This window comes from Piscinibacter defluvii (genome assembly GCF_004011805.1).
Taxonomy (GTDB): domain Bacteria; phylum Pseudomonadota; class Gammaproteobacteria; order Burkholderiales; family Burkholderiaceae_C; genus Piscinibacter; species Piscinibacter defluvii.
Genome location: NZ_RCHJ01000004.1, coordinates 342543 through 562054 on the forward strand (window position 1 = coordinate 342543; position 219512 = coordinate 562054).

General features: G+C 72.6%; 218 protein-coding genes, 1 tRNA gene and 1 riboswitch (2 of these 220 cut by a window edge). Of the genes, 119 read left to right on the forward strand and 100 right to left on the reverse strand.

The features are described from left to right. Window positions 1–420: the final stretch of a LacI family DNA-binding transcriptional regulator gene (locus D9C15_RS14175; RefSeq protein WP_240668409.1), read on the forward strand. It extends 639 nt beyond the left edge of the window; only the last 420 of its 1059 coding nucleotides appear in the window; its start codon lies beyond the left edge, outside the window; its stop codon occupies window positions 418–420. Window positions 421–453: 33 nt separating this feature from the next. Here D9C15_RS14175 and maiA read toward each other — a convergent pair whose 3' ends face one another. The 13 genes from maiA to D9C15_RS14240 all read right to left on the reverse strand — a co-directional run bounded on the left by maiA (window position 454) and on the right by D9C15_RS14240 (window position 12951). Beyond that, window positions 454–1095 (reverse strand): maleylacetoacetate isomerase, encoded by a 642-nt coding sequence (maiA, locus tag D9C15_RS14180; RefSeq protein ID WP_127998269.1) that lies wholly within the window; start codon window positions 1093–1095, stop codon window positions 454–456. After that, window positions 1095–2432 (reverse strand): MFS transporter, encoded by a 1338-nt coding sequence (locus tag D9C15_RS14185; protein WP_127998271.1) that lies wholly within the window; start codon window positions 2430–2432, stop codon window positions 1095–1097. Before D9C15_RS14185 ends, maiA begins: the two co-directional genes overlap by 1 nt. A 10-nt stretch (window positions 2433–2442) precedes the next feature. Continuing rightward, window positions 2443–3144, reverse strand: coding sequence for a fumarylacetoacetate hydrolase family protein (locus D9C15_RS14190; RefSeq protein ID WP_127998273.1), 702 nt, complete (start codon window positions 3142–3144; stop codon window positions 2443–2445). A gap of 30 nt (window positions 3145–3174) precedes the next feature. Continuing rightward, window positions 3175–4212 (reverse strand): cupin domain-containing protein, encoded by a 1038-nt coding sequence (locus D9C15_RS14195; RefSeq protein WP_127998275.1) that lies wholly within the window; start codon window positions 4210–4212, stop codon window positions 3175–3177. A gap of 10 nt (window positions 4213–4222) precedes the next feature. Further along, window positions 4223–5422: a 3-hydroxybenzoate 6-monooxygenase gene (locus D9C15_RS14200; RefSeq protein WP_127998277.1), complete on the reverse strand. Its 1200-nt coding sequence runs from the start codon at window positions 5420–5422 to the stop codon at window positions 4223–4225. Window positions 5423–5510: 88 nt separating this feature from the next. Beyond that, a complete protein-coding gene (locus D9C15_RS14205) occupies window positions 5511–6041 on the reverse strand; it encodes a GNAT family N-acetyltransferase (RefSeq protein WP_127998279.1) in 531 nt (176 codons plus the stop codon). Beyond that, entirely contained in the window at window positions 6038–6622 is a 585-nt protein-coding gene (locus D9C15_RS14210) for a helix-turn-helix domain-containing protein (RefSeq protein WP_127998281.1), read from the reverse strand. The genes D9C15_RS14205 and D9C15_RS14210 overlap by 4 nt, the downstream gene beginning before the upstream one ends. A 45-nt stretch (window positions 6623–6667) precedes the next feature. Beyond that, on the reverse strand, window positions 6668–7366 hold the full coding sequence (locus D9C15_RS14215; protein WP_127998282.1) for a Crp/Fnr family transcriptional regulator: 699 nt from the start codon (window positions 7364–7366) through the stop codon (window positions 6668–6670). Between the two features lie 63 nt (window positions 7367–7429). Beyond that, window positions 7430–9259 (reverse strand): nitric oxide reductase activation protein NorD, encoded by a 1830-nt coding sequence (locus tag D9C15_RS14220; RefSeq protein WP_127998284.1) that lies wholly within the window; start codon window positions 9257–9259, stop codon window positions 7430–7432. Then, entirely contained in the window at window positions 9259–10254 is a 996-nt protein-coding gene (locus D9C15_RS14225) for a 4Fe-4S binding protein (RefSeq protein ID WP_127998286.1), read from the reverse strand. Before D9C15_RS14225 ends, D9C15_RS14220 begins: the two co-directional genes overlap by 1 nt. Next, window positions 10244–11050, reverse strand: a complete 807-nt coding sequence (locus D9C15_RS14230) for a CbbQ/NirQ/NorQ/GpvN family protein (protein WP_205854800.1) — start codon at window positions 11048–11050, stop codon at window positions 10244–10246. The genes D9C15_RS14225 and D9C15_RS14230 overlap by 11 nt, the downstream gene beginning before the upstream one ends. Window positions 11051–11063: 13 nt before the next feature. Next, window positions 11064–12500, reverse strand: coding sequence for a cbb3-type cytochrome c oxidase subunit I (locus D9C15_RS14235; protein WP_127998288.1), 1437 nt, complete (start codon window positions 12498–12500; stop codon window positions 11064–11066). Window positions 12501–12510: 10 nt separating this feature from the next. Next, on the reverse strand, window positions 12511–12951 hold the full coding sequence (locus D9C15_RS14240) for a c-type cytochrome (RefSeq protein ID WP_127998290.1): 441 nt from the start codon (window positions 12949–12951) through the stop codon (window positions 12511–12513). Window positions 12952–13153: 202 nt separating this feature from the next. On the opposite strand from D9C15_RS14240, the gene D9C15_RS14245 reads away from it, so the two are divergent. Continuing rightward, window positions 13154–14110 (forward strand): toll/interleukin-1 receptor domain-containing protein, encoded by a 957-nt coding sequence (locus D9C15_RS14245; protein WP_127998292.1) that lies wholly within the window; start codon window positions 13154–13156, stop codon window positions 14108–14110. Between the two features lie 21 nt (window positions 14111–14131). Here D9C15_RS14245 and D9C15_RS14250 read toward each other — a convergent pair whose 3' ends face one another. The 9 genes from D9C15_RS14250 to D9C15_RS14290 form a co-directional block, all read right to left on the reverse strand. Continuing rightward, window positions 14132–15709, reverse strand: coding sequence for a cytochrome D1 domain-containing protein (locus D9C15_RS14250; protein ID WP_127998294.1), 1578 nt, complete (start codon window positions 15707–15709; stop codon window positions 14132–14134). Further along, on the reverse strand, window positions 15706–16881 hold the full coding sequence (gene nirJ, locus D9C15_RS14255) for a heme d1 biosynthesis radical SAM protein NirJ (protein WP_127998296.1): 1176 nt from the start codon (window positions 16879–16881) through the stop codon (window positions 15706–15708). The genes D9C15_RS14250 and nirJ overlap by 4 nt, the downstream gene beginning before the upstream one ends. A gap of 3 nt (window positions 16882–16884) precedes the next feature. Then, entirely contained in the window at window positions 16885–17364 is a 480-nt protein-coding gene (ahbB, locus tag D9C15_RS14260; protein ID WP_127998298.1) for a siroheme decarboxylase subunit beta, read from the reverse strand. Beyond that, on the reverse strand, window positions 17354–17836 hold the full coding sequence (locus tag D9C15_RS14265) for an Lrp/AsnC family transcriptional regulator (RefSeq protein ID WP_127998300.1): 483 nt from the start codon (window positions 17834–17836) through the stop codon (window positions 17354–17356). The genes ahbB (D9C15_RS14260) and D9C15_RS14265 overlap by 11 nt, the downstream gene beginning before the upstream one ends. Beyond that, the gene (gene ahbB, locus D9C15_RS14270; protein WP_127998302.1) at window positions 17826–18803 is read right to left on the reverse strand and encodes a siroheme decarboxylase subunit beta; all 978 of its coding nucleotides are present in this window, start codon (window positions 18801–18803) and stop codon (window positions 17826–17828) included. Before ahbB (D9C15_RS14270) ends, D9C15_RS14265 begins: the two co-directional genes overlap by 11 nt. After that, entirely contained in the window at window positions 18803–20050 is a 1248-nt protein-coding gene (locus tag D9C15_RS14275; protein ID WP_127998304.1) for a cytochrome D1 domain-containing protein, read from the reverse strand. Before D9C15_RS14275 ends, ahbB (D9C15_RS14270) begins: the two co-directional genes overlap by 1 nt. Next, the gene (locus tag D9C15_RS14280) at window positions 19993–20319 is read right to left on the reverse strand and encodes a c-type cytochrome (RefSeq protein WP_127998306.1); all 327 of its coding nucleotides are present in this window, start codon (window positions 20317–20319) and stop codon (window positions 19993–19995) included. Before D9C15_RS14280 ends, D9C15_RS14275 begins: the two co-directional genes overlap by 58 nt. A 2-nt stretch (window positions 20320–20321) precedes the next feature. Beyond that, window positions 20322–20633 carry a c-type cytochrome gene (locus D9C15_RS14285; RefSeq protein WP_310734474.1) on the reverse strand — a complete coding sequence of 104 codons (312 nt, stop codon included), beginning with the start codon at window positions 20631–20633 and terminating at the stop codon, window positions 20322–20324. Between the two features lie 114 nt (window positions 20634–20747). Further along, window positions 20748–22466 carry a cytochrome D1 domain-containing protein gene (locus tag D9C15_RS14290; RefSeq protein WP_127998308.1) on the reverse strand — a complete coding sequence of 573 codons (1719 nt, stop codon included), beginning with the start codon at window positions 22464–22466 and terminating at the stop codon, window positions 20748–20750. Window positions 22467–22595: 129 nt separating this feature from the next. On the opposite strand from D9C15_RS14290, the gene cobA reads away from it, so the two are divergent. The 18 genes from cobA (at window position 22596) to D9C15_RS14380 (ending at window position 44369) form a co-directional block, all read left to right on the forward strand. Further along, window positions 22596–23414: a uroporphyrinogen-III C-methyltransferase gene (gene cobA, locus D9C15_RS14295; RefSeq protein WP_375138788.1), complete on the forward strand. Its 819-nt coding sequence runs from the start codon at window positions 22596–22598 to the stop codon at window positions 23412–23414. Window positions 23415–23565: 151 nt separating this feature from the next. Then, window positions 23566–23692: riboswitch (guanidine-I (ykkC/yxkD leader) on the forward strand. A 58-nt stretch (window positions 23693–23750) separates the two neighbouring features. Continuing rightward, window positions 23751–24749 (forward strand): ABC transporter substrate-binding protein, encoded by a 999-nt coding sequence (locus D9C15_RS14300; protein WP_127998312.1) that lies wholly within the window; start codon window positions 23751–23753, stop codon window positions 24747–24749. Then, on the forward strand, window positions 24746–25588 hold the full coding sequence (locus tag D9C15_RS14305) for an ABC transporter permease (RefSeq protein WP_127998314.1): 843 nt from the start codon (window positions 24746–24748) through the stop codon (window positions 25586–25588). Before D9C15_RS14300 ends, D9C15_RS14305 begins: the two co-directional genes overlap by 4 nt. After that, a complete protein-coding gene (locus tag D9C15_RS14310) occupies window positions 25585–26403 on the forward strand; it encodes an ABC transporter ATP-binding protein (protein ID WP_127998316.1) in 819 nt (272 codons plus the stop codon). Before D9C15_RS14305 ends, D9C15_RS14310 begins: the two co-directional genes overlap by 4 nt. 10 nt (window positions 26404–26413) lie before the next feature. Further along, on the forward strand, window positions 26414–27217 hold the full coding sequence (locus D9C15_RS14315; protein WP_127998318.1) for an urea amidolyase associated protein UAAP1: 804 nt from the start codon (window positions 26414–26416) through the stop codon (window positions 27215–27217). An 11-nt stretch (window positions 27218–27228) separates the two neighbouring features. Further along, window positions 27229–27888, forward strand: a complete 660-nt coding sequence (locus D9C15_RS14320; RefSeq protein ID WP_127998320.1) for an urea amidolyase associated protein UAAP2 — start codon at window positions 27229–27231, stop codon at window positions 27886–27888. Next, a complete protein-coding gene (gene uca, locus D9C15_RS14325; protein WP_127998322.1) occupies window positions 27888–31475 on the forward strand; it encodes an urea carboxylase in 3588 nt (1195 codons plus the stop codon). The genes D9C15_RS14320 and uca overlap by 1 nt, the downstream gene beginning before the upstream one ends. Before the next feature lie 149 nt (window positions 31476–31624). Continuing rightward, window positions 31625–33463, forward strand: coding sequence for an FAD-dependent oxidoreductase (locus tag D9C15_RS14330; protein WP_127998325.1), 1839 nt, complete (start codon window positions 31625–31627; stop codon window positions 33461–33463). Beyond that, window positions 33460–35277 (forward strand): 2-oxoacid:acceptor oxidoreductase subunit alpha, encoded by a 1818-nt coding sequence (locus D9C15_RS14335; protein ID WP_127998327.1) that lies wholly within the window; start codon window positions 33460–33462, stop codon window positions 35275–35277. The genes D9C15_RS14330 and D9C15_RS14335 overlap by 4 nt, the downstream gene beginning before the upstream one ends. Before the next feature lie 10 nt (window positions 35278–35287). After that, window positions 35288–36343: a 2-oxoacid:ferredoxin oxidoreductase subunit beta gene (locus D9C15_RS14340; protein WP_127998329.1), complete on the forward strand. Its 1056-nt coding sequence runs from the start codon at window positions 35288–35290 to the stop codon at window positions 36341–36343. Window positions 36344–36366: 23 nt separating this feature from the next. Continuing rightward, on the forward strand, window positions 36367–36807 hold the full coding sequence (locus tag D9C15_RS14345; protein WP_127998331.1) for a CBS domain-containing protein: 441 nt from the start codon (window positions 36367–36369) through the stop codon (window positions 36805–36807). Between the two features lie 138 nt (window positions 36808–36945). Further along, a complete protein-coding gene (locus D9C15_RS14350; RefSeq protein WP_127998333.1) occupies window positions 36946–38016 on the forward strand; it encodes an ATP-NAD kinase family protein in 1071 nt (356 codons plus the stop codon). Between the two features lie 17 nt (window positions 38017–38033). Continuing rightward, the gene (locus D9C15_RS14355) at window positions 38034–39017 is read left to right on the forward strand and encodes a thiamine pyrophosphate-dependent dehydrogenase E1 component subunit alpha (RefSeq protein ID WP_127998335.1); all 984 of its coding nucleotides are present in this window, start codon (window positions 38034–38036) and stop codon (window positions 39015–39017) included. Window positions 39018–39034: 17 nt separating this feature from the next. After that, window positions 39035–40051, forward strand: coding sequence for an alpha-ketoacid dehydrogenase subunit beta (locus D9C15_RS14360; protein ID WP_127998337.1), 1017 nt, complete (start codon window positions 39035–39037; stop codon window positions 40049–40051). Next, complete coding sequence (locus D9C15_RS14365; RefSeq protein ID WP_127998338.1) at window positions 40051–41160, forward strand: acetoin dehydrogenase dihydrolipoyllysine-residue acetyltransferase subunit; 1110 nt, start codon at window positions 40051–40053, stop codon at window positions 41158–41160. The genes D9C15_RS14360 and D9C15_RS14365 overlap by 1 nt, the downstream gene beginning before the upstream one ends. A gap of 7 nt (window positions 41161–41167) precedes the next feature. After that, window positions 41168–41872 carry a lipoyl protein ligase domain-containing protein gene (locus D9C15_RS14370; RefSeq protein ID WP_127998340.1) on the forward strand — a complete coding sequence of 235 codons (705 nt, stop codon included), beginning with the start codon at window positions 41168–41170 and terminating at the stop codon, window positions 41870–41872. 60 nt (window positions 41873–41932) lie between these two features. Then, entirely contained in the window at window positions 41933–43867 is a 1935-nt protein-coding gene (locus D9C15_RS14375; protein WP_127998342.1) for a sigma-54-dependent Fis family transcriptional regulator, read from the forward strand. A gap of 247 nt (window positions 43868–44114) precedes the next feature. After that, window positions 44115–44369, forward strand: coding sequence for a hypothetical protein (locus D9C15_RS14380; RefSeq protein WP_127998344.1), 255 nt, complete (start codon window positions 44115–44117; stop codon window positions 44367–44369). Between the two features lie 65 nt (window positions 44370–44434). Here D9C15_RS14380 and D9C15_RS14385 read toward each other — a convergent pair whose 3' ends face one another. Genes D9C15_RS14385 through mtoX form a run of 4 tightly spaced genes read right to left on the reverse strand, consistent with a single transcriptional unit; the run spans window position 44435 to window position 48112 of the window. Further along, a complete protein-coding gene (locus tag D9C15_RS14385) occupies window positions 44435–44911 on the reverse strand; it encodes a c-type cytochrome (protein ID WP_127998346.1) in 477 nt (158 codons plus the stop codon). A 48-nt stretch (window positions 44912–44959) separates the two neighbouring features. Continuing rightward, a complete protein-coding gene (locus D9C15_RS14390; protein ID WP_127998348.1) occupies window positions 44960–46054 on the reverse strand; it encodes a cytochrome-c peroxidase in 1095 nt (364 codons plus the stop codon). 58 nt (window positions 46055–46112) lie between these two features. Next, a complete protein-coding gene (locus D9C15_RS14395; RefSeq protein WP_127998350.1) occupies window positions 46113–46793 on the reverse strand; it encodes an SCO family protein in 681 nt (226 codons plus the stop codon). Continuing rightward, on the reverse strand, window positions 46790–48112 hold the full coding sequence (gene mtoX / locus D9C15_RS14400; RefSeq protein ID WP_127998352.1) for a methanethiol oxidase: 1323 nt from the start codon (window positions 48110–48112) through the stop codon (window positions 46790–46792). The genes D9C15_RS14395 and mtoX overlap by 4 nt, the downstream gene beginning before the upstream one ends. A gap of 199 nt (window positions 48113–48311) precedes the next feature. On the opposite strand from mtoX, the gene D9C15_RS14405 reads away from it, so the two are divergent. From D9C15_RS14405 to D9C15_RS14415, 3 genes are all read left to right on the forward strand, one after another. Beyond that, entirely contained in the window at window positions 48312–49052 is a 741-nt protein-coding gene (locus tag D9C15_RS14405) for a Crp/Fnr family transcriptional regulator (RefSeq protein ID WP_164886729.1), read from the forward strand. Between the two features lie 76 nt (window positions 49053–49128). Then, complete coding sequence (locus D9C15_RS14410; protein WP_127998355.1) at window positions 49129–50817, forward strand: phosphoethanolamine transferase; 1689 nt, start codon at window positions 49129–49131, stop codon at window positions 50815–50817. Beyond that, window positions 50814–51560 carry a phosphatase PAP2 family protein gene (locus D9C15_RS14415; protein WP_127998358.1) on the forward strand — a complete coding sequence of 249 codons (747 nt, stop codon included), beginning with the start codon at window positions 50814–50816 and terminating at the stop codon, window positions 51558–51560. The genes D9C15_RS14410 and D9C15_RS14415 overlap by 4 nt, the downstream gene beginning before the upstream one ends. On the opposite strand, the gene D9C15_RS14420 is transcribed toward D9C15_RS14415, so the two are convergent. From D9C15_RS14420 to D9C15_RS14435, 4 genes are all read right to left on the reverse strand, one after another. Continuing rightward, window positions 51441–53492 (reverse strand): ATP-dependent helicase, encoded by a 2052-nt coding sequence (locus tag D9C15_RS14420; protein WP_127998360.1) that lies wholly within the window; start codon window positions 53490–53492, stop codon window positions 51441–51443. The genes D9C15_RS14415 and D9C15_RS14420 overlap by 120 nt on opposite strands. 71 nt (window positions 53493–53563) lie before the next feature. Then, window positions 53564–54880: an FGGY-family carbohydrate kinase gene (locus tag D9C15_RS14425; RefSeq protein WP_127998362.1), complete on the reverse strand. Its 1317-nt coding sequence runs from the start codon at window positions 54878–54880 to the stop codon at window positions 53564–53566. 44 nt (window positions 54881–54924) lie between these two features. Then, window positions 54925–54999: transfer RNA gene (locus tag D9C15_RS14430), tRNA-Arg, on the reverse strand. A 30-nt stretch (window positions 55000–55029) separates the two neighbouring features. Next, window positions 55030–56424: an aminotransferase-like domain-containing protein gene (locus tag D9C15_RS14435; RefSeq protein WP_127998364.1), complete on the reverse strand. Its 1395-nt coding sequence runs from the start codon at window positions 56422–56424 to the stop codon at window positions 55030–55032. Between the two features lie 310 nt (window positions 56425–56734). On the opposite strand from D9C15_RS14435, the gene D9C15_RS14440 reads away from it, so the two are divergent. The 10 genes from D9C15_RS14440 (at window position 56735) to D9C15_RS14485 (ending at window position 64782) form a co-directional block, all read left to right on the forward strand. Further along, window positions 56735–57220 (forward strand): MSMEG_0572/Sll0783 family nitrogen starvation response protein, encoded by a 486-nt coding sequence (locus D9C15_RS14440; RefSeq protein ID WP_127998366.1) that lies wholly within the window; start codon window positions 56735–56737, stop codon window positions 57218–57220. A gap of 1 nt (window position 57221) precedes the next feature. Next, complete coding sequence (locus D9C15_RS14445; RefSeq protein WP_127998368.1) at window positions 57222–58226, forward strand: Nit6803 family nitrilase; 1005 nt, start codon at window positions 57222–57224, stop codon at window positions 58224–58226. After that, window positions 58189–59283, forward strand: coding sequence for an MSMEG_0568 family radical SAM protein (locus D9C15_RS14450; RefSeq protein WP_127998834.1), 1095 nt, complete (start codon window positions 58189–58191; stop codon window positions 59281–59283). The genes D9C15_RS14445 and D9C15_RS14450 overlap by 38 nt, the downstream gene beginning before the upstream one ends. A gap of 11 nt (window positions 59284–59294) precedes the next feature. After that, the gene (locus tag D9C15_RS14455) at window positions 59295–59858 is read left to right on the forward strand and encodes an MSMEG_0567/Sll0786 family nitrogen starvation N-acetyltransferase (protein ID WP_127998370.1); all 564 of its coding nucleotides are present in this window, start codon (window positions 59295–59297) and stop codon (window positions 59856–59858) included. Continuing rightward, complete coding sequence (locus tag D9C15_RS14460; protein ID WP_127998372.1) at window positions 59855–60817, forward strand: sll0787 family AIR synthase-like protein; 963 nt, start codon at window positions 59855–59857, stop codon at window positions 60815–60817. Before D9C15_RS14455 ends, D9C15_RS14460 begins: the two co-directional genes overlap by 4 nt. Beyond that, a complete protein-coding gene (locus D9C15_RS14465) occupies window positions 60810–61976 on the forward strand; it encodes an MSMEG_0565 family glycosyltransferase (RefSeq protein WP_127998374.1) in 1167 nt (388 codons plus the stop codon). Before D9C15_RS14460 ends, D9C15_RS14465 begins: the two co-directional genes overlap by 8 nt. A gap of 9 nt (window positions 61977–61985) precedes the next feature. Beyond that, window positions 61986–62270, forward strand: coding sequence for an MSMEG_0570 family nitrogen starvation response protein (locus D9C15_RS14470; RefSeq protein WP_127998376.1), 285 nt, complete (start codon window positions 61986–61988; stop codon window positions 62268–62270). 11 nt (window positions 62271–62281) lie between these two features. Continuing rightward, on the forward strand, window positions 62282–63577 hold the full coding sequence (locus D9C15_RS14475) for an MSMEG_0569 family flavin-dependent oxidoreductase (protein ID WP_127998378.1): 1296 nt from the start codon (window positions 62282–62284) through the stop codon (window positions 63575–63577). Then, window positions 63574–64113 carry a c-type cytochrome gene (locus tag D9C15_RS14480; protein WP_127998380.1) on the forward strand — a complete coding sequence of 180 codons (540 nt, stop codon included), beginning with the start codon at window positions 63574–63576 and terminating at the stop codon, window positions 64111–64113. Before D9C15_RS14475 ends, D9C15_RS14480 begins: the two co-directional genes overlap by 4 nt. Before the next feature lie 138 nt (window positions 64114–64251). Next, entirely contained in the window at window positions 64252–64782 is a 531-nt protein-coding gene (locus tag D9C15_RS14485) for a DUF3455 domain-containing protein (RefSeq protein ID WP_127998382.1), read from the forward strand. On the opposite strand, the gene D9C15_RS14490 is transcribed toward D9C15_RS14485, so the two are convergent. The 4 genes from D9C15_RS14490 to purU are packed head-to-tail and all read right to left on the reverse strand — an operon-like array spanning window position 64770 to window position 67633. Beyond that, window positions 64770–65312: a DUF2946 family protein gene (locus D9C15_RS14490; protein ID WP_127998384.1), complete on the reverse strand. Its 543-nt coding sequence runs from the start codon at window positions 65310–65312 to the stop codon at window positions 64770–64772. The genes D9C15_RS14485 and D9C15_RS14490 overlap by 13 nt on opposite strands. Window positions 65313–65326: 14 nt before the next feature. Then, window positions 65327–66298 carry a YheT family hydrolase gene (locus D9C15_RS14495; protein WP_127998386.1) on the reverse strand — a complete coding sequence of 324 codons (972 nt, stop codon included), beginning with the start codon at window positions 66296–66298 and terminating at the stop codon, window positions 65327–65329. Between the two features lies 1 nt (window position 66299). After that, window positions 66300–66746 carry a YybH family protein gene (locus tag D9C15_RS14500; protein ID WP_127998388.1) on the reverse strand — a complete coding sequence of 149 codons (447 nt, stop codon included), beginning with the start codon at window positions 66744–66746 and terminating at the stop codon, window positions 66300–66302. A gap of 2 nt (window positions 66747–66748) precedes the next feature. Then, complete coding sequence (purU, locus tag D9C15_RS14505; RefSeq protein ID WP_127998390.1) at window positions 66749–67633, reverse strand: formyltetrahydrofolate deformylase; 885 nt, start codon at window positions 67631–67633, stop codon at window positions 66749–66751. An 81-nt stretch (window positions 67634–67714) separates the two neighbouring features. Here purU and D9C15_RS14510 point away from each other — a divergent pair, with 81 nt between their 5' ends. Both D9C15_RS14510 and D9C15_RS14515 read left to right on the forward strand, forming a co-directional pair. Further along, window positions 67715–68356, forward strand: a complete 642-nt coding sequence (locus D9C15_RS14510) for a sigma-70 family RNA polymerase sigma factor (RefSeq protein WP_127998392.1) — start codon at window positions 67715–67717, stop codon at window positions 68354–68356. After that, a complete protein-coding gene (locus tag D9C15_RS14515) occupies window positions 68356–69042 on the forward strand; it encodes an anti-sigma factor (protein WP_127998395.1) in 687 nt (228 codons plus the stop codon). The genes D9C15_RS14510 and D9C15_RS14515 overlap by 1 nt, the downstream gene beginning before the upstream one ends. A gap of 17 nt (window positions 69043–69059) precedes the next feature. On the opposite strand, the gene D9C15_RS14520 is transcribed toward D9C15_RS14515, so the two are convergent. The 8 genes from D9C15_RS14520 to radA all read right to left on the reverse strand — a co-directional run bounded on the left by D9C15_RS14520 (window position 69060) and on the right by radA (window position 76830). Continuing rightward, the gene (locus D9C15_RS14520; protein ID WP_127998397.1) at window positions 69060–70475 is read right to left on the reverse strand and encodes a DUF4832 domain-containing protein; all 1416 of its coding nucleotides are present in this window, start codon (window positions 70473–70475) and stop codon (window positions 69060–69062) included. A 94-nt stretch (window positions 70476–70569) separates the two neighbouring features. Next, on the reverse strand, window positions 70570–72099 hold the full coding sequence (locus D9C15_RS14525; protein WP_127998399.1) for a sensor histidine kinase: 1530 nt from the start codon (window positions 72097–72099) through the stop codon (window positions 70570–70572). Then, complete coding sequence (gene waaF, locus D9C15_RS14530) at window positions 72096–73115, reverse strand: lipopolysaccharide heptosyltransferase II (protein WP_127998400.1); 1020 nt, start codon at window positions 73113–73115, stop codon at window positions 72096–72098. Before waaF ends, D9C15_RS14525 begins: the two co-directional genes overlap by 4 nt. 10 nt (window positions 73116–73125) lie before the next feature. Then, window positions 73126–73332, reverse strand: coding sequence for a zinc-finger domain-containing protein (locus D9C15_RS14535; RefSeq protein ID WP_127998402.1), 207 nt, complete (start codon window positions 73330–73332; stop codon window positions 73126–73128). A 4-nt stretch (window positions 73333–73336) separates the two neighbouring features. After that, on the reverse strand, window positions 73337–74260 hold the full coding sequence (locus D9C15_RS14540; RefSeq protein ID WP_127998404.1) for a branched-chain amino acid transaminase: 924 nt from the start codon (window positions 74258–74260) through the stop codon (window positions 73337–73339). Between the two features lie 35 nt (window positions 74261–74295). Beyond that, window positions 74296–74697 (reverse strand): hypothetical protein, encoded by a 402-nt coding sequence (locus D9C15_RS14545; protein ID WP_127998406.1) that lies wholly within the window; start codon window positions 74695–74697, stop codon window positions 74296–74298. After that, window positions 74694–75470 (reverse strand): metallophosphoesterase family protein, encoded by a 777-nt coding sequence (locus D9C15_RS14550; RefSeq protein WP_127998408.1) that lies wholly within the window; start codon window positions 75468–75470, stop codon window positions 74694–74696. Before D9C15_RS14550 ends, D9C15_RS14545 begins: the two co-directional genes overlap by 4 nt. 1 nt (window position 75471) lies before the next feature. After that, a complete protein-coding gene (gene radA, locus D9C15_RS14555) occupies window positions 75472–76830 on the reverse strand; it encodes a DNA repair protein RadA (RefSeq protein ID WP_127998410.1) in 1359 nt (452 codons plus the stop codon). Window positions 76831–76863: 33 nt separating this feature from the next. Between radA and D9C15_RS14560 the strand changes: the two genes are divergently transcribed. Both D9C15_RS14560 and D9C15_RS14565 read left to right on the forward strand, forming a co-directional pair. Then, the gene (locus D9C15_RS14560) at window positions 76864–77490 is read left to right on the forward strand and encodes a LysE family transporter (RefSeq protein ID WP_127998412.1); all 627 of its coding nucleotides are present in this window, start codon (window positions 76864–76866) and stop codon (window positions 77488–77490) included. Continuing rightward, window positions 77490–77906, forward strand: coding sequence for a cupin domain-containing protein (locus tag D9C15_RS14565; protein ID WP_127998414.1), 417 nt, complete (start codon window positions 77490–77492; stop codon window positions 77904–77906). Before D9C15_RS14560 ends, D9C15_RS14565 begins: the two co-directional genes overlap by 1 nt. Here D9C15_RS14565 and D9C15_RS14570 read toward each other — a convergent pair. From D9C15_RS14570 to alr, 4 genes are all read right to left on the reverse strand, one after another. Continuing rightward, window positions 77864–78460 (reverse strand): hypothetical protein, encoded by a 597-nt coding sequence (locus D9C15_RS14570; protein WP_127998416.1) that lies wholly within the window; start codon window positions 78458–78460, stop codon window positions 77864–77866. The genes D9C15_RS14565 and D9C15_RS14570 overlap by 43 nt on opposite strands. Window positions 78461–78490: 30 nt before the next feature. Continuing rightward, entirely contained in the window at window positions 78491–79555 is a 1065-nt protein-coding gene (locus D9C15_RS14575) for a Gfo/Idh/MocA family protein (RefSeq protein ID WP_127998418.1), read from the reverse strand. After that, entirely contained in the window at window positions 79555–80307 is a 753-nt protein-coding gene (locus D9C15_RS14580) for a ThuA domain-containing protein (protein WP_127998420.1), read from the reverse strand. Before D9C15_RS14580 ends, D9C15_RS14575 begins: the two co-directional genes overlap by 1 nt. An 87-nt stretch (window positions 80308–80394) precedes the next feature. Next, complete coding sequence (gene alr / locus D9C15_RS14585; RefSeq protein ID WP_127998422.1) at window positions 80395–81492, reverse strand: alanine racemase; 1098 nt, start codon at window positions 81490–81492, stop codon at window positions 80395–80397. A 125-nt stretch (window positions 81493–81617) separates the two neighbouring features. Here alr and lplT point away from each other — a divergent pair, with 125 nt between their 5' ends. Next, window positions 81618–82895, forward strand: coding sequence for a lysophospholipid transporter LplT (gene lplT / locus D9C15_RS14590; protein ID WP_127998424.1), 1278 nt, complete (start codon window positions 81618–81620; stop codon window positions 82893–82895). Between the two features lie 108 nt (window positions 82896–83003). Here the strand turns inward: lplT and D9C15_RS14595 are convergent, their stop codons facing one another. Further along, window positions 83004–83882 carry an SGNH/GDSL hydrolase family protein gene (locus D9C15_RS14595; protein ID WP_127998426.1) on the reverse strand — a complete coding sequence of 293 codons (879 nt, stop codon included), beginning with the start codon at window positions 83880–83882 and terminating at the stop codon, window positions 83004–83006. Between the two features lie 92 nt (window positions 83883–83974). On the opposite strand from D9C15_RS14595, the gene D9C15_RS14600 reads away from it, so the two are divergent. Beyond that, window positions 83975–84865 carry an EamA family transporter gene (locus tag D9C15_RS14600; protein WP_127998428.1) on the forward strand — a complete coding sequence of 297 codons (891 nt, stop codon included), beginning with the start codon at window positions 83975–83977 and terminating at the stop codon, window positions 84863–84865. Here D9C15_RS14600 and D9C15_RS14605 read toward each other — a convergent pair. Beyond that, window positions 84857–85759: a response regulator gene (locus D9C15_RS14605; RefSeq protein ID WP_127998430.1), complete on the reverse strand. Its 903-nt coding sequence runs from the start codon at window positions 85757–85759 to the stop codon at window positions 84857–84859. The genes D9C15_RS14600 and D9C15_RS14605 overlap by 9 nt on opposite strands. Before the next feature lie 125 nt (window positions 85760–85884). Here D9C15_RS14605 and D9C15_RS14610 point away from each other — a divergent pair, with 125 nt between their 5' ends. From D9C15_RS14610 to D9C15_RS14640, 7 genes are all read left to right on the forward strand, one after another. Then, the gene (locus D9C15_RS14610) at window positions 85885–86376 is read left to right on the forward strand and encodes a glutathione peroxidase (protein ID WP_127998432.1); all 492 of its coding nucleotides are present in this window, start codon (window positions 85885–85887) and stop codon (window positions 86374–86376) included. A 10-nt stretch (window positions 86377–86386) separates the two neighbouring features. After that, window positions 86387–87580 (forward strand): amino acid aminotransferase, encoded by a 1194-nt coding sequence (locus D9C15_RS14615; protein WP_127998434.1) that lies wholly within the window; start codon window positions 86387–86389, stop codon window positions 87578–87580. A gap of 78 nt (window positions 87581–87658) precedes the next feature. Beyond that, a complete protein-coding gene (locus tag D9C15_RS14620; RefSeq protein ID WP_127998436.1) occupies window positions 87659–88045 on the forward strand; it encodes a DUF1924 domain-containing protein in 387 nt (128 codons plus the stop codon). Between the two features lie 9 nt (window positions 88046–88054). Further along, window positions 88055–88510, forward strand: a complete 456-nt coding sequence (locus D9C15_RS14625) for a diheme cytochrome c (protein WP_127998438.1) — start codon at window positions 88055–88057, stop codon at window positions 88508–88510. A gap of 9 nt (window positions 88511–88519) precedes the next feature. Continuing rightward, window positions 88520–89227, forward strand: a complete 708-nt coding sequence (locus D9C15_RS14630) for a cytochrome b/b6 domain-containing protein (RefSeq protein ID WP_127998440.1) — start codon at window positions 88520–88522, stop codon at window positions 89225–89227. A gap of 7 nt (window positions 89228–89234) precedes the next feature. Next, window positions 89235–89900: a response regulator gene (locus D9C15_RS14635; protein ID WP_127998442.1), complete on the forward strand. Its 666-nt coding sequence runs from the start codon at window positions 89235–89237 to the stop codon at window positions 89898–89900. Next, complete coding sequence (locus D9C15_RS14640; protein ID WP_127998444.1) at window positions 89897–91231, forward strand: ATP-binding protein; 1335 nt, start codon at window positions 89897–89899, stop codon at window positions 91229–91231. The genes D9C15_RS14635 and D9C15_RS14640 overlap by 4 nt, the downstream gene beginning before the upstream one ends. Here D9C15_RS14640 and D9C15_RS14645 read toward each other — a convergent pair whose 3' ends face one another. Next, entirely contained in the window at window positions 91232–92518 is a 1287-nt protein-coding gene (locus D9C15_RS14645; protein WP_127998446.1) for an Hsp70 family protein, read from the reverse strand. A gap of 63 nt (window positions 92519–92581) precedes the next feature. Here D9C15_RS14645 and D9C15_RS14650 point away from each other — a divergent pair, with 63 nt between their 5' ends. The 4 genes from D9C15_RS14650 (at window position 92582) to D9C15_RS14665 (ending at window position 96134) form a co-directional block, all read left to right on the forward strand. Then, window positions 92582–93163: a sigma-70 family RNA polymerase sigma factor gene (locus D9C15_RS14650; RefSeq protein WP_127998448.1), complete on the forward strand. Its 582-nt coding sequence runs from the start codon at window positions 92582–92584 to the stop codon at window positions 93161–93163. A 58-nt stretch (window positions 93164–93221) separates the two neighbouring features. Next, entirely contained in the window at window positions 93222–93953 is a 732-nt protein-coding gene (locus tag D9C15_RS14655; RefSeq protein ID WP_127998450.1) for an anti-sigma factor, read from the forward strand. Between the two features lie 91 nt (window positions 93954–94044). After that, complete coding sequence (locus tag D9C15_RS14660) at window positions 94045–94521, forward strand: tetratricopeptide repeat protein (RefSeq protein ID WP_127998452.1); 477 nt, start codon at window positions 94045–94047, stop codon at window positions 94519–94521. A 41-nt stretch (window positions 94522–94562) separates the two neighbouring features. Then, the gene (locus D9C15_RS14665) at window positions 94563–96134 is read left to right on the forward strand and encodes an alkaline phosphatase D family protein (RefSeq protein ID WP_240668410.1); all 1572 of its coding nucleotides are present in this window, start codon (window positions 94563–94565) and stop codon (window positions 96132–96134) included. A 372-nt stretch (window positions 96135–96506) separates the two neighbouring features. Here the strand turns inward: D9C15_RS14665 and D9C15_RS14670 are convergent, their stop codons facing one another. Further along, on the reverse strand, window positions 96507–97457 hold the full coding sequence (locus D9C15_RS14670; protein WP_240668411.1) for a fasciclin domain-containing protein: 951 nt from the start codon (window positions 97455–97457) through the stop codon (window positions 96507–96509). A 183-nt stretch (window positions 97458–97640) separates the two neighbouring features. On the opposite strand from D9C15_RS14670, the gene D9C15_RS14675 reads away from it, so the two are divergent. Next, window positions 97641–98252, forward strand: a complete 612-nt coding sequence (locus D9C15_RS14675; RefSeq protein WP_127998456.1) for a TetR/AcrR family transcriptional regulator — start codon at window positions 97641–97643, stop codon at window positions 98250–98252. Between the two features lie 16 nt (window positions 98253–98268). On the opposite strand, the gene D9C15_RS14680 is transcribed toward D9C15_RS14675, so the two are convergent. The 7 genes from D9C15_RS14680 to D9C15_RS34050 all read right to left on the reverse strand — a co-directional run bounded on the left by D9C15_RS14680 (window position 98269) and on the right by D9C15_RS34050 (window position 109537). Next, entirely contained in the window at window positions 98269–98688 is a 420-nt protein-coding gene (locus D9C15_RS14680) for a universal stress protein (RefSeq protein ID WP_127998458.1), read from the reverse strand. A 102-nt stretch (window positions 98689–98790) separates the two neighbouring features. Continuing rightward, on the reverse strand, window positions 98791–99810 hold the full coding sequence (locus tag D9C15_RS14685; protein WP_127998460.1) for a porin: 1020 nt from the start codon (window positions 99808–99810) through the stop codon (window positions 98791–98793). 9 nt (window positions 99811–99819) lie between these two features. Continuing rightward, window positions 99820–100254 carry a JDVT-CTERM system glutamic-type intramembrane protease MrtJ gene (gene mrtJ, locus D9C15_RS33410; protein ID WP_164886730.1) on the reverse strand — a complete coding sequence of 145 codons (435 nt, stop codon included), beginning with the start codon at window positions 100252–100254 and terminating at the stop codon, window positions 99820–99822. Between the two features lie 2 nt (window positions 100255–100256). Further along, window positions 100257–103736, reverse strand: coding sequence for a choice-of-anchor D domain-containing protein (locus tag D9C15_RS14695; RefSeq protein ID WP_127998464.1), 3480 nt, complete (start codon window positions 103734–103736; stop codon window positions 100257–100259). A gap of 65 nt (window positions 103737–103801) precedes the next feature. Beyond that, the gene (locus D9C15_RS14700; RefSeq protein ID WP_127998466.1) at window positions 103802–105115 is read right to left on the reverse strand and encodes an OmpA family protein; all 1314 of its coding nucleotides are present in this window, start codon (window positions 105113–105115) and stop codon (window positions 103802–103804) included. A gap of 39 nt (window positions 105116–105154) precedes the next feature. Continuing rightward, the gene (locus D9C15_RS14705) at window positions 105155–107410 is read right to left on the reverse strand and encodes a hypothetical protein (protein WP_127998468.1); all 2256 of its coding nucleotides are present in this window, start codon (window positions 107408–107410) and stop codon (window positions 105155–105157) included. A 129-nt stretch (window positions 107411–107539) separates the two neighbouring features. After that, window positions 107540–109537 carry a serine/threonine protein kinase gene (locus D9C15_RS34050; protein ID WP_240668412.1) on the reverse strand — a complete coding sequence of 666 codons (1998 nt, stop codon included), beginning with the start codon at window positions 109535–109537 and terminating at the stop codon, window positions 107540–107542. 132 nt (window positions 109538–109669) lie between these two features. Here D9C15_RS34050 and D9C15_RS14725 point away from each other — a divergent pair, with 132 nt between their 5' ends. After that, on the forward strand, window positions 109670–110755 hold the full coding sequence (locus tag D9C15_RS14725; RefSeq protein ID WP_127998472.1) for a tetratricopeptide repeat protein: 1086 nt from the start codon (window positions 109670–109672) through the stop codon (window positions 110753–110755). A gap of 7 nt (window positions 110756–110762) precedes the next feature. Here the strand turns inward: D9C15_RS14725 and D9C15_RS14730 are convergent, their stop codons facing one another. From D9C15_RS14730 to hutC, 3 genes are read right to left on the reverse strand one after another with little or no spacing between them, the layout of a single operon-like run. Beyond that, the gene (locus D9C15_RS14730) at window positions 110763–111530 is read right to left on the reverse strand and encodes a metallophosphoesterase family protein (RefSeq protein WP_127998474.1); all 768 of its coding nucleotides are present in this window, start codon (window positions 111528–111530) and stop codon (window positions 110763–110765) included. Window positions 111531–111538: 8 nt separating this feature from the next. After that, the gene (locus D9C15_RS14735; protein ID WP_127998476.1) at window positions 111539–112267 is read right to left on the reverse strand and encodes a YecA/YgfB family protein; all 729 of its coding nucleotides are present in this window, start codon (window positions 112265–112267) and stop codon (window positions 111539–111541) included. Further along, window positions 112264–112983, reverse strand: a complete 720-nt coding sequence (gene hutC / locus D9C15_RS14740; protein ID WP_127998478.1) for a histidine utilization transcriptional repressor HutC — start codon at window positions 112981–112983, stop codon at window positions 112264–112266. The genes D9C15_RS14735 and hutC overlap by 4 nt, the downstream gene beginning before the upstream one ends. 73 nt (window positions 112984–113056) lie before the next feature. Between hutC and hutH the strand changes: the two genes are divergently transcribed. Further along, window positions 113057–114559: a histidine ammonia-lyase gene (gene hutH / locus D9C15_RS14745; protein WP_127998480.1), complete on the forward strand. Its 1503-nt coding sequence runs from the start codon at window positions 113057–113059 to the stop codon at window positions 114557–114559. Between the two features lie 21 nt (window positions 114560–114580). On the opposite strand, the gene D9C15_RS14750 is transcribed toward hutH, so the two are convergent. From D9C15_RS14750 to D9C15_RS14760, 3 genes are read right to left on the reverse strand one after another with little or no spacing between them, the layout of a single operon-like run. Further along, window positions 114581–115369, reverse strand: a complete 789-nt coding sequence (locus tag D9C15_RS14750) for an ABC transporter ATP-binding protein (protein ID WP_127998482.1) — start codon at window positions 115367–115369, stop codon at window positions 114581–114583. 7 nt (window positions 115370–115376) lie between these two features. Beyond that, complete coding sequence (locus D9C15_RS14755; RefSeq protein ID WP_127998484.1) at window positions 115377–116150, reverse strand: ABC transporter permease; 774 nt, start codon at window positions 116148–116150, stop codon at window positions 115377–115379. After that, on the reverse strand, window positions 116147–117100 hold the full coding sequence (locus tag D9C15_RS14760) for an ABC transporter substrate-binding protein (protein WP_127998486.1): 954 nt from the start codon (window positions 117098–117100) through the stop codon (window positions 116147–116149). Before D9C15_RS14760 ends, D9C15_RS14755 begins: the two co-directional genes overlap by 4 nt. A gap of 107 nt (window positions 117101–117207) precedes the next feature. Between D9C15_RS14760 and hutG the strand changes: the two genes are divergently transcribed. Next, window positions 117208–118002, forward strand: coding sequence for an N-formylglutamate deformylase (gene hutG, locus D9C15_RS14765; RefSeq protein ID WP_127998488.1), 795 nt, complete (start codon window positions 117208–117210; stop codon window positions 118000–118002). Here hutG and hutI read toward each other — a convergent pair. The 5 genes from hutI to D9C15_RS14790 form a co-directional block, all read right to left on the reverse strand. Next, complete coding sequence (gene hutI / locus D9C15_RS14770) at window positions 117943–119184, reverse strand: imidazolonepropionase (RefSeq protein ID WP_127998490.1); 1242 nt, start codon at window positions 119182–119184, stop codon at window positions 117943–117945. The two genes, hutG and hutI, sit on opposite strands and share 60 nt — an antisense overlap. Further along, window positions 119184–120527 (reverse strand): formimidoylglutamate deiminase, encoded by a 1344-nt coding sequence (locus D9C15_RS14775; RefSeq protein ID WP_127998492.1) that lies wholly within the window; start codon window positions 120525–120527, stop codon window positions 119184–119186. Before D9C15_RS14775 ends, hutI begins: the two co-directional genes overlap by 1 nt. After that, on the reverse strand, window positions 120524–121090 hold the full coding sequence (locus tag D9C15_RS14780) for a HutD/Ves family protein (RefSeq protein ID WP_164886731.1): 567 nt from the start codon (window positions 121088–121090) through the stop codon (window positions 120524–120526). Before D9C15_RS14780 ends, D9C15_RS14775 begins: the two co-directional genes overlap by 4 nt. Next, complete coding sequence (gene hutU, locus D9C15_RS14785) at window positions 121087–122820, reverse strand: urocanate hydratase (protein WP_127998494.1); 1734 nt, start codon at window positions 122818–122820, stop codon at window positions 121087–121089. Before hutU ends, D9C15_RS14780 begins: the two co-directional genes overlap by 4 nt. 72 nt (window positions 122821–122892) lie before the next feature. Beyond that, window positions 122893–123834 carry a LysR family transcriptional regulator gene (locus D9C15_RS14790; RefSeq protein ID WP_127998496.1) on the reverse strand — a complete coding sequence of 314 codons (942 nt, stop codon included), beginning with the start codon at window positions 123832–123834 and terminating at the stop codon, window positions 122893–122895. A 118-nt stretch (window positions 123835–123952) separates the two neighbouring features. Between D9C15_RS14790 and D9C15_RS14795 the strand changes: the two genes are divergently transcribed. After that, the gene (locus tag D9C15_RS14795; protein ID WP_127998498.1) at window positions 123953–124228 is read left to right on the forward strand and encodes a hypothetical protein; all 276 of its coding nucleotides are present in this window, start codon (window positions 123953–123955) and stop codon (window positions 124226–124228) included. A 39-nt stretch (window positions 124229–124267) separates the two neighbouring features. After that, entirely contained in the window at window positions 124268–124498 is a 231-nt protein-coding gene (locus D9C15_RS14800) for a hypothetical protein (protein ID WP_127998500.1), read from the forward strand. 69 nt (window positions 124499–124567) lie between these two features. On the opposite strand, the gene D9C15_RS14805 is transcribed toward D9C15_RS14800, so the two are convergent. Continuing rightward, a complete protein-coding gene (locus D9C15_RS14805; protein WP_127998502.1) occupies window positions 124568–126436 on the reverse strand; it encodes a phosphoenolpyruvate carboxykinase (GTP) in 1869 nt (622 codons plus the stop codon). A 368-nt stretch (window positions 126437–126804) separates the two neighbouring features. Between D9C15_RS14805 and D9C15_RS14810 the strand changes: the two genes are divergently transcribed. After that, on the forward strand, window positions 126805–127626 hold the full coding sequence (locus D9C15_RS14810) for a substrate-binding domain-containing protein (protein ID WP_164886732.1): 822 nt from the start codon (window positions 126805–126807) through the stop codon (window positions 127624–127626). Window positions 127627–127641: 15 nt separating this feature from the next. After that, window positions 127642–128223 (forward strand): MOSC domain-containing protein, encoded by a 582-nt coding sequence (locus tag D9C15_RS14815; RefSeq protein ID WP_127998506.1) that lies wholly within the window; start codon window positions 127642–127644, stop codon window positions 128221–128223. 15 nt (window positions 128224–128238) lie between these two features. On the opposite strand, the gene D9C15_RS14820 is transcribed toward D9C15_RS14815, so the two are convergent. Continuing rightward, window positions 128239–129345, reverse strand: coding sequence for an alkene reductase (locus tag D9C15_RS14820; RefSeq protein ID WP_127998508.1), 1107 nt, complete (start codon window positions 129343–129345; stop codon window positions 128239–128241). A 114-nt stretch (window positions 129346–129459) separates the two neighbouring features. On the opposite strand from D9C15_RS14820, the gene D9C15_RS14825 reads away from it, so the two are divergent. Continuing rightward, entirely contained in the window at window positions 129460–130302 is an 843-nt protein-coding gene (locus D9C15_RS14825; protein WP_127998510.1) for a 23S rRNA (adenine(2030)-N(6))-methyltransferase RlmJ, read from the forward strand. Window positions 130303–130337: 35 nt separating this feature from the next. Here the strand turns inward: D9C15_RS14825 and D9C15_RS14830 are convergent, their stop codons facing one another. Continuing rightward, the gene (locus D9C15_RS14830; RefSeq protein WP_127998512.1) at window positions 130338–130901 is read right to left on the reverse strand and encodes an SRPBCC family protein; all 564 of its coding nucleotides are present in this window, start codon (window positions 130899–130901) and stop codon (window positions 130338–130340) included. Window positions 130902–131046: 145 nt separating this feature from the next. Between D9C15_RS14830 and D9C15_RS14835 the strand changes: the two genes are divergently transcribed. The 3 genes from D9C15_RS14835 to D9C15_RS14845 all read left to right on the forward strand — a co-directional run bounded on the left by D9C15_RS14835 (window position 131047) and on the right by D9C15_RS14845 (window position 133043). Next, the gene (locus D9C15_RS14835) at window positions 131047–132081 is read left to right on the forward strand and encodes a hypothetical protein (protein ID WP_127998514.1); all 1035 of its coding nucleotides are present in this window, start codon (window positions 131047–131049) and stop codon (window positions 132079–132081) included. Window positions 132082–132175: 94 nt separating this feature from the next. Further along, window positions 132176–132637 (forward strand): Hsp20/alpha crystallin family protein, encoded by a 462-nt coding sequence (locus D9C15_RS14840; protein ID WP_127998516.1) that lies wholly within the window; start codon window positions 132176–132178, stop codon window positions 132635–132637. Window positions 132638–132662: 25 nt separating this feature from the next. Continuing rightward, window positions 132663–133043 carry an Hsp20/alpha crystallin family protein gene (locus tag D9C15_RS14845; protein ID WP_127998518.1) on the forward strand — a complete coding sequence of 127 codons (381 nt, stop codon included), beginning with the start codon at window positions 132663–132665 and terminating at the stop codon, window positions 133041–133043. 21 nt (window positions 133044–133064) lie between these two features. Here the strand turns inward: D9C15_RS14845 and D9C15_RS14850 are convergent, their stop codons facing one another. Continuing rightward, the gene (locus D9C15_RS14850) at window positions 133065–133811 is read right to left on the reverse strand and encodes a helix-turn-helix domain-containing protein (protein WP_127998520.1); all 747 of its coding nucleotides are present in this window, start codon (window positions 133809–133811) and stop codon (window positions 133065–133067) included. Window positions 133812–133940: 129 nt separating this feature from the next. Here D9C15_RS14850 and D9C15_RS14855 point away from each other — a divergent pair, with 129 nt between their 5' ends. Genes D9C15_RS14855 through D9C15_RS14865 form a run of 3 tightly spaced genes read left to right on the forward strand, consistent with a single transcriptional unit; the run spans window position 133941 to window position 137049 of the window. Further along, entirely contained in the window at window positions 133941–134351 is a 411-nt protein-coding gene (locus tag D9C15_RS14855) for a hypothetical protein (RefSeq protein WP_127998522.1), read from the forward strand. Further along, complete coding sequence (locus D9C15_RS14860) at window positions 134348–135118, forward strand: DUF2145 domain-containing protein (RefSeq protein WP_127998524.1); 771 nt, start codon at window positions 134348–134350, stop codon at window positions 135116–135118. Before D9C15_RS14855 ends, D9C15_RS14860 begins: the two co-directional genes overlap by 4 nt. Beyond that, window positions 135115–137049, forward strand: a complete 1935-nt coding sequence (locus tag D9C15_RS14865) for an MFS transporter (protein WP_127998526.1) — start codon at window positions 135115–135117, stop codon at window positions 137047–137049. The genes D9C15_RS14860 and D9C15_RS14865 overlap by 4 nt, the downstream gene beginning before the upstream one ends. Here the strand turns inward: D9C15_RS14865 and ubiM are convergent. The 8 genes from ubiM to D9C15_RS34350 all read right to left on the reverse strand — a co-directional run bounded on the left by ubiM (window position 137018) and on the right by D9C15_RS34350 (window position 146084). Beyond that, window positions 137018–138238, reverse strand: coding sequence for a 5-demethoxyubiquinol-8 5-hydroxylase UbiM (ubiM, locus tag D9C15_RS14870; protein WP_127998528.1), 1221 nt, complete (start codon window positions 138236–138238; stop codon window positions 137018–137020). The two genes, D9C15_RS14865 and ubiM, sit on opposite strands and share 32 nt — an antisense overlap. A 46-nt stretch (window positions 138239–138284) precedes the next feature. Further along, window positions 138285–139415 (reverse strand): tRNA guanosine(34) transglycosylase Tgt, encoded by a 1131-nt coding sequence (gene tgt / locus D9C15_RS14875; protein ID WP_127998530.1) that lies wholly within the window; start codon window positions 139413–139415, stop codon window positions 138285–138287. 22 nt (window positions 139416–139437) lie between these two features. Further along, window positions 139438–141783: a response regulator gene (locus tag D9C15_RS14880; protein ID WP_127998532.1), complete on the reverse strand. Its 2346-nt coding sequence runs from the start codon at window positions 141781–141783 to the stop codon at window positions 139438–139440. Next, window positions 141780–142301: a YfiR family protein gene (locus D9C15_RS14885; RefSeq protein ID WP_127998534.1), complete on the reverse strand. Its 522-nt coding sequence runs from the start codon at window positions 142299–142301 to the stop codon at window positions 141780–141782. Before D9C15_RS14885 ends, D9C15_RS14880 begins: the two co-directional genes overlap by 4 nt. 1 nt (window position 142302) lies before the next feature. Continuing rightward, window positions 142303–144336 (reverse strand): TonB-dependent receptor plug domain-containing protein, encoded by a 2034-nt coding sequence (locus D9C15_RS14890; protein ID WP_127998536.1) that lies wholly within the window; start codon window positions 144334–144336, stop codon window positions 142303–142305. A gap of 59 nt (window positions 144337–144395) precedes the next feature. Further along, on the reverse strand, window positions 144396–144773 hold the full coding sequence (locus D9C15_RS14895) for a c-type cytochrome (RefSeq protein ID WP_127998538.1): 378 nt from the start codon (window positions 144771–144773) through the stop codon (window positions 144396–144398). A 109-nt stretch (window positions 144774–144882) separates the two neighbouring features. Next, complete coding sequence (gene queA, locus D9C15_RS14900) at window positions 144883–145947, reverse strand: tRNA preQ1(34) S-adenosylmethionine ribosyltransferase-isomerase QueA (RefSeq protein WP_127998540.1); 1065 nt, start codon at window positions 145945–145947, stop codon at window positions 144883–144885. 5 nt (window positions 145948–145952) lie between these two features. Continuing rightward, entirely contained in the window at window positions 145953–146084 is a 132-nt protein-coding gene (locus D9C15_RS34350; protein ID WP_259372604.1) for a hypothetical protein, read from the reverse strand. 161 nt (window positions 146085–146245) lie between these two features. Here D9C15_RS34350 and recG point away from each other — a divergent pair, with 161 nt between their 5' ends. The 21 genes from recG (at window position 146246) to D9C15_RS15005 (ending at window position 167513) form a co-directional block, all read left to right on the forward strand. Beyond that, window positions 146246–148294, forward strand: a complete 2049-nt coding sequence (gene recG, locus D9C15_RS14905; protein WP_127998542.1) for an ATP-dependent DNA helicase RecG — start codon at window positions 146246–146248, stop codon at window positions 148292–148294. Between the two features lie 113 nt (window positions 148295–148407). After that, complete coding sequence (locus D9C15_RS14910; RefSeq protein WP_127998543.1) at window positions 148408–149640, forward strand: Yip1 family protein; 1233 nt, start codon at window positions 148408–148410, stop codon at window positions 149638–149640. A gap of 14 nt (window positions 149641–149654) precedes the next feature. Beyond that, on the forward strand, window positions 149655–150602 hold the full coding sequence (locus D9C15_RS14915) for a hydrogen peroxide-inducible genes activator (protein WP_127998545.1): 948 nt from the start codon (window positions 149655–149657) through the stop codon (window positions 150600–150602). Between the two features lie 85 nt (window positions 150603–150687). After that, window positions 150688–151188, forward strand: a complete 501-nt coding sequence (locus D9C15_RS14920) for a Dps family protein (RefSeq protein WP_127998547.1) — start codon at window positions 150688–150690, stop codon at window positions 151186–151188. Between the two features lie 4 nt (window positions 151189–151192). Further along, window positions 151193–151798 (forward strand): DJ-1/PfpI family protein, encoded by a 606-nt coding sequence (locus tag D9C15_RS14925; RefSeq protein ID WP_127998549.1) that lies wholly within the window; start codon window positions 151193–151195, stop codon window positions 151796–151798. Window positions 151799–151921: 123 nt separating this feature from the next. Further along, a complete protein-coding gene (locus tag D9C15_RS14930) occupies window positions 151922–152197 on the forward strand; it encodes a phosphopantetheine-binding protein (protein ID WP_164886736.1) in 276 nt (91 codons plus the stop codon). Window positions 152198–152204: 7 nt separating this feature from the next. Continuing rightward, a complete protein-coding gene (locus D9C15_RS14935; protein WP_127998551.1) occupies window positions 152205–152849 on the forward strand; it encodes a COG4648 family protein in 645 nt (214 codons plus the stop codon). After that, complete coding sequence (locus D9C15_RS14940) at window positions 152846–154501, forward strand: ApeI family dehydratase (RefSeq protein ID WP_127998554.1); 1656 nt, start codon at window positions 152846–152848, stop codon at window positions 154499–154501. Before D9C15_RS14935 ends, D9C15_RS14940 begins: the two co-directional genes overlap by 4 nt. Window positions 154502–154515: 14 nt before the next feature. Continuing rightward, entirely contained in the window at window positions 154516–155460 is a 945-nt protein-coding gene (locus D9C15_RS14945; protein ID WP_127998556.1) for a lysophospholipid acyltransferase family protein, read from the forward strand. Next, window positions 155450–156034 carry a LolA-related protein gene (locus D9C15_RS14950; protein WP_240668413.1) on the forward strand — a complete coding sequence of 195 codons (585 nt, stop codon included), beginning with the start codon at window positions 155450–155452 and terminating at the stop codon, window positions 156032–156034. The genes D9C15_RS14945 and D9C15_RS14950 overlap by 11 nt, the downstream gene beginning before the upstream one ends. Beyond that, entirely contained in the window at window positions 156031–158379 is a 2349-nt protein-coding gene (locus D9C15_RS14955; protein ID WP_127998560.1) for an MMPL family transporter, read from the forward strand. Before D9C15_RS14950 ends, D9C15_RS14955 begins: the two co-directional genes overlap by 4 nt. A gap of 28 nt (window positions 158380–158407) precedes the next feature. Beyond that, entirely contained in the window at window positions 158408–159253 is an 846-nt protein-coding gene (locus D9C15_RS14960) for a polysaccharide deacetylase family protein (protein WP_127998562.1), read from the forward strand. Next, on the forward strand, window positions 159250–160029 hold the full coding sequence (locus tag D9C15_RS14965; protein WP_127998564.1) for a class I SAM-dependent methyltransferase: 780 nt from the start codon (window positions 159250–159252) through the stop codon (window positions 160027–160029). Before D9C15_RS14960 ends, D9C15_RS14965 begins: the two co-directional genes overlap by 4 nt. Continuing rightward, on the forward strand, window positions 160026–161210 hold the full coding sequence (locus D9C15_RS14970; protein WP_127998566.1) for a beta-ketoacyl-[acyl-carrier-protein] synthase family protein: 1185 nt from the start codon (window positions 160026–160028) through the stop codon (window positions 161208–161210). The genes D9C15_RS14965 and D9C15_RS14970 overlap by 4 nt, the downstream gene beginning before the upstream one ends. Continuing rightward, on the forward strand, window positions 161207–161998 hold the full coding sequence (locus tag D9C15_RS14975) for a beta-ketoacyl synthase chain length factor (RefSeq protein ID WP_127998568.1): 792 nt from the start codon (window positions 161207–161209) through the stop codon (window positions 161996–161998). The genes D9C15_RS14970 and D9C15_RS14975 overlap by 4 nt, the downstream gene beginning before the upstream one ends. Beyond that, window positions 161995–162450 carry a hotdog family protein gene (locus D9C15_RS14980; protein WP_127998570.1) on the forward strand — a complete coding sequence of 152 codons (456 nt, stop codon included), beginning with the start codon at window positions 161995–161997 and terminating at the stop codon, window positions 162448–162450. The genes D9C15_RS14975 and D9C15_RS14980 overlap by 4 nt, the downstream gene beginning before the upstream one ends. A gap of 13 nt (window positions 162451–162463) precedes the next feature. Beyond that, complete coding sequence (gene fabG / locus D9C15_RS14985) at window positions 162464–163198, forward strand: 3-oxoacyl-ACP reductase FabG (RefSeq protein ID WP_127998572.1); 735 nt, start codon at window positions 162464–162466, stop codon at window positions 163196–163198. A gap of 71 nt (window positions 163199–163269) precedes the next feature. Then, entirely contained in the window at window positions 163270–163803 is a 534-nt protein-coding gene (locus tag D9C15_RS14990) for a hypothetical protein (protein ID WP_205854801.1), read from the forward strand. A gap of 50 nt (window positions 163804–163853) precedes the next feature. Beyond that, entirely contained in the window at window positions 163854–165017 is a 1164-nt protein-coding gene (locus D9C15_RS14995; RefSeq protein ID WP_127998574.1) for a beta-ketoacyl-ACP synthase, read from the forward strand. Next, on the forward strand, window positions 165014–165838 hold the full coding sequence (locus D9C15_RS15000; RefSeq protein ID WP_127998576.1) for a beta-ketoacyl synthase chain length factor: 825 nt from the start codon (window positions 165014–165016) through the stop codon (window positions 165836–165838). The genes D9C15_RS14995 and D9C15_RS15000 overlap by 4 nt, the downstream gene beginning before the upstream one ends. 34 nt (window positions 165839–165872) lie before the next feature. Next, on the forward strand, window positions 165873–167513 hold the full coding sequence (locus D9C15_RS15005; protein WP_127998579.1) for an NAD(P)/FAD-dependent oxidoreductase: 1641 nt from the start codon (window positions 165873–165875) through the stop codon (window positions 167511–167513). A gap of 3 nt (window positions 167514–167516) precedes the next feature. Here the strand turns inward: D9C15_RS15005 and D9C15_RS15010 are convergent, their stop codons facing one another. The 6 genes from D9C15_RS15010 to D9C15_RS15035 are packed head-to-tail and all read right to left on the reverse strand — an operon-like array spanning window position 167517 to window position 173426. After that, on the reverse strand, window positions 167517–168716 hold the full coding sequence (locus tag D9C15_RS15010; RefSeq protein ID WP_127998580.1) for a cation:proton antiporter: 1200 nt from the start codon (window positions 168714–168716) through the stop codon (window positions 167517–167519). After that, a complete protein-coding gene (locus D9C15_RS15015) occupies window positions 168713–169498 on the reverse strand; it encodes a glycosyltransferase family 2 protein (protein WP_127998582.1) in 786 nt (261 codons plus the stop codon). Before D9C15_RS15015 ends, D9C15_RS15010 begins: the two co-directional genes overlap by 4 nt. 58 nt (window positions 169499–169556) lie before the next feature. Then, on the reverse strand, window positions 169557–170309 hold the full coding sequence (locus tag D9C15_RS15020) for a lysophospholipid acyltransferase family protein (RefSeq protein WP_240668415.1): 753 nt from the start codon (window positions 170307–170309) through the stop codon (window positions 169557–169559). Then, window positions 170306–171130 carry a MipA/OmpV family protein gene (locus D9C15_RS15025; protein WP_240668416.1) on the reverse strand — a complete coding sequence of 275 codons (825 nt, stop codon included), beginning with the start codon at window positions 171128–171130 and terminating at the stop codon, window positions 170306–170308. Before D9C15_RS15025 ends, D9C15_RS15020 begins: the two co-directional genes overlap by 4 nt. Further along, window positions 171121–172080, reverse strand: coding sequence for a chorismate transformation FkbO/Hyg5 family protein (locus D9C15_RS15030; protein ID WP_205854802.1), 960 nt, complete (start codon window positions 172078–172080; stop codon window positions 171121–171123). Before D9C15_RS15030 ends, D9C15_RS15025 begins: the two co-directional genes overlap by 10 nt. After that, a complete protein-coding gene (locus tag D9C15_RS15035; protein WP_127998584.1) occupies window positions 172077–173426 on the reverse strand; it encodes an NAD(P)/FAD-dependent oxidoreductase in 1350 nt (449 codons plus the stop codon). The genes D9C15_RS15030 and D9C15_RS15035 overlap by 4 nt, the downstream gene beginning before the upstream one ends. 113 nt (window positions 173427–173539) lie before the next feature. On the opposite strand from D9C15_RS15035, the gene D9C15_RS15040 reads away from it, so the two are divergent. From D9C15_RS15040 to D9C15_RS15050, 3 genes are all read left to right on the forward strand, one after another. Continuing rightward, window positions 173540–174262, forward strand: a complete 723-nt coding sequence (locus D9C15_RS15040; protein ID WP_127998586.1) for a phosphatase PAP2 family protein — start codon at window positions 173540–173542, stop codon at window positions 174260–174262. Window positions 174263–174325: 63 nt separating this feature from the next. After that, window positions 174326–174574 carry an acyl carrier protein gene (locus tag D9C15_RS15045; protein WP_127998588.1) on the forward strand — a complete coding sequence of 83 codons (249 nt, stop codon included), beginning with the start codon at window positions 174326–174328 and terminating at the stop codon, window positions 174572–174574. A 53-nt stretch (window positions 174575–174627) separates the two neighbouring features. Continuing rightward, on the forward strand, window positions 174628–175830 hold the full coding sequence (locus D9C15_RS15050; protein WP_127998590.1) for a beta-ketoacyl-[acyl-carrier-protein] synthase family protein: 1203 nt from the start codon (window positions 174628–174630) through the stop codon (window positions 175828–175830). On the opposite strand, the gene D9C15_RS15055 is transcribed toward D9C15_RS15050, so the two are convergent. Continuing rightward, window positions 175827–176717 carry an Fpg/Nei family DNA glycosylase gene (locus D9C15_RS15055; protein WP_127998592.1) on the reverse strand — a complete coding sequence of 297 codons (891 nt, stop codon included), beginning with the start codon at window positions 176715–176717 and terminating at the stop codon, window positions 175827–175829. The genes D9C15_RS15050 and D9C15_RS15055 overlap by 4 nt on opposite strands. A 35-nt stretch (window positions 176718–176752) precedes the next feature. Between D9C15_RS15055 and D9C15_RS15060 the strand changes: the two genes are divergently transcribed. Next, on the forward strand, window positions 176753–178390 hold the full coding sequence (locus D9C15_RS15060; protein ID WP_127998594.1) for a peptide chain release factor 3: 1638 nt from the start codon (window positions 176753–176755) through the stop codon (window positions 178388–178390). Here the strand turns inward: D9C15_RS15060 and D9C15_RS15065 are convergent. Continuing rightward, window positions 178329–179093, reverse strand: a complete 765-nt coding sequence (locus D9C15_RS15065; RefSeq protein WP_127998596.1) for an RES family NAD+ phosphorylase — start codon at window positions 179091–179093, stop codon at window positions 178329–178331. The genes D9C15_RS15060 and D9C15_RS15065 overlap by 62 nt on opposite strands. Beyond that, window positions 179090–179497, reverse strand: coding sequence for an antitoxin Xre/MbcA/ParS toxin-binding domain-containing protein (locus tag D9C15_RS15070; RefSeq protein WP_127998598.1), 408 nt, complete (start codon window positions 179495–179497; stop codon window positions 179090–179092). The genes D9C15_RS15065 and D9C15_RS15070 overlap by 4 nt, the downstream gene beginning before the upstream one ends. A 79-nt stretch (window positions 179498–179576) precedes the next feature. Here D9C15_RS15070 and ubiA point away from each other — a divergent pair, with 79 nt between their 5' ends. From ubiA to D9C15_RS15170, 20 genes are all read left to right on the forward strand, one after another. Beyond that, complete coding sequence (gene ubiA, locus D9C15_RS15075; RefSeq protein ID WP_127998600.1) at window positions 179577–180449, forward strand: 4-hydroxybenzoate octaprenyltransferase; 873 nt, start codon at window positions 179577–179579, stop codon at window positions 180447–180449. Between the two features lie 158 nt (window positions 180450–180607). Next, complete coding sequence (gene atzF, locus D9C15_RS15080) at window positions 180608–182383, forward strand: allophanate hydrolase (RefSeq protein ID WP_127998602.1); 1776 nt, start codon at window positions 180608–180610, stop codon at window positions 182381–182383. 17 nt (window positions 182384–182400) lie between these two features. Next, a complete protein-coding gene (locus D9C15_RS15085) occupies window positions 182401–184008 on the forward strand; it encodes an ABC transporter substrate-binding protein (protein ID WP_127998604.1) in 1608 nt (535 codons plus the stop codon). A gap of 3 nt (window positions 184009–184011) precedes the next feature. Continuing rightward, window positions 184012–184221: a DUF4089 domain-containing protein gene (locus D9C15_RS15090; protein ID WP_127998606.1), complete on the forward strand. Its 210-nt coding sequence runs from the start codon at window positions 184012–184014 to the stop codon at window positions 184219–184221. Next, entirely contained in the window at window positions 184218–185603 is a 1386-nt protein-coding gene (locus D9C15_RS15095) for an AtzE family amidohydrolase (protein ID WP_127998608.1), read from the forward strand. The genes D9C15_RS15090 and D9C15_RS15095 overlap by 4 nt, the downstream gene beginning before the upstream one ends. A gap of 10 nt (window positions 185604–185613) precedes the next feature. Next, complete coding sequence (gene hpxZ, locus D9C15_RS15100) at window positions 185614–186009, forward strand: oxalurate catabolism protein HpxZ (protein ID WP_240668417.1); 396 nt, start codon at window positions 185614–185616, stop codon at window positions 186007–186009. Between the two features lie 13 nt (window positions 186010–186022). Further along, entirely contained in the window at window positions 186023–187162 is a 1140-nt protein-coding gene (locus tag D9C15_RS15105; protein WP_127998613.1) for a BMP family ABC transporter substrate-binding protein, read from the forward strand. Window positions 187163–187178: 16 nt separating this feature from the next. Then, window positions 187179–188285 carry an ABC transporter permease gene (locus D9C15_RS15110; RefSeq protein WP_127998615.1) on the forward strand — a complete coding sequence of 369 codons (1107 nt, stop codon included), beginning with the start codon at window positions 187179–187181 and terminating at the stop codon, window positions 188283–188285. Further along, the gene (locus tag D9C15_RS15115) at window positions 188278–189204 is read left to right on the forward strand and encodes an ABC transporter permease (RefSeq protein ID WP_127998617.1); all 927 of its coding nucleotides are present in this window, start codon (window positions 188278–188280) and stop codon (window positions 189202–189204) included. The genes D9C15_RS15110 and D9C15_RS15115 overlap by 8 nt, the downstream gene beginning before the upstream one ends. A gap of 5 nt (window positions 189205–189209) precedes the next feature. After that, entirely contained in the window at window positions 189210–189905 is a 696-nt protein-coding gene (gene biuH, locus D9C15_RS15120; RefSeq protein WP_205854803.1) for a biuret amidohydrolase, read from the forward strand. A 4-nt stretch (window positions 189906–189909) separates the two neighbouring features. After that, window positions 189910–191499 carry an ABC transporter ATP-binding protein gene (locus tag D9C15_RS15125; RefSeq protein ID WP_127998620.1) on the forward strand — a complete coding sequence of 530 codons (1590 nt, stop codon included), beginning with the start codon at window positions 189910–189912 and terminating at the stop codon, window positions 191497–191499. Further along, the gene (locus tag D9C15_RS15130; RefSeq protein ID WP_127998622.1) at window positions 191496–192158 is read left to right on the forward strand and encodes a cysteine hydrolase family protein; all 663 of its coding nucleotides are present in this window, start codon (window positions 191496–191498) and stop codon (window positions 192156–192158) included. The genes D9C15_RS15125 and D9C15_RS15130 overlap by 4 nt, the downstream gene beginning before the upstream one ends. Continuing rightward, window positions 192155–193171, forward strand: a complete 1017-nt coding sequence (locus D9C15_RS15135; protein ID WP_205854804.1) for an ABC transporter permease — start codon at window positions 192155–192157, stop codon at window positions 193169–193171. Before D9C15_RS15130 ends, D9C15_RS15135 begins: the two co-directional genes overlap by 4 nt. A gap of 3 nt (window positions 193172–193174) precedes the next feature. Next, entirely contained in the window at window positions 193175–194020 is an 846-nt protein-coding gene (locus D9C15_RS15140; RefSeq protein ID WP_127998624.1) for an ABC transporter permease, read from the forward strand. Further along, window positions 194017–195039, forward strand: coding sequence for an ABC transporter ATP-binding protein (locus D9C15_RS15145; RefSeq protein WP_127998626.1), 1023 nt, complete (start codon window positions 194017–194019; stop codon window positions 195037–195039). Before D9C15_RS15140 ends, D9C15_RS15145 begins: the two co-directional genes overlap by 4 nt. Further along, on the forward strand, window positions 195032–195988 hold the full coding sequence (locus D9C15_RS15150; RefSeq protein ID WP_127998628.1) for an ABC transporter ATP-binding protein: 957 nt from the start codon (window positions 195032–195034) through the stop codon (window positions 195986–195988). Before D9C15_RS15145 ends, D9C15_RS15150 begins: the two co-directional genes overlap by 8 nt. A gap of 10 nt (window positions 195989–195998) precedes the next feature. Then, on the forward strand, window positions 195999–196709 hold the full coding sequence (locus D9C15_RS15155) for a GntR family transcriptional regulator (protein ID WP_127998631.1): 711 nt from the start codon (window positions 195999–196001) through the stop codon (window positions 196707–196709). Between the two features lie 45 nt (window positions 196710–196754). Beyond that, entirely contained in the window at window positions 196755–198560 is a 1806-nt protein-coding gene (locus D9C15_RS34490) for a GGDEF domain-containing protein (protein WP_127998633.1), read from the forward strand. Between the two features lie 82 nt (window positions 198561–198642). Then, window positions 198643–199152 (forward strand): peptidoglycan-binding protein LysM, encoded by a 510-nt coding sequence (lysM, locus tag D9C15_RS15165; RefSeq protein ID WP_127998635.1) that lies wholly within the window; start codon window positions 198643–198645, stop codon window positions 199150–199152. 18 nt (window positions 199153–199170) lie between these two features. Continuing rightward, window positions 199171–199662: a cyclic nucleotide-binding domain-containing protein gene (locus tag D9C15_RS15170; RefSeq protein WP_127998637.1), complete on the forward strand. Its 492-nt coding sequence runs from the start codon at window positions 199171–199173 to the stop codon at window positions 199660–199662. On the opposite strand, the gene proC is transcribed toward D9C15_RS15170, so the two are convergent. The 3 genes from proC to D9C15_RS15185 are packed head-to-tail and all read right to left on the reverse strand — an operon-like array spanning window position 199659 to window position 203955. After that, entirely contained in the window at window positions 199659–200471 is an 813-nt protein-coding gene (gene proC, locus D9C15_RS15175; protein ID WP_127998639.1) for a pyrroline-5-carboxylate reductase, read from the reverse strand. The genes D9C15_RS15170 and proC overlap by 4 nt on opposite strands. 23 nt (window positions 200472–200494) lie before the next feature. Then, complete coding sequence (locus D9C15_RS15180) at window positions 200495–200932, reverse strand: hypothetical protein (protein ID WP_205854805.1); 438 nt, start codon at window positions 200930–200932, stop codon at window positions 200495–200497. A 29-nt stretch (window positions 200933–200961) separates the two neighbouring features. After that, on the reverse strand, window positions 200962–203955 hold the full coding sequence (locus D9C15_RS15185; RefSeq protein WP_127998641.1) for an L-glutamate gamma-semialdehyde dehydrogenase: 2994 nt from the start codon (window positions 203953–203955) through the stop codon (window positions 200962–200964). A gap of 112 nt (window positions 203956–204067) precedes the next feature. On the opposite strand from D9C15_RS15185, the gene D9C15_RS15190 reads away from it, so the two are divergent. Further along, a complete protein-coding gene (locus D9C15_RS15190; RefSeq protein WP_205854806.1) occupies window positions 204068–204553 on the forward strand; it encodes an Lrp/AsnC ligand binding domain-containing protein in 486 nt (161 codons plus the stop codon). Here the strand turns inward: D9C15_RS15190 and D9C15_RS15195 are convergent, their stop codons facing one another. Continuing rightward, window positions 204554–205243 carry a YggS family pyridoxal phosphate-dependent enzyme gene (locus D9C15_RS15195; RefSeq protein WP_127998643.1) on the reverse strand — a complete coding sequence of 230 codons (690 nt, stop codon included), beginning with the start codon at window positions 205241–205243 and terminating at the stop codon, window positions 204554–204556. 63 nt (window positions 205244–205306) lie between these two features. Between D9C15_RS15195 and D9C15_RS15200 the strand changes: the two genes are divergently transcribed. The 3 genes from D9C15_RS15200 (at window position 205307) to D9C15_RS15210 (ending at window position 208462) form a co-directional block, all read left to right on the forward strand. Then, window positions 205307–206350, forward strand: a complete 1044-nt coding sequence (locus D9C15_RS15200) for a type IV pilus twitching motility protein PilT (protein WP_127998850.1) — start codon at window positions 205307–205309, stop codon at window positions 206348–206350. 20 nt (window positions 206351–206370) lie between these two features. Further along, window positions 206371–207507 (forward strand): PilT/PilU family type 4a pilus ATPase, encoded by a 1137-nt coding sequence (locus D9C15_RS15205; protein ID WP_127998645.1) that lies wholly within the window; start codon window positions 206371–206373, stop codon window positions 207505–207507. A gap of 61 nt (window positions 207508–207568) precedes the next feature. Continuing rightward, complete coding sequence (locus D9C15_RS15210) at window positions 207569–208462, forward strand: NAD(P)-dependent oxidoreductase (protein WP_127998647.1); 894 nt, start codon at window positions 207569–207571, stop codon at window positions 208460–208462. Window positions 208463–208473: 11 nt separating this feature from the next. On the opposite strand, the gene D9C15_RS15215 is transcribed toward D9C15_RS15210, so the two are convergent. From D9C15_RS15215 to D9C15_RS15225, 3 genes are all read right to left on the reverse strand, one after another. Beyond that, window positions 208474–209109, reverse strand: a complete 636-nt coding sequence (locus D9C15_RS15215) for a BON domain-containing protein (RefSeq protein WP_127998649.1) — start codon at window positions 209107–209109, stop codon at window positions 208474–208476. Continuing rightward, complete coding sequence (locus D9C15_RS15220) at window positions 209106–209702, reverse strand: phosphoheptose isomerase (protein WP_127998651.1); 597 nt, start codon at window positions 209700–209702, stop codon at window positions 209106–209108. The genes D9C15_RS15215 and D9C15_RS15220 overlap by 4 nt, the downstream gene beginning before the upstream one ends. 65 nt (window positions 209703–209767) lie before the next feature. Then, window positions 209768–210163 carry a YraN family protein gene (locus tag D9C15_RS15225; RefSeq protein ID WP_127998653.1) on the reverse strand — a complete coding sequence of 132 codons (396 nt, stop codon included), beginning with the start codon at window positions 210161–210163 and terminating at the stop codon, window positions 209768–209770. Between D9C15_RS15225 and rsmI the strand changes: the two genes are divergently transcribed. Beyond that, complete coding sequence (rsmI, locus tag D9C15_RS15230; protein WP_127998654.1) at window positions 210156–211070, forward strand: 16S rRNA (cytidine(1402)-2'-O)-methyltransferase; 915 nt, start codon at window positions 210156–210158, stop codon at window positions 211068–211070. The two genes, D9C15_RS15225 and rsmI, sit on opposite strands and share 8 nt — an antisense overlap. 28 nt (window positions 211071–211098) lie before the next feature. On the opposite strand, the gene D9C15_RS15235 is transcribed toward rsmI, so the two are convergent. Next, window positions 211099–211446 carry a hypothetical protein gene (locus tag D9C15_RS15235; RefSeq protein ID WP_127998656.1) on the reverse strand — a complete coding sequence of 116 codons (348 nt, stop codon included), beginning with the start codon at window positions 211444–211446 and terminating at the stop codon, window positions 211099–211101. 164 nt (window positions 211447–211610) lie between these two features. On the opposite strand from D9C15_RS15235, the gene tldD reads away from it, so the two are divergent. The 3 genes from tldD (at window position 211611) to D9C15_RS15250 (ending at window position 214847) form a co-directional block, all read left to right on the forward strand. Then, window positions 211611–213086: a metalloprotease TldD gene (gene tldD / locus D9C15_RS15240; RefSeq protein WP_127998658.1), complete on the forward strand. Its 1476-nt coding sequence runs from the start codon at window positions 211611–211613 to the stop codon at window positions 213084–213086. 243 nt (window positions 213087–213329) lie between these two features. Continuing rightward, window positions 213330–214448, forward strand: a complete 1119-nt coding sequence (locus D9C15_RS15245) for a 3-deoxy-7-phosphoheptulonate synthase (protein ID WP_127998660.1) — start codon at window positions 213330–213332, stop codon at window positions 214446–214448. Between the two features lie 150 nt (window positions 214449–214598). After that, complete coding sequence (locus D9C15_RS15250) at window positions 214599–214847, forward strand: EF-hand domain-containing protein (protein WP_127998662.1); 249 nt, start codon at window positions 214599–214601, stop codon at window positions 214845–214847. 30 nt (window positions 214848–214877) lie between these two features. Here D9C15_RS15250 and D9C15_RS15255 read toward each other — a convergent pair whose 3' ends face one another. Then, window positions 214878–215450 carry a cob(I)yrinic acid a,c-diamide adenosyltransferase gene (locus tag D9C15_RS15255; RefSeq protein WP_127998664.1) on the reverse strand — a complete coding sequence of 191 codons (573 nt, stop codon included), beginning with the start codon at window positions 215448–215450 and terminating at the stop codon, window positions 214878–214880. Window positions 215451–215506: 56 nt separating this feature from the next. Between D9C15_RS15255 and D9C15_RS15260 the strand changes: the two genes are divergently transcribed. After that, window positions 215507–216922 (forward strand): FAD-binding oxidoreductase, encoded by a 1416-nt coding sequence (locus tag D9C15_RS15260; RefSeq protein ID WP_127998666.1) that lies wholly within the window; start codon window positions 215507–215509, stop codon window positions 216920–216922. A 9-nt stretch (window positions 216923–216931) separates the two neighbouring features. Here D9C15_RS15260 and D9C15_RS15265 read toward each other — a convergent pair whose 3' ends face one another. Both D9C15_RS15265 and D9C15_RS15270 read right to left on the reverse strand, forming a co-directional pair. Next, the gene (locus D9C15_RS15265) at window positions 216932–218557 is read right to left on the reverse strand and encodes a SpoVR family protein (protein ID WP_127998668.1); all 1626 of its coding nucleotides are present in this window, start codon (window positions 218555–218557) and stop codon (window positions 216932–216934) included. Then, window positions 218554–219512, reverse strand: partial view of a YeaH/YhbH family protein gene (locus D9C15_RS15270; RefSeq protein WP_205854807.1) — the 3' portion only. It continues 322 nt past the right edge of the window; the window shows 959 of its 1281 coding nt (coding positions 323–1281); its start codon lies off the right edge, out of view; the stop codon is at window positions 218554–218556. The genes D9C15_RS15265 and D9C15_RS15270 overlap by 4 nt, the downstream gene beginning before the upstream one ends.

Below are 219512 nucleotides of genomic sequence, written 5' to 3' on the forward strand. Positions count from 1 at the left end.
GCGCAGCGCGCCCACGGTATCGAACCGGAAGCGGGCCTGACCCGACCGGTGCCGTTCGTGCCGCAGGCGGCACGCGCCGAAATCGAGCGGGTGCTGGCCGACGGCCCGGCGTTCGATGCCGTCTTCGCCGCCAGCGACCGCCTGGCCCTGGCCGCGATGGCGGCCCTGCAGGCTCGGCAACGGCGCGTCCCGCAGGACGTGCAGGTGGTCGGCTTCGACGACATCGCGTTGTCGGCGGAGGCGAATCCGCCGCTGACCACGGTGCGCCAGGATCTGGAGACGGCCGGCAAGACCCTGGTCGAGCGCCTGCTGGCGAAGCTGGCCGGCCAGGCCGTCGAGCCCGTCCTGCTGCCGACCACGCTGGTCGTGCGCGGATCCACGCACGGCGAGCCGGAGTCCGGGCGGCCGCCGCCGGCCTGAACCCGGCGCCAGCGCCGCGGCGCCGGGCCGCGCTCAGCCCGCGTCCGGCTGCCGCGCCGGCGCGGCGCGCGCGAACGCCTCGATGTCTGCGCAGGCCGCGTCGACCGCGACGATTCGCGGCCAGCGGGCCAGGTCCACGCCGAAGCGGCGTGCGCTTTCCACCTGCGGCACGAGGTGCACGTCGGCCAGCGTCGGCGCAGTGCCGAAGCAGAAGCGAGCTCGCGTGGTGTCGGCGGCGAGCAGCGCCTCGATCGCGTCGAAGCCGGCGGCGATCCAGCTGCCGCACCAGGCGTTGACGGCCGCCTCGTCGGCGCCGAAGCGCTGGCGCAGCGCCTGCAGGATGCGGCGGTTGTTCACCGGGTGGATGTCGCTGGCGACGATCGCCGCCAGGGCCCGCACCCGCTGCCGCGCGAACGCATCGGCCGGCAGCAGCGGCGGGCTCGGGTAACGCTCCTCGAGCCACTCGATGATCGCGCCGGACTGGATCAGCACGTGGCCGTCGTCGAGCTCGAGCGCGGGCACCAGCTGCTGCGGGTTCACTGCCCGGTAGGCGTCCGCGAGATGCGCCTCGGTGCGCAGGTCCACCGCGACCTGCTCGACCGCCAGGCCCTTCAGGTTCAGCGCGATGCGCAGCCGGTGCGAAGTGCCGCTGCGGAAGAAGCCGTACAGCTTCATCACGCCACCCTCGATGCGGCCGGCACCTGCGGGGGCTCGGTCCGCCGGGCGACCGGCACCAGCAGCGTCAGGCACACGCCCAGCACCGCCAGGCCCGCGAGGATCTGGAACACCGCGTCCAGCGCCAGCCCGCCGCCCACCAGCAGCCCGCCGAGCATCGGCCCGGCCACGCCGCCGAGGCGTCCGAAGCCGGCGCACCAGGCCACGCCGGCGGCGCGCACGTTGGTGCGGTAGTAGTTCGCGACAAAGCCGTAGATCAGCGTCTGCGTGCCGCTGGTGCCCAGGCCCACCAGCGCCACCACCGCGAGCAGCACCGCCAGCGGCAGGTGCAGCGTGAGCGTGACGATGGCCAGGGCACCGAGCGTGAACGAGGCCGCCACCACCGGCTTGGGGCCGAAGCGGTCGGCCACGCGCGAGGCGAGCAGGCCGCCGAACAGCGAGCCGCCGTTGAGCACCAGCAGGAACGACAGCGAGCCCTTGGCGTTGAAGCCGGCGCGAAGCATCAGCTCCGGCAGCCAGGTGTTGAGCGAGTACACGAGCAGCAGGCCCATCGCGCTCATGCCGCCGAGCAGCAGGGTCGGCACCCGGTAGCCCGCGCCGAACAGGCCGGCGTAGCCCGGCTTGCCCGCGGCCGCCGGCGCCGCCGCCGGCGCGACCGGCGCGGCCGGATCGAGACCGAACTTCGCCGCCACGCGCGCCGCCTCCTCGTGCCGGCCACGCGACTTCAGCCACAGCACCGACTCCGGCATCTTGAAGAAGGCCAGCGGCAGCAGCGTGACCAGCGGCAGCGCGCCGATCCAGAACATGCCGCGCCAGCCGATGTGCTCGAGCAGCGCGATCGCCAGCGCCGCGGCGAGCACGCTGCCGAGCGGGATGCCGGAGTAGGTCAGCGCGTTGTAGAGGTTCTTCCTGCCCGGCGGCGCGTACTCGGAGATCAGCGCCGCGGTGGTGGCCAGCAGCGCACCGATGCCGAGTCCGGTGGCGAAGCGCATCCAGCCGAACAGGCTCGCGCTGTCGGCCAGCGCACAGGCCGCCATGCCGAGCGAGAACCAGGCGTAGGAGGCCAGCATCACCCTGCGCCGGCCGATCAGGTCGCCCACGCTGCCGGCCAGCAGCGCGCCGACCAGCACGCCGATCAGCGCATAGCTGCCCAGCGCGCCGGCGATGGCCGGCGTCACCGGCCCGAGCTGTGACGGGTCGCGCAGGAAGGTCGAGACCACGGTGCCGTAGACCACCAGGTCGTAGCCGTCGAACACCAGGCCGGTCATCGCCAGGCCCACGATCCAGGCCAAGGCGCGGCCTGGGCGCGCCGCGCGGGCGCCCTGATTCGTCGTCATCGCAGTCCCCTCAGGCGGCCGGGCCGACGGTCAGCGAGATCTCGCCGACGCCGTCGATGTGGCCGCTGATGCGGTCGCCGGGCACGACGGCGCCGACACCTTCGGGCGTGCCGGTGAAGATCAGGTCGCCGGGTTGCAGGTGGTAGAACAGGCTCAGGTCGGCGATCAGCTCGCGGATGTTCCAGATCAGCTTCGAGAGATCCGACTGCTGGCGCGGCTGGCCGTTGACGGCGAGCGCGAGTGCGCCCTGCTCCAGCACGACGCCGGGCATGGCGATGACCTCGGAGACGACCGACGACTGCTCGACGTCCTTGCCCAGGTCCCAGGGCCGACCCTTGTCGCGCGCGGCGAGCTGCAGGTCGCGGCGCGTCATGTCCAGGCCGCAGGCGTAGCCGTAGACCAGCTCGTGCGCACGCTCCTGCGGCACGCGGAAGCCGGCCTGCCCGATCACGAGCACCAGCTCCATCTCGTGGTGGAAGTTCGTCGTCTCGCTCGGGTAGGCGACGGTCGCGCCGGATTCCACCAGCGTCTGCGGCGACTTGGTGAAGTAGAACGGCCGCTCGGCCGACTTGTCGACCGGCTTGCCCATCTCGACGGCATGCGCGTGGTAGTTGCGGCCGACGAAGAACAGGCGATTCACGGGCAGGCGCGCGGCCTGGCCGCGCACCGGCAGCGACAGCGGTGCCGGCGGGTTCCAGAGGTATTTGGTCATGAAGGTCTTTCGGTTCGGAGGATTCGGGGCTCAGCCGCGCACTTCGTAGACGCCCAGCTTCGTGTGCAGCGGCGCCTCGTCGGCCAGGAAGAGGAAGGACGGTTCGGTGTCCGAGCGGTTGGCGAGCACGATCTCGCTCCAGCCCGGCGCGCAGCAGGTGTCGGCCTCGGCGAGGGCGAAGGCGCTGCCTTCGATCGTGACCGTCGTGCCGCCCTCGATCTGGTGGAACACCGTGGCGGGCGAGCGCACGGGCAGGCGCAGGGTCTGGCCCGGGCGCAGCATCTGCGCGTAGAAGCCGAGGATGTTCTCGGCGTGGCCGCCGGTCTCGGGATTCGTGTAGGTCACCTGCACCGAGGCGAGCTGCGGCTGGTCGGCGGCGAGCGCCTGCAGCGCGGCCTTCGCTTCGGACCAGGGATAACGCAGCATCGGGTAGGGCGTGTTCGTGCGCTCGAACACCGGCGTCGGCACGATGCCGCCGCGGGCGTAGCGGCGCTCGCCCTGGCCGGGCTGCACCGCCTGGCGCGGGCCGTCGATGTGGTAGCTCGCCTCCATGTAGTAGACGAGCGGGAGGTCCAGCACGTCGAGCCAGACCACCGGCACGCTGCCGTCGTGGCCGTGTTCGTGCCACAGGCCGGTGGGCGTGAGGATCAGGTCGCCGCGGCTCATCGGGCACTTCTGGCCGTCCACCGTCGTGTAAGCGCCCTCGCCCTCGACGATCATGCGCACGGCGTTGGGCGTGTGGCGGTGGGCCGGCGCCCATTCGCCCGGCAGCAGCAGCTGCATGCCGAGGTACATCGCGCTGCTGGCCTTCATGTTCTCCAGGCCGTGGCCGGGGTTGGCGAGCACCAGCACGCGGCGCTCGGCCTTCTCGATCGGCGTCAGCTCGCCGGCCTTCAGCAGCAGCGGGCGCAGCGCCTCGTAGCTCCAGAAGGTCGGCTGCGTCAGCGGCCGCGGCCGGCCCGGCGGCAGCACCGCGCGCAGGCTGGGCCACAGCGGCACGAGGTTCTGCTTCTTCAGCGCCTCGACGTAGTCGGCCGGCAGGTCATCGAGTCGTCCCAGTTCGTTCATCGTCTTCTCCTTACTGGGCGAGGCAGTTGCCCACGTTCCAGCCGTACAGCCATTCCATCGCATCGTAGAAGCGCTCGGGCGAACGGCCGCGCCAGAGGTCGTTGCGCACCAGGCGCTCGACGCCCTTGGCGTGGTAGAGCCGCCCCATCTCGCGCGAGCTCAGCACGATGCGCGCGGTGCGGGCGATGCGCGAGCGCTGGTACAGATCGAAGGCCGGCTCGAACTCGTTGCCGTTGACGCGCAACGACTCGCCCAGCGTGACCGCGTCTTCCAGCGCCATGCAGGCGCCCTGGGCCATGTACTGCGTGGTCGGGTGCGCGGCGTCGCCGAGTAGCGTGGCGCGGCCGTAGGTCCAGCGCGCGATCGGCTCGCGGTCGGCGGTGGCCCAGCGCTTCCAGCTCCGGGGCAGATCGATCAGCTGGCGCGCTTTCGGGCAGATGCCCTGGAAGTAGCTCTGCACCTCCTCCTTGCTGCCCTCGCGCACGCCCCACTCCTCCTGCTCGCGGCTGTGGAAGGTGACGACCACGTTGTACTGCTCGCCGCCGCGCAGCGGGTAATGCACCAGGTGGCAGTTCGGGCCGACCCAGATGCTCGCGGCGTTCCACTGCAGGTCGGCCGGGAAGTCCTTCTTGTCCACCACCGCGCGGTAGACCACGTGGCCGGTCACGCGGGCCGGGTCACCGACGTACTTCTGCCGCACCACCGACTTGACCCCGTCCGCGCCGATCAGCGCGATGCCGCTGTGGGTGCGGCCCTGCTGGTCGACCACCATCACGCGGTCGGGTGACTGCTCGATGTGCTCGACCCGGGTGGAGGTGAGGAACTCGACCCGGCCGGTCTCCTGCGCGCCCTCGAGCAGCGACAGGTGCACGTCGACCCGGTGGATCACGGCGTAGGGGTTGCCGAAGCGGGCGCGGAAGGCCTCGCCGGTCGGGATCTTGCCGACCTGGTACTCGTCGAGCGCGTCATGCATCACCATGTAGTCGGTGTAGACGGCGCGGCCACGCGCCTTCTCGCCGACACCGAGCGCGTCGAAGGCGTGGAAGGCATTCGGCCCGAGCTGGATGCCCGCGCCGATCTCGCCGATCTCCGGCGCCTGCTCCAGCACCTTCACGCGGAAGCCCCGGCGCACCAGCGCCAGCGCTGCCGCCAGGCCACCGATGCCACCGCCGGCGACCAGCACCGGCTCGTTCATGTTCACGTCGCTCATCGTCCGTCTCCTGGCAGCAGTTTGCTGATGATCAGTACGCTGATGATCAGTCTAGGCGAAGATCAACGCGACTCGATACGGGTTTACCCTAGGTCAGGTGCTTGTAGAAGAAGGTCGTGCCGCAGGGCGCGCCGTCGGGCATCAGCGCGTAGCGCGGCACCTCGCCCACGCGCTGCCAGCCGGCGCGGGCGTACAGACGCTCGGCATCGCCACCGGTCACGGTATCCAGCACCAGGACGCTGCGGCCCTCGGCGCGCGCCACCCCGTCCAGCGCCGCCATCAGCCGCGCCGCGATGCCGAGCCGGCGGGCACGGCGGTGCACCAGCATCTTGGCCACGTCGGCGCGGTGCGGCTGGTTCTCCGGCAGGCCGAGGATCAACTGCACGGTGCCGACCAGCGCGCCGTCGGACTCCTCGGCCACCAGCAGCGCGCGCTCGCCGGCCGCCACGCCCGCGGCCACGCCGCGCCAGAAGGCCTCGGCCCTGGCGCGTGTCATCGGCATCATGAAGCTGACCGAGGCGCCGCCCTCGACGCAGTCGATCAGCACCTCGGCCAGCGCCGGCACCAGCGCCGCCGCGTCCTCGCCCGCCACGCGGCGGATGCGCACCCCGTCGTTCATCGGTTCCTCCACGGCAGGCTGACGAGCGCGACGAGGTATCGCGCGGCCCGCCTGGTCGGGTTGTGCCAGACGATCGGGGCGTCCAGCTGCATCGCCAGGCAGTCGCCGGCCTCGAGACGCCAGGTCTCGCGGCCCACGCTCAGGTCCATCGCGCCCTCGATCATCCAGACCTGCTGGTGCACCTCGGTCTCGCGCGCCGCCTGCTCGTAGGCCACGCGCTGGCCGGGCGGGAAGCGCACGTCGACCAGCTGGATCGGCGAGGGCCAGGCCGGCGACACGTTGCGCCGCACGTAGCCGGAGGCCGGGTCGGTCCAGACCGGCTGCTCGGCCACCCGCGCCAGCGGCGCGGGCGCCGCCGTCCGCGCCGCCGCGTCGGCCTCGAACAGCGAGGCGAGTGTGACGCCCAGCGCGGCGGCCAGCCGGTCCAGCACCACGGCGGTCGGGCTGCTCTGGCCGCGTTCGATCAGCGAGATCGCCGAGCGGCTGACGCCGCTGCGCTCGGCCAGCGCGTCGAGCGAGAGGCCGTTGGCCTCGCGCAGCGCGTGCACGCGCCGGGCCAGGCGGGGGGTGATGTCGTCCATGTCTCCAGTTTACTGGAAACAGCATCCACTTTTCTAGATGCCGGATCAGCCGGGCTGGAACGAGGCGAGCCGGCGCGCGTCGAGGATCTGGATGTCGCGCTTGTCGATGCGGATCAGCCCGGCCGCTTCCAGCTCGTGCAGCACGCGCGAGAAGTACTCCGGCGTGAGCGACAGGCGCGAGGCGATGGTGGCCTTGCTGACCGGCAGCGAGACGGTGATCACCTCGCCGGTGGCGCAGTCCTCCACCACCTGGTCGCGCAGCAGGTAGCCGATCACGCGCTGCATGCCGCTGTGCAGCGCGTAGGCCTGCACGTCGTGCACCAGGCCGTGCAGGCGGCGCGAGATGCCTGCGAGCATGCGCAAGGCGAACTTCGGGTCCTGCGCGATCTCGGCCAGCACCGCCGGCTTGCCGACCGACAGCAGCAGGCTGTCGGTGAGCGCCTGGGCGTTGATGATGTAGGGCTTGCCGGTGAACATCAGCGCCTCGGCGAAGCTCGCACCGGGGCCGATCAGCTCGATCACCTTCTCCTGCCCGGCCGGCGAGAGCGCGAACAGCTTCACCTGCCCCATCACCGTGACGTGGAACTCCTCGCAGGGCTGGCCGACGTGGAACACCATGTCGCCACGCCCGAAGCGGCGCAGCTGGCAGCCCTGCGCCAGGCGCGCGAGCTCGGGGGGCTGCATGTCGCTGAACAGCGGCAACACCGAGAGGTAGCGCGGCAGGTCGAACTGCTTCAGGTCCATCGCGGCAAGGGCGTCGAGGTGGGCGGATTCTCGGCCGCGCACCCCGGCGGGGCTTGAGGCGCGTCAACCGCGCGACAGCGTCGCGACGATCTGCGCCAGCCGGCGGGCCAATTGCGCGGGCCGGTGCACCAGGGCGTACGAGCGCGCGCCGAACAGATGCGGCAGCCAGTCGTGCCCGGCCTCGTCGACCGTCACCGCAAACGGCACCAGCCCGGCGGCGCGGGCCTCCTGCACGGCATGGCGCGTGTCCTCCAGGCCGTAGCGGCCTTCGTAGACGTCCAGGTCGTTCGGCTTGCCGTCGGTCAGCAGCAGCAGCAGGCGCTGCCGCTCGGGGCGCTGCGCGAGCTGCGCGGTGGCGTGGCGCAGCGCCGCGCCCATGCGCGTGTAGAAGCCGGGACGGACGGCGCCGACACGCGCCATCGCCGCGCCGTCCCAGGCGTCGCCGAAGTCCTTCAGGCGCTGGATGCGCACATGCTCGCGCTTCACCGAGCTGAAGCCGAGCATCGCGAACGGGTCGCCGCTGGCCTCGAGCGCCTCGCCGAACACGTAGAGCGCCTCGCGGATCACGTCGATCACACGCTGCTCGGTGCCCGGCACATGCGCCTCGGTGGAGAGCGACAGGTCGGCCAGCAGCAGGGTCGCCAGGCTGCGCTCGTCGTCCACGCGCCGCGCCAGCACCGGCGGGCTTTCGTCCGGCGCCTCGGCCGCGTGGCGCACCCAGGCGTCGAGGTCGAGCTCGTCGCCGTCGGTGCAGCCACGCTGCCACCGCGGCGCGGCGCGCAGCGTCTCCATGCGCCGGCGCACGCGGCGCGCCAGCCGGCGCAGGCCGGGCGGCGGCCCGTAGGGCGCCGGCGCGGCGGCCTCGAACACCTGCAGCGCGCAATGCTCGGGCCGCAGCGTGCGCGCCTTCCAGTCCCACTCGGGCAGGCGGATGCCCTCACCGAGCGGCCGGTCGTCGGCGCTGGCGCTCGGCAGGTCGAGGTCGAAGCGCACCCGCGCGGCGCAGGTGGCACCGCCGTCAGCCACGGCCAGCGTCTCCATGTCGTCCGCCGCAGCCGAGGGGTCGTCGCCCGGCTCGTCGTCGCTGCCGCGGTTGACCTTGACGAACTCGCTCCAGGTCATGATCGACTCGGCGCGGAAGAACATCAGCATCGCGTTGCGGTCGGCCGCCTCGGTGACACGCTGGGCGCGGCGCCGCCGGGCGTCGCGCGGGGCGCTGCGGGCGCCATCCTCGCGCGGGGCCGGCTCGCGACCGGGCGCGGCCGCGTCGGCGCCCGGGGCGACGGACCACAGCCACGGCCACACCGGCGCCACCTCGGCCGGCACGATGCCCGCGGCCACGTCGAGGACGACGCCGTCGCGCAGCGCCAGCAGCGCCGCCTGCACGGCGGCCTCGGCGGCGCGGGCCCGTCCGTGCAGGCGCTGCAGGCCGGGGCGCTGCTGCAGCGTCGCCTCGACCAGCGCGCGGCGCCGCGCCGCGAGACCCGGGAACCGCTCGACCACCGCGGCGCCGGCGCGCAGGTTGTCGGCCACCCAGTCGCCACGCGGCTCGAACACCGCCGCCGCGGCCGCGAGCCACAGGTAGAGGTCGCGGTTCAGCGCCGCGTCGGGGAACACGGCGATGCGCTCGGGCAGCGCGAGGGCCTGTGCATCCAGCGTCGCGGTGGCCGCCCGCTGGCCGCTGCCGGCGATGCGCTCGAGCCAGCGGCGCGCACCGCCGTGGCGCTGCAGCGTCGCCTCGGCCACGCGCAGCGACGGATCGCCGCCGGCCGCGCGGAACAGCAGGCGGATCGCGCGCTGCACCTGCGCCTGCGTGACGGCCGCCTCGGGAAACGAGCGTTCCGCCGCGCGGCTGATCGCGCGGTGCCACCACTGGCCGACCCACTCTTCCATCAGTCGCGCCTCGCCGCGTCGAGCTCGGCGCGGCGCTGGCGCAGCGTCTCGCGCACCGCATCGGCCCCGACGGCCCATTGCAGCAGCGGCTCGCGCTGCTGCGTCGTCTGCGAGTGCTCGCAGGCTTGCAGGCACTGGCCGCACTGCACGCAGGAGAACATCATCCGCTTGATGTTGCGCGGGTGCAGGCGCATCGGGCAGGCGTGGTCGCAGGCGCTGCCTTCGGGCGGCTCGCAGGTGCGGCAATCGCGCGCCCGCTCGCGCGCGAACGCGACCACCATGCCCTTCGGGTTGGCCATCCAGGCGAGCGACTGGAACAGCCCGACCGCGCAGCCGAAACGGCAGAACAGGTGGCGCGCGAACGCGAACTCGAGCGTGAACACCGCCGTGCCGATGGCGATGAACCGCGCCTGGTTGGGTGTCAGCGTGCCGTGCACCAGGTTGCCCCAGATGACGGCCGGCGGCAGCAGGTAGGTCAGCGCGGTGATGGCCCAGGCGAAGCCGAGAAGAAGGCAGCTCAGGCCGAACACCGGCCACCAGCGCCGCTGCGGCGTGCGGCCGGCGCGCGGCGTGCGCGTGCGGTCCCACAGGCTCAGTTTGCCGATGGCGCGGTGCAGCAGGTCGTTGAGCAGTTCCACCGACGAGAAATGCGGGCACAGCCAGCCGCAGTAGAGCCGGCCCCAGCGGTAGGCGACGCCGAGGAAGACGACGATCAGCACGATCGCCGGCAGGAAGCCGCGCCACAGGATGTTCAGCGCCGCCTCCGAGGCGCCGATCTGCCCGGCGCGGAAGGCGTCGATGCCGAGCGACCAGCGCTGGCCGAGGAACCATAGCTGCGCCTCGGTCAGGTCGAAGCGCAGCAGGTCGAACGCGGGCGCGAGCAGGAACAGCGCGAAGAACGCGGCCTGCGCCAGCCGCCGCCGGCGCTGCAGCGTGTCGCTCCCGGCGTGCGTGGCAGCCAAGGCGACGAAGGCCGGTGCGGGCTCAGCGTCCATCGCCGAAGACGGCCACGACGATCTCGCCGAGTGCCGCGGCGGTGTCCGCGTCATCGGTCAGCGCGTCGACGATCGCGGCACGGCAGGCCTCGTGCGGCGCGAGGCCGGCTGCCATCAGCCGCGCGGCCATCACCAGCGCGCGCGTGCTGACCGTCTCCTCCAGGTCGTGGTCGGTCAGGCGGCGCAGGGCATCGGCCAGCTGCACCAGGCGGGCGGCCAGCGCCTCGTCCACGCTACCCTCGGTGCGCACGATGCGGCGCTCGAGCGCCGGCTCCGGATAACCGAGCGTCAGCGCGACGAAACGCTGGCGCGTGCTCGGCTTCAGGTTCTTCAGCGCGTTCTGGTAGCCCGGGTTGTAGCTGACCACGAGCATGAACTCCGGCGGCGCGAGCAGCGTCTCGCCGGTGCGCTCGATCGGCAGCGCGCGCCGGTCGTCGGCCAGCGGGTGCAGCACGACCGTGGTGTCCTTGCGCGCCTCGACCACCTCGTCGAGGTAGAGAAGCGCGCCCTGGCGCACCGCGCGGGTGAGCGGCCCGTCCTGCCAGCGGGTCGCGCCGTCGCCCAGCAGGTGGCGGCCGACCAGGTCGGCCGCGCTCAGGTCGTCGTGGCAGGCCACCGTCACCAGCGGCCGGCCGAGGCGCTGCGCCATGTGCTCCACGAGGCGCGTCTTGCCGCAACCCGTCGGGCCCTTGATCAGCAGCGGCAGGCGCTGCCGCCAGGCGCGCTCGAACAGCGCGCACTCGTCGTGCTGCTCGGCGTACCAGGGCAGCAGCTGCGGCGCGGCTTGCATCAGCATGGCAGCGCTCCGCTCAGGCCCGCTGCGCCGGGTTCGGCATCGAGCCCGCGCCGACGGCCGCGCGTTCCTCGGCGCTCGCGCCGACGAAGAAGCTCGCCAGGTAGGCGATCAGGCCGACCAGGAAGCCGACGCCGCCGCCCAGGCGCAGCCAGTAGAAGAAGCGCAGCTGCTCCTGCGTGGCCATGAAGCCCATCGGGTTCTCGGTCGGCAGGCGCTGCAGCCAGACCTGCAGGATGCCTGCGCCGGTGAGCGCCAGCACCATCACGCCCATGCCGATGGTCATGATCCAGAAGCTCCACATCTCGAGCGCCTGGGCGCGCTTCGGGTTCGCCTCGCGGCCGCGCAGGATCGGCATCGCGTAGCTGATCATCGTGATGACCACCAGCACGTAGGCGCCGTAGAAGGCCAGGTGGCCGTGCGCCGCGGTGACCTGCGTGCCGTGGGTGTAGTAGTTCACCGGGCTCAGCGTGTGGATGAAGCCCCACAGGCCGGCGCCGAGGAAGCCCATCACCGAGGTGCCCACCGCCCACAGCACGGCGGCCTGGTTCGGGTGCTCGCGGCGGCGCCGCTGCACCATGTTGAAGGCGAACACCGTCATCATGAAGAAGGGCACGGGCTCGAGCGCGGAGAACACGCTGCCGATCCACAGCCAGTACTCGGGCAGGCCGATGAAGTAGTAGTGGTGGCCGGTGCCGAGGATGCCGGTGATCAGCGCCATCGCGATGATCACGTACAGCCATTTGTCGATCACCTCGCGGTCCACGCCGGTGGTCTTGATCAGCACGAAGGCCAGCAGCGCGCCGAGGATCAGCTCCCACACGCCTTCCACCCACAGGTGCACCACCCACCACCAGGCCATCTTGTCCTTGACCAGGTTGCTCGGGTTGTAGAAGCTGAACAGGAACAGCAGCGCCAGCCCCGCCAGGCCCATCCACAGCACCAGCGTGATGCTGGTCTTGCGGCCCTTGAGCATGGTCATCGTGATGTTCAGCAGAAAGCCGAGCGCGACGATCACGATGCCCACCTTCGTGGGCAAGGGCTGCTCGAGGAACTCGCGGCCCATGGTCTGCAGCAGCTCGTTGCCGGTCAGCTCGGCCAGCTTGGCGTAGGGCACGGCGAGGTAGCCGACGATGGTCAGCGCGCCGGCAAGCAGGAAGATCCAGAACAGCGCGATCGCGAGCTTCGGGCTCCACAGCTCGGTCTCGGACTCCTCCGGCACCAGGTAGTAGGCCGCGCCCATGAAGCCGAACAGCAGCCAGACGATCAGCAGGTTGGTGTGCACCATGCGCGCCTGGTTGAACGGGATGTAGGGAAAGGCGAAGTCGCCGATCAGGTACTGCAGCCCGAGCGCCAGGCCGAACACGATCTGCCCGACGAACAGGGCCAGTGCGCCGACGAAGTAGTACTTGGCGACGGCCTGGGACTTGTATTTGACGGTTGCCGCTTGCATGGCCCTCTCCTCACCCTTCGACATTCGGCGGCCACTTGTTCGTGTCCACCTGGTTGGTCCACTTCAGGAACTCGACGAGGTCGTCGAGCTGCTGCTCGCTGAGGTTGAACTGCGGCATCTGGCGACGGCCGGGCGCGCCGGTGGGCTGCGCCTTCATCCAGGCCTTGATGAACTCGCCGCCGCCGCGGCGCTGGTACACGTTGCCGAGCTCGGGCGCGTAGTACGCGCCTTCGCCCAGCAGGGTGTGGCAGCCGATGCAGTTGCGCGTTTCCCAGATCGCCTTGCCGCGTTCGACCGCCGGCGTCAGCGCCGCCTGGTTCGAGCGTTTCGGGATGTGGCCCGTGCTGTCGGTGACCAGCACGATGAACAGCAGCACGAAGAACACCGTGCCGCCGTAGAAGATGTTGCGGGCCGCCTGCTTGGTGAACCCGCCCGATGTGCTGGCACCCATGGCCTGCCTCCTCGTCGTAGCGATGGGCAATAGCCTAGGGATTCGGTCGGGATGATTCCTTGAAGCGGTTCAAGAACGCCGGGCCTGCCAACAGCGCACGCGGACCGCTTGACGGACCGCAAGCAAGGCGGCCCAGCCCGGCCGGGCGACTGGCCCCGGCAACCCCCTGCTAGGATGGTTGGACACGACGGAGGGGATCGTCATGGCCGCAGGCATCTTCGTGAGCTACCGGCGTTCCGACACGCGCCACGTCGCGGGCCGCCTGGCCGGCGACTTGGCCGACCGCTTCGGCCAGGACGCGATCTTCCGCGACGTCGAGAGCATCGCCGGCGGCGACGAGTTCCCGGCCCAGCTGGAGCGTGCGCTGGACCAGTGCGCCGTGATGCTGGTGCTCATCGGCCCGGGTTGGCTCGATGCGAGCGACGACCAGCAGCGCCGCCGCCTGGATCAGCCCGACGACTGGGTGCGCCTGGAGATCGCTGCCGCGCTGCGGCGCAAGGTGCGCGTGATCCCGGTGCTGGTGGAAGACGCGGCGCTGCCTGCGCCATCGCAGCTCCCCGAGGAGCTGCGGCTGCTGACCAACCGCCAGGCCCAGCTGCTGTCGGACGCCCGCTGGCGCGGCGACCTGCTGGCCCTGGTCGAGACCTTGTCCAAGGTGCCGGGTCTGCCGCCGTTGCGCGGCGCGGCGCCGACCACCACGCCACCGGCCCGGACCGGCAAGCCGCTCGTGCTGTGGGGCGCCGCCGCGGCCGTGCTCGTGCTGGTGCTGGGCTACGGCCTGGGCTGGTTCGACCCACCGGCCGAAGCGGCGACCGCGGACCCCACGGCCGCCATGGAGGCCCCGGGCGGCGCACCGGCCGCCGGACCCGCCGCACCCGACCTCAGCGGCATGTGGATCTCCGATGCGGAGGAGCGTTACCAGCTCGCGGCCGAGGGCAACGAGTACCGGGTGGACGTGCTACTCAACGGCAAACGCGTGGGTACCGGCACCGCACGCCTGACGGGCCGCAAACTCACCGTCGTGACCACCGAGCAGGAGCAGAAGTCCGACGCACCGGACACCTACATCTGCGAACTCACGATGGCCGAGGAACAAACGCGGTTCAGTGGTGAATGCCTCTCGGACGGGACGAAGATCCCTTTCACCTTGAAGCGCTGACCACGCCCTGGGCGCGCGCCTTCAGTGCGACGTCCCCTCCGAGCGCGTGATCTTGTTCCACACGTTGTACTTGCCCACCGGCTTGCTCATCGGCAGGCGCTTGACCTCCTTGAAGGTCGCGGCGTCGTAGACCACCAGCGCGCCGTCCGTCTCCCACACGCTGGCCAGCGCGTAGCGGCCGTCCTTGGTGAATTCGATGTGCGCCAGCGTGCGGCCGGGCTCGCGCACCTGCGCCACCGGCTCGAGCGTGCGCTTGTCGACGATGGTCAGCGTGTCCTTGGCCGTCGGGCTCATCATCGAGTCGGTCCAGGCGTAGGGCGTCTTCTCGTGGCTGCGCAGGAAGAAGCCGGGGCCGGGGGTGGGGATGGTCTTCACGCTCTTCCAGGTGCGGGTGTCGATCACGTCGAGCGCACCGTCCTTCAGGTTCGGGCTCGCGAGCACCGTCGTGCCGTTCCACGCGAAGGTGATGCCCGAGCCGAGGTGCGGCATGCCGGCGATCGGCAGTTCGGCGATCTTGCGCCGGATGTCGAGGTTGACCACCTGGGCCCTCGGGCCCACGCCGTCCCTCGGGCGCGTTGCGCCGAGCGCGTGGCGGTAGGCGGCGTCGAAGAAGAAGTCGTCCAGCGGCTCGTCGAGCAATGTGCGGCGCACGCCGAGGTAGCCCGGCGCGGCGATGCCCTCGCCCATCTTGTAGTCGTGCACGTAGCCGTCGAAGATCGGCTCGGCCTTCGGGTCGTAGGAGATCTCCCAGAGCTCGGGCAGGTCCTTGAGCGCGACGACGAAGCTGCGCCGCGGCGCCGCGTCGTACACCGCCGAGACACGCGAACTGGCCTTGCCGTCGCGCGTGGCCGCGGCGTAGGTCTTCACCAGGTTCAGCTCGGCATCGAACAGCACCACGCTGTGCGGCAGGTAGTTGGCCGCCATCACCCAGCGGCCGTCGCCGCTGACCGCCACGTTGCGCATGTTCAGCCCGGCGCGCACCTCGGCCACCACCGCCAGGTTCCACAGGTCGACCTTCGTGATCCAGCCGTCGCGCGAACCGAAGAAGACGTGCCGGCCGTCGGGCGTGAACTTCGGCCCGCCGTGCAGCGCGAAGCGGCTCGCGAAGCGGTGGATGCGCTCGAAGCGGTCGCCGTCGACCAGCGACACATGGTGGTCGCCGCCCTCGACGACGACGAACAGGTTCATCGGGTCGGCGTTCCACACCGGCTTCGCGGGCAGGTTTGCGGCAGCCGGGTCGGCCGTGCGCGAGGCGCGGATGTCGGCCTCGCTCCAGGTCGGCGCGGGCACGACCGGCGTGGTGATCCACTGCGCCAGCGCGGCGATCTCGTCCTTCGAGAGCTTGTCGCCATAGCCGGCCATCTGCGTCGCGACGCGACCCGCGGTGATCACCTGGATCGCCTCGGCGCGGCGCAGCCGCTCCAGGCTCTCGGGCAGCAGCGCCGGCCCCATGCCGCCGGTGCGCTGCACGCCGTGGCAACTGGCGCAATGGTCCTGGTAGAGCGCCGCCGGTTCCGCGGCGCGGGCCAGGTCCAGGCCCATCAGCAGCAGCGCGAGCGCGAGCGCCGCGCGCCAGGCCAGGTCGAACAGCGGCTTCATGCGACGGCCTCCTCCGGCACGAGGCCGATCTCGTCGTCGCCCAGGTAACAGCCCGGGTCCTCGGCCCAGGGGTTGCCCGTGACCTGCTGGGCGCGCACGCGGGTGTTGCCGCCGCAGATATCGAGGTGCCTGCAACCGGCGCAGCGGCCCTGCACCGGGCGGCGCGCAGCCTTCAGCCCCTTCATCAGCGGATCGCTGGTGTCCTGCCAGATCACCGAGAACGGCCGCTCGCGCACGCTGCCGAGGTCGTGGTGCCACCACATGGTGTCGGGGTGCACGTGGCCGAGGTTGTCGATGTTCGCGACGTTCACGCCGCTGGCGTTGCCGCCCCAGGCGACGAGGTGCCCGCGCAGCGCGTCGTGCCAGCGCGGCAGGCGACGGTCGGCCCAGTGCAGCAGCCACGGGCCGTCGGCATCGTTGTTGCCGCTGACGAACTCCTCGTCGCGCCCATCGCAGGCGGCCTGCCAGGCGCGCTCGAACAACAGGTCCATCGCCTCGCGGGTGGCGGCGAACTGCGCGTCACGCTGGCGGTGGACATTGCCGCGGCCGGCGTAGTTCAGGTGCGAGAAGTAGAACTTCTGGATGCCCTCGTCGCGCATCAGCGCGAGCAGCGGCGCCAGGTCGTGCGCGTTCAGCGCCGTCATCGTGTAGCGCAGGCCCAGGCGCACGCCGCGCGCGCGCAGGTGGCGCAGCGCCGCGAGGCTGCGGTCGAAGGCGCCCTCGAGGCGGCGGAACCGGTCGTGCGTCGCGCGCAGGCCGTCCAGGCTGATGCCGACGTAGTCGAAGCCGGCCGCCGCCACGCGGTCGGCCATCGGTTCGTCGATCAGCGTGCCGTTGGTCGACAGGCCGACGTAGAAGCCCATCGCCCTGGCGCGCGCGGCGATCTCGAACAGGTCGGGCCGCAGCAGCGGCTCGCCGCCGGAGAGGATCAGCACCGGCACCTTGAAGGCCTTCAGGTCGTCCATCACCGTGAACACCTCGCCGGTGTTCAGCTCGCCGGCGTACTCGTGGTCGGCCGAGAAGGCGTAGCAGTGCTTGCAGGTCAGGTTGCAGCGGCGGATGAGGTTCCAGATGACGACGGGGCCGCCGGGGCGCCCGCGCCGCGGCGCGGGCATCGAACCGGTGGTCTCTGCCTCGGCCAGCAGGCGCATGAAGTGGGAGATGCGGAACATGGTTCAGTCCTCGCGCAGGCGCAGTCCCGTCTTCTTCAGGATCGCGCTGGAGTACAGGATCTCGTGGCTGCGGCAGGCCTCGCCGAGCAGCGCGGCGACGGCGCGGGCCTGCGCCTCCACCTCCTCGCGCGAGCGGCCGTGCAGCATCACGAACAGGTTGTAGGGCCAGCGCGGCAGGGCACGCGGGCGGCGGTAGCAGTGGCTCACGCCGGGCACGGCAGCCAGGCGCTCGCCGAGTTCGTCGACGCGCTCGTCGGCCACATCCCACACGCTCATGCCGTTGGCCGTCCAGCCGAGCCGGTAGTGGTTGGGCACCGCGCCGATGCGTCGCACCAGGCCGCTGGCCAGCATCGCCGCGAGCCGCTCGCGCACCACCTCGCCGCCCACGCCGAGCATCGCACCCACCGCCTCGTAGGGCCGGGCGACGAGCGGCAGGCCGCCCTGCGTGGCGGCGATCAGCGCGCGGTCGAATTCATTTAGCATCGCGCGCCGCCGGCAGCCTGAGTTCGACGCGGTACTCGCGCTCCTTCGGGAACGCGGCCACCGGCAGCCCGGTCTCGGCCTCGATCGCGGCCAGCACCTCGGCGGCGCGCGCCGGCGTCTCGGCCGCGACGACGAACCACATGTTGAAGGCATGCTCGCGGCGGTAGTTGTGCGCCACCTCGGGGTGGGCGTTGACCTGCGCGGCCACCGCCTCGAAACGTTCCTGCGGCACCTCCAACGCGGCCAGCACGAACTGCCCGCCGGCACGCTCGATCTGGAACAGTGGGCCGAAGCGCGTCAGCAGCCCGCCGGCCAGCAGCACACGCAGCCGCTCGAGCACCTCGTCCTCGCTCAGGCCGAGCTCCGCGCCGACCGCGGCGAACGGCCGGTCCACGAGCGGGAAGCCGCCATGCAGGCGGTCGATCAGGCGCGCATCGGTGCCGGCGATCCAGGCAGGCGTGTCAGAGCGCATCGGCCATCGCCCGGAAGCGGCGGGCGCCGGTCTGCTTGAAGCGGCGCACGGAGAACAGCAGTTCGTGCGGCGCGTTCGACAACCCGCTGCGTTCGATCACCTCGGCGGCCAGCGCGCGCACGCTCGTGCGGTCGCGGCCGTGCAGCATCGCGTAGAGCGTGTAGGGCCAGCCGGGCGCGCATTCGCGCCGGTAGGCGAGCGTGACGCCGCTCTCGCGCGCCAGCGCCGCGCCGCAGGCATCGATGCACTCCTCGGGCGGCGCGAACACCGCCATCGCGTTGGCGTCGAAGCCGAGTTCGTGGTGGCGCACCACCAGGCCGAAGCGGCGCAGCGTGCCGTCCAGCAGCCAGAAGCGCAGCCTGCCCAGCACCGCGGCGGGCGGCTGCCCGAGCTCCGCGGCCCAGGTGTCGAACGGCCGCGGCACCAGTGGCAGCCCGGCCTCGACGCGCGCCGCGAGTGGCCAGTCGGCCTCGGCGAGCGGCGCGGGCGCCTCGCCGCGGGTCGTGGTGACGGCGTTGGCGACCGCGCCGCGCCGGTCGAAGCCGAGGTCGATGCGGTAGGCGCGGCGCATCGGCAGGCGCAGCATCGGCAGCGCGGCCTCGTGCCCGATCGCGTCGAGCGTGCGCGCGAGCGCCTCGGCATCGGCCGCATGCACGACGAACCACAGGTTCCAGCGGTGCTCGCGCTCGTAGTTGTGGTTCACGCCCGGCCGCGCGGACACGCGCGCGGCCACCTCGGCCAGGCGCTCGCGCGGCACGGCGAGCGCGGCCAGCGCGCCGGCCCCGCCCGCGCCGGCGCCGAACAGCCCGCCGATGCGGCCGAGCACGCCGTCCTCGTGCAGCCGCGTGCAGGCACGCAACACGTCGACCTCGCGCGCGCCGAGCCGGTCGGCGATCGCCGCGAAGGGCTCGCGCACGAGCGGAAAGCCGCGCTGCCAGCCGTCGATCAGCGCGTCGCGCAGGTCCATCACATCCCCATCCGGCCCGCGCGGGCGGTGAAGAAGATGCCCGAGGGGGCATCCACCGGCAGCGAGGCGAGCGTGGCGAAGCTCGTGGTGTCGACCACGCGCACCACATGGTCGTCGCGGCAGCTGATCCAGACCGCGTCGCCGCGCGGCGTGAACTCCAGGTGCAGCACGGCCTTGCCCGGCTCGAGCGTCCGGACGACCTGCTGCGCGAGCGTGTCGATCACCTGCACGCGGCCGTAGTCGGGCACCGCGAAGTTGACCCACACCTGGCGCCCGTCGGGCCGCGCCATCACGAACACCGGCTGGCCGGCCACCGGAATGCGCGCCACCTCCTGCCAGCTCGCGGTGTCCACCACCAGCACCTCGTGGCGGCCGATCGCCGGCAGGTAGGCGTGGCGGCCTGCGACGGCCCAGCCGCGCAGGTGCGGCATCTTGTAGACCGGCAGCGGCGCCTCGCCGCGCCCGTAACCCGCCAGGATGCGGCGCGGCGCGGGGCTCGGCTGCCAGAGGTCGAGCAGCGCGAGGCCGTCCTCACCGAACAGGCCGGCGATGTAGTGCCGGCCGTCGGGCGTGACCAGCGCGTCGTAGGGCTGGCGGCCGATGGCGGGGTACTTCGTGATGCGCGGCGCGGCGCGGTCGGCCAGGTCCGCGACCCAGATCGCATCGGCATCGAACAGGCTGTACGCGAAGCGCGCGCCGGGCAGGTCCACGAGACCGACCACGCGCGAGCGCTGGCCGGGTGCGTACTCCGCGGGGAGGTCGGCCACCAGCTCGAGCGTGCGTGCATCGAACACCTTCACGCCGCCGGGCTGGTAGTTCTGCGCGGCGACCAGCGTGCCGTCCTGCGAGATCGCGCCGCCGATCGAGTTGCCGGCCTGCATCACGCGCCGCACGATGCGCCGGCCCGGCAGGTCGACCATCGTCAGAGCGCCGTCGCGGCCGAACACGTAGGCCAGCGCGCCGTCGCGCGAGAACACCACCGAGGCGTGCGACAGGTCGCCCAGGCCCTCGACGCGGCCGAGCGCCGCGCGCTGCTGCGTGTCGACGATGGTCAGCGCGCCACGCGCGCGTTCGACGATCACGCCGAGCGTGCCGGTGCCGCGCGACGGTGGCGGCACGCTGGCGCAGCCGGACAAGGCCAGCGCGGCGCCGCCTGCCAGCAGGGCCGAAAGAACGTCGCGACGACGGCTCACCGCGCCCCCCTCGCTTCGTCCGGAAAGCCGCGCAGCAGTTGCGCGGCGATCCATTGCGCGTCCGCCTCGCCGAGCATCGCGCGCCACGGCGGCATCGGCGTGCCGGGCCGGCCGTGCAGGATGGTGGCGACGAGCGAGTCCACCGGCCGCTCGGCCAGCGCCTCGCGCGTGAGCGCCGGGCCGAGCCCGCCGGTGAGAAGCATGCCGTGGCAGGACCCGCAGTCCTGCCGCACGATGCGCACCAGCTCGGCCGTGCGGCTGGCATCCGGCACCTGCGCGAACGCAGGCGCGGCAGCGAGCAGCAGCAGGCCGAGGGGCTTCATGCTCAGGACGCCAGGATGAATTTCACGGCCTCGGTCAGGTCCGCGTCGTTGATCTTGTCGGGCCCGGTGGGCGCCATCGGCACCGGGCCGAAGCTGCCGGCGCCGCCCTTGCGCACCTTCTCCATCAGCCTGGCCACCACGTCCTGGCCCTTGTACTTGGCCGCGATGTCCTTGAACGACGGGCCGACCAGTTTCTTGTCCTTGGTGTGGCAGGCCATGCAGCCGGCCTTGTTCATCGCGTCCTCGGGCCCCGCCCACGCACCGGCTGCAGCCAGTGCGAGCGACAGGCCCATCAGCATCTTCATGTGTCTCATCGGAAGTCTCCTGCTCGGTGTCTCGATCCAGCGGCCGCCGCGGGACCGGCTCCGCCGGCCCGCCAGCGGCGCCCCCTCGAGGGGGAGCGCCGTCAGGCGCTCCGGGGGTGGGTCTCAGTAGATGTCGTGCTGGGTGTTGTGGATGTTGAAGTGGCCCGTCGGCGTGATCAGCCTCGGGTCCTTGATCACCGACTTGAGCTTCAGCGTCTTGTCGTCGACGACGACGATCGCGCTCTGCTTGTCCTTGGCCGACCAGACCGCGAACCACACCTCGTCGCCGGCCTTGTTGAACTCGGGCTGCACGACACGCATCGCGCCGCCGTCCTTCAGGCCCGACCACTGCGCGATCGGCAGCACGGTGTAGCCCTTGTCGAGCGCCTTGATGTCGAACACCACCACCGACTGCGAGACCGCCGGGTCGGGGTTCAGCGGCGCGTCGGAGTACAGGTGCTGCGACTTCGGGTGGCTCTTGATGAACAGCGCCCCGCCGCCCGGCCCCTTGAGCTTGGCCACCTCCTTGAAGGCGTGCTGCTTGTGCTTCTTCGGGTCGGTGCCGATCAGCGAGATGGTCTCGTCGCCGAGGTGGCCGGTGGCCCACACCGGCCCGAAGGTCGGGTGCACGAAGTTCGCGCCGCGCCCCGGGTGCGGGATCTTGCCGACCTCGGTGATGGCGGCGAGCTTGCCGTCCTTGGCGTCGATCACGGCGATCTTGTTGCTGTTGTTGGCCGCCACCATGAAGTAGCGCTTGCTCGAGTCCCAGCCGCCGTCGTGCAGGAAGGGCGCGGAGCCGATCTCGGTGACCTTCAGCGCCTCGATGTTGGAGTAGTCCACCATCAGCGTCTTGCCGGTCTCCTTGACGTTGACCACGAACTCGGGCTTGAAGTGCGAGGCCACGATCGAGGCCACGCGCGGCTCGGGGTGGTACTCCTGCGTGCCGACGACCATGCCGCGCGTGGCGACGATCTTCAGCGGCTCGAGCGTGTCGCCCTTCATGATCACGTACTGCGGCGGCCAGTAGCTGCCGGCGATGGCGAACCTGTCCTCGAAGCCCTTGTACTTGCTCGTGTCGACCGAGCGTGCCTCCAGGCCGACGCGGATCTCGGCCACGTTGTCGGGCGTCTCCATCCACAGGTCGATCATGTTGACCTTGGCGTCGCGCCCGATCACGTAGAGGAAGCGCCCGGAGGCCGACACGCGCGAGATGTGCACCGCGTAGCCGGTCTTGACGATGTTGATGATCTTCTTGGTGTCGCCGTCGATCAGCGCCACCTCGCCGCTGTCGCGCAGCGTGGTCGAGAAGATGTTGTCGATGTTGTACGAGTTCATCTTCTTCTTCGGGCGCTGCTCGGGCGGGATCAGCACCTTCCAGGTCGCCTTCATCTGCGCCAGGCCGAACTCGGGCGGCACGGGCGGGTCCTGCTGGATGTAGCGCGCCATCAGGTCGACTTCCTTCTCGCTCATCTCGCCCGAGGTGAGCCAGTTCGGCATGCCGGCGGCCGAGCCGTAGGCGATGAAGACCTTCAGGTAGTCGGTGCCCTTGCCGAGCGTGATGTCGGGGGTCAGCGGCTTGCCGGTGGCGCCCTTGCGCAGCACGCCGTGGCAGCCGGCGCAGCGCTCGAAGTAGATCTTGCGTCCCTGCTCGAACTCGGCCTGCGTCATCGCCGGGGCCTTGGGGTTCGTGCTCTGGTACATCGGCTCCGCGGCCAGCGGCGAGCCGCCGGCCTGGTAGTTCATCTCGGCCGGCGTGACCGGCTTCTTGTCCTGCGCGTGAGCGCCGAAGGCCGCGGCCGCGAGCAGCGCGGCAACGGCGAGGCGAGTGGGTCGTTGGTGCATGCGTCCCTCCAGGGTCGTGGTGTGCGGACGCATGGTCGTCGTCGGCCCGGCATGCCGTCCTTGAACTGGTTCAAGGACCGGATCGGCCGCCGCTCGAAGAATGACCTGGCACAAACCGAGGGAGTTGCCGTGAGCCTCTTGCATGACCCGCTGCACTTCGACGCCGCCACGCTGCATGCGGCGCGGCCCGGCAGAGTGACGCTCGTGGGCGCGGGCCCGGGCGACCCCGAGCTGCTGACCGTGAAGGCGGCGCGCCTGATCGGCGGCGCCAAGGTGGTGCTGCACGACGCGCTGGTCGGCCGCGGCGTGCTCGAACTGATCCCGCGCACGGCGCACCGCATCGACGTGGGCAAGCGCAGCGGCCACCACAAGCTGAGCCAGGACGGCATCATCGAACTGATGATCCGTCTGGCGCGCAGCGGCCACGAGTTGCTGCGCCTGAAGGGCGGCGACCCCTACGTGTTCGGCCGCGGCGGCGAGGAGGCGCAGGCGCTGGCCGAGGCCGGCATCCCGTTCGAGGTGGTGCCCGGCGTCAGCGCGGCGCAGGGCGCCGGCGCCTGTGCCGGCATCCCGCTGACGCACCGCGACCACGCCACCGAGGTCGTCTGCGTCACGGGGCACCTGCGCGATGGTCCGGATGGCACGCGCACGCTCGATCTCGACTGGCCGCGCCTCGCGCGGCCGCAGCAGACCGTGGTGGTCTACATGGGCGTGGCCGCGCTGCCGCTGATCTGCGAACGCCTGATCGCACACGGTCTGAGCGCGGACACGCCGGCCGCACTGGTCGAACGCGCGACGCTGCCGGAGCAGCGCTGCGTGGCCGGCACGCTCGAGACCCTGCCGGCGCTCGCGCTGGTGCAGGCCGTCAAGCCGCCGGCGCTGCTGGTGGTGGGCACGGTGGTGAGCCTGCAGCCGGTGCTGGCGCGGGCGATGGCGCTGGCTGCCTGAGCACAGGGCGTCGGCACCCCGGCGGTGCGCCGACCGCGCCGGTGTGCGCACCGCGACGGGGTTCGAAAGCGCTGTCGAGGCGCCGGAGCGCATGGCACGGCGCTTGCAGGTGCAGCACCGCAAGAGAGCCGGTGGCGACACCTGCGCTTCTTCGAAGGATGGCTAGGGTTCCGGTCCGGCGGCGCTGAGCAGTGCCGGGCGCTGGTCCGAGAGCCATCGGCCCCAAGGCGGTTCACGACCCGCCTCGGGCTCCACGGCGGGACAAAAGCCCGGGAGGTCCACTTCGCTGGAAGTGCCTCTCGATGCATTGGTCCCACGACTCAAGGAGCCCGCCTCATGTCTGCACCGCACACCGCTTCCTGGCGCCGCACGCTCGCCGCTCTCGGCCTGGCCGCCACCTTCGTCGCCGGCGCGGCGCTGCCGCGCGCCGCCGCGGCCGAGGTGAAGGTCGGCGTCTCCGACTGGCCGGGATGGGTGGCCTGGTACGTGGCCGAGCAGAAGGGCTTCTTCAAGAAGCACGGCGCCGACGTGAAGCTGGTCTGGTTCGCCAACTACACGGACTCGATCGCCGCGCTCTCGGCCGGGCAGCTCGACGCGAACTCGCAGACCTGGTCCGACACCATGGGCCCGCTCGCCAAGGGCCTGCCGCTGAAGACCATCCTGGTGAACGACAACTCGGCCGGCAACGACGCGCTGCTGGTGGGCCCAAAGATCAGGAGCTTCGCGGATCTCAAGGGCAAGACGGTCGCGCTGGAGGAGTTCAGCGTCTCGCACTTCGTGCTCGCCACCGCGCTGGCGCGCAACGGCATGAAGCCGGCGGACGTGAAGATCACCAACCTCGCCGCGGGCGATGCGGCGGCCGCCTTCATCGCCGGGCGCGTGGACGCCGCGGTGGTGTGGAACCCCTGGATCGACAACATCGTCAAGAGCGGCAAGGGCCGGCCGCTGTTCACCAGCAAGGACATGCCGGGCCTGATCCCGGACCTGCTGGTGGCGCAGGAGAAATCCATCGCCGCCAAGCGGAAAGACTTCGTCGGCATGGTCAAGGCCTGGTTCGAGACCGAGAAGTTCATCCGCGAGAAGCCTGCCGAGGCCACCGAGATCATGGCCAAGGTGGTGAGCATGAAGCCGGCCGACTACCAGGTGTTCCTGCCCGGCACCAAGTTCTTCGACGCGGCAGCCAACAAGGCGGCCATGGACCCGGCCAACAAGGGCTCGCTGCAGGCGGTGGCCCCGACGATCGCGGCCTTCCTGCTCGAGCACAAGCTGATCGAGGGCAAGCCCGATCCCGCCAAGGGCGTGGACGCCTCGCTGCTGGCCGACGCCCTGAAGTGAAGAACCCGCCGGTCAGCGCCGTGCCGGCGCCGCCCGCCGAGCGCCCCGAGCCGCGCCCCTGGTGGGGCGTGCGCAGCGCGATCCCCGCGCGCCGTGCCGCCGTGCTGATCGCCGCCGGGCTGCTGCTGCCGCTCGCGGGCTGGCTGCTGCTCGTGCTCGCCGGCGGGGTGGACCCGGTGTTCCTGCCCGGCCCGGGCAAGGTGCTCGAGCGCCTCGGTGCCTGGTATGGCGACGGCCTGTGGGGCGACATCGGCATCAGCACGATGCGCGTGGTGGCCGGCTGGGCGCTCTCGGCGCTGATCGCGCTGCCGCTCGGGCTGCTGGTGGGCAGCTTCCGCACCATGCAGGCGCTGCTGGAGCCGCTGACCGACTTCATCCGCTACATGCCGGCGGTGGCCTTCGTGCCGCTGGTGATGGTGTGGATCGGCATCGACGAGGGCGCCAAGGTCGCGGTGATCTTCATCGGCACCTTCTTCCAGATGGTGCTGATGGTGGCCGAGGACGTGCGCCGCGTGCCGATGGCGCAGATCGAGGCGGCGCAGACGATGGGCGCGACGCGACGCGAGCTGATCGAGCAGGTGATCATCCCCTCGGCCAAGCCGGCCCTGCTGGACACCCTGCGCGTGACCATGGGCTGGGCCTGGACCTACCTGGTCGTGGCCGAACTGGTGGCCGCCAACTCGGGCCTCGGCTACGCCATCCTCAAGGCACAGCGCTTCCTGCAGACCGACAAGATCTTCGCCGGCATCCTGCTGATCGGCCTGCTCGGGCTGCTGATCGACCAGGGCCTGCGCGCGCTGCACCGCGTCGCCTTCCCCTACCTCTACGTGCGCCAATGAAGATCTCCGCACGGCAGTTGTGGAAGCGCTTCGGCGGCGTGGTCGCGCTGCAGGACGTGAACCTCGACGTGGCCGAGAACGAGTTCGTCACGCTGGTCGGCGCCTCGGGCTGCGGCAAGTCGACGCTGCTGCGCACCATCGCCGGGCTGGAGTCCTACGGCGCGGGCTCGCTCACGTGCGACGGGAAGGAGATCGCCGGCCCCGGCCCGGAGCGGGCGATGGTGTTCCAGCACTACAGCCTCTACCCCTGGCTGAACGTGGTGGAGAACATCCGCTTCTCGCGCCGGCTCGCGGTGCACACGCGCGAGCGCACCCAGGCCGACGTGGAGGCCGCCTCCGGCCGCGCCGACGCGCTGCTGCGCCTGATGGGCCTGGCCCATGTGGCGAAGCACTACCCGGCGCAGCTCTCCGGCGGCATGCAGCAGCGCGTGGCGATCGCGCGCGCGCTGATGAGCCGGCCCTCGGTGCTGCTGATGGACGAGCCCTTCGGCGCCCTCGACGCGCAGACCCGCGAGGTGATGCACGACCTGATCCTGCACGTGCAGCGGCTGGAGCGCAGCACCATCGTGTTCGTCACGCACGACGTGGAAGAGGCGCTCTACCTCGGCCAGCGGGTCGTGCTGATGGCGCCGCGCCCGGGCCGCATCGACACCATCTACCGCGTGCCGCTGCCGGCGCAGCGCACCCAGGCGATGAAGCTGGAGCCGGCCTTCGTCGCCCTCAAGCGCGAGGTGCTGGAACGCATCCGCGCCACCTCCGGCATGCAGACGGACTTCGAGCTGCTCGAGAAGCTGTCGCAGGCCGCCCCCACCTGACGAGACCCCCATGGAGCATCCGCACACCCTCGACAACCCGCCGGCCGCGCAGCCGGTGGACGCGCTGCCGCTGTGGCAGCGTTTCGCGCCCGAGCTGCCGGCCGACAAGGTGGTGTGGAGCGAGATCCTGCCCGGCGGCGCGCACTGGGGCTGGCGGCTCTCGCGCGGCACGGCGCTGCGCTTCGCGGCGCTCGACGAACGCGCCAACTGCGCCGTGGTGCTCTATGCCGCGCACGACCCGCTCGAGCGCTACAACATGCCCGACAGCCTGAAGGCGCAGCACACCGCGCACTACCGCGCCGGCCATGTGCTGATGAGCGACATGGGCCGCGCGCTGGCCTCGTTCACGCACGACACCCTGGGCTGGCACGACCCGCTCGGCGCCGTGCTCGACACGCCGGCGATGGAGGCCAAGTACGGCGTGCAGCGCTACGAGCAGCACCGCAACGCGATGTACCGCAGCGGCCGCGACGGCCTGCTGATCGAGACCGGCAAGCACGGCCTGACGCTGCGCGACCAGATCGCGCCGGTGAATCTGTTCACCCGCATCGTGGTCGACGACGAGGGTCGCTTCGCCTTCGACGCGACCCGCCCGGTGAAGGGCGCCCAGGTCGAGCTGCGCATGGACATGGACGTGATCGTCTGCGTCTCCACCGCGCCGCACCCGCTGGACCCGCGGCCGGGCTACGCACCCGGCAAGGTCGGCGTCGCCGCCTGGAAGCGCGGGCCTGCGCCGGCCAACGACCCGTGCCGCGCGTTCCGCCCGGAATGTGCCCGCGCGCTGCACAACAGCGACATGTTCGCGCTGAGCTGAGGGAAAGACACATGACTGCGCTGCGACTGCAGGAAAGTGCCTTGAAGCCCGAGGCCGCGACGATCCGCCACCGCCAGCCCGCCGGCGAACCCTGGTTCACCGCGATCGCGCAGGGCCAGACCCTGCGCATCGTCGATCTCGAAGGCAACCAGGCCGTCGACATCATCTTCTACGCCCGCCACGACCTGGCCGAGCACTACGACGCCAGCGCGACCATGCTGCGCCAGGGCGGCATCTACCTGACCACCGACTCGGTGCTGATGAGCAACCTCGGCCGCCCGCTGCTCACCATCGTGGCCGACACCTGCGGCCGGCACGACACGCTCGGCGGCGCCTGCGCGGCCGAGAGCAATACGGTGCGCTACGCGCTGCAGAAGAAGTTCATGCACAGCTGCCGCGACAACTACGTGCTCGCGCTGCAGCAGGCCGACGTGGGCCTGGGCAAGCGCGACCTGGTGCCCAACATCAACTTCTTCATGAACGTGCCGGTCACGCCCGAGGGCCAGCTCACCTTCGCCGACGGCGTGTCGGCGCCGGGCAAGTACGTCGAGCTGCGCGCCGAGACCGACCTGTGGATGCTGGTCTCCAACTGCCCGCAGCTGAACAACCCCTGCAACGCCTACAACCCCACGCCGGTCGAGTTCCTGCTGTGGGACGCGCCGGCCGCCTGATGTTCGACACCGTCCTCATCGCCAACCGCGGCGCGATCGCCTGCCGGATCATCCGCACCCTGCGCCGCATGGGCCTGCGCTCGGTGGCCGTGTACTCCGAGGCCGATGCCGATTCGGCGCATGTCGCGCTGGCCGATGCCGCGGTCTGCATCGGCCCGCCGCGCGCGGCGCAGAGTTACCTCGACGTCGAGCGCCTCCTGCAGGCCGCGCGCGACAGCGGGGCCGGCGCCATCCACCCGGGCTACGGCTTCCTGTCGGAGAACCCGGCCTTCGCCGAGGCCTGCGAGGCCGCCGGCCTGCGATTCATCGGCCCGACCCCGGCGCAGATGCGCGCCTTCGGCCTGAAGCACACGGCGCGTGCGCTGGCCGAGCAGCATGCGGTGCCGCTGCTGCCCGGCAGCGGCCTGCTGGCCGACCTGGCGCAGGCGCGTGCCGAGGCGGCGCGCATCGGCTACCCGGTGATGCTCAAGAGCACCGCCGGCGGCGGCGGCATCGGCATGCGCCTGGTGCGCAGCGAGGCCGAGCTGGAGGCGGCCTGGGACGCGGTGGCCCGGCTCGCCCAGGCCAACTTCAAGGACGCGGGGCTGTTCCTCGAGAAGTTCGTCGAGCATGCACGGCACATCGAGGTGCAGCTGTTCGGCGACGGCCGCGGCCGCGTGGTGGCGCTGGGCGAGCGCGACTGCTCGGCGCAGCGCCGCAACCAGAAGGTGATCGAGGAGACGCCCGCGCCGCACCTCGCCCCCGAGACGCGCCGCGCGCTGCTCGACTCGGCCGTGCGGCTCGCGCAGGCGGTGCAGTACCGCTCGGCCGGCACGGTGGAGTACGTGCTGGACGCGCAGACCGGCACGTTCTACTTCCTGGAGGTCAACACGCGGCTGCAGGTGGAGCATGGCGTCACCGAGCAGGTGACCCGCGTCGATCTGGTCGAATGGATGGTCGGCCTGGCGCGCGGCGACACGCTCTCGCTCGAGGTGCCCGCGCCGCGCGGCGCCTCGATCCAGGTGCGGCTCTATGCCGAAGACCCGGCGCGCCAGTTCCAGCCCTGTGCCGGCCTGCTGACCGACGTGCGCTTCCCGGACGACGTGCGCATCGAGACCTGGGTGGTGCGCGGCAGCGAGGTGCCGCCGCACTACGACCCGATGGTCGCCAAGCTGATCGTCACCGGCAGCGACCGCGCGGAGGCGGTCGACAAGCTGCGCGCCGCGCTGGCGCAGACGCGCCTCGCCGGCATCGAGACCAACCTGCGCTACCTGCGCGCCATCGCCGCCACCGAGGTGTTCGCGCAGGGGCGCGTCGTCACCCGCACGCTCGGCGAACTGGCCTGGGCGCCGCAGGCGCTGGAGGTGCTCGAGCCCGGCGTGCAGACCACGGTGCAGGACTGGCCCGGCCGCCTGGGCCACTGGGACGTGGGCGTGCCGCCCTCCGGCCCGATGGACGCGCTCGCGCACCGCCTCGCCAACCGGCTGGTGGGCAATGCGGGCGATGCAGCCACGCTCGAATGCACGCTCTCCGGCCCGACCCTGAAGCTGCATGCCGACTGCACCGTGGCCGTCTGCGGCGCCACGCTGCCGGTGACGGCCGACGGCCGGCCACTTGCGCTCTGGCACGCGCATGCGCTGCCGGCCGGCACGGTGCTCGCGCTCGGCGCGGTGCAGGACAGCGGTGCCCGCGCCTACCTCGCGGTGCGCGGCGGGGTCGACGTGCCGCCCTACCTCGGCAGCCGCAGCACCTTCACGCTCGGCCAGTTCGGCGGGCATGGCGGGCGCACCTTGCGCGCGGGCGACCTGCTGCACGTCGGCGAGGCGATCGAGGTCGCGCCCGCCGCGCTCGAGACGCCGCCCACCTACGGCCACCACTGGGACATCGCCGTGCTCTACGGCCCGCATGGCGCGCCGGACTTCTTCACGCCCGCGGACATCGAGACCTTCTTCGACACCGACTGGCAGATCCACTACAACTCCAGCCGCACCGGCGTGCGCCTGATCGGCCCCAAGCCGCAATGGGCGCGGCCCGACGGCGGCGAGGCCGGGCTGCACCCCTCGAACATCCACGACAACGCCTACGCGATCGGTGCGATCGATTTCACCGGCGACATGCCGGTGATCCTCGGCCCGGACGGCCCGAGCCTGGGCGGTTTCGTCTGCCCGGCGGTGATCGTCTCGGCCGAGCGCTGGAAGCTGGGCCAGCTGCGGCCCGGCGACACGGTGCGCTTCCACGCGGTGAGCGCCGACACGGCGGCGGCGCTGCTGGCGGCCCAGGAGGAGTTCGTCCGCACGCTGCGCGCCGCGGCAGCGCCGACGCTCGTGGTCGAGCGCGGCTCGACCATCGTCGCCGAGCGCGCCGGCAGCGACGAGCGCCCCGCCCTCGTGATGCGCCAGGCGGGCGACGACTACCTGCTCGTGGAAGTCGGAGCGCTGCAGCTCGACATCGCCTTGCGCCTGCGCGTGCAGGTGCTGATGGAGGCGCTGCGCGCGCAGGGGCTGCCAGGCATCGTCGACCTGACGCCGGGCATCCGCTCGCTGCAGGTGCACTACGACCCGGCCGCGCTGCCGCGCGCGCGCCTCGTCGAGGCGGTGCTGGCCGCCGACGCGCTGCTCGCCGGCACCGACGACCTGGTCGTGCCCTCGCGCACCATCCACCTGCCGCTCAGCTGGGACGATCCGAGCACGCGCCTCGCGATCGAGAAGTACATGCAGTCGGTGCGACCGGACGCGCCCTGGTGCCCGAGCAACATCGAGTTCATCCGCCGCATCAACGGGCTCGAGTCGATCGAGGACGTGCAGCGCATCGTCTTCGAGGCCGAGTACCTGGTGCTGGGCCTGGGCGACGTCTACCTCGGCGCGCCGGTGGCCACGCCGGTGGACCCGCGGCACCGGCTGGTGACCACCAAGTACAACCCGGCGCGCACCTGGACGCCGGAGAACGCGGTGGGCATCGGCGGCGCCTACCTGTGCGTGTACGGCATGGAAGGCCCGGGCGGCTACCAGTTCGTCGGCCGCACGCTGCAGATGTGGAACCGCTGGCGCGATGCCGCGAGCGGCGCGGCCGACTTCGAGCCCGGCAAGCCCTGGCTGCTGCGCTTCTTCGACCGCATCCGCTTCTACCCGGTGAGCCAGGAGGAGCTGCAGCGCATCCGGCGCGACTTTCCGGCCGGGCGCTACCCGCTCAAGGTGGAGCCCGGCAGCTTCAGCCTGCGCGACTACCGGCACTTCCTCGACCGGCATGCCGGCGAGATCGGCGCCTTCGAGGCGCGCCGCCGGGCGGCCTTCGAGGCGGAGCGCGAGCGCTGGCGTGCGGCCGGGCAGACCGAGGCCCCGCTCGACACCGAGGCTCCGGCCGCTGCCGACGACGGCGCCTTGCCCGAGGGCGCGCGCGCCGTGGCCTCGCAGGTGCCGGGCAGCGTGTGGACCTGCACGGTCGAGCCCGGCGCCGAGGTGGCGGCTGGGGACACGCTGCTGGTCGTCGAGTCGATGAAGATGGAGTTCGCCGTCACCGCGCCCTGTGCCGGACGGGTGCTGAAGCTGCTGGTGCGCGAGGGCGCGGCGGTGGCGCCGGGGCAGGCGGTGGCGGTGCTCCAGCCGGCCTGAACGGCCGGGCGGCAGCCGCCCGGACCTTGACGCTGCGCAGAGACCGCGGGTTTCTCCGCGTTTGCCCGCAGTCCGGGCCGCGGGCACCTGCCTAGACTGGCGCGACGGCACGCTGGCGCCCATCGGGCCGCGCTGCCCAGGAGACGCGCGTGCAACTCACCGACCGTGCCGGTCCGGCCTACTTCCACAAGGTCGTCGACTGCCAGTGGGCGTGCCCGGCCCACACCCCCGTGCCGGAGTACATCCGGCTGATCGCCCAGGGCCGCTACACCGACGCCTACATGATCAACTGGGTGTCGAACGTGTTCCCGGGCATTCTCGGCCGCACCTGCGACCGGCCCTGCGAGCCCGCCTGCCGGCGCGGGCGGGTCGAGGAGAACAACGCCGACGCCAAGCCCGAGCCGGTGGCGATCTGCCGGCTCAAGCGCGTGGCCGCCGACCACAAGGGCGACCTCGCCGGCCGCCTGCCGTCGCGCGCCGCCCCGAACGGCCGCCGCGTCGCCTGCATCGGCGCAGGGCCCGCGTCGCTGACCGTCGCGCGTGACCTGGCGCCGCTCGGCTACGAGGTCGTCGTCTTCGACGGCGAGGCCAAGGCCGGCGGCTTCATGCGCTCGCAGATCCCGAAGTTCCGCCTGCCCGAATCGGTGATCGACGAGGAGACGCAGCGCGTGCTCGACCTCGGCGTCAGCTTCCGCAGCGGCCAGCGCGTGGACTCGATGCGCGCCGTGCTGCACGAGGGCTTCGACGCGGTGTTCGTCGGCTGCGGCGCACCGCGCGGCCGCGAGCTCGAGGTGCCGGGCCGCGCCGAGGCGGCGGCCCACATCCACATCGGCATCGACTGGCTGGCCTCGGTGTCGTTCGGGCACATCACGAGCGTCGGCGAGCGGGTGATCGTGCTCGGCGGCGGCAACACCGCGATGGACTGCTGCCGCTCGGCCAAGCGCCTGGGCGGCAAGGACGTCAAGGTGATCGTGCGCAGCGGCTTCGAGGAGATGAAGGCCTCGCCCTGGGAGAAGGAGGACGCGCTGCACGAAGGCATCGAGATCCACAACTACCTGGTGCCCAGGCGCGTGCTGCACGAGGCCGGCAAGCTCACCGGCATGGACTTCGAGCGCGTGAAGGCCGAGTACGACGCCAAGGGGCGCCGCAGCCTGGTGCCGACGGGCGAACCCGACCTGTTCGTCGCCGCCGACACCGTGCTGGTGGCGATCGGCCAGGAGAACGCCTTCCCGTGGATCGAGCGCGACTGCGGCATCTCGTTCGACCGGCACGGGCTGCCGGTGCTGGACGCCACCACCTTCCAGTCCACGCTGCCGAACGTCTTCTTCGGCGGCGACGCGGCCTTCGGGCCGAAGAACATCATCACCGCCGTCGCCCACGGCCACGAGGCGGCGGTCTCGATCGACCGGCTGCTCAACGGCGAGGACCCGGCGCAGCGCCCGGCACCGCAGGCCAACCTGATGTCGCAGAAGATGGGCATCCACGAGTGGAGCTACGACAACGACATCTCGATCGCTACGCGCAACAAGGTGCCCTGGGCGGCGGCCGAGCGGGCGCTGCAGAGCATCAGGATCGAGGTGGAGCTCGGCTTCGACGAGGCCACCGCCTGGGGCGAGGCGCAGCGCTGCCTCAACTGCGACGTGCAGACGGTGTTCAACCGCGACACCTGCATCGAGTGCGACGGCTGCGTCGACATCTGCCCGATGGACTGCATCACCTTCACCGCGCCGGGCGAGGAGGCCGAGCTGCGCACGCGGCTGAAGGCGCCGGCCACCAACCTGACGCAGGACCTGTACGTCTCGACCGCCCTGAAGAGCGGCCGCGTGATGGTGAAGGACGAGGACGTCTGCCTGCACTGCGGCCTGTGCGCCGAACGCTGCCCGACCGGCGCCTGGGACATGCAGAAGATGCTGCTGCACACCACGCAGGCGGGGCCGCGCTGCCGGGACGCCGCCGAGACGCCGCACAAGCCGAAGGTGATCGCATGAAGCGCATCGAGGCGGTCAACGACTTCGTCATCAAGTTCGCCAACGTCAACGGCTCCGGCTCGGCCTCGGCCAACGAGCTGTTCGCCAAGGCGGTGATCCGCATGGGCGTGCCGGTGGCGCCGCGCAACATCTTCCCGAGCAACATCCAGGGCCTGCCCACCTGGTACGAGGCGCGGGTGTGCGAGCGCGGCTGGTCGGGCCGGCGCGGCGGCGTGGACATGATGGTCGCGATGAACCCGCAGACCTGGGACGCCGACATGGCCGAGATCGAGTCCGGCGGCTACCTGCTCTACGACAGCACCCGTGCGCTGCCGCCCGCGGCCTTCCGCGACGACGTGCAGGTCATCGGCGTGCCGCTGACGGCGATCGCCAACGACGCGTACACCGACCCGCGCCAGCGCCAGCTGTTCAAGAACATCATCTACGTCGGCGTGCTGTCGGTGCTGCTCGACATGGACGTGCGCGTGTTCGAGAAGCTGTTCGCCGAACAGTACCGCGGCAAGGAACGGCTGCTCGGCGCGAACGTGCAGGCGCTGAACCTCGGGCGCGACTGGGCCACGAAGAGCGGCACGAGCATCGGCCTGAGCGTGCGCCACGCCGACAAGGTGGGAGAGCGCATCTTCGTCGACGGCAACGCCGCCGCGGCGCTGGGCTGCGTGTACGGCGGGGCGACGGTCGCGGCCTGGTACCCGATCACGCCGTCGTCGTCGGTGGCCGAGTCGTTCCAGAAGTACTGCGAGAAGTACCGCGTCGACCCGGCCACCGGCCAGAACCGCTTCGCGATCGTGCAGGCCGAGGACGAGATCGCCTCGATCGGCATGGTGGTCGGCGCCGGCTGGAACGGCGCGCGCGCCTTCACCGCCACCTCGGGGCCGGGCGTCTCGCTGATGACCGAGTTCATCGGCCTGGCCTACTTCGCCGAGATCCCGGTGACCATCATCGACGTGCAGCGCGGCGGCCCGTCCACCGGCATGCCCACGCGCACCCAGCAGGCCGACCTGCTGTCCTGCGCCTACGCCTCGCACGGCGACACCAAGCATGTGCTGCTGCTGCCGGAGGATCCGCACGAATGCTTCGAGCATGCCGCCGCGGCGCTCGACCTGGCCGACCGCCTGCAGACGCCGGTGTTCGTGATGACCGACCTCGACATCGGCATGAACCAGCGCCTGTGCGAGCCGTTCGAATGGGACGATGCACGGTCCTACGACCGCGGCAAGGTGATGACGGCCGAGGAGCTCGAGGCCGGCCGCGACTTCGGCCGCTACAAGGACGTGGACGGCGACGGCATCCCCTGGCGCACGCTGCCCGGCACGCACCCGAGCAAGGGGGCGTACTTCACCCGCGGCACCACGCGCGACGCCTACGCGCGCTACTCCGAGCGCGGCCCCGACTACATCTACAACATGGAGCGGCTGCTGCGCAAGTTCGGCACTGCCGCCACGCTGGTGCCGCCGCCGGTGGTGAAGAAGGCGGGCAAGCCGACCCGCTTCGGCGTCATCTACTTCGGCTCCACCAGCCCGGCGATGCACGAGGCGCTGGAGGTGCTGGCGCACGAGGGCGTGTTGCTCGACGCGATGAGGCTGCGCGCCTTCCCCTTCCCCGCCGTGGTGCCGGAGTTCATCGCCGCGCACGAGAAGGTGTTCGTCGTCGAGCAGAACCGCGACGGGCAGATGCAGACGCTGCTCGTCAACGAGCTCGGCATCGATCCGGCCAGGCTGGTGCGCGTGCTGCACTTCGACGGCACGCCGATCACCGCACGCTTCATCGCCGGCGCGATCCGCAAGGCGACGGTGTGGAAGAAGGAATTCGCCTGAAGGCCCCCGCATGACCTACATCGCCAAGCCCCGGCTGCACCACCCGACGCTGACCCGCAACAAGGTCGGCTACACCCGGCGCGACTACGAAGGCCGCATCTCCACGCTGTGTGCCGGCTGCGGCCACGACTCGATCTCGGCGGCCATCGTGCAGGCCTGCTGGGAGCTCGACATCGAGCCGCACCGCGTCGCCAAGCTGAGCGGCATCGGCTGCAGCAGCAAGACACCCGACTACTTCCTCGGCGCCTCGCACGGCTTCAACACCGTGCACGGCCGCATGCCCTCGGTGCTGACCGGCGCGAACCTCGCCAACCGCAGCCTGCTGTACCTGGGCGTCTCGGGCGACGGCGACTCGGCCTCGATCGGCCTGGGCCAGTTCGCCCACGCGATGCGGCGCGGCGTGCGCATGGCCTACATCGTGGAGAACAACGGCGTCTACGGCCTCACCAAGGGCCAGTTCTCCGCCACCGCCGACCTCGGCAGCAAGAGCAAGAAGGGCGTGGTGAACCACGACAGCCCGGTCGACTTGGTCGGCATGGCGCTGCAGCTCGGCGCCACCTACGTGGCGCGCAGCTTCAGCGGCGACAAGGAACAGCTGGTGCCGCTGATCAAGGGCGCGATGGCCCATGGCGGCGCCGCCTTCATCGACGTCATCAGCCCCTGCGTCACCTTCAACAACCACGGCGGCAGCACCAAGAGCTACGACTACGTGCGCCAGCACAACGAGGCGGTGAGCCGGATCGACTTCATCACCCCGGGCCAGGAGATCACCGCGAGCTATGCGCCCGGCGAGGCCATCGAGGTGACCAATCACGACGGCTCGCTGCTGCGGCTGCGCAAGCTCGCCGCCGACTACGACCCGACCGACCGGCTCGCGGCGCTGGACCAGATGCAGCGCAAGGCCGCGCATGGCGAGATGCTGACCGGGCTGCTCTACATCGACCCGCTGGCCACCGACCTGCACACCGCGCTGAACACCACCGCGACGCCGCTGAACGCACTCGGGCCGGACAAGCTCTGCCCGGGCGGCGCCACGCTCGCGAAGATCAACGCCGCCCTGCGCTGAAACCGCGCCGCGAAGGAGCCGTCATGACCGAACGCACGGTTTACCAGTCGATGCCGCGCCGGCTGCTCGTCAGCCTGCCGCCCACCGCCAGCGTGCACGAGGCCGCCTGCGTGATGACACGCGCCAACTGCGGCAGCGTGCTGGTGGTCGGCGCGGGCACGCAACTGCTGGGCATCGTCACCGAGCGCGACCTGATGACCCGCGTGCTGGCCAAGGCGGTCGACCCCTCGACGACCACGCTGGCGAGCGTGATGACGCCCAACCCGCGCTGCATCGGCCCCAACACCAAGGTGGAGGACGCCGTGCTGATCATGCTCGAGCGCGGTTTCCGCCACCTGCCGGTGGTCGGCGAGGGCAACACCATCCTCGGCGTGTTCTCGGCGCGCGACGCGCTGCCGCGCGAGATCGGCGCGGCGGTGAGCCTGGCCGAGTTCAACGAGCAGGTGAACGACTCGCTGGGCTGAGCGGCGGCGAGGGGGCGGCGCGTCGCACCCCGGGGGTGTGACACCTGTCTCAGCGTGACACCCGGGCGACCCCGGGCCAACCCGCAGTCCACGAGGGAAACCGCCTGCGGCCCACCGCCGGGCACGCCGGTTGCGCTGATGAGGGGCGTGTCACAACCCCCCATCACCATCGGCGTGGTCGCCAACCCGGTCTCGGCCCGCGACATCCGGCGCGTGGTTGCGCATGCCGGCAACCTGCAGATCACCGACCGGGTCAACATCGTGCTGCGGCTGCTGCAGGCGGCGCGGGCCGCCGGCGTGCAGCGCGCGCTGCTGATGCCCGACCGCGGCGGCATCCGCGCGCTGCTGGAGCGCCACCTCAAGCGCGGCGATCCGTCGCTGCCGGCTATCGAGTTCCTCGACATGGAACCCGAGTCCACCGTCGAGGACAGCTTCGCCGCCACGCGGCTGCTGCAGCGCGCCGGCGTCGCCGCGATCGTCGTGCTCGGCGGCGACGGCACGCACCGCGCGGTGGTGCGCGAGCTGATCGAGGGCGGATCGGGCCTGCCGATCGCCGGGCTGTCGACCGGCACCAACAACGCCTTCCCCGAAATGCGCGAGCCCACCATCACCGGGCTGGCGGTCGGCCTCTATGCCTCGGGCCGCATCGCGGCCGACGAGGCGCTGACGACCAACAAGCTGATCGAGGTGCAGATCGCTGGCCGGGCCGGGCCCGGTGGCACGCGGCGCGATGTCGCGATCGTCGACGCCGTCGTCACGCACGACCGCAGCGTCGGCGCCCGCGCGCTGTGGAAGCCGCAGTCGCTCGCGGCGTGCTACCTCGCGTTCGCCGAGGCGCAGGCGATCGGCCTGTCGGCCATCGGCGGACTGCTGCAGCCGGTGGGCCGGCGCGAGCGCGGCGGCCTCGCGGTGCAGCTCGCCCACGATGCCGAACACGCGCTGCTCGACCTGCACGTGCCGATCGCGCCCGGTCTCGTGCGCCCGGTGCCGATCGCCGCCTGGCAGCGCATGGTGGCCGACGAGCCGCTGGTCGTCGCACACGACGCCGGCACCGTGGCGCTGGACGGCGAGCGCGAGCTCGCCTTCGAGCCCGGCGAGCGCGTGACCATGACCCTGCGCGAGGACGCGTTCCGCACGCTGGACGTCACGCGCTGCATGAGCGTCGCGGCCCGGGACGGGCTGTTCCGTTCTTCGATTTCCCCCCGCTGACCCAAAGGAGACCAACCATGGCAGGACAAGCGTTCCCGCAATCCAAGGAGCAGTTGCTCCAGGCCTACCGCACGATGCGCACGATCCGCGAGTTCGAGGAGCGGCTGCACGTCGACTTCGGCCGCGGCGACATCCCCGGCTTCGTGCACCTGTACGCCGGCGAGGAGGCCGCGGGCACCGGGATCATGATGCACCTGGGCGACGGCGACCGCATCGCCAGCACGCACCGCGGCCATGGCCACTGCATCGCCAAGGGCGTGGACGTGGTCTCGATGATGAAGGAGATCTACGGCAAGAAGGGCGGCGCCTGCGAAGGCAAGGGCGGCTCGATGCACATCGCCGACCTCGACAAGGGCATGATGGGCGCCAACGGCATCCTCGGTGCCGGCGCGCCGCTGGTGTGCGGCGCGGCGCTCGCGGCCCGGTTCCGCGGCAAGGGCGAAGTCGCCATCAGCTTCGTCGGCGACGGCGCCAGCAACCAGGGCACCTTCCTCGAGAGCCTGAACCTCGCGGCGGTGTGGAACCTGCCGGCGATCTTCGTCGTCGAGAACAACGGCTACGCCGAGAGCACCAGCCGCGACTACGGCGTGGCCGTGGACAGCTACGTCGACCGCGCCGCGGGCTTCGGCCTGCCCGGCGTCACGGTCGACGGCACCGACTTCTTCGCCGTGCACGAGGCGGCCGGCGAGATCATCAATCGCGCGCGCCAGGGCGGCGGCCCGGCCTTGCTCGAATGCAAGATGGTGCGCTTCTACGGCCACTTCGAGGGCGACGCGCAGACCTACCGCGGCGCCGGCGAGCTCGAGCGCATCCGCAGCGAGCAGGACTGCCTGAAGAAGTTCGCCGCGGCCGTCACCGCGGCCGGCGTGATCAGCGCGGCCGAACTGCAGGCGATCGACCACGAGGTGCTGGGCCTGATCGAGCAGGCGGTGCTCGCCGCCAAGGCCGCGCCGCTGCCCACCGCCGCCGACCTGACCACCGACGTCTACGTCAAGTACTGAACCCTGGGAGAACGCACATGGCACGCAAGATCAGCATGAAGCAGGCGATCAACGAGGCGCTCGACCAGGAGATGGCGCGCGACCCGTCGGTCATCGTGATGGGCGAGGACATCGTCGGCGGCGCCGGCGGCGACGGCGAGCGCGACGCCTGGGGCGGGGTGCTCGGCGTCACCAAGGGCCTGTACGCCAAGCATGGCGACAGGCTGATGGACACGCCGCTGTCCGAGTCGGCCTACATCGGCGCGGCGATCGGCGCGGCCGCCTGCGGCATGCGCCCGGTGGCCGAGCTGATGTTCATCGACTTCATGGGCGTGTGCTTCGACCAGATCTTCAACCAGGCGGCGAAGTTCAAGTACATGTTCGGTGGCAAGGCGCAGACGCCGGTGGTGATCCGCGCGATGGTCGGCGCCGGCTTCCGCGCCGCGGCGCAGCACTCGCAGATGCTCACCCCGCTCTTCACCCACATCCCGGGCCTGAAGGTGGTGTGCCCGAGCACGCCGTACGACACCAAGGGCCTGCTGATCCAGAGCATCCGCGACAACGACCCGGTGATCTTCTGCGAGCACAAGAACCTCTACGGCTTCGAGGGCGAGGTGCCCGAGGCGAGCTACGCGATCCCGTTCGGCGAGGCCAACGTGGTGCGCGACGGCAAGCATGTCTCCATCGTCACCTACGGCCTGATGGTGCACCGCGCGCTCGACGCGGCGGCCGCGCTGGCGAAGGAGGGCGTCGAGGCCGAGGTGATCGACCTGCGCACGCTCAGCCCGCTGGACATCGACACCGTGCTCGAGTCGGTCGAGAAGACCGGGCGGCTGGTGTGCGTGGACGAGGCCAACCCGCGCTGCAGCATCGCCGCGGACGTGTCGGCCCAGGTGGCGCAGCAGGCCTTCTCGGCGCTCAAGGGGCCGATCGAGATGGTCACGCCGCCGCACGTGCCGGTGCCGTTCTCGCCGGTGCTGGAGGACCTCTACATCCCGAGCGCGGCGCATGTGGCCGCGGCCGTGAAGCGAACGATGGGCGGGAGCAAGCACTGATGAGCGATCGGATCACGCCCCTGGTGATGCCCAAGTGGGGGCTGGAAATGCGCGAAGGCACGGTGGCCGGCTGGCTGGTCGACGAGGGCACGCGCCTGGAAGTCGGCACGCCGGTGCTCGACGTCGAGACCGACAAGATCAGCAACGCCGTCGAGGCGCCGGACCCCGGCCTGCTGCGCCGCAAGGTGGCGCAGGAGGGCGAGACCCTGCCGGTCAAGGCCTTGCTCGGCGTGCTGGCCGAGCCCGAGGTGAGCGACGCGGAGATCGATGCGTTCATTGCCGCCTACGTGGTGCCGGCCGCCGGCGAGGACGAGGAGGAAGCCGGCGAGGCCTACGCCTTCGCCGACGTCGACGGCCTGCGCGTGCGCTACGCGCGCCGCGGGCCCGAGCGCGGCGTGCCGGTGCTGTTCCTGCACGGCTTCGGCGGCGACCTGGGCAACTGGCTGTTCAACATCGACGCGCTGGCCGAGGTGGCGCCGGTGATCGCGCTCGACCTGCCGGGCCACGGCCAGTCCGACGCCAGGCTGCCGGGTGCGAGCCTGGCGGAGCTGGCCGGCTTCGTGGCGCGTTTCCTCGACCAGCTCGACGTCGAGCGCGTGCATGCGGTCGGGCACTCGATGGGCGGGGCGATCGCGGCGCAGCTGGCGCGCGACCACGCACCGCGGGTCGAGTCGCTCGCGGTGTTCGGCAGCGCCGGGCTGGGCGACGAGGTCAATGCGGACTACACCCGCGGCTTCGTCGAGGCCGAGTCGCGGCGCGAGCTGAAGCCGGTGGTCGAGCTGCTGTTCGCCGACCCCTCGCTCGTCAGCCGCGCGCTGGTCGACGACCTGCTCCGATACAAGCGCCTCGACGGCGTGACCGAGCTGCTCGGCACCTTGCACGGCGCGCTGTTCGAGGGCGGGCGCCAGGCGGCGACGCCGCTGCGCGATCTCGCCGGCAAGCCGCTGCTGGTGGTGTGGGGCGCTCGGGACCAGGTGATTCCGGCCGAACATGCGAAGAACGCGCCGCCGCACGCGACGGTGCGTGTCTTCGACGACGCCGGCCACATGGTGATGATGGAGAAGGCCGGCGACGTCAACGCGCTGCTGCGGTCGCACATCGGGGCATGATCGCGGGGTGAGTCTCCCGCGATTCGGCTTCGTCACGATCCACGAGCAGCCGCTGCCCGACGGCATCGCCGCCGAAGCCGAGTGGCTGGCGCGCTGCGCGGAGCTGCGGCGCGCCAGCGCGCACCTGTGGCGCGGGGAGCCCTGCCTCGTCGTGCCGCGCCGCTACACCGCACTGCCCGGCTGGGCCGCGGCGGTGGCGGCCCGGCCCGCGGGCGCGGTGCAGGTGCGCGCCTCGGGCGGCGGGCTGGTGCCGCAGGGCGAGGGGCTGTGGAACCTCAGCCTCGCCTGGCCCGCGCCCGGTGCGACGCCGAGCGGCACCGATGCGGTCTACGAAGCGCTGTGCGAGGCGCTCGCCGCCGCCTTCGCGCGGCTCGGCATCGCGGCCAGCGCGCAGCCGGTGGAAGGCTCGTTCTGCGACGGGCGCTTCAACCTCGCGGTCGGCGGGCGCAAGCTGGTCGGCACGGCGCAGGCCTGGAAACGCGTGGCCGGCGTGCCGGTGGTGCTGGCGCACGCGGTGATCGTGGTCACGGCCGACCCGGAGGCGCTCACCGCGCGCGCCAACGCCTTCGAGCAGGCACTCGGCACCGCCACGCGCTACCGCGCCGACGCGCTGACCAGCGTGGCGCGCGAGGCGGCAGGCGGCGACATCGAACCCCGCTGCCTGCAGGTGATCGCCGAGCAGTTCGCCCGCATCGTCAGGCGCGGGGAGTAGAGTCGACGGCTTCACGCCGACTTCCACGGGCGCGCCAGACGCCCGCACCGGAGACAGACCATGGAAGCCCTGCAGCGCGAGCACATCCACGCGGTGATGCGCCTGGCCGGCGATGGCCTGCCGCTGGCCGACCCGGCGCAGCTGCCCGACGCGGTGATCCGCGAAAGCTGGTCGCGCTGCGTGCACGAGCACGGGCTGGACCCGACACGCATGCAGGAGGCCATCATCCTGCCCTCGCCGCGGGTGCGCGAGCACCGCGACCGGCTGGAGGAGTTCCTGCACATCGCGCGGCACGGGCTGGAGTCGCTCTACCAGCAGGTGGCCGGCATGGGCTACTGCGTGCTGCTGACCGATGCCCGCGGCGTGACGGTGGATTTCATCGGCGACCTGCAGCTCGACGCCACCTTGCGCCGCGCGGGCCTCTACCTCGGCAGCGACTGGAGCGAGCACCACGCCGGCACCTGCGGCGTGGGCACCGCGATCGCCACCGGCCAGGCGCTCACCGTGCACCAGGGCGACCATTTCGACGCCACCCACATCCCGCTGACCTGCACCGCCGCGCCGGTGTACGACCCGCTCGGCCGGCTCAACGCCATCCTCGACATCTCGGCGCTCACCTCGCCGCAGGCCAAGAGCAGCCAGCACCTCGCGCTGCAGCTCGTCAAGGTCTACGCGAACCGGGTCGAGAACGCGAACTTCCTGCGCTGGTTCCGGAAGGACTGGGTGCTGAAGCTGCACCCCTCGCCCGAGTTCGTCGAGATCAGCCCGGACTTCCTGGTCGCGCTCGACCTGGCCGGTCGCATCGTCGGCCACAACCGCGCCGCGCAGCTGCTGCTCGAGGCCGAGACCGGCAGCACGGTGCTCGGCCTGCCGTTCGAGCAGCTGTTCAACGCGCGGCTCGAGGACCTCGGCCGCTTCCTGCGTGCCATGCCGGGCGACCGGCGGGGCATCACGCTGGCCCGCAGCGGCCGGCTGCTGTTCCTGCATGCGGTGCCGCCGCCGGCCCGGTCGGCCACGTCGGCCGCGGTCGCGCCCGCGCCGGATGCGGCGGTGCCCGCGCCGCTGGCCGAGCTGTCGGGCGGCGACCCGGCGCTGGACCGGCAGATCCTGCGCGCCGCCAAGCTGGTCGACACCCCGGTCAGCGTGCTGATCACCGGCGAGACCGGCAGCGGCAAGGAGTACTTCGCCAAGGCGCTGCACCGCGCCAGCCAGCGGCGCGACAAGCCCTTCGTGGCGGTCAACTGCGCGGCCATCCCGGAGACGCTGATCGAGAGCGAGCTGTTCGGGCACCTGCCCGGCAGCTTCAGCGGCGCGTCGCCCAGGGGCAAGCGCGGGCTGATCCAGGAAGCCGACGGCGGCACGCTGTTCCTCGACGAGATCGGCGACATGCCGCTGGCGCTGCAGGCCCGGCTGCTGCGCGTGCTGGCCGAGCGCGAGGTGCTGCCCATCGGCGCGACGAAGGCAACCAAGGTCGAGGTACGCGTGATCGCCGCCACGCACGCCGACCTGCAGCAGCTGGTGCGGGAGCGGCGCTTCCGCGACGACCTGTACTACCGCCTCGCCGGCGCACACCTGGCGCTGCCGTCGCTGCGCGAGCGGCGCGACCTGCCGTGGCTGGTGCACAAGCTGCTGCGCGAGACGGGCCGCCCGGTCACGCTGGCGCCCGAGGCCGAGCAGTGGCTGCGCCACCATCCCTGGCCGGGCAACCTGCGGGAGCTGAAGAACGTGGTCGACTACGCCAGCGCGATGGCCGGCGAGGGCGGCACGATCGGCCTGGCCGAGCTGCCCGACAGCATCGTCGGTGCACCGGCCGGGGCGGCCGAGGCCGGGCCCGGCCCCGCGCCGGGCATGCTGCCACCCGAGGGCCAGCTGCTGCTGCAGTACCTGCGCGCCGCCGGCTGGAACGTCAGCGCGGTGGCGCACCAGCTCGGCGTGGCGCGCATGACGATCTACCGGCGCATGAAGCGCTGGGGCATCCGCGAGCCGTCGCACTGACGGCGCGATCCGGCATCGGACGCTCGGCGCCGCGCTGGGCAGCCCGATCCAGGGCCGCTGGACGCCGCATGGGCCGACGAGTTGTGCCCGATGGCCAGCACTCATGACGAGCCGGCCCGTGGCCGCCCGGCGATCGCGGTGCGCCGGAACGCGATCTATTGCGCAGATCGCGCGCGCGGCCGCGCCGCGACGCCCCTGCGCCGAGGGAAGATTCACCCTGGAGCCCGGCTCCCGACCTGCCGCGACGATGAAACGCGATCCCGCCCCCGCCCTCGACAGACGTTCCGGTCACGACCGGCGCCATCGCGACAACGGCCCGCCCGACGGCCACGACCGCCGCACCGGCCTGGAGCCGCGACAGCCCGAGGTGCACGAGATGGAGCTGACGCCGTCGCAATGGGCGCTCCTGTTCGGCGGCGACACGGTGCCGGCCGATCTCACGCGCGACACGGTCCCTGCGGACCTCGGACGCGACACGGTGCCCACCGGGCTCGGGTCCTGACACGGGGCCGCCCAGGAGCCGTTCGTCACACGACGCGAGGGCTCGCGTGACTCGACGAACAGGCCCTAGGGCGATGGCCGCCCCGGCCCCTGGGTGCCCTGCGCGCGAGCCGACAGCCAGGCGTACAGGTCGGCGATGTGCGCGTTGACCTCCGGCTCGGACTGCCAGGCCGGCATGATCAGCGCGCCGGTGCGGCGCTCCAGCACGCTCTCGACCAGCGCCTCGCGCGCCGCGCCCTCGGCGCGCAGCTCGCCGGCCGGCAGCGCCCAGTCGTAGCGGCGCAGCACCAGGGAGACGAAGCGCCTCGGCCCCATCTCCTGCACCCGCTCGAGCAGGTTCGGCGCGTTGGCGGTGCCGGTGGCGGCCGGGCCGTGGCAGCCGGCACAGCGGTCCTGGAACACGCGCCAGCCGGTGTAGACCGAGCCCGGCAGCCGCGCGGACTGCGCAATCTCCCGGGCCGGTTCGCGGTTCTGCCACTCGACCGCACAACCGGCGGCGAGCCCGGCCGCGATGGCGGCCGCAACGATCCCGAATCTGCGCATCGTGCCCTCTGCATGCCCGGCGGAAGGCCGGGCCTGCGCCGATTCTGCTCAGCGCGCCGGGGAATCGGATTGAAGAAGATCAGCCGCGACAGGTGAAGTGAGCGAGCGCAGGAAGGCGAGCAGCGCCGCGCGGTCCGCCGGCGGCAGCGCGAACGGACGGATGCGCGGGTCCTGCGCCGCGTCCTGCGGCCAGCCGCCGGCGGCGTAGTGGTCCAGCACCGCGTCGAGCGTGGCCAGCGAGCCGTCGTGCATGTAGGGCGCGGTCAGCGCGACATTGCGCAGGCTCGGGGTGCGGAAGGCGCGCCGGTCGCGTGCATCGCCGCTGACCTCCTCGCGCCCGCGGTCGGGCGCGTCGGGCACGCCGATGCGCGCCAGCTCGGCCGGCGTCATCTCGGTGGCCAGCCCGGGCGCCAGGGCCACCGCCACCGGCTGCGCCCGGGCGGCCTCGCTGCGCGCCTGCACGCCGACGTTGTGGAAGGCACCGTCGCTGAACAGCGCATCGCGCGCCCCCATCGGGTGGCACTGCAGGCAGCCGCGCTCGGCGAACAGCGTGAAGCCGCGCTGCGCCTGGGCATCCAGCGCCGTGGGTTGGCCGCCCCAGCGCCAGCGGTCGAAGGGCGAACCGGCCGCCACCAGCGTGCGCTGGTAGGCCGCCAGCGCACGCGCCAGGCGCGCCGGCGTGATGTTCGCGTCGCCGAAGGCGCGCCGCCAGGGCGCCCGGTACTCGGGCCAGCCGGCCAGTCGTGCGGTGACCGCGGCGAGGCTCGGGTTGGCCATCTCGTCCGGGTGCACCAGCGGCTGCAGCGCCTGCGCCTCGAGGCTGGCCGCACGGCCGTCGACGAACAGGCGCTCGACCCAGGCGACGTTCCACAGCGTCGGTGCGTTGCGGCGCAGGCTGACCCCCTCCATGCCGACCGAGGTGCGCAGCTCGTGGGCGGTGAAGCCCTGCGCCGGCACATGGCACATCGCGCAGGACAGGGTGCCGTTGACCGCCAGCCGGCGCTCGAAGAACAGCTTCTGGCCAAGCGCCGCCAGCGCCGCCGGCGGCGCCGGGCGGGGCGGCAGGCCGAGCGCCGGGTCGGCCGCCTGCGCCGCGGCGCCCAGCAGTGCCAGCAGGCCGGCCGCGACGCTCCGCCGGTTCACTGGACCACCCTCCGCCCTGCGGGCTCCGGGATTCGCGCTTGGGAGCGGCCCGGCGCGCTCATGGCCGGGCCGCCGCGGCCTCGCGCTGCAGCGTGCGCAGGTCGTTGAGCACCGCCTCGCTGGCCAGCGTGGCGACGCCGTAGACCTCGCGCACCTGCAGCGCCGCGTCGACCAGGAACAGCTTGAGCAGGTGGTTCAGGGTGCGGGTGGGCCGGCCGGCGGCATCGGTCTCGACGCTGACGTCCTGGCCGAAGCCCGCCAGGATCGGCAGCAGCGCGCGCACCGAGGGCGCGGTGAGGAACTGCCAGCGCACCTGCGCATCGCCCGCTCGCCCGGCGGCCAGCAGGCGCAGCTGCGCCGGCGTGTCGTGGGTCGGGTCGAAGCTGATGCTCAGGAGCTGCGCATCGCGCGCCAGCGCCGCGTCAGCCCGCAGCGCGGCCTGCACGGCCTCGAGCACGGCCCAGGCGCGCGGGCAGCCGTCCGGATCGCGGCAGTAGCTGTAGACGAACGACACCACCGAGAGCCGCCCGCGCAGCAGCCGGTGCAGCCGCACGCTGCGCGCGTCGGGGTCGAGCAGCGTGCCGTCGGGTGCGGCGAACAGGCGCGGCAGCGTGTACTGGCCCGGCGCAGGCAGGCGCGCCGGATCGGGCCGGCGCGCCGTCCCCGGCGCGTCGCCGGCCGCGCGCACCGCGGCCGGTGCCAGCGCCGCGGCCAGCAGTGCGCGCCGCCGCAGGCTCACCTCGCGGCGAGGCGCTGCGCCTGCGCCTGCGCCTGCGCGAGCGTCTGCCCCGAGGGTCGTGCGGTGAACTTCATGTGGTGCGCACGGCCGAGCTTGAGCCGGGTGAAGTCGACCTCGAACTTCTGCACCAGCTCCTTGCCGTCCCAGTCGTAGGCGCGCAGCACCTGCTCGTTGTCGTCGCCCTTCTTGTCCCAGTTGGCCAGCAGCGAGGAGGTGATGTAGACACGCTTGCCATCCCAGCTCTGCGAGACCATGTTGACCTGCTTGCCGGTCACCTTGGCGTAGGTCTGCTTCGGTGCCTCGGGGTTGCTGAGGTCGAAGTAGCGCGTCGTGCCGTCCATGAAGGTGTTGACCCACAGGCCCTTGCCGTCGGCGGTGATGCTGATGTCCACCGGCAGCGGGATCTTGGCCGGGTCGCCGATCGTCGCCACCTCCTTGGCCTGCCACTGGCCGCCGGCATCGGGCTTGATCAGCCAGATCTTGGAGGTCAGCGCGGTGGCCACGACGGCCCAGTCGTCGCCCTCCTTGAGCGACCAGCGGATCTCCAGCGGCGCGCCCGGCACGTTGAACACCTGCTGCGGGGTCATCGCCTTGGCGTCCCAGCGCACCATGGTGTTGCCGAAGCGCTTCATCGCCTCCGGGTCCTGGACCAGCTTGCCGAGGTCCATCATGTAGTTGTTCCAGCCGGTGAAGCTGGAGGTCAGCATCACGTTCTTGGCCGGGTTGATGCCGATGTCGTAGGCGTAGCCGTCGCCCTTCACGCCGCCGAGCTCGCCGGTGGGCATGGGGATCTTCTGCACCACCTGGCCGCGGTTGTTGAACAGCGCCATGCCGGTGACGCCGCCATGGTCCTTGGTGTTCGACAGCGCCTGCACCAGCATGCGCCCGGGCATCGCGTAGAAGGTGTGCGGGCCGACGAAGCCGGTCCTGGCCGGCAGGTCGGCGATGGTCTTCACGAGCTTGGGCCGGTCGGGCCGCAGCATGTCGAAGACGAAGATCTTGCTGTCGTCCAGCCGCCCGGCCCAGAGGTAGCGGCGGTCGTCGGTGAAGCCCATGTGGTGCGCCTCGCCGCGGCCCGGCACCGAGACCTGGTGGATCACCTGGCCGTACTTCTTCGAGGCCGGGTTGGCGTCGATCGTGACCAGCTTGTCGCGCCCGTCGCCCAGGCCCTTCACGCCCAGCGTCCAGACGTGCACGAAGTCCTCCTGGCCCTTGATCAGCTTGGCCATGTAGGGCGAGTTGCAGGTTTCGTCGGCGAGCGCCGGTGCCGCGATGGCGGCCGCGGCCAGCAGCGCGGCCCCTCGTGTGGTGATCTGCATGCGGTGTCTCCTCGTTGTCGTCGTGGCCCCGGGGGGCTCACGTGAAGAACTTTTTATCACCATGCCGCGGCCCGTGCCGAAAACATTTTGTGTTCGGACAAAACCACGCGCGATGGCAGCGGGCACAGTGGCCCGACGCCTCTCCCCTCGTCGGAGGATCCCCATGCTGCATACCCCCGTCGCCGATCACGCCCGCCCCATGCTGCGACCCGTCCGTGCCGTCGCCCCCGGTCCCTGGCCGGACGTGTCGGACGGTGCGCTGCTGCGCAGCGCCTTCGCGCCGGCCGTGGTGCCGGAGTCCGTGCTGCAGCGCCTGCTCGAGGCCACACGCCTGGTGCGCTGCGGCGCCGGCCCGCTGACGGTGGCCTCGCCGCGCCGGCCCGAGCCCTCGTGGTGGCTGCTGCGCAGCGGCCGCATCGGCCTGGGTCCGCGCAGTGCCGAGGGCGCCGTCACCGAGCAGCGCTGGATCGGCCCGGGCGAGTGGCTCGACGTGGCCGGGGCCCTGTCGGGCCATGGCGGCTGGCTCGAGCACGCGGTCTGCCACACGCCGGTCGAACTGCTGGCGGTGCCGCTGTCGGCGCTGTACGAGGCCTGCGCCGCCGACCCGGGCTTCGCGCAGGCGTTCGCCGGCGTGCTGGCGCAGCGCGTGCGCAGCCTGAACGACACGCTGCAGGAGCTGGCCGGGGCCGACGTGCCGGTGCGCTTCGCGCGCTGGCTGCTGCGCCAGCTCGCCGCGCAGGGCGAGGAGGGGCCGGCGCCGCAGCTCGTGCTGGGCGAGCGCAAGCAGGCCATCGCGCGCCAGCTGCGCACCACCTCGGAGACCTTGTCGCGCACGCTGTCGCGCCTGTCGCGCGACGGCATCCTCGAGGTCAAGGGCTACGCCCTGACCGTGCGCGACCCCGCCGCGCTGCGCGCCCTGGCCCGCTCGGCGCCGCAGTGAGGCCTGTTCCCGGCGCAGCGCGCCGGGAACAGGGCGCTTCAGGTTCGCTTCATCCGGGGCCGGCCCAATCGGCGCCATGGAGTCTTCGCGTCCCGCCCTCGGCGCACGCCTGTACCGCTGGGCCGTCGAACCGCTCGAGTTGAGCGTCGAGGCGCTGGTGCTCGTGGCCAGCCTGTTCTGGGCGGTGTCGGCCAACCGGCTGTTCTTCGCCGGCGCCCTGGCCGAGCGCAGCTGGAGCGATCCGTCCGCCTGGGGCTTCGGGGCGGCGCTGGTCGTGCTCGTGGTCGCCCTTCATGCGGCGCTGCTGGGCACGCTGGCGACGCGCTGGACCGTCAAGCCGCTGATCGCGCTGCTGAGCGTGGCCGCCGCGGCGGCGACCTTCTACGTCGAAGCCTTCGGCGTGGTGATGGACCCGTCGATGCTGCGCAACGTGCTGCGCACCAACCCGGCCGAGGCCGGCGAGCTGATGACGCCGGCGCTGTGGCTGCACCTGGCGCTGTATGCCGGCGTGCCGCTGCTGCTGCTGTGGCGCGTGCGGGTCGCGCCGCGGCCCTGGCTCGCCTCGGCGTGGCGGCGCGCGGCGCTGCTGCTGCTGGCACTGCTGGCCGCGCTGGGCGCGCTGATGACGGTGTTCCAGCCCTTCGCGTCGCTGATGCGCAACCAGAAGGAGCTGCGCTACCGCATCACCCCGGCCAGCCTGGTGTGGTCCACCGGCGCCGTGCTCGCGGCCGACGCCAAGGGCGCCTCCCGGCCGCGCCAGGCCATCGGCGAAGACGCGGCGGCCGGCAGCTCCTGGGCGCTGCGCCGCAAGCCGCTGGTGGTGGTGCTGGTGGTCGGCGAGACGGCGCGTGCGGCGAACTGGGGCCTGTCGGGCGCGCCGCGCCAGACCACGCCGCAGCTGGCCGCGCTGCCGGTGGTCAACTTCACCGACGTCAGCGCCTGCGGCACCAACACCGAGGTCTCGCTGCCCTGCATGTTCGCGCCGGTCGGACGGCGCGACTACGACGAGGACCGCATCCGCGGCCAGCAGTCCCTGATGCACGTGCTGGCGCGCGCCGGCGTCGCGGTGCAGTGGCGCGACAACCAGAGCGGCTGCAAGGGTGTCTGCGACGGCCTGCCGAGCGAGACGGTCGCGTCGCAGCAGCTGCCCGGCCTGTGCGCCGACGGCCACTGCCTCGACGAGGGCCTGGTGCAGGACCTGGACCAGCGCCTGAACAGCGCGCAGGGCACGCAGCTGTGGGTGCTGCACATGCTGGGCAACCACGGGCCGTCGTACTTCCGGCGCTACCCGGCGCGCTTCGCGCGGTTCCAGCCGGAATGCCGCGAGGACGACCTGCGCCGCTGCAGCATCGAACAGGTCGTCAACGCCTACGACAACGCGCTGCTGTACACCGACGAGGTGCTGGCCACGGCGATCCGGCGCCTGCAGGCGCACGCCGGCGAGGTCGATTCGGCGCTGCTGTTCGTCTCCGACCACGGCGAGTCGCTCGGCGAGCAGGGCCTGTTCCTGCATGGCCTGCCCTACCCCATCGCGCCCGAGGTGCAGAAGCGCGTGCCGATGGTGCTGTGGACGAGCGCCGGCCTCGAGCAGGCGGCCGGCATGAGGAGCGGCTGCCTCGGCCCCGAGCTGCAGCGCCGTGCCCGTACGCCGGTCGCGCACGACCACCTGTTCCACACCGTGCTCGGCCTGCTGGACGTGCGCACCGCGCTGTACCAGCCGGAGCTCGACCTCACCGGCACCTGCCGCACCCCCTCCGCACCGTGAGCCGGGCCGGATCGACGCTGCACCGCGCCGGCTGGGCCACGCTGTTCGCGCTGGCCGCGCTGGCCGCCTGGGAGGCGCTGGGCTGGGACCTGGCGCTCTCGCAGCACTTCGGCGGCACCACCGGCTTCGCCTGGCGCCACGTGTGGTGGAGCGAGCAGCTGCTGCACGACGGCGGGCGGCTGCTCGCCGGGGCGTTCCTCGCGCTGCTGGCCTGGGACGCCTGGCGGCCGATCGTGCGCGGCCCGACGCAGCGCGAGCGGGTCTACTGGCTGGTCGTGTCGGTGGCCGCGATGACGCTGGTGCCGGCGCTCAAGCACCTGAGCCACACCAGCTGCCCCTGGGACCTGGCGCCCTTCGGCGGCAAGGTGCCCTACGTGCCGCACTGGCTGCTCGGCGTCAGCGACGGCGGCGCCGGCCACTGCTTCCCCTCCGGCCACGCGGTCGCGGCCTTCGCCTTCGTCGGGCTGTACTTCCTCTGGCGCCGCCACCGGCCGCGGGCGGCCCGGGTGCTGCTCGCGCTGCTGCTGGCCTTCGGCGCGCTGTTCGGCGCGGCCCAGCTGGTGCGCGGCGCGCATTTCGCGAGCCACACGCTGTGGTCGGCCTGGCTGTGCTGGGCGCTGGCGCTAGTCGCCGCGTGGCTGGAACCCGGCGCGTACCGCCTGGAGTATGTCCAGACGCGGCCGCTGGTCGACTTCGAACCCGCCGTCGTGCCGCTGCTGGTGCGCGGCGACCGTCTCGAATAGCGGCGCTAGCGCCTCGGGCACGAAGCGCGTCAGCGCGGCATACAGGTGCCGGTCGCCCCCGGCGCGCTGCTGCGTGACGTGGAAGCGCAGCGGCACCATCAGCGCCAGGTGGTGCTGCGCACGCGTCATGGCCACGTGCAGCAGGCGGCGCTCCTCCTCGATCTCGGCGGCCCGGCCGGTGGCCAAGTCCGACGGGATGCAGCCGTCGACCGCGTTCAGCACGATCACCGCCGCCCATTCCTGGCCCTTGGCCGAATGCATGGTCGACAGGATCAGGTAGTCCTCGTCGTGCAGCGGCGCGCCGGCCTCGTCGCTGACCGCCTCGGGCGGGTCGAGCGTCAGCTCGGCGAGGAAACGCTCGCGGCTGCCGAAGCCGGCCGCCAGCCGCACCAGCTGCTCGCAGTCGGCCAGGCGCGATGCCGCGTCCTCGTGCAGGCGCTCGAGCTGCGGGCGGTACCAGCGCAGCGCCAGCGCCGCGGCCTCGGGCCAGGGCGCGGCCTCGATCGCCTCGGCCGCGTCGCACCAGGCCTGCCAGTCGGACCGCGCCGCAGCCGGTGCGCGGAAGGCGCGCCGCACGGCGGCGGGGTCGTCCGCCGGCCCCATCGCCTCCAGCAGCCGGCGCGCCGCGGCCGGGCCGAGGCCGGGCACCAGCTGCACGACCCGGAAGCCGGCCAGCCGGTGGCGCGGGTTCTGCACCCAGCGCAGCACCGAGAGCAGGTCTTTCACGTGCGCGGCCTCGAGGAAACGCAGCCCGCCGAACTTGACGAACGGGATGCCGCGGCGCGTCAGCTCGAGCTCGAGCGCGGCGCTGTGGTGGCCGGTGCGGAACAGCACGGCCTGGCGCTTGAGCGCCAGCCCCTCCTCGCGCCGCTGCAGCACGCGCTGCGCGACCCAGAGCGCCTGCGCCGCCTCGTCCTCGACGCTGACCAGCTCGGGCCGCGCGCCCGGCCGGTCGCTCCACAGCGTCTTCTGGTGCCGCTCGGCGGCCAGCGCGATCACCGCGTTGGCCGCGGCGAGCACGGGTTCGGTGGAGCGGTAGTTGCGCGTCAGCGCGATCACCGCGGCCGGCGGCGTGAATTGCGCCGGAAAGTCGAGGATGTTGCGCACCTCGGCGGCACGGAAGCCGTAGATCGCCTGCGCGTCGTCGCCCACCACGGTGAGGCCGCGGCCGTCGGGCTTCAGGCGCGCCAGGATCGCGGCCTGCAGCCGGTTGGTGTCCTGGTACTCGTCCACCAGCACGTGCGTGAAGCGCGCGCCCAGCGCGGCCGCGATCGAGGGCTCGCCGAGCATGTGCAGCCAGTACAGCAGCAGGTCGTCGTAGTCGAGCAGTTGCTGGCGCTGCTTGGCGTCGAGGTACGCGCCCAGCAGGCGGCCCAGCGGTTGCTCGAGCCCGCGGCACCAGGGGAAATGCTGGTCCACCACCTGCGCCAGCGGCGCCTGGCTGTTGACCACGCGCGAGGCGATCGCGAGGCAGGTGTCCTTGAGCGGGAAGCGCTTCGTGCCGGCCGCGAAGCCGCCTTCCTGGCGCACCCAGCCCATCAGGTCCTCGGCATCGCCGCGGTCGAGCACGGTGAACTGCGGCGCCAGGCCGATCGCGCCGGCGTGCTCGCGCAGCAGCCGCGCGCCGACGGCGTGGAAGGTGCCGGCCCAGGGCAGCTCGGGCGCGGCCTGGGTCAGCCCCCAGCCGAGCGCGCGGTGCAGCATGCGGCCGGCGCGGCGCGCCAGCTCCTGCGCGGCGCGGCGCGAGAAGCTCAGCAGGAGCAGCCGGTTCGGATCGGCCCCGTCGAGCACCAGGCGCGCCACCCGCGCGGCGAGCGTGCTGGTCTTGCCGGTGCCGGCGCCGGCGATGACCAGCAGCGGCGCGTCGCCGTGCGCAACGGCGGCGCGCTGCTCCGGGTTCAGCGTGGCGAAGGGGTCGGTGTCGTGGGCCATGGCATGCCGCTGCCCACACGATACTGGATCTTCATCCAGTGACTGGCCGCGCCGGGCCGGCGCCGCGGCGCTCAGCCCCGGCCGCGGGTCGACTGCAGGGCCTGGCGCGCCAGGCGAGCCGCGCCGGCCGCGGCCTCCTCGTGCGCCGGGTCGGCCAGCGGCACGCCCAGCGCGCGCGCGCGGATGCGTGCGAAGGCGCGGTTGCGCGCGCCGCCGCCGACGCTGTAGAGCCTGGTGAGCGCCGGCGCGCCGAGTTCGCGCAGGCGCGCATAGGCGAGCGCCTCGACCGCCGCCAGGCCTTCGAGCAGGCCCTGCAGGAACCGCAGGTCGTCGCCCGGGCGCGGTTCGATCCGGCCAGCGAACGAGGGGTCGGCGATCGGGAAGCGTTCGCCCGGCGCAGGCAGCGGGTAGTAGTCGAGCCCGGTCGGCTCGTCGGGCCGCAGCAGCGGCTCGAGCGCCGCCAGGCGCTCGGGGCTGAAGTGCTGCAGCAGCACCGCGCCGCCGGCGTTGCTGGCGCCGCCGGGCAGCCACAGCTCGCCGAGGCGGTGGCTGTACACGCCCCAGGCCGGCGCCGACAGGGGCGCGCGGGCGAGCTGCTTGACCACCAGCGTGCTGCCCAGCGAGGTGACGCCCTCGCCCGGCGTGCAGGCGCCGGTGGCGAGGAACGCGGCCACGCCGTCGGTCGTGCCGGCCGCGACGAGGCAGTCGCGCGGCCAGCCGGTGCGCGTGGCCGCCGCCTCGCACAAGCTGCCCAGCGGCGTGCCGGGCGGGTGCACGGCGGGCAGCAGCGCGTCGGGCAAGCCGGCCTCGGCGAGCAGCCGGCGCACCCAGGCCGGCCAGGCGCGCGCCTGCGGGTCGTAGCCGGTCTTCAGCGCGTTGTTCTCGTCGCTCAGGTCCCAGCGGCCGAGCAGCCGGCCGGCCAGCCAGTCGGCCTGGTGCAGCGCATGGGTCGCGCCGGGCGCCTGCGCGCCCAGGTGCAACAGGCGCGCCAGGCCGCTGGCCGCACCGCGCGCCACGTGGCCCGGCGGCGCGGCGGCGTTCACGCGTTCGCCTTCGGCCACGCAGCCGGCATCGTGGTAGAGCCGTGCATCGGCCTGCGGGATGCCGTCGTCGTCGCACACCAGCAGGGTGCCCGAGGTGCCGTCGAACGCGACCGCGCCGACCTGCGCCGGATCGAGCTGCGTGTTCAGCGCCGCGATGCAGGCGTCGACGGCCTCGGCCCAGGCCTGCGGGGCCTGCGTGACGCTCGCGCCCACGCGGCGTGCCGGCGCCAGGGGCACGGCGGCGCGCGCCTGCTCGCGGCCGTCCGGCCCGAGCGCCAGCGCACGCACGCCGGAGGTGCCGACGTCGATGCCGACGGCCAGGCGGCGCGCGGCGGCGGAGTGCATCGGGACAGGGGGTCAACCGCGGCGGGCGCCGCGGCGGAAGGCATTGGCGCGACCGGCAGGAATCGAACCTGCGACGTAGCCTTCGGAGGGCTGCATGATATCCACTTCACCACGGTCGCTCGTGGGGAGCCGGATTCTACCTGCGCCCCTCACATCACCGTGGCGTGCGGGTGCTGGGGGTGGTCCAGCGTGTCGGCGATCAGGCGCAGCGCGTGTTCGCAGTCGGCGCGCGAGAGCGGGCCGCCGAGGCAGATGCGCACCGCGTCGGGCGGGTCGGCGTCTGTCGCGAAGGCGGCGCTGGCGACCACCGCCACGCCCTGGGTGCGCAGGTAGGAGGCGAACTCCACCACGCTCCAGCTCGAGGCGAGCGGCAGCCAGAGGTGGAAGCCCTCGGGCTGCGCCCACACCGCGTGGCCGGCGAGATGCCGCGCGGCCAGCGCCTGGCGCGCCTCGCACTCGGCGCGGATGGTCTCCAGCATGGCCTGCGCGCTGCCGTCGCGCACCCAGCGGGTGGCCAGCGCGTTGGTGATCGGCGAGGCCATCACCGTGGTGGCGCGTAGCGCCCCGGCCAGGCGCTGCGCCAGGCGCTCGTTGGGCGCGCGCACGTAGGCGCTGCGCAGGCCGGCGCCCAGGCACTTGGAGAAGCCACTCAGGTAATAGGTCAGCTCCGGTGCCAGCTGCGCCAGCGGCAGCGGCACCTCGCGGGGCAGCATCGCGTAGGCGTCGTCCTCGATGATGGGGATGCTGTAGCGCAGCGCCACGTCAGCCAGCGCCTCGCGGCGCGCCCGGCTGACGGTGAGCGTGGTCGGGTTCTGCAGGGTCGGGTTGAGGTACAGGGCCTTGGGCGCCACGCTGCGGCAGGCCTGCTCGAAGGCGGCCGCGCTCGGGCCCTCGTCGTCCAGCGGCAGCGGGTGCAGGGTGACGCCGAGCTGCGTGGCGATGGCCTTCAGCCCCGGGTAGGTGAGCGCCTCGGCGCAGATCGCCTCGCCGGGCCGGGCGAGCTGCGAGACGAGTGCCGTCAGCGCGCTGTGGATGCCGGGGCACACCAGCACCTGCGCCGCCTGTGTGCCGGGCAGGCGCGCGCGCAGCCACTCGGCGCCGGTGTCGCGGTCTTCCGCGCTGCCGCCGAAATCCTGGTAGCGCAGCAAGGCGTACAGGTCGGCACGCGCCAGCAGCGCGGCGGCGGACTCGTGCAGGCGCGCCAGCAGCGCCGGATCGTCCGGCTCGGGCGGCAGGTTCATCGTCATCTCGGCGCCGCTGCCGCCGCGCAGCGGCAGCGCCGGCCGCAGCCCGCGCACATGCGTGCCCATGCCGGGGCGCGAGTCGATCAGCCCGCGCCGGCGTGCCTCGGCGTAGGCGCGCGCCACGGTGGTGTAGTTCAGCTGCAGTTCGCTGGCCAGCTCGCGCAGCGTCGGCAGGCGGTCGCGCGGTGCCAGGCGGCCGCTCTTCAGGTCCTCGTCGATCAGGTCGGCGATCGACAGATACGCCGGCTGGTCGCTCGCCGCGAGTCGGCGGCGCCAATGGGTGGTCTTGATCGCAGGCATTGATCGCGTTCCGGCGTGGGTCGCCCCGACCGGCTGCATGCATCGTGCCCGCTGGATGACGGCATGCCGCCCTCTGCCGGTGCGGGGCGCGCCGTTGATCGGAGGCATTGATCGCATGGGCACGCCTCCCTGCGGTGCGTGCCGCGCTTGCCCGAACCGGCCCGGGTTGTCCCTGATGCAGCGCAAACCGCGAGGAAACGCCGGCTTGATCGGCTCTTGATCGCAGCCGGGGCGCCACGCGGTGGCACGGCCGATGCAATGAACGGCGGGCGCGCAATCCGTCCACCCCATTCCACCCACGGAGTCGTCCATGCCGAAAGTCACCAAGCCCGCCAACCAGAAGGGCGAGTTCCTCGTCGACTACGAGGAGAAGGTCTTCGAGGACGTGAAGGCCTCGAAGCCCGGCGAGAAGGCGCTGGTCACCTTCCACACCGTCGCGTTCGAGGGCTCGATCGGTTTCGTCAACCTGCTGCAGGCGACCCGGCTGCAGCGCAAGGGCTTCGACACCTCCATCCTGCTGTACGGCCCGGGCGTCACCCTGGGCGTGAAGCGCGGCTTCCCGACGCTCGGCGACGAGGCCTTCCCCGGCCACCTGAACTTCAACAAGCAGATCGAGAAGTTCATCGCCGAAGGCGGCAAGGTCTACGCCTGCCGCTTCGCGCTGCAGGCGCTCTATGGCCACGGCGAGCCCTCGCTGATCGAGGGCGTGCGGCCGATCAACCCGCTGGACGTGCTGGACTGCATCCTGCTGCACCGCCGGGAAGGCGCGTTCATCATCAACACCTGGACCTTGTGACATGAGCAGGGTCGTACGGGCCGCCGCCGTCCAGATCAGCCCCGACCTGGACAGCGCCGAGGGCACCCTCGCCAAGGTGCTCGCGGCGCTGGCCGACGCGGCGGCGCAGGGTGCGCAGCTGGTGGTCTTTCCCGAGACCTTCGTGCCCTGGTACCCGTACTTCTCCTTCGTGCTGCCGCCGGTGCAGCAGGGTGCCGAGCACCTGCGGCTGGTGAAGGAAGCGGTGGTGGTGCCGGGGCCGGTGACGGAGGCCGTCGCCGCCGCCGCGCGCCGCCACGGCGTGGTGGTGGTGCTCGGCGTCAACGAGCGCGACCACGGCAGCCTCTACAACACCCAGCTGGTGTTCGACGCCGACGGCAGCCTGCTGCTCAAGCGCCGCAAGATCACGCCCACCTACCACGAGCGCATGGTGTGGGGGCAGGGGGATGCGAGCGGGCTGAAGGTGGTCGATTCCGCCGTCGGCCGGCTCGGCGCGCTGGCCTGCTGGGAGCACTACAACCCGCTGGCGCGCTACGCGCTGATGGCGCAGCACGAGGAGATCCACGCGGCGCAGTTCCCCGGCTCGATGGTGGGGCAGATCTTCGCCGACCAGATGGAGGTGACGATCCGCCACCACGCGCTGGAGGCCGGCTGCTTCGTGGTCAATGCGACCGGCTGGCTGACCGATGCGCAGATCACCCGCATCACGCCCGATGCCGGCCTGCAGAAGGCGCTGCGCGGTGGCTGCTGCACCGCCATCGTCTCACCCGAGGGCGTGCTGCTCGCCCCGCCGCTGCGCGAGGGCGAGGGCCTGGTGATCGCCGACCTCGACCTGGCGCTCGTGGCCAAGCGCAAACGGATGATGGATTCGGTCGGCCACTACGCCCGCCCGGAGCTGCTGAGCCTGCACATCGACGACCGGCCGGCCCTGCCGGTCACCCGCTGGAGCGACACCCATGGACACGCCGAACGCCTCGAACCGACAGCTGATGACGGAGCTGCAGTCCTACGGCTTGCGGCTGGCTGACCAGCGCCTGGCCGCCGGCGCCGGCGTCGCCAGCCGGCGCGGCGGCGCGGGCCCGTCGGACCACAAGGCCGTGACGATCGACGGCCACACGATCATGGTGCCGGTGCACACCGGCAGCGCGTTCAACTCGCCCTTCGTGGTCGAGGCGCCGGATGCGGCGGGCCGCAGCCGCGTGCTGCGCGACACGATCCCCATCGCGCAGATCGAGTTCCCGCGCGCGCCGCGTTTCTACGGCCTGCAGACGCTGGAGGGGGTGCCCTACTCGCACATCGCCACGCTGCACGGCGCCGACGTGCTCGCCACCACGGTGCTGCAGACCTGCATCCGCTACGAGAGCCGGCGCAAGGCGTGCAAGTTCTGCGCGATCGGCCAGAGCCTCGCGGCCGGCCGCACCATCGCGCACAAGACGCCGGAGCAGCTCGCCGAGGTGGCGCGCGCGGCCGTGCTGCTCGACGGCGTGAAGCACATGGTGCTGACCACCGGCACCCCGCCCGGCAGCGACCGGGGCGCGCAGGTGCTGGCCGAAAGCGCGTTTGCGATCAAGGCCGCGGTGCGGCCGCATGCCGAGCTGCCGATCCAGGGCCAGTGCGAGCCGCCGGACGACGACGCCTGGTTCCGCCGCCTGCACGACGCGGGCATCGACACCCTCGGCATGCACCTCGAGGTGGTGACCCCGTCCTTGCGCGAGCAGATCATGCCGGGCAAGGCCGCGGTGCCGGTGCAGCGTTACCTGGAGGCCTTCGCCGCCGCGGTGAAGGTGTTCGGCCGCGGGCAGGTCAGCACCTACATCCTGGCCGGGCTGGGCGACACGCGCGAGGCCATCCTCTCGATCAGCGAGAAGCTGCTCGCGCTCGGGGTCTACCCCTTCGTCGTGCCCTTCGTGCCGATCACCGGCACGCCGCTGGAAGACCACCCCGCGCCCAGCCCCGGGTTCATGAAGGACCTGCTGCAGCCGCTGGGCGAGATGGTCGCCGCCGCGGGCCTGCGCTCGGGCGACATCAAGGCGGGCTGCGGCAAGTGCGGCGCGTGTTCGTCCCTGTCGGTCTACGAGTCCTGAAGGAGCCGGCCATGCTGCGCACCGATGCGATCTGCGAGCTCGACTCCGCCTTCGTGCCCTGCGAGTTCCGCGTCAAGTGGGCCGATGGCGGCTGGGAGATCCACCAGGCGCGCGCGCTGCGTCGGCGCGTGTTCTGCGAGGAGCAGCAGGTGTTCGAGGGTGACGACCTGGACGCCATCGACGCGCAGGCGCAGACCCTCGTGGCCGTGTCCGCGCTCGGCGGCATGCCCGACGAGGTGGTGGGCACGGTGCGCATCCACGCGGCCGACGATGGCGACGGGCTGTGGTGGGGCTCGCGCCTCGCCGTGCACCCCGCCTACCGCAAACACGGCCACCTCGGCGCGACCCTGATCCGCCTCGCGGTCTGCAGCGCGCATGCGCGCGGCTGCCGGATCTTCCTCGCGCATGTGCAGAGCCAGAACGTGCCGCTGTTCGAGAAGCTGCACTGGACCGCGCTGCGCGCCGAGACCCTGCACGGCCGGCCGCACCACCTGATGCAGGCCGACCTGGCGCATTACCCGCCCTGCCACGACCCGATGACGGGCTTCGTGACGGGGCCGCGGCGCATCGCATGACCGCACTGGAGCAGCTGGCCGCCGCGCTGCGCGAGAGCCGGGGCTTCGCGCACAAGGCCGACATCGCCGACGTGGTGGCGCGGCTCGGCGCACCGGGCGCGATTGCCAACGGCGACGACTGCGCGGCCATTCCGGAGGGCGACGGCCACCTGCTGTTCGCCATCGAAGGATTCGTCGACGACTTCGTCGCGGCGCAGCCCTGGTTCGCCGGCTGGTGCGGCGTGATGGTCAACCTCGCCGACATCGCCGCCATGGGCGGCCGGCCGCTCGCGGTGGTCGACGCGCTCTGGAGCCCGGGTGCCGAGCCCGGCCTGCAGGTGCTCGACGGCCTGGCCGCGGCCGCGCGCGCCTATGGCGTGCCCATCGTCGGTGGCCACAGCAACTGCCGCGCGGCGCGCGCCGGGCTCGCGGTGGCGGTGCTCGGGCGCGCGACACGCCTCCTCACCAGCTTCGCCGCACGGCCGGGCGACACGCTGGTGATGGCCATCGACCTGCGCGGCGCCTACGACAGCGAGCAGCCGTTCTGGAACGCCGCGACACGCGCACCGGCCGGGCGTGCGCGGGCCGATTTCGAGCTGCTCGCCGAACTGGCCGAGAGCGGGCTGGCCGACGCGGCCAAGGACATCTCGATGGCCGGCGCCATCGGCACCACGCTGATGCTGGCGGACGGTTCCCAGGTCGGCGCGAGCATCGAGGTCGATGCCATCCCGCGCCCCGAGGGCGTGCCGCTCGCGCGCTGGCTGCAGACCTTCCCGAGCTTCGGCTTCGTGCTCTCGCTGCGTGAGTCGACGGTCGAGCCGGTCCTGCAGCGCTTTGCCGAGCGCGGCATCGCCGCCGCCGCGGTGGGCGAGGTGGATGCGAGCCGCCGCCTCACCTTGCGCCGCGGCGCCGAGCGCGTCGAACTGTGGAACCTGGCCGAACGCTCCTTCGTGATCGCGCCCGAGGCCGCGCATGGCTGACGCATTGCGCATCGGGCTGTTCACCCATTCGGTGAACCCGCGTGGCGGGGTCGTGCACACGCTCGAGCTGGCGCGGGCGCTGCACTTCCTCGGCCACCGCGTCACGGTGTTCGCCCCGGCCGCGCCCGGCGAGCGGCTGTTCCGTGAGGCGCCGCACGAGGTCGATCTCGTGCCCGTGCCGCCCGCGCCCAAGCGCCTGGCCGACCGCGTCGGCGAGCACATCGTCGCGCTGCGCGAGCACCTGGCACGGCGCCTGCAGCACGAAACCTTCGACATCCTGCATGCGCACGACGGCATCGGCGGCAATGCGCTGGCCGATCTGGCCGAGGCCGGCCGCATCGCCGGCTTCGTGCGCACGGTGCACCACCTCGACCCGTTCGAGGATTCGCGCCTGGCGGCCTGGCAGCGCCGCTCGGTGCAGCAGGCGGCGCGCGTGCTCTGCGTCAGCCCCGGCTGGTGCATGACAATCAAGCGCGAGTTCGGGCTGGACGCGGCGCTGGTGGCCAACGGCGTCGATTGCGCGCACTTCGGCCGCATGCCGAGCGCGCGCGACACGGCCCTGGCCGGCCACTTCGGCCTGCGCCGCGGCGCACCGCTGTTCCTCTCGGTGGGCGGCATCGAGGCGCGCAAGAACAGCGTGCGCCTGCTCGAGGCCTACATCCGGCTGCGCGAGGAGCTGCCGCAGGCCCAGCTGGTGGTGGCCGGCGGCGCCAGCCTGCTGGACCACAGCGACACCTGGCGCGCCTTCCACGCGCTGGCCGAGGAGGTCGGCCTGAAGACCGGCACCGACCTCGTGCTCACCGGCCCGCTGCTCGACGAGGACATGCCGCCGCTGCTGCGCCTGGCCGATGCGCTGGTGATGCCGTCGCTGCGCGAGGGCTTCGGCCTGGTCGTGCTGGAGGCGCTGGCCTGCGGCACGCCGGTGGTCGTCTCCGGCATCCCGCCCTTCACCGAGTACCTCGAAGACACCGTGATCGACGGCCACGCGCTCTACGCCGACCCGCAGGATCCGGCCTCGATCGCGCTGGCGATGCGTCGCGCCGTCGAGCCTTCGCGCCGGCGTGCGCTGGCCGCCGAGGTGCCGCCGGTGTGCCGGCGCTACAGCTGGCCGGCGAGTGCGGCGCGCCACGTCGAGCTGTACCGCGCCCTGCTGAACTGAGAGGACCACATGCCCGAGATGCACTTCCGCGTCCGCTGGCCGGACGGCAGCGAGGAGCGCTGCTATTCGCCCTCGCTCGTGATCCACGACTACTTCGAGCCCGGGTCGGCCTACCCGCTGCCGGAGTTCGTGCGGCGCAGCCGCGAGGCGCTGCAGATCGCCTCGGAGCGGGTGCGCGCGAAGTACGGCTTCGCCTGCTCGTCGGCGCTCGACCAGCTGGCGCGCATCGAGGCACGGGCCTCGGACTTTCCACCCGGGGACGACGCGGCCGTGCGCATCGTCGCCTTCGACTGAGGGAATCGCCCATGGATTGGACCACCGAAGAGCACGAGGTCGTCATCGTCGGCGCCGGCCAGGCCGGGCTGTCGCTGTCGTACTACCTGCAGCAGCGCGGCATCGGCCACCTGGTGCTGGAGAAGCACCGCCCGCTGCACGTCTGGCGCGAGCGGCGCTGGGACAGCTTCTGCCTCGTCACGCCCAACTGGCAATGCCGCCTGCCGGGCTGGGAGTACACCGGCGACGACCCGCACGGCTTCATGAAGAAGGAGCAGATCCTCGACTGGCTGGCCGGCTTCGAGCGCCACGTGGCCGCGCCGGTGCGCAGCGGCGTCAGCGTCACGCGGGTGCGGCCGGTGGACGACGGCTTCGAGCTGCAGACCTCGGCCGGCACGCTGCGCGCCGGCCAGGTGGTCGTCGCCTCGGGCGGCTACCACACCCCCATCGTGCCGCGCTGGGCCGAGCGGCTGCCGGCGGGCCTCGTGCAGATGCATTCGGAGCAGTACCGCAGCCCCGCGCAGCTGCCCGAGGGCGCGGTGCTGGTGGTGGGCTGCGGGCAGTCCGGCGCCCAGATCGCGGAAGACTTGCACCTGGCCGGCCGGCGCGTGGTGCTGGCCACCGGCAACGCACCACGCTGCGCGCGTTTCTACCGCGGCCGCGACGTGGTCGACTGGCTGGCCGACATGGGCTACTACGACATGCCGGTGCACGAGCACCCGCTGCGCGAGGGCGTGCGCGACAACACCAACCACTACGTGACCGGCCGCGACGGCGGGCGCGACATCGATCTGCGCCGCTTCGCGCTCGAGGGCATGCAGCTCTACGGCTCGCTGCTCGGGCTGGACGGCAGCACCCTGCAGTTCGCACCCGACCTGCGCGAGCACCTGGACAGCGCCGACCGCACCTACAACGGCATCAACGCCTCGATCGACGCCTTCATCGCCCAGCGCGGCCTCGTGGCGCCACCGCCCTCGGTCTACCAGCCGGTGTGGCAGCCGGAGGGCGAACGCACCACGCTCGAGCTGCAGGCCTCGGGCATCACGAGCGTGGTCTGGTGCATCGGCTTCGCGCCGGACTTCAGCTGGGTCGACGTGCCGGTGTTCAACGGCCGCGGCCAGCCGGCGCACCGGCGCGGCGTCAGCAGCCAGCCGGGCCTGTACTTCCTCGGCCTGCCCTGGCTGCACACCTGGGGCTCGGGGCGTTTCTCCGGGGTGGCGCGGGACGCGCTCTACCTGGCCGAGCGGATCGAGGGCGCGCGCAGCCGGCCCCCTATAATTCGAGGGTTTTTGCTCGCCGAGAGCGTTCCCCCACCGAGGATTTCATGAGCGACGCGCACGACCACGACGACGACGGCCCGCACGAGGGCCCCATCAAGACCCCGAAGCAGCTGATCGTCACGGTCGTCCTGTCGTTCCTGGTGCCGATCTTCGCGATCGTGCTGCTGGTGAAGTACGTCGGCGCCGATTCCAAGCCGGCCGCCGGCACCCGCAGCCTGGAGCCGGAAGCAGTGGCCCAGCGCATCCAGCCGATCGGCACCATCGTGCTGAAGGACGCCTCCGCCCCGGCCGTGCTGCGCACCGGCGAGCAGGTCTACACCGCGGTGTGTTCGGCCTGCCACGGCAGCGGTGCCGCCGGCGCGCCCAAGCTCGGCGACGAGGCCGCCTGGGGGCCGCGCATCAAGACCGGCTACGAGGCGCTGCTGACCTCGGCGCTGAAGGGCAAGGGCGCGATGGCCGCCCAGGGCGGCGGCGAGTACAGCGATTTCGAGATCGGCCGCGCGGTCGTCTTCCTGGCCAACAAGGCGGGCGGCAAGCTCGAGGAGCCCAAGGCGCCGGAAGCCGCGGCCTCCGCCGCCAACTGAGCCCGCGCGACGGGCGCGCCGAAGCCGGCCTGCGGGCCGGCTTTTTTGTGCCCGTTGCATCCGTCCCGGGCACGCGGGCGTATCGGGGGGGCCGGGGACCGGAGGTTCCCGCCCATCAACCCGCCCACGGAGTGCCCGATGAAGACCCTGCTCCCCCTCTGCGCCCTGGCCCTGCTGACGGCCTGTGCCTCGCCACCGATGACCCGTCCGGTGGACAACGCCGCGTTGCCCGAGGCCGTGCGCGTGCCGGTCGGCCTGAAGCAGACCATGGCCACCACCGGCGTCGGCGAGATCACCTACGAATGCCGCGAGAAGAAGGACATGGCCGGCGCGCACGAGTGGGTGTTCGTCGCGCCGATGGCCACGCTCTTCGCGGACGGCCGACGCAACGTCGGCACGTACTACGCCGGCCCGACCTGGGAAGCCGCGGACGGCTCCAAGGTCACCGGCAAGCAGGTGGCCGTGGCCCCGGGGGGCGCCGGCAACATCCCGCTGCAGCTGGTGAAGGCCGAGCCGGCCATGGGCGCCGGCGCGATGCAGGGCGTGGCCTACATCCAGCGCCTGAACACCAAGGGCGGCGTGGCGCCGGCCGCGACCTGCGACGCCGCCAGCAAGGGCCAGCGCCGCACCGTGGCCTACGAGGCCGACTACGTGTTCTACGGCAGCTGAGCGGCGTCGCCCGCCGGGCTGAGCCGGTAGCCGTGGCGCGCCGGCAGCTCGGCGAACACCACCTCGCGCGGCGCCCACAGGCCGCGCTCGACGGCATCGGCCGCGCTGTCCATGTCCAGCGTATGCACGAGGCCGAGGCCCAGGTCGGTGGCGAGGAACAGGCGGCCGCGCTCGTCCACCAGCGCCTCGGCCACCCGCGCCGGCGCGCCGGTGTGCGAGACGACCGCCGGCGCACCCTCGCCGGCGATCAGGCGCCAGACCCAGGGAGCCGCCTCGAGCTCGACGTAGACCCGCTGCGGGCCGTTCTGGAAGAACCAGGCGCCGTGCTCGTCCGCGAGGTAGTTGCGCTGGATGAACTCGCGCAGCTTGTCGTGCAGGATGCGGCTGCCCTTGACCTGCGGGAACGGGCCGGCGCGCTGCACCCGTTCGTCGCGCATGTACCAGTCGCCGCGCGCGTCGAGCGCCAGCCAGCCGCGGCAGGCCGGCACGTTGGGCCACTTCTTCAGCGCGGCCTTGACGATCTCGTCCATGCGGACATGCTGCGTCAAAGCGCCTGCGCGAGCCAGCGCGTCACCTGCTCGGGCAGGGTCATCACGTGGCCGGGCCAGCGCCCGCCGGGAAAGCCGACATGCCCGCCGTGCGCGGGCTGCCACAGCGTGACCCGCGCGCCCACCTCGTGCGGCTGCGGCAGGCTGGTCGCGGGCACGAAGGGGTCGTTCAAGGCATTGAGCACCAGCGCCGGGATGCGGATGCGCGCCAGGTACGGCTTGGCCGAGGCACGCGCCCAGTAGTCGTCGGTGTCGCGGAAGCCGTGCAGCGGCGCAGTGAACACGTTGTCGAAGTCGTACAGGTCGCGCGCCGCGAGCAGCTTCTCGCGGCTGAACAGGCCCGGGTGCTGGGCCAGCTTGGCCAGCGCCTTGGGCTTCATCGAGCGCAGGAACATGCGGGTATAGACCTGCCGGCTGAAACCGCGCCCGATGGCGTGGCCGCCGGCGGCCAGATCGATCGGCGAACACACCGCCGCGACCGCGCGCACCGTCTGGGCCGCGGTGTCGCCGGCCTCCTCGGCCCAGCGCAGCAGGGCGTTGCCGCCCAGCGAGACGCCGACCGCGACGATCGGCCCGGCATGCGCGCTGCGCACCCGGCCGAGCATCCAGCCGATCTCCTCGAAGTCGCCCGAGTGGTAGGCACGCGGCGCCCGGTTCAGCTCGCCCGAGCAGCCGCGGAAGTGCGGCACCACGCAGCGCCAGCCTAGGGCGCGGGCGCGGTCGGCGAAGGCGAGCGCGTACTGGCTGGCCGAGGATCCCTCCAGCCCGTGGAACAGCACGAGCAGCGGGGCCGTGGCGGGCGCCGGGGACTCGAGCCAGTCGAAGTCGACGAAGTCGCCATCGGGGGTGTCGGCCCGCTCGCGCCGGAACCGCGGCCGCGGGCCGTGGTGGCGGCGCGCATAGAGCGCCGCCCAGATCGTCTGGAGATGCCCGCCGGGCAGCCAGCGGGGGGACCGGTAGCGCTCCAACTCAGTGAAGGGTCGTCGATGCCTCGACAGGGTCGGCCGGTTCGCGCGCCGTGCCGGGGCTCGCGTGGTGCGCCGCGAGGCGCCAGCCCTGCGTGGTCTTCACGTAGACGTTGGTGGCCACCACCCAGGCGGTCTGCGCGCCCGGCTCGCCGCCCACCTCGATGCGCTCGAGCACGCTGTGCACGGCGCAGGTCAGCGTCTGCAGGCGGCGCACCTGCTCGGGCACGACCGGCACGCCGCCGTTGGCGAAGATCGCCTCGAAGCCGGCGCGGATCGCGCTGGCGCCGACCACCCGCGGGCCGCCCGGGTGCACGCAGACGATGTCGTCGTCGTCCGACCAGACCGCCATCAGCGTGTCCAGGTCGGCGCGCTGCAGCGCCTCGTAGAACTGCGCCTCGACCTCGTCGGGCGAGTTCGGCGGCGCGGGCGGGGGCTTGGCGCGCGACATGGCTACCGGAACACCACCGTCTTGCGCCCGTTCAGCAGCACCCGGTGCTCGACATGCCAGCGCACCGCGCGCGCGAGCACCACGCATTCCACGTCGCGCCCGACGGCGGTGAAGTCCTCCGGGCTGAGCGTGTGGTCGACGCGCTCGACGTCCTGCTCGATGATCGGGCCCTCGTCGAGCTCGGCGGTGACGTAGTGGGCGGTCGCGCCGATCAGCTTGACGCCGCGCTCGTGCGCCTGGAAGTACGGCTTGGCGCCCTTGAAGCTGGGCAGGAAGCTGTGGTGGATGTTGATGGCCCGGCCGCGCAGGGCCTCGCAGAACTCGCCCGAGAGGATCTGCATGTAGCGCGCCAGCACGACCAGGTCGACCTGCTCGCGCTCGATCAGCGCCTCGACCTCGCGCTCCTGCGCACGCTTGGCCTCGGCACCGGCGCCGGGCGCGAGCGGCAGGTGGTGGAAGGTGATGCCGTAGCTGGCCGCCAGCCCGGCGAAGTCGGGGTGGTTGGAGACGATGGCCGGGATGTCCACCTCCAGCTGGCCGCTCTTCCAGCGGAACAGCAGGTCGTTCAGGCAGTGGCCGTGCCGGCTGACCATCAGCATCAGGCGCGGCCGGCGCGCCAGCGCGTGCAGGCGCAGGTCCATGCCGAACTGCTGGCGCAGGTGGGTGAACAGCGGGTCGAGGGTGCGGATCTCGGCCAGGTGCTCCGGCGCCTCGAAGTGCACGCGCATGAAGAACAGCCCGGTCGCGTCGCTCGACAGCACGTCGCCGTACTGCTGCGAGTCGATGATGTTGCAGCCGGCCTGGAACAGCAGACCCGAGACGGCGTGCACGATGCCCTTGGTATCGCGGCAGGACAGGGTGAGGACGAATTCGCGGGCGCTGGGCATGGGGCGGCAGGAGGTGAGGGCGGGATTGTACGGAGGGCGTGCATCTGGAAGGCGCCCGGCTGCGTAGACCGGCGATTGCCCATGGCCCGCCCCAGCCCCACCCCCGACTGGTCCGACCGCAGCCGCGAGCTCGCGCAGCTGCTGGCGCGCTGCGGCCTGGGCGACCGTGCGGCATTCGGCACGCTCTACGAGCGCACCTGCGCGCATCTGTTTGCCGTCGTCCTGCGCATCCAGCGGGACCGGGCCCAGGCCGAGGACATCCTCCAGGAGGTGTATGTCAACGTCTGGCGCTCGGCGCAGGGGTTCGACGCGGCGCAGAGCCAGCCGCTGACCTGGCTGACCAGCATCGCCCGGCACCGGGCGATCGACAGCCTGCGCCGCGCCCAGACCCAGCCGCAGCTCCAGTCGGTGCACACCTCCGCCGACGAGGACCATGACGAGGGCAACATGCTCGACCAGGTGGCCGCGGACGATCCCGGCCCGCTCGACCTGCTTGGCCGCGCCAGCGACGCGCGCGAGCTGGCGCGCTGCATGGCGGTGCTGAGCGCCGCGCAGCGCCAGTGCCTGGCGCTGGCCTTCTTCGACGGGCTCAGCCACGCCGAGGTGGCGACCCGGCTGCGCGAGCCGCTGGGCACCGTCAAGTCCTGGGTGCGGCGTGCCCTGCTCTCGCTGCGCGCCTGCCTGGACACGGCGGTGCGGCGCGACGCCGGGGAGAAGGCCTGATGGACTATGGCCGCCCGCGCCTCGCCGACCGACTGGCCGCGGAGTACGTGGCCGGCACCCTGCGCGGGCCGGCGCGGCGCCGCTTCGTCGCGCTGCTGCCGGCGCATGCCGGCCTGCGCGCCGCGGTGCGCGCCTGGGAAACACGCCTGATGCCGTTGACCACCGTGCTGCCCGGCGAGACCCCGCCGGCGCGTGTCTGGCAGCGCATCCAGGCGCAGCTCGACGGTGCGCGGCCGGCCGCACCGCCCTGGTGGGCGCGGCTGGCGTTCTGGCGTGGCCTCAGCGCGCTGGCCGGCCTCGCGGCGCTCAGCCTGGCGGTGCTGCTCGCGAGCCCGGGGCCGGCGCAGCCTCCGCTCGTCGTGGTGCTCAATGCCACCGCGCCGGCCGCCGGCGCGGCGGTCGTGCCGGCGTCCTTCGTCGCCAGCATCAGCGGCGACGGGCGCGCGGTGGTCACCCGGCCGATCACGGCGGTGGCCCTGCAGGGTGACCGCGTGCTGGAGCTGTGGGCCGCGGCCGGCCGCAACCCGCCGCGCTCGCTCGGGCTGATCTCGGCGCAGGGCGTGACCGTGGTGCGCCGTGCGTCGCTGCCGGCGGGCACCGACCACCTGGCCGTGAGCCTGGAGCCGCCCGGCGGATCGCCCACCGGCGCGCCGACGGGGCCGGTGCTGGCGGTGGGCAACCTGTAGCGGTCGCCGGCGGCGCGTCAGGGCCGCACGCTCAGCGTGGTGCCGGTGCGGAAGGCGCCGAGCGACCCGTCCCAGCCCTGGCCGCGCGCGCTGTCCTCCGCATTGGCCGGCCGCACGCTGTAGCGCGGATCGGCACGCAGCCGCGGCGAGGCGTCGGGCAGCGCCAGCAGCACGTCGTAGCTGCCCGCCGGCGTGCCGGGAGGCAGCACGAAGCTCGCCTCCAGGCGCTGCTCGGTGTCGGGCCGCCAGTCGCGCGTGTCGATGCCCGGCAAGGGCAGCTCGAGACGCGTGCCGCCGCCGCGCGAAAGCAACCACAGCTCCGGCGCGCGCGCGTGCCAGGCGCGCGCCCAGCCGCTGTTGCGCACCGTCAGCACGAGCCGACCCGACGCGCCGGCGCCCAGCTCGGCGTCGTGCTGCAGCGCCACCCATTCGAAGCGGTAGCCCATGCGGCGGCGCAGCTCCGCCAGGCAGCCCTCGGACTGCCAGCGCGCATGGAACAGGGTGCGGTAGTAGTCGTCGTTGAGGTAGCTGAGCGCGAACTGGCGGCCCTCGGCGAGGATGTCCGCGCAGGACGAACGCGGCTGCGCACCGGGTTCGTCGGCCGGGTTGCAGGTCTCGCCGCCGAACGGCGCCACCTGCGCCAGCCCGGCCACGTAGGCCCGCTGCGCGCGCCGGGTGGCGGCATCGTCGCTGTAGGTGCCGACATCGGTCTCGGAGGCCAGGAAACAGTCGTTGTGCAGGCCGAGGCGCGAGGCCGGCGAGCCGTCCTGCCACGCCGGCACGGCGGCGGACCAGGCCATCAGGTGGCCCGGGTAGCGCAGCTGCAGGAACTGGCCGGGCGGCAACGCCGCCAGCAGCGCATCGCGCAGGCGCGTGCGGTTGGCGGCCGAGACCAGCATGTTGGACGAGGTATGCCATTCGCCCCAGGCACCGGCGAAGCCGGCCTGCAGGAAGGCAATCAGGTCCGCCTGGGCCGCCAGCAGCGGCTTGAGCTGCGCCAGGTGCGCCTGCACACGTTCCAGCGCCGCGTCCTGCGCCTGGCGGTACTCGGTCTCGCTGGCCGGGTAGTTGTAGACGAAGCGCAGCACCAGCTTCAGCCCGGCACGCCGCGCGATCGCGAAGCGGGCCTCGAGCTGGTCGAGCAGGCCGGCCGGCAACGCGGCATCGCGGTAGGCATCCAGCCGCACGATGGCGAAGACGAGCCGGTAGCCGCGTGCGGACTGCGCGTCCGCGTCGGCCTGGGTCCACTGCAGCAGGTCGTCGGCCGCCCAGGTGTAGAAGCCGCGCTCGGGATTGGCGATCTCTGCGCTGCTGGAGGCGAAGGCCGCCTGCGCCTGCGCCGGCGGCGTGGTCGGCGCGGTCCCGTCGCCACCGCCGCCGCACGCGGCCAGCAAGGCCGCCAGGGCGGCCGCCAGGAAAGGACGCAAGGGCATGGGTGACCGTCCTCGTGGGCGGGGGAAGACCCGAAGTGTCGGCGGCGCCGCGTGACGCCAGGCTGACGCAGCGCCCCCGAGTCGTAAACGTGCGTTACGCCGGCGGGGCGGCGTCGGCCAGCGGCAGCTCGACGCCGAAGGTCGAACCCTGGCCGGGCGTGCTGATCACGTCGATGCGCCCGCCCATCAGGTCGACCAGCGCGCGCGTGACCGCCAGGCCGATGCCGGTGCCCTCGATCGTGCTGTGGCGGTGCGCGCCGCGGTTGAAGGGCTCGAACAGGCCCGGCAGGTCGGCCGCGGCGATGCCCACACCGGTGTCGGCCACCTCGATGCGCACGCGGCCGGCCTCGCACATCGCCGCCAGCGTGACGTCGCCGCCGGTCCGGTTGTACTTGACCGCGTTGTTCAGCAGGTTCAGCAGCACCTGGCGCAGCCGGGTGGGGTCGGCATGCACCTGCGGGTCGCCCGGCGGCGCGGCGAACTGCAGGTGCACGCTGGCCGCGTCGGCCTGCGGGCGCACCATCTCGAGCGATTCGGCCAGCAGCGGCACGAGCGGCAGCAGCGCAGGCGTGACGCTGAGCTGGCCGGCTTCGATGCGCGTCAGGTCGAGCAGCTCGCCGATCATCTGCAGCAGGTGCGTGCCGGCCTCGCGGATCAGGCCGACGCGACGGCGCTGGATGTCGGTGAGCGGCTCGCGCTGGTCGAGCTCGAGCAGCTGCGCGAAGCCGAGCACCGCGTTCAGCGGCGTGCGCAGCTCGTGGCTCATGCGCGAGAGGAACTCGGTCTTGGCGCGGTTGGCGGCCTGCGCCGCCGCGGCGGCCTGGCGCGCCTGCTCCAGCTCGCGCAGTTCGGTGATGTCCTCGGCATAACCGTGCCACAGCGCGCTGCCGTCGGCCTCGCGCTGCGGCGTCGCGGCCGCGCGCACCCAGCGCGGCGCGCCGCCGCGCACGTGCAGGCGGAACTCGCAGTGCCAGGGGCGCATCGCGCGCTGCGCCCGCGCCACGCTGGCGAACACGCGCTCGCGGTCGGCCCGCTCGATGCGGCGCAGTGCCTGCGCGGCATCACCGGTCATGACTTCGGGGGTGATGCCGAGCAGGTCGATGCAGCTCTCGCTGACCCAGGGGAAATGGCCGCTGCCGTCGGCGAAGGCGCGGTACTGGAACACCACGCCGGGCACGTGGCGCGAGACCTTGGTCAGCCGCTCGGCCGCCTCCAGCGCCGCGCCCTGGGCCTGGCGGCGCGCGCTGATGTCGGTCAGCGTGCCCACCATGCGCGCCGGCCGCCCGAGCGCGTCCCACTCGACGATGCGGCCGCGTTCGGCCACCCAGCGCCACTGGCCGTGCACGTCGCGGGCGCGGTACTCGTGCTCGTAGATCGGCGTCTGCCCGCGCGCGTGGCGCAGGTAGGCCTCGTGGTTCTCGGCCCGGTCGTCGGGGTGGATGACCTCGTTCCAGGTGTCCTGCGTCGAGGCCATCAGGCCGGGCGGGTAGCCGAGCAGCGCCAGGCTGGTGTCGATGCTGCTCAGCCGGTCGGACAGGATGTGCCACTCCCACACCGAGGTGCCCGCGCCCAGCAGCGCGTCGCGCATCAGCGCGTCGGGGATGCCGGCGTCGAGGGGGGTCATGCCTGCCCCTGCGGCTGCGGCTGCAGTGCCACGGCAAGTGCCGCCTGCACGCGCGCGGCATCCACCGCCGCGAGGCAGCGGTAGTGGCCGAATCGGCAGGTGCGCTCGAAGCAGGGCATGCAGGGCAGGCCCAGCTCGTCCTTCAGCCACAGCACGCGGGCGCGCGGGTTCAGCGGCGGCGTGTGCTCGGGCGAGGTGGAGCCGAACACCGCGACCTGCGGCAGCCCGAAGGCCGCGGCCACGTGCATCAGCCCGGAGTCGTTGCTGACCATGCCGCGCGACGCGCCGATCAGCACCATCGCGTCCAGCAGCGAGGTCTGGCCGGCCAGCACGCGGCAGGCGCCGGGGGCGGCCGCGGCGATCTCGCCGCACAGCGCCGCCTCCTTGGCCGAGCCGAGCAGCAGCACCGGCTGGCCGTGCTCGGCGTGCAGCGCGCGCGCGAGCTCGGCGTAGTGCGCCGGCGGCCAGACCTTGGCCGGGCCGTACTCGGCGCCGGGCGCGAACACGAAGAAACCGCCGGGCGCCACGCCCGCCGCGGCGCAGGCCTGCGCCAGGCGCTCGGGCGCGAAGGCGAGGGCCGGGCGCTCGTCGCCGTGCGCCGGCGCGCCGGACAGGGCCAGGTAGAACGGCACCATCGGCGGCCGGCCGGGCGGGTTGGGGTGCTGCTCGGTCAGCAGCAGCCAGCGCCCCTCGCCGCGGTAGCCGATGCGCCGCGGCACACGTGCGAACCAGGGCAGCAGCGCCGCCTTGATGGAGTTGGGCAGCACGTAGGCCACGTCGAAGCGGCCGCGCCACGAGCGGCCGAGCGCGCGGCGCGCGGACCAGTCGAGCCGGCCGTGCGCGAACGGCAGGTCGATCACCTCGGCCACCGGCGGCATCGCGCGGTAGACCGGCGCCACCCAGGGCAGCGCGGCCACGCTGAGCCGCTCGCCGCGCGCCGCGAGCCGCGCCAGCAGCGGCTCGGACATCACCGCGTCGCCGATCCATTGCGGCGCGATGATCAGCGCGCGGGTCATGGCGCCCGAGTCAGTGCGCGTGGAGCGTTTCCCCGGCCTTCAGGCGGTACAGCGTGCCGCAGTACGGGCACTTGCCTTCGCCGGTGGTGGCCACGTCGATGAACACACGCGGGTGGCCGCTCCACAGCGTCATCTTCGGGTTCGGGCAGTACACCACCCCGTGGCCCTGCAGGTCCTTCGCGGTCACCTCGACCACGGCTTGCTTGTCGGCGCTCATCGCTTCAGACCTTGGTGAGCCACTCGGCGTACTTCGGATTGCGCCCGTTGACGATGTCGAAGAAGGCGCTCTGGATCTTCTCGGTCACCGGCCCGCGCGAGCCGCGGCCGATCTCGATGCGGTCGAGCTCGCGGATCGGCGTCACCTCGGCGGCGGTGCCGGTGAAGAAGGCCTCGTCGGCGATGTAGACCTCGTCGCGGGTGATGCGCTTCTCGACGATCGGGAGGCCGAGGTCCGCGCAGATCGCGAAGATGGTGTTGCGCGTGATGCCGTTGAGCGCGCCGGCCGAGAGGTCGGGCGTGAAGACCACGCCGTTCTTGATGACGAACAGGTTCTCGCCCGCGCCCTCGGAGACGAAGCCGGAGGCGTCGAGCAGCAGCGCCTCGTCGTAGCCGTCGTCGGTGGCCTCCATGTTGGCGAGGATGGAGTTGGTGTAGTTCGACACCGTCTTGGCCTGCGTCATCGTGATGTTGACGTGATGCCGGGTGTAGCTCGAGGTCTTCACGCGGATGCCGCGCTTGAGGCCCTCCTCGCCGAGGTAGGCGCCCCAGGCCCAGGCGGCGATCATCAGGTGGATGGTGTTGCCCTTGGGGCTGACGCCGAGCTTCTGGTCGCCGATCCAGGTGAGCGGGCGCAGGTAGCAGCTCTCCAGCTTGTTGACGCGCACCACCTCGCGCTGGGCTTCCACCACCTGCTCGAAGCTGTACGGGATCTTCATGCGCAGGATCTTGGCGCTGTTGAACAGCCGCTCGGTGTGCTCGCGCAGCCGGAAGATCGCGGTGCCGCCCACCGTGTTGTAGGCGCGCACGCCCTCGAAGGCGCCGCAGCCGTAGTGCAGCGTGTGGGTCAGCACGTGGACCTTGGCGTCGCGCCAGTCCACCAGCTGGCCATCCATCCAGATCTTTCCGTCGCGGTCGGCCATCGACATGGCGTTGCTCCTGGGTTTTCAGCGAACCGGCGATTTTATGCGTCGGGGGGTGGTGGCTCCGGCGGGTCCGGCCGCACGAGCGTGAAGCGCGTCAGCTTGCCGCCGACGAAGTGAAGCTCGACCCGGCTGCCGCTCTCGTCCTCCCAGGCCCAGGCCTCGCCGGCCGCGTCGAGCTTGCGGCCGAGGCTCTTGGTCAGGGTGATCACCTGCAGCAGCGTCATGCCGGGCCGCAGCCGCGCGTTCAGCATCACCGCGCTGCCCACATGCCCGACCGGTGCGTGGCTGGCGTTCTTCATCACCCGCACGCTGCGGTTGAACTGCAGCAGCAGCCAGAACACGATCGCGCTGAGCGCGAACAGCAGCCCCTGCCAGCCGTAGCCCTGCCAGGCCAGCGCGACGAACAGGGCGGCCAGCGCCCAACCGAGCCAGGGATTCATGCGGTGGTCTCCCAGCGGCCCACGCGGCCGCTGCGCAGCGCGTCGGCCCAGTCGCCGCGGCCGCCGTCTTCGGCGCGGCGCGCGGCCGCCTCGTGGTCGTAGGGCACGGCGCGCAGCTCGACCTGCCAGCCCGCGGCGCGCCGCCCCAGCAGCGCATAACGTGCATGCGGCGTGCCGTTCTCGACGATGTGCGGGTGCGGCCGGCCGTCGTCGTAGGCCTGCAGGCCGACGCTGCCGGGGTTGACGACCAGCCGGCCGTCCGCCAGGCCGACGGCGCGCGGCACATGCGAGTGGCCGCACAGCACGAGCCGGCAGGGCGCCGCGCCGAGGCGCTGCAGCACCTCCTCGGCCGTGGCGGCGCGGATGCCCGGGGCCGACGCTCCGGCGTAGCCGGGCACCACGGTCTCGAGCAGGTAGTCGAGGTCGCTGCCCGGCGTGCCGTGGCAGCACCAGACCTCGTCGTCGAGCGGCAGCGTCGCCGGCAGCGCGGCCAGCCAGGCGCGGGTGGCCGCGTCGAGGCGCCGCGCCGCAAAGGCGTCGCTCGCGCCCATGCGTGCCAGGTCCGGCGCCAGCACCTGGCGCTCGTGGTTGCCGCGGATCGTCGGCCAGCCGAGCGGCATCAGGCGTGCGGCCGTCTCGGCCGGCCAGAGCGGGCCGGAGACGATGTCGCCCAGGTTCACGGTCAGGTCCACGCGCGCCTGCGCGATGTCCTCCAGCACCGCTTCGAGCGCCGGCAGGTTGCCGTGGATGTCGGAGACGACGGCGAGCTTCATCTCACAACTCGCGCACGACGGCAATGGCCTGCTCGACCCGCTCCACCGCGTGGATGGTCAGGCCCTCGATCGGCTTCTTCGGCACGTTCGCGCTCGGCACCACGGCCACCGAGAAGCCGAGCTTGGCCGCCTCGCGCAGGCGCTCCTGGCCCCGCGGCGCCGGGCGCACCTCGCCGGCCAGGCCGATCTCGCCGAAGGCGAAGAAGCCGCGCGGCAGCGCCCGCGCGCGCAGCGACCCCTGGATCGCCAGCAGCACGGCCAGGTCGGCCGCCGGTTCGCTGATGCGCACGCCGCCGACCGCGTTGACGAACACGTCCTGGTCGAAGGCGGCGACGCCGGCGTGGCGGTGCAGCACGGCCAGCAGCATCGCCAGGCGGTCGCGGTCCAGGCCCACCGAGAGCCGGCGCGGGCTCGGGCCGCCGGAATCGACCAGCGCCTGGATCTCCACCAGCATCGGCCGCGTGCCCTCCAGCGTGACCAGCACGCAGGCGCCGGGCACCGGCTCGCCGTGGGTGGAGAGAAAGATCGCGCTCGGGTTGGCCACGCCCTTGAGGCCGCGTTCGGTCATCGCGAACACGCCGATCTCGTTGACCGCGCCGAAGCGGTTCTTGACCGCCCGCACGAGGCGGAAGCTGGAGTGCGTGTCGCCCTCGAAGTACAGCACCGTGTCGACGATGTGCTCGAGCACACGCGGGCCGGCCAGCGCGCCTTCCTTGGTGACATGGCCGACCAGGATCACCGTCGTGCCGCTGGCCTTGGCGGTGCGCGTGAGCTGCGCGGCGCATTCGCGCACCTGCGCCACCGAGCCCGGCGCGGAGGCGAGCTGCTCGGAGTAGAGCGTCTGGATCGAATCGATCACGCACACCGCCGGCGCCTCGGCCTCCAGCGCGGCGAGGATGCGCTCGAGCTGGATCTCCGCCAGCACGCGCACCTGCGAACCCTCGAGCCCGAGGCGGCGCGAGCGCAGCGCGACCTGGGCGCCGCTCTCTTCGCCGGTCACGTAGAGCGTCTTCACCGTGCGCGACAGCGCGTCCAGCGCCTGCAGCAGCAAGGTGCTCTTGCCGATGCCCGGGTCGCCGCCGATCAGCACCACGCCGCCCTCGACGATGCCGCCGCCCAGCGCGCGGTCGAGTTCGGCGATGCCGGTGCCCTGGTGGGCGATCTCGCTGGCCTCGATCTCCGACAGCGTGGCCACCGGCTGGCTGCGCGCGAGCGCCTGGAAGCGGTTCTTGCCCGGCGCCGCTTCGGCGACCGCCTCGACCAGCGTGTTCCACGCGCCGCAGCCCGGGCACTTGCCGAGCCACTTTGGGCTCGAGGCGCCGCACTCGCCGCAGACGTAGATCGATTTCTCCTTGGCCATGCGGCATTGTCGCCGCCGCGCGAGAATCGCCCGATGGACCTCTCGACCTGGATCACCTTCTTCGCCGCCGCCTGGGCCATCAGCCTGTCGCCCGGGGCCGGCGCGATCGCCGCGATGAGCGCCGGCCTGAACCACGGCCTCGCGCGCGGCTGGCCGATCGTCTTCGGTCTGGTGGCGGGCATCTGGACCCAGATCGTGGTGGTCGGCATCGGGCTGGGCGCACTGATCGCGGCCTCGAGCCTGGCCTTCCTGATCGTGAAGTGGGCCGGCGTGGCCTACCTGGTGTGGCTCGGCATCCAGCAGTGGCGCGCCCCGGCCGTGCCGGTGGTGGCCGAGACGGCCGACGCGCCGACGGTGTCGGGCCGCGCGCTGTTCCTGCGCGGCTGGCTGGTCAACGCGGTCAACCCGAAGGGCACCGTGTTCCTGCTCGCCGTGGTGCCGCAGTTCCTCGACCTGGCGAGCCCGCTCGCGCCGCAGTACGCGGTGATCGCCGGCACGCTGGCCTTCACCGACACCCTGGTGATGGCCGGCTACATGCTGCTGGCCGCGCGCGTGCTGCGCCTGCTGCGCGCGCCGGCGCACCTGAAGGCGATGAACCGCGTGTTCGGCGGCCTGTTCGTGCTGGCCGGCACGCTGCTGGCGAGCTTCAAGAGGGCGTGATGGGGGCGCCGCGTGTCGTGCCGTACCGCCCCGACCGGGCGGTCGACACGCGCCAGCGGCTGCCCTACTTCCTCGGCATCTCCGGCCAGACGGTCGGCGCGCAGGGCCTGGCGATGCACCTCGTGGTGATCCCGCCCGGCGCGCGCGCCGAGCCGCACCTGCACCGCGGCTACGAGACCGCGATCTACGTGATCGAGGGCCGGGTCGAGACGCGCTGGGGCGAGGGCCTCGTCCACAGCGTGGTCAGCGAGGCGGGCGACTTCCTCTTCATCCCGGCCGACGTGCCGCACGAGGCGATCAACCTCAGCGCCACCGAGCCGGCGCGGGCGATCGTGGCGCGCAACGATCCGGCCGAGCAGGACCGGGTCGAACCCTATGCGCCGCCGAACAGGCGCAGCGACTCCGAGGCGAGGTAGAAGCCGCCGCCGAGCAGCGCGAAGAAAAGCGTCTGGCTGACACGCAGCCGGCCGCCGAAAACCGTCGCAAGCCACCAGCAGGCGCAGGCGAGGGTGACGCCGCGGAAGGTGGTGTGGGTGCCGCGGATCATGTCATCGTCGAGCACCAGGCCGAGCACGAAGGCGATCAGGATCGCCAGGTTGCCCGACACGGTGCAGGCCGTCGCCAGCCGCGCGCGCCAGGGCGCGACCGGCTGCGGCTCGCGCGGCCGGCGCGATTCGAGTTCGCTGGCCAGGATCACGCCGCCGCCGAGCAGACCGAAGCCGCCGAAGGCGCCGAAGAAGCCGACCAGGCCGATCTGATCGCGCCCGGGCCCCGCGCCGCCGCCGCCCCACAGCAGCCACGCCAGCCAGCCTGCCATGCCCAGGCCGGTGAGGCCGAACAGCATCATCGCGGTGGCGACGCCGACCTGGAAGCCCTGGAAGCGGCCGACCAGCGCGCCGACCGCCGCCCACAGCAGCGCCCCGCCGAACAGCGCGACGATGCCTGTCGTGACGACGTCGTCGAAAGCCACGCGCAGCCCCTCCCGGAGCCGCGTTGTACCTCAGGCCGGCCGCTCCCAGGCCCCGCTGGCGGCCGAGCGCTCGCAGGCGTCCAGCAGCGCCTGCACCTGCGCACCGCGCGCGATGTCCGGCGCCTCCGCACGGCCGCGTTTGACGGCGCGAACGAAGCGCTCCCACACGTTCGGCGCCACCGGGAACTCGCGGCTCTTCCAGCGGCCCTTTTTCACGTCGCGGCCCAGGCAGGTGGAGAGGCGCTCGTAGCTCTCGTCCAGGTCGAAGCGCAGCGCGCCTTCGGTGCCGTGCACCTCCACCCTCAGGTGGTTGATGTGGCCGGTGGCCCAGCGCGTGGCCTGCACCACGCCGAGCGCGCGGCCGCCGTAGTCGAGCTGCACCACCGCGCTGTCGTTGGCGTCCAGCAGCTTGCCCTGCCAGCGGGTGTGCGTGCCCCCGTCGGGGGCGACCTTGGGGAAGGTCGCCAGCTCGCAGCGCAGGCGGGTCGGCAGCCCGGTGACCGCGGTGGTCAGGTCCAGGATGTGCACGCCCACGTCGCCCAGCACGCCGCCCGAGCCGGCCGCGGTCTGCAGGCGCCACAGGAAGGCCTCGCTGCTCCAGTGGCTCCACAGGTCGCTGACCAGCCAGCTCTGCAGGTAATGCGCGTTCACGTGGCGCAGCTCGCCGAGCTTGCCGGCCGCCACCAGCCTGGCGGCCTGCTCGGCCGCCGCCGAGCGCCGGTAGCTCAGGTTGACCATGCCGATCAGCTCGGGGTGCGCCGAGGCGGCGGCCTCGACCAGGCGCGCCTCCTCGAGCGTGACCGTCAGCGGCTTCTCGCACAGCACATGCTTGCCGGCCGCGAGCGCGGCGATGGTCGGCTCGGCGTGGAAGCGGTCCGGCGTGACGATGGACACCGCGTCGACCTGCGCGAAGAAGGCCTCGCGGTCCTCGGTGGCGAACGGAATCCGGTGCTTGCCCGCGAACTCGGCGGCGCGGCCGGGCACGATATCGAGACAGGCGGTCAGCGCGACGCCGGGGATCTTCTGGAAGGCATCGGCATGGGCGCGCGCCATCGCGCCGGTGCCGATGATGCCGATGCGGAGCTTTGCAGCCATCAGTGCACCGACCCGCCGTGTTCGACGATCGGCTCGAGCGACTTCGCCACCGGCCGCTCCGGCGCGCCCCAGGCGAACTGCCCGTCCGGCCGGGCCCACTTCACCGCGTTGCGCAGCACCTGCTGCACCTCGGCCTGGTGGTAGGTGGGGTAGGTCTCGTGGCCGGGGCGGAAGTAGAAGACCTTGCCGCCGCCGCGCTTGTAGGTGACGCCGCTGCGGAACGCCTCGCCGCCGGCGAACCAGGACAGGAACACCACCTCGTCCGGGTTCGGGATGCCGAAGGGCTCGCCGTACATCTCCTCGTGCTCGATGTCGATCCAGGCCGGCAGCCCCTGCGCGATCGGGTGCGCCGGATTGCAGACCCACAGCCGCTCCTTCTCGCCGGCCTCGCGCCAGACCAGGTCGCAGTTGTGGCCCATCAGGCGCTTGAAGATCTTCGAGTGGTGGCCGCTGTGCAGCACGATCAGGCCCATGCCCTGCAGCACACGCTGCTGCACGCGATCGACGATCCTGTCGTCGACCTGGCCGTGGGCGGCATGGCCCCACCAGGTCAGCACGTCGGTCTGCGCCAGCACGGCCTCGGTCAGGCCATGCTCGGGCTGGTCCAGCGTGGCGGTGGTGGCGCGGATGCCGGGGTCGGCGTTCAGGGCATCGGCGATGCAGCCATGCATGCCCTTGGGGTACAGCTCGGCGACCAGCTTGTGCTTCTTCTCGTGGACGTTTTCGCCCCAGACGGTGACGCGCAGGGTCATGGCGTGATGGCTCCTCGGTGGTGGAGCTGCGCATGGTAGCGATCCGCCGGGCGCTTTCCAAAGCGCTTTGAAAGACCCTGCGCTCCTCTACACCACTCGGGTCGGCACACGCGGTGCCAGCGCACACATCAGTTCGTAGCCGAGCGTGCCGGCACTGGCGGCGACCTCGTCGATCGGCAGCCGGCTGCCGCCCGGCCCCTGGCCCCACAGCGTGACCTCGCTGCCCAGGCGTGCGCCCGGCACCGGCGTCAGGTCGACCGTGATCATGTCCATCGACACGCGCCCGACGATGCGCGTGCGCACGCCGTCCACCAGCACCGGGGTGCCGGTGGGCGCGACACGCGGGTAGCCGTCGGCATAACCGCAGGCGACCACGCCGATGCGCATCGACGCCTCGGCACGGAACGCGGCGCCGTAGCCGACCGCGTCGCCCGGCTGCAGGTCCTGCAGCGCGATCAGCTGGGCGCGCAGCGTCATGGCCGGCTGCAGACCCCAGTGGGCGGCGTCGTGCAGCGGGTGGTCGGGCGAGGAGCCGTAGACCTCGATGCCCGGGCGCACCCAGTCGCCGCGCAGCGCCGGGTCGAGCGCGGCGGCACGCAGCGTGGCAGCACTGTTGGCCAGGCTGCGGTCGCCCGGCAGGCCCTCGGTGGCGCGCTCGAAGGTGGCCAGCGCGTCGGCGATGCCGCCGTCCGCGTCGGCACTGGCGAAGTGCGTCATCAGCACGATGTCGTCCACCTGCGTCAGGCCGGACAGGCGCTGCCAGGCGGCGCGGAAGGCGGCCGGCCGGAAGCCGAGCCGGTTCATGCCGCTGTTGAGCTTGAGGAACACGCGCATCGGGCGGCTGGTCTTGTGCGCGGCCAGCCAGTCGATCTGCGCCTCGTGGTGCACGGTGTGCCAGAGGTCCAGGCGCGAGCACAGCTCGAGGTCGCGCGGTTCGAAGCAGCCCTCCAGCAGCAGCACCGGAGCGCGCCAGCCGAGCGCGCGGATGCGCTCGGCCTCGGCCAGGTCGAGCAGCGCGAAACCGTCGGCGCCGGCCAGGCCCGCGTAGGCGCGCTCGATGCCGTGGCCGTAGGCGTTGGCCTTGACCACCGCCCAGACCTTGGCGTCCGGCGCGTGGGCCCGCGCGACGCGCAGGTTGTGCGCCAGCGCCTCGGTGTGGATGAGGGCTTCGATCGGCCGCGGCATGGTGCGTGGATTCTGCCAGCGCACCCGCGCCGGGCACGCCCGGCGACGCGCAAGGCGCGTGCTATAAACCGGCGCCGCAAGAAGACCCCCGCATCGTTGGGCGGCGCGCAGCAGCACCGGAGCGAATGAAGAAGGGCTTCTACACCATCATGTCGGCGCAGTTCTTCAGCTCGCTGGCCGACAACGCCTTGCTGGTGGCGGCCATCGAACTCCTGAAGACCTCCGGCGCGCCGGCCTGGCACGTGCCGGCGCTCTCGCCGATGTTCGCGCTGTTCTACGTCGTGCTGGCCCCCTTCGTCGGTGCCTTCGCCGACGCGGTGCCCAAGGGGCAGGTGATGTTCGTCTCCAACGCCATCAAGGTGGTGGGCTGCCTGCTGATGCTGTTCGGCGGCCACCCGCTGCTGGCCTACGCGATCGTCGGGCTCGGCGCCGCCGCCTACTCGCCGGCCAAGTACGGCATCCTCACCGAGCTGCTGCCGGCTTCGCAGCTGGTCAAGGCCAACGGCTGGATCGAGGGGCTGACGATCCTGTCGATCATCTTCGGCATCCTGCTGGGCGGCCAGCTGCTGGGCCGCACGGTCTCGGGCCAGCTGCTGCACCTGGACCTGCCGCTGCTGGACACCGGCATCGATACCCCGCCCGAGGCGGCGATCTCGCTGATCGTGTTCCTCTACGTCGCCGCCGCGCTGTTCAACCTGAAGATCCCGCGCACCGAGGCGCCGCTGCAGCCGCTGCCGGCCAGCCCGGTGGTGCTGGTGCGCGACTTCTCCGTCTGCAATGCGCGGCTGTGGAGCGACAAGCTGGGCCAGATCTCGCTGGCCACCACCACGCTGTTCTGGGGCGTCTCGGGCAACCTGCGAGTGATCGTGTTCGCCTGGGCCGCCGCCGCGCTGGGCTACGGCACCTCGCAGGCCTCGTCGCTCGTCGGCGTGGTGGCGATCGGCACCGCCGCCGGCGCGGTGGCCGCGTCGCTGCGCTGCCGGCTCGACCAGGCCACCGGCGTGATCCCGCTGGGCATCGGCATGGGCGTGCTGGTGATCGGGCTGAACTTCATCCACAACGTCTGGGCCGCCGCGCCGTTCCTGGTGCTGCTCGGGGCGATCGGCGGCTTCCTCGTGGTGCCGATGAACGCGCTGCTGCAGCACCGCGGCCACAACCTGATGGGCGCCGGACGGTCGATCGCGGTGCAGAACTTCAACGAGCAGGCCTGCATCCTCGGCCTCGGTGCGTTCTACACCGGCATGACGAAGTTCGGGCTGTCGGCCTTCGGCGCGATCACCGTGTTCGGCCTGGTCGTGGCCGGCACGATGGAGCTGATCCGGCGTTGGCACGCCAAGAACCTGGTGCAGCACAAGGCCGAGGTCGACCACCTGCTGGCGATCGCGCGGAGCGACAAGCACTGAGCGCGCCAGCGCCCGGTGCCTGAGGCGCCGGGCCCTGTGGCCGCAGGCCCCGTGAGCCGCAGCCCCAGGCGCCGCTCGAGCGAAGCACGCCGGCGCAGTGGCTCCGCGTCAGCCGATCAGCACCTTCTCGATCGCCGGCGCCCAGGCGGCCGCCAGCTTGCGGCAGCCGGCACGCGTCAGGTGGATCTCGTTGGCCCAGTCGCCGCTCTCCCCGCGGGTGTCGGGCTGCGCCGGCAAGATCGCCACCGCCGCGGTGTCGAAGAAGTGCAGGTTGGGGAAGCGCACCGTGTCGGCGGCGCAGGCGGCCAGCAACTCTCCGAGACGGCGGATCAGCAGCCTGGCGAGCGCCTCGTGGTCGCCCGGCGGAATGCCATAGGCGCGCAGCGGCGGCAGCAGCCAGGGCCCCAATCCCGGGCCGGCCGGTGCCGGGCGCGGCGTGGGCAGCGCGTAGCCGTGCAGGAAGATCGGCGCACCGCGCGATTGCCCGGCGTCGCGCAGGTCGACGATGCGCCGGAGGTTCTCCTGCAGGTAGCCGACGAAGGTCTGCCAGCCCGGCTCGCTCAGGTAGCGCGCCGCGCCCAGCGATGCGTCGCCCCATTCGTCGCGCGTGAGCAGCAGGCGCAGGGCCGGCGGGTGGCCGGTGGGGGGTACCTGCAGCGCGTCGATCAGGTCGTTGCCGCCGCAGGACAGCAGCAGGCCGTCCCAGGGACGTTGGATCCGGCCGGCGAGCAGCGCGGCGAACATCGGGTCGCGGCCGAAGTCGGCCATGTGCGTCAGCGTGTCGCCCGGCATCGCACAGCTGACCGCGATCGCGCTGCGCTCGAAGCGCAGCGCCAGCAGCAGGTTGGCGTTGTCCAGCGGGTTGAGCGCGCCGATCGTGAACCAGGAATCGCCCTCGGCGAGGAAGCGCCAGCCGACGTCGGACAGCGGCGGCATCATCGTGGGCGAGTTCATGCTGGACGCCGGAAAGACTTGCAGCGGGGTCATGGCGAGGTCCTCCTGGGGGTGCCCGACCGTAGCCCCGCGCCGGCCCGGGCGTCCATCCCGAGATGCCCCCGCGGGCCCGCACAATCGGCCCGATGCCCGTCTCCCGCCCTGAGCTGCAGCCCGCGCTTGCCCTGACCTTCAATGCCTTCGTCTGGGGCTGCTCGTGGTGGCCGTTCCGCCAGCTCGAGGCCCTCGGCCTGCATCCGCTATGGGCCACCGCGCTGATCTACGCCGTGGCGGTGGCGGTGATCCTGGCGCTGCGGCCACGCGCGCTGGGCCAGCTGCTGGGCACGCCGGTGCTGTGGCTGCTGGTGCTGGCCGCCGGCACCACCAATGCGGCGTTCAACTGGGCCGTGACGGTGGGCGACGTGGTGCGCGTGGTGCTGCTGTTCTACCTGATGCCGCTGTGGGCCGTGCTGCTGGCCCGGCTGCTGCTGCACGAGGCACTCACCCGGCTGGCCGCGCTGCGCGTGCTGCTCGCGCTGGCCGGCGCGGCGATCGTGCTGTGGCCGCCGGGCGGCGGCGCGCTGCCGCTGCCGCGCACGCTGCCGGATTGGCTCGGCCTGCTGGGTGGCTTCAGTTTCGCGCTCAACAACGTGCTGCTGCGGCGCGAGGCACACCGGCCGGAGGAAGGCCGCGCGCTGGCGATGTTTGGCGGCGGCATGCTGGTGGCCGGCGCGCTGGCGATCGCGCTCGGCGCGGCCGGCCGCGTCGCGCCGCTGCCGGCGCCCGCACCGGCCTGGCTGCTGGGCGCCGCGACGCTGGCGCTGCTGTTCCTGGCCGGCAACCTGGCCTTGCAGTACGGCGCCGCCCGCCTGCCGGCCAACGTGACGGCGGTGGTGATGCTGACCGAGATCCTGTTTGCCTCGGTGTCGGCGCTGCTGCTGGGCGGCGGCGCCCTGAGCCCGTCGCTGGTGGCCGGCGGCGCGCTGATCCTGCTGGCCGCGCTGCTCGCCGCGGCCGGGCCAGCCGCCTCAGGCTGAACTGGCGGCGGCCGGGGCCTCGGGCCAGTCGAACGCCGGGTCGAGCTGGCGAAGCGTCGTGACGAACGGTTCCTCGAGCAGCGGCTTGGTCAGGTAGGCGTCGCAGCCGGCCAGCGAACCGCGCACGCGGTCCGACGAGCCCTTCAGCGCCGTGACCAGCACGACCGGCGTGCGCAGCCCCCGGCGCGTGGCCTCCTGCTTCACCGCCTGGCAGACCTGCAGCCCGTCGACGCTGCCGGCCGGGCCGAGCACCACGTCGAGGAAGGCCAGCGCGTAGGCACGCTGCGCCAGCAGTTCGAGCGCCTCGGCGCCGCTGGCCGCCAGGTGCACGCGGTAGCCGAAGCGCTCGAGGCGTTGCTGCAGGAACTTGCGCGCGATCGCACTGTCGTCGACCACCATCACGTCGCGCCCGCCGCCGCCGCGCGGGGTGCGCGCGGCCGCCGCAGCGACGGCGCTCGGGCGGCGCCGCGCCTGCGGCATCGCGGCCGCCGGTGCCGCCTCGCCCGGCTCCTCGAAGCTCAGCGGCATCAGGCCGCTCTCGGCGTCGGACACGGCGTCGGGCACGGCCAGCCGCATCTCGAGCAGGCGGTCGAGTTCGCGCACGATCGCCAGCGGGTCGACCGGCCGATGCAGGCAGGCCAGCGCGCCGGCGGGCGCCCGGGCCCCGATGAAGACGGTGTCACGCTCGCGCCGGCCATGCGCCGCCGCCTCGACGGCGGCCGGCCGGTCGGCGTCGACGACCAGGAAGTCGGCCAGCCCGGCCTCGTCCACCGGCTCGTAGACCGGCGTGCGCTGCGCTGCCAGCCGGAAGAAGCTGGCCAGCGACTCGCGCTCGAAGGCGGAGAAACCTTCGAGGGCCACGCTGTAGCGGTCGGCGAATTCGGGGACGGACATGTCGGTCGATGGTCCGCGGCCGGGCTGCGCCGCGTCAAGGACCACGAGATCGGGATTGCCGGATCCGCACGGTGATTCCTCACGCGCAGGCGATACCATCGCGCACCACCCCAGCGGGAGCCCCCATGGCCGAGACCTCCGTGCATGATTTCGAGGCCCTGTCGATCGAAGGCAAGCCGGCCCATTTCTCCACGCAGCGCGGCAAGGTGCTGCTGATCGTCAACACTGCCAGCGCCTGCGGCTTCACGCCGCAGTTCGCCGGGCTGGAGGCGCTGTGGAAGGAGTACGGCGGGCGCGGCCTGGTGGTCGTCGGCTTCCCCTGCAACCAGTTCGGCGGGCAGGACCCGGACGGCAACGAGCAGATCGCAGCCTTCTGCCAGCTCAACTACGGCGTCAGCTTCCCGATGATGGCCAAGGTCGACGTCAACGGCGCGAACGCGCATCCGCTGTGGGCCTGGCTCAAGGCCGCCGCGCCGGGCGTGCTGGGCACCGAGGCGATCAAGTGGAACTTCACCAAGTTCCTGGTCGGCAAGGACGGCCGGGTGCTCAGGCGCTACGCCCCCAACGACACCCCCGAATCCCTGAAGAAGGACATCGAGGCGGCCCTGGCCGCATGATCGAGAACGCATGTTTGAACACGTCGAACCCTTTGCCGGCGACCCGATCCTCAGCCTGAACGAGGATTTCCAGAAGGACCCGCGGCCGAACAAGATCAACCTCAGCATCGGCATCTACTTCGACGACGCCGGGCGCATCCCGGTGCTCGAGTCGGTGCAGCGGGCCGAGGCCAAGGTGGTGGCGCGCGGCGGGCCCAAGCCCTACCTGCCGATCGAGGGTGCGGCCAACTTCCGCACTGCGGTACAGGGCCTGCTGTTCGGCCCCGCGCACGAGGCGGTGACGAGCGGGCGCATCGCCACCTTGCAGGCGGTGGGCAGCTCCGGCGGGCTGAAGGTCGGCGCGGACTTCATCAAGCGCTGGTTCCCCGACAGCGGCGTGTGGGTCAGCGACCCGACCTGGGACAACCACCGCTCGATGTTCGAGGGCGCCGGCATCGCGGTGCAGGCCTACCCGTACTACGACGCGGCCACCGGCGGCGTGCGCTTCGCCGACATGCTCGCCACGCTGCGCACGCTGCCGGCCCGCAGCATCGTGCTGCTGCACGCCTGCTGCCACAACCCGACCGGCGTGGACCTGACCCGCGCGCAGTGGGACGAGCTGATCCCCCTGCTGCGCGAACGCGGCGTGATCCCCTACCTCGACCTGGCCTACCAGGGCTTCGGCGATGGCATCGCGGAGGACGCCTACGCCGTGCGCGCGCTGGCCACGGCCGGGCTGAGCTTCTTCGTCGCCAACTCGTTCTCCAAGAGCATGAGCGTGTACGGCGAGCGCTGCGGCGCGCTCAGCGTCGTCTGCCCCGACGCGCGCCAGGCCGAGCTGGTGCTCGGCCAGCTCAAGTTCACGGTGCGGCGCAACTACTCGAGCCCGCCGATCCACGGCGGCCAGATCGTCGCCACCATCCTCGGCGACCCCGAACTGCGCCGCGCCTGGGAGGCCGAGCTCGGCGCGATGCGCGAGCGCATCCTGGCGATGCGCCAGGCGCTGCACCGCGTGCTCAGCGCCAAGGTGCCGGGGCGCAACTTCGACTACTTCCTGACGCAGCGCGGCATGTTCAGCTACACCGGCCTGAGCCCGGCGCAGGTGGACCGGCTGCGCGAGGAATTCGGTGTCTACCTGGTGCGCTCGGGCCGCATCTGCGTGGCCGGGCTGAACCGCGCCAACGTCGAGGCCACCGCCAACGCGATGGCCGCGGTGCTCGCCTGAGCGTCGACGGCGCCGCGGCGCCCGGCTAAGACTTCCTTAAACCCACGCGCCGACCATGGCAGCTCGAAAGGAGTTGCCATGCGTCGAACCCTCGCGATCATCCTCTGCGGCGCCGCCCTGAGCGCGGCGCAGGCCGCCACCCCGGCCGACCAGCTGGCCGGCTATGTCTCGGCCGCCGGCACCACCGCCCAGCCCGAGCGCGGCCGGCAGTTCTTCACCACCAAGGGCAGCCAGGACTGGAGCTGCTCGTCGTGCCACGGCGCCGTGCCGACCCAGGCCGGCAAGCACGCCAGCACCGGCAAGACCATCGAGCCGCTCGCCCCGGCCTTTAACCCGGCGCGCTTCAGCGACCCGGCCAAGACCGAGAAGTGGTTCCGCCGCAACTGCAACGACGTGCTCGGCCGCGCCTGCAGCGCCGGCGAGAAGGCCGACGTGCTGGCCTGGCTGATGACGCTCAAGCCCTGAGGAGCCCCCATGAAGATCGGACCCACCTGCCTGCTGCTGGCCGCCCTGGCCCAGCCCGCCTTCGCGGACGACGACGGCGGCCACCGCTACCAGCCGATGCCGGCGTCCTACGTGCAGGAATGCGGCAGCTGCCATGCGCCGTTCCCGCCACGCCTGCTGCCCAACGAGTCCTGGCGGCGCCTGATGGACAACCTGCCGCGCCACTACGGCACCGACGCCTCGCTGGACACGCCGACGCAGCGCGCGCTGGCGACCTGGCTGGCGGCCAACGCGTCCACGCGGCTGCGCAGCGCCCCGCCCGAGGACCGCATCACCCGCACGCGCTGGTTCGTGCGCGAGCACGACGAGGTGCCCGCCGCGGCCTGGAAGCGGCCGGCCATCAAGAGCGCCGCCAACTGCAGCGCCTGCCACGAGGGCGCGGCGCTGGGCGACTACAACGAACACGCGGTGCGCATCCCGCGCTGAGGAGCACCCATGAACATGAATGACCCGGATCGCGACGTGCTGGTGTGGGACCTGCCGGTGCGCCTGTTCCACTGGCTGCTCGCGGCCTGCTTCGCCGGCGCCTGGCTGACCGCGGAGAGCGAACACTGGCGGCTGCTGCACGTGACGCTGGGCTACACGATGGCGGGGCTGGTGGCCTTCCGCCTGCTGTGGGGCCTGGTCGGCACACGCCATGCACGCTTCGCGAGTTTCGTGCGCGGCCCGCGGGCGGCCTGGCGCTACCTGCGCTCACTAGTGTCGGCGCGGCCCGAGCACCATGCCGGCCACAACCCGGCCGGTGCGCTGGCGATCGTCGCGCTGCTCGGCTTGATCGCCGTCACCGCGGCGAGCGGCTGGGCCACCTACAGTGAACTCGGCGGCGAGTGGCTCGAGGAGGTGCACGAGGCCGCGGCCAACCTGCTGATGGCGGTGGTGGTGGTGCACCTGCTGGGCGTGCTGGTCGGCAGCCTGGTGCACCGCGAGAACCTGGTGCGCTCGATGGTGACCGGCCGCAAGCCGGTGCCGGCGGGCGAGGGCATCGAGCGCCGCTGGGGCGCGCTCGCGGCGCTGGTGCTGGCCGCCGTGCTGGGCTTCTGGTGGCTGCAGTGGCAGACGGCCCCGGCGCCGGACCTGGCGGCCGGCGCCGGCGAGTCGAGTGCACGCCTGTTGAAGCAAGACCGCCACCACGACGAGGACTGAACCGCCCATGCGCATCCTGCTCGCCGAAGACGACCCGCTGCTGGGCGACGGCCTGCGCGCCGGGCTGCGCCAGCTCGGCTTCCAGGTCGACTGGGTGCGCGACGGTGCGGCCGCCGAGCATGAGTTGCGCGCCGGAGAACATGCCGCGGCGGTGCTCGACCTCGGCCTGCCGCGCAAGGACGGCCTCGACGTGCTGCAGGCCGTGCGTGCCGCCGGCACGCGCATGCCGGTGCTGGTGCTGACCGCACGCGACGCGGTGCCCGAGCGCATCCGCGGGCTGGACCTCGGTGCCGACGACTACGTCGTCAAGCCGGTCGACCTGCACGAGCTGGCGGCCCGCCTGCGCGCGCTGGTGCGGCGCGCCAGCGGGCCGGTGCAGGAGCAGCTCGCCGCCCACGGCGTGGAGCTCGACCCGGCGCAGCGCCGCGTGCGCTGCGACGGCGCCGAGGTGGCGCTGTCGGCGCGCGAGTTCGACGTGCTGGAGGCGCTGCTGCGCGCCGACGGCCGGGTGCTCTCGCGCGAGCAGCTCGAGCAGTGCATCTACGGCTGGGGCCAGGAGGTCGAGAGCAACGCGGTCGAGGTGCACGTGCACCACTTGCGCCGCAAGCTCAAGCCCGCGCTGATCCAGACCGTGCGCGGCATCGGCTACGCGATCGCGAAGGCGCCCGCGTGACACGCCCTGCCTCGATCCAGGGCCGGCTGCTGGCACTGGTGATCGGCGCCGTGGCCGCGGTCTGGCTGGTCTCGGCGGTGCTGATCTGGCGCGATGCGGAGCACGAACTCGACGAGCTGCTCGACAGCCACCTGGCGCAGGCGGCGGCCCTGCTGGTGGCGCAGCAGGCCGGCGAACTGGAGGACGACGACCACGAGGTCGATGCCCCGCTGCTGCACCGCTACGCGAGCCGGGTCACCTTCCAGGTCTGGCACGAGGGGCGCCTGGCGATGCGCTCGGCCAACGCACCACGCGCGCCGCTGGCGCAGCACCTCGAGGGCTTCGCGACGATCGACCTCGACGGGGCGCCCTGGCGCGTGTTCGCCGCCCGCGGCGCGGAACGCGACGTGACGGTCTACGTCGCCGAGCGCCTGGGCTCGCGCGCGTCCATCCTGCGCGGCGTGCTGCGCGGCCTGCTCGGCCCGATGCTGCTGGCGCTGCCGCTGCTGGCGCTGCTGTCGTGGTGGGCGGTGCGGCGCGGCCTGGCGCCGCTGCGTGCCCTCGGCGCGGCCATCGCGCAGCGCGAACCGCAGGCCCTGCAGCCGCTCGCGGCCGAGCGCGCGCCTGCCGAGCTGGCGCCGCTGGTCGCCGAACTGAACCGCCTGTTCGAGCGCATCGGCGCCCTGCTCGTCGCCGAGCGGCGCTTCACTGCCGACGCCGCGCACGAGCTGCGCACGCCGATCGCGGCGATCCGCGCCCAGGCCCAGGTGGCACTGGGCGCCGCCGGCGACGAGGCGACGCGCAGCCATGCACTGCAGGCGACGCTGGCCGGCTGCGACCGCGCCGCGCACCTGGTCGAGCAGCTGCTGACGCTGTCGCGCCTGGAGGCCGATGGCCACGCACCGAGCGGCCGGGCCGACCTGGCTCTGATTGCGCGCGAGGTGCTGGCCACGCTCGCCCCGGCCGCCCTGGCGCGTGGCCAGCAGCTCGAGCTGGAGTCGCCAGACCACTGCCCGTTGCCGGGCAGCGCGCCGCTGCTGGCCGCGCTGCTGCGCAACCTGGCCGACAACGCGCTGCGCTACAGCCCGGACGGCGCGCGCGTGCAGGTGCAGCTCGAACCGGTGGCCACCGGCGTGCACCTGCGCATCGAGGACAGCGGGCCCGGCTTGGCCGACGCCGAGCGCGCGCGCCTGGGCGAACGCTTCTTCCGCGTGCTGGGCAGCGGCGCGAGCGGCTCCGGACTGGGCTGGTCGATCGTGCGCCGCATCGCCGAAGTGCACGGCGCGACGGTCACGACGGCCCGCTCGGAGCGCCTCGGCGGCCTGGCCGTCGAGCTGCGCTTTCCGGCCTGATCAGGCGCGGCCGTACCAGCGTTGCGCGAACACGCCCAGGCCGGTGGCCACGCTGGCGAAGCGGTCGCCGCGCACCACCTGCGCGCCCGGGAAGGCCGCCGCGATGCGCTGTGCCAGCACGCGCAGGCCGGTCGAGCCGCCGGTGAAGTAGAGCGCGTCGATGTCGCCCGGCGCGAGCCCGGCCTGGCGCGCCGTCTCCTGCGCCGCGCCGACGATGCGCGCCACGTCGGCCTCGAGCGCGTCGAGCGCCTGCGCCTCGTCGAGCCCGACCGCCAGGTCGCGCTCGACGTGCGACAGGTCGATACGCGTCGAGCCGCCCTCGGCCACCGCGATCTTGGCGGCCTCCGCACGCGCCGCCAGCTCGTGGCCGAGGCGCTCGGTCAGCACCGTCATCAGCCGGTCGTGCTGGCGCGTGTCGGCGTAGAAGCCGCGCATGCCGCGCAGCTCGGCCACGCGCTGCGGGCTGTAGACGGTGTTGATCAGGTGCCAGGTGGCGAGATCGAAGTACACCGCGCTGGGCACCTCGCGCGCCGGCGCACCGGCCACGCTCGGTCCGAAGGCACCGTAGCCGAACGCGGGCAGGATGGCGGCCAGCTCGATGCGGCGGTCGAAGTCGGTGCCGGCCACGTGCACGCCGTGGTTGGCCAGGATGTCGTCCTTGCGCTCGAGCCGCGCCATGCGCGCCGGGCCGACACGCACCAGCGAGAAGTCCGAGGTGCCGCCGCCGATGTCGGCCACCAGCACGCGCTGCTCGCGCTCGACGCCGCGTTCGTAGTCGAAGGCGGCGGCGATCGGCTCGTACTGGAAGTGCACGTCGCGGAAGCCGACCGCGCGCGCCGCGCGCTCCAGCGCGGCCTGCGCCTGGGCGTCGCGCGCCGGCTCGTCGTCGACGAAATACACCGGGCGGCCCAGCACCACGCGCTCGACCGGCGCGCCGCTGGCGGCCTCGGCGCGGCGCTTCAGGTGGCGCAGGTAGCCGGCCACGATGTCGAGGTAGCGCACGCCGCGGCCGCCGCCCACGTCGGTGGTCTGCTCGACCAGGCTGCTGCCGAGGATGCTCTTCATCGAGCGCATCAGCCGGCCGTCCAGCCCGTCGACATAGGCCGCCACCGCGGCGCGGCCGAAGGCGCGCGGCGGCCCGTCGTGCTCGGGCCCGTCGACGAAGTAGAAGACGGCCGTGGGCATGGTGGTGTACCCCGGCTCGAGCTCGACAAGCCGCATGCCCGCCGCAGCGTCGGGCACGGCCACCGCGGAATTGGAGGTGCCGAAGTCGATGGCGCAGTACATGCGGCGGCGGATCCCGGAAAAGGGCGCGGATTGTATCGAGTGCCACTACACTCGCGCTCGCCCATGGCTGCCACCACCAACGACGACCTCGCCCGCTGGCTCGCGCGTGTCGCATTGCGCGACCGGGTCGCCTTCGAGCAGGTCTATCGCGCCACCTCGGGGCATCTGTTGTCGGTCGCGTTCCGTATCTTGAACCAACGCGAGCGCGCGGAAGAGACCCTGCAGGAGGCTTTCATCAACGTGTGGCACAACGCCGGCAGCTTCAATGCGTCGGTAGCCAGCCCGATGACCTGGCTGATCAACATCGTCCGCAACAAGGCGATCGATGCGCTGCGCTCGGGCAAGACCGAGCGCAGCAGCACCGTCGAGCTCGACGACGAGGCGATGCAGATCGCCGCCGACGAGTCGCAGCAGCCGCTGCGCCTGCTCGACGAGAGCCTGCACAAGCTGAAGATCGACGCCTGCATGGCCGCGCTCAGCGCGCAGCAGCGCCAGGCGCTCGCGCTGGCCTATTACCGCGGCATGGTGCACACCGAGATCGCCGAGTCGATCGGCGCGCCGCTGGGCACCGTCAAGGCCTGGGTGCGGCGCGGGCTGGACAAGCTCAAGGGCTGCCTCGAGGCGGCCGGCGTGGTGGCCGCATGAGCGCGCTGGGCCGTTCCCCAGCGCGACTCCCGGAGCGCAAGGCGCGGAGGGTGGCCGAGTGAACCTGCTGCGGCCCGAACTGCTCGACCGCCTGGCGCGCGAGTACGCGCTCGGCACCTTGCATGGCGGCGCGCGGCGCCGCTTCGAGCGCGTGCTGCAGGGCAGCCCGGCGGCGCGCATGGCCCTGGGCACCTGGCAGGAGCGCCTCGGTCAGCTGGCCGCCAGCCTGCCCCCGCTGGAGCCGCGCGAACAGGTCTGGCAGGGGCTCGAGCAGCGGCTCTTCCCGGCCGCCGCGGCACCCGCGGCGGCGCGCCGCGGCGGCTGGCTGGCGGCACTGCTGTCCGGCCGAACGCTGGGCGGGGCATTGGCGGGCGTGCTGCTGTGCGTGCTGCTGCTGCGCACGCAGCCGGGCCTGATCGGCATGGAGCCGGCGAGCGACGGCCTGCCGGCGAGTTACGTCGGCCTGCTCACCGATGCCTCGGGCAAGCCGACCGTGCTGGCCAGCTCGCGACGGCATGGCCGCACGCTGACGGTGAAGATGCTGCAGCCCGTCGCGGTGCCGGCCGGCCGCGTGGCGCAGCTGTGGGCCCTGCCGAAGGAAGGCGCGCCGTTCCCGGTCGGCGTCGTTCCGGCCAGCGGCTCGGCGCGGGTCACGCTGGCCGACAGCTCCGAGAAGCTGTTCTTCACCGTGCCGCGCCTGGCGGTCAGCTTCGAGCCGGCGCCGGCCGCGCCGGGCAGCGCACCGTCCTCCGAGTTTGTGCTCACGGGCAACTGCGTCAAGCTCTGGTGAGGTTGCGGCGCTGCGTCCGCGGCGCCGGGTTCGCACGTATGTCGGGTCATGGCTTCGACGTGAGGCCAGCCCAACACCGAAAGGACCCGCCATGCCCCGTTCCGCTTCCCGCCTTCTGGCCTGCATCGCCATCGCTTTCGCCGCCCAGGCGCACGCGGCCGACACGACACCCTCCACGCCTGCCGCCGCCGACAAGCTGGCCGGCGCGCGCGCGCTGATCGCCGAGAACAAGTGGGTTGCCGCGATCGAGGAACTCAAGCGCGTCGACGACACGGGTAGCGCGGACTGGAACAACCTGATGGGCTACAGCCACCGCAAGGCCAGGACGCCCGACTACGCGGCTGCCGAGCGCTACTACGACGCCGCGCTGCGCATCGACCCGCAGCACCGCGGCGCGCTGGAATACTCCGGCGAGCTGTTCCTGATGACCGGCGACCTGGCGCGCGCCGAGCAGCGCCTGGCGGCCCTGGACAAGGCCTGCTTCCTGCCCTGCAGCGAATACAGCGACCTGAAGAAGGCGATCGCCGCCTACAAGGCCAACGGCCACCGCGTCGTCAGCGCCCCCTGAGCGCGGCGCGCCGGTAGGGCGCGGGCACAATGCCCTCGCCCATGCACCGCCGCCAGCTGCTCGACCTGCTGTCCCGCCGGGCCGCCGCACTGGCACTGGCCGCGCTGTTCGCGCCGCGCGCCGGCGCGCTGGGCGACGGCGAGGCACCGCCGCTGGTCGACGACCCGTTCACGCTCGGGGTCGCCAGCGGCCTGCCGCGGCCCGATTCGGTGCTGCTGTGGACCCGCCTGGCGCCCCGGCCGCACGAGCCCGGCGGCGGCCTGCCGCCGTTGCCCGTGACGGTGCGCTGGGAGCTGGCCGAGGACGAACGCTTCGCCACCGGGCGCCGGCAGGGCAGCGTCAGCGCACGGCCGGAGCACGCCCACAGCGTGCACGTGCCGGTCGACGGCCTGGCGAGCGGGCGCACCTACTTCTACCGCTTCTTCGCGGGCGGGGCGGCCAGCCCGGTCGGCCGCACGCGCACGGCGCCGGCCGCGGACGCAGCGGTCGAGCGGCTGCGCCTCGCGCTGGCCTCCTGCCAGCACTACGAGCAGGGCTGGTATGCCGCGCACCGCGAGATCGCTGCGCGCGAGCTGGACCTGGTGCTGTTCGTGGGCGACTACATCTACGAGACCAGCCGGCCGCGCGAGCGGGTGCGCGAGCACGAAGGCCCGGAGCCGGTCACGCTCGACGCCTACCGTGCCCGCCACGCGACCTACAAGCTCGACCCGGACCTGCGCGCCGCGCACGCCGCCCACCCGTGGCTGCTGATCTGGGACGACCACGAGGTCGCGAACGACTATGCAGGCGAGCTCGGGAGCGGGGAGCTCGATGCGGCCGCCTTCCTGCGCCGGCGCAGTGCGGCGTACAAGGCCTACTTCGAGCATCTGCCGGTGGCGCCGGTCCTGCCGACCGGCGCCGGGTCGTACCGGCTGCACGGCCGTGTTGCCTGGGGGCGGCTGGCCGAGTTCTGGCTGCTCGATGGCCGCCAGTTCCGCAGCCCACAGGCCTGCAACCCCACCGGCCGGGCCGGCGCTCGTGTGTTGTCGGCCGCGGCTTGCCCCGACCTCGCGGCGCCCGAGCGCAGCCTGTACGGCGCAGCGCAGGAACGCTGGCTCGAGGCCGGGCTGGGGACGAGCCGCGCCCAGTGGAAGATCCTGGCCCAGGGCACCCAGATCAGCAGCAGCGCCGTCGAGACGCCGCTCGGCCGGCGTGTCTACAGCGACGGCTGGGACGGGTACCCCGCCGCGCGCGAGCGCCTGCTCGGCGCCGTCGCCCAGCGGGAGCTGCAGGACGTGCTGTGCCTCGGCGGCGACGTGCACCGCCACGTGGCGGCCGATCTGCGGGTGAGGCCGAACGATCCGGCCTCGCCGGTGGTGGCCAGCGAGTTCGTCTGCAGTTCGGTGACGAGCCGGGGGCTGTCCGACTCGCTGATCGCGATGATCCGCTCGTCCAACCCCGACATCGCCCACGCCCGCAGCGACGAGCGCGGCTACGTGCTGCTCGAACTCACGCCCAGCGGCGCGCTGGCCGACTTCCGGGCCACGCCGCATCCCGTCGCGCCGCAGGCGCGACTGCACAGCCAGGCGCGTTTCGCCGTCGCCGCCGGGCGGGCCGGCGTGGTGCGCGACTGACAGCCGGACTGCGCCGCCGGAGCGGTGCGGACATATCGAGTCACAAATTGCACGGTCGCGGTGCTCTTGTTCGAAGCTTCACCCTCCCTCGCGCTGCACACACTGCGATCATGGTGGCGCCGCGATCGCGAGCGCAGGGGGTGGGAGATGACCAGACCGACGAACCGACCATGGTGGGCTTCACTGGGCTTCGGTCCAGCCGAACCGGAGCCCGACACGGACTATGCCGATATGGGGACAGCATTCGGCTTGGATGCGAGCATGTCCTCACTTCCCGCAGAAAGTGATGGCGCGGAGCCCGGCACCGCCGGAGGCCCCGCGCGTCGCCCTGAGAGCGGCCGGTCACGTTGATCCGGGCCGCCCTGCCGGCGCTCAGAGCGTCGGGATCAGCACCTTGTCGGTCACGTGGATCACGCCATTGCTGGCGCGCACGTCGGTCGCGACGATGCCGGCCGGCGAGTCGGTCGAGTCGGTGATCGTGGGCGGCGTGCCCGCGTTGATCGTGATGGTCTGACCGAGCACGGTGGCCACCGGCGTGCCGAAGGGGATGTCGGCCGCCAGCACCTGGCTGTCGAGCACATGGTAGACGAGCACGTCGGCGATCTGCTCCGGCGTCAGCGATTCCACCGTCGAGGCGATGGCCTCGAAGGCCGCGTTGGTCGGCGCGAAGACGGTGTACTCGGCCGTCGCGTCCGACAGCGTGCCGGCCAGGTCCGCGTCGACCACCGCCCCCACCAGCGTGCTGAAGGCGGGATTCAGCTGGGCCATCTGCACCACGTTCAGCACCCCGGGCGGCACGAGCACCTTGTCGATCACGTGGATCACGCCGTTGCTGGCGGGCACGTCGGCGGTGGTCACCGAGGCCTCGGTCAGCACCTCGTCGGTCAGCTTGACGCCGGCGGTGGTGTTCAGCGCCAGCGTCGCGGCGGCTCCGTCGAAGGTGTAGAGCGTGGCCTCGCTGCCGCCACCGGCCACCAGGTCGGCCGCGCTCTTGCGCGCCGGCAGCACGTGGTACTGGAGGATCTTGGCCAGCGTCGGGCCGTCGAGCGCGGTCACCATCGCCTCGGCGCTGGCGAATCCGAGCGTCGTGGCCAGCGACGTGAACGCGGCATCGGTGGGCGCGAACACGGTCAGCGTGGCCGAGGCATCGGACAGGGCCGGCACGAGCCCGGCCTTGTCGGCCGCCGCCACCAATGCGCTGAAGCCGGCCTCGGTGGCTTCCTGCGCCAGGGTGCCCGGCGGCGGATCATCGTCGCTACCGCCACAGGCGGCCAGGAAGGCCAGGGCGGACACGGCCGCCATCCTCTTGAACCAGTCGATCATGGGTACTGCTCCGGTCGATGTGGGGGAGGCGGATTGCGGCCGCCCTGACGCCGGTCAGAACCGGCAGGGCTAAATCTATACTGATAAGTCTTATTTCACAACTATATGGTTTTGTTTGGGACTGGTCCGAAACGAACCGGACTCCTGGGTCCATTGGGGAGCGCGCGCCGGTACAATGCCCGCATGGCCAAGCTGTCGTTCCGTCAACAGGTGCTGCAGGCGCGCGAAGAGGCGATCGTCGCGTCCGTCAACCGGCTGCTGGCGGAAAAGGGCTTCGATCTGATGACCGTCGACGAGGTCGCCGCCGACGTCGGCATCGCCAAGGCGAGCCTGTACAAGCACTTCACCTCGAAGGAGGAGCTGGCGGCCGCCGCCATGATCCGTGTGCTCGACCGTGCGCTGCAGTTCCTCGACGGCCTGCGCAACGACGTGCAGGCCAGCCCGCTCGACCAGCTGAGGGCTGTGGCGCGCTGGACCATGCAGGTGCAGCTGGCCGGCGAGATGCCCTCGCTGCCGGCGCAGAACTCGAGCCTGCGCGCCGCGCTGGTGACCAACAAGGTCTACCTCGACCGGCTGATGGAGGTCAGCGACCGTCTCGGCGCCTGGATCACCGCGGCCCAGCAGCGCGGCGAGATCGACCCGGCCCTGCCCGGCGAGGTGGTGCTCTACACGCTGTTCGCGCGGGCCTGCGATCCGGTGCTCGGCCTGCTCAAGGTCGGCGGACAATACAGCGACGAGCGCATCATCGAACTGCTGCTGTCGACCTGCTTCGACGGGCTGCGCGCCCGCGGCTGAAGGCGCGCGGGGCCGCTCAGCGGATCAGCAGCACCGGCGTGCGGCAACCGGCCAGCACCTTGTTCGAGACCGAGCCCAGCACCAGGCTGCCGATCGATCCGTGGCCGTGCGAGCCCATCACGAGCAGGTCGAAGCCCTGGTCGGCCATCTTGGCGATCACCTCGGCCGCGTGGCCGACCTTGCCGACATATTCCGCCTCCAGGCCCTGCTTCTTGAAGAAGGTCCGGATCGGCTTGAACACGGCGTCGCTGGTGTCGGCGTAGTAGCTCTTCAGGGTCTCGCGATCGATCACCGCGGCGGCACGCGCCGGCACCGGCGGCACAACGTTTAGCACCGTGTACGCATGCTGCGCGCCGAGCCATTCGTCGTGTGCGGCCAGATAGGCCAGCATGCGCTTGGTGTAGGGGCTGCCATCGGCTGCGATCAGGATCTTCATGCGGTCTCCGTGCGGGGTTCTGGTGATGCGCCAGTCTCGCACAGGCCGACGCCCGGCCCTTGACAGCCCTCAATCCGGGCCGGAAGCCGGTCGGCCGGGTGGTCAGAAGCGCCAGCGGACGCCGGCCGCCACCGAGGCTCCGCGTGTCTGCCCGCGCACCCGGTCGTCCATGCCGACGGCATAGATGTCGGTCACGCTGTCGTACGGGTACAGGTAGGCCGCGCTGACGCTGGTGTGGCGCCGGTCGACCGCCGGGCCCTTGGCGGTGGTGTGCGCGACCTGCAGGTGCACGTTGCCCGGGCCGAGCGGGGCGATCAGGCCGGCCGCGGCGATCTTGCTGTCCACCTCGAGGCCGGTGTCGTCGGTCTGGGTGTACTGCGCGAACACGCGCGCCCAGCCGAAGTTGTAGGTCGCGCCGAGCTGCACCGTGGTTTCCTTGATCGGGTCCTCGACCGGGTCGACGACCGAGACACGCTGGGCCGCCAGCGAGACCGACAGCAGCCCGCGCGAGACCACCAGGCTGGCGCCGCTGAGGTCGCCGCGCCGGTCGGTCTCGCCCTGGGAGTACATCACGTTCAGGGCGACGCCTTCCACCAGGCCCGGCGGCGTCTGGTAGCTCACCGCGCGGTCCCAGTAGAAGTCGCCCTGCACCCCTTCCAGCGTGCCGCTGGCGAACACATGGCGCACCGCCGGCGAGAACGCCACCGAGTTGCCCAGCGCATTGAAGCGGGTGGTGGCGTCGAACAGGAAGGTCTGCAGTCGGCCGATGCGCACCGTGCCGTAGTTGCTGCCCACCGAGAAGAAGGCATTGCGCGACAGGTTCGGGTCGTCGTCGTTGCGACCGCCCTTGAAGTCCTGGAAGCGGATGAAGGACTCGAGCGTGATGCCCGGCGTCCAGCCGCCCTCGAAGCCGTACTTCGCATTGACGCCCGCGAAGCTCGCGGTCATCGAGTTGCTGTTGAACCGATGCGTGCGCACCTGCCCGCTCGGCTCGAAGCGGCCGTACGAGAAGTCGAACACCCCGTAGACCGAGTAGTCGGCCTGCGCATGCGCCGCCAGCGCGGCGCCGCCGAGCAGCGCGGCCACGGCGGCACGGCGCAGGATCTTCTTCGAGTGGTTCATCGGTGCTTCCTAGCGCAGGACTCGGGGCAGCAGGTCCGCCGCGGCGGCGGCCAGCCAGAGGGCATTGAAGAACGCGTGCAGCAGCACGGCATCGCGCAGCCGGCGCGTGCGCTGGTACAGCGCGCCGACGAGCAGGGCCGGCAGCGCCACCAGCAGCGCCGCCGGGCTCCCGCGCGCGACGGCGTGCAGCAGGCCGAACGCCAGCGCGCAGGCCAGGTTGGCCAGCGCCGGCGCGACGGCGCGGCGCAGCAGCGCCTCGTGCAGGCCGGCGCGCAGCACCGCTTCCTCGGCCAGCGGCGCCACCACCAGCAGCACGGCCAGGCGCACGCCGGTCGCGCCGTCGACCCAGGCCACGCCGGCCAGCGCGGCCACCGCCAGCGCGGCCGCGGCGCGCCAGGCGCCGGGCCGCGCGACCGGCGACCGCCGCAGGGCGAGCGCCGCCACGTTCACCGCCCGCGCCGCGCGCGGCGGCGCGCCAGCAGCACGGCCGCGGCCAGCAGCACCAGCGCCCACAGCGTCGGATCGACCAGGGTGTCGCCACGCGCGAGCGAGCAGCCGCCGCCGGAGGACAGGTCGGCCTTCGCCTCGCCGCGGCCGCTGAGCGCCACCTCCACGCTGGCGGGGTCGGCGTCGGCATCGATGCGCAGGGTGCCGGTCCGCTCGCCCTCGCCGTCGGGCAGGAAGATCACCGACAGCGTGCATTCGCCGCCGGCCGGCAAGGTGAACGGCACGCCGGGGCAGGACTTCGGCGCCACACGGAACGGACCGCTGACCGCCATGCCGGTGATGCGCAGTGCACCCGAGCCGGTGCTGCGCAGCGTCAGCTCGCCCGGCAGCGACTCGTCGCCGACACGGGTGGCGTCGAAGGCCAGCGTGTCCAGCGACAGCGTCAGCGTCGGCGCCGGACCGCCGAGACCGGTGCCGCGCAGCGTCAGTGTCGGCGGGGCGCTGCCGCTGGAGGCGACCTGCACCGTCGCCGTGCGTGCACCGGCGCGGGCCGGCGCGAAGCTCACGTCGACGCGGCAGCTCTGGCCTTCGAACAGCGTCTGGCCGGCCTGGCAGGTGCCACCGGCCACCGAGAACGAGGCCGCGCCGGTGCCCACGGCATTCAGCAGCGTCAGCGTGACGCCGCCCGGCCCCTGGTTCTGCAGCGTAGCGGACTGCGCCGCGGAGACCGTGCCGGTGGTCACCTCGCCGAAGTCCAGCGTGCTCAAGGCCGGTTGCCACACCAGCACCGGCACCGCCGCGAGGCTGCCGCGGCCGCGCAGCGCCACGCTGTGCGGCGAACCGGCCGCGTTGCTGGTCACCTGCAGGGTGCCGGTGAGGTCGGTGCCGGCGCTGGTCGGCGCGAACGACACCGCCAGGTCACAGCCGGCGCCTGCAGCGATCGTGGCCGGACAGGCCGACGCGTCGACGCCGAAGGCGGTGCCCTGCACCGTGATCGCGCTGGTCACCAGGTCGGCGGTGCCGGTGTTGTCCAGGCGCACCGTGCGTGCCGGGAAGATGCCGCCGATCGTCTGGGTACCGAAGTCGACGCTCGCCGGGGTCAGGCTGACCTGCGGCGCCGGCACCGGCACGCCGGTGCCGGCCAGCGCGATCGTGGCCGGGCCGTTGCTGGCGTCGGACTGGATCGTCAGCGAGGCGCTGCGTGCGCCCAGCACCGTGGGCGCGAAGCTCACGATCAGGCTGCACTGCGCGTTGATGGCCAGCGCGGTGCCGACGCTGCAGGTGCCTGAACGCTGGAACTCCGCGGCCGCGGCGCCGGACAGCGCGAACGCGCTGAAGTTCAGCGCCAGGTTGCCGGTGTTGCGCACCGTGATCGTCTGCTGCGCCGTGGCGCCGAGCTGCGTGTCGGGGAAGGCCAGCGACAGCGCGCTCAGCGCGATCCGCCCCTGCGGCGCCGGCGTCGCCGTGCCGGTGATCGTGACGGTCTGCGGGCTGCCCGGCGCGCCGTGCGTCAGCGTCAGCACGGCATTGCGCGTGCCGGCAGCCGGCGGGTCGAAGCGGATCTCCAGCGTGCAGTTGCTGCCCGCGGCCAGCACGTTGCCGGCGCTGCAGCGCCCGGCGCCGGCCACCAGGGCGTAGTCGGACGCCTGCGCGCCACTGAAGGCCAGCGCACTGAGCGTCACCGCGCCGGCGCTGCGGTTGGTCACGATCACCGACGAGCTGGTCGGCGTACCGACCACCGCCGTGGCGGTGACCGTGCTGGCCGACAGGCTGATCGGCAGCAGCGCGCGGCCGCTCAGCTGACCGCTGGCATCACTGGGTGCCGGGTCGCCCGAGGTGCCGGCGAAGCTGACCGTGAGGGTCGCCTGGCGGTTGCCCTCGCCGCTGCCCAGCACGGGCTGGAAGCGCCAGGTGATGGTGCAGCTGCCCGCGCCGCCGCCGCTGTCGCCGGGCACGGTGCGCGTGGCGCAGCTCTCGGCGTCGATCTTGAAGTCGTCGGTCTCGGCGACGCTGTACGTGATGTCGCGCGTGCGGCTGTTGGAGATGGTCAGCTGGCGCGTCTGCGCACCGGTCTCGCCGATCACCGTGTCGGGGAAGGCGAGCGCCGGGAAGGTGACGACCGGCTCGGGCAGCGCGACGCCGGTGCCGGCCAGGGCAATCGCCTGGGCGCCGTTGGAGGCATCGGAGCTGATCGTCAGCGTGGCCGTGCGGCTGCCCTCGGCCGTGGGCTGGAACGTGCCGGTGAGGCTGCAGTTGGCCCCGGCCGCCAGCGTCGCGCCGCAGGTCGTGGAGAAAGAGAAGTCGCCGGCGGCCGCACCGCTGATCGACCCGGCTGCCCCGGGGACGGCGCTGAACACCAGTTCGGCAGCCCCGGTGTTGCTCAGCGTGATGGCCGGCAGCGCCTTGGGCACGCCGGTCTGCGAGTTGCCGAAGTCGAGCGCGTTGCCGCTGAGCGCGAGCGTCGGCACCGTGCCCGTGCCGGTGAGCGACACGGCCTGCGGCGAACCGCTGGCGTTGTGCGTGATCGACAGCGTGCCGTCGACCGCGCCGGCCGTCAGCGGCGCGAAGGTGATGGTCAGCACGCAGCTGCCCCCCGGCGCCAGCGAGTCGCCGGTGTTGCATCCGCTGGCGCGGCTGTAGCCGGTCGGGAAGCTCAGGCCGGTGATCTGCAGGTTGGCGGTGGCTGCGCCGGAGTTGCTGATCGTCAGCGCGTCGGTCGTGGTGGTCCCGACCTTGGTGCTGAAGCTCAGCGAGGTGGTCGAGATCTGGAAGATCGGGGTCGGCACGAACCCGGTGCCCTGGACCACGACGCTGCGGTCCGACGGCTGCGGATTCGACGGACTGACCGTGTTCACCGTGAAGGTGGTCGAGCGCAGGCCGGCGCCCAGCGGCGTGAAGGCCAGCGTGACGTTGACGGTGCAGGTGGCCGGCGCGGTGGTGGTGGCCGCCGGCACGTTGCCCGCCGAGCAGCCGGTGCCGGTGGCGGAGTGCGACTGGACCGCGAACTCCGCGGCGTTGCCCCCGGAGGTGCCGAGCGAGTAGGTGAGCGCGTCCTCGCGGTAGTTGGAGATGGTGAAGGAGAACGAGTCGGTGCTGGTGGTGCTGACCGCGGTGGACCCGAAGCTCGGCGAGAAAGCGCTCACGGCGCCATCGCGCAGCTGCAGGAAGTAGGCATAGACATCGTCGGCCTCGCCGACCGTGATGTTCTGCATCGCGGCGACGCCCTGCGAGGCGCCGGCGGCCTGCACCCGCGTGCGCAGTGCGCTGGCGCTGGACATCCAGGCCTCGCCCAGGCCCAGCACGAAGCTGCCGCTGTTGTCGGCCACGCTGGTGGCGATGCTGGGTGGCGTGCCGTGGCAGCCGGAGCAGGTGGCGGTGACCCAGGTCTGCGCCGACGCCGGCGCCCAGGCCAGCAGCGCGAGCACGGCCAGGAGGCCGGCACCGAGCCGCCGCGCGGCAGAAAGCAGCTTGCTGATCAAGACCGTTCCCTCCATCTCGTTGTCGCGCCGCCGCGGTCCTGCCGGCGGCGCCTTGGCGTGCTCGATCAGACGCAATCGACGACGCGGAACTCCACCCGCCGGTCGAGCGCATCGCGCTGGTCGTCGGTGCCCAGGCCGACCAGCGCCTCGCGCGAGCCGACGCCGGTGGCCGTCAGTCGCGTGGTGAGCGCCCGGTTGTTGCGTTCGAGCAGGCGTTGCACGGCCTCGGCGCGCTGGCGCGAGAGACGCTCGTTGACACTCGCGCTGCCGGTGCGGCTGGTATGGCCGACGATGCGCACGCAGGCGTCGGCCCTTCCGGTCTGCTGGGCCAGCGACTCGAGCCAGAGCTGGTACTGCTGCGGCAGGTCACCGACCTGGTTGAACGCGGTCTTGCCGGGCTGGAACAGGATCTTCACCGGCAGCCGCTTCAGTTCCAGGCCGGACTCGACCAGCTTGCCGAAGGCCTGCTTCGCCTCGTCCTTCTGGCCGAGCTGCCAGCTCGTCAGGTACAGGCCGTTGAGCACCCGCAGATCGCCCGGATCGGCCAGCACCGAGGCCTCGCGGTAGAGCTTGTTGGCCACCGGGATCTTGCCTTCGCCGTAGGCCATGATGGCCTCGTTGACCACCGCCGCGGCCGGCAGGCGCGCCAGGTATTCCGGGTCGGCCGGGTCGCCCGGCATGGTGTTGATCTGGCAGGAGTTGATGTAGCCCTGCACGGTCTTGTCCTTGTGCCAGGTCGGGCTGTCGGCGTAGTACTTCAACGGCTCGGGGTTGACCGAGTCGACGGTGGCGCGGTCGAGCTGCTTGGCCACCACCTTGCCGGTGCGCAGGTCGATCAGCGTCAGCCAGACGCGGAAGGCGTCCGGCTTGGTGTCGATCGAGCGCTCCACGTTCACCGGCGTCAGCGTGCCGATCAGCAGCAGCGGCTTGTCCGCCAGCGCCTGGCGCGTCAGCGGCTTGACCTGCCAGGGCTGGTAGCGCGACTTGATGGTCGACTCGAGCTGCTCGCCCATGCGCACCGTGCTGACGGTCTGCGCGCCGGTGTTGGCGTCGATCAGCGGGTCGACCACCACCGCACGCGCCTCGGCACCGAGCTGGGCACGTGCCTGCGCGAACAGCTGGTCGCCGGCCCGCGCGATCGAGTCCTCGAACCTGACCGGCGCCGGGGCGACGAATTCGCGCGCGGGTGCCACCGGCGCGGACGGGGCCGCGGCGTTCGGCGCAGCGGGCGCGGCCGGGGCCGCCGCAGCGACCCGCGGGGCGGGCGCGGCGGCCGGAGCCTGGACGACCGGGGTCGTGCCGGTGCTGGTGCAGCCGGCCAGCCAGGCGGCCAGCAGCAGGGTCGGTGGCCAACGACGGCGGGTGGTGGTCGGAATCATGGTGCGGTGTCCTTCGGTCGTGCGCGCACTGCGGCGCGCTCAGCGTTTCGGATAGGCCGGGTCGGGCAACGGCGCGCTGCAGCCGAGGAAGGTGGTCATCAGCGTCGCCAGCGCCGGATCGGCCGTCACGCGCTCGGCCACGCGGTCGCGCGAGACCAGCGCGTTGGGCATCGAGGCGTTGCTGTACAGGTCGGCGGTGCCGCCGCAGACATGCGCGGCCGCGCGGGTCGGGTTGAGCACGATCGAATCCCAGTCGAAGCGCGCGCCCATCGACACGTGGCAGGTGCGGCAGGAGGCGCCGACCACCTCGCGGTAGAAACGCGCCGCACCGGGGGTCTGCGCCTCGGCGGCAGACCAGGCCGGCGCGACGTAGTTCTTGTCGAGCGTGGTGCCGCCGCCGGCATACCAGCCCTGGATCAGCCGGCTGGTCGGCGTGTCGGCGCCCGCCTCGGTGGCCAGCACGAGCTGGTTCAGGTCGTGGATCGCCTTGCTCTGGCGCTCCTCGCCGAGCTTCGGGTCGGACGAGAACAGGTAGTTGCCGGTGTCGAAGGCCAGGAAGCCCGAGCCGAGGTAGGGCGAGGGGTTGCCCTTCTCCGGGAACTTGCCGTTGTACTGCGAGCCGCCGTGGCAGGCCACGCAGGTGCCGGGCATGTACTTCTCGCCGCGGCCGTCGAGATTGACCGAGGGCAGCAGCGAGCCGTCGGGCGCGAAGGTCAGGAACTTGGTGAACGGCCGACCGCCGTTGACGCCGGGCGTGGTGGACCACTCCATCGCCACGCAGGCCACCTCGCGCTCGCCGTTCAGCCCCTTGGCGATCGCGTCGTCGACCTCGGCCTGCGTGCCGTGCTCCGGGCCCGGGTGGTTGCAGACTACGAAGGCGATGTTGTCCGGCGCCGTGCGCGTGGCACGCATGAAGCGCACCAGGTTCAGGTCCATCTGGTTGATGTACTTGGCCGAGACCTCGCGGTTGCCCTCGTCGTAGGGCTTGAACTTGTGCTGGCGCTCCCAGTCGTCCAGCGAGATCGGGTCGATCATGTTGCCCTGCGCGTCACAGCCGCCCACCGCGCCGATGGCGCGGTAGTACATGCAGGCCGACAGCGGCGTGTCCTTGCCCTTGAAGGCGAGGAACTGGTCAGCGCCCGGCAGGACGTTGGACTGCACGTCCGGCAGCGGCACGATCATGCGGCCGCGCACGTTGCCGTCCGGCCCGGTGGCGACCATCTTGTCGATGCGCGGCCGGCTGTTGGGGACGAGGTGCGACAGTTCCACCGGTTCCGCCGCGGAGTAGCCGGCGGCGCCGGGCGCGGGCACGTCCAGCGTGGTGGCATAACCTTCGCACTCCACGCGCAGCTTCAGGCTCGCCTGCACCGGCACGGCGGCGTCGAGCGCGTAGTCGCCGAAGCGGTTGACCCGCTGCACGGCACTCAAGGCGCTGCCGTCGGCCTGCAGCAGCTGCACCGTGGCCGCGCGCTGCAGCGCGAAGTAGTCGTTCTGCGTGCCGCAGACACCACCGTCCTCGAGGCCCACATGGCCGAACAGGCGCAGGTTGCGCGCCGTGCTCAGCGTCGGCACCACGCGCCGCACACCGGCCTCGGTACCGCCCACCAGGGTGCCGCAGTCGGCAAGCGCCGCGTCCGGCGAGGTGGCGCAGCGGATCCGGTAGGTGTCGCCGGCGCGCAGCTTGGGCAGGCTGACCTCGCCGGTCAGGTCGCTCAGGCCGCTGAACACGGTGCTGCCGCCGGCCTCTTCGACCACCTGCACCACCACGTCGGGCTGGTACACCTGCCGCGCCACGGGGGTGCCGCCGCCCGGCGGCACGAAGCGGGTCTGGTTGCCGGCCGCGTCGCCGCTGATGAAACGCAGGCGCGCGGCGCTGCCGTCGAAATCGGCCACGGCCGGGGCCGTGTGGACCACCGGCGGGCGCACCGGGGCCGCCGTGCCGAGCGCATCGGTGGACACCGCGTACTGCTGCTCGACGTAGCCGCCGCGCCCGTCGGACACGGTGACATAGGCGAAGTGCAGGCCCGGCCCGTCGGGCAGGGTCCAGACCGTCTCGTTGGCGTTGCGGTTCTCGATCCGACCCGAGGTCACGCGCCACTGGTACTGCAGCGCGTCCGCTTCGCCGTCGCTGGCCTGCACGCGCAGATAGGTCTTGTTCGGCCCGCTGTCGCGGTCGTTGCCGGTGCCGCCACCGCAACTGGCCAGCAGCGCCGCCGCCGCGCCGACGCCCGCCAGGGCCACGAGGCGGCGAGCCCCCAGTGCGCGGGCGGCCTTCAGGTTCGAGAGATTCCCCATACGACGACCCGGATGCGCTGTCCTTGAGGTCGGTCATGGTAGTTGCGCGATCACCCTCGGACACCCCCAATGTTGGCGGTACGCGTCGCAGGGTTTCCCGGCATAAGCGCGGCCCCGCTGCGCCGACGCCTAACGACAGCCCAGGGCCTTGAAGCGGTCCGTCAGCGCGGCGCTGGTGTCGCCCAGCGACATCTGCTGGATCAGGCGGGCGCACTCGGCCGCGTTGCCGGCGGGTGCGGGCGGGCGGGCGACCGCCGGGGCCGGCGCCGGTGCGGGCGGCTTCGCGGCCGGGGCCGGGGCCGGGGCCGGTGCGGGGCGGACCTCGACGTCGATCGCCTGTGCACCGAAGCGGCCGTTGCAGGGCGTGACGGCGGCCAGGCAGTCGCCGCTGGCCGGGGCCGGGCCCTCGAACTCGCGCACCAGCACGCCGTTGCGCGCCGTCCACCCGGCGGCCGCCAGGTCCTGCGGCGACGCGCTCACCAGCGCGACCAGGCTCCAGCGGCCCGGCTCGGGTGGTCGCGCCGCCCAGATCGCCGGACTCAGCTCGAGCCGCGACTCGACTCGCGCCGCGCCGCCGGAGGCGGGATGCCACAGCACCAGCTGGCCGCTGCCCTCGCGGTGGCCGATCAGGTAGACCTGGCCGGGCTGGCTGCTGCTCAGCGCCAGGCGGGGGGCCTCCTTGCCGGCCACCAGCGGCGCCGCGGGTGGCTTGAGTTCCACCTGCCAGGCCGGATCGCGCCCCGCCAGCCATTGCGCCACCGCCTCGGCCGGCGAGCGCGCCGCCACCGGTGCCGGCGGCGGCGGTGGTGGCGCGGGTGCCGGTGGGATCGGCGCCGGCGCGGGCGCCTCGGCCACCGGCGGCGCGGGCGCGCTCGGCGTAGGGGCCGGGCGCGTCAGCCACCACGCACCGGCGGCCAGCAGCAGCAGCGCCGCCGCGCCGCCGCCCCAGACCGCTGCGCCGAGCCCGGAGCGCGCCGGGCCGGCGGCGTCGGCCACCGGCGCCCGCGGCGCGGCGGCCGGCGGCGCCGGCGCGCGGGTGGTGACGATGGTCGGCGACGACGGGGGAGGCGGCTCCGCCGGCGCGGCGCGGGTGGCGACGGTCGGCGCCGGGCGGGTGCGGATCACCGTCGTGTCCGGGTCGGGCGAGGGCAGGCTCACCGTCACGGGCGAGCCGCCGGCCAGGCCGATCTCGGCGCGCAGGGTCGCGATGTCCGGCGTGCGCGCCTCGGGTCGCACCGCCAGCGCGCGGTCGATCGCGGCCAGGAAGCCGGGGCTGTAGCGCCCCTCCGCGGCCTGCGACAGCGGCACCCAGGAGTCCGACAGCATGCGGCCGACCGAAGGTGGCGGCGTCTTGCCGGTGATGGTCCAGTAGACGACCGCGGCCAGCGCGTAGACGTCGGTCCACGGGCCCTGCTTCATGCCCGGCACCTCGGCGTACTGCTCGACCGGCGCATAGCCCGGCTTCAGGATCACCGTCAGTGCCTGCGTCATGTCGCCGATCACGCGGCGCGCGGCGCCGAAGTCGAGCAGCAGCGGGCGGCCGCCCTCCTTCAGCAGCATCACGTTGTCGGGCGCGATGTCGCGGTGGTAGCACTGCTCGCGGTGGATCACCGACAGCGCCTCGGTCAGCGCGGCCAGCAGCTCCATGATCCAGGCCTCGCCGGGCGGCTGGCTCATCGCGCGCACGGTGTCGCGCATGGTCGTGCCTTCGTAGAAGGGCATCACCATGTAGGCCGTGCCGTTGGCCTCCCAGAAGCGGAACACCTTGACCAGCGACGGGTGGTCGAAACGCGCCAGCAGCTTGGCCTCGTTGATGAAGCTCTTCAGCCCGGCCTCGAAGGTCTCGCGGTGCCGGTCGCTGCGGCAGCTGATGCGGGTGGCGCCGATGCGCGTGGCGATCGACGAGGGCAGGTACTCCTTCAGCGCCACCTCGCGCTCGAGCGAGTGGTCCCAGGCCCGGTAGACGATGCCGAAGCCGCCTTCGCCGATGCGGCTCGTGAGCTCGAACTCACCCAGGCGCGTGCCGATCGGCAGCGCCAGCGAGTCGTCGTGGGAACCGGGCGGTGCGGCCGCGGCCGCGGTCCTCGGCCGGATCACCGTCGGGTCGTCAGGGGGGTCCAGGCTCATGAAGGTGGAAGGCGATTCTGCCGGCGATTGAGCCCACGCACCATCGCGGCCCGACCGGACGCCGTCCGCGTGACGGAAGTCGCGAACACCCCGTGTGACAGGCGCCACGCCGGCGGGCCTTAGCATTGCGCCATGGATCAAACTGCCGGCCCGACCTCGGGCACCACGCCGCCCACGCCCTCGCCCGATACCCCGGCGGCCCGCCCGTCGCGCGGCCTGCTCGCGGCGCTGGCCGGCTTCGTGCTCGTGGTGGCGGGCGTCGGCTACGCCTGGTACGGCACGCCGGAGGCGCTGCGCGGCGACGTGCCGCAGGCCGCGGCCGCGCCGGGCGCGGGCCACGGCGGGCAGATGGAGCAGATCGCCGCGATGCTCGGCCGGCTCGAGGAGCGCCTGAAGGCCCAGCCGGACGACGCCGAGGGCTGGTCCATGCTCGGCCGCAGCTACAGCGTGCTGGGGCGCTACCCGGAGGCGGTGGAGGCCTTCAAGCGCGTCGTCGCGCTGGGCGCGGGCAACCCGCCGCTGCGCGCCCAGGCCCTGGCCGACCAGGCCGACGCCACCGCGATGGCGGCCGGCCGCAAGCTCGCCGGCGAACCCGAGAAGCTGATCGAGCAGGCACTGCAGGTCGACCCGAAGAACCTGAAGGCGCTGGCGCTGGCCGGCACCATCGCCTTCGACAACGGCGACTTCGCGCGGGCCGTCAAGCTCTGGCAGGACGCGGTGGCCGTGGCCGAACCCGGCAGCGAACTCGCGCGCAACCTGCAAGGCGGCATCGCCGAGGCGCAGGGGCGGCTCGGCCAGGCCGGCGGCCCGGGCGCGCCCCCCATGGCCGCGGCTCCGGCCACGCCGGCCACACCGGCTGGCGCGGCCGCCAGCGTCACCGGCCGGGTCACGCTCGCCGCGGCCCTGGCCGCCCAGGCCGCGCCCGAGGACACGGTGTTCGTGTTCGCCCGTGCTGCCGGCAGCGCATCCGGCCCGCGTGCCCCGCTGGCCATCCTGCGCAAGCAGGTCAAGGACCTGCCTCTGACCTTCACGCTCGACGACTCGCTGGCGATGAACCCGGCGCTGCGCCTGTCGTCGGTGCAGCAGGTGGTGGTGGGCGCGCGCATCAGCAAGTCGGGCAACGCGATCGCGCAGCCGGGCGACCTGCAGGGGCTCTCGCAACCGGTGGCGGTGGGTGCGCGCGACGTGGCGATCGAGATCGCCGAGGTCGTCAGGTAGCCCGGACTCAGACCTCGAGCACGAAGCAGCCGTCGTAGCCCTCGGCCTCGCCCTTGTGCGCATGGCCGCGCGCGTGGCAGACCACCCGGGTGCTGCCGCGCTCGTGCGCCACCCGGTAGTCGTGCCGGCAGTGCAGGTGCCCGTGCAGCCAGGTGCTGGCCCAGGGCAGCAGGTCGTCGTCGGCGTTGCAGAAGCTCGCCGTGCCGTTGGCGGCGCCGTAGCGCGGGTCGGCACTGCGCAGACTGGGGGCGAAATGGGTCAGTGCGACGGTGCGGTCCCAGTCGCCGCTGCGCGCCAGTTCGGCCGCCAGCCAGGCGCGGCACGCGAGCGCCTCGGCGCGCACCGCCTCGGCGTCGAACAGCACGCCGCCGCGCGTGCTCGCCATCACCTTCATGTAGTACGAGGCGGCCCGCGTGGCGGCCGCGCGGCGCGCCTCGCCGAACAGGTTGAAGTCGCACCAGCGCACCGTGCCGACGAAGCGGATGCGCGCCCCCTGCGCATCGGTCAGCACCAGGCTTTCGCGCTCCAGCAGCGTGATGCCCAGCGCATGGCAGCGCGCGCGCAGCGCCGGCCAGGTGGCGTCGATGTCGCGCCGGTCGAATTCGTGGTTGCCGGCCACCATCAGCACCGGCACCGGCCAGCCGGCGAAGCGCTCGAGCGCCTCCCAGCCGCTGTCGATGTCGCCCAGCAGCACCAGGTGCTCGGCGCCAGGGGCCGGGACGGGCTCGAACTCCTCGGTCTCGAGGTGCAGGTCGGACAGCAGCTGGAGGCGCATCCGGGCGGCTACTTGCCGTGGCAGGCCTTGTACTTCTTCCCGCTGCCGCAGGGGCAGGGGTCGTTGCGGCCCACCTTCGGCGCCTCGCGACGCACCGTCTCGACCTGGTAGCGGCGCTTCTCGGTCAGGTCCGACAGCTCCACCACCACCTGGATCAGATCGTCGATCGCGTCGTCCAGCGTGGCCAGCGGCAGGTCGCGGTCCATCGTGGCGATCAGCTCGCGGTCCTCGTCGCTCATCGGCGGCAGGTGGCGGTACAGGCGCGCCAGCGCCAGGTCGATGTCGGTGTCGGGCTGCTCGAGCAGGTCGGGAAAGGCGTCCAGGCCGAGCTGGAAGCCGGTCACCCAGGGGTACAGCGCCTGCGAGACCGGGTTCAGGCTGGCCGCCGGGTCGTCGGTGGCGGGCGGGTTCCAGTCGTCGGGCTCGAGCACGACGGGGTCGAACCAGCCGTCCTCGGCGATCTGGCGCCGCAGCGCGGCGTGGCGGCGCAGCACCAGCGCAACGGTGCGCTCGCGCCAGGCGGCGTCGACGTCGTCGGGCAGCGGCTGGGCGTCGAAGTCGAACACATGCGGCAGCCAGGCCTCGGGCGCGAGCAGCACCGGCTGCACGATCACCGCGGCCAGGAAGCCGTCGAGCATCACCACGTCCAGCGGCTCGAAGGGCTCGGGCGTGCGCGCCAGCAGCCCCTGAAGCTCCTCGAGCTCGGCGTCGCTCAGGTCCTGCGTGGAAGCGGTCATACGGAGAAGCGGCCGACCAGGCGGAAGCGGGCGCCGGGGTGGTAGAGCCGGGCGATCGAGGCCACCGCGCCCTGCGAGACGGTGCGGCGCGAGACCCGCAGCAGCGCGCTGCCGACCGGCACGTCGAGCATGAGCGCCTGCTCGGCGTCGGCCAGCACCGCCTCGACCACCTGCTCGGCCTCGGTCAGCGGGGCATGCTCGAACAGCACGTGCGAGGGCGTGACCCGGGTGAAGTCGCGCGCCAGGAAGTCCGGCACCAGCGCCGGGTTGACATGCCGGTCCTCGAGCTGGATGGGCACGCCGTTTTCCAGGTGCACCAGCAGCGCGTGGAACACCGAGGCCCCCTTGCGCAGGCGCATCGCCGCGGCCACCTCGGCGGAGGCCTTCTCGCGCTGCACCGACAGCACGCGCGTGGCATGGTCGTGGCCGCGCTCGGCGATCTCCTCGTGGATGTCGCGCACCTGCAGCAGGTTGGAGATCGGGTGCAGCTCGGCGACGTAGGAGCCCGAGCCCTGGCGGCGCTCGATCAGCCCCTCGTCCTCCAGCTCGCGCAGCGCGCGGTGCACCGTCATGCGGGCGCAGCCGAACTCCTGCACCAGCTCGCGCTCGGAGGGCAGCCGCATGCCGGGCTGCCAGCCTCCCTCGGCGATACGCCGGCGGATCGAGGCCTTGACCTCCTCGGAGGGCAGCACGCGGGCGCCGGCGGGGGATTTCATGGCTGCATTCTACCGCCCGGCGTGCTAAAGTTGTCTAGGCCACTTTGCCCCCCGCCCGACCGCCCGTACCGCCATGTCCACCCCCCTGATCGCCCCCGGCCGGCTCGAACGGCCCCTGCTCGACCGCGTCGCGTCCGGCCCGCTCGCGCTGGCCATAGCCCCCGACGCGCGCCCGCGCATCGAGGCCAGCGTCGCCGCGGTGCGCGCGCTGGTCGACCGCCATGCGCCGGTGTACGGCATCAACACCGGGTTCGGCAAGCTGGCGCAGACACGCATCGCCGACGACCAGCTGCTGCAGCTGCAGCGCAACCTGGTGCTCTCGCACAGCGCCGGCGTCGGCCAGCCGCTGGCCGCACCCGTGGTGCGCCTGATGCTGCTGCTGAAGGCGGCCAGCCTGACGCATGGCGTCTCGGGCGTGCGGGCGGAGGTGATCGAGGCGCTGCTCGCGCTGCTGGCGCACGACGTGCTGCCGGTGGTGCCGGAGAAGGGTTCGGTCGGCGCCTCGGGCGACCTGGCGCCGCTGGCGCACCTGAGCGGCGTGCTGATCGGCATCGGCGAGGCATTCGTCGACGGCGCGCGCGTCCCGGCCGCACAGGCGCTGGCGCGTGCCGGGCTGCAGCCGCTGGTGCTCGGCCCGAAGGAAGGCCTCGCGCTGCTGAACGGCACGCAGGCCTCCACCGCGCTGGCGCTGCATGCGGCGCTGCGCGCGCAGCGCGTGTTCGACGCCGCGCTGGCGGTCGGCGCGCTGACGGTCGATGCCGCCAAGGGATCGGACACCCCGTTCGACGACCGCATCCACGCCGTGCGCGGCCAGAAGGGCCAGCGCGAGGCGGCGGCGCGCTACCGCGCCTGGCTGCACGCGAGCCCGCTGCGCGAATCGCACCGCGGCTGCGACAAGGTGCAGGACCCGTACTGCCTGCGCTGCCAGCCGCAGGTGATGGGCGCCTGCCTGGACCAGATGGCGCATGCCTGGGACATCCTGCTGACCGAGGCCAACGGCGTGTCCGACAACCCGCTGGTGTTCGCCGACACGCTGGAGGCGCTGTCGGGCGGCAATTTCCACGCCGAGCCGGTGGCCTTCGCGGCCGACAACCTGGCGCTGGCCATCGCCGAGATCGGCGCGTTGTCCGAGCGACGCACCGCGATGCTGATGGACCCGGGGCTGTCCGGCCTGCCGGCCTTCCTGGTCGAGCACGGCGGGCTGAACTCCGGCTTCATGATCGCGCAGGTCACCGCCGCGGCGCTGGCCTCGGAGAACAAGTCGCTCGCGCACCCGGCCAGCGTCGACTCGCTGCCCACCTCGGCGAACCAGGAGGACCATGTCTCGATGGCCACCTACGCCGCGCGCCGCCTGCACCCGATGATCGACAACACCGCCGGCATCGTGGCGATCGAATGGCTGGCCGCGGCCCAGGCGCTCGAGTTCCACCGCCCGCTGCACAGCTCGCCGGCACTCGAGGCGCAGCTCGCACGCCTGCGCGCGCAGGTGCCGCGGCTGACCGAAGACCGCCTGATGGCACCGGACATCGCCGCAGCCACCACGCTGGTGCTCGAGGGCGCGGCGCTGCCGGGCTGAGCGCGGCCCTCCGGCGCGGACTCAGCGCTCCATCTGCGCCGTCTTGATGGATTCGGCGCGGATGTCCTCGGTGACGACGGCCTTCAGCTCGGAGAAACGCGGCGTCGTCTTCACCGTGTAGTGGCGCGGGTAGGGCAGGTCGATCGCCAGCTCGTTCTTGATGCGCCCGGGCCGCGCGCTGAAGACGATGCAGCGGTTGGCCATGAAGATCGCCTCGTCCACGTCGTGCGTGACGAACAGCACCGTCTTCCTGTGCTGCTCCCAGATCGACAGCAGCAGCTCCTGCATCAGCGCGCGGGTCTGGTTGTCGAGTGCGCCGAAGGGTTCGTCCAGCAGCAGGATCTTCGGGTCGTTGGCCAGCGCGCGCGCCAGCGCCACGCGCTGCTGCATGCCGCCGGAAAGTTGCTTCGGGTAGTGCGCCTCGAAGCCGGCCAGCCCCACCTCGGCGATGAAACGCGCCGCGATGTCGGCCTGCTGCGCCGCGGGCAGGCCCTTCTCGCGCAGGCCGAAGCAGATGTTCTCGCGCACCGTCAGCCACGGGAACAGGGTGTAGCTCTGGAACACCATGCCGCGCTCGGCCCCGGGGCCGCGCACCGGCGCGCCGTCGAGCAACACCTCGCCCTGCGTTGGCGTGTCCAGCCCGGCCACGATGCGCAGCAGCGTGGACTTGCCGCAGCCCGAGGGGCCGAGGATGGTGATGAAGTCGTTGTCGGCCACCTCGAGCCCGGTGGGCTGCAGCGCCACGGTGGGCGCACCGCGGTGCACGCCCGGGAAGGTGCGGCCGACGCCGCGGATCGAGAGGCGACTCACACGATCCTCACAAGGTGGCCCAGCGGAACAGCGCGCGGTTGGCGCGCTTGAAGGCGAGGTCGGAGACGAGGCCGATCACGCCGATGGTCAGGATGCCGAAGATGATCTGGTCGGTGGCCAGCAGCGCCTGGCTGTCGGTGATCATGTGGCCGATGCCGGCCGAGGCGCCGATCAGCTCGGCCACGATCACGTAGGTCCAGGCCCAGCCGAGCACCAGGCGCAGTGTTTCGGCCACCTGGGGGGCCGCGGCCGGGATCAGCACCCGCCGCACGATGCCCCAGTCGCTCGCGCCCAGCGTGTAGGCGGCTTCGACCAGGTCGCGCCGCGTCGCGCCCACCGTCACGGCGACCATCAGCACGAGCTGGAAGAACGAGCCGATGAAGATCACCGCCAGCTTCTGCGCCTCGCCGATGCCGGCCCACAGGATCAGCAGCGGGATGAAGGCCGAGGCCGGCAGGTAGCGTGCGAACGAGACGAAGGGCTCGAAGAAGGCCTCGACCGGCTTGTACGCCCCCATCGCCACCCCCAGCGGCACGGCGACCAGCGCGGCCAGCACGAAGCCGCCGACCACGCGCCAGACCGTGAAGCCGATGTCCTGGGCGAAGCCCTGCTCGGCCAGCAGCGTCCAGCCGGAGCGCAGCATCGTCAGCGGGTCGGCCAGGAAGGTCTTGGAGACGTAGCCGCCCAGCGTGGCCAACGCCCAGACGGCGAAGAAGCACACGAAGAACGCCACGCCGAGCGCGACGCGCGCGCCCGGGGCGACGTCGCGCAAGGGCTTCACTGGATGAACGAGGTGTCCGCGAGCGCCTTCAGGTCGGGGATCTGCTTGATGATGCCGATCTCCAGCAGCAGCTCGGCCGCCTCCTTGCTGAACTGGCCATGCTCGCCGGCGAAGAACTTCTGGTTCGCCGCGCGGTCCTGCCAGCGCAGGTAGGCCTGGCTCTTCTCGAAGGCCTCGCCGCTCTGCTTGACGTCGGCGCCCATGATCTCGAAGCTCTTCTTCGGCTCGGCCTTGATCATCTCCAGCGCGGCGAAGTAGCCGTCGGCCAGCGCCCTGGCGGCCTTCGGGTTCTCCTTCAGGAACTTGGGCGTGCAGCCGAAGGTGTCCATCACCATCGGGTAGTCCAGCGTCGTCGCGATGATCTTGCCGGCCTCGGGCTTGGCGCGCACGGCCGAGAGGTAGGGCTCGTAGGTCATGCCGGCATCGATGTCGGCATTGCCGGCGATCATCGCGTTGGCCGCGGGCTGCGGGCCCATGTTGACGACCTTCACGTCCTTCACCGACAGGCCGTTCTTCTTCAGGATCCAGGCCAGGCCGAAGTAGCCCGCCGTGCCCGGCGCGTCGGCGGCGACGGTCTTGCCCTTCAGGTCGGTGATCTTCGCGATCGACGGCTTGACCACCAGGCCGTCGGCGCCGTAGCTCTTGTCGAGCTGGAAGATCTGCGTGGTGGCCACGCCGTTGGCGTTCCACACCACCCAGGTCTCGACCGTGGTGGCGGCGCACTGGATGTCGCCCGAGGCGATCGCGAGGTGGCGGTCCTTCTGGGGAATCTTCTTGATCGTCACGTCCAGCCCGTTCTTCTTGAACAGGCCCGCCTCCTTGGCCAGCGTCAGGGGCGCGAAGCCGGTCCAGCCGGAGATGCCGATGGCCACGGGGGTTTCCTGGGCGGCGGCGCCGCCGCAGGCGAGAATGGCGGCGGCAAGGGTCGCGAGGTGTCGCTGGAAGCTCATGGGGTCTCCTGGGTGGCGAAGGTCGGCCCGGTCATGCAAGCCGCGTGCCGCGCAGTCTACACGGGGCGACCAACTTGTCTAGACCACTTTCCTTCGGGTTGTCACGCATGCCGAACGCCATCTTCGCACTGACCCGGGGCAGCCTGCCGCTGCTGGTGTCGATCCCCCACGCCGGCACCCTCATCCCGCCCGAGCTGGAGGCGCGCATGACCCCGGAGGCGCTCGAGCGGGCCGACGTCGACTGGCACCTGCCGCGGCTGTACGACTTCGCCGCCACGATGGGCGCGAGCGTGCTCGCCGCGACCCATGCGCGCCACGTGGTCGACCTGAACCGCCCGCCCGAGGACGAGAGCCTGTACCCGGGCCAGGACGTGACCGGCCTGCTGCCGGTGGACACCTTCCGCAAGGAGCCGCTGTACCGCCCGGGCGAGCGGCCCGACGGCAGCGAGACGGCGCACCGTCGCGAGCGCTACTGGCGCCCCTACCACGACGCGCTGCGCGGCGAACTCGACCGGCTGCTCGCGCTGCACGGCCGCGTGGCGCTGTGGGACGCGCACTCGATCTGCAGCGTGCTGCCGCGCTTCTTCGAGGGCAAGCTGCCGGACCTGAACCTCGGCACCGCCGACGGCCGCGCCTGCGCGGGCGCGGTGCAGGCGGCGGCCGAGGCGGTGATGGACTCGCAGACGGCCTACACCCACGTGGCCAACGGCCGCTTCAAGGGCGGCTGGATCACGCGCCACTACGGCGCGCCGGAGCGCGGCGTGCACGCGCTGCAGCTGGAGATCTGCCAGTGCACCTACATGGACGAGTCAGCGCCGTTCGGCTACCGGCCCGACCTCGCCTCAGCCCTGCAGCCGCTGCTGCGCGGGATGCTGGAGGCCGTGGTGCAGGCGCTGCCGTAGCCGGCTGGCGCCGATCGTGTAGGCCAGTTCGGCGGGATGCTCGGCGTCCCACAGGCACAGGTTGGCCACCTTGCCGAGTTCGATGCTGCCGTGCGTCTCCTGCATTCCGAGCGCGCGCGCGGCGTGGCGCGTGACGCCCAGCAGCGCCTCGGCCGGCGTGAGCCGGAACAGCGTGCAGGCCATGTTCATCATCAGCGGCAGGTGCGTGGTCGGGCTGGTGCCCGGATTGCAGTCGGTGGCCACCGCGATCGGCACATGGTGCTTGCGCAGCAGGTCCACCGGCGGCAGGTGCGTGTCGCGCAGGAAGTAGTAGGCGCCCGGCAGCAGCACCGCCACCGTGCCGGCGCGCGCCATCGCCACCACGCCGGCTTCGTCGAGGTGCTCGAGGTGGTCGGCCGAGAGCGCCTTGAACTCGGCCGCCAGTGCCGCCGCGCCAAGCGGCGAGAGCTGCTCCGCATGCACCTTGACGGGCAGGCCGTGCACCCAGGCCGCCTGCAGCACGCGGCGCGCCTGCATCGGGTCGAAGGCGATCACCTCGCAGAACACGTCCACCGCATCGGCCAGCTTGAGCCGCGCCGCCTCGGGCAGGATGTGCATCACGACGTGCTCGATGTAGTCGTCGGCGCGGCCGTCGAACTCGGGCGGCACGGCATGCGCCGCGAGCAGCGTGGTGCGCACGTCGATGGGGTGGCGCTGGCCGAGTTCGCGCGCCACACGCAGCTGCTTCAGCTCGTCCTTCAGCGACAGGCCGTAGCCCGACTTGATCTCGACCGTGGTCACGCCGTGCGCCATCAGCTCCTGGAGGCGGCGCGCCGACTGGTTGAACAGGTCGGCGGGCACCGCGTCGCGGGTCTGGCGCACGGTCGAGAGGATGCCGCCGCCGGCCCGCGCGATCTCTTCGTAGCTCGCCCCGGCCAGGCGCATCTCGAACTCGCGCGCCCGGTGGCCGGCGTGCACCAGGTGGGTGTGGCAGTCGATCAGACCGGGGGTGAGCAGCGCGCCCTCGCCGTCGAGCTCGTCGCGCACCGGCGCATGCGGGTCCAGGGCCGTCATCGGCCCGAGGCCGCCGATCAGCCCGTCCACGATGGCGATGAAGGCCGGCGGCGTGATGCTGCAGGCGTCGTCGGTGCCGGTGACGATGCGCACGTTGCGCAGCAGCAGATCGATGGTCGGCGTGGTCATCACAGCGCTCCGAGCAGGCTGCGGCGCGCCGCGAGGAATCGCGACAGCGCCGACGCAGCCGCATCGTGCCAGCCGGCACGCACCCGGCAATCCCCTGCTGTCCACACTTCACGCAGCAGTTCACGCCGGCGTGGCGCGAACACCAGGGTGGCGAGCTGCTGGGCCGGCGTCAGGCCGTCGAGCGAGGTATCGCCGAGCACGAGGAAGTCGGCCCGCTGGCCGACCGCGAGCCCGCCCACCGGCCGGCCGCTGGCCTGCGCCCCCCCGGCCAGCGCGGCGCGCCAGAGCGTCTCCGCCACCTGCGGCGTGGCCACCGAGGCCGCCACGTTGCGCTCGCCACGTGCGAGGCGCTGGCCGTACTCGAGCAGGCGCAGTTCCTCGGCCGGGTCGACGCTGGCGTGGCTGTCCGACCCGATGCCCCAGGCGCCGGCATAGGCCGGCAGGTCGAACAGGCCGTCGCCGAGGTTGGCCTCGGTCGTCGGGCACAGGCCGATCACCGCGCCGCGGGCGGCGACGCCGGCGCGCTCGGCCTCGTCGAGGTGGGTGGCGTGCACCAGGCACCAGCGCGCGTCGACCGGCGCATGGTCGAGCAGCCACTGCACCGGGCGTGCGCCGCTCCAGGCCAGGCAGTCCTCGACCTCGCGGCGCTGTTCGGCCACGTGGAGGTGCAGCGGCGCGTCGGCCGGCAGGCCGGCCAGCAGCGCGTGCAGGTCCTCCGGCGCGACGGCGCGCAGCGAATGCGGTGCGGCGCCCGTGCGCACGCCCGCGGCACGCACGCGCTCGACGATCTGCAGCAGAGCGTCGACCTCGTTCAGGAAGCGGCGCTGGTCGGCGCGCGCCGGCGCCGGACCGAAGCCGCCGTGGCGGTACAGCACCGGCAGCATCGTGAGCCCGATGCCGGCGCGTCGCGCCGCCGCGGCCAGGCGCAGTGCCAGCTCGGCGCGCTCGGCATATGGGCGACCCTGCGGGTCGTGGTGCAGGTAGTGGAACTCGCACACCGCGGTGTAGCCGGACGCCAGCATCTCGATGTAGAGCTGCGTCGCGATGTCTTCGAGCTGCTCGGGCGACACCGCCAGGGCCACGCGGTACATGCGGTCGCGCCAGGTCCAGAAGCTGTCGGCCGTGTCGCCGCGGAACTCGGTGAGCCCGGCGAAGACACGCTGGAAGGCATGCGAGTGCAGGTTCGGCAGGCCGGGCAGCAGCACGCCTGCGGCGCGCGGCGCGCCGCCCGGTTTGGCGCCCGGTTCGACCCGGGTGAGGCGGCCCTGCCCGTCCCAGGCGAGCCGCACGTCGCGGGCCCAGCCGTCGGGCAGCAGGGCGTGGTCGGCGAACAGGGTGTTCATGCGGTCGCTTGCCGCGTCAGGCGCGCGGCCAGCAGGCGGCCGCTGCCGCCGATGTCGAGGCCGGTGACCGGCGTGCGCCACACACGGCCCTCGCCCGGCCGCAGGCTGTCGCCCTCGACCTCCGGGGCACCGTCGACGGCCAGCACGAGCAGGGCGTCGGCTTCCGGCAAGCGCGCCGGCGCCACGACGCACACGACCTCGCCGCGCCAGGGGCCACGGCGCGTCATCAGGTTGAAATCCAGGCAGGGGCCGTCGATCAGGCACGCCTGCAGCGCCATGCCACCGTCGAAGGCAAGGGGTTCGAGCGGCCGGTCGAGACGGTACTCGGTGCCGCCGTCGTGCGAGCGCAGCATCATCCCGTTGCCCTGCAGCAGGCTGCTGCAGCGGTCCACGCCGGGGTAGGCAGAGAACGGCGCGTCGGCCGCAACCTCGGCCACGCTGATGCGCCAGCCGAAGTCATCCAGCCCGGCGCCGGGGGGTTCGACCGCGATCTCGCGGGTGCGGCCTGCGCCGTTCTTCCAGGCCTGCCAGGGCAGCGCATCGAGCGCGAAGCGGCCGCTCACGCGGGAAGCATCGGCAGCTTGAGGCCATGCGCGCGCGCCGTGCGGATGGCCAGCTCGTAGCCGGCGTCCGCATGCCGCATCACGCCGCTGGCGCAGTCGTTCACCAGCACGCGCGCGAGGCGCTTCTCGGCGGCCTCGCTGCCGTCGGCGACGATCACCATGCCCGAGTGCTGCGAGTAGCCCATGCCGACACCGCCGCCATGGTGCAGCGACACCCAGGTGGCGCCGCCGGCGGTGTTGAGCAGCGCATTCAGCAGCGGCCAGTCGGACACCGCATCGGTGCCGTCCTTCATGCCCTCGGTCTCGCGGTTCGGGCTCGCCACCGAGCCGGTGTCGAGGTGATCGCGGCCGATCACGATCGGCGCCTTCAGCTCGCCGCTCCTGACCATCTCGTTGAAGGCCAGGCCCGCCACGTGGCGCTCGCCCAGGCCGAGCCAGCAGATGCGCGCCGGCAGGCCCTGGAAGGCGATGCGCTCGCCGGCCAAGTCGAGCCAGCGGTGCACATGCGCGTTGGCGGGGAACAGCTCCTTGATCTTGCGGTCGGTCTTGCGGATGTCCTCCGGGTCGCCCGACAGCGCGACCCAGCGGAACGGCCCCTTGCCCTCGCAGAACAGCGGCCGGATGTAGGCCGGCACGAAGCCGGGGAAGTCGAAGGCGTTCTTGACGCCCTGGTCGAACGCGACCTGGCGGATGTTGTTGCCGTAGTCGACCACCGGGATGCCCATGGCATGGAAGTCGAGCATCGCACGCACGTGCACCGCGCAGGAACGCGCCGCTTCGTCCTTCAGCCGCGCATGCTGGCCGGCATCGGCCTGGGCGGCACGCCATTGCGCCACCGTCCAGCCGGCCGGCAGGTAGCCATTGATCAGGTCGTGGGCCGAGGTCTGGTCGGTCACCAGGTCGGGCTTCAGGCCGCCGTCACGCGCCCGCGCCACCAGCTCGGGCAGGATCTCGGCGGCGTTGCCGAGCAGGCCGATCGAGACCGCCTCGCCGCGCGCGGTGTGGTGGCGGATCAGCGCCAGCGCGTCGTCCAGGTCCCTGGCCTGCTTGTCGAGGTAGCGGGTGCGCAGGCGGAAGTCGATGCTGCTCTGCTGGCACTCGATGTTCAGCGACACCGCGCCGGCGAAGCTCGCCGCCAGCGGCTGCGCGCCGCCCATGCCGCCCAGGCCGGCGGTGAGGATCCAGCGCCCCGCCAGGTTGCCGCCGTAGTGCTGGCGCCCGGCCTCGGCGAAGGTCTCGTAGGTGCCCTGCACGATGCCCTGGGTGCCGATGTAGATCCACGAGCCCGCGGTCATCTGGCCGTACATGAACAGGCCCTGCCGGTCGAGCTCGTGGAAGTGCTCCCAGGTGGCCCACTTGGGCACCAGGTTCGAGTTGGCCAGCAGCACACGCGGCGCGTCCGGGTGGGTCTTGAACACGCCGACCGGCTTGCCCGACTGGATCAGCAGCGATTCGTCACCCTCCAGCGCCTGCAGGCATTCGAGGATGCGGTCGAAGGCGGCCCAGTCGCGCGCCGCGCGGCCGATGCCGCCGTAGACCACCAGCTCCTCGGGGCGCTCGGCCACCTCGGGGTCGAGGTTGTTCTGGATCATCCGGAACGCGGCCTCGGTCAGCCAGGACTTGCAGTGCAACGCGCTGCCGCGCGGCGCGCGCACCACGCGGCCGGGCGCGCTGCGCGCCGCCTGCGCGGCCGCATGGGCGACTCGGGTCGACTCGACGGGGGAGTTCATGGGGAGGTCTCCGGCTGGATCGCAAAGTGGTCTAGGCCACTTGATGAAGCATGCGGGATTTCGCGCCGCCCGTCAAGCCGCGGTCAGTCGCTCGCGGCCGATCTCGTCGAAGCGCTCGAGCAGCCAGCGGTGTGCCGCCGAACGGTCGTGGCGCACGTGCCAGAGGGCATCGACGCTGATCGAGCCGGGGTCGACCGGCAGTTCGGTGACGACGAGCCGGTCCTGCAGCCCGGTCAGCGGCAGGAAGTCCTCGGGCAACACGGTGAGCAGATCGCAGTCGCGCACCGCATGGGCGGCGGCGAAGAACTGGTTGACGGTCAGCACGATGCGCCGCGTGCGGCCCACCCGGGCCAGCGCCTGGTCGACGAAGCCATGCGCGCGGCCGCTGAAGCTGACCACCACGTGCTCGGCGGCGCAGAAACTGTCCAGGGTCAGCGGCTGGCCGGCCAGCGGGTGCTCGCGCCGCATCGCGCAGACGTAGCGGCCCTCGGCCAGGCGGCGGTGGCGCAGCGGCGCGCCGCTGCCCTGCGCGACCAGGCTGGCAACCACCTCGGGGAAGTAGCCGAGTGCGAAATCGACGTCGCCGCCGGCCAGTGCCGGGCGCGGATCGCGGTCGACCAGCGGCCGCACCTCGACCCGCGCGCGGGCGTGCAGGAACTGCAGGCGCGCCATCAGCGGCGGCAGCAGCACGATGGCGATCGCGTCGGGCAGGGTCAGGCGGAACACCCGCTCGTCCTCGGTCGGGTCGTAGTCGCCGGGCTCGAGGGCTTCGCGCAGCTGGGCCAGCGCCAGATTGATCGGCGGCCAGAGCGCTTCGCCGAAAGCCGTTGGCCTGACGCCGCGCGGTGCCCTTGTGAGCAAGTCCTCACCTACTGAATCGCGCAGGCGCTTCAGCGCATTGCTGACGGCAGGCTGCGTCATCGCCAGGCGCTCGGCGGCCCGGGTGATGTTGCCCTCCATCATGACCGCGTCATAGACACGAAGCAGGTTGAGGTCGAGCGTGCGAAAGTTCATGGCCGACTCGATAGCGGTTTGGTGAATGCCAGCTATTCACACTATTCACGACATCGCATTAGTGCTTACCCTATACTGCACTGCAGCATCGAATCAAAGGTGCTCTAGGAGAAACGCCATGACCAGCCACATCCTGCCTTCGCAGTCCTTCAAGCCGGCTCAGCCGCTGGGGTTCGGCAAGGCGCTGCGCCGTCTGGCAGACGCCACCACTCGCATGTCCGTGGCGCTGCTGAATGCGCTGCGGCGCCCCGTACACCAGAACCGTCGCCTCAGCCTCGTCGAGGAGGCGAACGAACTGCGCCAGTACGCCAACCAGTTCCTGCGCACCGATCCCGCCTTTGCGGCCGACCTGTATGCCGCCGCGGATCGCCACGAACTGGAACGCAAGGCCTGAGCAAGCGCTCACAACCGAATCGAGAAAGAGAGTCTCACCATGATGTACAGCACGACGTTCCGACAGCACAGCGTTACCAGCCGCACGCTGGAAGCCATGGCCGATGCGATCGCGCGTGGTTTCGTGCAACTGCAATCGCTGTTCAGCCTGGCGCCGGCCGCGCCGACGCCGGCCGAGGCCCGCGCCCAGCTGCTGCAGATGGCCGACGCCTACGAGTCGAGCCAGCCGAGCTACGCGGCGGATCTGCGCGCCGCCGCCAGCCGCCACTGAGCAAGCACTGACCCCGCATGACAAAGGCCGGCATCTGCCGGCCTTTTGTCTTGGGAAGCGAAACGCGCCTCAGCCGGCCGCCAGGCGCTGCTCGATGCGCGACTTGGTGGACAGCAACTCGGCCGGGAGGTGGTAGGCAAGCTGGCCGAACAGTTCGCCGTGCAGGCGCATTTCCGCCTGCCACTCCTGAGCGTCGATGCGGGTGACCTGGTCGAACTGCTCGCGGGTGAACTCGAGGCCGGTCCAGTCGAGATCCTCGAAGTTGGGCGTGACGCCGAACACATGCTCCTCGCCGCGGCCGATACCGTCCACGCGCTGCACGATCCACTTCAGCACACGCATGTTGTCGCCGTAGCCGGGCCAGACGAACTTGCCGTCCGGGCCCTTGCGGAACCAGTTGACGCAGAAGATCTTCGGCAGCGTTGCGCCGTCCGCCCGCAGCTTCGCGCCGAGGTCCAGCCAATGCTGGAAGTAGTCGCTCATGTTGTAGCCGGTGAAGGGCAGCATCGCGAACGGGTCGCGCCGCACCACGCCGGTGGCACCGGCCTGGGCCGCGGTGGTCTCGGAACCCATGGTGGCGGCCATGTAGACACCCTCGACCCAGTCGCGCGCCTCGGTGACCAGCGGCACGGTGGTCGAGCGCCGGCCGCCGAAGATGAAGGCATCGATCGGCACGCCCGACGGATCATCCCAGGCCGGGTCGAGCGCCGGGTTGTTGGTGGCCGCCACGGTGAAGCGCGCGTTCGGGTGCGCGGCCTTGGCGCCGGTCTCCTTGGCCAGCGCGGGGGTCCAGTCCTTGCCCTGCCAGTCGGTCAGGTGGGCGGGCGGGGTGTCGGTCATGCCTTCCCACCAGACGTCACCGTCGTCGGTCAGCGCGACGTTCGTGAAGATCACGTCGCGCTTGAGGCTGGCCATGCAGTTTTCGTTCGTCTTGTGGTTGGTGCCCGGCGCAACGCCGAAGTACCCCGCCTCCGGGTTGATGGCGTAGAGCCGGCCGTCGGCGTGCGGCTTGATCCAGGCGATGTCGTCGCCGATGGTGGTGATCTTCCAGCCGTTCAGACCGGCCGGCGGGATCAGCATGGCGAAGTTGGTCTTGCCGCAGGCGCTCGGGAAGGCCGCCGCCACATGGTGCTTGCGGCCCTCCGGCGAGGTGACGCCGAGGATCAGCATGTGCTCGGCCAGCCAGCCCTGGTCGCGCCCCATCGTCGAGGCGATGCGCAGCGCGAAGCACTTCTTGCCCAGCAGCGCGTTGCCGCCATAGCCCGAGCCGTAGCTCCAGATCTCCTGCGTCTCGGGGTAGTGAACGATGTACTTGGTCTTGTTGCACGGCCAGGCGACGTCCTTCTGGCCCGGCTCCAGCGGCGCGCCGACGGTGTGCACGGCCGGCACGAAGAAGCCGTCACTGCCCAGCGCATCGAGCACGGCGCGGCCCATGCGCGTCATGATCTTCATGTTGACCGCGACATACGGGCTGTCCGACAGCTCGACGCCGATGTGCGCGATCGGCGAGCCGATCGGCCCCATGCTGAACGGCACGACGTACATCGTGCGGCCGCGCATCGCCCCGCGGAACAGCGCGTTCGGCCCGGTCTGCAGCGTGGCGCGCATCTCGGCCGGGTCGACCCAGTTGTTGGTCGGGCCGGCGTCTTCCTTCCTCGCGCTGCAGATGTAGGTGCGGTCTTCGACCCGGGCGACGTCGCTCGGGTCGGACAGCGCGAGGTAGCTGTTCGGGCGCAGCTCGGGGTTGAGCTTCTTCATCGTGCCGGCGGCCACCAGCTGGGCGCAGAGCCGCTCGTACTCGGCGGGGCTGCCGTCACACCAGTACACGTCCCGGGCTTCGGTCAGCGCGGCCATCTCGGCGACCCAGGACAGCAGGCGCGCATGGCGGACGTAGGCGGGCGCGTTCAGGCGCACCCCTTCCAGCACGGGACGATTCATCGCAGATCCAATCTGACAAGTTTGGGGAATCGGGATTGGGCAAACCGGCCCTGCCGGGGGCCGGCGCGCACCGGCTTGCCCAATGCCGCGCTGTCCTGGCTGCCATCGCGCCGCCGTCGGGTTACGGCGGGTTACCCCGGGGGGCCGGATCGCGGCCCGCGTTCTCTCCTGCGAAGGCAGGTGAAGAGCATTGTGGTCTCAGTGTAATGGCCTGGTAACCACCGGAATCCCGGGGGTCATGCATATCCGGAATAGTTTGATGCGGCCCCGCATTGATGCGGCTCAGGCCGCAAGCGCCAGCGTGGCCGAAATCACGTCACCCAGCCGGCCGTGCCCGGCGTCCCGCGACCCGGCGCTACCATCGCGCCGTGCTGACCGCCCCGCTTCGCCGCCGCCACCTGCTGCTGTGCCCGGCCGCACTGGCCCTCGGGCCGGCGGGCGCGCAGCAGAAGCGTTCGATGAAGGATCCGCTGCGGGTCGGGGTCGATCCGGCGCTGCTCGAATCCGGCCTCGCCATCGCGCTGCAGAAGGCCTTTCTCGGCGACACGGGCGTCGTGTTTCGCTACGTGCCCGGCCCCTCACTGACGACGCTCGAGGCGCTCGAGCGCGGCGAACTCGACGTCGCCCTGACCAACGCTCCCGAGGCCGAGGCCAGACTGGAGAAGCAGGGCCTGGTGCACGACCGCCGCGCCGTCGCCGCCGGCGCATACGTGATCGTGGGCCCGGCGCCTACGCCCAAGAGCTTCGATCCGGCCGGCATCGCCCGCATGAGCGACGCGGCCGAGGCCCTCGCCAAGCTGCGCGAGGCCGCGCTCGGCGTGCCCGGCAGCGTGCAGTTCCTGACCCCCGGCGACGGCTCCGGCGCGCACGCGGCCGAGATGGCGCTGTGGCGCGCGGCCCGGGTGGCCCCGGCCGCGCCGTGGTACGTGCAGGCCCCGGCTGCCACGCTGCTGCAGCAGGCGCGCCAGCAGGGCGCCTACGCGCTGGTGGAGCGCGCCGTCTGGGCGCTGCAGGGCGGCAAGCCGCTGACCATCCTGGTCGAAGGCGACGCCGCATTGGCCGCCCCGGTTCACGCGATGCGCTCGTTCCGCGTCAACCACCCGGCCGGCAAGATGTTCGTGGCCTGGATCGCCGGGCCGCGCGGCCGCCAGGTGGTGGCGGCGCTGCGCCACTATCGCCCGCCCGCCTGACGCGCCGGGTTCGCGATGGGCGGCCGGCTGCTGAGCATCAACGTCGCGCGGGTGCAGATGCTCGAGATCGGCGGCCGGCCGGTGGCCAGTGCGATCGGGAAGCGGCCGGTCGACGGCCCGGTGGCGGTGCGTCCGCTCGGGCTCGACGGTGACGAACAGGCCGACCCCTCCGTGCACGGCGGCCTCGCCAAGGCGGTCTACGCCTACCCGCACGAGCACTACCCGTTCTGGCAGACGGTGCGGGCCCAGGCCCGCGTCGCCGGCTGGGATGAACCACCGTCCTTCGGCCTGCTCGGCGAGAACCTGACGATCGAGGGGCTGCTCGAGCCGCAGACCTGGGTGGGCGACGTGCTGCGCTTTGCGGACTGCGAGCTGGCGGTCAGCGAGCCGCGTTTCCCCTGCTTCAAGTTCGGCGCGGCGATGGGCTTCGCGCAGGCCGTCAAGCTGATGCAGGCCAACGCCTGGTGCGGCTTCTACCTGGCGGTGCGCACGCCGGGCACGCTGCGCGCGGGCGAGGCCTTCGAGGTCGTGCCCGGTCCGCGCGAGGTGGGCATCACGGAGCTGTTCCGTGCCCGCGCGGCCGGGCGCCCGGCCTGAGCGCGGCAGCGCCGCTCAGGCCGGCACGGTGTCGGGCAGCGCCGGGTAGTCGGTGTAGCCGGCCGCGTCGCCGCCGTACAGGGTCTCGCGCCTCAGCGCGTTCCACGGTGCGTTCTCGCGCAGGCGGCGCACCAGGTCCGGGTTGGCGATGAAGGGTCGACCGAAGGCGACCAGGTCGGCCTCGCCGCGCTCGACCACCGCGCGCGCCATCGCGGCGTCGTAGCCGTTGTTGACCATCCAGGCGCCGGCCGGGTGGGCGCGCTTGTAGACCGCGCGCAGCGCCGCGTAGTCGAACGGCGCGACGTTGCGGTCACCGCCGGTCGCTCCTTCGATCAGGTGCAGGTAGGCCAGCTTCAGCGGCGCGAGCCGCTCGACCACATGACCGTAAAGCGCCTGAGGGTCGCTGTCCTGCCCGGCATCGTTGGCCGGCGTGACGGGCGACAGGCGCAGCCCGGTGCGCGCCGCGCCGATCTCCTCGCACACCGCCTGCACCGCCTCGACCATCAGGCGCGCACGGTTGGCGATCGGGCCGCCGTAGGCGTCGCTGCGGTCGTTGACGCTGTCGCGCAGGAACTGCTCGAGCAGGTAGCCGTTCGCGCCGTGCACCTCCACGCCGTCGAAGCCGGCGGCCATCGCCTGGCGCGCTGCATGGCGGTAGTCGGCCACGATGCGCGGCAGCTCGTCGCTGCGCAGCGCGCGTGGCGCAGACACCGGCTCGAAGCCCTTCTTCGTGAAGGTCTTGGTGGCCGCGGCACGCGCGGTCGAGGACACCGGGCTCTGCCCGCCCGGCTGCAGCGAGACATGCGAGATGCGCCCGACATGCCAGAGCTGGATCACGATGCGCCCGCCGGCCGCGTGCACGGCCTCGGTGACGCGCCGCCAGCCAGCCACCTGCGCGTCGTTGTGGATGCCGGGGGTGTCGAGGTAGCCCTGGCCCTCGGGCGAGATCTGCGACGCCTCGGTGACGATCAGCCCGGCGCTGGCGCGCTGGCGGTAGTACTCCACCTGCAGCGGCCCGGGCAGCTGGCCCGGCAGCGCGCGGTTGCGCGTCAGCGGCGCCATCACGACACGGTTGGCCAGCGCGATGTCGCCGGCGCGGAAGGGGGTGAACAGCGGATGCATGGGGTACCGGGGAGGACGTCGAGGCGAGCACTCTAGCGGCCGGCGCCAAGGCCTGCGGTGCGGGCGGTCAAGGGTTCGGCGCGATACTGCGACCCTTTGCCGCCGGCCGACCCGATGCTTGCCTACCGCCACGCCTTCCACGCCGGCAACCATGCCGACGTGCTCAAGCACCTGGTGCTGGTCCAGGTGCTGCGCTACATGGCGCTGAAGGACAAGCCCTACCGCTTCGTCGACACCCACGCCGGCGCCGGCGGCTATTCGCTGGAGGGCCGCTACGCGCAGAAGAAGGGCGAGTACGCGCAGGGCATCGGGCGCCTGTGGGCGCGCAGCGACCTGCCGCCGGCGCTGGAAGACCTGGTCGCGCTGGTGCGCCAGTTCAACCCGGACGGCCGGCTCGGCCAGTACCCCGGCTCGCCGGCACTGGCGCACCTGCTGCGCCGGCCGGGCGACCAGCTGCGCCTGTTCGAGCTGCACGCGACCGATCACCGCATCCTCAACGCCTACCTCGGGCAGCAGAAGGGCGTCGAGGTGCGCCATGCGGACGGCTTCGACGGGCTGAAGGGCCAGCTGCCGCCCTCCTCGCGCCGCGGCGTGGTGCTGCTGGACCCGAGCTACGAGACCAACGGCGACTACCCGCGTGTGATCGCCACGCTGCGCGACGCGCTGCAGCGTTTTGCCGAGGGCGTGTACCTGGTGTGGTACCCGCAGGTGAGCAAGGTCGAGGCGGCGGAGCTGCCGCGCCGGCTCGAGGCGCTGGCCGGCAAGCGCTGGCTGCATGCCCGCCTGACGGTCGCGCGGCCCGACGCGAAGGGCTTCGGCCTGGCCGGCAGCGGCATGTTCGTGATCAACCCGCCGCACACGCTGCACGACACGCTCGCGCCCTGCCTGCCGTACCTGGCCGAGCAGCTCGGCCAGGTCGCCGGCGCCAGTTACCGGCTCGAACACAAAACGGCCTGAGCGGCCGCCCAGCGGCGCAAAACGTCAGTGCCGCGTCACTTCGGCGTGGCGGCCGAGGCGGGCGGCGGGCGCAACCGGGCGAGCCACTCGGTCCAGTCCATCGGCCCCTGCTCGAAGCGCTTGCGCAGGTTGCCGAGCACCGTGCCCCAGGCCCGCTCGAAGTAGGTGTAGGTGAGGTCCCACTCACCACCCTCACCCCAGCCGCTGTGATTGAGCGTGACCTGGGTGGACTCGGGCGCCAGCGCCTTCAGGCGCACGACGACGAAAGTGCGCTGCTGGCGCACCTGCGCCAGGTGCGGCGGCGCGTTCCAGTCGAAGCTCAGCATGGAGGGCGGCTGCAGCGCCATGTAGCGCATGTCGTCGGCGCCCTTCATGCCCGGCTCGCCGTAGGGGTTGAAGTGGATGTGGAAGGCGCCGCCGACCCGCGCGTCGATCTCGGCCGCCGGGGCCATGAACGAGACGATGCCCTCGCGGGTGGTCCAGGCCTTCCACACCGCCTCGATCGGCGCGGCCACCACCACCTGCTTGGCAATGGCCCGCTCCTGTGCGGCCAGCGCCGAAGCAAGCGCCCACAGAACGATTCCCAGCACGATGCGCATCCCGGCCTCCTGCTCGACGTACGGCGCGAAAGCCTAGGGCAGCCGGTCAGGCCGCGCCACCCCGCGATGCGCAACACCCGCTTACGAAGATCCGACCAGTCCTGTCAGTTTCGACCGGGGCATGGATCTTGATGCTGTCGCCAGCATGAAATCGCTGCCCCGTCTCGTCGCTGCGCTGGCCCTGGGCCTGACGACCGTGCTGGGCAGCGGCTGCACGACCACCCTGGTCGTGATGCACGTCTACGACAAGGTCACCGAGGGCGACCCGACCTCCTGCTTCAAGCTCAACAGTGTCGAGCGTGCACTGCAGCAACGCTGCGGCGCGTTCGTGGCCGGCAGCCTGAAGGCCGAGGACGTGCGCGCCAGCGGCCTGCCGGTCTGCCCGCTGACCGTGGCGACCCGCGAGCCGGCCTTCTGGCCGGTGCTGCCCGAGCTGATCGCCAAGGGCGCCGTGCCCGAGGCCTGCGCCACGCCGCCCTGGGTGGCCCTGGCCCAGGCGCATCCCTGCCCGGACTTCGCTCGTGCCACGCCGGCCGAGCTGCAGGCGCTGCGCTGGGTCGCCCAGGCCGACGCGCGGGCGCTGCACCACGACGTGGTTCGGGCGCTGAGCTGCCCGGCCGCACGCGCCGCCGGCCTCGACCGGGTGCTCGACGACTGGGTCGCACACGACCAGCTGCCGCCCGGCGTGCTGGCCTTCGGCGCACTGGGCGCGCTGCACCCGAGCCACCTGTACTCGCCGCTGGCGCGCACGCTCGAGGCGCGCGGCCACACCGCCGGCGCCGCCCTGGGCGCCTACGAGGGCCAGCTGCCCGGCGGCTTCGAGGAGGCCCTGCGAAGCGGCGACTTCGCCGCGCTCGACTGGTGGCTGCAGCGCGTGCCCAGCCTGGCCAACCGCGCGCCGCCGAGCGGCGGCAACCAGCTGCCCTGGGTGCCGCTGGCGCGCGTGCTGACACCGTCCTTCATGCCCGATCCGGCGTTGCAGCGCGAGACCGTCGCCTGGCTGCTGGCACATGGCGCCGACCCCGACCGCGCCCTGCCGCACGACCGCTCGCAGACCGTGCGCACGCTGGCCGCACGGCTGAACAGCCCGCTGCTGGCCGAATTGCGCGCGCCGGGGGCCTCGCCGGCGGCAATCGCCGCGGCCGCCGGCCCGGCCGCGGGCACGCTGCGGCGGCGCTGAGACCGCACGGCCCACCCCTCTTGAAGGCTGCGGCGGCGGCCCTACTTTCCCGAACGCGCGGCCCGGCCGCGCCTGCGAGAAAGGAGCGACCGCCATGTACCCGTCCCTGTGGAACCTGCCCGGCGACCTGTTCGCCGAGGTCGAATCGCTGCAGCGCCAGATGGACCGCCTGCTCGGCGCGCGCAGCCCCACCTCCAGCATCCGCGCCGTCGAACGCGGCAGCTTCCCGCCGGTCAACATCGGCAACACCCCCGAGGCGATCGAGATCTACGCCTTCGCCCCGGGCATCGACCCGGCCAAGGTCGAGCTGTCGGTCGAGAAGGGCCTGCTGACGATCGCCGGCGAGCGCCGCCTGCCGGCCCCCGAGCCCGGCGCCAAGCTGAACGTCTATGCGCGCGAGCGCCCGGAAGGCAGCTTCCGCCGCGTGATCGCATTGCCCGACGAGGCCGACCCCGACCGGGTCGACGCCAGCTACCGCGACGGCGTGCTGCGCGTGCGCGTGGCCAAGCGCGAGGCTTCGCGCCCGCGCCGCATCGAAGTGCGCGACGCCGCCTGACCCACTCACCGCCAGGAGACACGTCATGAGCACCCAGGACATCAGCTCGCGCGAGCCGACTGCGGCCGCCGAGATCCCGGCGCTGACGCCGCCGGTGAACATCGTCGAGGACGAGAGCGGCATCACGCTGACTGCCGACCTGCCCGGTGCGGCGCGCGACGCGCTGTCGGTTCGCGTGGACGGCGACACGCTGACGCTGGAGGCGCCGATCCGCCTCGGCGAACCGGCCGCGCTCGAGCCGCTGTACATGGAGCGCCGCGCCGGCCGCTACCTGCGCAGCTTCACGCTCAGCCGCGAGCTCGACAGCAGCAACATCGACGCCAGCCTGCGCGACGGCGTGCTGACGCTGCGCCTGCCCAAGCTCGAGCGCGCCCGGCCGCGGCGCATCGAGATCCGGGCGGAGTGACCCGGGCCGGCCGGGAACACCCTAGGGCCAGCCCGGCTCGCGCTTGAGGTCGCGGAACGCCGCGAACAGCCAGGAGCGCAGCCCCACCATCAGCGTGAAGGGCCGCTTCTGGCTGGCCGGCAGCTTCTGGTCGGCCAGGTGCTGCTGGGCGAAGTCCTGCCCGACGCGCTGCAGCCGCTCGACGAAGGTGTCGGCCAGGCTGCGGCCGATCTGGCCGTGCACCAGCATCAGCATCTCGCCCTCGCCGTCGAAGCCGCCGCTGAAGTAGTCGGGCGCCACGTGCTCGCGGAAGTAGCGCATCACCGGCCCGTCGGGCCGCCAGCGGAAACCCTTGGCCAGCTTGAGCCGGTAGCGGTTCAGCGGGCGCAGCTCGATCACGTCGAGCTTGTCCAGCACCAGCAGGTACTTCACGCACTCGGCCTCGGTCAGCGTGTAGGTCGCGACGATCTGCTCGTAGGTCCAGTGGCTGAGCGCGCAGATCGCCACCAGCAGCAGCTTGCGGTCGGCGATCACCGCGGCCTCCTGCTCGTGCGTCAGCTCGGTGCGCAGCGGGCGGGTGTCGGCCACGATGCGCGCCAGGTCGGCGAAGTCCATCTTCAGCACGCGCAGCACCTCGTCCACGCGCGACAGCGGCATGTCGCCGCGCGCGAAGATGCGCTTGATGCTCGATTCGGCCATGCCGAGCTGCTCGGCCAGCTGGGCGTAGGTGATGCCGGCGGCTTTCAGCTCGGCCTTCAGGGCGGTGACCAGGTCCTGGGTGGTGCTCATGCGGGAGGTGGCGGGGGCGGTACCGCGATGAGATACCGCCGGCGGCACCCGCTGCAACCCTCGCGGGAGGGGGTGGATACCGCATCCGCCACACCGGAACATGGGGGCCTGTCCACTTCGTCACGCCCCATGACCCTGACTCCGAACCGCCGCCTGCGCGGCCTGCTCGCCGGCCTCGTGCTGACCCTGAGCCTGAACGCCGCCCGCGCGGCCGATGCCTCCGAGGCCAGCGAGGCCTCGGTGCTGCCGGTGGCCCTGTCCGCCACGGCCACCTCGCTGCTGGTGGCCGGCGCCACCGAGCTGACCGTCGTCGGCGTGCAGGCCTCGGCCGACGGCACGACCTGGCTGCTCGAGCGCGCCGCCGACGGCTCGCGCGCCAGCGTGCGCCTCGCCGGCCAGGCCTCGGTGGCCACCGGCAGCACGCTGGTGGTGACAGCGGTCGCCGCCGGCTGGCTGCTGTCTCAGGCCGGCCGCGTGCTGGCCCTGGTGCCGAACGACCGCGGCCTGGCGCTGCTGGCGCACCAGCGGGTGCGCCCGTGAGGCGCGCCGCGATCGCGCTGCTGCTGGCCGCCGCGCTGGGCCATGCGCAGGCCGGGCGCTCCTGCGAGGCGCAGCCGCCGACGGTCGAGTCCGTGCAGCGCGGCCTGGCGCTGGCCGAGCGCACGGCACGCTCGCTCGAGGCCAGCGGTGCGCAGGTGGTGCTGCTGGCGCGTGCCGGCCAGGACCTGCGGCGCCACGGCCTGGCCTGGTCGCACCTCGGCTTCGCCTACCGCGACGGCGCGCACTGGCGCGTGGTGCACAAGCTCAACGAGTGCGGCAGCGCGCAGGCGGCGCTGTACCGCCAGGGCCTGGGCGAGTTCTTCCTCGACGACCCGTTCGAGTACCGCGCCGGCTGGGTGGTGCCCGAGCCTGCGCTGCAGGCCAAGCTGCTGCCGCTGCTGCTCGACGACGGCCGCGTGGCCCGCCTGCACCAGGGTGACTACAGCATGGTGGCCTACCCCTGGGCGCAGCGCTACCAGCAGTCCAACCAGTGGGCGCTGGAGACCCTCGCGCTGGCCGCCGAGCCCGGTGCGACCGACCGCACGCGTGCCCAGGCCTGGCTGCGCCTGCAGGGCTACGAGCCGAGCACGCTGCACCTCGGGCCGCTGACCCGCCTGGGCGCCCGCGTGGCGCGTGCCAACGTGACCTTCGACGACCATCCGAACGAGAAGCGCTTCGCGGACCGCATCGAGACCGTCACCGTCGACTCCGTGTTCGCGTGGTTGAATCGCAGCGGTCTCGGCAGCCCGGCCCAGGTGATCCAGTGAGCCAACCGCATCCCAACCAGTTCGCGCTGCTGGCGCAGCGCCGCTTCGCGCCGTTCTTCTGGACCCAGTTCCTCGGCGCCGGCAACGACAACCTGTTCAAGTTCGCCTTCACGGTGCTGGTCACCTACGGCACCGGCGCGGCCGGCGGGCTCGAGCCGGCGCTGGTGGTGCAGCTGATCGCGGCGCTCTTCATCCTGCCCTTCCTGCTGTTCTCGGCCACCAGCGGGCAGCTGGCCGACAAGTTCGACAAGGCGCGCCTGATCCGGCTCGTGAAGACGCTCGAGATCGTGATCATGGTCATCGCGCTGTACGGCTTCACGCAGCGCCACGTGCCGTCGCTGCTCGCCTGCACCTTCCTGCTCGGCCTGCACTCGACGCTGTTCGGCCCGGTCAAGTACGCCTACCTGCCGCAGCACCTGGCCGAGCGCGAGCTGACCGGCGGCAACGGCATGGTCGAGATGGGCACCTTCGTCGCGATCCTGCTGGGCAACGTGGCCGGCGGGCTGCTGATCGCGCTGCCGGGCACCGGGCCCACGGTGGTGGCCTGGAGCTGCCTGGGCGTGGCCGTGCTCGGGCGCGTGGCGGCGCAGTTCGTGCCGAGCGCGCCGGCCACCGACCCCACGCTCGCGATCAACTGGAACCCGTTCACCGAGACCTGGCGCAACCTGCGGCTCGCGCACGGCCAGCTCGTCGTGTTCCGCTCGCTGCTGGGCATCTCGTGGATGTGGTTCTTCGGCGCGGTGTTCCTGACCCAGTTCCCGGCCTTCGCGAAGGACGTGCTGGGCGGCAACGAGCAGGTCGCCTCGCTGCTGCTGGTGGTGTTCTCGGTGGGCATCGCGATCGGCTCGCTGCTGTGCGAGACGCTCTCGCGCCGGCATGTCGAGATCGGCCTGGTGCCGCTGGGCGCCCTCGGCATGAGCGTGTTCGCGATCGACCTGTACTTCGCCTCGCGCGGGCTCGCCCACGGGGGTGCGGCGCTCTCGCTGGCGCAGTTCGCCGGCGTCGGCGCGCACTGGCGCGTGCTGGCCGACCTGCTGCTGCTCGCGCTGTTCGCCGGGCTCTACAGCGTGCCGATGTACGCGCTGATCCAGCTGCGCGCGCCGGCCAGCCACCGCTCGCGCATCATCGCGGCCAACAACATCCTCAACGCGCTGTTCATGATCGCCAGCGCCGGCATGGCGGCGCTGCTGCTGAAGGCCGGCGTCACGGTGCCGCAGCTGTTCCTGATCACCGGGCTGCTGAACGTGCTCGTCGCGGGCTACATCTTCCTGCTCGTGCCTGAGTACCTGCTGCGCTTCGTCGCCTGGGTGGCCACGCACCTCGTGTACCGCTTCCGCGTGCGCGGCGACGAGCACATTCCCGCCGAGGGTGCGGCGATCCTGGTGTGCAACCACGTCAGCTTCGTCGACGCGGTGCTGCTGATGGCGGCCAGCCCGCGGCCGATCGCCTTCATCATGGACCACCGCATCTTCCGCATCCCGGTGCTGGGGGCGCTGTTCCGGCTCGCCAAGGCGATCCCGATCGCGCCGCAGAAGGAGGACCCGGCCACCTACGCACGCGCCTTCGAGCGCGCCCGCGCGGTGCTCGATGCGGGTGACCTGCTGTGCATCTTCCCCGAAGGGGCGATCACGCGCGACGGCAGCCTCGGCGAGTTCAAGGGCGGCGTGATGAAGCTGCTCGAGGCCAACCCGGTGCCGGTGGTGCCGCTGGCGCTACAGAACCTGTGGGGCTCGTTCTTCTCGCGCATCGAGGGCGACGCGATGAGCAAGCCGTTCCGGCGCGGCCTGTTCAGCCCGGTCGGCCTGGTGGCCGACACCCCGGTGCCGGCGGCGCAGGTCAGCCCGACGCTGCTGCGCGAGCGGGTCGCGGCGCTGCTGGCGGCGCCGCGCGACGAGGTTCTCAGGCCGACAGCGCCCGGCCTCGGTCCGTGAGCCGCCGGGTGATCGCGCTCTTCAGCGGGTTCAGGCGGTCCGCGACGCGGATCACCGCGCTGCGCAGCAGCTTCGCCGGCGCGCGGTCGTCGGTGAACAGGCCGACGACGGCGTTGGTGCCGAGGTAGATCGGCAGCGTCTCGCGCCGGTGGCGCGTCTCGTACGGCAGCAGCGTCTCGAGCCGGCCGAGGTCGCGCCCGGCACGCCGGGCCTGCACCAGCTGCTGCGCCAGCGCTTCCACGCCGTAGAGCGCGAAGTTGTAGCCATGCGCGGTGACCGGGTGCATGCCCACCGCCGCATCGCCGACCAGCGCGAAGCGCGGCGCGACGAAGCGCTGCGCATACACCGCCACCAGCGGATAGAGGTGGCGCGTGCCCTGCAGCGTCATCGCGCCGAGCCGCCCGCCCAGACGCGCCTGCACCCAGGCGACGAACTCGGCCTCCGGCCAGGCCATCATCGCCGCGGCGCGGTCGGCCGGCACGGTGACGACGATCGAGCTGCAGCCGCCGTTCATCGGCAGCACCGCCAGCGTGTGGCCCTCGTGGAAGCACTCCTGCGCCACGCCCTCGTTCGACCGCTCGTGCGCCATGCGGCAGACGATCACGCTGCGCCCGAAGTCGCGCATGGCCGCGCCGATGCCGGCCTGGCGGCGCGCGGCCGAGAAGCGGCTGTCGGCCGCCACCAGCAGCGGTGCGCGCCAGCAGCGCTCGCCGCCGTCGGCGCTGCGGGTGTGCACGCTGGCCGCGTCGGTCTCGAGTTGCAGCGCGGTGACCCGGGTCGCGGGCTGCAGCGCGATGCCCTCGTGCCAGCGCGCCGCGGCCCAACTGGCACGCCGGATCACGTGGTTGGCGACGAGGTGCCCGAGCTCGGACTCGCCCGAGCCGGCCGGGTCGAAGCGCAGCGGTGCCGGGTCGGCCGCGTTGTAGACCGCCGCGCGCACCAGCGGCGCCACCTCCCCGGGCGGGAACGCGTCCCACAGGCCGAGGCGGCGCAGGATGGCCTGGCCGCGGTGCGTCAGCGCGATGTCGCGCCCGTCGGGCGCCGGGTCGGCCAGCGCGGCCTCGTCCTGGCCGTCGAACACGACGCTGCGCAGGCCGGCATCTGCCAGCGCGAGCGCCAGGGCCAGCCCGCTCGGGCCGGCGCCGATCACGAGCACGTCGGCGTCGTGGGGAGCGGGGGAGTTGTCCATGGCGCGGCATCTTGGCCGCGCCGCCGCGGACGCACGCTGACCGGCGTCAACCGATGCCGCGTGCCCGGTCGGCCGCGAAGCGCTGCGCGAACGCCGCGAAGTTGCCGGCATCCAACTCCTCGCGCACCTCGCGCATCAGGTTCACGTAGTAGTGCAGGTTGTGGATGCTGGCCAGCATCGGACCGAGCATCTCGCCGCAGCGGTCCAGGTGGTGCAGGTAGGCGCGGCTGAAGTTCGCGCAGGTGTGGCAGGTGCAGCTCTCGTCCACCGGCAGCGGGTCGCTGCGGTAGCGTGCGTTGCGCAGGCGCAGGTCGCCGAAGCGGGTGAACAGGTGGCCGTTGCGCGCATTGCGGGTCGGCATCACGCAGTCGAACATGTCCACGCCGCAGGCCACGCCCTCGACCAGGTCCTCCGGCGTGCCCACGCCCATCAGGTAACGCGGCTTGGCGGCCGGCAGGCGATGCGGGGTGTGCGCGACGATGCGCCGCATGTCCTCCTTGGGCTCGCCCACGCTCACGCCGCCGATCGCGTAGCCGGGCAGGTCGAGCTCGACCAGCGCCGCCAGCGACTCCTCGCGCAGGTGCTCGAACATGCCGCCCTGCACGATGCCGAAGAGGGCGTTCGGGTTCTCCAGCCGCGCGAACTCGGCCTTCGATCGCCCCGCCCAGCGCAGGCTGAGCGCCATCGAGGCACGCGCCTCCTTCTCGGTGGTGACATGCCCGGCGGTCTCGTAGGGCGTGCACTCGTCGAACTGCATCACGATGTCGCTGTTCAGCACATGCTGGATCTGCATGCTGACCTCGGGTGTCAGGAACAGCTTGTCGCCATTGACCGGCGAGGCGAACTTCACGCCCTCCTCGCTGATCTTGCGCATCTCGCCGAGCGACCAGACCTGGAAGCCGCCGCTGTCCGTCAGGATCGGCCGGCTCCAGCCCTCGAAGCGGTGCAGCCCGCCGAACGATCGCAGCACCTCCAGCCCCGGGCGCAGCCACAGGTGGAAGGTGTTGCCGAGGATGATCTGCGCGCCCATCGCCTCGAGCGAGGCGGGCAGCACGCCCTTGACGGTGCCGTAGGTCCCCACCGGCATGAAGACCGGCGTCTCGACGACGCCGTGGGTCAGCGTCAGCCGCCCGCGGCGGGCCAGCCCTTCGGTGCGCAGCAGTTCGAACGTGAGCATGCGGCGATTGTCGCCGCGGCGCTCAGGGCAGCACGTGCAGCTCGCCGAAAAGCGAGGGCGGCGCCTCGGGCGCTCGGCGCGCATGCACGGTCCAGCGCGCCACGCTGGCCTCCAGGCTGGCGGCCAGCACCGGCTTGGTCAGGAAGTCGTTCATGCCCGCGGCCAGGCAGGCGGCGCGGTCCTCGACGAAGGCGTTGGCCGTGAGCGCGACGATCGGCACGGTCTTGCCGTGCCGGCCGGCCGCGCCGGCACGCAGGCGCCGGGTCACCTCCAGGCCGTCCATGTCGGGCATCTGCCAGTCCATCAGCACCAGGTCGTAGTCCTCGGCGGCCAGCAGGGCGAGGGCCTGGGCCCCGTCGTCGGCCGTGCTGGCCTGGAAGCCCGCGTGGCGCAGCATGGCGCAGACGATCGCCTGGTTGACCCGGTCGTCCTCGACCACCAGCACGTGCGGCGCATGCGCCGCGCCGGCGTCGGCGGCCCCGGCCGGCCCGGCCGGGGAGCGCACGGACGCCGCCGCGCCCAGGCGGCTGACCAGCGCCGAGCGCAGCACCGGCTTGACGATGCTGCGCGCGACGCCGAAGCGCTCGCGCAGCGCCTGCACCTCGGGCGATTCCCCGCCCGACAGGCCGATCACGCGCTGCGCGTCCAGCCGCGCAGCCGCCGCGGCCAGCAGGTCGCCGGCCCGCGCGTCGTCCAGCGCCACCAGCAACCAGGGCGCGCTCGCGGGATGCTCGGCGAGCGCCCGTTCGAGATCGTCCGGCGTGCGGCAGCGCTGCGCGCTGCAGCCCAGGCGCACCAGCTGGGCCTCCAGGGCGGCGGCACCGGCCTCGTGCGGCTCGCAGTACAGCACCGCCTGGCGCAGGGGCCCGGGCGGGGTCGGCAGCACGCGGGCGTCCGGCAGCTCGAGCTCGATGCCGAAGGTCGAGCCCGCGCCGAGCCGGCTGCGCACGCCGATGCGGCCGCCCATCGCCTCGACCAGCTGGCGCGAGATCGCCAGCCCCAGCCCGCTGCCGCCGAAGCGCCGGTTCGCACCGTCGTCGGCCTGGCGGAAGGGCTTGAAGACCTGCTCCAGCGAGCCCTCTCCGATGCCGATGCCGGTGTCGCTGACCACGATGCGCAGCGCGCCGGGCCGTGGGCCGGCCTCCACGCGCAGCACCACCTCGCCGCGCAGCGTGAACTTGACGGCGTTGCCTAGCAGGTTGAGCAGCACCTGGCGCAGGCGCAGCGGGTCGCCGTGGCGCCACAGCTGCAGCGCCGGGTCGACGATCACCGCCATCTGCAGCCCCTTCAGGCGCGCCGGCACCGCCGCGGTGGCCACCGCGGCCTCGGCGCAGTCGAGCAGGTTGAAGTCCTCCGGCGCGAGCTCGAGCGCACCGGTCTCGATGCGCGCCAGGTCGAGCACGTTCTCGATCAGGCCGAGCAGGTTCAGCCCGCTCTGGCGGATCACCTCCACCAGGTGCGCCTGGCCGGGCGGTTGCGCCTCCTGGCCCTGCATCAGCTGGGCCGCGCCGATCACCGCGTTCAGCGGCGTGCGCAGCTCGTGGCTCATGTTGGCGAGGAAGCGTGTCTTGGCCACCGAGGCGGCCTCGGCACGTTCCTTCTCGTGACGCAGCGCCTCGGTGCGCTCGGCCACGCGGCGCTCGAGCGCACGGTTGGCGTCGAGCAGGGCGCGGTCGCGCTTGGCGATCTCGTCGAGCATGCGGTTGAAGGCGTCGACCGCGGCGCCGACCTCCAGGCCGCCGCCGCGCGCCAGCGGCCGCGCACGCGCCGGGTCGGCCGCCATCTGCCCGGCCACCCGCGCCAGCTGCGCCACCGGGCGCGTGATGGCCCCGGCCAGCCGGCGCGCCACCAGCACCGTCGCGGCAAAGCCGAGCAGGCTGGCCGCGCCCATCGCGCCGACCGCCAGCAGCAGCGTCGCCCACAGGCGCGACAGCTCGTTGGTGATGGTCACGCGGCCGATCATCACGCCGTCGAGCAGCACGTCCTGGCTGGCCGTCAGGCGTCCGCTGGCCAGGCCGCCGGGCCGGTCGGGCGCCGGCGGCTCGCCGCTGCCGTAGCGGCCGACCACGCGGCCGCGCGCATCGTGCACCCAGGCACCCACGATCTCCGGCCGGGCACGCAGCATCGCCAGCGTGTCGGCCACGCCCTTGGCGTCGTCGAAGGCGAGCGAGGCCTGCAGCGCGTAGGCCAGCGTGAGCACCACCTCGTGCGAATCCTCGCGCGCGCGCTCCTGCTGCAGCCACCAGCCGGTGCAGGCCACCGCGACCATGCCGAGCGCCGCGGTCAGCCCGGCGCACAGCGCCACCAGCCAGGTGAGGCGCCGCTGCAGCGACAGCGTGGCCACGCGGCGTTGCAGCGCGGCCCTCATTCGCGCACCTGCCGTGCCAGCTTCAGCACCTGGCCCGACAGGCCGAGGTGGGCGGCGCGCAGCGCCTTGAGGTTGACGTCGAAGCGCAGCGCGTCGTTGACGTTGACCAGCTCGACCATGCCGCCGCGCGACAGGAAGCCGTCGAGCGCGCCGATGGTCAGCATCGGCGCCTCGCCCGCGGCGACGGCGTAGGAGCGTGCGGCGCTGCCGTCGACGAACAGCAGGTCGCAGGCGGTGGGCGCCCCCGGGCCCAGCAGGTGGACGGCCAGCGGCCGCCCGGCCACCGGCACGCCGCGCTGGCCGGCGAAGGCCGCCGCCACCGCCGGGCTGTCCTGCAGCACGCACAGGCGCAGCGGCGCGCTCTCGGAGGCGAAGGTGCCGGCCGGCCACTGGACGAAGCGGGCCAGCGTGACGGCGAACTTCGCCTTGGCCTCGGCCTCGCTGGCCGGTGCCTGGGCCTGCGCGGCGAACACGACGGCGGCCAGCGCGAGCAGCAGGTGGCGCGGCCGCGAGCCCATCTCAGAAGGTCCAGCCGAACTGCAGCCGCACGCTGCGCCCGTCCTGCGCCAGCGTGTCGTCGCGGTGCTCCGGGCCGGCCGGATCGGCGTAGTGCGTGTCCGCCAGGTTGTACAGGCCCAGTGCGACGGACCCGGGTTGCCCGGGCGGTGCCAGCGTGGCCTGCACGTTCAGGCGCAGGTAGGGCTCGAGCCGCGCGCCGGTCAGCGTGCGGCGCTCGCCGACGCGCAGCAGGTTCAGCCCGAACGTGCTGCCGGGCCAGGGGCCGGCCAGCGTGGCCATCAGCTTGGCGAGCGAGCGCGGCGCGTCGCTCAGCTCGGCGCCGGTGGTCAGGTCGCGCGTGTGCTGGCGAGCCCAGCTGCCGCGCAGGCGCAGCGCGCGGTCGACCTGCCAGGTGGCCTCCAGCTCCACGCCGCGCGCGCGGGCGCTGCCGGTGTTCGCGTAGCCCTGCTGGCCGCCGGGCAGGTCGACGAAGTTGATCGAGTCCCTCAGGTCGAGCCGGTACCAGGTCAGGCTGGCGTCCAGGGCGGCGGACGGGCGCCACAGCGCCGTCAGCTCGCTCGAGCGCAGCGCTTCGGCCCGCAACGTGGTGCCGAGCGCCTGGCCGCTGTCCTGGTAGCCGGTCTCCGAGGCGTTCGGCTCGCGGAAGGCGCTGCCGCGCTGCAGCTTGAGCGTCCACGCCGGCGCGGCCGACCAGAGCGCGGCGATCCGCGGCGAGGCGGTCGTGCGGCCATCGACCTGGCGGTCGGCGCGGGTGCCGAGGTTGAGGCGCCAGCGCGGCGCGAGCTGCCACTCGTCGTTGACGAACAGCGCGTAGCGCACCGAGCGCATCGTGATGTCGGTGTAGACCTGCGGCGCCGGTTCGAGATCGGCCGCGTGCAGGCGCTGCCGCGTGTTGTGCTGGAACTCCAGTCCGAGCAGCAGGCGGTGCCCGCGCCAGCCGCTCCAGACGTGGCGCAGCTCGCCGGCGATCCAGCGCGCGTCGGCATGGGTGACACCGGGCACCGGGGCCTCCGCGGGCGCGTACAGGCCGAAGCCGCGGTAGGCATAGACCCCGAGGCCGAGCCGCGCATGGACCTCCTGCGCATCGTTCAGCCGCTGCGCATAGGACAGATCGGCGAGGCCGTAGCGGTCCAGCGAGTCGCTGCGCTCGTTGAACAGCACGCCGTAGGCGCCGGTCGGGTCGTCCTTGAGCCGCTCGGACAGCACCGCCGTCAGGCTCCAGCCGCCCCAGCGCGCCTTGGCGAACAGCTTGTCGTGGCGCTCGCCGTCGCGGCCGATCGCCCAGCCGTGGTGGCTCGACGGGTCGTCGTAGCCGGGGAAGTACAGGCTGGCGTGGCCCCGGGCGCGCTCGGCCGCGATGCCGAGCAGCACCCGGGTCGGCCCGAGGTCGCCGCCCCAGGTGGCGCCGAACTTGCGCCGCGCGAGCGATCCCAGCTCGAACGTGGCGGCCGCGCCGGGCAGTTGCGAGGGCCCGCGCGTGACGATGTTGACCACGCCCAGCACCGCGTTCGTGCCGTACAGCGCCGAGCCGGGGCCGGGAATGAACTCGACCCGGTCGATCAGCCCGACGTCGAGCGGGAACTCGCGCCCGGCGGTGGCCGAGTCGTAGATCGCCTCGTTGACCCGCGCGCCGTCGATCAGCAGCAGCAGGCGCGACGAGTAGTCGCCCGGCCGCTCCACGCCGCGCACGCCGACGTAGGTGTAGGCGCGGTCCTGGCGCAGGTGCACTCCGGGCAGGCTCTCCAGCACCTCGGCCAGCGTGCGGTAGCCCTGGGCGCGGATCTCGCCGCCGGTGCGCACGTAGACCAGGCTGGGCGCCTCGGCGGCATCCTGGTCGACCTTGGCCGGCGCCGCCAGCCGCGACGAGCCCGCCACCGGCTGCGCCAGCACCGCGGCCAGTTCGTCGGCCGCCGGGTCCACCTCGGCCGCCGGCGCGGCCGGCGGCAGCAGCGCCGCCACCGACCCGGCCAGCACGGCACGGCGCGCCGCTGCGAGGAACGGGCGCACGAGGCCGGGCAGCGACACGGGCAGCATGCCGCGAGGCTACCGGCCGGGCCCCGCGGCCAAGCCCGGATAAGCGCCGCCGCGCCCGGCTACTTCTTGGCGGGGCCGAGCGCGAGGATCCAGCCGACCAGCTGCTTCGCGTCGGCCTCCTTGATCGCCACCGCATTGGGCGGCATGGCCAGGCCGCTGGCCTTGCCCTTCCAGTGGCTGTCGTAGGGGTTCGAACCGGTCATCACGATGTGGGTCAGCTGGTCCGCGGCGCCCTTCGTGCCGCGGTACTTGAGCGACACCTCGCGCCAGGACGGGCCCACCGGCGGCAGGCCGTCCGGCCCCTTGCCGCCGGGTTCGACCTGGTGGCAGGTCAGGCAGCCGCTGGTGGCGGCGAGCTTGAGCATCGCGTCGTCGTTGCCGGCGGCCATCGAGGCCACCGGCAGCGCGGCGAGCAGGGTGATCAATGCAGTCTTCATGGCAGCTCCTCGAGGGGTGGTTTCGAGGCCATGCTAGGAAGCGGGGTCGACCCACCGTTGACGGCCGTCAACCGCCATCGGCAAATTGCCAGCCTGGAGCAGCGCTGTGTCAGCCCGGAGCGGCGAGCGTGTCGTCGCGCGACAGCAGCATCGCGTCGCCGTAGCTGAAGAAGCGGTAGCGCTCGCGCACGGCATGCGCGTAGAGCGCACGCATGCGCGCGTGGCCGGCGAAGGCGCTGACCAGCATCAGCAGCGTGCTGCGGGGCAGGTGGAAGTTGGTGACCAGCCGATCGACGACACGGAAGCGGAAGCCCGGCGTGATGAAGATGTCGGTCTCGCGGCTGCCGGGTGCGAGCGTGCCGGACAGCGCAGCCGACTCGAGCGCACGCAGCGTCGTCGTGCCCACGGCCACGATGCGCCCCCCCGCGGCGCGCGTGCGTTCGATCGCCTCGACCGTGGCCGTGCCCACCTCGTACCACTCGCTGTGCATGCGGTGTTCGGCGATGGTCTCGCTGCGCACCGGCTGGAAGGTGCCGGCGCCGACATGCAGCGTGACGTTCGCGCGGCCGATGCCGCGCCCGGCCAGTGCCGCCAGCAAGGCTGCGTCGAAGTGCAGGGCCGCGGTCGGCGCAGCCACCGCGCCGGGCCGGGCGGCGAACACGGTCTGGTAGCGGCGCTCGTCCTCGGCGTCGTCGGCATGCGTGATGTAGGGCGGCAGCGGCACGTGGCCGTGGCGCTCGAGCAGCACGAACGGGTCCTCGGGCAGGCGCAGGCGGAACAGCGAATCCTCCGGGCCGCCGCGGCCGAGCACCTCGGCCTCGAACGCGTCGGCGAAGCGCAGCAGCGCGCCGGCCCGGGGCGACTTGCTGGCGCGCAGGTGGGCCAGCACCTCGCGGCCGGGCAGCACCCGCTCGACCAGCGCCTCCACCGCCCCGCCGCTGGCCTTGCGGCCGAGCAGGCGCGCCTTGATCACGCGCGTGTCGTTGAAGACCAGCAGGTCGCCGGGCTCGAGCAGGGCGGGCAGCTCCCTGAACACACGGTCGACTGGGGCCTCGGCGCGGCCGTCGAGCAGGCGCGAGGCGCTGCGCTCGGCGGCCGGGTGCTGGGCGATCAGCTCGGGGGGAAGCTCGAAATCGAAGTCCGCGAGCGTCCAGGCCCGGGCGGCGTGGGTCACGCCGGTCAGCGCTGGGCGCCGGGCAGCGCCGGCGCCTGCTGGGCCCGCACGTCCGACTTGTCCCAGGCCAGCGCGGCGAGCACGCTGAAGGCGATCACGGCGGCGAGGACGATGGCGACACGGGTGACGAAGCGCATGGCGGCGGCAGCAACGCAGGGAACGGGCGCGATTGTGGCGCCATCCGAAGCGCTTTCCCCGCGCCGGATGCAACCGGATGCGAATAGTCCGCCGGTTGCGTGCGGCGCGCCACGAAGCGCGGCAAGGCATCACGCCCGGGCCCGCGGCGAGAATCGCCCGCATGCCCGACGCCAGCGCCAAGACACCGAGCAAGTCCGGCCCGCAGAAGGCGCTGGAAAAGCTCGGCCTGGTGCGCGACATCGACCTCGCGCTGCACCTGCCGCTGCGCTACGAGGACGAGACGCGGCTGGTGCCGATGGCCACGCTGCGCGAGGGCACGACGGCGCAGGTGGAGGGCGTGGTCAGCGACAGCCGGGTGCTGCTGCGCCCGCGCCGCCAGCTCGTGGTGACCGTTGCCGACGGGCGCGACACCCTGGTGCTGCGCTTCCTGAACTTCTACCCGGCCCAGCAGAAGGCCTGGGCCCCGGGTGTGCGGCTGCGTGTGCGCGGCGAGGTGCGCGGCGGCTTCCTCGGCCAGGAGATGGTGCACCCGGCGGTGCGCGTGGTGCAGGAGGGCGAGCCGCTGCCCAGCGCGCTGACGCCGGTCTACCCGGCCAGCGCGCAGCTGCCGCAGGCCTACCTGCGCAAGGCGGTGGCCTCCGGCCTGGCGCGCGCCGACCTGGCGGAGCTGCTGCCGCCCGGCCTGGCGCCGGCCGGGCTGATGCCGCTGCGCGAGGCGCTGCAGTTCCTGCACCACCCGGCGCGCGAGGTCGGCGTCGAGACGCTCGAGGACCGCAGCCACCCGGCCTGGCAGCGCCTGAAGTTCGACGAGCTGCTCGCCCAGCAGCTCTCGCAGCTGCAGGCGCGCCGGGCGCGCGAGGCGCAGCGCGCGCCGTCCTTCCCGGTGCGGCCCGGCGGCCTGCAGGAGCGGCTGCTGGCCGCACTGCCGTTCGCGCTGACCGCGGCGCAGCGCCGCGTGGCCGAGGAGATCGCGGCCGACCTGACCCGGCCCCAGCCCATGCAGCGCCTGCTGCAGGGCGACGTCGGCTCGGGCAAGACGGTGGTGGCGGCGCTGGCCGCTGCCGTGGCGATCGAGGCCGGCTGGCAGTGCGCACTGATGGCGCCCACCGAGATCCTGGCCGAGCAGCACCTGCGCAAGCTGGTCGGCTGGCTCGAGCCCTTGGGCGTCCGCGTCGCCTGGCTGACCGGCAGCCGCCAGGGCCGGCAGCGGCGCGCCATGCTCGAGCAGGTCGCCTCGGGCGAGGCGGCGCTGGTGGTCGGCACCCATGCCGTGATCCAGGACCAGGTGGCGTTCCGGCGCCTGGGCCTGGCGATCATCGACGAGCAGCACCGCTTCGGCGTGCAGCAGCGCCTGGCGCTGCGGTCCAAGCTCGAGGACGGCCCGCTCGAACCGCACACGCTGATGATGAGCGCGACGCCGATCCCGCGCACGCTGGCGATGACGCTGTTCGCCGACCTGGACATCAGCACCATCGACGAGCTGCCGCCCGGCCGCACGCCGGTGGTGACCAAGCTGTTCGCCGACAGCCGGCGCGACGCGGTGGTCGCGCGCATCCGCGACGAGGTGGCTGCCGGCCGCCAGGTCTACTGGGTCTGCCCGCTGATCGAGGAGAGCGAGAAGCTCGACCTGCAGAACGCCACCGCGACGCACCAGCAGCTCTGCGCCGCATTGCCCGAGCGCATGGTCGGGCTGCTGCACGGCCGCATGCCGGCGGCCGAGAAGGCGGCCGTGATGTCGCTGTTCTCCGGCGGCCAGATGGCGGTGCTGGTCTCGACCACGGTGATCGAGGTCGGCGTGGACGTGCCCAACGCCTCGCTGATGGTGGTCGAGCATGCCGAGCGCTTCGGGCTGAGCCAGCTGCACCAGCTGCGCGGCCGGGTCGGGCGCGGCGCGCAGGCGAGCGTGTGCGTGCTGCTGTACGGCACGCCGCTGTCGGACACCGCCAAGGCGCGCCTGAAGGCCATGCTCGAGACGACCGACGGCTTCGAGATCGCCCGCCGCGACCTGGACATCCGCGGCCCGGGCGAGTTCCTCGGCGCGCGCCAGTCGGGCGCGCCCTTGCTGCGCTTCGCCGACCTGGCGCTGGACGAACCGCTGGTGCGCACCGCCCGGCGGGCCGCCGAACGCCTGCTGGTGCAGGACCCCGACGCCGCCGAGCGCCACGTGGCCCGCTGGCTGGGCCAGCGCTCGGAGTACTTGAAGGCGTGAAACCCGGGGGGTGCCCGTCAGCGCGCACCAAGCTAGGATGCGCGGCCGCTGCGCAGGCGCTCACGAGGCAGGTGGCGGCGCCCCCCCTTCACACCGAAACGAGGGCCACGCCCATGAACCTGATCCAGCGTGCGCAGGACATCCTGCTCAAACCCAAGGACACCTGGCCGGCGATCGCTGCCGAGCCCGCCACGGTCTCCTCGATCTACCAGCAGTGGCTGCTGATCGTCGCCGCCATCCCGCCGGTGGCCGCCTTCATCGGCCTGTCCATCATCGGCGTCGGCGGCTTCGGCTTCGGCTTCCGGGTGCCGCTGTTCGCCGGGATCGGCCACATGGTGCTGAGCTACGCGCTGTCGCTGGGCATGGTGTACGTGCTGGCGCTGATCGTCGACGCGCTGGCGCCGAGCTTCGGCGGCACCAAGAACCCGATCGCGGCGCTCAAGCTGGTCGCCTACGGCAGCACGGCCGGCTTCGTCGGCGGCGTGTTCAGCCTGCTGCCGATGCTCTCGGTGCTGGGCCTGCTGGCCTCGCTGTACTCGATCTACCTGATCTACCTCGGCCTGCCGGTGCTGATGCGCAACCCGCCGGAGAAGTCGGTCGCCTACACGGCGGTGGTGGTGGTGATCGGCTTCGTGGCGATGCTGGTGATCTCGGCGCTGACCGCGACGGCGCTGCCGGGGCGGCACATGGGCTTCGGCGGCTGGGGCGCCCAGCCCGACGTGGCGCTCAAGGTGCCCGGCGGCGAGGTGCGCATCGACGGCAGCAAGATGGAGGAGATGGCGCGTCGCATGGAGGAGGCCGGCAAGCGCATGGAGCAGGCGCAAAAGCGCGGCGACAGCGACGCCGCCGGCAAGGCGCTGGGCGAGATGATGGGCGCGGTCGGCGGCACCGGCGGCCAGCCGATCCCGGCCGCCGAGCTGAAGGCGCTGCTGCCCGAAACGCTCGGCGGGCTGGCGCGCGAGAGCTTCGAGGCGCAGAACAACGCGGCCATGGGCCTGGCCAGCTCGTCGGCGCGCGGGCGCTATGCCGGCGGCGACCGGCGCGTCGAGCTCAGCATCACCGACATGGGCAGCCTGGCCGGCCTGGCCGGGGTGGCCGGCTGGGCCAACATGACGGTGGACCGCGAGACCGACGGCCAGGTCGAGAAGGTCTACAAGCAGGGCACGCGCACGGTGCGCGAGCAGTACCGCAAGGACGGCTCGCACGGCGAGGTGACGGTGATCCTGCCCAACGGCGTGATCGTCGAGGCGCGCGGCAACGGGGTCGACCCGGCCTCGCTGAAGAAGTTCGTCGACGGCCTGGACCTGGCCCGTCTCGAGACCCTGCAGCGTCCGGCGAAGTCCTAGGAGCCTGCGCAGCCATGACGCTCACCGAACTGCGCTACATCGTCGCGGTGGCCCGCGAGAAGCACTTCGGCCGTGCCGCCGAGGCGTGTTTCGTCTCCCAGCCGACCCTGAGCGTGGCGATCAAGAAGCTCGAGGAGGAGCTGGACGTCAAGATCTTCGAGCGCGGCGCCAGCGAGGTCAGCGTCACGCCGCTCGGCCAGGAGATCGTGCGCCAGGCGCAGTCCGTCATCGAGCAGGCCCAGGCGATCAAGGAGATCGCCAAGCGCGGCAAGGACCCGGTGTCCGGCCCGCTGCGCCTGGGCGTGATCTACACCATCGGGCCCTACCTGCTGCCCGACCTGGTGAAGCAGGCGATCGAGCGCGTGCCGCAGATGCCGCTGATCATCCAGGAGAACTTCACCGCCAAGCTGCTGGAGATGCTGCGCACCGGCGAGCTCGACGCGGCCATCATGGCCGAGCCCTTCCCGGACGCCGGCCTGGCGGTGGCGCCGCTGTACGACGAGCCCTTCCTCGCCGCCGTGCCGAGCCAGCACCCGCTGGCCAGGCGCAAGAGCCTCACGGCCGAGGAGCTGAAGAACGAGACCATGCTGCTGCTGGGCACCGGGCACTGCTTCCGCGACCATGTGCTCGAGGTCTGCCCGGAGTACGCGCGCTTCTCCAGCGACGCCGAGGGCATCCGCAAGAGCTTCGAGGGGTCGTCGCTGGAGACCATCAAGTACATGGTCGCCTCGGGCATGGGCGTGACCGTGGTGCCGCAGCTCTCGGTGCCCAAGGAGCCGCAGCCGCACGTCAAGTACGTCAAGTTCAGCGCGCCGGTGCCCACCCGCCGCGTCGTGCTGGTGTGGCGCCGCACCTTCACGCGCTACGAGGCGATCGCCGCGCTGCGCAATGCGATCTACGCCTGCCCGCTGGCCGGCGTCAGGCGCCTGACCGACGGTGCAGGCGGCCGGCCGGCCGCCTGACGCCGCGAGAGAACCCACCCCGCCCGCCGGCGGCGACACTTCGCTACAGTGTCGGGTCGTCCCCACCTTCCGATCAGGAGCCTCGATGGCGAAGAAGAGCAAGAGCGCCGGCCCGGCGATCGACATCGGCATCGGCGACAAGGACCGCGCGGCGATCGCCGCCGGCCTGTCGCGCCTGCTGGCCGATACCTACACGCTGTACCTGACGACCCACAACTTCCACTGGAACGTCACCGGGCCGATGTTCAACACGCTGCATGCGATGTTCATGGGCCAGTACACCGAGCTGTGGAACGCGGTCGACCCGATCGCCGAGCGCATCCGCGCGCTCGGGCATGCGGCACCCGGTTCGTACGCGCAGTTCGGCGCGCTGGCCTCGATCAAGGACGCGCCGGCCAAGCCGCCCAAGGCGCTGGAGATGGTCAGGATCCTGGTCGACGGCCACGAGGCGGTGGCACGCACCGCGCGCAGCGTGTTCCCGCTGGCCGCGGCAGCCGACGATCAGCCGACCGCCGACCTGCTGACCCAGCGCCTCGACGTGCACGAAAAGACGGCCTGGATGCTCCGGTCGCTGCTTGAAGATTGATCCGGTGAAGGTCGCGATCCTGACCTTCGACGGTTTCAACGAGCTCGACTCGTTCATCGCGCTCGGGCTGCTGAACCGCCTGGGCGCGCAGGGCTGGAAGGCCGAGATCACCAGCCCGACCTCGCACGTCACCTCGATGAACGGGGTGACGGTGCAGGCGCAGCGCCCGCTCGAGTTCGCCAGCGAGGCCGACGCGGTGATCTTCGGCAGCGGCATCTACACCCGCGCGATCGCCCAGAACAGCGCGCTGCTCGACCGCCTGCAGCTCGACCCGCTGCGCCAGCTGATCGCCGGGCAGTGCTCCGGCGTGCTGCTGATGGCCCGGCTCGGCCTGCTGGCCGACCTGCCGGCCTGCACCGACCTGACCAGCAAGCCCTGGGTCGTGGAGGCCGGCGTGCGGGTCGTCGATGCGCCGTTCCACGCCCGCGGGCCGATCGCCACCGCGGGCGGCTGCCTGGCCGCGCAGTACCTGGCCGCCTGGATGATGCTGCGCAAGGCCGGCGAGGAGGCCGCCGCCGCGGCGCTGCACTACGCCGCGCCGGTGGGCGAGAAGGGTCCCTACGTCGAGCGGCTGCTGGCCGCGGTGCGCCCCTTCGTCGACGTGACTTGAACCACGCCCGCGCGGCCGGGCCGTCGCGGGGGCGCCACTACAATCGCGCGTCGTCGGGCAGCACTGCCCCAGCATTACAGGGAGAGCCCCGTGACCTCGCCGCAACCCGTTTCCGCCGCCGCCGTGGCCCCTGTCGCCGACGCGGGCGGGCTCGAGCGCGAGCTGGCGGAACTGTTCGTCCGGGCGCTGAACCTCGAGACGGCCGCGGCCGACATCGACCCGACCGCGCCGCTGTTCGGCGACGGGCTGGGCCTGGACTCGATCGACATCCTCGAAGTCGCCCTCGAGATCTCGCAGCGCTACGGCTTCCAGCTGCGCTCGGAAGACGAGAACAACGAGGTCATCTTCAGCTCGCTGCGCAGCCTGGCGGCCCACGTCGCGCAGCACCGGACGAAGTAGGGGCCGGATGCCGATCTGGCGCCTGGCGGCAGCGCTGGCGGCCCTGGCGGCCTATGCGCTGCTGTGCCACGGCCTGATGGCGCATGCACCCGGCCATCCGCTGACCGTGGTCGCGCTGTTCGCGCCGCTGCTGGGGATGCTGGCGCTGGCCGGGCTGCAGGCCGGGCGGCACCTGCTGCTGCTGGCCGCCGTGCTGCTGGCGGGACTGCTGGCCGCCCTCACGCTGGCCGGCCGCAGCGGCGACATGAACCGCCTCTACGTGCTGCAGCATGCCGGCATGCATGCGGCGCTCGCCTGGCTGTTCGGCAACACGCTGCGCGAGGGCCAGACGCCGCTGATCACCGCGCTGGCGCAGCGCATCCACCGCGAGTTCACGCCCGCGATGCGCGCCTACACGCGCCGGCTCACCGCGCTGTGGGCGGCCTACTTCGTGGCGATGATCCTGCTCTCGCTGGCCCTCTACGTGCTCGCGCCCTGGCCGTGGTGGTCGCTGTTCGGCAACCTGCTGACGCCGCTGGCCGCCGGCAGCTTCTTCGTCGGCGAGCACCTGCTGCGGCGCTGGCGCCACCCCGAATTCGAGCGCGCCTCGCTGGTGCAGGCGGTGCGGGCCTACCGCGAACTCGGCGCCACGCGCGCGCCCGGGGGCCGATGAGCGCCGCGCTGCCGCTGCTCGCACCGCGCGACCTGGACGCGCCGCTCGCCTGGTGCGCCGGCGTGCCGGTCAGCGCCGCGCAGTTCATCGCCGAGGCGCAATGGCTGGCCGAGCGCCTGCCGCCCGGTGCACGCCCGGTCAACCTGTGCCGCGACCGCTACCTGTTCGCCCTCGGCCTGGCCGCCGCGCTGCTGCGCGGGCAGACCAGCCTGATGCCGCCCAATGCGCTGCCCGAGACACTGCAGCAGCTCGGCAGCGACGGCCGGATCGTCGTGTTGCACGACGATCCGGCCGAGGACGCGGCCGGCCTGCCGGCACTCGCTGTCGCCCGGCCGGCCGGCCTGGCCCCGGCGCGCACGGTGCCGCTGCTGAGCGCGGACCTCGAGGCCGTCTGCCTGCTCACCTCGGGCTCGACCGGACCGCCGCAGCCGCATGTCAAGCGCTGGGGCCCGCTGGTGGCCAACATCGGCGCCGAGGCGCAGCGCCTGGCCGAGCTGCTCGGGCGCGACTCGATCGCCGGGCTGAACGTGCTGGCCACCGTGCCGGCGCAGCACAGCTACGGCTTCGAGTCGAGCGTGCTGCTGGCGCTGCTGGGCGGCGCCGCCTTCGACGCCGGGCGGCCGTTCTACCCGGCCGACATTGCCGCCGGGCTGGCGCGCCTGCCGGCGCCGCGAGCGCTGGTCACCACGCCGTTCCACCTGAAGGCGCTGCTGCTGGCCGGGGTGGCGCTGCCGCCGGCCGCGCTCGTGCTCTCGGCCACCGCGCCGCTGTCGCCGCAGCTGGCCGCGCAGGCCGAGCAGGCGCTCGACGCGCGCCTGGTGGAGATCTACGGCTGCACCGAGGCCGGCCAGGTGGCGGCGCGCCGCACCACCGACGGCCCGACCTGGACCACGCTGGGTGCGCTGCACCTGTGGCGCGAGGGCGAGGGCGAGGACGAGCGTTTCCTGGTGGCCGGCGGCCACGTCACCGAGCCGACCCCGCTGGCCGACGTGCTCGAGCTGCAGGACGAGCGGCACTTCCGCCTGCTCGGGCGCGCCAACGACCTGATCCACGTGGCCGGCAAGCGCAGCTCGCTGGCGCACCTGAACTTCCACCTCAACCGCATCGAGGGGGTGGACGACGGCGCGTTCTGGATGCCCCCCGAGCAGGCCGACGGCGTGACGCGGCCGGTGGCCTTCGTCGTCGCGCCCGCGCTGAGCGAGGCGCAGGTGATCCAGGCACTGCGCGAGCGGCTCGAACCGGCCTTCGTGCCGCGCCGCGTGATCCATGTCGACGCGCTGCCGCGCGAGGCCACCGGCAAGCTCGGCGCGCGCACGCTCGAGGAGTTCGCCCGCGCCCAGCTCGACGGCGAGACACGCTTCGAGGTGCCGGCCGACCACCCGGCATTCGAGGGCCACTTCCCGGGCCAGCCGGTGCTGCCCGGCGTGGCGCTGCTCGACCTGGTGCTGCAGGCGCTGGCCACGCGCCCGGCGCTGCAGGCGCGCGTGGGCGCCACGCCGAGCCTCGACGAGGTGAAGTTCCTCGCCCCGGTGGGCCCGGGCAGTGCGTTGCGGGTGCTGCTGCGCGAGCAGGGCGCGGCGCTCGCCTTCGAGGTGCGGCGCGGGCCGACCTGCGTGGCACGCGGCCGGCTGTCGGCGGGCACGGCGGCATGAAGCCGGCGGCAACCATGGCCGACGCGCCCGACTGGCACAGCGCCCCGGAGCGCAGCAACCAGGCCACGCTGCGCCTGATGGCCTGGATCGCGGTGCACCTGGGCCGCCGCGTGGCGCGATGGATCCTGCACCCGATCACGCTCTATTTCCTCTGCTTCGCCCCCGCCGCGCGGCGGCATTCGGCGCGTTACCTCGGCCGCGTGCTGGGCCGCCCGGCGCGCTGGCACGAGGTCTACCGGCACCTGCATGCCTTCGCCTCGGTGGTGCTGGACCGGGTCTGGTTCGTGCGCGGCCGCACCGACGTGTTCGACCTGCAGGTGCACGGCGGCGCGCTGGTCGATGCCACGCTGGCCGAGGGGCGCGGCGCCTTCCTGCTCGGCGCGCACCTGGGAAGCTTCGAGGCGCTGCACGCGGTCGGCGAATCCCGCCCGGGCATGCGCGTGGCGATGGTCATGTACCCCGACAACGCACGCCTGATCCAGGGCGTGCTGCAGGCGCTGGCGCCGCAGGCCCGGCTCGAGGTGATCGCCATCGGCCGGCCCGGATCGACGCTGGCGATCCGCGACTGGCTCGACGGCGGCGGCCTCGCCGGCCTGCTCGGCGACCGCTACCTCGACGCCCCGGGCGCCGCCGGCACGACCGCCGGACGCGACACCCTCGTGCGGCTGCCCTTCCTCGGCGTGCCCGCGCCCTTCGACGACGGCCCGTTGCGCCTGGCGCTGCTGCTGCGCCGGCGCGTCATCTTCATGGTCGCGCTGTACCGCGGCGGGCGTCGCTACGATGTGCGCTTCGAGACGCTGGCCGACTTCCGCGACCCGCCCGCCGACCCGGCCGCGCGCCAGCGCCTGGTGCACGAGGCGCAGCAGGCCTACGTCGCCCGGCTCGAGGCGCTGTGCCGCGAGGCGCCCACCAACTGGTTCAACTTCCATGACTTCTGGCGCGAGGACCATGCGGCCTGAGCGGCGCCGCCTGCTGGCCGCGCTGCTGCTGCTGCCCGCCGCGGCGCCGGCCGCGGCGTTCGACCTCGACGCCCTGATGGCGCTGCTGGCGCGGCGCAGCGGCGGCGAGGCGCGATTCACCGAGGAGCGTTTCGTCGCCGGGCTGGACGGCCCGCCGCTGCGCTCGCGCGGCACGCTCAGCTTCACCGCGCCGGACCGCTTCGCCCGCTACACCACCGAGCCGCGCGCCGAGTCGATGGAGGTGCAAGGCGACATCGCCGTGCTGCGGCGCGGCGGCCGCACGCGCCAGGTGGCGCTGGACGCGCTGCCCGAACTGGGCGCGCTGGCCGACGCGATGCGCGGCACGCTGACCGGCGACGCGCGCACGCTCCAGCGCCACTTCCAGCCCGGCGTCAGCGGCAGCGCGGACAAGTGGACGCTCGCGCTGCGCCCGCTCGACGCCGGGCTGGCCGCGCAGGTGCGTGTGCTCGAGATCGCCGGCAGCGGCGCGGACGTGCGCAGCGTCGAGATCCGGCTGGCCAACGGCGACCGCTCGCTGATGCTGGTCGACCCGCTGACGCCCGCGCCGCGATGACCGGCGCGCCGCTGAGCACGCGGCAGCGCGCCGCGCGCCTGCTGCTGTGGGCGGCGCTGGTGCTGGCCGCGCTGCTGCAGATCACCCGCACCAGCTTCACCGCCGACCTGAGCGCCTTCCTGCCGGAGGGCACCGAGCCGCGCCAGCGCGCGCTGATCGAGCAGCTGCGCAGCGGCGTGCCGGCGCGCACGCTGATGCTGGGCATCGAGGGCGGCGATGCGACGCAGCGCGCCGCCGCCTCGCGCCGGCTGGCCGCCGCGCTGCGCGCCAGCGGCCTGTTCGAGCAGGTGAGCAACGGCGAGAACGACGCCTGGTCCGAGGCCGGCCAGTGGCTGTTCGAGCGCCGTTACGCGCTCAGCCCGGCGGTCACGCCGGAGCGCTTCGGCGCCGCCGGCCTGCGCGACGCGATCGACGAGACGGTCTCGCTGCTCGGCACACCGGCCGGCGCGGCGGTGCGCCCGCTGCTCGACCGCGACCCCACCGGCGAGACGCTGCGCATCGCCGAGGGCCTGATCCCGGCGCGTGCGCCGCGCAGCGAGCAGGGCGTGTGGGTGGCGCGCCAGGGCGGGCGCGCGCTGCTGCTGGCGATCGTGCGCGCGCCCGGCGCGGACCTCGACGCCCAGGCGCTGGCGATCGAGCGCATCCGCCACGAGTTCGCGCCGCTGGCGCGCGAGGGGCTGACGCTGCTGCTCAGCGGCACGCCGCGCTTCGCGGTGGACAGCCGCGCCCAGATCGAGCGCGAGGTGCACTGGCTGGCCGCCGCCGGCACGCTGCTGATGGGCGCGCTGCTGGTGGTCGCCTTCGCCTCGCCGGCCGCGCTGCTGGTGGCGCTGATCCCGGTGGCCAGCGGCGTGCTGGCCGGGATCGCGGCGGTCAGCCTGGCCTTCGGGCAGGTGCACGGCGTGACGCTCGGCTTCGGCTCGACGCTGATCGGCGAGGCGGTCGACTACGCGATCTACTACCTGATCCAGACCCGCGGGCAGGGCGGCACCGGCTGGCGCCGCTGGCTCGCCAGCGGCTGGCCGACCGTGCGGCTCGGCCTGCTGACCTCCGTGTGCGGCTTCGCGGCGCTGCTGTTCTCCGGCTTCCCGGGCCTGGCCCAGCTCGGCGTGTTCTCGATCGCCGGGCTGCTCGGCGCGGCGCTGGCCACGCGGCTGGCGCTGCCCGCACTGATGCCCGACGGCGCGCGCGGCATGGGCGCACGCCGCCAGCTCGGCCGGGCGGCGCGTGCCGGCGTCGCCTGGCTGCCGCGCACGCGCTGGCTGTGGCCGGCGCTGGGGATGGCCGCGGCCGTGCTGCTGTGGCAGCGCCCCGGCCTGTGGGAGGCCGAACTGTCGTCGCTCAGCCCGATCCCGCCGCAGGAGCTGGCGCTCGAGGCCAGCCTGCGCGCCGAGCTGGCCAGCGGCGAGGGCGGTGGCCTGGTGGTGGTGCAGGGCGGCGACGCCGAAACGGTGCTGCAGCGCGCCGAGACCGCCGCCGCGCGCCTGGAAACGCTGGTCGACCGCCGCGTGCTGGCCGGCTTCGACAGCATCACGCGCGTGCTGCCCAGCGTCGCGACCCAGCGCGCCCGCCTGGCCAGCCTGCCCGAGCCGGCCGCGCTGCGCACCGCGCTGGCCGACGCCACGCGCGGCGGACCGCTGCGCGCCGAACGTCTCGAGCCCTTCGTCGCCGCCGTCGCCGCGGCGCGCCATGGCCTCCCGGAGACGCCGCAGAGCCTGCGCGGCACGCCGGTCGCGCCGCTGGTCGATGCGCTGCTGACCCAGGGCAGCGACGGCACCTGGACGGCGCTGCTGCCGCTGCAGCCGGTCGGCGCGGCACTCGACACCGCCGCGGTGCAGCAGGCACTCGCCGGCCTGCCGGACACGCAGCTGCTGGACATCGGCAGCGAATTGCGCCGCATGTACACGCTGTACCTGCACGAGGCCGGCGTGCAGGCGCTGCTCGGCGGGCTCGGCGTGCTGCTGCTGATCGCGGCGGCGCTGCGCGACCCGCGCCGCGTGCTGGCCACCTGCGAGCCGCTCGCGCTGGCGGTGCTGCTGACCGTCGGCGGCCTGGCCGCGCTCGGCCAGCCGCTGGGCATCCTGCACCTGGTCGGGCTGCTGCTGGTGGTGGCGGTGGGCTCCAACTACGCGCTGTTCTTCGACCTGCTGCGCGGCCGGCCGGCCGACGACGACACGCTCGCCTCGCTGGCACTGGCCAACCTGACCACGGTGCTGTCGTTCGCGCTGCTGGCGTTGTCGGACATCCCTGCGCTGTCGGCCATCGGCCGCGTGGTCGCGCCGGGCGCGCTGCTCGCGCTGCTGATCGCGGCGGCCTGCGCGCCGAAGCCGCCGGCGCGGCTGTGACAGAATTTTCCGCCGCCCCCCGTACCGCATGCCGACCACCGCCCCCGCCGCCCTGCCGCCGGCCCCGCACACGTGGCCCTGGCCGCCGCTGCTGCGCGGCAGCGCCTGGCTGCACGCCGCGGCCGCCGGCTCCACGCTGTGGGCGCCGGAGACGGGCCTGTGGGCGCTGGGGGGCCTGGCGGCCAACCACGCGCTGCTGACCGCCGCCGGGCTGTGGCCGCGCAGCAGCGTGCTGGGCCCGAACGTGACACGCCTGCCGGCGGCGGCCGGGCCGAGCGTGGCGCTGACCTTCGACGACGGGCCCGACCCGCACACCACGCCGGCGGTGCTGCGCTGGCTCGACGACGCCGGGGTGCGCGCCACCTTCTTCTGCATCGCCGAGCGGGCCCGCACGCAGGCCGCGCTGCTGCGCGAGATCGTCGCCGCCGGCCACAGCGTGCAGAACCACAGCCTGCGGCACCGGCACGACTTCTCGCTGCTCGGTCCGAAGGCCCTGGAGCGCGACATCGCCGCGGCGCAGGACCTGCTGGGCGAGCTCACCGGCGTGCGGCCGCACTGCTTCCGCGCGCCGGCCGGGCTGCGCAGCCCGCTGCTCGATCCGGTGCTGCACCGGCTCGGCCTGCACCTGGTGAGCTGGACGCGGCGTGGCTTCGACACCCGCGACCACGACCCGGCCCGGGTGCTGGCGCGGCTGGCGCGCCGGCTCGGCGCCGGCGACATCCTGCTGCTGCACGACGGCCACGCCAGGCGTGGTGCCGCCGGGCGGCCGGTGCTGCTGGACGTGCTGCCCGCCCTGCTGCAGCGCTGCCGCGACGCCGGACTGCGCCCCGCCACGCTGACCGAGGCGCTGCCACCGCGCCACGCGGCCGCATGAACGAAGGCACGCTCGCCGCCGGCACGCGCCCGGCCCGCGTGCCGGGCACCGACGCGGCCTGGCACGAACTGCTGCGCCGCGCCAGTGCGCCCTACCGCGGCGCCGGCCGCTTCGCCTGGCACTTCGCACGTGGCAAGCTCGGCCGCGACCCGGTGTTCCGCAGCCTGGTCGAACGCGGCGAGTGGGGACACGCGGCGCGGGTGGTCGACATCGGCTGCGGCCAGGGCCTGCTGGCCAGCCTGCTGCACGCCTGCGGCACCCTGCAGCAGGCCGGGCAATGGCCCGGCGGCTGGGCCGCACCGCCGGCGCTGCAGCAGTACACCGGCATCGAACTGATGCCGCGCGACGTGGCACGCGCCGAACGCGCGCTCGCGCCGCTGGCGCTGCCGGCGCGCTTCGTCGCCGCCGACATGCGCGCGGCCGCGCTGCCCGAATGCGACCTGGTGGTGATCCTGGACGTGCTGCACTACGTCGACCATGCCGACCAGGCGGCGTTGCTGGCCCGTGTGCGCGACGCACTGCAGCCGCACGGGCGGCTGCTGCTGCGCATCGGCGACCAGGCCCAGCGGCGCGGCTACACGATCAGCCAATGGGTCGACCACATCGTCACCGGCGTGCGCGGCCACCGCGTGCCGCCCACCTGGGGCCGCACGCGGGACGACTGGGTCGCGCTGCTCGGCTCACTCGGCTTCACCGTGCGCAGCGCGCCGATGAGCGCCGGCACGCCGTTCGCCAACGTGCTGCTGGTGGCCGACCTGCACGCCAGCCTGTCATGACCCCGCTGGGCGTCAGCGACTTCACGCTCGTCACCGCACTCGGCCACGGCCGCGCGGCGAACTGGGCCGCGCTGGCCGAGGGCCGCAGCGGGCTGGTGCGGGCCGAATTCGAGGGCACCACGCTGGGCAGCTGGCTCGGCGTGGTCGACGGCCTGGACACGCTCGACTGGCCGCAGGCGTTCGCCGCCTTCGACTGCCGCAACAACCGCCTCGCCGAACTCGGCCTGCGCAGCGACGGCTTCGCCGTACGGGCGACGCAGGCGGCGCAGCGCTGGGGCGCGGAGCGGGTCGGCGTGTTCCTCGGCACCAGCACCTCGGGCATCCTGCAGACCGAACGGGCCTACCGCCGGCGCGACCCGGCCAGCGGCGCGCTGCCGGCCGACCTGCACTACCCCGAGACGCACAACACCTACTCGGCGGCACGCTACCTGCGCACCCGGCTCGGCCTGCGCGGCCCGGCCTGGGTGGTGTCCACCGCCTGCTCGTCCAGCGCCAAGGTGTTTGCCGACGCGGCACGGTTGATCGGGCTGGGCGTCATCGACGCCGCGGTGGTCGGCGGCGTCGACAGCCTGTGCCTGACCACGCTGTGCGGCTTCCACTCGCTCGAACTCCTGTCCACCGACGTCTGCCGGCCCTGGGACGCGCAGCGTGCCGGGCTGTCGATCGGCGAGGCGGCCGCCTTCGCGCTGCTCGAGCGCGACGCCGCCGCGCCGCGGGCCCGGCTGCTGGGCGCCGGCGAGAGCAGCGACGGCCACCACATGAGCAGCCCGCACCCCGAGGGGGCCGGCGCCGTGCTCGCGATGCGTGCCGCGCTGGCCCAGGCCGGGCTCGCGCCCGAGGCCATCGACTACCTGAACCTGCACGGCACCGGCACGCCGAACAACGACGCCGCCGAGGACCGTGCGGTCGATGCCGTGTTCGGCCGCGCGCTGCCGTGCAGCAGCACCAAGGGCTACACCGGCCACACGCTCGGTGCGGCCGGTGGCGTCGAGGCGGCCGTCGCGATGCTGGCGCTCGAGCACGGCCTGGCGCCGGCCGGGCTGCACGTGCAAACGCCCGACCCGGCGCTGCACGTGAACTACCTGCGCGAGCCGCTGCGGCGCCCGCTCGCGACGGTGGCGAGCAACTCCTTCGGCTTCGGCGGCAGCAACGCCTGCCTGGTCTTCGGGGCAGTCCAGTGAGCCTGTCCTTCGGCCTGCTCGGCATCGGCCTGCTCGGACCGGGGCTGGACGACTGGGCCCAGGCGGCGCCGCTGCTGGCGCAACCTGCCGCCTGGGCCCCGCGGCCGACCGTCGTGCCGGCGCCGGCGCGGCTGCCGGCCACCGAGCGCCGGCGCGCCGGCCCGCTGGTCAAGGCCTCGGTCGCGCTGGCCGACCAGGCCTGCCAGGCCGCGGGGCGGGACCCGGCCGGCCTGCCCAGCGTGTTCACCTCGTCCACCGGCGAGCCGGGCAACTGCCATGCGCTGTGCGAGGCACTGGCCGCGCCCGAGCGGCTGGTGTCGCCGACCCGCTTCACCAACTCGGTCCACAACGCCGCGGGCGGCTACTGGCACATCGCCACCCGCTCGATGCAGGACTCCACCAGCCTGGGCGCCTTCGACGCCAGCTTCGCCGCCGGGCTGCTGGAGGCCGCCGCGATCTGCGCCGAACGCGGCACGCCGGTGCTGCTGGTGGCCTGCGACGTGCCCTACCCCGAGCCGCTGCACGCGGTGCGGCCGCTGCCCGACAGCTTCGGCGTGGCGCTGGTGCTCGGCCCGCCCCGCGCCGGCGCCGCACAGCTGACGCTCGGCGCCCTGTCGGACCAGCCGGCCACGCCCTGCGACACCGCGCCGCTCGAGGCGCTGCGCCGTGCGATTCCCGCGGCGCGTGCACTGCCGCTGCTGCAGGCGCTGGCGCGGCGCCATGCCGGGCTGCTGCAGCTCGACTGGCCGCCGGACCAGTCGATCGCCCTGGAGCTGGCCTTCCGATGAACGCGCCCGCCACGCTCGACCACGCCGGCATCGAGGCACGCGTCCCGCACCGCGGCCGGATGTGCCTGCTCGATGCGCTGGTCGCGTGGGACGCCGGCTCGATCCACTGCCTCGCACGCGGCCAGGGCGACCCGCGCCACCCGCTGCGCAGCCGGCTCGGCCTGGTGGCGCCCTGCGCCATCGAGTACGCCGCGCAGGCGATGGCGCTGCACGGGTCGCTCACCGCGCCGGCCGGCGGCGCGGCGCGGCCCGGCTTCCTGGCCAGCGCGCGCCAGGTGCGGCTGCACGTGGCGCGGCTGGACGACATCGCCGGCGCGCTGCACGTGCACGCCATGCTCGTGGCCGGCGACACGCGCCAGGCCCTGTACCGCTTCGAGCTGCGCAACGCGGACGGCCGGCCGCTGGTCGACGGCCGCGCCGCGGTGGTGTTCGACAGCCCCTTGCGCCCCTGACGCCCCTGATGCCATGAACGCACCCACTCCCAAGCGCGCGCTCGTCACCGGCGCCAGCGGCGCCCTCGGCAGCGCGATCGCGCGCCGGCTCGCCGCCGACGGCCTGCACGTGCTGCTGCACGCCCACTCGCGCCCGGCCGCGGTGCAGACGCTGGCCGGGGAGATCGCCGCGGCGGGCGGACGGGCCGAGTGCTGCGTGTTCGACCTCGGCAGCGACGCCGATACGCGCCGCGCCTGCGAGGCGATGCTGGCCGACGGGCCGGTGCAGGTGATCGTCAACAACGCCGGCATCCACGACGACGCGGTGTTCCCGGGCATGCGCGCCGAGCAGTGGTACCGTGTCATCGACCTGTCGCTGCACGGCTTCTTCCGCGTCACGCAGCCGCTGCTGCTGCCGATGCTGCGCACGCGCTGGGGGCGCATCGTCAACGTGTCCTCGGTGGCGGCGCTGGCGGGCAATCGCGGGCAGGTGAACTACGCCGCGGCCAAGGGCGCGCTGAACAGCGCCACCAAGGCGCTCTCGCTCGAGGTGGCCAGCCGCGGCGTGACCGTCAACGCGGTGGCGCCGGGCATCATCGCCTCGCCGATGGCGGATTCGGTGTTCGACGCCGAGGCCGTCAAGCGCCTCGTTCCGGTGCAGCGTGCCGGCACGCCGGAGGAAGTGGCCGCGCTGGTGGGCTTCCTGGCCAGCCCGGCCGCGGGCTACCTCACCGGCCAGGTGATCGCCATCGACGGCGGGATGTACTAACGCTCAGGTCGCGCGTTAGCATTCCCGTGCGGGCCATCCGCCCCGCGCCCCGACAACCCTGGGAGGGAACCATGCACCGAATCACCCGCCGGCTCGCCGCCGGCTGCGCCGCGGCCGGCACCTTCGCGCTGCTCGCCGGCTGCGTCACCATGCCGGGCCAGTCGTCGTCCGGCTCGGATGCCAAGCCGGCCGCCGCCCCCGCCCCTGCACCGGCCACGTCGAAGGTGCCGCCGGGCATGAACGAACGCGGCGAGGTGGTCGATTCGAGCAAGGTCGAATCCGGCTCGGGCCAGAAGGTCAAGGGCATCAACGACTGGGAAGGCGAGATCACCGGCAAGCCCGCGCCGGGCTCGAAGTTCCCGCGCCTGCAGATCGGCATGAGCATGAAGCAGGCGACCGACATCGCCGGCCAGCCCACCGACCAGGGCGCCTACATGACCGGCAAGGCCTGGATCCCGTTCTTCTTCGGCTCCGACCGCTACCGCCACGAGCTGGTGTACAAGGGCATGGGCCGCCTGATCTTCGCCGGGCCGGGCGGCATGGACGTCAACAGCGGCCACCTCATCTGGATCATCCACAACGCCAACGAACCGGGCTACCGCTGAGCCCGCCGCGACCGGCGCCGATCGCGCCGGTCGCGATCACCGCCTAGACGCTGCTCGGTGCCGCCGGTGCCGGCCAGGCGGCGTTGCGCGACGCCGTGGCGGCGCAGGCCAGCGGCCTGCGGCCCCACCGCGATGCCGCGCTGCCGCTGGAGTGCTGGACCGGCCGCCTCGACACGCTGGATGACGCGGCCCTGCCGGCCGCGCTGGCCGAGTGGGACTGCCGCGCCACGCGGCTGGCCTGGCAGGCGCTGCAGCTCGACGGCTTCATCGGCGCCGTGCAGGCCGCGGTGGCGCGCCACGGCGCCGCGCGGGTGGGGCTGGTGCTGGGCAGCGCGGCCTCGACCATCGGCGCCTCCGAGCAGGCCTACCGCACGCTCGCACCCGACGGCGGCTTCCCGGCACCGCTGCGCAGCCCGCGCCTGAACACGCCGCATGCGCTGGCGCTGTTCGTGCAGGCGCAGCTCGGGCTGGAGGGCCCCTGCCTGACGGTCTCGACGGCCTGCTCGTCCAGCGCCAAGGCCTTCGCCTGCGCCGAGCGCTGGCTGCGGCTCGAGCTCGCCGACGCGGTGGTGGTGGCCGGCGTCGACGCACTGTGCGGCAGCCTGCTGTACGGCTTCCGCGCGCTCGGGCTGGTGGCGAGCGAGCCGTGCCGGCCCTTCGACGCGCAGCGCCGGGGCATCAGCCTGGGCGAGGCGGCCGGCTTCGCGCTGCTGGCGCGCGGGCCGGGCGCGATGCAGCTGCTCGGCTACGGCGAATCGAACGACGCGCACCACATGTCCGGCCCGCACCCGCAGGGCCTGGGCGCCGAGGCCGCGCTGGACGACGCGCTGGCGCGGGCCGCGCTCGCGCCCGACGACATCGACTACCTGAACCTGCACGGCACCGCCACGCCGCAGAACGACGAGGTCGAGGCGGCGCTGGTGGCGCGGCGCTACCCGGCCACGGTGCACGCCAGCGCCACCAAGGGCCTGACCGGTCACACCATGGGCGCGGCCGGCCTGGTGGAGGCGGCGCTGTGCTGGACGGCGCTGGCGCACGGGCTGCGCTCGGGCAGCGCCTTCACGGCCGCGCCCGACCCGGCGCTCGGCGAACGCTTCGCGGCGCAGCTGCGGCTCGCGCCGGCCGAGGCGCCGACGCAGGTCGCGGCGAGCCATTCCTTCGGTTTCGGTGGCAGCAACGCGGTGCTGCTGTTCGGGCGCGGCGAGGCGGCATGAGCAGCCTCGCGCTCTACCTGGACGGCCTCGCGCTGTGGGCGCCGGCACTGCCGGGCTGGCAGGCGGCCCGCGAGGCGCTGCGCGGCGGCACGCTGCCGGCGCCTGCGGCACGACCGGCCGGTGCGCTGCTGGGCGCGAACGAACGGCGCCGCGCGCCCGAGTCGGTGCTGGTCGCGCTCGAGGTGGCGCAGGCCGCGGTGGCCGAGGCCGGCCTGGCGGCGGACGCGGTGCCCAGCGTGTTCAGCTCCACGCACGGCGACCTGGCAGTGGTCGACGCGCTGTGCCGCACGCTCGCCACGGACCCGCTGCTGCTCTCGCCGACGCGCTTCCACCACTCGGTGCACAACGCGGCCTCGGGTTACTGGGCGATCGCCAGCGGCTGCCGGCGCCCGAGCAGCGCCGTCGCCGAGTTCGGGCATGCGTTCGCGGCCGGCTGGCTGGAGGCCGCCACGCAATGCCTGGCCGACACGACACCGGTGCTGCTGGTGGGCGTGGACAGCGCGGCCTGCGGCCCGCTCGCCTCGGTCAACGGCAGCCGCGGCCTGCTCGGCGTGGCCCTGGTGCTCGCGCCGCAGCCCGGCCCGGCCTCGCGCTGGCGGGTCGAGGGCCGGCTGGTGCCCGAAGCGGCGCCCGCGCCGGCGCTGCGCTCGGCCGCCGCCGCGGCGCTGGCGGCCAACGCGATGGGCGACGCGCTGCCGCTGTTCGAGGCACTCGCGCGGGAACTGCCGGCGCGCCTCGCGCTGCCGCTCGGCCCGCGTCTGCACCTCGCGCTGGCGCTCGAACCTCGGGCCGCATCGGGGCTTTCGCCCGCTGGTGCATGATGCGGCCTCCCACGGATCCGGAAGGCCAGCAGTCATGACCGCCGAGAGCACGCACGACATCGTCATCATGGGGGGCGGCCTCGCGGGCCTGACGCTCGCGCTGCAGCTGCGCCGGCGCGACCCGGCGCTGGACGTGCTGGTGATCGAACGCCGCAGCCACCCGGTGCCGGTGGCCTGCCACAAGGTGGGCGAATCGAGCGTCGAGATCGGCGCGCATTACTTCGAGCAGGTGCTCGGCCTGAAGCAGCACCTCGACGACCAGCAGCTGCGCAAGTTCGGCTTCCGCTTCTTCTTCAGCGAGGGCGAGCGCGACATCGCGCGGGTCACCGAGCTGGGCGCGAGCCGGCCGCTGCCCACGCCGAGCTACCAGATCGACCGCGGCGTGTTCGAGAACTTCCTGGCCGAGGAATGCCGCCGCCAGGGCGTGGGCTTCGTCGACGGTGCGCTGATCCGCCAGCTCACGCTGGGCGAGGACGATGCGCCGCACGTGGTGGACTGGCAGCGCCCGGGCGCGCCGCTGCAGCGCAGCCGCGCCCGCTGGGTGATCGACGCCTGCGGCCGCGCCGGGCTGATCAAGCGCCAGCTCGGCCTGGCGCGCGAGAACGCCCACGGCTGCCATGCGGTGTGGTTCCGCATCCGCGAGCGCATCCGCATCGACGACTGGTCGGCCGATCCGGCCTGGCGCGCACGCTGCGTCACGCCCACGCGCTGGCTGTCGACCAACCACCTGGTCGGCGCGGGTTACTGGGTCTGGCTGATCCCGCTGTCCTCGGGCTCGCACTCGGTGGGCATCGTGGCCGACCCGCGCTTCCATCCGCTCGAGTCGATGAACACCTTCGACAAGGCGATGGACTGGCTGCGGCAGTACCAGCCGGCGCTGTACGCCGACCTGGAGGGCAAGCGCGACGCGCTGCAGGACTTCGCCTTCCTGCGCCGTTTCTCGTACGACTGCACGCAGGTGTTCTCGGCGCAGCGCTGGGCGCTGGCAGGCGAGGCGGGGCGCTTCCTCGACCCGTTCTACTCGCCGGGCAGCGACTTCATCGCGATCGGCAACACCTACATCACCGAACTCGTGATGCGCGACCGCGCGGGCCAGCCGCTGGCCGCGCACGTGCAGATCTACGAGCAGATCTTCCGCTCGTTCTACGACAGCACGCTGGCGCTCTACACCGACCAGTACGGCCTGTTCGGCGACCCCGAGGTGCTGCCGACCAAGGTGATCTGGGACTACACGTACTACTGGAGCGTGCTGGCGCCGCTGTTCTTCCAGCAGCGCCTGGGCGACCTGGCCACGCTGTCGCACCTGCGCGAGGTGCTGATGCAGTGCAAGCGCCTGAACGCCGCGGTGCAGGACTTCCTGCGCGCCTGGGGCGAGGCGAGCCCGCGGCGCAACCGGCCGGTGATGCTCGACCAGGCCTCCGCGCCCTGGTTCGTCGAGCTCAACCGCGGGCTGCGCGACCCGCTCGACGCCGAGGCCTTCCGCGCGCGCGTGCGCACGCTGGCCGGGCAGCTGCAGTCGCTGGCCGCGCAGATCGTGCAGCGCGCGACACGCGAGCACCCGCAGCTCGACGCGAGCGCGCTGCGCGCGCTGTTGCCGCCGCTCGCCGCCGACGGCCGCGCCGAGCCGCTGCTGTTCGCGCCGCCCGACGCCGCCGGCGCCACCGCGCCGGCCTGAGCCCTACTCCCGCGTCAGCACCGCCGGCGGCAGCCGCGCCAGGCGCGGCGTGGCCAGCGGGATGGTCAGCATGGTGCTGCCGATGGCCATCAGCAGCAGCGCGGTGAAGGTCGGGCTGGTGATCACCTGCCGGTCGAGCAGGATGTTGGCGAAGATGATCATGATCAGCGCCTTGGTCTGCAGCAGCCAGCCGATCAGGCTGGCCTCGCCCGGGGCCCAGCCGAGCAGCCGTCCCGCCAGGCGCAGCCCGATCAGCTTGCCCGCCACCGCCGCGAACAGCAGCAACCCGGCGACCAGGAACACCGCGGCCCCCCCGAGCGACCAGCTGGTGCGCAGCCCGGTGCTGAGGAAGAACACCGGCATCAGCGTCAGCAGCAGGAATTCGCGCAGCTGGTCCATGCGCGCCTGGTCGAACCAGTCGGCATCAAGCACCGCGCCGGCCAGGAAGGCGCCGACCATGAAGTGCAGCCCGGCCCAGTCGGCCGCGAGCGACACCAGCGCGAGCCAGATCAGGCCGACGAACCAGCGGTCGCGCTCGGGCAGGCGCGGCATCAGCGCACGGCAGGCGAGCGCCGCGAACGGGAAGCCGAGCATGAAGCCGGCCTGCCTGGACAGGCGCTCCCAGTCCATCAGGATCAGCGCCAGCACGCCCCAGATCGCGATGTCGTCCAGGCTCGCGTAGCGCAGGATGCGCTGGCCGATCGGGCGGCGCAGGATGGCCAGCTTCTCCATCAGCAGGATCAGGATCGGCAGCGCCGTCACCGCGCAGGACATGCCGACACCGAGCACGAACTGCCAGGGTCGCGCACCCGTGCCGATCCAGCCCGGCTGCGCGGCGAGCAGCAGCCCCGCGGCGGCCCCGAACAACAGCGGCACGCCCAGCGCCAGGCCGGCGGTGATGCCGCTCTCGACACGGTGCGCCCAGGCGCGTCGCAGATCGAGCTCGAGGCCGGCGACCCAGACGAACATCATCACCGCCCACCAGGCGATGCCGTTGAGCGCCTGGATCACGGCCGGCGTGAACACGGCGCGGTGCAGCTCCGGCCAGGCCGCGCCGGCCACGCCCGGCCCGAGCAGCACGCCGGCGATGATCTGCACCACCACCAGCGGCGCGACGTAGTCGGTGCGGCCGAGCCGCCACACCAGGTACGGCACGGCGAAGATGACGGTCATCGCGACAAGGAAGATCTCGGTGGTGTTCATCGGGCGTCGAAGGGCGGCTGTTTCGTCAGTCGGCGCCAGGCCAGCAGCGGCAGGCGCAGCACGAACTCGACCATCAGGCGGGTGTGCATCCAGGTGAGCAGCAGGTTGTCGCGCCCGTAGCGGAAGTGCGAGACGCCGCCTTCCGCGGCGCTGAGGTACTTCACCGGGGCGTCCAGGTTGATCGGGGCGATGCCGCGCCAGGCCAGGCGCACCGCGGCCTCGGGGTCGAAGTCGAAGCGGCGCATCCAGCGCTGGCCGCGCATCACCGCGGCCAGCGCCGCGATCGGGTAGACGCGGAAGCCGTACAGCGAATCGCCGATGCCGGCGCCGAGCGTCTCCAGGTTGGCCCACCAGTTCGAGACACGCCGGCCACGCACCCGCAGCAACGGCGCGCTGGCGTCGAACACCGGGCGGCCCAGCACCATCGCGCCGGGTCGCGCCGCCGAGGCCTGCATGAAGGCCGGGATCAGTGCCGCCGGGTGCTGGCCGTCGGCGTCCATCGTCAGCGCGTGGGTGAAGCCGGCGGCGGCCGCGAGTTCCAGCCCGTGCAGCACGGCCGCGCCCTTGCCCTGGTTGTGCGGCAGCACGTGCACCCGCAGGCCAGGGTCGGCCGCGGCCATCGCCTGCAGTCCGGCGGCCGTGCCGTCGTCGCTGCCGTCGACCACCACCCACACCGGCGTCCACTGCGCACGCGCTGCGCGCACCGTCTCGTAGACGGTCGCGCCGGTGTTGTAGCTCGGGATCAGCACGAGGTGCGTGGTCGAGGCGGCAGGAGCGATCACTGGACTACCCTCCGCACTGCGTGCTCCGGGATTCGCGCTTGGGAACGGCCCGGCGCGCTCATGGCGTCGGGTCGGCCGGCGGGCGCACGCCGGCAGCGAAGTGGGCCTCGAGTCGCGCCAGCAGCGCAGCGTAGTCGTCCTGCGGCGCGAAGCGCTCGCCCAGCCGCACCGAGAACACGATCGGCAGCGGCGGCAGCCGCCACAGCGGCCAGCCCTTGCCGAGGTAGGGCGAGTCGGTGTCGATGAACACGGCCTGGATCGGCGCGCGGGCGAGCTTGGCGATCAGCGTCACGCCCGGGCGGAACGGGTTGATCGGCGCGCGCGTGGTACGCGTGCCCTCGGGGAACATCACCAGCTGGCCGCCCTCGCGCAGGTCTTCCACCGCGGCGCGCACCATCGCGTGGCCGGTGTCGTTGCGGATGTAGCGCGCCAGGCGCGCGCCCGGGCCGAGCAGCGGGTTGCGCATCAGGCTGGCCTTCATCACGCAGGCGCTGCGCGGCAGCCGGCCGACCAGCATCAGCGCATCGAGCATGCTCGGGTGGTTGGCCACCACGATCAGGCCGGGCTCGTCGCGCAGCGGCTCCAGCGCCTGCGAGTGCAGCCGCATCATGCCGGCGCGTTCGGCGACGTTCCAGAACCACTGGTAGCCGCGCGCGATCGCCGCGCGCCCGAGGCGCCGCCCGCGCTCGCGCGACAGCAGCGGGTACAGCAGCAGCGCCACCAGGTTCCAGCCCAGCGAGGCCAGCCCGAGCAGCAGCAGCATGGCCTGCAGCGCGATCCAGCGGTAGGCGGTGCGAACCGCGCCGATCACCGACCGCGCTCCGGCGGCACGTCGACCGTGTCGCCGGAGGCCGCGAAGATCCACGAGACGGCCGCGCCGAAGGCCAGCTGGTGGCGGCTGCGCACCAGCGGGCTCGGCTCGAAGGCCGCGCCGGCGACGCTGTCGGCGCGCACGAACGCGCCGAGCCAGAACTGCCCGATGCGGCGCGAGGCGCCCAGGGTCAGCTGCCAGCCGGCCCGCCCGGCGCCGGCGCGATAGGCCGGACGCGCGGTGGTGGCGAACGCCGGCGCCACGTCGTAGTAGTAGGCATGCAGGCGCCGGTCGCCCCACAGCGGGCCGGCCTGCATGCCCAGGTCGACCAGCCGCGTGGCGAGGTCGAGGTTGAGCACCGGCGTGGCCGACCAGCCGATGTGGCGCGGCTTCGACTCGAGCGTCATCACCGCACGCACCGGCACGCGCAGGTCGACCTTCCAGTCGGCGCCGCGCGCCAGGTTCAGGTTCAGCTTGGGACCGAACTCGACGGTCGGCGCGAGGTCGGGCATGCCCTGGCGCGCCGTGTTGTCGCGGCTGCGGGTCGGCGCGCTGGCGCCGACGCTGAAGTCGAAGTCGAGGCGCTCGGTGTCGAGCAGCACGGCGCGTGCGCCGTCGCGGTCGGCGCGCAGGATGTTGCCGCGGTAGACCAGGTAGGGCACCGGCAGCAGCCAGTTGTCGGCCTGGTCCGAGCCGCGGTAGTGCGGCATGCGCAGCGCGGCCGCGCCCATGCCGAACTCCCACAACGGGCGCGTCTCGGCGGCCGCCGGGGCCGCGGCGGCGCCGAGTGCCGCGAGCAGCAGGCCGGCGCCTAGCCGCACAGCTCGCCCTCCGCCCGCGCATGCGCCTCGATCTCCAGCAGCAGCTCGCGGCGGCAGATGTCGGCCTGCACGTAGACCGCGTTCGCTGCGGCCCGCGAGGAGGCACCGAGCGCGGCAACGAGCCCGGCGCGCACCGGCTCGAGGTCCGCCGGGTCGCGCAGGTAGACGGTGCAGTCGAGCTGCTCGAGCGCGAAGCGCGCCGTGCTGCGCGCTCGCGCCGCGTCGACCACCGCGCGCAGGTTGGCGAGTGTCTCGGCCAGCTGGGCGCTCACGTCGCCGGGGTGGCACGAGGCCTCGCCGACGATGCTGGCGGTGCCGGAGACCAGCAGGTCGACCTGGCCGGTGCCGTCGGCCGCCAGCACGGCACGCGAGAAGGTCGGGCTGCGCGGCCCGAACCGTTCCGAGTAGCGCCAGGCCGGCACCTGGCGCGGGTTCTCGAGCGCCAGCGCCGGCTGCCGGCCGGCCAGGAAGCGGATCGACAGCGGCCCGCCGCGCGCGCCGAGCGCGCAGGCCGCCGGCGCGCCCTCGAACGCGGCATGGCCGGCCTCGAGGAAGGCGCGCTGCCGGCCGATGTTGAACTGGCGGTAGCGCTCCAGCCCGGCCTCGTCGTCGTTGATGCGCGGCACGAAGTTCCAGACGCGCTGCAGCGCCGGGTAGCCGGCCTCCTGCAGCGCGGCGAACAGCGCGCGGTAGGCGCGCCAGGTCGCCTGCTCCAGGCCGAGCCCGGCCTCGTCCACGTCGAGCCGGCCGAACAGGCGCTGCCCGTCCGCGCACCAGTGCAGGTCGCCGAGCCGGCCGCGGCGCAGCGCAGCGCGGGCCGGCCAGGCGTCGATGCGCCCGCCGGCCGGTGCGAGCAGCGGCAGGTCGACCGCGATCTCGGCCGGCGCGGACGCACCCCAGCCCAGGGCGCCCAGCGGCGGGGCGTCGGCGGCGACCCGGGCCGCCGTCATGGGTTCTGCGCCAGGACGTTCTCGCCCTTGACGGCGCCGACGTCGCGGATGTTGTGCCGGCGCGCCCGCCAGGCGAGCCAGGTGCGCGGCAGCGCGAGCAGCGAGCCGAGGTAGTAGATGCCCTTGAAGACCGCCAGCGAGGCCCAGATCGGCGTGCGGCCGAAGATGTCGCCGGCCAGCAGCGACAGCACGGCCTCCTTGGTGCGCAGCGGGTTGCGCGGGTGCATGAACAGCTCGCGCATCGCCGGGTTGGTCATGCGGTAGATGAACCACGAGAACTCGCGCGGCCCGCGCCGCATGTGCGCGTCGAAGCGCCGGCGCGCCGCCGCGGCCTCGGCCGGGCGGTCGAGGCAGGTGGCCACCACCTCGGCGCCGACGAAGGCGCTGGCCATCGCCAGGTACACGCCCGAGGAGAACACCGGGTCGACGAAGGCGTAGGCGTCGCCCAGCAGCAGGAAGCGCTCGCCGTGCGAGCGGCTGGCGCTGTAGGCGTAGTTGCCCGTGGCGTACACTGAGTTGCCGACCAGCGTCGCGCCCTCCAGGCGCGCGGCCAGCGCCGGGCACATCGCGATGGTGTCGGCGAAGAAGGCATCGAGCGGCTTCTCGCGCGACTTCAGGTAGTGCGGCCAGCACACGGCACCGACACTGGTGCTGCCGTCGGCCAGCGGAATGAACCAGAACCAGCCGTGCTCGAACCAGAAGATGCTGATGTTGCCTTCCAGCTTGCCCTCGAGCCGGCGGGCGCCGGTGAAGTGGCCGAACAGCGCGGCGCTGTTGTGCTTCGGGTTGCGGCGCTTCCAGTCGAACTGATTCGCGAGCAGCGTGTCGCGACCGCTGGCGTCGATCACGAAGCGGGCGCGCCAGCGCCGCGGCGTGCCGTCGTCGAGCTGCGCCTCGACGTCCGCGCCGTCGGCGTCGAAGGCCACGCGGCGCACCTTGCAGCCTTCGTGCAGCCTCGCGCCGCAGGCGCCGGCGTGGCGGAACAGGATCTCGTCGAACTCCGAGCGGCGCACCTGCCAGGCCATCGGCATGGACTTGTCCCAGGCGTCGGCGAACTCGACGAAGCTGTGGTGCCGGTGCTGCGGCGAGGCGAACTCGACGCCCCACTTCGGCATGCCGATCTTCTCGATCTGCGCGCGCACGCCGAGCCGCTCGAACAGCGGCAGGTTGGCCGGCAGCAGCGACTCGCCGATGTGAAAGCGCGGGTGGTGGTCCTTCTCGAGCAGGCGCACGTCGCGGCCCTGGCGCGCCAGCAACGCGGCGACCGTCGCGCCGGCCGGGCCGCCGCCGATGACCACGACGTCGCAGGCCTCGCACGCAGGGGTCGAAGAAGTCGCCGGGCTCATGGGTGCGGGATTCGGTGCGTTCGGGAGTCGGCCGCCGGGGGCGGGGCGGGTGTCCGCGCGGCGACGCGCGGAGCACCACACAGGGCTGGTGCGATTATCGCAAAGTCGTTTTCATGAATCCCTCCCTCGACTCGCTCGAACGCCTGCAGCCGTGGACGGCCGAGATCGGGCGGCGGCTGCGGCGCTGGCTGTGGCTCAAGGTGAGCGGCGTGAGCGCCTTCATGTGGCTGTTCTTCATCGGCTACTTCCACCTGCTGCGCCATCCGGCGTACCCGGTGACCGAGATGCCGCTGACGGCGCTGGACCGGCTGATCCCGTTCCAGCCCGAGGCGCTGGCGGCCTACCTGACGCTGTGGCTGTACGTCGGCGTCGCCCCGGGGCTGCTGCTGCGCCTGCGCGAGCTGGTGGTCTACGGGCTGTGGGCGGCGGCGATGTGCCTGGTCGGCCTGGCCTGCTTCTACTTCTGGCCCACGCGCGTGCCGCCGCTGACGATCGAAGTGCTGCAGTACCCGGGCTTCGCCCTGCTGCGCGGCGTGGACGCGGCCGGCAATGCCTGTCCGTCGCTGCACGTGGCCGGCGCGACCTTCAGCGCGGTGTGGATCGACCACCTGCTGCGCCACGCCCGCGCGCCGCTGGCGCTGCGGCTCGGCAACGCGGCCTGGTTCGCCGTGATCACCTGGTCGACCGTCGCGATCCGGCAGCACGTGGTGCTCGATGCCGCGGCCGGCGCGCTTCTGGGCGGCATCTTTTCACTCGCTTCGCTGCGCTGGCGTCCCTATCGCGACGCCTATCGCAGCGCGCCGCGCGAAGCGGCTATCATGATTCCCGTCCGCTAGCCACTGACGGACGGGAGGCCGGGCGCCGCGGAGGGTGTCCGGGGAGAACGACGGATAGACGCGATGAGTTCGATCGAGGAGCTGCAGCAGCTGATCCAGGCGAAGTACGGCATCGACCCGTCCACGCTGGATCCGAAGGCGTCGATGCGCGAACACGGCATCGATTCGCTGGCCCTGGTCGAGTTCCTGTTCGCGGTGGAAGACCATTTCGGCTTCGCCGTGCCCGACGAACATGCGCACATCGACACGCTGGCCGACCTGGCGGCGGTGATCGACAGGCTGCGCGCCGCGCGCACGGCCCAGGCCGCCTGACGCCGCCCCCGGCCGCCGCCGCGAAGGCCCGCCGACCTCCCGAGAAGGACCCGTTGAACCGCATTGCCGTCACCGGCCTGGGCGTGGTCTCGCCCCACGGCGATTGCCCCGACGGCCTGTTCGACGCGCTGCTGCAGGGCCGCTCGGCCATCGCGCCGGTGTTCCCGGAGCTGGCCCGGCCCGCCGCCGCGGCCAGCGTGGACTTCGATGCCAGCCGCTGGTTCACCAAGCTGCAGCTGGCCGGCGTGGACCGGGTCAGCCAGCTGGCCGTGGCCGCCGCCGGGCTGGCGATGCAGGCGGCCGGCGCGGCCGAGGCCGCCGCGCCCGAGCGGCGTGGCGTCTACATGGGCTGCGGCATGGGCGGCGCGGCGGCCCTGGAGGCGGCCTACCGCGGCGGCAGCCGCGTGCCGCCGCTGACCATCCCCGCCTTCATGCCCAACGCGCCGGCCGCACACATCGCGATGCGCCACCAGGCCCGCGGCCCGGTGCTGACCTATTCGGTGGCCTGTGCATCGTCGTCGGTAGCGATCGCCGAGGCGGCCAAGGCGCTGCGCAGCGGCGAGGTCGACCTGGCCATCGCGGGCGGCGCGGAGTCGCTGATCGTGCCCGGCGTGGTGCTCGCCTGGCAGGCGATGCAGACGCTGGCGGGCTTCGCGCCCGGCGAGGCCGCCTCGTGCTGCCGGCCGTTCGCGGCCGACCGCAGCGGCTTCGCCCTCGGCGAGGGTGCGGCCTGCCTGGTGCTCGAGCCGATGGACAAGGCACGCGCGCGCGGCGCCACCATCCATGCCGAGCTGGCCGGCTGGGGCCTGAGCTGCGACGCCAGCCACCTCACCAAGCCCGATGCCGAGGGCCAGCGCCGCGCGATCGCCGCGGCCCTCGCGCTGGCCGGCCTGGCGCCGGGCGACGTGGGCTACTGCAACGCGCACGGCACGGCCACGCGCGTGGGCGACCCGATCGAGCGCGAGGCCCTGGCCGCCGTCTGGGGCGAACACCTCGACGGTCTGCGCGTGAGTTCGACCAAGTCGATGCATGGCCACCTGCTGGGCGGCGCCGGCGCGCTCGAGGCGGTGATCACGGTGCTGGCGCTGCGCCGGCGCGAGCTGCCGCCCAACGCGTTCTGCCGCGAGGTCGACCCGGCCTGCCGGCTCAACCTGGTGACGCAGGGCGATGCCGATGCGCCGCGCCTGGAGGCGGCGATCAGCAATTCCTTCGCCTTCGGCGGGACCAACTCGGTGCTGCTGTTCCGGCGCGGCTAGTCCAGATCGTCGACGCGCCGCGGCCAGCTGTCCTTCAGCAGCCGCGACAGCACCCGGTCCGCGAGCAGCCGCCCGTCGGTCTGGCAGCGGGCGCAGTAGTTGGTCTCGTTGTCCGCATGCACGATGCGCTGCACCGGGCTGCCGCACACCGGGCAGGGCTGGCCGAAGCGGCCATGCACCGCCATCTCCGGGCGAAACGCGGTCACCTTGTCGGGCCAGCCACCCCGTGCGGCGGCCTCGGCGCGCAGCCGGTCGGTCCATTCGGCCAGCACCGCACGCACGGCCTCGTGCAGGCGGGCGACTGCCGCATCGTCCAGGGTGCGGGTCAGCGCCAGCGGCGAGAGCCGGGCGCGGTGCAGGATCTCGTCCGAGTAGGCATTGCCGATGCCGGAGAACAGCGCCGGGTTCGTCAGCGCACGCTTGAGGGTGTGGTTCGCGCTGCGCAGGCGCTCGGCGAAGGCCTGCGCTTGCGCTGCGAACACGTCGATGCCGCCCGGGTCGGCCGCGGCCAGTGCGCTGCGGCCGGCCAGGAGATGCAGCGCCGCGCGGCGCTGGGTGCCGGCCTCGGTGAGCACCAGGCTGCCGGCATCGAACTCGAACACCGCGAGTGTGCCCTTGCCGCCCGGCTTGGCGCCGGCCGGGCGCCAGTGCAACCGGCCGGCGATCATCAGGTGGACGACGAGGAACAGCTCGCCCTCGAGCGCGAGCACCACGCGCTTGCCGAGCCGCTCGACACCGAGCACGCGCCGCCCCTCCACCGTGGCGATCGGCGGCACGGCGGTACGCAGCAGGAAGGGGTTGAGCAGCCGCAAGCGCTGCAGCGTGGCGCCGCGCAGCCTGGTGGCCAGGTTCTCGACGTAGACGGTGATGTCCGGCAGCTCCGGCATCCGGCCAGTGTGCCAGCGGCGCGGATAATCCTGCGATGTCCGAACTGACCCCGCAGGTGCGCCGGCGCCGCACCTTCGCCATCATCTCGCACCCCGATGCGGGCAAGACCACGCTGACCGAGAAGCTGCTGCTGTTCTCCGGCGCGATCCAGATCGCCGGCAGCGTGAAGGCGCGCAAGGCCTCGCGCCACGCCACCTCGGACTGGATGGAGATCGAGAAGCAGCGCGGCATCTCGGTGGCCAGCTCGGTGATGCAGATGGAGTACCGCGACTGCGTCATCAACCTGCTCGACACGCCGGGCCACCAGGACTTCTCCGAGGACACCTACCGCGTGCTGACCGCGGTGGACGCGGCGCTGATGGTGATCGACGCGGCCAACGGCGTGGAGCCGCAGACGCGCCGGCTGCTGCAGGTCTGCCGCGCGCGCAACACGCCCATCCTCACCTTCGTCAACAAGATGGACCGCGAGGTGCAGGAGCCGCTCGCGCTGCTGGACGAGATCGAGCGCGAGCTGGGCATGTCGGTCGTGCCCTTCACCTGGCCCGTCGGCATGGGCAAGGTGTTCGGCGGCGTGCTCGACCTGCGCCGCGACCAGATGCGCGTGTTCTCGCCCGGCGAGGACCGGGTGAAGGAAGGCGGCGACGAGATCATCGACGGCCTCGCCAACCTGGCGCTGGCCGAGCGCTTCGGCAGCGCCTACACCCAGGCGGCCGGCGAGGTGGAGCTGGTGCGCGAGGCCGCGCCGGCCTTCGACGAGCGGCAGTTCCTCGACGGCCACCAGACGCCGATGTTCTTCGGCTCGGCGATCAACAACTTCGGCGTGCAGGAGGTGCTGGACGCGCTGGTCGAGCTGGCGCCGCCGCCCGGCGCGCGCCATGCCATCCAGCGCGAGGTGAAGCCCGACGAGCCGAAGTTCAGCGGCGTGGTCTTCAAGATCCAGGCCAACATGGACCCGGCGCACCGCGACCGCATCGCCTTCGTGCGCGTGGCCTCGGGCCGCTTCGAGCGCGGCATGAACCTGAAGGTGGTGCGCTCGGGCAAGACGCTGCGGCCCAACACCGTGGTGACCTTCATGAGCCAGAAGCGTGAGCTGCTCGACGAGGCCTTTGCCGGCGACATCATCGGCATCCCGAACCACGGCGTGCTGCAGCTCGGCGACACGCTCACCGAGGGCGAGGCGCTGCAGTTCACCGGGCTGCCGTTCTTCGCGCCGGAGATGTTCCGCACCGTCGAGGTGGCCGACCCGCTGAAGACCAAGCAGCTGCGCGCCGGGCTGACGCAGCTCGGCGAGGAGGGCGCCATCCAGGTGTTCCGCCCGGTCGGCGGCTCGATGCTGCTGCTCGGCGCCGTCGGCCAGCTGCAGTTCGAGGTGGTGGCGCACCGGCTCGAGCACGAGTACGGCTGCAAGGCGCGCATCACCCCGGCGCGCTACAACGTGGCGCGCTGGGTCACCTGCGACACCGGCGAGGGCGCTGCCGCGGACGAACGCGAGCTCAAGCGCTTCATCGACGGCAACGCGCACCGCGTGGCCCACGACGCGGTCGACGCGCCCTGCGTGCTGCTCGAATACGCCGGCGAGCTGCGCGCGATGCAGGAGAACTGGCCGAAGATCAGCTTCCACGCCCTGCGCGAGCACGCGGGGCTGGTGTTCCAGAAGCAGCTGGAGGCGTAGCGGGCTCGGGCTCGGGCTCGAAGGCCAGTTCGAGCCGCTCGTCGCCGTGGCGCATCAGCGCGCGCGTCGGGCCTACCTTGCAGACCCAGGTCTCCAGCGGCACCGGCTCGGCCAGGCGCAGGGCCAGCGGGTCCAGCACCGCGCCGTTGCGGCCGCCGCGCACGCGCGCCGAGGCGTAGCGGATCCACTGCACGCCCGCCTCGTGCGCCTGCGCTGCCAGCGCCTGGCAGGCGCTGTAGTCGCTCGGGTGCGTCCACTCGGCGGCACGCGCCGACCAGGGCACGCGGGTCAGGTCGATGCAGCGGCCGCGCACCTCGGCCGGGAACAGGCTGTGCTCGGTGACCAGCTCCTGCGTGCGCAGCCCGTCGCTGTCCATCAGGAAGCGCCAACGCCAGTGCGCCACCTCGGCGCAGGCGGTCAGCTTCTCCTCGGCGCCGTACCACAGGCCCGGGTCTTCCGCGCGGCGAAAGCGCGAGGCCTGCGGCGAGCGGTAGCGAAACGGCGTGGCGATCAGGTAGGGCAGCGTTGCCGCCGCGGGCGGCAGCGGCGGCTTGCTGCGCTCGAGGATCTGCTCCAGCACGTCCTGCTCGGCCAGGCTGTCGGCCAGTTTCATGGTCGCCACCAGGTGCTGCGCCTCGACGGCGCGCCACAGGCGCCGCGCCAGCGTGCGCACGCCGGCAGCCAGCGGCTGCGCAGCCGTCACAGCGGCGCGCGCATCGCGTCGAGGTAGGCCACCACCGCCACCAGCCCCTGCGCCGAGCGGATCAGCTCGGCCGGCACGCCGTGCAGGGCACGGTTGGAACTGCGCATCCAGTCGAGCCGGCGCTGCGCGTCGTGGCCGACCAGCGCGTCGAGCGAACGGAACAGCCGCACCAGCAGGGCCGCCAGCTCGCCGGCCTTGGATTCCGGCGCCAGCCCGCGCTCGCCGCGCAGGATGCGCGACACCGTGGCCTCGCTGGCGCCAATCACCGCTGCCAGCGCGCTGCCGTTGAGCCCCAGCAGCTCGGCGGCACGTGCCGTCGCCTTGGCCAGCACGGCGGACGGGTCGGGCGCCCCACGCGCCGACAGTGCGGCCGGCGGGTGGGCGGAGGGGCGTTGGGCGAGCATCGCAACGTTCTTTCTGCTGAAAGACTAGCAGACATATCGTTCTACCGCAACCATGCCCCGCCGGCGCGACAATCCGCCCATGGCCAGCCACACCCTGCCGCACCGCCTGTCGATCTACCTCGACCTGATCCGCTGGAACCGCCCCGCCGGCAGCTACCTGCTGCTGTGGCCCACGCTGTCGGCACTGTGGTTCGCCGCCGGGGGTTCCCCGGGCTGGCACCTGCTCGTGGTGTTCGTGCTCGGCACCTTCCTGATGCGCAGCGCCGGCTGCGCCGTCAACGACGTGGCCGACCGCGACTTCGACCGCCACGTCAAGCGCACCGCGCAGCGCCCGGTGACCAGCGGCCTGATCCGCGGCCGCGAGGCGCTCGGCGTCGGCGCCGTGCTGGCCTTCGCCGCCTTCCTGCTGGTGCTCAGCACCAACCTGGCGACCGTCGCCTGGAGCGTGGTGGCACTGGCGGTGTCGATCTTCTACCCGTTCACCAAGCGCTTCTTCTCGATGCCGCAGGCCGTGCTGGGCGTGGCCTTCAGCTTCGGCATCCCGATGGCGTTCGCCGCGGTGCAGGGGCAGGTGCCCGCCTTCGCCTGGTGGCTGCTGCTGGGCAACCTGTTCTGGGTGCTGGCCTACGACACCGAGTACGCGATGGTCGACCGCGACGACGACGTGAAGATCGGCATCCGCACCTCGGCGATCACGCTCGGCCGCTTCGACGTGGCCGGCGTGATGGCCTTCTACGCCATCTACCTCGGCTCCTGGGCGCTGCTGGGCCTGCAGGCCGGGCGCGGGCCGGCCTACCTCGCCGGCATCGCGCTGGCCGGCGGCATCGCGGCCTGGCACTTCACGCTGATCCGCACGCGCACGCGCGAAGGCTGCTTCCGCGCCTTCCGGCTCAACCACTGGGTCGGCTTCGTGGTGTTCGCCGGCCTGGTGGCCGACCTCGCGCTGACCTAGGCCGCCCCGCGCGGCGCCCCCGTTCGGCGCGCCGTCGCGCGCTGCTGGTGCGCCGGGCCGGGCGCACCGGCCGGCGTTCTCCTCGCATCGCCCGGTGAACGAGGCGCTGGCACGCTTGATGCTGGACACCTGCTTGTATACCAACAGGTGCACCAAAAGTGGCGTCCCCGCTCACCACCCTGGCCGACTGGCAGCAGGCCTACCGCGACGGCGCGTCGCCCGCGGCGCTGCTGCCGGCGCTGCGCGAACGCCTGGCGGCGCGCGGCGACGACCCGGCGGTGATCCACCTGCTCGGTGGCGCGCCGATGCAGGCGCGGCTCGAGGCGCTGCGGGCCCTGGAAGCCGCCTGCCCCGACCGCGCCGCGCTGCTGCGCGCCCATCCGCTGTGGGGCGTGCCCTTTGCGGTGAAGGACAACATCGACGTCGCCGGCGCCCCCACCAGCGCTGCCTGCCCGGCCTTCGTGCACACCGCCGAGCGCAGCGCCGAGGTGGTGCGCCGGCTCGAGGCGGCCGGCGCCGTGTGGATCGCCAAGACCAACCTCGACCAGTTCGCCACCGGGCTGGTGGGCACGCGCTCGCCCTATGGCCGGCCGGCCAGTGTCGCGGCGGCCGACCGCATCAGCGGCGGCTCGAGCTCCGGCTCGGCGGTGCTGGTGGCGCGCGGCGACGTGCCGTTCGCGCTCGGCACCGACACCGCCGGCTCCGGGCGCGTGCCCGCCGGCTTCAACGGTCTGGTCGGGTTCAAGCCCACGCCCGGGCGCGTCAGCACCGCCGGCGTGCTGCCGGCCTGCCGCAGCCTGGACTGCGTCTCGCTGTTCGCCCACGACGTCGACGCCGCCGCCGCGCTGCTGGCGCTGGTCGAAGGGCCGGACGGGGCCGACCCGTACAGCCGCTTCGCCACCGGCCCGGCGGCCTGGCCCGAGGCGCTGCGCGTGGGCGTGCCGGCGCATCCGTTCTTCTTCGGCGACGCCGGCTACGAGGCCGCCTGGCCTGCCGCGACCGCCCGGCTCGAGGCACTCGGCCACCGCGTGGTGCCGCTGGACTTCACCGTGCTGCACGAGGTGGCCGCGCTGCTCTACGAGGGCCCCTGGGTGGCCGAGCGGCATGCGGTCGTCAAGGCACTGCTGGCGCGCCAGCCGGAGGCGCTGGATGCGACGGTGCGGCGCGTGATCGAGCGTGCGCGCGACTTCGACGCCACCGCCACGTTCGAAGCGCAGTACCGCCTGCGCGATCTGGCCGTGCGCGCCGCAGCCCTGTGGCAGCAGGTCGACGTGCTGATGGTGCCCACCACCACCGGCCACCCGCGCTTCGCCGAGGTCGATGCCGACCCGGTGGGCGTCAACAGCTCGCTCGGGCGCTACACCAACTTCGTCAACCTGCTCGACTGGTGCGCGCTGGCCGTGCCGGCCGGGCACACGCCGGCGGGCCTGCCGTTCGGCGTCACCTTCGTGGCGCGCACGCACCACGACGCGGCGCTGGCGCGCTTCGCACGCCGCTGGCAGGGCCTCGCAGCGCCGCTGCCGCTGGCCTGGCCGCGCAGCGAACCGAGCCTGCCGATCGCGGTGGTCGGTGCGCACCTGTCCGGGCTGCCGCTGAACGGCCAGCTGCTCGAACGCGGCGCGACGCTGCTCGAGGCCACCACCACCGCGCCGCGCTACCGGTTGCATGCGCTGCCCGGCACGGTGCCGCCCAAGCCCGGACTGGTGCGCGACGAGGCGCGCGGCCGTGCCATCGCGCTCGAAGTCTGGGCGATGCCCGAGCGTGCGGTCGGCAGCTTTCTTGCATTGATCCCCGCGCCGCTCGGCCTGGGCTCGATCGAACTGGCCGACGGGCGCCGTGTGCACGGCTTCCTCTGCGAGGCACATGCCGTCGCCGAGGCCCCCGATGTCAGCGCGTTCGGCGGCTGGCGCGCCTACCTCGAATCCCGGCACTGATCACGGAGCGCGAACGCATGGACCGTCGTCGATTCCTCCAGACCGGCAGCGCCGCGGCGGCCCTCGCGGGCCTGCCGCATGCGGGCCATGCGCAGGCGCGCCCGAAGGACGTGCTGCTGGTGGCCAACGAGTTCGGTCCGAATTCGCTGGACATCCACACCGTGGGCGCCAACCGCCCGAGCTACGGCGTGAGCTGGCTTTGTTACGACCGGCTGATGACCTACGGGAAGAAGACCCTGCCCGACGGCCGCGTCGTCTACGACCGCAACAAGCTCGAGCCCGAGCTGGCCGAGAGCTGGCAGCTGGCGCCGGACGGCAACTCGGTGCTGTTCAAGCTGCGCAAGAACGCAACCTTCCACGACGGCACGCCGGTCACCGCGAAGGACGTCAAGTGGAGCTTCGACCGCGCGGTCACCGTGGGCGGCTTCCCGACCTTCCAGATGGCCGCCGGCTCGCTCGAGAAGCCCGAGCAGTTCGAGGTGGTCGACGAGCACAGCTTCCGCGTCAGGTTCCTGCGCCGCGACAAGCTGACGATGAACGACCTGGCGGTGCCGGTGCCGTGCATCTTCAACAGCGAACTGGTGAAGAAGAACGCCACCGCGGCCGACCCCTGGGGCCTGGCCTGGACGCGCAACAACACCGCCGGCGGCGGCGCCTTCAAGGTCGAGGCCTTCCGGCCGGGGCAGGAGATCGTCTACGTCCGCTTCGACGGCTGGAAGAGCGGCCCGGCCCCGAAACTGCGCCGCATCGTGCAGCGCGAAGTGCCCAACGCGGGCAACCGGCGCGCGCTGCTGCTCAAGGGCGACATCGACATCACCTACGACCTGCCGCCGAAGGATTTCTCCGAGCTCTCGAAGGAGGGCGGCAACGTCAAGGTGACCAGCACGCCGATCGAGAACGCGATGTTCTACCTCGGCATGAACGTGACGAAGCCGCCGTTCGACAACGTCAAGGTGCGCCAGGCCGTGGCGCTCGTGCTGCCCTACGACAAGCTGTACGACCACGCGCTCTACGGCCGCGCCATCAAGCTCTACGGCGCCCCCGGGCGCGAGGTGAAGAGCACCGCCTGGCCGCAGCCCACCGGCTACGCGACCGACCTCGCCAAGGCCCGCGCGCTGATGGCCGAGGCGGGCGCCGGCGCGGGCTTCGAGACCACGCTGAGCTTCGACCTCGGCAGCGGCACCGTCAGCGAGCCGATGGCGGTGCTGATCCAGGAGTCGCTGGCGCAGATCGGCATCAAGGCGCAGATCAACAAGATCCCCGGTGCCACCTGGCGCGCCGCGCTGCTGAAGAAGGACCTGCCGATGGTCATCAACCGCTTCGGCGGCTGGCTCGACTTCCCGGAGTACTTCTTCTTCTGGTGCTACCACGGCCAGAACGCCGTGTTCAACACGATGAGCTACCAGAACGCGAAGCTCGACAAGGTCATCACCAACGCGCGCTTCGCCGAGAGCAAGACGCTGTACGACTCCTTCGTCAAGGAGATGATCCAGATCGCCTACGACGAGGTGCCGCGCGTGCCCCTCTTCCAGCCGACCATGGACGTGGCCATGCAGAAGGACGTGCAGGGCTACATGTACTGGTTCCACCTGCAGCCGGACTACCGGCAGCTGTTCAAGGCCTGAGCCGTGTTGACGTCGCAGCAGGCCGAGGCCCTGATGACCGCGAGCGCCGCGGCGCTCGATCTGCATCTCTTCGCCGAGCACAAGCCGGGTGTCGTGCACTACCTGGTGCTGGCCTCGGGCATGGCCGACCTGGTGATGGGCCAGGCACTCGGCATCGAGGACGAATCCGGCGCGGTCTTCGAGCCGGTCGCGCCGCGGGGGCCGGCGGCATGAAGGCGGTCGAGATCGCGGCGCAGGTGCGCAGCGGCGCGCTCTCGGCCACCAGCGCGGTGAGCGCGAGCCTGGGCCTGATCCAGGCCGCCGAGCCGCGCGTCAACGCCTTCACCGCGGTGCTGGCCGAGCGCGCGCTCAAGCGCGCCGCGCAGATCGACAAGCACACCCGGCGCGCCGAGCTGTCGCTGGCCGGCGTGCCCTTCGCGGTGAAGAACCTGTTCGACCTCGCGGGCCTGCCCACGCTGGCCGGCTCGAAGATCGAGCGCGAGGCACCGCCCGCCGCGCGCGACGCGCTGCTGGTGCGCCGGCTCGAGGCGGCCGGCGCGATCTGCGTCGGCGCGCTCAACATGGACGAGTACGCCTACGGCTTCAGCACCGAGAACAGCCACTACGGTCCGACGCGCAACCCGCACGACCCGGCGCGCATCTCGGGCGGCTCCTCGGGCGGATCGGCCGCCGCGGTGGCCGCCGGCGAGGTGCCGCTGAGCCTGGGCTCGGACACCAACGGCTCGATCCGCGTGCCCTCGTCGCTGTGCGGCACCTTCGGCCTGAAGCCAACCTACGGCCGCCTGCCGCGCCTGGGCAGCTACCCGTTCGTTGCCAGCCTCGACCACCTCGGCCCGTTCGCGCGCAGCGTCGCCGACCTCGCCGTCGCCTACGACGCGATGCAGGGCCCGGCGCCCGACGACCCGCACTGCGCACGCCGCCCCCCCGAGCCCACCCGCACGCAGCTCGACGCGCGTGCCGAAGGCCTGCGCATCGCGGTGCTCGGCGGCTGGTTCCGCGAGATGGCGCTGCCCGAGGCGACCGGCGCGGTCGACGCGGTCGCGCAGGCGCTCGGCACCACCCGCCTCGTCGAACTGAAGGACGTGGACCGCGCGCGCGCCGCCGCCTTCCTGATCACCAACGCCGAAGGCGCGAACCTGCACCTGGCGGACCTGCGCAAGCGGCCGCAGGACTTCGAGCCGCTCTCGCGCGACCGTTTCCTCGCCGGCGCGCTGCTGCCGGCGGGCTGGGTCGTGCAGGCGCAGCGCGTGCGCCAGGCCTTCGCGCGCCAGCTCGCGCGGGTGTTCGAGACGGTCGACGTGCTGCTCGCGCCGGCCACGCCCTGCGTCGCGCCCGTCATCGGCACCGAGTGGATCGAACTGAACGGCCAGCGACTGCCGGCGCGCCCGAGCCTGGGCCTGCTGGCGCAACCGATCTCCTGCATCGGGTTGCCGGTGGTGACGGTGCCGCTGTGGGGCATGAACCCGCAGCTGCCGCACCTGCCGATCGGCGTGCAGGTCATCGCCGCGCCCTGGCGCGAGGACCATGCGCTGCGTGTCGCCGCCGAACTCGAGGCACTCGGCCTCGCGCACGCGCCGGTGGCCGCGCTGGACTGAAGGACGCGCCGTGGAGATCAACCTCCCCGAGGTGCACGCCGAGGTCAGCGCGATCTTCGCGCTGTACGAACGCGCCCTGACCGGCAACGACGTCGCGCTGCTCGACGAACTGTTCTGGGACTCGCCCCACACCGTGCGCTACGGCGTGGCCGAGAACCTCATCGGCATCGAGGCGATCCGCGCCTTTCGCGCCGCGCGCCCGAGCGCCGGGCTCGAGCGCAGCCTCGAGCGCACCGTGATCACCACCTACGGCCGCGACAGCGCGACCGCGATGACCGAGTTCGTGCGCGGCAATCGCCACGGCCGCCAGAGCCAGACCTGGGTGCGCTTCGCGCTGCCCGGGCACGGCGGCTGGCGCGTCGTCGCCGCGCACGTGAGCCTGCTGCCCGAACCCGTGACCGCCTGACGAGGAGAACCTCATGTCGAAGAAGACGCTCATCCATGCCGACACCGACGACCTGCGCCGCCGCCTGCTGGCCGGCAGCGCGCTGGCCGCCGGCTCGCTGCTGCTGCCCGGCGCGCTGCGCCGCGCCCAGGCGCAGACGCCGATCGTCGTCGGCGTGATCTACGTCGGCCCGCGTGGCGACTTCGGCTACAACCAGGCGCAGGCGGCGGCCGCCGCGGCGATCAAGAAGCTGCCCGGCGTGAAGGTGGTCGAGGAGGAGAACGTGCCCGAGACCACGGCCGTGCAGAAGACCATGGAGGCCATGATCAACCAGGACAAGGCCTCGCTGATCTTCCCCACCTCCTTCGGCTACTTCGACCCGCACATGCTGAAGATGGCCGAGAAGTACCCCAAGGTGCGCTTCGCCCATTGCGGCGGCCTGTGGACGCAGGGCAAGCACCCGGCCAACACCGGCAGCTACTTCGGCTACATCGACGAGTGCCAGTTCCTGGCCGGCGTGGTGGCGGGCTTCACGAGCAAGAGCAAGAAGCTCGGCTTCATCGCCGCCAAGCCGATCCCGCAGGTGCTGCGCAACATCAACGCCTTCACGCTCGGCGCGCGTTCGGTCGACCCGGCGTTCACGACGCGCGTGATCTTCACCGGCGAGTGGTCCATGCCGGTCAAGGAGGCCGAGGCCGCCACCAGCCTGATCGACCAGGGGGCCGACGTGCTGACCTGCCACGTCGACAGCCCGAAGGTGATCATGGAAACGGCCGAGAAGCGCGGCATCTTCTGCAGCGGCTACCACGCCAGCCAGGCCGCGCTCGCGCCCAAGGGTTACCTGACCGGCGCCGAGTGGGACTGGTCCACGCCCTACGGCGCGCAGATCAAGGCGGCGCAGGGCGGCGCGGCCATGCCCAACTTCCTGCGCGGCGGGCTGAAGGACGGCTACGTGAAGATGTCGCCCTACGGCGCCGCGGTGGGCGCACCGGCCAAGGCCAAGGCCGACGAGATCAAGGCCGCGATGATGAAGGGCGGCTACGTCATCTTCAAGGCCGGCATCAAGGACAACAAGGGCAACGTCGTCGTCGCGAAGAACCTCGACCAGTTCGACCCCGAGCTCGAGAAGATGAACTACCTCGTCGAAGGGGTGGTCGGCGCGATTCCCGGCTGAGCCTGCGGCGCCTGCGATGAGCAGCATCCCGATGCCGGCCGGCGCGCCGGTGGCCGCCCCCTCCGCAGCGCTGGCGAGGCTGCGCGCCACGCTCGACGCGCTGCTGCCGGCGCTGGCCGCGCTCGCGCTGACGGTGGGGCTGTTCTCGCTGGCCGTCGCGCTGGCGGGCTACAACCCGCTGGAGGTGTGGGGCCTGATCGTGCAGGGCGGCTTCGGCGACGCGTTCGCGTGGCAGAACACGCTGCAGCGCGCCGCGCCGCTGGTGCTGACCGGCCTGGCCGTGGCGCTGCCCGCGCAGGCCGGCCGCGTGATCATCGGCAACGAGGGTGCGCTGGTGCTGGGCGGCCTTGCGGCGGCGGCGCTCGGCAACCTGCTCGCCACGAGTTCGCCGCTGGTCGTCTGGCCGCTGATGGCCCTGGCCGGCATGGCCGCCGGCGGGTTGTGGATCGGCATCGTCGGCTGGCTGCGCGAGAGACGCGAGGTCAACGAGACGATCGCCAGCCTGCTCATGTCGTTCATCGCGATCGCGCTGTTCAACCAGTGCGTCGAGACCGTGCTGCGCGACCCGGCGAGCCTGAACAAGCCCTCGACCAAGCCGCTGCCCGACGCACTGATGCTGCCGCCGCTGCCGGGCCTGGACGTGCACTGGGGCCTGGTGCTGGGCGTGCTCGCCGCGCTGGCCGCCTGGGGCGTGATGCGCTTCACCCCGCTCGGCCTGGCGTTGCGCGTGGCCGGCGGCAACGCCCGCACCGCGCTCGGCGTCGGCCTGCCGGTGGGCGCCCTCACCATCGGCGCCTGCGCCGCCGGCGGCGCCTGCGCGGGCCTGGCCGGTGCGGTGGAGGTGGCCGCGGTGCACGGCGCGGCCAACGCCTCGCTGATCGCAGGTTATGGCTACAGCGGCATCCTGATCGCGTTCGCCGCACGCTTCTCGCCGGCCGGCGTGATCCCGGTGGCGATCCTGGTCGGCGGCATCGCCGCCAGCGGCAGCCTGCTGCAGCGCCGGCTCGGGCTGCCCGACGCCTCGGTCACCGTGCTGCTCGGCTTCGCCTTCGTCGCGCTGATCGGCTGCGAGACGCTGCGCGGGCGTTCGCTGTTCGGAGGAAGCGGAGGTCGCCGTGGGTGATGCCAACGCACTCGGCTGGTGGGGCGTGCCCCTGGCCATTCTCGGCGGCGCGATCCGCGTCGGCACGCCGCTGCTGTGGGTGAGCCTCGGCGAGACGGTCACCGAGAAGGCCGGCCGCATCAACCTCGGCCTCGAGGGCACGCTGCTGATGGGCGCGATGACGGCCTTCGGCGTCTCGCTCGCCTCGGGCCTGCCCTGGCTGGGCGTGCTCGCCGCGGCGTTCGTCGGCCTGCTGCTCGGCGCACTGCACGGCGCACTGTGCAGCCTGCCGCGCGTGAACGACACCGCGATGGGCATCGCGCTGATGCTGGCCGGCTCGGGGCTCGCGTTCTGGCTCGGCAAGCCGCTGATCCAGCCGAGCGCGCCGGGGCTCGCGCCGGTCGCGCTGGGCAACTGGTCCGACATCCCTGCGGTGAAGGCCGCGCTCGGCATCAACCCGCTGTTCGTGCTCGGCCTGGTGCTCGCGTTCGCCACCTGGTGGGCGCTCGGCCACACCCGCTTCGGCCTGCGCCTGCGTGTGGTGGGCGACAGCGAGAACGCGGCGCGTGCCTTCGGCCTCTCGCCGGCCGCCTACCGCGTGATCGCCACCGCCTTCGGCGGCGCCTGCGCCGGGGTCGGCGGGGCCTCGCTGTCGCTCGTCTACCCCGGCGCGTGGAGCGAGGCGCTGTCCAGCGGGCAGGGCGTGATGGCGGTGGCGCTGGTCATCTTCGCCCGCTGGGACCCGCGCCGCTGCGTGCTGGCCGGGCTGCTGTTCGGCGGCGCCAGCGCCATCAGCCCGGCGCTGCAGGCGCTCGGCTACAGCCAGGGCTACTACCTGCTCGCGGCGCTGCCCTATGTGCTGACGCTGGCGCTGCTGGTCGGCCTGGGCAAGCCCGGCCCGCGCCACGGCGCGCCGGGCGAACTCTCCCTCAACCGGTGATGGCCATGACGACGTTCAAGCCCGTCGACGCGAACCCCTACGCCTGGCCCTTCGACGGCCGGTGGTCCGCCGCGGACACCGCGCTGGTGGTGATCGACATGCAGACCGACTTCGTCGGCCTGGGCGGTTATGTCGACCGCATGGGCTACGACCTGTCGGCCGTGCGCGCGCCGATCGTCCCGATCTCGACGCTGCTGGAGCGCGCCCGCGCGCTCGGCCTGCACGTGATCCACACCCGCGAGGGCCACCGCCCGGACCTGACCGACCTGCCGGCCAACAAGCGCTGGCGCTCGCGCCAGATCGGCGCCGCCGGTGTCGGCATCGGCGACCCCGGCCCCTGCGGCCGCATCCTGGTGCGCGGCGAGCCGGGCTGGGAGATCATTCCCGAGCTCGCGCCGCGGCCCGGCGAGCCGATCATCGACAAGCCCGGCAAGGGCTCCTTCTGCGCGACGGATCTGGAGCTGCTGCTCACCCTGCGCGGCATCCGCAACCTGATCCTGACCGGCGTGACCACCGACGTGTGCGTGCACACGACGATGCGCGAGGCCAACGACCGCGGCTTCGAATGCCTGATCGTCAGCGACGCCACCGGCGCCACCGATGCCGGCAACCATGCCGCGGCGCTGAAGATGGTGACGATGCAAGGCGGCGTGTTCGGCGCGGTGGCCGCGTCGGCCGCGATCCTCGCGGCGCTGGGGTGACGGCATGAGCCAACTGATCCCGCCCCAGGTCGAGGCGACCGGCGCCGCCAAGGTCGAGATGCTGCACTTCAGCAAGCGCTTCGGCGCGCTGCAGGCGCTCGACGACGTGTCGCTCACCGTCGAGGCCGGCAGCTTCCATGCGCTGTTGGGCGAAAACGGCGCCGGCAAGTCCACGCTCGTCAAGTCGCTGATCGGCTTCTACCGCGCCGACAGCGGCACCGTGATGGTCGACGGCCGCGAGCGCGAGATCGCGAGCCCGCGCGACGCCGCGGCACTCGGCCTCGGCATGATCTTCCAGCACTTCACGGTCGTGCCCGGCATGACGGTGGCCGAGAACCTGGCGCTGGCGCAGCGCGAACTCGGCGCGGTGATCGACTGGCGCGCCGAGCGGGCGAGCCTGGCGGAATTCATGAAGGCCGCGCCCTTCCCGCTGGCGCTCGATGCGCGCGTGGCCGAACTCGCGGCCGGCGAGAAGCAGAAGCTCGAGATCCTGAAGGCCTTGTACGCGAAGCGGCGCTTCCTGGTGCTGGACGAACCGACCTCGGTGCTCACCCCGCAGGAGGCCGACGAGGTGCTCGGCCGCGTGCGGCAGATGTGCCGCGAGGGCCAGCTGAGCGTGCTGATCATCACCCACAAGTTCCGCGAGGTGTTCGGCTTCTGCGACGAGGTGACGGTGCTGCGGCGCGGCCAGCGCACCGGCGGCACCGCGGTGCAGCTGACCACGCGCGACGAGCTGGCCGGCTGGATGATGGGCGTGGCCACCGACGCGGCGGCCATTCCCGCCTCCGCGCCCGCACCGGCGCGCACCGTGCCGGCCGTGGCGGCCGGCACGGCGCCGCGGCTGGCGGTGGAGCAGCTCGTCGTGCCCGGCGCCGAGGGCCGGCGCGCGATCGACGGCCTGAGCCTCGCGGTGCAGCCGGGCGAGATCCTCGGCGTGGCCGGTGTCTCGGGCAACGGCCAGCGCGAGCTGGTGGCCGCCCTCACCGGCGCGCTGCCCTGGACGAGCGGCGAGGTGCGTGTCGACGGCCAGCCCTATCGCCCAGTGCGCGCCCAGATGCAGCGCTTCGGCGTGCGCAGCCTGCCGGAGGAGCCGCTGGCCAACGCCTGCGTCGGCAAGCTGGCGGTGGCCGAGAACCTGGCGCTGCGCAACTTCGACCGCCGCCCGCTGGCCCGCGGGCCGTGGCTCTCGCGCGCCGCGATGCACCGCCAGGCGCTGGCGCAGATCGAGGCCTACCGCGTCAAGACGCCTGGGCCGGACGCCCCGATCGAGACGCTCTCCGGCGGCAACGTGCAGCGTGCGGTGCTGGCGCGTGAACTCGCGGAAAGCCCGCGACTGCTGATCGTCGCCAACCCCTGCTTCGGGCTCGACTTCCAGGCCACCGCCGAGATCCACGCGCGGCTGCGCGCCGCGCGCGACGGCGGCGCCGGCGTGCTGCTGGTCAGCGAGGACCTGGACGAGCTGCTCGCGCTCGCCTCGCGGCTGGTGGTGCTGTCGCACGGCCACGTGGCGCTCGAATGCCCGACCGCGAATGCCGACATCGGCGCGATCGGCCGTGCGATGGCAGGTGACACCGCCCATGCCGAGGCCGCATGAAGACGATCGCCGCCCGCCCCTACGAGTACACCTTCGACCCGGCCCACACCGCGGTCGTGATGATCGACATGCAGCGCGACTTCCTCGAGCCCGGCGGCTTCGGCGCGATGCTGGGCAACGACGTCTCGCAGCTCGCCGGCATCGTGCCCGCGTGCGCGCGGCTGCTCGCCCTGGCCCGCGCGCAGGGCATGACGGTGATCCACACCCAGGAGGCGCACGACCCGCAGCTGGCCGACTGCCCGCCCGCCAAGCGCGCGCGCGGCCGGCTCGAGTGCGGCATCGGCGACCGCGGGCCGCTCGGCCGCGTGCTGGTCGAGGGCGAGCCGGGCGCCTGGTTCGTGAGCGAGCTGCTGCCACAGCCGGGTGACATCGTGCTGCGCAAGCCCGGCAAGGGCGCCTTCCACGCCACCGGGCTCGACGCCATCCTGCACGGCCGCGGCATCACCCACCTGCTGATCGGCGGCGTCACCACCGAGGTCTGCGTGCAGACCACCATGCGCGAGGCCAACGACCGCGGCTACGACTGCCTGCTCGTCACCGACTGCACGGCGAGCTACTTCCCCGCGTTCCACGCCGCGGTGGTGGAGATGGTGGTGGCGCAGGGCGGCATCGTCGGCTGGGCCGCGCCGCTCGCGGCGGTCGAGGCGGCCTTCGCATGATGCTCAAGGTCGCGGCCCGGCGCCTGCTCGGCGCGCTGCCCAACCTGGCCGGCGTGGTGGTGATCACCTTCCTGCTCACCCGCGCGCTGCCCGGCGACCCGGCGGCCTTCTTCGCCGGCGGCGCGGCGACGCCCGAGGCGATCGAGCAGGTGCGTGTGCAGCTCGGGCTGGACAAGCCGCTGCCCGAGCAGTTCTTCCGCTACATCGCCGACCTGGCGCGCGGCGAGCTCGGCACGTCCCTCACCACCGGGCAGCCCGTGCTGCAGGAGCTGCTGACGCGCCTGCCGGCCTCGCTCGAGATGGTGCTGCTCGCGCTCGCGCTGGCCTGCGCGGTGGCGCTGCCGCTGGGCGTGCTCGCGGCCACGCGCCCGGGCTCGTGGATCGACCAGCTGTGCCGGCTCGTCACCACCGCCGGCGTCTCGCTGCCGACCTTCTTCACCGGGCTGGTGCTGGCCTACGTCTTCTACTTCCTGCTCGGCTGGGCGCCGTCGCCGCTCGGGCGGCTCGACCCGATGTGGTCGCCCCCGCCCACCGTCACCGGGCTGTACCTGGTGGACGCGGCGCTGGCGGGCGACGCGGCGCTGTGGTGGGCCTGCTTCCGGCAGCTGATCCTGCCCACCGTGACGATGGCGATCTTCGTGCTCGCGCCGATCGCGCGCATGACCCGCGCCTCGATGCTCGCGGTGCTGGGCAGCGACTTCGTGCGCACCGCCCGCGCCGCCGGGCTGGCGCCGCGCACCGTGCTCGTCACCTACGCGCTGCGCAACGCGCTGCTGCCGGTGGTGACGACGCTGGGCATGGTGTTCGGCTTCATGCTCGGCTCGAGCGTGGTGATCGAGAAGGTGTTCGGCTGGCCGGGCGTGGGCAGCTACGCGATCGACGCGCTGACGGCCAGCGACTACGCGCCGATCCAGGGCTTCGTGCTGGCGATGGGCGTGCTGTTCGTGCTGCTGAACCTGGCGATCGACCTGCTCTACACGCTGATCGACCCGCGTGTGAGCCTGGAGGGCTGAGCCGTGCAGGAGACCTTGAAGCACATCCGCCACGTGCTCTCCGAGAACCCGGTGACGCTGCTCGCCGCGGCGCTGTTCGCCTTCTTCGTGCTGATCGCCTGCGTCGGCCCGGCGCTCGCGCCCTACGACCCGCTGGCCAGCGACGCCGCCGCGGCGCTGCAGCCGCCCTCGGCCGCGCACTGGTTCGGCACCGATGCGCTCGGGCGCGACATCCTCTCGCGCACGCTGGTCGCAACAAGGCTGGACCTCGGCATCGCAGTGGCCGCGGTGGCGCTCTCGTTCGCGCTGGGCATCACGCTCGGGCTGGCGGCCGGCTTCTTCGGCGGCTGGTGGGACACGATCATCACGCGCGGCGCCGACACCATCATGGCCTTCCCGCTCTTCGTGCTGGCGATGGGCATCGTCGCGGCACTCGGCAACACGGTGGGCAACATCGTGCTGGCCACGGCCATCATCAACCTGCCCTTCTACATCCGCGTCGCGCGCGCCGAGGCCAACGTGCGGCGCGGCGCCGGCTTCATCGAGGCGGCACGCCTGGCCGGCAACGGCGACGCGCGCATCCTGGCCGTGCACCTGTTCCCCAACATCCTGCCGCCGGCGATGGTGCAGGTCAGCCTGAACATGGGCTGGGCGATCCTGAACGCGGCGGGCCTCTCCTTCATCGGCCTGGGCGTGCGTCCGCCCACGCCCGAGTGGGGCATCCTGGTCGCCGAGGGCGCGCAGTTCATCGTCTCGGGCGAGTGGTGGGTCAGCTTCTTCCCCGGCGCGGTGCTGATGCTCGCCGTGTTCACCTTCAACCTGCTCGGCGACGCGCTGCGCGACATCTTCGATCCGAGGAGAAGGACGTGAGCGCCTTGCTGGAGGTGACCGGCTTCGGCCTCGAGTTCCGCACCCGCAGCGGCACGGTGCGGGCGCTCGAAGGCATCGACCTGCAGATCCGCAAGGGCGAGATCGTCGGCCTGGTGGGCGAGAGCGGCTCGGGCAAGTCGGTGCTGAGCTACGCGCTGCTGGGCATCTCCGACCGCGCCGCGCGGGTCACCGGCGGCAGCGCGCTGTTCGCCGGCATGGACCTGCTCGGGCTCGACGAGGCCGCGCTGGCCGACCTGCGCGGCCGCGAGATCTCGATGATCTTCCAGAGCCCGCGCACCGCGCTGAACCCGATCCGCACGATCGGCCGGCAGATCGAGGACGTGCTGCGCCGCCACGCCGTGGCGCGCGGCGCCGACCTCGGCCGCAGCCTGCGCGAACGCGCCGTGCAGGCGCTGCGCGAGGTGGCGATCGCCGACCCCGAGCGGCGCCACGGCGCCTACCCGTTCGAGCTGTCCGGCGGCATGTGCCAGCGCGTGCTGATCGCGCTGGCGCTGGCCTGCCGGCCGAGCCTGCTGATCGCCGACGAGCCGACCACCGGGCTGGACGTCACCACGCAGGCGGCGGTGATGGACCTGATCACCACGCTCGCGCACGAGCGCCAGATGGCCACGCTCTTCATCACCCACGACCTCGCGCTGGCCGCGGACCATTGCGACCGCATCGTCGTGATGCATGCCGGCCACGCGGTGGAGGCCGCGCCCTCGCGTGCGCTGTTCGAGGCGCCGCGCCACCCCTACACCGCGCGGCTGCTCAGCTCCACACCCGACGAGCGCACCCGCAGCGCGCAAGGCCTGCAGCCGGTGCCCGGCAACCTGCCCGACCTGCGCCGCACCGACCTGCCGGGCTGCCGCTTCGCCGAGCGCTGCGAACGCGCCGTCGCACGCTGCCGCGCCGAGCGCCCGGCGCTCGAGCCCGGCGCCGAACACGCGGTGGCCTGCTGGCACCCACTCGACGAGCCCGCGCCGCAGCCCGCCGCCCCGGAGGCCGCCCATGCCTGAGGCCGCGCCGCTGCTGCAGCTCGAGCGGGTGCACCGGCGCTTCGCGGTGGCCGGCGGGCGGCAGCTGCATGCCGTCGACGACCTGAGCTTCTCGATCGCGCCGGGCGAGAGCCTCGGCCTGGTGGGTGAATCCGGCTGCGGCAAGAGCACGCTGGTGCGCCTGATCGCGCGCCTGCTCGACACCAGCGACGGCCGCATCGTGTTCGACGGCGAGGACCTGGCCGCGCTGCCGGCCCGCCGCTTCGCGACGGCGGCGCAGCGGCGCGAGATCCAGATGGTGTTCCAGGACCCGACCGACAGCCTGAACCCGCGCTTCACCGCCCGCGAGGCGATCCGCGAGCCGCTCACGCTGCTGGCGAAGATGCCCCGCGCCGCGGCGGACGCGCGGGTCGACGAGGTGGCCGGGCAGGTCGGCCTGCCGGCCGCGCTCCTGTCGCGCTTCCCGCACCAGCTCTCGGGCGGGCAGAAGGCACGCGTGGGCATCGCACGCGCGCTGGCGGTCAAGCCGCGCCTGCTGATCCTCGACGAGCCGACCGCGGCGCTGGACGTCTCGGTGCAGGCCGTGGTGCTGCAGCTGCTCGAGCGGCTGCGCGAGGAGCTGGGCCTGGCGCTGCTGTTCGTCTCGCACGACCTGAACGTGGTGCGGCTGCTGACCGACCGGGTGGCCGTGATGTACCTCGGCAAGCTGGTCGAGATCGGCCCCTCGGAGCAGGTGTTCCGCGCGCCGCGCCACCCCTACACCCAGTCGCTGGTGTCGGCCATCCCGGGGCAGGGGCCGCGCATCCGTCTCGCGGGCGAGGTGGGCAGCCCGATCGACCCGCCGCCGCAGCTGTGCCGCTTCCACGGCCGCTGTCCGCGCGGCGAGGACCGCTGCGCGCGCGAGGCCCCGGCGCTGCGGCCGGTGGGCGCCGCGCTGGTGGCCTGCCACTTTGCCGACCCCACGACATAGACTGCCGAGCATGCCCCTGCGCAGCGTCGCCAGCCCCGCTCCCGAATCGACCCGCGCCAACCTGGCCGAGCAGGCCTATGCGCAGCTCAAGGAGATGATCCACGACTTCGCGCTGCTGCCGGGCGACCGCTTCTCCGAATCCGAGATGGGCGCGCGCCTCGGGGTCAGCCGCACGCCGGTGCGGGAAGCGCTGTTCCGGCTGCGCAACGAGGGTTTCCTGGAGGTCGAGAGCAAGAGCGGCTGGCACGTGCGGCCGATCGACTTCGACCGGCTCGACCAGCTCTACGACCTGCGCGTGCTGCTCGAGCTGGCCAGCGTGGCGCGGCTGTGCGCGCGCAGCAGCGACCCGCCGGAGCTCGAGGCCTTGAAGGCGGCCTGGCTGGTACCGGCCGGCGAACGCCTGGCCGACATGCGCGAGGTCGGCGCGCTCGACGAGCTGTTCCACGCGACGCTGGTGCGCGCCGCCGGCAACGCCGAGATCGCCAAGGTGCACTGGGACGTGACCGAGCGCATCCGCATCGTGCGCCGGCTCGACTTCACGCGCGAGGACCGCATCGACGCCACCTACGTCGAACACGCCAAGATCCTGCGCGCCATCCTGCAGCGCAAGCTCGACCAGGCCCAGCTGCTGCTGAAGAGCCACATCGAGCAGAGCAAGGCCGAGGTGCGCAAGATCACGCTGGGCACGCTGCACGAGGCGCGCTTGCGCTTGCGCGGCTGAGCCCGCACAGCCTGGTGCCCGGCCGCGCGCTTCGATAATCGTGCGATGGCCGCCGCACCCGCACCTTCCGCCCCCCTGCGCCGCGCCCGCCAGGCCTGGAACCTGCTGCACGTGGACTCGGGCCGGGCCCTGGCGCAGGCCGAGCAGGCGATCGCGGCGGCCCGCGCCGCGCAGGACGGGCCGGCCGAGGCCTGGGCCCGGCTGACCCGCGGCTTCCACCGTCTCTACTACGCCACCGTGCCCGAGGCCGCGGCCGAGCTGGAGCGGGCGCTGCGCCTGTTCCGGCGCTGCGGCGACCGCGCCGGCGCGGTGCTCGCGGAGGCCACCGCGGCGCGTGCGATGTGGCGCGCCGGGCGCGTCAACGATGCCCTGGCGCGTGTGCTGCCGCTGCGCGACGAAGGCGTGCGCGTGCTGCGCCACGACCAGCGCGGCGTGCTGCTGAACACCATCGCCGGCTGTTACTCGGCGCAGGGCGATTCGGCCCAGGCCTTCGCCTACATGTACGAGGCGCTGCGCGACGCCGGGCCGTCGCGCGGGCGCGGCTTCGACACCGTGCTCCACTGCAACATCGCACACGAGCTGATGCAGATCGGCGACTGCGCGCAGGCGCTGCGCCATGTCGATGCCGGCCTGGCGCGCTGCAGCGCGCTGAACAACGCGCGCCTGCGCAGCGTGCTGTGGATCAACCGCATCGCCTGCCTGACCGAGCTCGGCCGCGCCGAGGAGGGCATGGTCGACGTGGCGGCGGTGCTGGCGCTGCCGGCCGATGCGAGCGGGCGCGGGCCGACCGCCGCGGGCTTCGAGACGCTCGCACTGGCCGCGCTGCACGCCGGCCGACTGGCGCTGGGGGCCGAGCTGGTGGCGCGTGCCCAGGCGCATGGCCCGGCCGAGCTGCCCGACGACCAGCTCGAGCTCGGCTGCGCCGGCGCGCTGCTGGCGCTGCGGCGCGGCGACCCGGCCGGCGCCGTGACCCGCCTGCAGGCCCTGCACGCGCTGGCCGCGCGCGACGACGTGGAGGGGCTGAGCCTGCGCCTGCGGGTGCAGTACTTCGAGCTGCTCAGCCGAGCGCTGGAGGCCGCCGGCGACACCGCCGGCGCGCTGGCCGCGCTGCGCCGCTGGCAGGGCCTGCGCGAGGCCCAGTCGCGGCTCGCCTCGCAGGCCCGTTATGCGGCGGCCAACCTGCAGACCGAGCTGCTGAGCCTGCAGCACCGCCTCGACGAGAACGTCGCCACGCGCCGGCGCAGCGAGCGCGCGCGCGCCGAGCTGGCGGCCATCAACGAGCAGCTCTCGCACAAGGTGGCCGAGGTGCAGGCGCTGCAGGCGGCGCTGCGCCAGCAGGCCACGCAGGACCCGCTGACCGGCCTGTTCAACCGCCGCCACCTGAACGACACCCTGCCGACGCTGTTCGCGCTCGCGCAGCGCGAGGGCCAGACGATGGCGCTGGCGATCCTCGACCTGGACCACTTCAAGCAGGTCAACGACCGTCACGGCCATGCCGCGGGCGACCGCCTGCTGGCCGCCTTCGGCGAGCTGCTGGCCGGGCAGACACGCCGCAGCGACGTGGCCTGCCGCTACGGCGGCGAGGAGTTCTGCCTGCTGATGCCACGCACCGACGCGGCCGGCGCGCGGCGCAAGGTGGCGGCGCTGCTGCGGCGCTGGCGCTCGCAGCGCTTCGCGTTCGACGGCACGGCGGTGGAGGGCCTGAGCTTCTCGGCCGGCATCGCCGACACCGCGCTCGCGCCGGGCTCGCCGGACGCGCTGCTCAACGCCGCCGACACCCGGCTGCTGGCGGCCAAACGCGCCGGGCGGGGCCGGGTGGAGGTGGCGGCCGGCGCGCTCAGCCCGTCCTGACGGCCTCGCTGCCGTCAACACACGGACACGGAATCTGCGCCCGCCGGGTCTACAGTCGGCACTTCACCACCAGGAGGACCCCATGGGCATCATGAGCTTCATCAAGGAGGCCGGTGAGAAGCTGTTCGGCCACAAGGAGGCCGAGACCGCCGCGGCGCAGGCGCAGGCCGCGCCGGACAACAGCGCGGCGCTGGCGGCGGCGCAGGCTGCCAACCAGAAGGCGGCCGACGCGATCGGCAAGTACATCGCCGCCAACGGCCTGACGGCCGACGCGCTGGACATCTCGTTCGACGGCGCGAGCAGCACCGTCACCGTGGCCGGGCAGGCCGCGGACCAGGCCACCAAGGAGAAGATCCTGCTGTGCTGCGGCAACGTGGCCGGCGTGGCCGGCGTCAACGACCTGATGACCGTCGCCGCGCCGGCGGACGAGTCGAAGTGGCACACCGTGGTCAAGGGCGACACGCTGTCAGCGATCTCGAAGACGTACTACGGCAACGCCAACCAGTACATGAAGATCTTCGAGGCCAACAAGCCGATGCTCTCGCATCCGGACAAGATCTACCCGGGCCAGCTGCTGCGCATCCCGGCCTGAGCCGGGCGCGCCTGCGCCATGGACGCCGCCACCGCCGCCTGGCTGCAGCGCGTGCCGGTGTTCGGCGCGCTGCGCGAGGACAGCCTCGAGTTCCTGCTCGCCCAGGCCCGCGAACTCGAGGTGCCCGCGGGCGAGTGGTTCTTCCGCGAGGGCGATCCGGCCGAGGCGATGTTCGTGCTCGAGCGCGGCGCCGTGGTGGTGCTCAAGGGCTGGCGCGGGCAGGCGATGGAGCTGCGCCGCCTGGAAGCGGGCGACTGCTTCGGCGAGATGGCGCTGGTGGACCTGTACCCACGCAGCGCCTCGGTGCGCGCGCTGGCCGACTGCCGCGCGCTCGCGCTCACGCCGGCGGCGCTGCTCGGCCTGTTCGAGCGTGATGCCGAGCAGTTCGCGCTGTTCCAGATGAACATCGGCCGCGAGATCTGCCGCCGCCTGCGCCAGACCGACGAGATGCTGTTCCGGGCGCGCATGGGCGAGCGGCTGGAGCCGCTGCCGCCGCTCGGTTCGACCTAGGCGAACTCGTCCCCCAGTTCCTTCGCCCGCCGCTGCGCCGCCTTCAGCGCGTTGACGAACGCGGCCTTGACCCCGCTGGCCTCGAGCGAGGTGAGCGCCGCGTAGGTGGTGCCCCCCTTGGAGGTGACGCGCTCGCGCAGCAACTCGGGCGGCTCGCTCGACCCCTGGGCCAGCGCGGTCGCCCCGGCGAAGGTGCCCAGCGCGAGCTGCTTGCCCTGCTCGGCGCTGAGGCCCATCTCCTGCGCGGCCTGCATCATCGCCTCGACGAAGTAGAAGACGTAGGCCGGGCCGGAGCCCGACAGCGCGGTCACGGCGTCCAGGTCGGCCTCGCGCGCCACCCATAGCAGCGCGCCGGTGGGCGCGAGCAGGGCCTCGGCCAGCGCCTTCTGCGCCGGGCCGACCGCGGCGCGCGCATACAGGCCCGCCATGCCGCGGCCGATCAGCGCCGGCGTGTTGGGCATCGCGCGCACCACCACCTCGCTGCCGCTGGCCGCGGCGATCGCGTCGCTGCGGATGCCGGCCATCACCGACAGCTGCAGCGCCGAGGCGACGAACGGCCGGCAGGGCGCTGCCGCCGCGCGGAAGGCCTGCGGCTTGACGGCCCACACCACCGCGACGGCCCCGGCGAGCGAGGCATCGGCCGCCGCCAGCACCTGCACGCCGAAGCGCTCGCGCAGGCTGGCGCGCTGCACCTCGTTCGGCTCGACGACGCTGATGCTCCCGGCCGGCCGGCCGGCGGCGAGCAGGCCGCCGACGATCGCGGCGGCCATGTTGCCGCCGCCGACGAAGGCGATCGGATCGTGGCTCATGGATGAACTCCTGTCCTGCGGGCCTATTTCGCGGGGGCCGAGGCGCCGGGGTTGGACGGCAGCACGACGCCGGGCCCGAGCGGGATGTCCGGCGTCTCGATCACGCGGGTGACGAAGTGGCGCGTCTCGCCGAAGCAGCTGGTCGGCAGGCCGACCTTCTCCTCGTAGTGCAGGCTGACGCGCTTGCCCATGTGGCGCTCGACCTGCTGCGCGACCGCCTCGTCTTGCACCGTGAAGAGGAACTTCTCCACCGTGCTGCCGGGCAGTGACACCAGCGCCAGCTCGCCCTCCCAGGTCTTGCAGACCCAGCCCTTGTGCGAGAACTTCTGCACCCAGCCGGCGCGCTCGCCGCTCGAGTAGCTCCAGTTCAGCACGAAGGCGAAGTAGCCCGCCAGCAGGGCGACGAGCACGAGCACACCGATGACGAGCGACTTGACCATGGGCAGGGAGGGTGGCGACACGACGGGCGTGATCGTCGCACAGCCGTCCTTCAGTGCGTCGACAGGCCCGCGAGCAGCTCGGCGTTGCCGCCCGCCGCCGCGGTGTTGACGGTCAGCGTCCGCTCGGCACAGAAGCGGTAGAGGTAGTGCGGCCCGCCGGCCTTGGGCCCGGTGCCCGACAGGCCCTCGCCGCCGAAGGGCTGCACGCCGACCACCGCGCCGATCATGTTGCGGTTGACGTAGACGTTGCCCACGCGTGCCGCCTGCGCCAGGCGCAGCGCGCGGCCGTCGATGCGGGTCTGCAGGCCGAGCGTGAGGCCGTAGCCGAGCGCGTTGACCTGCGCGATCACGGCCTCGGGGTCGCCGCGCCAGCGCAGCACGTGCAGCACCGGGCCGAAGATCTCCTGGCGCAGCTCGTCGATGCGCGCCAGCTCGAAGGCCACCGGCGCGATGGCGCGCGGCGGCGCCGCGGTCACCGGCGTGGCGCCGATGAAGCGCGCCTCGCGCCGCAGCCGCTCGACCTGCGCGCCGAGGGCCGCATGCGCCTCGTCGTCGATCACCGGGCCGACATCGGTGGCGAGCTCGGCCGGGTCGCCCACGCGCAGCTCGGCCAGCGCGCCACGGATCATCTCGATCACCGCGTCGGCCACGCCCTCGTGCACCAGCAGCAGCCGCAACGCCGAGCAGCGCTGCCCGGCCGAGCGGAAGGCGCTCTGCACCACGGCATCGACCACCTGCTCGGGCAGCGCCGTGCTGTCCACCAGCATCGCGTTGATGCCGCCGGTCTCGGCGATCAGCGGCACGATGGGGCCGTCCTTGGCAGCAAGCGCCTGGTTGATGCGTCTGGCCACCGCGGTCGAGCCGGTGAAGCAGACGCCGGCGCAGCGCGCGTCGGCCACCAGCGAGGCGCCGACCGTCTCGCCCGGGCCGTTGAGCAGCACCAGCGCGTCGGCCGGCACGCCGGCCGCGTGCAGCAGCGCGACCATGCGCGCGGCCACCGCGGGTGTCTGCTCGGCCGGCTTGGCCGCCACCGTGTTGCCGGCCACCAGGGCCGCGACCACCTGGCCGGTGAAGATCGCGAGCGGGAAGTTCCACGGGCTGATGCAGACGAACACGCCGCGCCCGGCCAGGCGCAGCTCGTTGTGCTCGCCGGTCGGGCCGGGCAGCGGCTGCGCGGCGAGCTTCTCGCGCGCCTGCTGCGCGTAGTAGCGACAGAAGTCGACCGCCTCGCGCACCTCGGAGACGGCGTCGCCCCAGGTCTTGTGCGCCTCCCTGACGAGCAGCGCGCAGAAGCCGGCGAGCTGGGCCTCGAGCGCATCGGCGGCGCGCTCGAGCACGACCGCGCGCTCGGGCAGCGGCGTGGCGTCCCAGCGCGGGAAGGCCTGCTCGAGGCGCTGCATCGCCGCGCCGATGTCGGCCGGCGTGGCCAGCGGCACGGGCGCGACGACGGTGGTGGCGAGGGCCTCGAACAGCGGCGCGCGGTGGGCGGGGCAGGCGAGGTCCAGGCCGCGCGAGTTGCGGCGTGTGCCGTAGAGCTCGGCCGGCAGCGGCTGGCCGCTGGCGGGCGCGGGCCGCAGCGGCGAGGCGAGCAGCACGTCGACGTCCACCGCCGGGTCGGCCAGCTGGTGCACGAAGGACGAGTTGGCGCCGTTCTCGAGCAGCCGCCGCACCAGGTACGCGAGCAGGTCGCGGTGCTCGCCGACCGGCGCGTAGACCCGCACCGGCAGCGCCGGCCGGGCCGCCATCACCTCGCGGTACACACCTTCGCCCATGCCGTGCAGGCGCTGGAACTCGTAGCCGTCGACGCGCTCGCCGGCCATCTGCAGGATCGCGGCGATGGTGCCGGCGTTGTGGGTCGCGAACTGCGGGTAGATGCGCTCGGCGTGGCCGAGCAGCGCGGCGGCGCAGGCGAGGTAGGAGATGTCGGTGTGGTGCTTGTGCGTGAACACCGGGTAGCCGGGCAGGCCGAGTTCCTGCGCGCGCTTGATCTCACCGTCCCAGTAGGCGCCCTTGACCAGGCGCACCATGAAGCGCAGCGCGTGGCGCTGCGCGATCGCCGCGACGGCCTCGATCACGTCGAGCGCGCGCGTCTGGTAGGCCTGCACCGCGAGGCCGAAGCCGCGCCAGCCGGGCTGCGTGGCCGCCACATGCGCGGCCAGCGTCTCGAACACGTCGAGCGAGAGCTCGAGGCGGTCGCTCTCCTCGGCATCGATGGTCAGGTTCATGTCCGCGCGGGCGGCCGCGTCGAGCAGCGTGACGACCCGCGGCACCAGCTCGGCGAACACACGTTCGCGCTGCGCCTCCTCGTAGCGCGGGAAGAGCGCGCTGAGCTTGATGGAGATGCCGTCCGCCGCTTGCGGGCCGCCGACGCCGCGGGCCCCGCCGATGCGCTCGATCGCCTGCGCATAGGCGGCCAGGTAGCGCTGCGCGTCGGCCTCGGTGCGCGCACCTTCGCCCAGCATGTCGTAGCTGAAGCGCAGGTTCGGCTGGACCCGGCGCTGCGACTGCGCCGCCTGCATCGCCTCGCCGATCGAGCGGCCGAGCACGAACTGGCGGCCCAGCAGCTGGATCGCGCGCACCGTGGCGGCCACCACGGTCTGCGCGCCCAGGCGCTTGAGCAGCCCGCCCTCGCGCTCGGCCTCGGGCAGCAGCTTCTTCGACAGCGCGATCGCGCTGGCCGACAGGCTGGCGAGCAGCCGGTGCGGGCCTTCCGCGGCCTGGGCGTCGAAGTCGGCGCGGCCGAGCTGGTCGGCCGTCAGCGCGATCGCGGTCTCGGCGTCGGGCACCCGCAGCAGCGCCTCGGCCAGGCGCATCAGCGCCAGGCCCTCGGCGCTGGAGATCGGGTACTCGCGCAGCAGCGACTCCATGGCCCAGAACGGCGCCGGCGTGTCGCGCACGGCCTGCACCCAGGGTGCGGCCTCCTGCACGGCACGCGGCCAGTCGAGCCGGCCGTGCAGCGACTGCAGCGCCTGGGCGAGCACGGCCGGCTCGGGGCGGTACGGGTCGGGCAGGCGGGCAGGGGCAGAGGTCGGGGGGGTGGTCATGGCATCCTCCGGCACGGAGCGTGATCGAATTACTTGTTAGGTTAGTGGTCGGCGGCTAGGATTAATCTCCAAAGCAAGACCTCCAAACCTTCGAAACTTCGGAGGGTCTTCGATGACCGACGACGCCGCAGCGCGCCTGCACAACCTCGACAAGATCGACGTCCGCATCCTGCGCGTGCTGCAGAAGGATGGGCGCATCTCGAACCTGAAGCTTGCCGAGGAGGTGCACCTGTCGCCCACGGCGGTGCTGGAGCGCGTCAAGCGGCTGACGCGCGACGGTTTCATCCTCGGCTACGAGGCACGCCTGAACCCGGACAAGCTCGGCGCCGGCATGCTCGTCTTCATCGAGGTGGTGCTGGACCGCACCACGCACGACGCGATGAACGCCTTCAAGGCCGCGGTGCAGGTGCGCGCCGAGATCCAGGAGTGCCACCTGGTGGCCGGTGGCTTCGACTACCTGATCAAGACCCGCGTGGCCAACATGCAGGCCTACCGCGAGCTGGTGGGCTCGGTGATCTGGGCCCTGCCGGGCGTGCGCGAGACGCGCACCTACGCGGTGATGGAAGAGGTGAAGAACACCACGCTGCTGCCGATCTGATCAGCGTCTGCTGCCGAAGATCGCGGTGCCCACGCGCACGATGGTCGCGCCCTCGAGGATCGCGGCCTCGAGGTCGGCGCTCATGCCCATCGACAGCGTGTCCAGCGCCAGGCCCTGCGCGTTCAGGCCTTCGAGCAGCTCGCGCAGCGCGCGGTGCGGCCGGCGCTGGGCCTCGAGCTCGCCGGCCGGCTCGGGGATCGCCATCAGCCCGCGCAGCCGCAGGCGCGGCAGTCGGGCCACGGCCTGCGCCACCTCGGCCACCTCGTGCGGGGCGAGACCGCTCTTGCTCGCCTCGCCGCTGATGTTGACCTGCAGGCAGACCTGCAGCGGCGCGAGCATCGGCGGCCGCTGCTCGGACAGGCGCTGCGCGACCTTCAGCCGCTCCACCGAATGCACCCAGTCGAACTGCTCGGCGACCATGCGCGTCTTGTTGCTCTGCAGCGGCCCGATCAGGTGCCACTCGAGTGCGGCCCGAAGGTCGGCGAGCGCATCGATCTTGGCCAGCCCTTCCTGCACGTAGTTCTCGCCGAAGCAGCGTTCGCCGGCCGCATGGGCCTCGCGCACTGCATCACTGCCGAAGGTTTTGCTCACACACAGCAGCGTGACGCTTTGCACGGGGCGTTTGGCAGCGTCGCAGGCGCGCGCTATGCGAGCGCGCACTTGTTGTATGTTGGAAAGGATCGTCGACATAATGCGACGAGAGTATCCATGCGCCGGCCTTCGCCGCTGCGCAGCTCGCCACCCCCGCACTCCATGGACATCACCCAGCTGCTGGCGTTTTCGGTCAAGAACAAGGCCTCCGACCTGCACCTGTCTGCCGGGCTGCCGCCGATGATCCGCGTGCACGGGGACGTGCGCCGCATCAACGTCGACCCGCTCGAGCACAAGCAGGTGCACGACATGGTGTACGACATCATGAACGACGCCCAGCGCAAGGCCTACGAGGAGACGCTCGAGTGCGACTTCTCGTTCGAGATCCAGGGCCTGGCGCGCTTTCGCGTCAACGCGTTCAACCAGAACCGCGGCGCGGGCGCGGTGTTCCGGACGATTCCGTCCAAGATCCTCACGCTCGAGCAGCTCAACGCGCCCAAGGTGTTCGCCGAGCTGGCACTCAAGCCGCGCGGCCTGGTGCTGGTGACCGGGCCGACCGGCTCGGGCAAGTCGACCACGCTGGCGGCGATGGTCAACCACCTCAACGAAAACGAGTTCGGCCACGTGCTGACGGTGGAAGACCCGATCGAGTTCGTGCACGAGTCGAAGAAGTGCCTCGTGAACCAGCGCGAGGTCGGGCCGCACACGCTGAGCTTCTCCAACGCGCTGCGCTCGGCGCTGCGCGAGGACCCGGACGCCATCCTGGTGGGCGAAATGCGCGACCTGGAAACGATCCGCCTGGCGCTGACCGCGGCCGAGACCGGCCACCTGGTGTTCGGCACGCTGCACACCTCGAGCGCCGCGAAGACGGTCGACCGCGTGGTCGACGTGTTCCCCGCGGCCGAGAAGGAGATGGTGCGCGCGATGCTGTCCGAATCGCTGATCGGCGTGATCTCGCAGACGCTGTGCAAGCTGAAGGACGGCTCGGGCCGCGTCGCTGCGCACGAGATCATGCTCGGCACCGCGGCGATCCGGAACCTGATCCGCGAGAACAAGATCGCGCAGATGTACTCGTCGATCCAGACCGGCAACAGCGTGGGCATGCAGACGCTGGACCAGAACCTGGCCGACATGGTGCGGCGCAACGTGATCTCGCCGGCAGAAGCGCGCGGCAAGGCGAAATTCCCCGAGAACTTCCCCGGCTGAGCTGGAAGGACCGCTGAATCATGGAACGCGACCAGGCATCCAAGTTCGTCAACGACCTGCTGCGGCTGATGGTCAGCCGCAACGGCTCGGACCTGTTCCTCACGGCCGACTTTCCGCCCGCGATCAAGGTCGATGGCAAGGTCACCAAGGTCTCGCCTCAGCCGCTGACCGGCGCGCACACGCTGGCGCTGACACGCGCGGTGATGAACGACAAGCAGGCCGCCGAGTTCGAGAAGACCAAGGAGTGCAACTTCGCGATCTCGCCGCAGGGCATCGGGCGCTTCCGCGTCAATGCGTTCGTGCAGCAGGGCAACGTCGGCCTGGTGATGCGGACGATTCCGCAGACGCTGCCGACCATCGACACGCTGAACCTGCCGCAGGTGCTCAAGGACGTGGCGATGACCAAGCGCGGCCTGGTCATCTTCGTCGGCGCCACCGGCTCCGGCAAGAGCACGTCGCTGGCGGCGATGGTCGACTACCGCAACGAGAACTCCTTCGGCCACATCATCACGATCGAGGACCCGGTCGAGTTCGTGCACCCGCACAAGAACTGCATCATCACGCAGCGCGAGGTGGGCATCGACACCGACGGCTGGGAGCAGGCGCTGAAGAACACGCTGCGCCAGGCGCCCGACGTCATCCTGATGGGCGAGATCCGCGACCGCGAGACCATGGAGCACGCGGTGGCCTTCGCCGAGACCGGCCACCTGTGCATGGCCACGCTGCACGCCAACAGCGCCAACCAGGCGCTCGACCGCATCATCAACTTCTTCCCCGAGGAGCGCCGCGCCCAGCTGCTGATGGACCTGTCGCTCAACCTCAAGGGCCTCGTGTCGCAGCGCCTGCTGCCGCGCCAGGAGGGCAAGGGGCGCATCGCGGCGGTGGAGATCCTGCTGAACACGCCGCTGATCGCCGACATGATCTTCAAGGGCGAGGTGGCCGAGATCAAGGACCTGATGAAGCGCTCGCGCGAGCTCGGCATGCAGACCTTCGACCAGGCGCTGTTCGACCTGTACGAAAGCAACCTGGTCACTTTCGAGGACGCGCTGCGCAATGCCGACTCGGTGAACGACCTGCGCCTTCAGATCAAGCTGCACAGCACGCGCGCGCGCACCCAGGATCTTGCCGCCGGCACGGAGCACCTGACCATCGTGTAATCTCGCGCTCCGCTGCATCCACACGGCCTCTCTCGAGGCCGTGATCGTTTCCGGAGCCCGCATGAACACGAAGTCGTACGAGAGCCTTCCGCCGCGCCCCGCGGCCTTCCTCGGCCTGGGCGTGATGGGCCACCCGATGGCCGGGCACCTGGCGCGCGCCGGGCACCGCGTGACGGTCTACAACCGCACGGCCGCCAAGGCCGCCGCCTGGGCCGGCGAGTACGGTGGCGCCACGGCCGCCACGCCGCGCGAGGCGGCCCAGGGCGCGGACCTGGTGTGCGCCTGCGTCGGTAACGACGACGACCTGCGCTCCGTCGCGCTCGGCCCCGACGGCGCCTTCGCCGGCATGCCGCGCGGCGCGGTGTTCGTCGACCACACCACCGCCTCGGCCGAGGTGGCACGCGAGCTGTACGCGGCCGCGAAGGAGCGTGGCGTGCATTTCGTCGATGCGCCCGTCTCGGGCGGCCAGGCCGGGGCGGTGAACGGCGTGCTGACGGTGATGTGCGGTGGCGATGCCGAGCCCTTCGAGCGCGTCAAGCCGGTGCTCGGCGCCTATGCGCGCGCGGTGACGCTGGTGGGCACGAGCGGCGCCGGCCAGCTCGCCAAGATGGTCAACCAGACCGCCATCGCCGGGCTGCTGCAGGGCCTGGCCGAGGCGATCGCCTTCGGCCAGAAGGCCGGCCTGGACATGAAGCTGGTGCTGGAGGTGATCGGCAAGGGCGCCGCGCAGAGCTGGCAGATGGACAACCGCGGCGGCACGATGATCGAGAACCGCTTCGACTTCGGCTTCGCGGTCGACTGGATGCGCAAGGACCTCGGCCTGGTGCTCGAGGAGGGCCGCCGGCTCGGCGCGCGGCTGCCGGTCACGGCGCTGGTGGACCAGTTCTACGCCGACGTGCAGGCCGCCGGCGGCAACCGGCTCGACACCTCGAGCCTGATCAAGCGGCTGCGTTAGCCCGCCGGCCGTCAGGGCGCCTTCTGGACGGACTTGGGCACCATGTCCGCCAGCTCGGCCTCGCTGACCACCTCGAACACGCGCACCACCTTCTGCACGCCGCCGACGCCGCGCGCGATCTCGCTCGCGCGCGTGGCCTCGCGTTCGGTGACGCGGCCCATCAGGTAGACCACGCCCCGCTCGGTGACCACCTTGAAGGCGTTGGCCTGCAGGTCCTTCGCGTCGACGAAGCTCGCCTTGACCTTGCTGGTCAGGATGGTGTCGTTCGAGCGGCTGGTCAGCGAGGTCGCGCCCATCACGCCGAGCTCGTTGACGATCGAGCGCACGTTCTCGATGCGCGCGACGTTCTGCTCGACGGCGGCCTTGTCGGCCTCGCTGGCCACCTCGCCGGTCAGCAGCAGCATGCGGTTGTAGCTGGTCGCGTTCACGTGGCCGCGGTCGCCGATGGCCTCGCGCACGCGCGACAGCGTCTTCAGCTCGATGCCCTGGTCCTCGACCTGGGTGCCGGAGGTGCGGCGGTCGGCCACCACCAGGGTGGTGCCGACCACGGCGCCGCCCACGAGCAGCGGCGCACAGGCCGAGAACAGCGAACTGGCGGCCAGCGCCGCCAGCAGCGCGGAACGCCGCGCGATCGAGGAGCGGATCATGTGTTTTCCTGTTCTCCGAGCAGCTGCAGGTCGACCGCATCGCAGATGCAGTGCAGCGCGAGGATGTGGACTTCCTGGATGCGCGCGGTGCGCTCGTGCGGCACGCAGATGTGCACGTCGGTCTCGCCCAGGCGCTCACGCAGCTTGCCGCCGCCGCGCCCGGTCAGCGCGATCACGGTCATCTCCTTGGCGCGCGCCGCGTCGACCGCCGCCAGCACGTTGGCCGAGTTGCCGCTGGTCGTGATGGCCACCAGCACGTCGCCCGGCGCGCCGAGCGCCTGCACCTGCTTGGAGTAGATCGAGTTGAAGTCGTAATCGTTGCCGATCGCCGTCAGGATCGAGGTGTCGGTGGTCAGCGCGATGGCCGCGAGGCCGGGGCGCTCGCGTTCGAAGCGGCCGACGAACTCGGCGGCGAAATGCTGCGCATCGCTGGCCGAGCCGCCGTTGCCGCAGGCCAGCACCTTGCCGCCTGCCGTGATGCAGCCCACCACCGCGCCGACGGCGTCGGCGATCGGCTTGGCCAGGATCTCGGCGGCCGCGTACTTCAGGTCGGCGCTGTCGAAGAACTGCTGCTGGATGCGTTGTTCAAGCATGACGGGCGATCATAAGACAGGCGTCCGGCGGGCCGGTTCCGTCCCGGTTTCGTGCGGCAACGTGCTCAGGACGCGTCGAACGCGCCGCGCAGCCACTCGAGCCGGCCATCCTCGAGCGCGACCACGTCGAAGCGGCAGGGCGGCGGGCTGGCGAAGCGCAGCAGGTAGTGCCCGGCCGCGTACACGAGGCGCCGGCGCTTGGTCGCCACGACGCTCGCCGCGGCGCCGCCGAAGCGGTCGCTGGCGCGGGCGCGCACCTCGACGAACACCAGCGTGCCGTCGGGCTCGCGCATCACCAGGTCGATCTCGCCGCCGCGCCCGGTGGGCCCGCGCGCGACCCGATAATTGCGCTCGACCAGCACCAGGCCCTGCGCCTGCAGGTGAGCGAGCGCCGCCGACTCGGCGGCATCGCCGGTGGCCTTGGTGGTCACCCCGGTCGACGAGCCCCGCTTCGTGAACATCGATCCCGTCCCCTCCCTGCGCCAGGCCGCGGCTGCCGCGGCCGGCACCCAGCAGCACCCCGCCGGGGCACTGTACGTGGTGGCCACGCCGATCGGCAACCTGGCGGACCTGAGCCTGCGCGCCATCCACCTGCTCGGCCTGGCCGACACCATCGCCTGCGAGGACACGCGCCACACCGCGCCGCTGCTGCGCCACCTCGGCATCGACGGCAAGGCGCTGCTGCCGGTGCATGAGCACAACGAGCGGTCGGCGGCCGAGGTGGTGATCGCCCGGCTCGCGGCCGGCGAACGGGTGGCGCTGGTCAGCGACGCCGGCACGCCGGCCATCAGCGACCCGGGTGCGGCGCTGGTGGCGGCAGTGCGCGCGGCCGGATACCGCTGCATCCCGATACCGGGAGCGAGCAGCGCGCTGGCCGCGGTCAGCGTGGCCGGCGACCTGCGCGGCCAGGGGTTCCGGTTCGTCGGCTTCCTGCCGGCGCGCAGCGGCGAGCGCGCGCAAGCGCTGCAGGCCCTGGCCGCCTCGCGCGAGACCGGCGTGGTGTTCGAGGCGCCGCACCGCATCGAGGCCCTGGCCACCGCGCTGGCGGCGGCCTGCGGCGATCGCCCGCTCACGCTGTGCCGCGAGTTGACCAAGCAGTTCGAGACGGTGGTGACGCTGCCGGCACGCGAACTGCCGGACTGGCTGGCGGCCGACGCAAACCGGCTGCGCGGGGAGTTCGTGCTGGTGCTGCATGCGCTCGCAGAAGAGACCGCCGGCGCGGCCGGCGCGCACGACCGCACGCTGGCCACGCTGCTGGCGGAACTGCCGCTCAAGCAGGCCGTGGCCCTGGCCGCCAGCCTCACCGGCGCGCCCCGGAATGCGCTCTACGAGCGCGCGCTGGCACTCAAGAACGCCGACAACAGCTGAACGCGATCAGGGCGCGGTCAGGGCGCGTTCAGGTGCCGCTCTTCGGCGCGACCTGGGCGTCGTGCTTCTGGCGCTTGATGCTGCGGCTGGCGTGGTTCTGCATCTTGTGCAGCTGCCGGCGCTCGTGGCGCGTCACCGTGCCATCCGCCTTGGCCGTGTTCTCGGCCTTGTCGACGGCAGCCTGCTTGCGCTCGAGCCGGTGGGTCTCGCGCTTCGTCAGCGCGCCCGAGGCCACGCCCTGGTCGATGCGCCTTTCCTGGTTCGCCTGCCGCTGGTCGATGCCGGGCGTGGCGGCAGGTGAGGACGCGGCCTGGGCGAAGGCGGCGGCAGCGCTCAGGGCCAGGAGGGCAGCGGCAAGGGGCTTGATGACGTTCATGTCGATTCCTGTGGGCGACGGTTCAAGGGTTGCGGGGCGCGACGGCTCCGTGCCGTTCCAACGAAGCGTTCGCGACGGCCGTGCACCCGCCCTGTGTAAAGCCCGGTAAAGCTGCGCGCGGCGACGCCGCTCCTACAATGGTCCGGCACCTCGAAGGAGTGCCCATGATCTCGCGCGAACCGACCATCGAACGCCTGGCCATCGCCCGCTCGTTCCTGCTCGAACCCTTCGGCCTGACCGAGGCCACGCTGGCCAAGGCGCTGGCGTCGATCGCCACCCACCGCATCGACGACGCCGACCTGTACTTCCAGTACACCCGCAGCGAGGGCTGGAGCCTCGAGGAGGGCATCGTCAAGAGCGGCAGCTTCGGCATCGACCAGGGCGTGGGCGTGCGCGCGGTGGCGGGCGAGAAGACCGCCTTCGCCTATTCGGACGACATCTCCGAGGCCGCGCTGCTCGACGCCGCGGCCACGGTGCGCAGCATCGCCGCCGCGGGGCAGAGCCGGCGCGTCAAGACGGGCGGTGCGACGAAGGTCGCTGCCAGCCGCGTGCTCTACCCGCCGATGGACCCGATCGCCACGCTCGACAGCACGCAAAAGGTGGCGCTGCTCGAGAAGGTGGAGAAGCTCGCCCGCGCGAAGGACCCGCGCATCGTGCAGGTGATGGCGGGCCTGGCCGGCGAATATGACGTGGTGCTGGTGGCGCGTGCCGACGGCACGCTGGCGGCCGACGTGCGGCCGCTGGTGCGGCTGTCGGTCACCGTGATCGCCGAGCAGACGGTCGACGGCCAGGTGCGGCGCGAGGTCGGCACCGGCGGCGGCGGCGGGCGCTTCGGCTTCGGCTATTTCCACGACGCGGTGATCGAGGGCTATGTCGAGCAGGCGGTCAACGCGGCGCTGACCAACCTCGAGTCGCGCCCGGCCAAGGCCGGCGAGATGAACGTGGTGCTCGGTCCCGGCTGGCCCGGCGTGCTCCTGCACGAGGCGGTCGGCCACGGCCTGGAGGGCGACTTCAACCGCAAGGGCTCGAGCGCCTTCTCCGGCCGCATCGGCCAGCGCGTGGCGGCCAAGGGCGTGACGGTGCTCGACGACGGCACCCTGCCGGACCGGCGCGGCTCGCTGAACGTCGACGACGAGGGCCACCCCTCGCAGCGCAACGTGCTGATCGAGGACGGCATCCTGAAGGGCTACATCCAGGACGCGCTGAACGCCCGCCTGATGAAGGTGAAGCCCACCGGCAACGGCCGGCGCGAGAGTTATGCGGCGGTGCCGATGCCGCGCATGACCAACACCTACATGCTCGGCGGCGACAAGACCAGGGAAGAGATCATCGCCGGCCTCAAGCGCGGGCTGTACGCCACCAACTTCGGCGGCGGGCAGGTGGACATCACCAGCGGCAAGTTCGTGTTCTCGGCCAGCGAGGCCTTCTGGGTCGAGAACGGCCGCATCCAGTACCCGGTCAAGGGCGCGACCATCATCGGCAACGGCCCGGACGCGCTGACCCGCGTGACCGCGATCGGCAACGACATGAAGCTCGATACCGGCGTGGGCGTGTGCGGCAAGGACGGCCAGAGCGTGCCGGTCGGCGTCGGCCAGCCGACGCTTCGCATCGACGCGCTGACCGTGGGCGGCACCGCATGAGCCGTTTCGTGCGCGCCACGCCGGCGCTTGACGCAGTGCAGCACCCGCGTGCTACAGTCCCTGCCATGCGTTCGCGCCAGTATTTCTTTGCGTACTTTTGGTTCTCGCACCGCCCGGCGGATGGAGAGGCCCCTCTGTAAGCAAAGCAGAACGCGCCAAGATCCAGCAAACCGCCGGGCTCCAGCCCGGCGGTTTTTTTTCGTCCCCGCACCACTCGAACACCACCCGAAGGAGCCGCCGCCCATGTCTGCCAAGTCCACCAGCAGCCCGGAGGGTTGGTATGCGCACACCGAACGCACCAGCCAGACCGACGACCAACGCATCGAGGATGTCGTGCCGCTGCCGCCGCCCGAACACCTGATCCGCTTCTTCCCGATCGCCGGCACGGCGGTGGAGAAGCTGATCGGCCGCACCCGCGCGGCGATCCGCGACATCATGCAGCGCAAGGACGACCGGCTGCTGGTGATCATGGGCCCGTGTTCGATCCACGACCCGGCCGCCGCGCTCGACTACGCGCGCCGCCTGAAGGCGCAGCGCGACAAGTTCGCCGGCACGCTGGAGATCGTGATGCGGGTGTACTTCGAGAAACCGCGCACCACGGTGGGCTGGAAGGGCCTGATCAACGACCCCTACCTCGACGAGAGCTACCGCATCGACGAGGGCCTGCGCATCGCACGCCAGCTGCTCGTCGAGATCAACCGGCTCGGCATGCCGGCGGGCAGCGAGTTCCTCGACGTGATCTCGCCGCAGTACATCGGCGACCTGATCTCCTGGGGCGCGATCGGCGCACGCACCACCGAGAGCCAGGTGCACCGCGAGCTGGCCTCGGGCCTGTCGGCGCCGATCGGCTTCAAGAACGGCACCGACGGCAACATCAAGATCGCGATCGACGCGATCCAGGCCGCGGCACGGCCGCACCATTTCCTGTCCGTCCACAAGAACGGCCAGGTGGCGATCGTCGAGACCCGCGGCAACAAGGACTGCCACGTGATCCTGCGCGGCGGCAAGGCGCCGAACTACGACGCTGCCAGCGTGGCCACAGCCTGCAAGGAAATCGAGGCGGCCAAGCTCGACTGCACGCTGATGGTGGACTGCAGTCACGCCAACAGCAGCAAGCAGCACGAGCGCCAGCTCGAGGTGGCGCGCGACATCGGCACGCAGATCGCCGGCGGCAGCCGCTGCATCTTCGGCGTGATGGTCGAGAGCCACCTGAACGGCGGCGCGCAGAAGTTCAGCCCGGGCAAGGACGACCCGGAGAAGCTCGAGTACGGCAAGAGCATCACCGACGCCTGCATCGGCTGGGAGCCCTCGCTGCAGGTGCTTGAGACGCTGCACGACGCCGTGAAGGCGCGTCGCCGCTGACATGATTGGACATGTGAGCAAGCACTTGCAATAGCTGGTAAGCAGTCTGGGCGCGGCCGTAATCGAGGTGAAGCGGAGAAAGAAGGCTGGCCTGCGGGGCCCGGGAGCGCTGCAATGGCGCTTCCCTCAACCGACCCCGGAGGTCACACCATGAAGAAACTCCTCGCCCTCCTTGCCGCCTCGAGCCTCGCGCTCGGCGCCCTGGCGCAGACGGCGGCCGCCGACCCGGCCGCGGCGCAGGCCGCCTTCAAGAAGGCCGATGCCAACGGCGACGGCAAGCTGTCCAAGGACGAGGCGGCCAAGTTGCCGAAGATCGCCTCGATGTTCGACACCCTCGACCAGAACAAGGACGGCGCGCTCGACCTGGCCGAGTTCTCGGCCGGCTTCACCGCGGCCTGACGGCCGGCTCGCGCGCGGCCACTCCCGCACTCAAGTGCCGCGCGCGAGCTTCTCGCTCTTCCAGTAGACGTCGTCGCCGCCGCGGCCGTCGAGGTTGGCGCGATTCAGCACACGCGCCAGCACGAACAGCAGGTCAGACAGCCGGTTCAGGTACTGGCGCGGCGGATCGCGCAGCGGCTCGGCATGGTTGAGCGCCACCACCGCGCGCTCGGCCCGCCGCGCAACGGTGCGGCACACATGCGCCAGCGCGGCGCTGCGCGTGCCGGCCGGCAGGATGAACTCCTGCAGCTTGGGCAGCGTGGCGTTGTGCTGCGCCAGCGCCTCGTCGAGCCGCAGTACGGCCTCGTCCTTGAGCAGCTGGAAGCCGGGGATGGACAGTTCGCCGCCCAGGTTGAACAGCTCGTGCTGGATCACCACCAGCAGCTCGCGCACGTCGTCGGGCAGCGGCTCGGCCAGCAGCACGCCCAGGTTCGAGTTCAGCTCGTCGACATCGCCCATGGCCTGCACGCGCAGGTGGTCTTTCGCGACGCGCGTGCCGTCGCCCAGCCCGGTGGTGCCGTCGTCGCCGGTGCGGGTGGCGATCTGCGTGAGGCGTTGTCCCATGGGCCCGATGGTAGCCAATGCCTAGAATGATCCGCACCCACCAGCCGGAGCCCGTGATGAACGCACCGACCGATCTGCCCTGGCGCAGCAACGCCCGCGCGGTGCCCGGCGCGATGCTGGAGGCCCTGCGGGCACGTTTCGGCGAGCGGTTGTCCACGGCGGCTGCGGTGCGCGAGCAGCATGGCCGCGACGAGAGCCCTTTCCCGGTCACGCCCCCCGATGCGGTCGTGTTCTGCGAGAGCACCGACGAGGTGGCCGCGGTGGTACGGCTCGCGAACGACCATGCGGTGCCGGTGATTCCCTACGGCGTCGGCAGTTCGCTCGAGGGACACCTGCTGGCCATCGAGGGCGGCATCAGCGTCGACCTGTCGCGCATGACACGCATCGTGCGGCTGAACCCCGAGGACCTGACCGTCACGGTCGAGGCCGGCGTCACGCGCGAGCAGCTCAATCGCGAGATCCGCGACCAGGGCCTGTTCTTCCCGATCGACCCCGGTGCCAATGCCACCCTCGGCGGCATGGCCGCCACCCGGGCCAGCGGCACGAACGCGGTGCGCTACGGCACGATGCGCGAGAACGTGCTCGGGCTTACCGTGGTCACGGCCCGCGGCGAGGTGGTGCGCACCGGCACGCGCGCGAAGAAGTCCTCCGCCGGCTACGACATGACGCGCCTGTTCGTCGGCAGCGAAGGCACGCTCGGCGTGATGACCGAGGTCACGCTCAAGCTCTACCCGCTGCCCGAGGCGGTGAGCGCGGCGATCTGCCACTTCCGCGACATCGGCGACGCGGTGCGTGCGACGATCCAGACCATCCAGATGGGCGTGCCGATCGCCCGCTGCGAGCTGCTCGACGTGAACGCCGTGCGTGCGGTCAACGCGCACAGCAAGCTGGGCCTGCGCGAGGCGCCGATGCTGCTGATGGAGTTCCACGGCAGCGACGCGAGCGTCAAGGAGCAGGCCGAGACCGTGCAGGCCATCGCCAGCGAGCTCGGCGGCGAGAACTTCGAATGGGCCAGCACGCCCGAGGAGCGCACGCGGCTGTGGACCGCGCGGCACAAGGCCTATTTCGCCGGCATGGCGATGAACCCGGGCTGCCGCACCGTGACCACCGACACCTGCGTGCCGATCTCGCGCCTGGCCGAGATCATCGAGGCCTCGGTGCGCGAGGCGGACGAATCGCGCCTGCCGTACTACATCGTCGGCCATGTCGGTGACGGCAACTTCCACCTCGCCTACCTCGTCAAGGACGGCGACGCGCCGCAGCGCGCGCTGGCCGAGCAGCTCAGCCTGCAGATGGTGCAGCGGGCGATTGCGTTCGAAGGCACCTGCACCGGCGAACACGGCATCGGCCTGCACAAGATGGCCTTCCTGCCCCAGGAGGCCGGCGAAGGCACGGTCGAACTGATGCGTCAGGTCAAGCGCGCGCTCGACCCGAAGAACATCATGAACCCGGGAAAGATCTTCAGCCTGTAGATCCGGCCGTCAACGGTTGTGCGCCGGCGCCGGCACCGACCAGTGCTTGGTCACCGCGCCGGACGAATCCACGCTGTCGAGCTGCACGCCGAAGCCCCACAGCCGCGCCACGTGCTTGAGCACCTCCTGCGCGGTGTCGTGAAGCGGCCGGTTGTTGTGCTGCGTGTGACGCAGCGTGAGTGACCGGTCGCCGCGCAGGTTGACGCTCCACACCTGGATGTTCGGCTCGCGGCTGCCCAGGTCGTACTGGTGCGACAGCGCCTCGCGTACCGCGCGGTAGCCCGCCTCGTCGTGGATGGCCGAGACCTCCAGCTCCGACTCCTTCTCGTCGTCGACGATCGAGAACAGGCGGAACTCGCGCATCAGCTGCGGCGACAGGTACTGCCCGATGAAGCTCTCGTCCTTGAAGTTGCGCATCGCGTGGTCGAGCGTCTCGAGCCAGTCGCTGCCGGCGATCGCCGGGAACCAGTGCCGGTCCTCGTCGGTCGGCTTCTCGCAGATGCGCTTGATGTCGGTGTACATCGCGAAGCCGAGCGCATACGGGTTGATGCCGCTGTAGTGCGGATGCCCCACCGGTGGCTGGTAGACGACGTTGCTGTGCGACTTCAGCCACTCGATCATCATGCCGTCGCTCAGGTGGCCGTCGTCGTACAGCGTGTTCAGCAGCTTGTGGTGCCAGAAGGTGGCCCAGCCTTCGTTCATCACCTGGGTCTGGCGCTGCGGATAGAAGTACTGCGCCACCTTGCGCACGATGCGCACGATCTCGCGCTGCCAGGGCTCGAGCAGGGGCGCGTTCTTCTCGATGAAGTAGAGCAGGTTCTCCTGCGGCTCCTCCGGGAAGCGGCGCGACTCCTTCTCCTCGGCCGCCTTCTCGGCCCGCCGCGGCAGCGTGCGCCACAGGTCGTTGATCTGCTGCTGCGCGTAGGCCTCGCGGTCCTTCTGGCGCAGCTGCTCCTGCGCGAGGCTGAGCTTGCTCGGGCGGCGGTAGCGGTCCACGCCGTGGTTCATCAGCGCGTGACAGCTGTCGAGCAGCTCCTCGACGGCATCGAGCCCGTGGCGCTCCTCGCAGGCGGCGACGTAGTTCTTCGCGTAGACCAGGTAGTCGATGATCGACGCCGCGTCGGTCCACATGCGGAACAGGTAGTTGCCCTTGAAGAAGCTGTTGTGGCCGTAGGCGGCATGCGCGATCACCAGCGCCTGCATCGCCATCGTGTTCTCCTCCATCAGGTAGCTGATGCAGGGGTTGCTGTTGATGACGATCTCGTAGGCCAGGCCCATGTGGCCGCGCTTGTAGTTCTTCTCGGTGGCGATGAACTCCTTGCCGTAGCTCCAGTGCCGGTAGTTGACCGGCATGCCGACCGACGCGTAGGCATCCATCATCTGCTCGGCGGTGATGATCTCGAGCTGGTTCGGGTAGGTGTCCAGGCCGTAGCGCTCGGCCGTGTCGCGGATCACCGCGTGGTAGCGCTCGATCAGTTCGAACGACCAGTCGCTCGGCGCCGGCAGGTGCTCCTTGGCACGCGGCGGCGTGACGATCTCGGACGCGCGCCGCACCCGGCCCTTGAGCGGCTTGGAGAGCTCGGGTTCGAACAGGTCGGCCGTGCCGTCGGGCAGGAAGGTCGCCTTGCGCGTCATGCCGCTGCTCCCTCTTTCTTGAACAGGTCGCGGAACACGGGATAGATCTGGTTCGCCTCGGTCACCTTGCGGATCGCAAAGGTCTTGTTCTCCGCGGCCAGCGCCGCGTATTCGTCCCACAGGTTCTGCTCTTCCTCGGCCACCTGCACGTAGGCGAAGTAGCGGCACAGGGGCAGGATGCGGTCGGCCAGCAACTCGCGGCAGCGGCCGCTGTCGTGGTGCCAGTTGTCGCCGTCGCTCGCCTGCGCGCCGTAGATGTTCCACTCGCTGGTGGGGTAACGCGCCCGGGCGATCTCGTCCATCAGCACCAGCGCGCTCGAGACCACCGTGCCGCCGGTCTCGGTGGCGTGGAAGAAGTTGTGCTCGTCGACCTCCTGCGCCTGCGTGTGGTGGCGGATGAAGACGATGTCGATCTTCTCGTAGTGCCGAGTCAGGAACAGGTACAGCAGGATGAAGAAGCGCTTGGCCAGGTCCTTGCGGGCCTCGTCCATCGAGCCGGAGACGTCCATCAGGCAGAACATCACCGCCTTGCTGGTGGGCACCGGCACGCGCACGCGGCTGCGGTAGCGCAGGTCGATCGGGTCGAGGTAGGGAATGCGCTCGAGCCGCGCGCGCAGCTCGGCGATCTCCTGCTCGAGCGCGGGAATCTCGCGCGCGAACGGATTCGGCTCCGGATGGCGCTTCAGCGCCTCGAGCCGTTCCTCGAGCTGGCGCAGCTCGCGGCGCGATTCGCTGCCCAGCGCAATGCGCCGGCCGATCGCGCCACGCATCGAGCGCACCACGTGCAGGTTGTTCGGCGTGCCGTCGCTGCTGAAGCCGGCGCGGTGCGTCTTGAACTCGGGCGTCTCGGCCAGCGTGGTGCGTGCGAGGTTGGGCAGGGCCAGGTCGTCGAAGAAGACCTGCATGAACTCTTCCTTGCTGAGGTGGAAGACGAAATCGTCCTCGCCCTCGCCGG

What these genes read in the sequence shown, in the direction of transcription:
- tgt (WP_127998530.1), bottom strand. Translation starts at nt 139,415, where the DNA reads ATGCTCACGTTCGAACTGCTGCGCACCGAAGGGCTGGCCCGCCGCGGG.
- D9C15_RS14210 (WP_127998281.1), bottom strand. Translation starts at nt 6,622, where the DNA reads ATGGACGACATCACCCCCCGCCTGGCCCGGCGCGTGCACGCGCTGCGC.
- D9C15_RS15245 (WP_127998660.1), top strand. Translation starts at nt 213,330, where the DNA reads ATGTCTGCCAAGTCCACCAGCAGCCCGGAGGGTTGGTATGCGCACACC.
- D9C15_RS14440 (WP_127998366.1), top strand. Translation starts at nt 56,735, where the DNA reads ATGCCGAAAGTCACCAAGCCCGCCAACCAGAAGGGCGAGTTCCTCGTC.
- D9C15_RS14595 (WP_127998426.1), bottom strand. Translation starts at nt 83,882, where the DNA reads ATGACCCCGCTGCAAGTCTTTCCGGCGTCCAGCATGAACTCGCCCACG.
- D9C15_RS14535 (WP_127998402.1), bottom strand. Translation starts at nt 73,332, where the DNA reads ATGAGCGCCGACAAGCAAGCCGTGGTCGAGGTGACCGCGAAGGACCTG.
- D9C15_RS14945 (WP_127998556.1), top strand. Translation starts at nt 154,516, where the DNA reads ATGGCCGACGCGCCCGACTGGCACAGCGCCCCGGAGCGCAGCAACCAG.
- hutI (WP_127998490.1), bottom strand. Translation starts at nt 119,184, where the DNA reads ATGACCACGCCGACCATCGATCTGCTGCTGCGCAACGTGCGCATCGTC.
- ahbB (WP_127998302.1), bottom strand. Translation starts at nt 18,803, where the DNA reads ATGGACCTGCGCGACGCGCTGATCGACGGCTGGCAGCGCGGCTTTCCG.
- D9C15_RS15225 (WP_127998653.1), bottom strand. Translation starts at nt 210,163, where the DNA reads ATGTTCACGAAGCGGGGCTCGTCGACCGGGGTGACCACCAAGGCCACC.
- D9C15_RS14275 (WP_127998304.1), bottom strand. Translation starts at nt 20,050, where the DNA reads ATGGATCGCCGCGCAACTGCTGCGCGGCTTTCCGGACGAAGCGAGGGG.
- D9C15_RS14645 (WP_127998446.1), bottom strand. Translation starts at nt 92,518, where the DNA reads ATGTACTGCGCCATCGACTTCGGCACCTCCAATTCCGCGGTGGCCGTG.
- D9C15_RS15195 (WP_127998643.1), bottom strand. Translation starts at nt 205,243, where the DNA reads ATGTCGACGATCCTTTCCAACATACAACAAGTGCGCGCTCGCATAGCG.
- D9C15_RS14685 (WP_127998460.1), bottom strand. Translation starts at nt 99,810, where the DNA reads ATGAACCACTCGAAGAAGATCCTGCGCCGTGCCGCCGTGGCCGCGCTG.
- D9C15_RS15005 (WP_127998579.1), top strand. Translation starts at nt 165,873, where the DNA reads ATGACCGCCGAGAGCACGCACGACATCGTCATCATGGGGGGCGGCCTC.
- D9C15_RS14360 (WP_127998337.1), top strand. Translation starts at nt 39,035, where the DNA reads ATGGCACGCAAGATCAGCATGAAGCAGGCGATCAACGAGGCGCTCGAC.
- D9C15_RS15220 (WP_127998651.1), bottom strand. Translation starts at nt 209,702, where the DNA reads ATGCTTGAACAACGCATCCAGCAGCAGTTCTTCGACAGCGCCGACCTG.
- D9C15_RS14345 (WP_127998331.1), top strand. Translation starts at nt 36,367, where the DNA reads ATGACCGAACGCACGGTTTACCAGTCGATGCCGCGCCGGCTGCTCGTC.
- D9C15_RS14630 (WP_127998440.1), top strand. Translation starts at nt 88,520, where the DNA reads ATGAACATGAATGACCCGGATCGCGACGTGCTGGTGTGGGACCTGCCG.
- D9C15_RS14790 (WP_127998496.1), bottom strand. Translation starts at nt 123,834, where the DNA reads ATGAACTTTCGCACGCTCGACCTCAACCTGCTTCGTGTCTATGACGCG.
- maiA (WP_127998269.1), bottom strand. Translation starts at nt 1,095, where the DNA reads ATGAAGCTGTACGGCTTCTTCCGCAGCGGCACTTCGCACCGGCTGCGC.
- D9C15_RS14320 (WP_127998320.1), top strand. Translation starts at nt 27,229, where the DNA reads ATGACTGCGCTGCGACTGCAGGAAAGTGCCTTGAAGCCCGAGGCCGCG.
- D9C15_RS14455 (WP_127998370.1), top strand. Translation starts at nt 59,295, where the DNA reads ATGCTGCGCACCGATGCGATCTGCGAGCTCGACTCCGCCTTCGTGCCC.
- D9C15_RS14705 (WP_127998468.1), bottom strand. Translation starts at nt 107,410, where the DNA reads ATGGGGAATCTCTCGAACCTGAAGGCCGCCCGCGCACTGGGGGCTCGC.
- D9C15_RS15110 (WP_127998615.1), top strand. Translation starts at nt 187,179, where the DNA reads ATGAGCAGCATCCCGATGCCGGCCGGCGCGCCGGTGGCCGCCCCCTCC.
- D9C15_RS14575 (WP_127998418.1), bottom strand. Translation starts at nt 79,555, where the DNA reads ATGGCTGCAAAGCTCCGCATCGGCATCATCGGCACCGGCGCGATGGCG.
- hutU (WP_127998494.1), bottom strand. Translation starts at nt 122,820, where the DNA reads ATGAACTCCCCCGTCGAGTCGACCCGAGTCGCCCATGCGGCCGCGCAG.
- D9C15_RS15250 (WP_127998662.1), top strand. Translation starts at nt 214,599, where the DNA reads ATGAAGAAACTCCTCGCCCTCCTTGCCGCCTCGAGCCTCGCGCTCGGC.
- D9C15_RS14380 (WP_127998344.1), top strand. Translation starts at nt 44,115, where the DNA reads ATGAAACGCGATCCCGCCCCCGCCCTCGACAGACGTTCCGGTCACGAC.
- hutH (WP_127998480.1), top strand. Translation starts at nt 113,057, where the DNA reads ATGTCCACCCCCCTGATCGCCCCCGGCCGGCTCGAACGGCCCCTGCTC.
- ubiM (WP_127998528.1), bottom strand. Translation starts at nt 138,238, where the DNA reads ATGGACAACTCCCCCGCTCCCCACGACGCCGACGTGCTCGTGATCGGC.
- D9C15_RS15105 (WP_127998613.1), top strand. Translation starts at nt 186,023, where the DNA reads ATGTCGAAGAAGACGCTCATCCATGCCGACACCGACGACCTGCGCCGC.
- D9C15_RS14315 (WP_127998318.1), top strand. Translation starts at nt 26,414, where the DNA reads ATGGAGCATCCGCACACCCTCGACAACCCGCCGGCCGCGCAGCCGGTG.
- D9C15_RS14680 (WP_127998458.1), bottom strand. Translation starts at nt 98,688, where the DNA reads ATGAAGATCCTGATCGCAGCCGATGGCAGCCCCTACACCAAGCGCATG.
- D9C15_RS15265 (WP_127998668.1), bottom strand. Translation starts at nt 218,557, where the DNA reads ATGACGCGCAAGGCGACCTTCCTGCCCGACGGCACGGCCGACCTGTTC.
- D9C15_RS14605 (WP_127998430.1), bottom strand. Translation starts at nt 85,759, where the DNA reads ATGTCCGTCCCCGAATTCGCCGACCGCTACAGCGTGGCCCTCGAAGGT.
- D9C15_RS34050 (WP_240668412.1), bottom strand. Translation starts at nt 109,537, where the DNA reads ATGAGCCTGGACCCCCCTGACGACCCGACGGTGATCCGGCCGAGGACC.
- nirJ (WP_127998296.1), bottom strand. Translation starts at nt 16,881, where the DNA reads ATGTTCCGCATCTCCCACTTCATGCGCCTGCTGGCCGAGGCAGAGACC.
- D9C15_RS14650 (WP_127998448.1), top strand. Translation starts at nt 92,582, where the DNA reads ATGGCTGCCACCACCAACGACGACCTCGCCCGCTGGCTCGCGCGTGTC.
- D9C15_RS14435 (WP_127998364.1), bottom strand. Translation starts at nt 56,424, where the DNA reads ATGCCTGCGATCAAGACCACCCATTGGCGCCGCCGACTCGCGGCGAGC.
- D9C15_RS14855 (WP_127998522.1), top strand. Translation starts at nt 133,941, where the DNA reads ATGACCCTGACTCCGAACCGCCGCCTGCGCGGCCTGCTCGCCGGCCTC.
- D9C15_RS34490 (WP_127998633.1), top strand. Translation starts at nt 196,755, where the DNA reads ATGGCCGCCGCACCCGCACCTTCCGCCCCCCTGCGCCGCGCCCGCCAG.
- D9C15_RS14375 (WP_127998342.1), top strand. Translation starts at nt 41,933, where the DNA reads ATGGAAGCCCTGCAGCGCGAGCACATCCACGCGGTGATGCGCCTGGCC.
- D9C15_RS14775 (WP_127998492.1), bottom strand. Translation starts at nt 120,527, where the DNA reads ATGAACACCCTGTTCGCCGACCACGCCCTGCTGCCCGACGGCTGGGCC.
- D9C15_RS14480 (WP_127998380.1), top strand. Translation starts at nt 63,574, where the DNA reads ATGAGCGACGCGCACGACCACGACGACGACGGCCCGCACGAGGGCCCC.
- D9C15_RS15235 (WP_127998656.1), bottom strand. Translation starts at nt 211,446, where the DNA reads ATGAACGTCATCAAGCCCCTTGCCGCTGCCCTCCTGGCCCTGAGCGCT.
- D9C15_RS14940 (WP_127998554.1), top strand. Translation starts at nt 152,846, where the DNA reads ATGAGCGCCGCGCTGCCGCTGCTCGCACCGCGCGACCTGGACGCGCCG.
- D9C15_RS14890 (WP_127998536.1), bottom strand. Translation starts at nt 144,336, where the DNA reads ATGCTGCCCGTGTCGCTGCCCGGCCTCGTGCGCCCGTTCCTCGCAGCG.
- D9C15_RS14805 (WP_127998502.1), bottom strand. Translation starts at nt 126,436, where the DNA reads ATGAATCGTCCCGTGCTGGAAGGGGTGCGCCTGAACGCGCCCGCCTAC.
- D9C15_RS14635 (WP_127998442.1), top strand. Translation starts at nt 89,235, where the DNA reads ATGCGCATCCTGCTCGCCGAAGACGACCCGCTGCTGGGCGACGGCCTG.
- D9C15_RS14200 (WP_127998277.1), bottom strand. Translation starts at nt 5,422, where the DNA reads ATGAGCGACGTGAACATGAACGAGCCGGTGCTGGTCGCCGGCGGTGGC.
- tldD (WP_127998658.1), top strand. Translation starts at nt 211,611, where the DNA reads ATGATCTCGCGCGAACCGACCATCGAACGCCTGGCCATCGCCCGCTCG.
- D9C15_RS15155 (WP_127998631.1), top strand. Translation starts at nt 195,999, where the DNA reads ATGCCCCTGCGCAGCGTCGCCAGCCCCGCTCCCGAATCGACCCGCGCC.
- D9C15_RS14620 (WP_127998436.1), top strand. Translation starts at nt 87,659, where the DNA reads ATGCGTCGAACCCTCGCGATCATCCTCTGCGGCGCCGCCCTGAGCGCG.
- D9C15_RS14950 (WP_240668413.1), top strand. Translation starts at nt 155,450, where the DNA reads ATGCGGCCTGAGCGGCGCCGCCTGCTGGCCGCGCTGCTGCTGCTGCCC.
- biuH (WP_205854803.1), top strand. Translation starts at nt 189,210, where the DNA reads ATGACGACGTTCAAGCCCGTCGACGCGAACCCCTACGCCTGGCCCTTC.
- D9C15_RS15030 (WP_205854802.1), bottom strand. Translation starts at nt 172,080, where the DNA reads ATGACGGCGGCCCGGGTCGCCGCCGACGCCCCGCCGCTGGGCGCCCTG.
- D9C15_RS14185 (WP_127998271.1), bottom strand. Translation starts at nt 2,432, where the DNA reads ATGACGACGAATCAGGGCGCCCGCGCGGCGCGCCCAGGCCGCGCCTTG.
- D9C15_RS15070 (WP_127998598.1), bottom strand. Translation starts at nt 179,497, where the DNA reads ATGCTCGCCCAACGCCCCTCCGCCCACCCGCCGGCCGCACTGTCGGCG.
- D9C15_RS14350 (WP_127998333.1), top strand. Translation starts at nt 36,946, where the DNA reads ATGAGGGGCGTGTCACAACCCCCCATCACCATCGGCGTGGTCGCCAAC.
- D9C15_RS15055 (WP_127998592.1), bottom strand. Translation starts at nt 176,717, where the DNA reads ATGCCGGAGCTGCCGGACATCACCGTCTACGTCGAGAACCTGGCCACC.
- D9C15_RS15185 (WP_127998641.1), bottom strand. Translation starts at nt 203,955, where the DNA reads ATGACCACCCCCCCGACCTCTGCCCCTGCCCGCCTGCCCGACCCGTAC.
- D9C15_RS14600 (WP_127998428.1), top strand. Translation starts at nt 83,975, where the DNA reads ATGCCCGTCTCCCGCCCTGAGCTGCAGCCCGCGCTTGCCCTGACCTTC.
- D9C15_RS14615 (WP_127998434.1), top strand. Translation starts at nt 86,387, where the DNA reads ATGTTTGAACACGTCGAACCCTTTGCCGGCGACCCGATCCTCAGCCTG.
- D9C15_RS14845 (WP_127998518.1), top strand. Translation starts at nt 132,663, where the DNA reads ATGAGCACCCAGGACATCAGCTCGCGCGAGCCGACTGCGGCCGCCGAG.
- D9C15_RS14515 (WP_127998395.1), top strand. Translation starts at nt 68,356, where the DNA reads ATGGACTATGGCCGCCCGCGCCTCGCCGACCGACTGGCCGCGGAGTAC.
- D9C15_RS14830 (WP_127998512.1), bottom strand. Translation starts at nt 130,901, where the DNA reads ATGCGCATCGTGCTGGGAATCGTTCTGTGGGCGCTTGCTTCGGCGCTG.
- D9C15_RS14235 (WP_127998288.1), bottom strand. Translation starts at nt 12,500, where the DNA reads ATGCAAGCGGCAACCGTCAAATACAAGTCCCAGGCCGTCGCCAAGTAC.
- D9C15_RS14675 (WP_127998456.1), top strand. Translation starts at nt 97,641, where the DNA reads ATGGCCAAGCTGTCGTTCCGTCAACAGGTGCTGCAGGCGCGCGAAGAG.
- D9C15_RS14300 (WP_127998312.1), top strand. Translation starts at nt 23,751, where the DNA reads ATGTCTGCACCGCACACCGCTTCCTGGCGCCGCACGCTCGCCGCTCTC.
- D9C15_RS14955 (WP_127998560.1), top strand. Translation starts at nt 156,031, where the DNA reads ATGACCGGCGCGCCGCTGAGCACGCGGCAGCGCGCCGCGCGCCTGCTG.
- D9C15_RS34350 (WP_259372604.1), bottom strand. Translation starts at nt 146,084, where the DNA reads ATGCGCTTCGTCACCCGTGTCGCCATCGTCCTCGCCGCCGTGATCGCC.
- D9C15_RS14610 (WP_127998432.1), top strand. Translation starts at nt 85,885, where the DNA reads ATGGCCGAGACCTCCGTGCATGATTTCGAGGCCCTGTCGATCGAAGGC.
- lplT (WP_127998424.1), top strand. Translation starts at nt 81,618, where the DNA reads ATGAAGAAGGGCTTCTACACCATCATGTCGGCGCAGTTCTTCAGCTCG.
- D9C15_RS14895 (WP_127998538.1), bottom strand. Translation starts at nt 144,773, where the DNA reads ATGAAGACTGCATTGATCACCCTGCTCGCCGCGCTGCCGGTGGCCTCG.
- D9C15_RS15130 (WP_127998622.1), top strand. Translation starts at nt 191,496, where the DNA reads ATGAAGACGATCGCCGCCCGCCCCTACGAGTACACCTTCGACCCGGCC.
- D9C15_RS14885 (WP_127998534.1), bottom strand. Translation starts at nt 142,301, where the DNA reads ATGGGCTCGCGGCCGCGCCACCTGCTGCTCGCGCTGGCCGCCGTCGTG.
- proC (WP_127998639.1), bottom strand. Translation starts at nt 200,471, where the DNA reads ATGAGCCACGATCCGATCGCCTTCGTCGGCGGCGGCAACATGGCCGCC.
- D9C15_RS14935 (WP_127998551.1), top strand. Translation starts at nt 152,205, where the DNA reads ATGCCGATCTGGCGCCTGGCGGCAGCGCTGGCGGCCCTGGCGGCCTAT.
- D9C15_RS14660 (WP_127998452.1), top strand. Translation starts at nt 94,045, where the DNA reads ATGCCCCGTTCCGCTTCCCGCCTTCTGGCCTGCATCGCCATCGCTTTC.
- D9C15_RS14760 (WP_127998486.1), bottom strand. Translation starts at nt 117,100, where the DNA reads ATGAGCTTCCAGCGACACCTCGCGACCCTTGCCGCCGCCATTCTCGCC.
- D9C15_RS15040 (WP_127998586.1), top strand. Translation starts at nt 173,540, where the DNA reads ATGAATCCCTCCCTCGACTCGCTCGAACGCCTGCAGCCGTGGACGGCC.
- D9C15_RS14730 (WP_127998474.1), bottom strand. Translation starts at nt 111,530, where the DNA reads ATGCGCCTCCAGCTGCTGTCCGACCTGCACCTCGAGACCGAGGAGTTC.
- D9C15_RS14385 (WP_127998346.1), bottom strand. Translation starts at nt 44,911, where the DNA reads ATGCGCAGATTCGGGATCGTTGCGGCCGCCATCGCGGCCGGGCTCGCC.
- D9C15_RS14245 (WP_127998292.1), top strand. Translation starts at nt 13,154, where the DNA reads ATGGCCGCAGGCATCTTCGTGAGCTACCGGCGTTCCGACACGCGCCAC.
- D9C15_RS14230 (WP_205854800.1), bottom strand. Translation starts at nt 11,050, where the DNA reads ATGCTGATGCAAGCCGCGCCGCAGCTGCTGCCCTGGTACGCCGAGCAG.
- fabG (WP_127998572.1), top strand. Translation starts at nt 162,464, where the DNA reads ATGAACGCACCCACTCCCAAGCGCGCGCTCGTCACCGGCGCCAGCGGC.
- D9C15_RS14405 (WP_164886729.1), top strand. Translation starts at nt 48,312, where the DNA reads ATGCTGCGACCCGTCCGTGCCGTCGCCCCCGGTCCCTGGCCGGACGTG.
- D9C15_RS15060 (WP_127998594.1), top strand. Translation starts at nt 176,753, where the DNA reads ATGTCCGAACTGACCCCGCAGGTGCGCCGGCGCCGCACCTTCGCCATC.
- D9C15_RS14225 (WP_127998286.1), bottom strand. Translation starts at nt 10,254, where the DNA reads ATGGACGCTGAGCCCGCACCGGCCTTCGTCGCCTTGGCTGCCACGCAC.
- D9C15_RS14195 (WP_127998275.1), bottom strand. Translation starts at nt 4,212, where the DNA reads ATGAACGAACTGGGACGACTCGATGACCTGCCGGCCGACTACGTCGAG.
- D9C15_RS15095 (WP_127998608.1), top strand. Translation starts at nt 184,218, where the DNA reads ATGAAGGCGGTCGAGATCGCGGCGCAGGTGCGCAGCGGCGCGCTCTCG.
- D9C15_RS14700 (WP_127998466.1), bottom strand. Translation starts at nt 105,115, where the DNA reads ATGATTCCGACCACCACCCGCCGTCGTTGGCCACCGACCCTGCTGCTG.
- D9C15_RS14490 (WP_127998384.1), bottom strand. Translation starts at nt 65,312, where the DNA reads ATGGACGAGATCGTCAAGGCCGCGCTGAAGAAGTGGCCCAACGTGCCG.
- D9C15_RS14670 (WP_240668411.1), bottom strand. Translation starts at nt 97,457, where the DNA reads ATGATCGACTGGTTCAAGAGGATGGCGGCCGTGTCCGCCCTGGCCTTC.
- D9C15_RS14665 (WP_240668410.1), top strand. Translation starts at nt 94,563, where the DNA reads ATGCACCGCCGCCAGCTGCTCGACCTGCTGTCCCGCCGGGCCGCCGCA.
- hutC (WP_127998478.1), bottom strand. Translation starts at nt 112,983, where the DNA reads ATGAAATCCCCCGCCGGCGCCCGCGTGCTGCCCTCCGAGGAGGTCAAG.
- D9C15_RS14990 (WP_205854801.1), top strand. Translation starts at nt 163,270, where the DNA reads ATGCACCGAATCACCCGCCGGCTCGCCGCCGGCTGCGCCGCGGCCGGC.
- D9C15_RS14915 (WP_127998545.1), top strand. Translation starts at nt 149,655, where the DNA reads ATGACGCTCACCGAACTGCGCTACATCGTCGCGGTGGCCCGCGAGAAG.
- D9C15_RS14250 (WP_127998294.1), bottom strand. Translation starts at nt 15,709, where the DNA reads ATGAAGCCGCTGTTCGACCTGGCCTGGCGCGCGGCGCTCGCGCTCGCG.
- D9C15_RS14205 (WP_127998279.1), bottom strand. Translation starts at nt 6,041, where the DNA reads ATGAACGACGGGGTGCGCATCCGCCGCGTGGCGGGCGAGGACGCGGCG.
- D9C15_RS14190 (WP_127998273.1), bottom strand. Translation starts at nt 3,144, where the DNA reads ATGACCAAATACCTCTGGAACCCGCCGGCACCGCTGTCGCTGCCGGTG.
- D9C15_RS14540 (WP_127998404.1), bottom strand. Translation starts at nt 74,260, where the DNA reads ATGTCGATGGCCGACCGCGACGGAAAGATCTGGATGGATGGCCAGCTG.
- alr (WP_127998422.1), bottom strand. Translation starts at nt 81,492, where the DNA reads ATGCCGCGGCCGATCGAAGCCCTCATCCACACCGAGGCGCTGGCGCAC.
- D9C15_RS14800 (WP_127998500.1), top strand. Translation starts at nt 124,268, where the DNA reads ATGATGTACAGCACGACGTTCCGACAGCACAGCGTTACCAGCCGCACG.
- D9C15_RS15260 (WP_127998666.1), top strand. Translation starts at nt 215,507, where the DNA reads ATGAACGCACCGACCGATCTGCCCTGGCGCAGCAACGCCCGCGCGGTG.
- D9C15_RS14470 (WP_127998376.1), top strand. Translation starts at nt 61,986, where the DNA reads ATGCCCGAGATGCACTTCCGCGTCCGCTGGCCGGACGGCAGCGAGGAG.
- D9C15_RS14500 (WP_127998388.1), bottom strand. Translation starts at nt 66,746, where the DNA reads ATGTCGCGCGCCAAGCCCCCGCCCGCGCCGCCGAACTCGCCCGACGAG.
- D9C15_RS14565 (WP_127998414.1), top strand. Translation starts at nt 77,490, where the DNA reads ATGGGGGCGCCGCGTGTCGTGCCGTACCGCCCCGACCGGGCGGTCGAC.
- D9C15_RS14475 (WP_127998378.1), top strand. Translation starts at nt 62,282, where the DNA reads ATGGATTGGACCACCGAAGAGCACGAGGTCGTCATCGTCGGCGCCGGC.
- ahbB (WP_127998298.1), bottom strand. Translation starts at nt 17,364, where the DNA reads ATGCTAAATGAATTCGACCGCGCGCTGATCGCCGCCACGCAGGGCGGC.
- D9C15_RS14840 (WP_127998516.1), top strand. Translation starts at nt 132,176, where the DNA reads ATGTACCCGTCCCTGTGGAACCTGCCCGGCGACCTGTTCGCCGAGGTC.
- D9C15_RS14335 (WP_127998327.1), top strand. Translation starts at nt 33,460, where the DNA reads ATGAAGCGCATCGAGGCGGTCAACGACTTCGTCATCAAGTTCGCCAAC.
- D9C15_RS14340 (WP_127998329.1), top strand. Translation starts at nt 35,288, where the DNA reads ATGACCTACATCGCCAAGCCCCGGCTGCACCACCCGACGCTGACCCGC.
- D9C15_RS15210 (WP_127998647.1), top strand. Translation starts at nt 207,569, where the DNA reads ATGAACACGAAGTCGTACGAGAGCCTTCCGCCGCGCCCCGCGGCCTTC.
- D9C15_RS15085 (WP_127998604.1), top strand. Translation starts at nt 182,401, where the DNA reads ATGGACCGTCGTCGATTCCTCCAGACCGGCAGCGCCGCGGCGGCCCTC.
- D9C15_RS15035 (WP_127998584.1), bottom strand. Translation starts at nt 173,426, where the DNA reads ATGAGCCCGGCGACTTCTTCGACCCCTGCGTGCGAGGCCTGCGACGTC.
- D9C15_RS14465 (WP_127998374.1), top strand. Translation starts at nt 60,810, where the DNA reads ATGGCTGACGCATTGCGCATCGGGCTGTTCACCCATTCGGTGAACCCG.
- D9C15_RS14735 (WP_127998476.1), bottom strand. Translation starts at nt 112,267, where the DNA reads ATGACCGCTTCCACGCAGGACCTGAGCGACGCCGAGCTCGAGGAGCTT.
- D9C15_RS14445 (WP_127998368.1), top strand. Translation starts at nt 57,222, where the DNA reads ATGAGCAGGGTCGTACGGGCCGCCGCCGTCCAGATCAGCCCCGACCTG.
- D9C15_RS15045 (WP_127998588.1), top strand. Translation starts at nt 174,326, where the DNA reads ATGAGTTCGATCGAGGAGCTGCAGCAGCTGATCCAGGCGAAGTACGGC.
- radA (WP_127998410.1), bottom strand. Translation starts at nt 76,830, where the DNA reads ATGGCCAAGGAGAAATCGATCTACGTCTGCGGCGAGTGCGGCGCCTCG.
- recG (WP_127998542.1), top strand. Translation starts at nt 146,246, where the DNA reads ATGCCCGACGCCAGCGCCAAGACACCGAGCAAGTCCGGCCCGCAGAAG.
- D9C15_RS14265 (WP_127998300.1), bottom strand. Translation starts at nt 17,836, where the DNA reads ATGCGCTCTGACACGCCTGCCTGGATCGCCGGCACCGATGCGCGCCTG.
- lysM (WP_127998635.1), top strand. Translation starts at nt 198,643, where the DNA reads ATGGGCATCATGAGCTTCATCAAGGAGGCCGGTGAGAAGCTGTTCGGC.
- D9C15_RS15000 (WP_127998576.1), top strand. Translation starts at nt 165,014, where the DNA reads ATGAGCAGCCTCGCGCTCTACCTGGACGGCCTCGCGCTGTGGGCGCCG.
- D9C15_RS14510 (WP_127998392.1), top strand. Translation starts at nt 67,715, where the DNA reads ATGGCCCGCCCCAGCCCCACCCCCGACTGGTCCGACCGCAGCCGCGAG.
- D9C15_RS14850 (WP_127998520.1), bottom strand. Translation starts at nt 133,811, where the DNA reads ATGAGCACCACCCAGGACCTGGTCACCGCCCTGAAGGCCGAGCTGAAA.
- D9C15_RS14355 (WP_127998335.1), top strand. Translation starts at nt 38,034, where the DNA reads ATGGCAGGACAAGCGTTCCCGCAATCCAAGGAGCAGTTGCTCCAGGCC.
- D9C15_RS14820 (WP_127998508.1), bottom strand. Translation starts at nt 129,345, where the DNA reads ATGCATCCGCTGTTCACCCCCTTCCGCGCCGGCGACATCGCGCTGGCC.
- D9C15_RS14980 (WP_127998570.1), top strand. Translation starts at nt 161,995, where the DNA reads ATGAACGCGCCCGCCACGCTCGACCACGCCGGCATCGAGGCACGCGTC.
- D9C15_RS14970 (WP_127998566.1), top strand. Translation starts at nt 160,026, where the DNA reads ATGACCCCGCTGGGCGTCAGCGACTTCACGCTCGTCACCGCACTCGGC.
- D9C15_RS14215 (WP_127998282.1), bottom strand. Translation starts at nt 7,366, where the DNA reads ATGGACCTGAAGCAGTTCGACCTGCCGCGCTACCTCTCGGTGTTGCCG.
- D9C15_RS15200 (WP_127998850.1), top strand. Translation starts at nt 205,307, where the DNA reads ATGGACATCACCCAGCTGCTGGCGTTTTCGGTCAAGAACAAGGCCTCC.
- D9C15_RS14365 (WP_127998338.1), top strand. Translation starts at nt 40,051, where the DNA reads ATGAGCGATCGGATCACGCCCCTGGTGATGCCCAAGTGGGGGCTGGAA.
- D9C15_RS14460 (WP_127998372.1), top strand. Translation starts at nt 59,855, where the DNA reads ATGACCGCACTGGAGCAGCTGGCCGCCGCGCTGCGCGAGAGCCGGGGC.
- D9C15_RS14920 (WP_127998547.1), top strand. Translation starts at nt 150,688, where the DNA reads ATGGCGAAGAAGAGCAAGAGCGCCGGCCCGGCGATCGACATCGGCATC.
- D9C15_RS14525 (WP_127998399.1), bottom strand. Translation starts at nt 72,099, where the DNA reads ATGACCCCCCTCGACGCCGGCATCCCCGACGCGCTGATGCGCGACGCG.
- D9C15_RS14220 (WP_127998284.1), bottom strand. Translation starts at nt 9,259, where the DNA reads ATGGAAGAGTGGGTCGGCCAGTGGTGGCACCGCGCGATCAGCCGCGCG.
- D9C15_RS14520 (WP_127998397.1), bottom strand. Translation starts at nt 70,475, where the DNA reads ATGCCCTTGCGTCCTTTCCTGGCGGCCGCCCTGGCGGCCTTGCTGGCC.
- D9C15_RS14795 (WP_127998498.1), top strand. Translation starts at nt 123,953, where the DNA reads ATGACCAGCCACATCCTGCCTTCGCAGTCCTTCAAGCCGGCTCAGCCG.
- mtoX (WP_127998352.1), bottom strand. Translation starts at nt 48,112, where the DNA reads ATGCAGATCACCACACGAGGGGCCGCGCTGCTGGCCGCGGCCGCCATC.
- D9C15_RS14725 (WP_127998472.1), top strand. Translation starts at nt 109,670, where the DNA reads ATGGATCAAACTGCCGGCCCGACCTCGGGCACCACGCCGCCCACGCCC.
- D9C15_RS15010 (WP_127998580.1), bottom strand. Translation starts at nt 168,716, where the DNA reads ATGAACACCACCGAGATCTTCCTTGTCGCGATGACCGTCATCTTCGCC.
- ubiA (WP_127998600.1), top strand. Translation starts at nt 179,577, where the DNA reads ATGGCCAGCCACACCCTGCCGCACCGCCTGTCGATCTACCTCGACCTG.
- D9C15_RS14580 (WP_127998420.1), bottom strand. Translation starts at nt 80,307, where the DNA reads ATGACCCTGCGCGTCACCGTCTGGGGCGAAAACGTCCACGAGAAGAAG.
- purU (WP_127998390.1), bottom strand. Translation starts at nt 67,633, where the DNA reads ATGCCCAGCGCCCGCGAATTCGTCCTCACCCTGTCCTGCCGCGATACC.
- D9C15_RS14290 (WP_127998308.1), bottom strand. Translation starts at nt 22,466, where the DNA reads ATGCACCAACGACCCACTCGCCTCGCCGTTGCCGCGCTGCTCGCGGCC.
- D9C15_RS15215 (WP_127998649.1), bottom strand. Translation starts at nt 209,109, where the DNA reads ATGATCCGCTCCTCGATCGCGCGGCGTTCCGCGCTGCTGGCGGCGCTG.
- D9C15_RS14450 (WP_127998834.1), top strand. Translation starts at nt 58,189, where the DNA reads ATGACGGAGCTGCAGTCCTACGGCTTGCGGCTGGCTGACCAGCGCCTG.
- D9C15_RS14965 (WP_127998564.1), top strand. Translation starts at nt 159,250, where the DNA reads ATGAACGAAGGCACGCTCGCCGCCGGCACGCGCCCGGCCCGCGTGCCG.
- D9C15_RS14310 (WP_127998316.1), top strand. Translation starts at nt 25,585, where the DNA reads ATGAAGATCTCCGCACGGCAGTTGTGGAAGCGCTTCGGCGGCGTGGTC.
- D9C15_RS14485 (WP_127998382.1), top strand. Translation starts at nt 64,252, where the DNA reads ATGAAGACCCTGCTCCCCCTCTGCGCCCTGGCCCTGCTGACGGCCTGT.
- waaF (WP_127998400.1), bottom strand. Translation starts at nt 73,115, where the DNA reads ATGACCCGCGCGCTGATCATCGCGCCGCAATGGATCGGCGACGCGGTG.
- D9C15_RS14285 (WP_310734474.1), bottom strand. Translation starts at nt 20,633, where the DNA reads ATGAGACACATGAAGATGCTGATGGGCCTGTCGCTCGCACTGGCTGCA.
- D9C15_RS14835 (WP_127998514.1), top strand. Translation starts at nt 131,047, where the DNA reads ATGAAATCGCTGCCCCGTCTCGTCGCTGCGCTGGCCCTGGGCCTGACG.
- hutG (WP_127998488.1), top strand. Translation starts at nt 117,208, where the DNA reads ATGCCGAACGCCATCTTCGCACTGACCCGGGGCAGCCTGCCGCTGCTG.
- D9C15_RS15170 (WP_127998637.1), top strand. Translation starts at nt 199,171, where the DNA reads ATGGACGCCGCCACCGCCGCCTGGCTGCAGCGCGTGCCGGTGTTCGGC.
- D9C15_RS14625 (WP_127998438.1), top strand. Translation starts at nt 88,055, where the DNA reads ATGAAGATCGGACCCACCTGCCTGCTGCTGGCCGCCCTGGCCCAGCCC.
- D9C15_RS14880 (WP_127998532.1), bottom strand. Translation starts at nt 141,783, where the DNA reads ATGAGGGCCGCGCTGCAACGCCGCGTGGCCACGCTGTCGCTGCAGCGG.
- D9C15_RS15150 (WP_127998628.1), top strand. Translation starts at nt 195,032, where the DNA reads ATGCCTGAGGCCGCGCCGCTGCTGCAGCTCGAGCGGGTGCACCGGCGC.
- D9C15_RS15205 (WP_127998645.1), top strand. Translation starts at nt 206,371, where the DNA reads ATGGAACGCGACCAGGCATCCAAGTTCGTCAACGACCTGCTGCGGCTG.
- D9C15_RS14960 (WP_127998562.1), top strand. Translation starts at nt 158,408, where the DNA reads ATGCCGACCACCGCCCCCGCCGCCCTGCCGCCGGCCCCGCACACGTGG.
- D9C15_RS14410 (WP_127998355.1), top strand. Translation starts at nt 49,129, where the DNA reads ATGGAGTCTTCGCGTCCCGCCCTCGGCGCACGCCTGTACCGCTGGGCC.
- uca (WP_127998322.1), top strand. Translation starts at nt 27,888, where the DNA reads ATGTTCGACACCGTCCTCATCGCCAACCGCGGCGCGATCGCCTGCCGG.
- D9C15_RS14280 (WP_127998306.1), bottom strand. Translation starts at nt 20,319, where the DNA reads ATGAAGCCCCTCGGCCTGCTGCTGCTCGCTGCCGCGCCTGCGTTCGCG.
- D9C15_RS15125 (WP_127998620.1), top strand. Translation starts at nt 189,910, where the DNA reads ATGAGCCAACTGATCCCGCCCCAGGTCGAGGCGACCGGCGCCGCCAAG.
- D9C15_RS14910 (WP_127998543.1), top strand. Translation starts at nt 148,408, where the DNA reads ATGAACCTGATCCAGCGTGCGCAGGACATCCTGCTCAAACCCAAGGAC.
- D9C15_RS15135 (WP_205854804.1), top strand. Translation starts at nt 192,155, where the DNA reads ATGATGCTCAAGGTCGCGGCCCGGCGCCTGCTCGGCGCGCTGCCCAAC.
- D9C15_RS14825 (WP_127998510.1), top strand. Translation starts at nt 129,460, where the DNA reads ATGCTTGCCTACCGCCACGCCTTCCACGCCGGCAACCATGCCGACGTG.
- D9C15_RS14560 (WP_127998412.1), top strand. Translation starts at nt 76,864, where the DNA reads ATGGACCTCTCGACCTGGATCACCTTCTTCGCCGCCGCCTGGGCCATC.
- D9C15_RS14550 (WP_127998408.1), bottom strand. Translation starts at nt 75,470, where the DNA reads ATGAAGCTCGCCGTCGTCTCCGACATCCACGGCAACCTGCCGGCGCTC.
- D9C15_RS14420 (WP_127998360.1), bottom strand. Translation starts at nt 53,492, where the DNA reads ATGGCCCACGACACCGACCCCTTCGCCACGCTGAACCCGGAGCAGCGC.
- D9C15_RS14425 (WP_127998362.1), bottom strand. Translation starts at nt 54,880, where the DNA reads ATGCACTCCGCCGCCGCGCGCCGCCTGGCCGTCGGCATCGACGTCGGC.
- D9C15_RS14815 (WP_127998506.1), top strand. Translation starts at nt 127,642, where the DNA reads ATGGGCGGCCGGCTGCTGAGCATCAACGTCGCGCGGGTGCAGATGCTC.
- D9C15_RS14545 (WP_127998406.1), bottom strand. Translation starts at nt 74,697, where the DNA reads ATGAATCCCTGGCTCGGTTGGGCGCTGGCCGCCCTGTTCGTCGCGCTG.
- D9C15_RS15255 (WP_127998664.1), bottom strand. Translation starts at nt 215,450, where the DNA reads ATGGGACAACGCCTCACGCAGATCGCCACCCGCACCGGCGACGACGGC.
- D9C15_RS14240 (WP_127998290.1), bottom strand. Translation starts at nt 12,951, where the DNA reads ATGGGTGCCAGCACATCGGGCGGGTTCACCAAGCAGGCGGCCCGCAAC.
- D9C15_RS15190 (WP_205854806.1), top strand. Translation starts at nt 204,068, where the DNA reads ATGACCGACGACGCCGCAGCGCGCCTGCACAACCTCGACAAGATCGAC.